This is a genomic window from Corynebacterium sp. HMSC068H04 (assembly GCF_001811255.1).
Lineage (GTDB): Bacteria > Actinomycetota > Actinomycetes > Mycobacteriales > Mycobacteriaceae > Corynebacterium > Corynebacterium hesseae.
This window is the reverse complement of the sequence record NZ_KV804013.1, coordinates 1-205,333: the sequence shown is the minus strand read 5'-3', so window position 1 is coordinate 205,333 and position 205,333 is coordinate 1. Positions and strand designations below refer to the sequence as shown.

Sequence of the window (205,333 nt, the reverse complement as noted above, 5' to 3'; positions counted from 1 at the left end):
GCCACCAAGCTTAAAGCGGTGGTGTTGATATCAGCCTGCAGGCTGGGCATAGCTGCAACCCAGGTGTTGTAGATAGCGCGGCGGGCTGCCGCGCGGGCTATGGCGTGTGGATTATTCGGATTCGTTGTTGAGAAGAAGAAAAAGGAGGTTGAAGGGTGCGTGGCGGTGGTAGTCATGAATGTCTCCCCCTAGAAACATGAGTTAGAAGAAATGTTCTAACAATGATTCTACCGACCCTCACCGCACATGGCTATAGCCAGTAGGAATTCACGTCAAGTCGTTACTACAAACGGGGGTAGCGGCACCATGTTAGCCAGGAGGTTCGATAGGGTGCAGTAGGGGGAAGGGGAGAAAACAATCAAAACCCCACGCACGTTGTTGGTGGCACGTGGGGCGTGGGGATCTACTGGGCGTCGGAAAGCGCGTAGGCAGCACCAGCGCTTGCGGCGGTGACGGTCAGGACTGCCGGCCAGGAGCCGATCTTCTTAGCCAGCGGGTGAGAGAGGCCAAACGCGCCGGTGTATAGAGCAGCCAGGCCAGCCGTAGTGGCGGGGTTCGTCTTAGCCCACCAGCTGCGTCCGGCCCAGACGCCAGCGGCTGCGAGTACAACGCCGCCTAGCGGGCGGATTCCAGTTTCCCGAGCTGTGAGCCATCCGCCAATCAGGCCGAGAGAGACGGTCGCGGCCGTCGATACGTCTTGTGGTTTCTTGATGTCAATCATTCCCATGCGCTTCAGTTTAGGCCGCCTGCATGGGCGCTGGCTAGACTTCCCTCCATGAATCACGCAGCAACGCCCACGTCAGAAAAGCAAGCTTGGCTCGCCATGGTGGCGCTGTCACTCGGCTTCTTCATGTCGTTGCTCGACCAATCCATGATTGCCGTTGCGCTTCCCGACGTCCATCGTGAGTTCAACGCCGACGTCAATCAGGTGCTGTGGGTCTCCGCCATCTATTTGCTCGCCGTGGTCGTGCCGCTCCTGTTTACTGGAAGGCTAGGGGATATTTACGGGCAGAAGCGAATGTTTCAGCTCGGCAACGGACTCTTTGGCCTTGGTGCACTGCTTTGTGCGCTGGCGCCATCCGTAGAGTTTCTCATCGCCGCACGGTCGCTACAAGGCCTAGGTGCCTCCATTCAGATGCCGCAGACCATGGCGGTGATCAACCGTGTTTTCCCTCGTGAGCGGCGCGGCCGTGCGCTGGGTGCCTGGGGCGTGGTGGGTTCGCTGGCGACTCTTGCTGGACCGCTTGTGGGAGGCTTCGTTGTAGCCGCGTTTGGGTGGCAGGCGGTCTTTTGGATCCACATTCCCATTGTCATTGCAGCGATTGTTCTTTCCGGCCTGTGGGTGCCTGCCTTGCCGACGGCGACCGGAAGGATTGATTTCGTGTCGGTAGGGGCGTCGTTTGTCGCGTTGACCTGCTTCGTCTTTGCGGTGCAACAAGGGCCAGAGACTGGCTGGCCGTGGTGGATTTGGGCCCTCCTCGTCGCCGGAATTGTCGGAATGGCTATCTTCGTGCGCTTGCAATCATCCCGTGGGGCGGCAGCGCTCGTTCCGCTTGGGTTGTTTAAGGACCGTAACTACTCCGTGGGCACGGTGGCCATCGTGTCCATGGGCTTTATGGCTGCGTCGATGATGATTCCCATTATGATGTGGCTGCAGGTCGAGCAAGGAATGTCGGCTCGGGATGCTGGTCTGATTGTTACCCCGATGGCTCTGGTTTCCTTGTGCGTGTCACCGTTAGCGGGCATTTTGGCAGATAAGCTGCATCCACGACTATTAGCGCTCACGGGCTTCGGCATGTTGATTGCCACTTTCGCCGTGCTGTGGTTCCTCATGCACGCGGGTGTTTCGGGGTGGTGGCTGAGCCTGCCATGTGCGGCCTTGGGGGCGGGACAGTCCTTTATTTGGGGATCCAATGCCGCGACGACGATGCGCGATATTGATGCACATCTCATGGGAGCTGCTTCCGGTGTCTATAACACATCGCGACAGGTGGGCTCGGTGATTGGTGTGGCCGGCGTATCAGCAGTCATGCAGGTCGCCGGCGCGGCGGACTCTCTGGTCGCTATCGTTGCGATCCTTTTCGTCGGGTGTATTGCTTCGCTCTTCTTCCGGGATACCCTGCACGCTGGTGTGGAAACTGCGAGCCTATAGGGAAGCGAGTAGATTGGATGTCATGCGTCTTGCTGTACTGACATCCGGTGGTGATTGCCCCGGTCTGAATGCTGTTATCCGCGCGGTCGTTCGCACCGCATCCAACGAGTTCGGCGATACGGTCGTCGGCTACGAGGACGGCTGGGTTGGTCTGATGGAGGACCGACGCCGTGACCTTTATGACGACGCTGAAATTGACCGCATCCTCCTTCGCGGCGGAACCATCCTTGGTACTGGCCGCCTCCACCCAGATAAGTTCAAGGCTGGGCTGGACACCATCAAGGCCAATATGGCCGATGCTGAGGTTGATGCGCTCGTCGCCATTGGCGGCGAGGGAACTCTCAAGGGTGCTAAGTGGCTTTCTGACAACGGTATCCCAGTTGTCGGCGTGCCAAAGACCATCGATAACGACGTCAATGCAACGGACTACACCTTCGGTTTCGACACGGCCGTGTCCGTGGCCACCGATGCGATTGACCGCCTCCACACCACTGCTGAGTCCCACAACCGCATCCTCATCGTGGAGGTCATGGGCCGCCACGTTGGGTGGATTGCGCTGCATGCAGGCATGGCTGGCGGTGCGCACTACACGGTGATCCCCGAGGTCCCATTCGATATCGCAGATATCACCAAGGCGATGGAACGCCGCTTCCAGATGGGTGAGAAGTATGGCATCATCTGCGTCGCCGAAGGCGCACTTCCCAAGGAAGGCACCATGGACTTCGAAGCGGGCGGTGTCGATCAGTTTGGTCACCAGACCTTTAACGGAATTGGCCAGGTCATCGGTGATGAGATCAAGAAGCGCACTGGTTACGACGTGCGCACGACGGTCCTCGGCCACATCCAGCGCGGCGGCACGCCGACGGCGTATGACCGCGTCCTGGCAACCCGTTACGGCACCCACGCCGCCCGTGCTGCGCACAATGGTCAGTCCGGGATGTGCGTCGCCCTCCACGGTGAAAACATCGATCTCGTCCCGCTCGAGGATGCCGTGGGCAAGCTGAAGGTGGTTCCGGCAAAGCGTTATGCCAACGCGCAAGCCCTCTTCGGTTAAACGCCGCGACAAGGTCGCCCATAGTTAATAAAGGTTTCGATGACAAGCGTATTAGCTTTCCTTGCTGAGCAGCCGGTCCTGTTGGTGTTTTTGCTGATTGGCATCGGCATGGCGCTCGGCGGCATCAAAACCCGGGGAATCAGCTTAGGGGCGGCCGCCGTTCTCTTCCTCGGTATTGCTTTTTCGGCCGCCGCCTCCGCCGTTGGTGTGGAGGCCTCCGTACCTCCCATTCTGGGAATGCTCGGATTGGTGCTCTTTGCCTTTGGTATTGGCAATAATTCTGGGGTGTCCTTCTTTAAGTCGCTGAAAACGGCGACGGGCCCAGTGCTGTCGATGATCGGGGTCTTCATCGTCGCGGCGCTGGCCGCGTGGGGGTTGGGCACTTATGTTTTGGGGCTATCGAATGCCACCATCGCGGGTACTTTTGCCGGCGCTGTGACGAATACCCCCGCGTTGGCGGCGGCGTCGGAAGCTACGGGTGATCCCGGCGCAGCAACCGTGGGCTACGCGGTGTCTTACTTATTCGGCGTCATCGGCATGCTCGCGGCCACGGTGCTCGTGCTTCGCGACGCCGGGAATGACGACGACACCCTGTCACCCGTCACACGCCAGCACATGCAGATTTTGAGAGAAATCGCGGTGGCAGAGATTGCAGACATCGGCAACGGGGAAGTGCAAGTGACCCGCCTGCGGCGCGTCGGCAGCAATGATATCGTCCTGCCGAAGTTTTTCGATGTGTTGCACCCCGGTGATGTGGTCACGCTCGTCGGTGCCCCGGAAGATCTGGACAATATCATTGAGCGCGCTGGCCGTGAATCCCCGCAGATCCTCAACGATGACCGCCACGAGCTAGACTTTCGTCGCATTACTATCTCCGAGCACAGCTTGGCTGGCCTGACTATTGCGGAGCTGAACAACCAGCTGTCTGACCGGTGGGGCGCGCGCATTTCACGCGTTCGCCGCGCGGACAACGATCAGGTTGCTATCCCCGAACACATCGTGGAGCTGGGTGATCGCGTGCGTGTCGTGGGCTCAAAGAAGTCACTGCGCGAGATCTCAAACTTTCTTGGGGATTCTTCGCAGGGCCTAACGGATATCAACCCCGTATCCCTCGGCCTCGGCTTGGCCCTTGGCATCTTTGTAGGGCATATCGATATCCCGCTTCCGGGCGGATCTTCCTTCAACCTCGGTGCTGCCGCCGGCGTTCTCATCGTCGCGTTGGTCATGGCGCGGATTGGGCGAATCGGCAATACAGTGACCGCATTGCCGCACTCAGCCAATACGATTCTTTCCGAGCTCGGACTGTTGCTCTTCTTGGCCCAAGCCGGAACGAATGCGGGCGGGGAGATCGCCGGTGCCTTTACAGGCGGCGCGTGGTGGAAGATTCTTCTCCTTGGCATCATCATCACAACGCTGGTTGCATTCGGGTTTGCCTTTGTGATGCGCCGATTCCTGCGCGTCGGCGCTACAAAGACGGCGGGTGCTATGGCCGGAGCTCAGACTCAACCGGCAGTACTCGCTTTTGTGAATAATCGGACGAGCACTGATCAGCGTGTGTCCTTGGGCTATGCCATGGTCTATCCGGCGGCGATGATCGCCAAGATTCTTATTACGCACGGCATCACCTTGTTGGGTTAGGCGGTTGCGCACGGTGTCGCGTTGACATACTAAGATGGCACGCATGACTGCTGCGATGTATGACCTGATGGACTACGACGAGGTCCTGGAAAAGTTCGAACCCGTAATGGGCATGGAAGTTCACGTGGAGCTCAATACGGAAACCAAGATGTTCTCCACCTCGCCCACGAACTTCAACGCAGCCCCCAACTCCAACGTGGACCCGGTTTCGCTGGGTCTGCCCGGAGCATTGCCGGTAGTGAATTCTAAGGGCGTGGAAGGCGCCATCAAGATCGGTCTGGCGCTGAACTGCAAGATTGCGGAATCGTCGCGCTTTGCCCGCAAGAACTACTTCTACCCGGACCAGCCGAAGAACTATCAGATCTCTCAGTATGATGAGCCGATTGCATACGACGGCTACCTTGACGTCGTCCTCGATGACGGCACCGAGTGGCGCGTAGAAATTGAGCGTGCCCACATGGAAGAAGACACCGGAAAGCTCACCCACTTGGGTGGCGCGGACGGCCGCATCCATGGCGCGACCTCCTCGCTGGTGGATTGCAACCGCGCAGGCATCCCGCTCATTGAGATCGTGACCAAGCCGATTATTGGCGCCGGTGAGCGTGCCCCCGAGGTTGCCCGCGCCTATGTGTCCGCACTGCGCGAGCTCGTCGCGGCGCTGGGGGTCTCCGATGCCCGCATGGATCAGGGCTCGATGCGCGTGGATTCCAACGTGTCGCTGCGCCCAGTGGGCCAGGAAGAGTTCGGCACCCGCACCGAAACCAAGAACATCAACTCCCTGCGCTCTGTCGAGCAGGCGGTGCGCTTTGAGATGCAGCGCCAGGCGCAGGTGCTTGTCGACGGTGGCGAGATCGTCCAAGAAACCCGCCACTACCAGGAAACGGATGGCTCGACCTCGAAAGGCCGCCCGAAGGAGACCGCGGAGGATTACCGCTACTTCAACGACCCGGACCTGCCGCCAGTGATTGTCTCCCGCGAGTGGGTTGAGGAAATCCGCCAGACCCTGCCGGAGATGCCGTGGATTCGCCGCGCCCGCATCCAGGAAGAATGGGGCCTCAAGGACGAGGAGATGCGTGACCTGGTCAATGCCGGGGCGCTCGACCTCATCATCGAAACCGTGGAAGCCGGAACCAGCCCGGATGAGGCCCGCTCTTGGTGGGTTTCTTACCTGACCGGTAAGGCTAATGAGGCGGGCGTTGAGCTGAGCGCCCTCGATATCACCCCGGCTCAGGTCGCGCGCGTGGTCGAGCTGGTCAAGGAAGGCAAGCTGACCACGAAGCTTGCTCGCAAGGCGGTTGACGGCGTCCTCGAAGGCGAGGGGGATGTCGACGAGGTCGTCGCCAAGCGCGGTCTCGAGGTCGTGCGCGATGACGGCGCAATCGAGAAGGCCGTTGATGATGCCCTGGCAGCGAACCCGGACATCGTAGAGAAGTACAAGGCTGGCAACAAGAAGGTCACCGGCGCCATCGTTGGCGCGGTCATGAAGGCTACCCAGGGCAAGGCTGACCCGGGACAGGTCAACAAGCTGATTGCGAAGAAGCTCTCTTAATTGGTATAAATTTCCATTAGGCGAGGTCAGGCGGCTGCGGGGTACCGTGGTCGCCATGACTATTTCTACTAAAGCACTCCAAAAGACAGGCCCAAACGAACCTTTTAAGGTTGTGACCATCCAGCGCCGTGACCCGCGCGCCGATGACGTCGTCATTGACATCAAGGCTGCGGGCATCTGCCACTCGGATATCCACACCATTCGCAATGAGTGGGGTGAGGCGCACTTCCCGCTGACCGTGGGCCACGAGATCGCGGGCGTGGTTTCCGCCGTGGGGGAGGACGTCACCAAGTTCCAGGTGGGGGACCGCGTCGGCGTGGGCTGCCTGGTGAATTCTTGCGGCGAGTGCGAGCAGTGCCAAGCTGGAATGGAGCAGAACTGCCTTAATGGTGGTGTGGGCACCTATAATTCCACCGACGTCGACGGCACGATCACCCAAGGTGGTTATGCGGAGAAGGTCGTGGTGAACCAGGATTTCGTCCTGCGTATTCCGGATGCCCTTGACTTCGATGTCGCCGCGCCCTTGCTGTGTGCCGGCATTACCACCTACTCTCCGCTGGCTCGCTGGGACGTCAAGGAAGGGCAGAAGGTGGCCGTCGTGGGCCTCGGCGGTTTGGGGCACATGGGCGTGCAGATTGCCGCTGCCAAGGGCGCGGATGTCACTGTCATCTCGCGCACCTCGCGCAAGGCTGAGGAGGCCGCGAAGCTGGGCGCGAACCGTACGCTCGCCACCACCGAAGAAGAGGACTTTTTCAAAAAACACCGCGGGGAGTTCGACTTCATCCTCTCCACGATTTCCGCCGAGTACAGCCTCGAGGACTACCTGCGGATGCTCAAGCCGCGCGGCATCATGTCTGTCGTGGGGCTGCCGCCGGAGGCCCTTCCATTGCGCCTCAACCGCCTGGTAGGCGGCGGCAAGGTGCTCACCGGCAACAACATCGGCGGCATCGCCGAAACCCAGGAAATGCTGGACTTTTGTGCCGAGCACGGCCTGGGAGCGGTCATTGAGAAGGTCGGCGTCGATGACGTCGATGCCGCCTATGAGCGCGTCGTTGCGGGTGATGTGAAGTTCCGATTCGTCATTGATACCGCTACGTTTGCCGAGCATTAAGAGGTGAGCCGCCTCATGCTTTAGCGGCCATTGGAGCAAGCTCTCCACGGCCGCACACCTGTTTTCCTGTCAGGATGGAGTACCGTGGTAGTAGTGTGCCGCCGTACTCCATCAAAGGTATGGCGCGTTTTTATGCGCTAGCCATTAAGCATAAAGAGAAGAAACTAGAAAACAGATAGGAAAACGTGTCTTATAAAAACGTCGTAGGCATCGCTTTGTCCTTCATTGGCTTGCTCGTGGGTGCGGGCTTTGCCACGGGACAGGAAGTTGTCCAGTACTTTACGTCCTTCGGTATTCCCGGCATGTGGGGAATCCTGGTTGCCGGTTTGGTCATGACCCTTGCCGGTACAGTCTTTCTTCAACTAGGAAGCTACTTCCACGCCAGCGAACACAACCAAGTCTTCCGTAACATTACTCACCCGATCATCTCGCGCATTCTTGATGTTGCGGTGATTCTCACGCTGTTTGCGGTGGGCTTTGTCATGCTGGCAGGTGCTGGCTCCAACATGGAGCAGCAGTTCGGTTGGCCTGCCTGGGTAGGTTCGTTGCTCATGCTCGTGCTTGTCATGGTTACGGGTATGTTCGACGTGGACAAGGTCTCCCAAGTTATCGGCCTTTTGACCCCGACCATCATCATCGCCGTTCTTTTCGTGGGCACCTATACCTTGCTGCACATGCCGGAGAGCGTTGATGCGGCGATTAGCGCCTCTGAAGCGATTGAGTCCCCGATCTCGAATTGGTTGGTCTCCGCGCTGAACTACAACGGCCTCGCCCTCATTCTGGCTGTATCGATGTCCTTGGTGATCGGTGGCGATAACATCAGCCCGCGTGAGGCTGGTGTCGGTGGCATTGTAGGCGGCGCGGTCTACGCGGTGCTCATGGCCATTGCTGGTTTCTCCTTGCTGATGAACGCGGAGAATGTGGGCGATTCAGATATTCCGATGCTGACCCTGGTGGACAACGTTCACCCAGTCCTTGGCGTTATCATGGCAGTCATCATCTACCTGATGATCTTCAACACGGCCATCGGCATGTTCTATGCGCTGGGTAAGCGTTTGTCCTCCGGCAACGAGTCCAAGTACCGCATCATCTTTATCGCCGGCTGCCTTGCAGGTTTCGCGGTTTCCTTCGCCGGCTTCAAGGCGCTCATGCAGTATGTGTACCCGGTTCTGGGCTACATGGGCATCGTCCTCGTCGTCATCCTGGTGGTTGGATGGCTGCGCTCCCTGGGCAAGATCAAGGATGAAGGCTTGCGCCGCGAGCGCATCCGCGCCCTGCTTCACCTGAAGCTGCACCCCGATTCGGAATATGACGCAGCGCGTTACGACGATGAGATTGGTCAGCAGATCGCCGATTCCAACATGGATGATGAAGCCCTCTTTGAGGATCTCGTCTCCGATGTGGTCGATGAGCTGGATTCGGACGAGGAGCTCGACTTCGACAAGGAAGAGTGGGAAGAAAACCGCAACGATCACTCCTATTACACCGAGCGCGACGCCGTGGAGCAGGACCGCAGCGACGAAGAGATCAAGGCCTGGGTGGAAGAAACCGGCGCGGTGGGAGACCCCGCCGAGGATGAGGACCTCCCCGAGGAATCACAGAAGAACTAGTGGAGCAAGAGCTTCGCTGTTAGCGCAAACATGACGCAGCCGATGACGATGTTGACTACGCGCCACGTCGTCGGCTTGGCCAGCACGTGGGAGAGCTTGTAGGCGCCAAAGCCTAGGGAGGGGAACCACACTGCGCTGGCCATGATGGCGCCTGCCGCGAACACCCAGCGCTGGTCGCCATATTGGTTTGCAATGGAGCCCAGCATGACTAGCGCGTCGACGTAGGCCAGGGGGTTAAGCCACGTCAGCGCCAACGCACCGAGGACGGGCTTGACCCAGGATTTTGAGCGCACGCGGGGGCGGATCTTCGTAAGTACTGAGTTCCCCGGTGTCCCAGAGGAACCCGAATTCTCATCAACAACTTGGGCCACCGGTGCAGTTTCCTCAATTACCAGTGCTTCCTGTTCCTTCTTGAAGGCATCGCGGAAACACGTGAAGCCGAAGTAGATGAGGTAGGCCGCGCCGAGGTACTTCACCACGACGAGCGCGGTGGGGAAGCGCTCCACAAGGACGCCGACGCCGGCGGTGCCGCCGGTGATCAGGATGACGTCGGAAAGCAAGCATGCCAACAGGATGGGGCCGACATGGTCGCGTTTAATACCCATCTTGATGATGTAGGCATTCTGCGGTCCGATAGCGATGATGAGGGACAGGCCCAGCGCAAATCCTGCGAGCAATACTGACATGGCTTCTAGTGTGCGTATATCGACATATGAAGTCCAGTTAAATGTTCTACATCTGGTTTAATATTGCTTCATGAACCCGCTGCATACCGAAACACTGCTGGCCATCATCGATGAAGGTTCCTTCGAGGGTGCCGCGGCTGTGTTGGGAATCACTCCCTCGGCCGTGAGCCAGCGCATCAAGGCACTGGAGGTGTCGACGGGCCGCATACTCCTGCGCCGCGGGACCCCTGTCACCGTGACTGAGGCGGGGGAGATCGTCGCCCAAGCCGCACGACGCATGGCGCTGGTCCAGGCGGAAGCGGATGCGCGGCTTACCGAGCGGTTGTCCCGCGTGCCACTGACCGTTGCCATCAACTCGGATTCCCTGGCCACGTGGTTTCGTCCTGTAATCCAGCGTACTGCCGAGCGCGGTGCGGCGGCGCTGCGTATCCGCATCGAGGATGAGGCCCGCACGCTCGCAATGCTGCGCCGCGGCGACGTTCTGGGAGCTGTGACTCGCGAGCAAACGCCAGTCTCTGGCTGCGAATCCACATACCTCGGCACCATGCGCTATTTTGCCGTCGCCGCGCCGGAGCTGGCGGAGACCTTCGAGGACTGGGAGACGCTGCCGATCGTGGGTTTCGGGCCGAACGACGCCACCTTGGATGACGCCATGCGTGAGCGCTTCATCGACTCGCACGTCCTGCGCGCACGGGTATCTCAGATTCCCTCCTCGGAGTCCTATGTGGAGGCCGTGCGCTACGGGCTGGGCTGGGGCTTGGTGCCGCGCCTGCAGGCCCAGCCATTGCTGGAGTCCGGGGAGCTGGTGCTTCTCGACGATTTCCCGCTCGACATCGACCTCTACTGGCAACGCTGGCGGCTGGAGTCGGAATTGCTTGCCGATCTCACCGAAGACGTCTTAAACGCTGGCCATGCGGTTTTAGCTTCGCGCCGCGCCGGTAAAGATGCACCATAAGGGTGCTGCGCTGCCTTAAGTTGGAGGTATGAGCGATAAAACTCCTGATAAAGCCACCAACTTTGATGACGATATCCCGACCTACACGGGCAAAGACTCCGTGAAGGACAGCACCCCCGCGGAAGCTGCGGCCGAAAAGCCGAAGAAGAGCAGCCTCTTCCAGCGCCCGGGGCGCGCCGAGCCGCAGGTGATCAAGCCAAAGAAGGCTGAAGAGTCCGCCGTTGAGGCCGAACCCGAGGCGAAGACCGAAACTTTTGAGAGCGCCTCCAAGGAATCCCTGTCTTTCGACAGCTCTGCCGCTGATACTGAAACTGAAACTACTGCTTTCCCACGCGCGGAGGCGACGGCAGGAACGGATACGGAAACGACTGCAATGCCGGCGGCTGAGGCTGATGAAGAGCCCAGCGCCGTTGCCGTGGCTGACCCTGCGGCTGAGCCAGTCACCGCAACCGAGGCGGAGGCTGTAGAAGAAAAGCACTCGTCGGCTCGCCGAGGCACCATTGACTTTGGTCTGCTTTTCGTGCGCTTGGCGCTCAGCGGTTACCTGCTCGTGGCGGGTGCTTCGACCTTCTTCAAGCTCGGCGGCAACGAGGGGCTGTTAGGCTTGGAGAACGAGTTCAGTGACTACACCATGGCGGCGGCCTTGGCCATCGGCGTGCCCACCGTCCAGCTCATTGCCGGTGCCTTCCTGCTTCTGGGTCTAGTTACACCGCTGGCGGCCATGTTCGGCCTCATCGTCACAGGCTTCTCTGCTATTCACGGCCTCAACGCCTCCGGTGCCGGGTTGGATGTCTTTGCCTGGAATGAGAACGTCTGGCTGGGCCTTGTGCTCTTTGTTATCGCCGTGGCCCTGCAGTTCACCGGTCCGGGATTCATCTCCCTTGACTTCAATCGCTCCTGGACCCGTCGCCCACTGGCAACCTCGTGGGTCTTTGTCGTCATTGGCGTTGCCGCGCTCGTGGCCATCTGGTGGTTTGGAGCTGGCGTCAACCCGTTGAGCTAAGAGTTTTAGCGCCTACTTAAGCTCCCAGCCTGCAGTTATACACCAACTGTTGTTGTTTTCCATTGCGTAAAGTAAGTTGGTTTCCGTAATGGAAAACAATGACTTTGGTGCCGCAGGAGGGGAGCTTTAGTTTTGTCCGATCAGGATGTTCGAGAAGCACTCGCATTTGAGGAGCAACAACAGCTAGCCGCGGTGAAGCGGCCGCCTATCTGGCTGAGCTTGCTCGCATCGGCTGCTTACGGCGCGTGGTTTGCCTACATGTGGATCAAGGATGACGTCCATCCTCTCGTTCTTGTTGGTGGACTGCTTCTTGTACTCGGGCTCTTGGTGAGTCTTGCCTTCTTTTACCGCACGGGGGTGCGGGATTCGATGCGTCAGAAGGTTGATCCGCACGCCTCCAGGAATGTGACCTGGCGCTTCTACGCAGGATTGGGGTTTATGATGCTGCCGGCACTGTTCAATCCCTTTGTTGAAGGGCACGTTATTGCCTCGTGCATCGCAGGTGTGCTGTGCAGTTTGTCGGTCTTTTGGACGTTGCACACCGGTGCGCTGAATAGGATGCCGCGATGAGTGAGCTCGATCCGATAATCCACCCGCTCAACCGCTTTAAAATTTGCGCCACGCTCAATGCCTTCGGGGCCACGCAGGGTGGGGAGGTAAACCGTGAGATGAAATTCGCCATGTTGCGCGACCGCACGGAGCTTTCCGACGCCTCCCTGTCCAAGCAGCTCGGAGCGCTAGAACAAGCCGGCTACGTGACTCGCTTCCGCGAATACGGCACCAGCCGCGCTAAGGACTCGGTGTGGGTCGCCTTGACTGAGCAAGGCAAGATCGCCTTCGACGGTCACTTGGCAGCACTCAAGGATTTAGCTGAGGGCTGAGTTGGGCGCATAGTATGGCGTCGCTGAGGTGCCAATGTTGCCAAAGTTTTCCCGCCCGCCGCAGGCGGTTTCAAGTGGTGGATGCACCACTTGAATAGTTCTTGGATTTTCTCTTCTGGTGTGTACCAGTTGAGGACTTTTCTGGGGCGCCCGTTGAGTGGGTCTTGAATGTGTTGAGCGCCCTTATCGGTCAGGGTACTAAAGTCGCTTCCTTTGGGTAGGAAGTCTCGGACTAGCCCGTTGGTGTTTTCGTTGGTAGGACGCTGCCGGGGTGAGTGTGGATCGCAGAAGTAGACTGCGAGCCCACGTTCGATGCTCGGCCTGTCTACTTGGGCTAGTTCCACACCTTGGTCCCAGGTCAATGTTTTGGTGATGTTGCGTATTTTTCCGGTAAACATCTCGATTAACTTATCGACAGTCGTGGCGGAATCATGCACATCAAGCAGCGAGCCCATATGACTACTTGTTCAAGCCGGTTAGAATCCAAGCACTACCCGGATTATCCAGAGAAAAACTGAGAGCAACTGTCGTTGACTCCATGATTAAAGAAGGCGGACTTGATGGAGAACACAGATCGAGAGCCTTTCGAGAGAACTTCACCCATTGTTCGCTGTCGCCCTTTCCTCTAAGAAAGAGGAAGTTTTCATGATCGGAGAAGCCGTGTTCTGGAACAGGGGGATCATCAGCCATAAGTGTTTCTTTGACTGTTTGATACGGAGTGTATGGGCACACGAGCGAAAACTCAGTCCATTCTGGTCCGTAGAGTTCCTCCAGTGTGATGGACTCAGTAACGGGGGTTGCATGTCCCGATCGTCCTAGGGACGCGAGATGAGAAGCCAATGGGTCATCAAAACTACAAGAGGAGAGTAATAGGGAGACAATACTAGTGAACCCTATCCGTGCCATCATGCGTCTCATTAACATAACCCCATTCTCGTGCATATCCTAGGAAAGTGTAGATAGCAGTCCAATGCTAGCCCAGAGGGCGCACTGGTTCAGAGCAGAAGTGAAGTGCCCCGATTTTTGTTCCTAGGGGCAGGGCTCAGCAGCCAAGGGGAAGGTGACCACTTCGTGTTCAACCCCTCGATGACAAAGGCCCGCAACTGCGGGTTGGTATCGAGTTTACGGGGTTTAGGCCTGGCTAAACGGTCTACAGCACGGTTTTGCGCCACGAGGGCATCGTAGCCATGCTCAGTCATCCCACGGGCGATTTCCCTGCTAATCGTCGACTGATTCCGGCCAAGCTGGGCTGCAATCTCACGATGAGAATGGCCCTACTTCAGCAGATAGGCCATCGCTATTCGGTTATGGCGGATAAGACGTTTTCCGCGTCCTACCTTCGATTCGGATTCGGTGGGATGATCATTGAGCACCAAACGCCCAGACATGCGATTATGGTGCCACGTTTTCACAGTGTCAGCGCAGTGATCAACTACCTGGCCGACTTCCTTATAGCTTTTGCCAGCATTAACAAGTTTCAAAGCTTTAGCAATGCGATCCCGCTCAATTTGTATGGCTCCACCGCGACTGTTGTTGGCGAGTTCAATACCGTCTCGCGCAAGGTATCGGTAAGCGGTCTGTGGGAAACCTGTCTCTTTCAGTGCGCTATACGCAGACTGGCCGCTTTCTACAAGAGCAATGATCTTTTGGTATTGATCTTTGTACTTATCCTCATTCAGGCTCCGATGGCGCTTGCCGCGGCTAAGGCCCTCAGCCTGGCGCCACACCCTCGCCTGAGCCTTCAAGCCCCCCAACTCCTTGAGGATCACCGACATCGGACGCGCATCATGCAGATACGCCTGCACATACCGCTCACGTAGTTTCTCATCACCTGACATCTACACAACCTCCCAGCTGTATAGATGCATTCACCACCTGAGCCCGCCGCAGGCGCGGCGAATAACTTTGGCAGAACGGGCAGTTTTGCGTTTCGGGGCTTAGTTGGTTTCGGCCGCAGCGAGCTCAGTATGTGGCTTGTCGGATTGAGTGCCTCGAGCCTTGAGGCAGATGGCGTAGAGACTCCAGCTCAGGAGTGCCAGCCACACGAAGTCATCGACCAAGAACTTCTGATACAGCGGCATCGCGTGGACATCGATGCTGTCACCAAACCACCACTTCGGCGGAACGGTCAGCAGCATGCCTGCCCAAGCCGCGAGAACAGCCAGCAAGCTGCCAGCGACCCAGGTGGAATTCCGCCAGGACCATGCGCGGTAGACCAGAACCGGCACGATGAGCGACAGCCACACCCAGTGGTGGGACCACGAAACGGGGGAGATGAGCAACATGATGGTGGCGGTGGTGAGGTGGGCGTCGACAAGCAAGCCGCGCCGCATCTGAGCCAGGATGAGTGCGGAGCCGAGGCCGATGACCGTGAGCGCAGCCACGAGCCACAGCACGTTGATGAGCATACCGTTGTTATCCATGGCCTCTTGGGAGGTGAAGAGTCGCTGGATGACACCCTTGAGCGAGGAATTGGACTGATAGTCCGTAGCCACGCCGAAGTCTGCGCCCTTGCCCATATCGAGAAGCTTCGAGCTGAAGAATTCGACAAAGGCCTCCCAGCGGTAGGCCGCGGCCAACAGCGTAGCCACGACAGTGGAGGCGAAGGCCGTGAGGATTGGCTTCCACTCGCGGCGCAGCAGGAAGTAGAGCAGCATGGCCAAGGGAGTGATCTTGATGGCTGCCGCGAGGCCTATCAGCCAGCCTTGCGGGAGCTTGCGCTTGCGGGGGACGAGATCGAAGATGACCAGCGCCATGATGACGATGTTGATTTGCGCAAAACCGTTGTTGAGGCGGATGGGTTCAAAGAACATGGCCGCGGCCCACGCGAACGCCACGGTGGGCCACAGGTGAGGCACCTTGAGTGCACGGAAGATCGCGTAGAGGCAGGCGAAGATCAGCGCATCCGAGAGGACGATCATGATATCGCCCGCAAGGGCGTCGCTCATCCAGTCAAAGGCTGTCAGCGGCACCATGACCAGTGCCCCGAAGGGCGGGTAGATAAAGGGGAGTGCCAAATCCCCAGCGTACATGGGCTCCGAGTAGACCGAGCGGCCCTCCATGAAGGCGCGGACGCCCTCACGGTAAATGATCATGTCCACAGGGTAGTCCGTGTGGAGAACATGGCGTATGACGCCCACCAGGCCAATGATGAGCCCGGCGGCGGTCAGGAGTGTGCGCCTTGCGGCGTTAGTGGCGAAATTCATCGCCCCATACTCTAATTGACGTAACCATCCACCACGCGCACCGCACCACGGTCAGCGGACGTGGCCATGTTGGCATAGGCACGCAGGGCCTTGGTGACCGGGCGGTTGCGGTCCTTCGGCGTCCAGGGCTTCTCGCGTTGCTCCTCGGTGGCGCGGCGGCGTTCCAAGACTTCTTCGTCTACATCGAGAGTGAGCTGGCGCTCGCGGATGTTGATGGTGATGGGGTCACCGTTTTCCACTAGGCCGATGAGGCCGCCGTGGGCAGCCTCGGGGGAGATGTGTCCGATGGACAGGCCGGAGGTGCCGCCGGAGAAGCGGCCATCGGTAATCAAGGCGCAGGCCTTGCCCAAACCGGAACCCTTGAGGAAGGAGGTCGGGTGCAGCATCTCCTGCATGCCGGGACCGCCCGCGGGGCCCTCGTAGCGGATGACGATGACATCGCCAGGCTGGACCTCCTTTTTCAGGATGATGGACACGGCCTCTTCCTGGGATTCCACCACGCGGGCTGGGCCGGTAAAGGTCCACAGTTCCTCTTCAACGCCGGCGGCCTTGACGATGGCTCCGTTGGGGGCGAGGTTGCCGCGCAGGACAACGAGGCCGCCGTCGGAGGAGAAGGCATGCTCGGCGTCGTGGATGCAGCCATTGGAAGCGTCAGTATCCAGCTCATCCCAGCGGTTGGACTGGCTGAAAGGCTCGGTAGTGCGCACGCCGCCGGGGGCGGCGAAGAAGAGCTCGCGGGCAGCGTCGGTAGCCTTGCCGCCGCGGATATCCCACTCGTCGAGCCACTCCTCGGCGTTGTCGTAGAGGGCGGTATGGACCTTGAGGTTCAAGTGGCCGGCGCGGCGCAGCTCGCCCAGAATGGCGGGGATGCCGCCGGCGCGGTGCACGTCCTCGATGTGGTAGGTGCCGTTGGGCGCCACCTTGGACAGGCAAGGCACGCGGTAGGAAATCTCGTTGATATCCTCCAGCGTGAAGTCCACCTCGCCCTCCTGCGCGGCGGCCAGCGTGTGGAGGATGGTGTTGGTGGAACCGCCCATGGCCATATCCAGCGCCATGGCGTTGGTGAAAGCTTCCTTGGTGGCAATCGAGCGCGGGAGGACAGCGTCATCCTCTTCGCCGTAGTAGCGCTGGCACATCTCGACGATGGTGTGGCCTGCTTGTTCGAAGAGATCGCGGCGTGCGCTGTGGGTGGCCAGCGTGGTGCCGTTGCCTGGCAGTGCGAGTCCGAGCGCTTCGGTGAGGCAGTTCATGGAGTTGGCGGTGAACATGCCGGAGCAGGAACCACAGGTGGGGCAGGCGGATTCCTCCACGCGGGTTAGGCCCTCGTCGGAGACGGCGTCGCTTGCCGACGCCGTGATTGCCGTAATCAGATCCGTCGGCGCGTGCGCCACGCCATCGACAACAACGGCCTTGCCGGCTTCCATCGGGCCGCCGGAGACGAAGATGGTGGGGATGTTGAGGCGCAGCGCGGCGTTCAACATACCCGGGGTGATCTTGTCGCAGTTGGAGATGCACACTAGGGCGTCGGCAGTGTGGGCGTTGACCATGTACTCGATGGAATCGGAGATGATTTCGCGTGAAGGCAGGGAGTACAGCATGCCGCCGTGGCCCATGGCGATGCCATCGTCGACGGCAATGGTGTTGAATTCCTTGGGCACACCGCCGGCTTCGCGCACGGCATCGGCCACGATGTCACCGACGTTCTTGAGGTGGACGTGGCCGGGGACGAACTGGGTAAAGGAGTTGGCAATAGCGACGATTGGCTTGCCAAAGTCACTCTCCTTGGAGCCGGTAGCGCGCCATAGTGCGCGCGCACCGGATGCCTGGCGGCCAACAGTCGTGACTTTGGAGCGGAGCGGGTACATGGTTAATCCTTTAATTCGGGGTGTTTCTTGAGGTACTCGGCGTATTCCTCCTTGGTGAGGAGGACTTGCTGGCCATCGCGGTGGACGATGATGACCTTGTCGTCGGCGGCGTTGCGGCCTGCAGTCAATGCGTCGGGGATGCGCCCATTGGAAGCGGCGGCAAGGCGGGGGAGGGAGTTGAAGGTCACTCCCGGCAGGTTGAAGTTGTTGCCGCTTGTGGTGCGGGCGTAGGCCCGCGAGCGCTGGAAGCCGATTCCCTTGAAGTTGCCCCACTCGATGTTCTTGGGGCCGCGGAAGCCATAGGTGATGTGGATGCCCTTGCCGTCGACGGTGGTGCGTGCGCGTAGAACCCACCAGATGGCCAGCACTGGGAAGATGAGTACCCAGAAGAGGTACTTCGGGGCCCAGCCAATGCTGAGAAATGCAATGGCGGCGAGGATGCCAATGCCGAGGAGGTGTTCGCGGGTGGGCTTGAACGTTTCGGCCGTGGGGTGTTCGGCACGAGTTGATGCGTTCTGCGGATGTGAGGACGTCATAGTGGGCCATCGTAATTGACTGTGCGGCGCGGTGGCGAACCGCCCCACCTGTGCAATCTCGCAAAATGAGAAAAAGATCCCAAAAATGGGGGTAAATGCCAGCGGTGGTGTTTCTATCAGTGTACAGTTTGTCCCATGATCATTATTCGACTTCACCTCGTAGTAGTACCCGGGCGGCGCGAGCCGTAGCGAGTCCACAAGTGACGTCGACCAGCAAGCGCCCCCGTTACCTTCACACCCAGGAAGGAAAGACGGGGGCGTTACTCGTTGGATGATCTCTTCACCACCCACCCCACTGAAGGAGCACATCAACCGTGACAGCTTCCACACCGCCACAGCGGGCGCCCGAGCGCATCACGGGCGCACACGCCATTGTCCGCACCCTCGAAGATCTCGGCACCGAGCTTGTCTTCGGCATTCCGGGTGGCGCCGTGCTTCCGCTGTACGACGCCCTCTTTGAATCCACGAAGCTGCGCCACGTGCTCACCCGCCACGAGCAGGGGGCCGGCCATGCAGCCGAAGGCTACGCCCAAGCATCCGGAAAGGTCGGCGTCATGATTGCTACCTCCGGCCCGGGTGCGACCAACCTGGTGACCCCGCTGGCTGACGCCAACCTGGACTCGATTCCCGTCGTGGCAATCACGGGCCAGGTGGGCAGCTCCCTGCTGGGCACCGATGCCTTCCAAGAGGCTGATATCCGTGGCGTGACGATGCCGATTACGAAGCACAACTTCATCGTCACCAAGGCAGAAGATATCCCCGGGGCGATCGCGGCCGCCTTCCATTTGGCCGCCACTGGGCGCCCTGGGCCTGTGCTCGTGGATATTCCGAAGGACGTGCAGAACGCTTATATGGAATATTCGGGCCCAAAGATGCCGGAGCTACCGGGGTACAAGCCCACGACTACTCCGCATCCGCGCCAGATTACCCAGGCCGTTCAGCGCATTGCGCGCGCCGAGCGTCCGGTGCTCTACGTTGGCGGCGGCGTCATCAAGGCCGAGGCCTCCCGCGAGCTGCGCGAGTTCGCGGAGCTGACCGGAATCCCTGTGGTGACCACGCTCATGGCTCTCGGTGCCTTCCCGGATAATCACCCGCAGCACATGGGTATGCCCGGCATGCACGGTACCGTTCCCGCGGTGGCGGCCCTGCAGCGCGCGGACCTTATCATCGCCGTGGGCGCACGCTTCGACGACCGCGTGACCGGTGATACGGACACCTTTGCTCCCCACGCCGAGGTGATCCATGCCGACATTGACCCGGCGGAAATCGGCAAAATCCGCGAGGTGGCTGTTCCCATCGTGGGCGATGCCCGCGAGGTGCTTTTGCGACTGACCAAGGCTTATGCCAATGATGCGGAGCTGGATGCCCCGCGAATTGGTCCGTGGATGGAGTATTTGGGGAACATGCAGCGCCGCTTCCCGCGCGGCTTTGAGCCGACGTCAGATGGCCTGCTCAACCCGCAAGAGGTGATCCAAAAACTCAGCTCCATCGTTGGCCCGGAGGCTATCTACTGTGCGGGCGTGGGCCAGCACCAGATGTGGTCGGCGCAGTTCCTCGACTTTGAGCACCCCCGCAGCTGGATCAACTCCGGTGGCGCCGGCACGATGGGCTACGCCGTGCCCGCGGCGCTGGGGGCTAAGGCTGCCTGCCCGGAGCGAGAGGTCTGGGCTATCGATGGCGATGGCTGCTTCCAGATGACGAACCAGGAGCTGACCACCGCGGCCGTGGAAGGCTTTCCCATCAAGGTTGCCGTGATTAATAACGGCAACCTGGGCATGGTGCGCCAGTGGCAGACGCTCTTCTATGACAACAAGTACTCCCACACCAAGCTGCGCGAGCACGACGAGTATGTACCGGACTTCGTCAAGCTCAGCGAAGCCTTGGGCTGCGAGTCCATTCGCGTCACCACAGCAGAAGAGATCGGCCCCGCGATTGAGCGTGCGCGCTCAATTAATGACCGCCCAGTGGTTATTGACTTCATCGTGGGCCAGGATGCCCAGGTGTGGCCAATGATTGGTGGCGGTGCCTCCAATGAGGAGATCCAGTACGCCCTGGGCCTGCGCCCGCTGTTTGATGACAATGAGTCCGCGGCCGAGGAACCGGCCGACATCCACGAATCTCTCGAGGAGGCCGAAAACAATGGCTAAAGACGACATCACCCGACACATCCTCTCCGTGCGGGTTCAGGATATTGAGGGCATCATCTCCCGTGTGACCGGCATGTTCACCCGCCGTGGCTACAACCTCATCTCGCTGGTGTCCGCTCGGACCGAGACGGAAGGTATTAACCGCCTGACCATCGTCGTGGATGCCTCCGAGGTCATCATCGAGCAGGTGACGAAGCAGCTCAACAAAATCGTCCCGGTGCTCAAGGTAGTTGAGCTCGAGGAAGAGAACACGATTGCGCGCTCCATCATGTTGGTGAAGGTAGCCGCGGATAACTCTAACCGCCCTCAGGTGGTCGATGCAGTGAACATCTTCCGCGCACGCATCGTGGATGTGTCGCCGGAGTCCGTGGTCGTGGAGGCCACCGGTACCCCGGGCAAGCTGCAGGCGCTTCTCGACGTCCTCGAGCCCTTCGGTATCCGCGAGCTGGTGCAATCTGGCAACGTCGCACTGGGGCGCGGCCCGAAAGCAATGGCACCGACGAAATAAAATCCCACAAGGTGGGCAAACTGTCCCAAGGTGTGATACAAATTCAATAGGCCGAGTCACTACTGGATGCGTAGTGCGAACTAACCCAAAAGAAAAGGAACATCAAACATGGCTATTGAGACACTGTACGAATCTGATGCAGACCTGACCATCATCCAGGGCCGCAAGGTCGCCATCATCGGCTACGGCTCCCAGGGCCACGCCCACGCTATGAACCTGCGTGATTCCGGCGTTGAGGTCGCCATCGGCCTGCGCGAGGGCTCGAAGTCCCGCGAGAAGGCAGAGGAGGCTGGCTTCAAGGTTTTCAGCAACGCTGAGGCCGCCAAGTGGGCTGATGTCATCATGCTGCTGGCGCCGGATACCTCCCAGGCGACGATCTTTACAGATGATATCGAGCCGAACCTGGAGGACGGCAACGCGCTGTTCTTCGGCCACGGCCTCAACATCCACTTTGGCCTGATCAAGCCGGCGGAGAACATCACCATCGGCATGGTTGCTCCGAAGGGCCCGGGCCACCTGGTTCGCCGCCAGTTCGTCGACGGCAAGGGCGTTCCCTGCCTGATCGCCACCGAGCAGGATCCGAAGGGCGAGGGGCGCGAGCTGACCCTGTCCTATGCTGCGGCCATCGGCGGTGCCCGCGCCGGCGTTATCCCAACCACCTTCAAGGATGAGACTGAGACCGATCTCTTCGGTGAGCAGGCGGTCCTGTGCGGTGGCGTGGAGTACCTGATCATGAACGGCTTCGAGGTCCTGACTGAAGCTGGCTATGAGCCTGAGATGGCTTATTTCGAGGTCTGCCACGAGCTGAAGCTCATCGTTGACCTCATCGTTGAGGGCGGCATCAAGAACATGAACTACTCCTGTTCCGACACCGCTGAGTTCGGTGGCTACCTCTCCGGCCCGCGCGTCATCGACGCTTCCGTGAAGGAACGCATGGAGGATGTCCTCACTGATATTCAGGACGGCACCTTCGTCAAGCGCCTCGTCGCCAACGTTGAAGGCGGCAATAAGGAGCTGGAGGAGCTGCGCGCCAAGGTGAACTCCCACCCGATTGAGCAGACCGGCTCCCAGCTGCGTGATCTCATGAGCTGGGTCAAGAATCCGTTGGATGCAACTGCCTAAACTGCGCTTCGACTAAAGAATCCCGTTGGCCATTGGTCAGCGGGATTTCCTTTTGATGTGATGTTCGCACATAAACGGGCATATTCCCACATTTAGTTGTAGGCTCGGGGCCATGGGTTTCTCTACGCCAAGCTATGACCTTAATGACCTTTTCGCTCGCATCGATCGCGGTGATATTCAGCTGCCCGATTTCCAGCGCTCCTATGCCTGGGATGAAGACCGAATTCGATCGCTGATCGTCACCGTCCTGCGCGGCTACCCGCTCGGTGCATTCATGGCCTTGGATACCCGCAATGAAGCCATGCGCTTTCGGCCACGGCCTCTCGCGGGCGCGCCTAACACTGGGGTGAACCCCGGCCTGCTCCTGCTCGATGGGCAACAGAGGCTCACCACCCTGTATCACTGCTTCCGCGGTGAGGGCTTTGTGGATACCACCGATTTCCGCTCCAAGAAAGTCTCCCGCAAGTACTTCGTGGACCTGCGCAAAGCTACCTCCGAGGACATCATGCCGGATGAAGCTGTCTTCGCCATCAACCAGCACGGCGAACTGCGCTCCCACTTCGCGCCGGACATCGAGGGCACCTTGGATAGTCGCGAGGCCGCAGTGCAGGCGTGCTGCATCCCGGTTTCGGCGTTGCTGAGTGAGGAAGGCACCAGCATGCTCTTCGAGCTCGCCGCTGCCAACGATGGCGCCACCCGTGACGTCGTCGCTGCCTTCAATAACCGGATTCTACGGCCCCTGTCCGGCTACACGGTGCCGATGATTCGCCTCTCCCGCGAGACGGCGAGCTCGGGAATTGGCTCCATTTTCGCTCAGGCCAACTCGGCCGGTTTGCAGATGGACGTCTTCGATCTCCTGACGGCTGTCTTTGCCTCTGAAGATCCGGACTTTCACCTGGCGGAGGATTGGGCAGGCGTCGAGAAGCAGCTGCGTGCCTTCCCTGCGCTCGACGGCATCGGCCGCAACGAGTTCCTTTCGGCAGTATCGCTGCTGGTGTCCGGGGAGAAGGGGAACGCTGGCGGCCAGCGCGAAGATATCTTGCAGCTGTCACTGAATGAGTACCGCAAGGCCTCGCAAACCCTGGTGATTACTTTCCGTGAGGTCGCTGAGTTCTTGGCCGAGCGCTGCATTCTCTCCCTTGAGCAGGTGCCTTATTCCGAGCAGATCATTCCGCTGGCTGTCATCCTTGCGCGCCTGGCAGATAAGAAGGGCGTGCTGTCCAGCCAGGACGCATGGGACCGCCTCAACCAGTGGTTCTGGAGCGGCGTCTTTGGTGAGCTTTATGGCTCTTCTGCAGTGAGGCTGCGCGCTGCGCGTGATGTCGATGAGGTCACCGCTTGGGTCGCGGGTGAGACCGAGGATGTCCCGAAGACTGTGCGCGATGCCTCCTTCCGCGAGTCCCGCTTGTTGTCTGTGGGGGAGCACGACGGGGTGTGGCACGGCCTCTATGCTCTGCTCATGGCACGCGGCGCGAAGGACTGGCGTACCGGCCGCCCGTTCAACCGCCACAGCTTCGAGGAGCTGCAACCAGGCTTCTTCCCGGTCTTCCCGCTTCGTTGGTGTGAGCGCCACGGCGTCAGCGGTGTACTGGCTAATTCCGTGCTCAACCGCACGCCGATGGGCAAGCGCACCGAGGTTGTCCTCGACGGGCACTCGCCGGAGCGCTACCTGCCGCGCGTGCAGTCGAAGTCGATTATGGAAGACGCCGAGTTCGACAGCGTGCTGGCCTCCCATGACTTAGAGCCGGAGCTGCTGACCGCGAAGACTGCGCATCAGTTCTTCGCCGATCGCCGCGAGCGCTTCGTGGGCATCGTTGAGTACGCGCTCAACAAGAAGGTTGTGCGCGACGTGGATGAGGCGAACCTTTCCGGCGGCGAAGAGGGCCCGCAGGCCTTTGCACGTTAAGGTGTCGTCGCCGGGCGCGCTGCGGGCCGTGCCTGTAGCGCTGCTGCTGGGCATGAGCGCGCTTGCGGCCGTGGGCTGCTCCTCGCTTGGGCGCGGTGAGCCAATCCTGACGCAGGACATCACCGCCCGCCCTGAGGTGGAGATTGACCTAGCCCGCGCGAGCGAAGAAAACCGTCTGCGGCTCATCGACCCGCAATTCGCCAACGAGGTTACGGTGGTTGAGGACCGCTGGGGAATTGACTCCGCGCGCTTGTTCTTCAAGGAAAGCAATACGCTGATCTTGGCCGAAGACTCAGATGCCGCTGCCCTGCGGGCCGCGACGCTGAGCGTATCGCAGCGCGTGCCAATGGTGACCTACGATTCATCGATTCGCCCGCAGATCTCGCAGCTGCTTACCGACCTTGACGTTGACCAGATCCTCGTCATCGGGGATGTCCCATGGGCTAGCCACAATGGCGAACGCGAAGTGGTGCACGATCCGGGAAACACCAAGGCGCTGGGGGAGTACACCGCATTCCGCTTTGAATCCAAGGTGGTGGTGAATCGCGAACGCATGGTGGACAGCATCACGCGCCTAGATTCTTCGACCAAGACGGAGTTGAAGGCCGCGTGGGAACCCCTGCCGCAGCACCTTACGAAGGAAAAGATGCCAGCGATTCCTGCCCAGGCGCGCCGTGATGCGCAGATGGCACCGGTGATCGTGGCGACGAAGGACAGCCCTTTAGCAAACGTGGTGAACGCCACCGCGTATGGCGGTACGGTGTTCGTGATGGCGCAACCGGATCCGACGGCAACGAAAGCCGGCGCGGCGATTACTGCGGGGTTGGCGGATGGCCCGATCGTGGCCCTCGGGCCGGAATTCGGTTCAGTGACAGAATTCACGCATAAAATCGCTCAGGGCTGGAAAGAATAAACTACACTTCTCGGCATCCACATTTCAGACTAGTGAAGGAAGTTATGTCGAAGCCGGTCGTACTTATCGCCGATAAGCTTGCAGAATCCACCGTCGATGCTCTCGGGGACACAGTTGAGGTCTGCTGGGTTGACGGCCCCAACCGCGCGGAGCTGCTTGCCGCGGTGCCGGAGGCAGACGCCCTCCTCGTCCGCTCCGCTACGACCGTGGACGCGGAGGTGTTGACCGCAGCGAAGAACCTGAAGATTGTGGGGCGTGCCGGCGTCGGCCTGGACAACGTTGATATCCCCGCTGCTACCGAGCGTGGCGTCATGGTTGTCAACGCGCCGACCTCCAACATCCACTCCGCCTGCGAACAGGCGATCGCGCTGCTTCTCGCCACCGCACGCCAGGTTCCGGCGGCGGATCAGTCCCTGCGCCAAGGTGAGTGGAAGCGTTCCTCCTTCAAAGGCGTTGAGGTATACGGCAAGACCATCGGCATCGTGGGTTTCGGCCACATCGGCCAGCTCTTTGCCCAGCGCCTGCTGGCATTTGAGACCACCGTCATCGCGCACGACCCTTATGCCAACCCGGCCCGTGCGGCAGCGCTGGGTGTGGAATTGGTGCCCCTTGAGGAACTCATGTCTCGCGCTGACTTCGTGACCATTCACCTGCCCAAGACCCCGGAGACCGCCGGTATGTTTGACGCCGAGCTCCTGGCGCAGGCCAAGAAGGGGCAGATCATTATCAACGCTGCCCGCGGCGGCCTCGTGGATGAGGCAGCCTTGGCTGCTTCGATCAAATCCGGTCACCACCGCGGCGCCGGCTTCGATGTTTATGCCTCCGAGCCGTGCACGGATTCCCCACTCTTCGAGCTTCCGCAAGTTACCGTATCCCCGCACCTTGGCGCGTCTACGGTCGAGGCTCAGGACCGCGCGGGTACCGATGTGGCTGCCTCCGTGCTCAAGGCACTGGCCGGCGAATTCGTTGCCGATGCCGTCAACGTCGAAGGCGGCCGTGTCGGCGAAGAGGTTGCCGGCTGGTTGGATCTGACACGCAAGCTGGGCCTCGTCGCAGGCAACCTGTTGGACGCTGCGCCGGTTGCCGTCGAAGTGGAGGCTTGCGGCGAGCTGGCCAACGAGGATGTTTCGGCTCTTGGTTTGTCCGCTGCTCGCGGGCTGTTTTCTGGCGTGGTCTCGGAGACCGTTACTTTTGTGAACGCGATGCAGATCGCCGAAAGCCGCGGCGTGAGCGTGGACGTCAAGACCAACGTGGAATCGAAGGGGCACCGCTCCTCCGTGAGGGTTAAGGTTATCGGCCCCGACGGCTTGGTTTCGCAGCTCACTGGTGCCCTGACTGGCATCGACGGCGTCGAAAAGATCATCCGCATCAATGGCCGTGGCGTCGACATGCGCGCAACGGGCCGCAATCTCTTCTTCTCCTACAAGGATGCCCCGGGTGCCTTGGGCACTGTGGGCACGAAGCTTGGCGCTGCCGGCATCAACATTGTGGCGGCTGCATTGACCCAGGGCAAGGATGTCTCCGATGCAGTCCTTATCTTGCGAGTTGAGCGCGAGGTACCGGAGGAGCTTGTCGAGGAAATCAACGCGGCGCTGGGTGCTACCTGCCGCCAGCTTGATTTGGATGCCTAGTCTGGACAGCTGAACCTTTCATCCCAGCCCCCCGTGAAGGACCGAGAACGGTTCTTTGCGGGGTTTCGCCGCCCTCAAGGCAGAGGGGGTGGTACTCTCACATATATCCAATATGTGAGAAAGGAATCCCACAAAATGAAACTGGCAGTGATTGGCGGCGATGGAATCGGTCCCGAGGTAACCGCGGAAGCACTCAAGGTCCTGCGCGCGGTACGCCAGGATGTCGAGGTAACGGACTATGACCTCGGTGCCCGACGCTACCTGCGCAACGGGGAGCTGCTTACCGACGCCGACCTGGCCTCCCTGCGCGAACACGACGCCATCCTGCTCGGCGCCATTGGTGCGCCCGATGAGGTCCCGCCCGGTGTGCTTGAGCGCGGCTTGCTGCTGAAGATGCGTTTCGCCCTGGACCATCACGTCAACCTGCGCCCCTCCAAGCTGTACCCGACGTCCACCTCTCCGCTGGCAAACCCGGGCGATATCGACTTTGTCGTCGTCCGTGAGGGCACCGAAGGTCTGTACTGCGGAAACGGCGGCACGCTGCGCGAAGGTACCGAACACGAGGTGGCCTCGGAGGTCTCCCAGAACACGCGCTTCGGCGTTGAACGCGTGGTGCGTGATGCCTTTCAGCGTGCGATGGGCCGCCGCAAGCACGTGACTTTGGTGCACAAGACCAATGTCCTTGTTAATGCCGGTGGCCTCTGGCAGCGCACGGTGGACGAGGTTGCGAAGGAATTCCCCGAGGTCACCGTAGATTACAACCACATCGATGCCGCAACGATCTACATGGTCACCGACCCAGCGCGCTATGACGTCATCGTGACCGACAACCTCTTCGGCGACATCCTGACCGACTTGGCGGGTGCAGTTACCGGCGGTATTGGTCTGGCTGCCTCCGGCAACATCGATGCCTCCGGCGCTAACCCCTCCATGTTCGAGCCGGTCCACGGCTCCGCCCCGGATATCGCAGGCAAGGGCAACGCGGATCCCACCGCGGCGATCCTGTCGGCGGCCATGCTGTTGCGCCACCTCGGGGATGAGGAGAACACCGTGCGCATCGAGGAGGCCGTGGCTGCCGACGTCTCCTCCCGCGGCGACGCACCGGCGGGCACCACCGAAATTGGTGATCGAATCGCCTCCGCGCTCAGCGCCTAGCCCTGTATGGTTGGCGCATGAGCGTCGAAATAGACGAGGTCTCCAGCTTCCTGGCCAAGAATGAGCCTTTCTCCCACCTGCCGGAGGAAGAGCTTAACGCGCTGTCCTCACAATTGAGCATGATCTACCTGCGCCGAGGGGATATCCCTATCAAGCTGGGGCAAGAGAATGCCAACCTCCACATCATCCGCACCGGGGCGATTGATGTGTTGGGGGAGGACGGCATGCTGCTAGACCGCCGCGAATCCGGGCTCACCTTCGGTTATTCCACGTTGCAGGGGGAGCCGCACTCCGCTTATGAGATGGTCGCGGTAGAGGACAGCCTCGTCTTCACCCTGGCGCAGGAGGACTTCACCGAGTTGTCCCGCCGCAACCCCGACATTGCGCGTTTCTTTTCAGCGCAGTCTCGCCGGATCCGCGCCGCAGCACGCGAGCTGTCTGAATCCACTTCGACCGACGTTTTACGCACGCCGCTGCGAGAGCTCACTCGTACCGACATATTGACTGCGCCGGCTGCCACCACCATCCGTGAAGCCGCGATGCTGATGACGGACCGCGGCGTGTCCTCACTGCTCGTTGTTACACCGGGTTCAGGTTCAGCCAAGCGTCTTGCCGGCATTGTGACCGACCGTGATCTGCGCACCCGCGTGCTCGCCGCGGAGCGTGACCCTGCTGAATCGGTGGAGGAGATCATGACGCCTCAGCCCCTCACGGTATCGGCAGATGCCCCCGCTATGGAGGCTCTGCTGCACATGGCGGAGCGCGGAATCCACCACCTGCCGGTGGTTAAAGAAGGCACCCTGCAGGGGATTGTTACGCAGTCGGACGTTACCCGGCTGCTGCACAATGATCCGGTCTACCTTGCGGCGGATCTTTCACGGCGCTCCAGTGTTGCGGAGCTGAATGGTGCCTTCAACGAGGCCACGCGCCTGGCCGGGCGCTTCGTGGAACGTGGCTCGACACCGGCGGAAGCCTCGAGCTTGGTCACGCTTGCCGCCGATGCTGTGGCACGGCGCCTGTGTACGCTCGCGGAGGAGGAACTTGGTCCTCCGCCTGTGGAGTATGCCTTCGTGGCCGTGGGGTCGCAGGGGCGGCGCGAGATGGCGCTGGCCTCGGATCAGGATAATGCGCTCGTCCTCGCGGATGATTATGATGCCAGCGCGCACGGCGAGTATTTCGCACGGTTTAGTACCTTCGTGTGCCAGGGCCTTGCCGCCGCCGGTCAGGCTCTGTGCCCAGGTGACATGATGGCCATGAACGCCGAGTGGCGGATGACGCGCTCCCAATGGATCGACACCTTCCGCAAATGGATCCGGGACCCCCAACCGGAGGCGCTGCTCAACGCCCAGATTTTCTTCGACTTCCGCGTGCTCTACGGAAGCGAGGAGCTGGCCCGTGAGGTCCACACTGCCGCCGTGGAGATGGGCAAGGGCGCGACGCGCCTGCACGCTCACCTGGCTAGCCTGGCCGCGCGCCGCGAGCCGCCGCTGACGCTCTTCCGCGGACTCGTGGTGGAGCGCGATGGCGATTATGCACATACCCTCGACATCAAAAAGGGAGGCACCGCGGGTATTGTCCAGATGGCCCGGCTCTTCGCTTTAGCATCCGGCTCCACGGTTGTGGACACCCGCCAGCGCCTAAGTGAAGCCGCCGGGAACGCGGTGAGCCGCCGCGGTGCACAGGAGCTTCTCGACGCCTTCGACTACCTCCGATCTCTTTCCTTCGAGCACCAAGCCCGACAGTTGCGGGAAGGGCACAAGCCGGACTACCACATTGACCCCAAGAGCTTGGGGCGGATGGACCGCGAGCACCTGCGTGATGCTTTCCGTGCGATCAAATCCATGCAGAACGCGCTTGCCACCAAGTACCCGGTGAGGAGTATCTAGATGTGGAGCCGGTGGAGCCGCCGCGCGGATTGGGGCGCGCCTGCACGAAGCACCCCGCTCGATGAGCTGGGATTGCTCACCGTAGATATGGAGACCACGAGTCTTGATCCGCGCACAGGAAAGATTGTTTCTATCGGGTGGGTACCGGTGAACGGCGGTGTTATCGACCTATCTGGCGCCGGCTATACCGTGGTGCGCGGCGCGAAGGTGGCCGAAGATGCACATGTCCACCTGCTGACGCAGGAGGTTATTGATGCCGGCGAGGAACGCGAAGTGGCAATGAAACAGTTGCGAAAGGCCCTGAACGGCCGAGCGCTACTCGCTCACTTCGCACCTGTGGAGGTGGGTTTTATAGAAGCGGCTTCCAAAGAGATATTTGGTCAGGTCCCTCGGCTGAGCGTGGTTGATACCTTTGCTATCGAGCGGCGCCACATGGAACGTATGGGCACTTATCCTCGCGGCGAGGACCTGCGGCTTCCCCGAGTACGCGCAAGATACGGTTTGCCGCGCTATGGCAATCACAACGCGCTGAGTGATGCTTTGGCCTGCGCTGAGCTATATCTGGCGCAGCGGGGGAGCACGCGGGCGGTGACCTTGGGGGACGTCGCCAAGCGCTAGGCGGCCGAGCGGGCTCAGTTCCACAAGTTGGACGCCTGCAGTATCATCGCGTTCTTTGCAAGCTTTACACCTAGCCCCTGAACGCGAGTGAAAAACCCTTGCGAGTAGTATGGCCGTCATGCGTTTAGGACGAATTGCTCACACCGAAGGTATTTGTTTCGCCATCATTGATGGTCCCGCCGACGCCCCGCTTGACCAGCTGGTGGCCAAGGAAATCTCCGGCACCCCGTTTACCCCGCCGGAGCCAACTGGCCGCGAGTGGCCGCTGAGCGAGGTGCGCTTGCTGGCGCCGACCCTGCCCACCAAGGTCGTGGCGCTTGGCCGAAACTACGCCGACCACGTGGCTGAGGTCTTCAAGGAATCCGCGGAGCACCTGCCGCCGACGATCTTTATTAAGCCCTCCACCGCGGTCATTGGCCCTGGTGCCCCCATCAAGATCCCGGAGTTCGCCACCAACGTGGAGTTCGAGGGAGAGCTCGCGGTGGTGATCTCAAAGGTCTCGAAGAATATTGATCCGGAGAAGTGGCGGGATCACGTCGTTGGCTACACCATCTGCAACGACGTTTCTTCGCGCGACCTGCAGTTCCAGGATGGCCAGTGGGCACGTGCGAAGGGCATTGACACCTTCTGCCCGCTGGGCCCGTGGATTGAGACGGACCTGGACTGCATCGACCTTGATGACCAGAAGATCAACGCTTACCTGACCCACGATGGCAAGCGCGAGCAAAAGCAGGATTCCAACACCGACCAGATGATCGTGAAGATGGGCGGCATCATCGCGGAGATCTCGCAGTCGTACACTCTTCTGCCCGGCGATGTCATCACCACAGGTTCCCCGGCTGGTACGGCGCCGATGGTGCCGGGCGATACCATCGAAATTGAGATCCCCGGCGTGGGCAGCCTGACCAACCCGATTGAGCGCGCCTAAAGGCCGCTCTAGAGGCCGAGTGCTTTGAGAATGGTGCGTAACTTCGCCGTGGTTTCCTGAAGCTCGGCCGTTGGGTCGGAATCCACGACGATTCCGCCGCCCGCCCACGCGCGGGCGGAGAGTCCATCGCCGGCCACCTCGGCGCAGCGGATGGCCACCATGTATTCGCCGTCGCCGGAGTCATCACACCAACCCACTGCACCGGCGTAGAAGCCGCGGTCAGCCTCGGCGGTTTCGATCAGCGCTTGCGCGGCTTCCGTGGGGGTGCCGCAGATGGCGGGGGTGGGGTAGATCAGCTCGGCTAGTTCGAGTGCCGTGAAGTTCGAATCCTTCAGTGTTCCCGCAATCGGGGTTCCCAGATGCCACATCTCGTTCGTGGAGGTCAGCTGCGGGGTGGTGGGGGCGTCGAGAGTACTGCACAGCGGCTGCAGGATGCGGCGGATGTGGTCCACGACGAAGGCATGCTCGCGCAGATCCTTGCCTGAGTTTTGGAGGTCTTGACCGGCCTTGATGTCGCGTGCCTTATCGGCCTGGCGGGGCGCCGAGCCAGCTAGGGGGAAGGCCGTAACCGTTGAGCCTTGCTTCTTAATCAACACTTCCGGGGAGGAGCCCACGAGCATAGAACCCGGGCGCCCCGCCGGCGAGAGGTCGGCGATGAAGCCATCGCGGTGCGAGGATAGATCGATCAACCGCGCGGCCACGAGGAGCGGATCCACCGGAGCATTGAACTCAATGTCAACGGCGCGAGCAAGAACCACCTTGTCCAGTTTGGAGGCTTCGATCGTAGCGATGGCGGCCTCAATGCGGCGCAGGTGCTCTTCCGGCTCCGGATCAAAACCGGTCACGCGCGCATTGAGCTTGCCGCTGCGGTAGTAGGCATGGGGCTCAAGAGGCCCGTCCTCACGAATGATGCTGCGCGGCACGGTGAGCGCAGCTGGATCACCCTTGTGAAAGGGAAGTGCGCCGACGACCATGGGCGCGCTGCCGGCACGTAGTGCGGACACTGCATCATCGACAGCGCTAAAGGTGGTGGTTGAACCTTGGGTACGCACAGACCCCGTCGCGCGGGACAGGAGGAAGTCGGGGGCGGTAGAGGGTCTGTTTTCACACATAAGGAATAACTCTAGTTCCTTCCGCTGCTAGCGCCGAAACCAGATCCCTTGCTTTTGTGATATGACCGGTATCGAGGTGCTAGTCGCGATTGCGCGGGCGGAAGAACTGCACGGCAACAAACAGCCCGATACCAAGTAGCAGGGCCAGGGAGCCCATGCCTGCGAGAAAGCCTGCCCAGAAGCCGACCATCGGGGCTCCATAGCTCATGGCCTGGATGTTTTCGGCGTCAGCATAGTCTTCGTTGGAGTCGGACGCAGAGTGCTGTTGCTGTGCTTCCTGCTTTGCGCCGCGTTCCCGGTTGGCAGCGGTGTTGCGCGTGGAGCCTTTTTCTCCTGAGGAAGCAGTGCTTTGCGACGCCCCACGGTGTGCCGAATCTCTCTGTCCTTGCGCTGTGTGGGCTACACCGTTCTGTGCCGAGTTCTGGGACTGCGACACTGAGCGCTGGCCATCAGCTGGGCGTTCAGTACTGGGCTCTTTAGACGTTGGTGATGTTCCCGGTTGTGCTTTACTGCGTGCACTCGGACGCGTGGAGTGCCGCGAATCCTGAGCCCGACTTGTTTCGGAGGGCTTTCCACCGTTGAGGAGGGTATCTGCCTCCTTGAGTGTTTTGTCCATAGTCTTATCCAACTGTGCGATGGACTTGGAGGTGTCATTGATGTCCTTGGCCAGTTGCTGCGGCCGGTTCTTCGGGCTGCCCGAGCCAGCATTGTCGCCTTCGCTGGAGTCCCACTCCAATTCGCAGATGTCGGAGGCATCGGCGTCGCCGACCAAGAACGGTACGTCGATGGAGTGCTCGGAGCCATCGTTGAGCGTGAACGTGAAGGTAGCGGCGTATGCTCCCGGTTCGGTGAAGATTATCCCGGTGTGGCTGTGGAAGTGATCGGGGTAGTCCCAAGTGATATCCGGGTTATCTGAATCAAAGAGCACGGTGGGCGCAGCGCCCAAGGTGTTCTGGAAGCCCACCATGCGTCCGCCTTCCGGGCCGCTGTGCAGCGTTAAGGACAAGGTGGCATCGGCCGCAGTGCTCTCATCGAGGTAGCTGGTGTTGAACCCCACCCAGGGGATGTTGGGATCTTGGGTTTGGGGGATCTGCCAACCGCTCGATGGGATATCGCTGCCCGCTGATTCATCGAAAGCGGCGTTGCTACCGACTTCTACGTAGAACTCCCCGGAGGCATAGTCCTTACCGGATTCATCATCGCGGGCTATAAAAGAAAGGTCCCCAGAGTCACCAACCAGGGCGAGGTCTTGGTGCCCGCGGGTAAAGGCGTGCAGGGAGTCGGCATCGCAGGAGGCCTCGCTCGCGTGCTCTTCGGCGAGGGCTGGCGGTGCAGCGGCCACCAAGGGCGGGGTACTGAGAGCTAGTGCAGCGACAGCGGTCAGGGTAAGCGGGCGGAAGCTCATACGTGTCATATGGAAAGAGTTCATGCGGACAAGGTCTCCTTCGAGGTGTGTGATTGCGAGGTGGATGCCGCGTCGCGGCGGGAATGCAGTAGAGGGGAGAGTGCCCACGCCACAAGGAAGCAGGCGGTAAGCAGCAGCACGATGGTTGCGCCGGCGGGAAGATCGATGGCCCATGCGAGGTAGATTCCGAAGAAACTGCCCAGCGAACCGATCACCGCGGAGGCGACCATCATTGACCCCAGCGAGTCACAAAGCAGCCTGGCGGTCGCGGCTGGGGTGATGAGGAGGGCCAGGACGAGGACGTTGCCGATGGTTCCCACGGAGATAACCACCGCGCCCGTGACGCAAAGGTAAAGCACGATGTCTAGGACAAAGACGGGAAGCCCCATGGCACGGGCAGTCTCTTTGTCTAGGCAGGTGGCTGTGAGCTGGGGGCCGAGGAGCAATACTGTGGCCACGATAAGCACCGAGACGGTGAACGCGGTGTAGAGATCTGCGTGGGAGACGCCCGTCAGCGAGCCGAAAAGAAAGCTGGTGAGCGAAGCCGTGTAACCCTCCACGCGTGAGATGATCACCATGCCGAGCGCAAAGGAAGCGGCAAAGAAGATGCCGATGACGGAATCTTCGCGCACAGTTCGCCGCTGGGAGAAGCACGCGATGAGCACGGCCACCGCGCAACCCGCCACGGCGCCGCCCAGCAGTACTGACCCGTGAAGTGCGAAGGCGACGGCCAGTCCCGGGAACACTGCGTGGGACACTGCATCGCCGATGAAGGCCATTCCACGCAGCACGACGTAGCACCCCACCACGCCGCACACGATTGCGGCGAGGAGGGAGATCCCTACTGCGCGGGCGAGGAAGTCCAAGTGCGGGTTGGTGAGGTCTTGGAAGAACTCAACTAGCGAGATGTCGATCATGCCGCCACCCCAATCGCGGAGAGCAGGGGCGAGGAGGCTGAGACTCCGAAGGTGGTGCTCCAAGGCTGTGGGGTTAAGCGCAGGGTTTCCGCTGGGCCGTCAGCGATGATGCCCCGGTTGAAGAGCACAAGCCGTGAGCAGGAATGTGCGGCCTCTGAGAGGTTGTGCGTGGACATGACAACGCTGGTGCCATCTGTAGTGAGCTTGTCAAAAAGAAGCAAGAGCTCCTCGGTATTGGGGGCGTCGAGGCCGGTGAAAGGTTCGTCGAGAAGCAGCACCTCTGGTTCGCAAGCTAAGGCGCGGGCGATGAGGACGCGCTGGCGTTGCCCGCCGGAAAGCTGGGCTATAGGACGCCGTGCGAATTCTTCCAGGTTGGTCAGCTCGATGGCCCGCCGCGCGGCCTCCTTATCGGAGCGCCCTGGGCGCCGGAACCACCCCACTAGTCCAGTGCGCCCACTCAGCACCGCCTTGGCCACGCTGATGGGGAAGTCCCACTCTACGTCGTGGCGCTGCGGGACATAGCCAAGCGAGGTGGTCACGTCGATGGTCCCGGTAAAGGGCACGAGGCCTAAGACAGCGCGCATGAGCGTGGTTTTGCCAGCGCCGTTCGGACCGAGGAGCCCGATAAACTCGCCAGGGTTAACAGAAAAGCTTGCCCCGTCGATGACGCGGCGGCCGGACAGCGATACGGACAGATCGTTTACCGTAATGAAGGGATTAGCCACGCCGCCCACCCTTCGCGCGCACGACGGCGATGATGGCACCGATGAGCACGAGGACGCCTACGCCCGCGAGCGCCCAGATCCACGTGGGCACCGACGCCGACATAGAGCCGGACGTGGCGGAGGACTCGGCATTGGGGTCCCATTCCACGGCCTGTGCTTGCGCAACGTCGGCGTCATCGCCCACAGCGAAGGTCAAGGTGGCTTCGGCAGCTACCTCTTTTCCGGCGCTTTCTCCTGCGCCCTCGCCGCTCATGCGGACCCGGATCTGGTGAATGCCGGGCTCGGTGAACACCCAATTGGCGTGGGTATGAGTGCCCAAGTCCACCCAGAAGCCTTCTGAGTCCCCGGTTGCTGTAGACCACAGCAGCTGAGGTTCTTCGAAGCCGCCGTTTTGCAGGAAGAGGGAGAACTCACCCGGGCCTTGGTGCCCGAGGAACTCCATTGTCACTCCTCGCTCAACGTTGTCTGCCAATGAGGGAGCTTGGGTATTCCAGCCCAACCACGGAACGTCAGCCTGCTCCGTTTGCGGTACGACCCACACCTGCGAGCCAGGTTCTGCGCCAACGAAGGAGAATGCCTTGTCCTCCGGCAGAGTCAACAGGGCGTTGTCACCCACCTGGAAGACCACATCCTCGGGCTGGCGCCACACGGGTGTTTCAGCCGAATCATCGCGAGCGAGGAACTCAGCTTGGCCTTCGGAGAGCAGGAGCCCTAGGTCGACGTGGCCGTGATCGATGGTGGCAGCCGTTCCAGGCGCGGCTACCTCTTCGTTAGAGCTGACCACCTGGGCGAGATCTCCGGCGAAGGCAGCTGCCGGTGCGAAAGCCAAGGCCGCGGCGGTAAGCGTTGCCGCAAGCGGCATAGTGACGGTTCGGATGGTGAGTTTAGACATGAGATTCCTTTGTTGTGTTGCTGAGACAGCGGTTGAGTGAGTGCGCGTTGAAGCGCAAGAGGTCGAGATACGTCGGAACGGCGTCATCAAGCGTGTCGCCGTAAATCGGGCATACAGCCACTCCGAGGGAATCGGCGGCTTCGCGGATGACATCCGCGCTGGCTTGTTGCGTCGGTTCCACGAATACGGCGGGAAGCTGGAGGTTCTCCAAGGTGCGGCGCAGAGCGATGACATCGCGCGGCGAGGGCTCGATGGCCGGGTTTGGAGTAACGAAGCCCGCGATATCAATGCCGTAGCCTTGCTCCAAGTAGGCATAGCCGTGATGCGGCGTAACCAGGTGGCGGTTGCGCTCCGGGATGGCGGAGATGAGCCGTCTTACTTCGGCATCGGCTTCCCGCAACTGCGTGATGTAGTCCTGTGCGCGGGCACGGTAATCCGCGCCGTGCGAGGGGTCCGCCTGGGCAAGCTGTTCAGCGATGACCTCGGTAAAACTGACAACGTTAGCGGCGTTATGCCACAGGTGCGGGTCCACCTCACCGTGAATGTGCTTTCCTAACACCGCCTGCGGCAGGAGATAGGTTTCATCGCCTGGACGGCCTAAGAAACGGTAGGAGGGATCCGGCGGGATCTCCTGCAGCGCGGAGTTAGGGACGCGCAACACCGTGGTCTTCGGATCAAAACGCTCGCCTTGGTCCTCCAAGTCGAGTTTTCCTGTAGCCATGTCAGCGGTGATATCCACGTGACCCGCATCGAGCTCGCGCATCCCCTCAGGTGCGCTTACGCCCACGGCCACTGTGAACTCCTGAGGGGAGCCGTCGTTAGCACCAAAACTCATCCTGTAGATACCGGGCCTGCTAAAAGCCCAGGACACGTGCGTGTGGGCGTTGGCTGGCAGCGTCGTGGAATCCTCGCGCGGATCTATCCCATCGGCGGTGTTAAAAAGGACCTCTGGCGTACCGAATGTAGAGACCACGTAGGCGGCGGCATCGCCCGGGCCTTCTGCGTCGATCAGGCGCAGGTCGACGCTTGAGGTCCCCGGGGGCGCGTTGCGCACGCGCAACCCCAGCCACACGGCGTCGAGCGCGATGTTCTCCACCAGCGGGACCAGCTTCGCTCCACGCGTGGAGGCCTGATCCGCCACTTCGGTGACGGGCACATCCGACGACTCCTTCATGGACTTCAGCAGATTCTGTGGCTCGAGAAGAAACCCGTTGGACAGTAGTACGTCTGCGTTTGCGATGTCCCTCACCGAGCGCAGGCTCGGTTCAAAGGTATGGGGATCCTTTCCCGCGGGGATCAGGGTCGTCACCGTGGCGTCATGTCCGGCCACATGCTTGGCGACGTCCCCCAGTATCGGTGTCGTCGCCACCACCTTCACCTTTGCATCGTCTCCGCTGGCAGTGCTCGCGCAGCCACTCAGCGCTGAGGCGCCGAGAGAGATGGCGGAAAGAATCGCGGTGCACGCCATCCGAGTGCGTACTTTCCGAGGCATCAGTCGCGGCCCTTCAGCAGCGCGAGGCGCGCTAGCGCCAGGCCCAGCACAAGCATTCCCAGGCCGAGGATGCCGATGCCCCACGGCAACAGGTTTTGCCCACTGTCGTAGTAGCCGGCCGCAGCCACCGTGTCCACATTCTCCCCGTCCGCAGTTTCGGCGGATCGGTGAGAAGGCTTGCGCTCCTTCCTTTCCCCGCGAGCTGTGCGGTCTTTACGCTCCTTGTTGTGGGCCTGTTGTTTGGTGTTTTTGGCACCGGCAGCGGGGGCCGAACCGCGGGCAGCGCCTCCATGGCTTCCGGCTCCGGTGCTTCCAGCGTGAGAGCGTGAGCCGGAGTTGGAGGAAGCAGGTTGCTCAGGGGAGGCGGCACCTTGCGCTGCCTCGTGGTCATCGTCGGCACCGTCAGTGCCATCATCGACGCTGGATTCCTCGTCCCCGGAATCCTGGGGAGCGGCTTCGCCGTCGCCGACGTCCCAGGTATAGGTGACCTGATTACTCGTGTCGCCGTTGGATTCAGCCTGAACAGTCATGGTGTACGTACCCGGTTCGCTAAACGCCCAATTGACGTGTCGGTGCGCCGGGTAAGCCTGATTGATGACGTCACCGGATACCAAGTCGAGCTCGCCGGCGTTCGTGACCGGTTGAATATCGCCAAAGCCTGCGGTTTCGAAGATGAAGATGTCACCGGGCCCGGTGACCTCAACAAATTCGAAGTTCACGTCCTTATATCCAGCAGATTGGGCCGCTTGCGTATCCCAACCCGGCCACAGGAGTGAGCTGTCCTGGGTCTGGGGGAGGTAGTACGTCGGTGTGCCGATGCCATCGATGCGCTCGGTCGCCTCGCTCCATGCCTCCTCAGCCACCTTGAGGGTGACATCGTTACCGGGCCTGATGACGCCACTACCAGTGACGTCTTCCTTCATCGACAACGTCAGCTGACCACCCGGCGCGGAGACATAGAAGGCATCCACGTGCCCAGAATCTATAAGCTCGTCTTCGGCGCGGGCAGTCGCTGGAAGGCCAAGGACGGACACGAGAAGTGCCACGGCGATGGCGCACACGGCGGCATTGAATGTTTTCAGCGGTGCGGAATGCAATCGAAGTGTGTCCTTTCTAGCGGTGAAGCAGACCGTTGAAGCGGGCCTCAATCTGGGCTCTGTGGTCGTTGTAGAAATTGAAGAGGCGTTGGAAAATGAGGGCCACGACGGCCGGAAGCACTAATCCCCACAGGCTGTCGAGCTTGGGCTTAGAGGACGTCATCCCCTTATCTCCACTGGGTTTCGTGTTTCCTGGCTTCTTACCGCCGGGTGTGTTGGTGCCTTCGCCTTCGCTTCCTTCCTTGGAGCTTGCGCAGTCCTTGATTGCGGCGTCGCCAGCCGCGACGGTGAGCACCTGGGGTTCGGAAGAAATCTCTTTGCCATCGGCGGTGGTGGCCGTATAGCTGACTTCGAGCTTGTAGATTCCCGGCTTGGTAAACACCCAATTGCTGTGGGTATGCGAGGCAAAAGTGGTCTCGATGGACAAGTCTCCTGCGGCTGAGTTGATCAGCGGGGTAAAACCTTTGCCTAATCCTTCAGTGGTGAAGAGCCCAATTTCTGCGCCTTCAGGCTTCTCGACGGGCTTGATATTGAGCATGACCTTGCCGTCTTTGTAGTCCTTGTAGTTGAGAGCTTGGGTGTTATATCCCGGCCAGATGATGCTCTGCTCTTGAGTCTGGGGGAGGAGGAAGAATTTCTCCTTGCCCAGGTAGTCGAATTCCTTGCCGTTGAGCGCGGCGGGGCGGGAGCGCAGTGCGTTGTCGTGTACTGCGAGGGCGACGTCGTCAAGCGGGCGCTCAACGGTCTTCTTATCCACGATGGCCGTTTCATCCTTGAGGCGGGTGAGAAACTTATCGCCGTCACGGGATACCGCAATATCGACGTGTCCGTGGTCGAGCACTGCCTTGTCGGCGCAGACACCGGTGTTGTCGCCGGGTTCGGGCTGAGGAGTGTTATCTGGGGCTGGCGCAGGAGCCTGAGCCCCAGCGCCGAGTTTGCCCACGCGCTCGTACGTTTTTCCGAAAGCGAAATTGTCGGTCAGCGTGATGCTGCCGGAGTCTTGCGTGATGCTTGGGTGCGGAAGAATATCGAGGCGCACGGTATTGCCGTTGAAGTTTGCATCGGCACCGACGACAAATTCCGCGCGGCCGCGGGTGATAGTGCCGTCGAAATCGATGTCCGGAAGCGAGCTTCCCTTACTAAAGAAGCCACCGTGCACGTAGCCTTCTAGGTTTTTATCGGCTGCCTCCAGGATGATGCGGGTGGCGTCTTCGCCCTCCGGAACGGCGCGCGCGGACAGTCCCGTGTCAGATAGCGAAACCTCTTCTCCGGAGAAGAGTTGACGGGGGTTGGTCGTCTCCTCCCAGGACTCCGCGGACGTCTTCGAGGTGGTGGCTACTTCTGCGCCCTCGGAGTACTTGAGCTGCTCGGATACCCACCGCGGGCTGCCATCTTCTGGGGTGTACACCGCCTGAATCTCGGAGGATTCTGGGCCTAGGAACTCGTCAAAGTGGGCTTTGCCGTCGGTAACGGGCAGGTCGGTGAGGAAGTAGCCGTCGATAAGCAGCGTGAGCGTGCCGTTACTGCCCCCAGTGAAGTCGATGGAGGAAAGCCGCTCGTCTCCATCTTTGTCACGGGACTTAGCAGGGGCGATGCGCAGGCGATAGTCCTTCTGGCTAGCGTCCCCTGCGGATGCCTGTTCGAAGCGCTCCTTGAGGGAGGGAGTGCTGTGGTCTGACGGGCGCTGCCCTCCGACCTGAATGGACGTGGTTGTCGGCTTGGAGGAAATGAACTCGCCGTCTTTGTTTCGCGCGGTGGTTTGGTAGGTGAGCTGGTAGCGCCCGGGTTTGGAAAAGACAGTGAAGTTGTGGGTATGCGTGCCACTAGTCAGCCACGCGGAGTGAGGTGCGCCCTCCGACGTGCCAAAGAATCGTTGAAGCCCGCCAGGGCCGGGGTAGTAGCCAAACATCTCTACTTCGCCCGGCCCATCGACGCTTAACAGGTCGAGGGAGGCGATGTTATCGCGGAAGCTGTCGACAGGCAGCTCAGTGTCCGCGCCAAAGCCCATCCATACCGGGTCCAGGCTGCCCTGCACGCTGGCAGGGGCCATGTAATAGGTTTCGCCCGGCTTCCCCAGGAAGGAGAGCGCAGGGTCTTCAGGCACGGTGAACTGGTATTGGTTCGTGCCGTTTTGGTCCCAGCCTTTGCCTACCCACGTGACGGTGTCGGCGAGGTCGTGGTCAGACTCGGCTGAATGGCTCTTGAGGTTAAGAGAATCGTCTTCCCAGAATGCTTTGGGGGAATCGATGTGCGTTTGGGTGGCGACGTGTTTGCCGTCGTCAGGGCCGGCTACGGCGGTAGCGGGGGAGAAGAGAAGTGTGGCGCAGGTAAGCAGCGCCACGGAGCGAGTTCGAGCCACAGTGTGGAACCTTTCTTCAGTTCTGTCGAGAGAATTTCACTATAGGGAATGGAAATCAATTCCGTTTAGTCTGGATCGAAAACCCAGTTCACGCTTAGTGGAAACCGGGTTCAATTACCCCCAAGTGGGGCGGGCGGTGCCGTAACTCAGCGCTGAACTACGATGGTTGACATGACTGAAACAACTTCCGACGTCCGCGTACGTTTTTGCCCGTCGCCCACAGGAACGCCCCACGTGGGCATGGTCCGCACGGCGCTGTTCAACTGGGCCTATGCCCGCCACACCGGCGGCAAGCTCATCTTCCGCATCGAGGACACCGATGCCGCTCGTGACTCCGAGGAGTCCTTCCAGGCCATCATTGATTCGCTGAACTGGCTCGGCTTGGGCTGGGATGAAGGCGTCAATGTGGGTGGTCCGGACGAGCCGTACCGTCAGTCGCAGCGCATGGATATTTATGCCGATGTCCTGCAGAAGCTCAAGGATGGCGGCTATGTCTACCCGGCTTATTCCACCAATGAAGAAGTGCAGGCGCGCCACAAGGCGGCCGGACGCGACCCGCAGCTTGGCTACGACAACTTTGACCGCGACCTCACTCAGGAGCAGATCGATGCCTTCGAGGCGGAAGGCCGCAAGCCGGTGTGGCGCCTTCGCATGCCGGACAAGGACTGGACGTGGAATGACCTGGTGCGTGGAGAGCTGACTTTTAAGTCGGAGACCCAGCCGGATTATGTGGTGGCCCGCTCCAATGGCGCACCGCTCTACACGTTGGTTAACCCCGTCGATGACGCGCTCATGGGGGTTACCCACGTGTTGCGCGGCGAAGATCTGCTGTCTTCCACTCCGCGCCAGCTCGCCCTCTACGAGGCGCTCATTGAGTTGGGCATTGCCAAGCAGACCCCGGAGTTCGGCCACCTGCCGTTCGTGATGGGTGAGGGCAACAAGAAGCTGTCCAAGCGCGATCCGCAGTCCAACCTGTTCAACCACCGCGATGCGGGCATCATCCCGGAGGGCATGCTCAACTACCTGTCCCTGCTGGGCTGGTCCCTCTCCGCGGACAAGGACATCTTCTCCGTCGATGAGCTCATTGCCAACTTCGATGTGCACGACGTGCTGGGCAACCCCGCCCGTTTCGACCAGAAGAAGCTGGAGGCCATCAACGCCGACCACATTCGTTTGCTTGAGCCGGCTGACTTTGCTCAGCGTCTGCGGGATTACCTCACCGAGTACACCGACTTCCCTGCGGATTACCCGGAAGACAAGTTCGCCTTCGCCGCCGACCTGGTGCAGACCCGCATTAAGACGCTGTCTGACGCTTACGGGCTGATGTCCTTCCTGACCACGCCGGACGCTGAGCTGGAGCTCGATGCCAAGGCGGCGAAGAAGAACCTCAAGGAGGAGGCTGTTCAGCCTCTCGAGGTCGCCATTGCCAAGTTGGAGGAGCTTGGGGAGTGGAAGACCGAAGAGATTGAAAAGGTTCTCTCTGGCGCACTTATCGACGACCTCGGTCTCAAGCCCCGCAAGGCCTACGGCGCCCTGCGCGTCGCGGTCTCGGGACAGCAGGTTTCCCCGCCGCTGTTCGAGTCCATGGAGCTGCTGGGCAAGGAGTCCACGCTGGCTCGCCTTAAGGCAGCTTTGGCCGTGACGCCGTGGAGTGCTGAGTAGTCTCACAGGCCTGTAATTTCGGGGCATTAAGAATCGTTCTTAATGCCCCGAAAATGCTATCTGGCCTGGCGATTTGTGTGTATCGGTGGTGCTGGATATAGTAATAAACCGTTGCAGCGAGCAGCGAGGGGTTAAGCCCCAAGCAAGCTCAACGCGATAGTGGCCTATGGTGTAATTGGCAACACAACGGTTTCTGGTACCGTCATTCTAGGTTCGAGTCCTGGTAGGCCAGCAGTGATAACTGCGCAAAGTGCAGCGGCACTTTGCAGTCAGCGGTCACGGTTCTATGCCCCGTTCGTCTAGCGGCCTAGGACGCCGGCCTCTCACGCCGGTAACACGGGTTCAAATCCCGTACGGGGTACCACTTAAAGAGTGGCAAGCATAACGCGCTTGCCACTCTTTTTCTTTCATCGGCCATAATCCTAGCCCGACTTATTGGTCTGGAGGCTTATAGGCCTTCTGTCATTGCTTTGAGGGCTAGAACGTGCCGTGTGTAGGCGTCTGCGCCGGTTTCGGTGAGCGTGACCCACACGGTGTCCTTGGCGCGCGTAGAGCCGTACTCCCGCGTGCGGCTTACGTAGCTGTGGTCTTCGAGGTGCTTTAGTTGCTTGGAGAGCGTATCGGCGGGGAGTTCCGTAAGCTCGGCGAGTTGACCGTACTTCATCTGCCGTCCTTCGGTGGCGCCGGCGGAGAAGAATGTGGCGCAGATCTTGAGCCGATTGATGGGGTGGATGACTGGGTCTAGCTCAGGGGGCTGGTGAGATGCTTTCCTAGACATTGATGCCCTTTACGGCGGAGTTACTGTTCTCGTAAAGCATCCAGGCTGTCGAGCCAGTAACTATGACCCCGCAGGAGATCATCCACGGCCACGTGTTGGGGGTCGGTGTAGTAGACATGATCATGGCGAGGGGGAGGACTACTCGTGACCATGTCGCGCGATCGTTCCTCGGCCCCTTGTTGGGGTTGGGGCGAACAAAAGGGTTCGCGATTTTGTCCTTGAGGAGGAAACCGAGAATGAACGTCGGTATCAGGATTGCGAGTGTGTACCACCAGGACACCTTGGATAGCGCAAGACTGCTACCGATACCGAGCGCTACAAGTGCCACCGCCCACCAGCTTTGTGTCCAGGCGGTCCGCTGTTGGGCGTCTTGAATGATCTTGAGTTCATCGTTCATGGCCTGACTCCTTTGTTTGCATCTAATGCAAGTGTATCACTTGCATTAAGTGCAAGTAAGGGGGTGAGGGCTGTTGTAATCAAGGAGTGGTGTGGTTGTGCCCCTTACCGGAGGGTTAAAAGTCCAAGTGCAAGCGGACTTGAGAAAGTTACCAGGGGGTATACCAGTGGCCAATTGGTCTAATCCCTTCCGCTATGCCTTTGGCGGTCATACACTGCAGGTATAAGGCATTCCCGACAGAAAGGAGAGCGGATGGCGGAAGCTGATAATCATCACTATCGCCGACGCGACTCTAGCAGATAATACGAGGCGGCATCGCCATAATCCACAACTTCTTAAAGCCAACATTCGAGCGAAGTAGGAGCCTTGCACCACATGCTGTTAGCGCACGTGTCCTCCCGAACCTCTAGCGATGACTAACGAGTGCTCCGGCCCCAGCTGCCAACGGCACGCCAGCGGAATAACCACTGATTCGATCCGCGCCCGGGCCCTGAGAGTCAATGATTTCATCGCAGTCGAAAGCGGCAACGAGGTTCGGGATTTTCTTTGTGTAAAAAGCCATACTAGCTGCCGATTTGTGCATTCTTTCGCCGATCCTATAGTGTTTAGCAAGTCCGCAACGGACAGCTAAACGAGCCCCGTTCGTCTAGCGGCCTAGGACGCCGGCCTCTCACGCCGGTAACACGGGTTCAAATCCCGTACGGGGTACAAAAATAAAAGGCGGCGAGCATCATGCTCGCCGCCTTTTCGGTTTAGGCTAAAGACTAGACAATGAGGACCTCAGCGTTATTGCCGCCGGTGCAGCGAATGACCTCGTGCTCATCGGTTTGGCATGTCAGTGAATAGTTCTGTTGGGTAATGGGGCTGTTGACGGTGACCTGTCCGGGGATGAAGGACCGGAGGTCGTCTTTAGAGCCTGGCGCCAAGGTCATCAAGCGGCCTGCTGTGGAACGGGCGAAATCGCAACTGGTGTTCGCACCGGCCATGACGAAAGCGATGTTATAGCCGTCGCCCATCTGGCACACAGTGGCGGGCGTGCCGTAAACGCTGACTGATGCGCCGTTGGCGTCGCCCTCGGGGAGTTGTTCAGAAAGGCTGTTATACGTGGCCGTTTGTGCCGTTTGAGAGGTTTGGCGTTGGCCTGCGGCTGGTTGGGCGGCTTGGGCTCCTTGTGCACTCTGGGCCTGTGTGTCAGGTTGTTGAGCCTGGTCCGCAGGCTGATCGCTAGCGTTGTCCGGCAAGGTTGGTTCAGGGCCGTCGGGGGCTGCCTCGTCGGCAGCGTTCGGAACGTGAAGCTCAGCGTCATCGTTAAGCGGCTGAAATGCCGGGTAAGTGTTTTCAAACGTTGGCTCACCCGATGCCGTTTCCGTCCTCGACGGCGCTGCCATTTCGGATGACGTGGAGCATCCGACTGTTAGAACACCGGCGGTGATTATGGCTGCAAAAGCTGCGATGGGACGGTGGGCGCGCGTGGAAGTCATAAAGCCCACCCTAACGAGATGTGTGGCGATGCGCTGGGGAAAACGGGGAAAGCTGCCCAATCACAGTGACGTGCACTCAGATTGGGCAGCTCAATAAACAGAATCGGGGTAGCTCTTAGTGGCAATCCCAGTGGCCGTCATGTGCCGCGTGGCGGTGACCATCATGCAGGTAGTCCACGTGGTCGCCATGGGGAATAGCGATGTGCCCGCAGCCCTCGCCGTGCTCGTGTTCGTGGGCCTCGTGAACGGTGTGCTCGGATGCTTCGCACTCGTCCCAGTGGCCTTCATGCTCGCGATGAATGTGGCCGTCGTGTACGTAGTCGGTGTGATCGCCGTGCGGGAAGGCGACGTGGCCGCAGCCTTCGCCGTGGACGTGGGTGTGCTCGTCGTGGATGGTGTGGGTCATGGCTCCTCCTGGAGGTCGGGGATTTTCACTACATTTTCAGTAGCTATCAATGTTAGTAAAGCGTGTTTTCAATCCACTTTCAATAGTGGGGGTGGGTGGGGGTATCGCCGGAGCTGAACGCGGGGCGTGAAGGGAGAATTGGCGTAGCCCAGGCTAGAGTGAGGTGATGATGAAAAGGTCTCCGCAACTTCGCTTTTCCCGTGTCTTACCAGGCTTTGCATTCATGGCTGGCGCATGCTCGCTGGCCTTTGCTCTCGCCGCCCCCGCGACCGCTGCTGAGGGGGTGCCGGTTCGGCAAGGGCAAAAGATCGCGGCTTCTGATGGCGCGTTGTGCACTGTCGGTTACGTCGAGGCTAATCGGGCGTGGACCTCGGCGCACTGTGGCTTAAATGGCGAACAAGTGTATAACGAAGCAGGCCAGCACCTAGGAACGTTGCGTTGGTTCACGCCCTCGGGGGCTGCGGGGCATGACTTGGCCTATATTCAATTCGCCGGCGGAACCTATTCGGCAGGCAACCCGCTCACCGGGGATGGCATGGCACCGGTGCCTGGTGAAGGCTCAACGGTGTGCTTCGACGGACAGGCCGCGTCGCGTCAGTGTGGCACCGCGGTGAAGGGGCCGGGTGTCTTTCCGGGCATGAACTATGCGGCCGATGTGTCGCTGGCGCCTGGGGACAGCGGTGGAGCAGTGTCCGTCCCAGGGCAGCCGGGCGTTGTGGGCATTTACCAGGGGATCACCCAGGCTAATCGGGGTGGCCGGACAGTTACTTTCTCAAATTATGCGCGCATGCCACATGCGGATGAGCTAGCGCGCCTGCAACACCAGGGTTGGGTGCCGCGCCGTCCCAACCGGGAGCCAGGAAACCCAGTCCGGGTGGCCCAAGAAAAAGGTGAGGCATTGTCCTCGACGAGTAGCGCGGGACCGGAAGGGCTGCGCGGCCTTGCGATGTATTTCGGTCTCGGTATTTAGGAACGCCGCCTCGAAGCTTTAGACCCCGCTGTACTGCACTGCGCTGCGCTAAGTGCCCAGTTCTTAACGGTTGCCGTCGTGTGGCGTGCCATTGGAGAGTGCGGCACTTAAGCGGTTGGATGCGCTAACCAGGACATCTGCGAACTTTTCCGCCGGGGAAGGGCGGAAGCGTTCGGCGGAACCGGAGACGGAAAGGACGGCGATGAAGTTCCCTGCGCCGTCGAAGACGGGGGCGGAAACGGAAGCGAGGTCTGACTCGCGCTCTTCGATGGATTCGGAGTAGCCGTTGGTGCGCGCGAGCTCGACATCGTGCTCACTAAAGATGGCATCGGGAACATGGACATCAGCAAAGGCGGCGAAGACGCGGGCGGCGGAACCGGAGGTGAGTGGAAGCTGGCGGCCTACGGGCACCACGTTGTGGAGTCCGATCTCCGGCTCGCGCGTGGCGATACACGTGCGCGTGGTGCCGGAGAGTTCGTAAAGCTGGACGGACTCACCGGTGGCGTCGAGAAGCTCCTCCATAATGGGGCCTGCGGTTTCGATTATGCGATCACGGTTGCCGGGTAGGGCCGGCCCAGCGCCCCACTTTCCATCGGGGGTGCGGGTAAGGATTCGGTGCGCCTCGAGCGCTGTGGCGAGACGATGTGCCGTTGCCCGAGGCAGGCCGGTGGTCTCACAAAGCTCGTTGAGCGTAGAAGGTTGGTTGGTCGCGGCCATCATGATGGCTACCGCGCGATCCAATACCTTAATTCCTGATACTGCACTATACTCTCCCATATAATGAAATCTACGTCCCATTAATTGAGATTTCAAGTGGAGAGGCACATGACTGAGAAACTGACACTCGCAGAGAAGGTATGGCGCGACCATGTCGTGCGTAAAGGGGAGAACGGCGAGCCCGATCTTCTCTATATTGACTTCCAACTCTTGCATGAAGTTACCAGCCCGCAGGCTTTCGATGGTCTTCGCCTGGCCGGTCGCAGGATGCGTCACCCAGAGCTGCACCTGGCCACTGAGGACCATAACGTTCCAACCGTGGGCATTAAGTCCGGTAACCTTTTAGAAATCAAGGATGAGGTCTCCCGCACGCAGGTGTCCACGCTGCGCAAGAACTGTGAAGAGTTCGGCGTGCGCCTGCATTCGATGGGTGATGCGCAACAGGGCATCGTTCACACAGTGGGTCCTCAGCTGGGCATTACGCAGCCCGGCATGACCATCGTGTGCGGTGACTCGCACACGTCGACGCACGGCGCCTTCGGTTCTATTGCCATGGGCATCGGTACCTCTGAGGTGGAGCACGTCATGGCCACCCAGACACTTTCGCTTAAGCCCTTTAAGACAATGGCCATCGAGGTCAGCGGTGAGCTGGCGGAGGGCGTTTCCGCCAAGGATTTGATTTTGGCGATCATCGCCAAGATTGGCACCGGCGGCGGCCAAGGCCACATCATCGAGTACCGCGGTGAGGCCATTCGCAAGATGTCGATGGAAGCCCGCATGACCATCTGCAATATGTCCATCGAGGCCGGTGCCCGCGCCGGCATGGTGGCTCCGGATGAGACCACTTTTGAGTACGTCAAGGGCCGTGAGTTCGCACCCCAAGGAGAAGATTGGGACGCGGCCGTCGAGTACTGGAAGACGCTGCCGACTGACGACGGCGCCGAATTCGACACCGTCGTGGAGATCGACGGCTCCGCGTTGACGCCTTTCGTGACTTGGGGTACTAACCCGGGACAGGGCTTGCCATTGAGCGCTACCGTGCCCGACCCGGAGGAGTGCGGCGACGACGGCGAAAAAGCCGCCGTCGAGAAGGCCTTGGCCTACATGGACCTGAAACCCGGCACGCCGCTGCGCGATATCCAGATCGACACGGTCTTCCTTGGATCGTGCACGAACGCGCGCATCGAGGATCTGCGCGCGGCCGCCGAAGTGGTCAAGGGGCGCAGCATCGCGGCTGATACCCGCATGATGGTGGTTCCGTCTTCGGCCGTGGTCAAGGCCCAGGCTGAGGAGGAAGGGCTGGACAAGATCTTCACCGACTTCGGCGCCGAGTGGCGCACCGCTGGCTGCTCGATGTGCTTGGGCATGAACCCGGACCAGCTGAAGCCGGGGGAGAGGTCGGCGTCGACAAGCAACCGCAACTTTGAGGGCCGTCAGGGCCCTGGTGGCCGCACCCACCTGGTGTCCCCGGCCGTCGCTGCGGCAACTGCCGTTCTGGGCCACCTGGCCGCACCAGCAGACATCGACGATTCCGCCGTCGCCGGCGCTTAAGGAAAGGAAAAAGACAATGGAGAAGTTTATTACTCACACGGGCGTCGGCGTTCCGCTGCGTGTCTCCAATGTGGACACCGACCAGATTATTCCCGCGCGTTACCTGAAATCCGTGAAGCGCACCGGCTTTGCCGACGGCCTGTTTTCCAATTGGCGCAGCGATAAAAACTTCGTGCTCAACCAGGAACCGTTTAAAGAGGGCTCCGTGCTCTTCGCGGGCCCGGACTTTGGTACCGGTTCTTCCCGTGAGCATGCGGTGTGGGCGCTTGCGGAATACGGCTTCAAGGCGGTGTTCTCCTCGCGCTTCGCAGATATCTTCCGCGGCAACTCCGGTAAAGCGGGTTTGCTGACGGGACTCATGGAACAAGAAGACATTGAGCTTATCTGGAAGCAGCTGGAGGCCGGGGAGACCGAAACCACCGTCGACTTGGAGGCGCGCACGGTTACCGTGGGCGGCAATAGCTATACCTTCGATATCGATGACTACACCCGTTGGCGCCTTATGGAGGGGCTCGACGACATCGGCCTGACCTTGCGTAACGAGGACGATATCGATGCCTTTGAATCCAAGCGCCCGGGATTCAAACCGCGCGTCCTTGCGTCTTAGCGGAGGCGGCATCGGTGGGGTAGTATTCCCCGCCTCCTGTGGCGCGGTGCACATAGCGCCGTTAACATCCTCAGCATGACTAATCCTTTTGACGGCTTTAGCGGAGAGAACGGCAATCAATTCGGCGGCAGCACCGGGTACGGTGGCTCGGATTATCACCAGCCCGGTGGCTACGACTATCAACAATCCGGGAGTTACGGCTACCAGCAACCCAACGGCTACGGCTACCAGCAGACGGGAAGCTACGGGTACCACCAGCCCGGCGCCGCGCCTGGCAACCCACCCGGCGGGGCAGGCGTACCGCCCATTGACGCCATGGATATTCTGGGCCAGTCATTCAAGGGTTACTTAAAGCAACCGGTGCCAGGAATGCTGGCCATGCTGGTGCATCTCATTATCACGTTTGCTCTTCTTCTTGTGCCGGGAATCGTTGTAGGCGGTGTATTCGCAGTAATGGAAGGAAATGGCACGGACATCGAGCCTTTAGCGACTACCGTGGGGATCCCTCTCATGGTTGTCATGGTGCTAGCCGCCTTCGCTTATCTTTTCTGGCTGATGGCGAACCTTTTTAATGGCTCCCGGAAGATCGCTGATGGGGAGAAGGTCACCTTCCGCGACTACTTTAGGTTTGCCCAGCTGAATGGTTGCGCCGGCGTCTATGCTTGCTTCTTTATTTTGGCAATGCTCGGAACAATTGCGGGCGGCTTCCCCGGACTGATTCTCTTTGCGCTTCTGTGGCCAGCGCCTGTCATCAAGGCTGATGCCCCGGATAAGCCTCTCATGGAGTGCTTCCGGGAGGCTTTGAACTTGGTCATTGAGAACCTTGGGCAATCGCTGCTCTTTATCTTGATCTGTTCCCTCATCACGAGCTTTGTCATATTTATCCCCATCGTCGGCTTCCTTGCCGCCTACCCGATCTGGGCTTTGGGGATGGTCCTTTTCACCCGCGCTATGCAGCGCCGCCCTGCTGTGCGGTGGGAATAGAGCAGCAGGGCGGCGAAAGGTACCTAGTGAAGTGGCGATGTAGTGCTTATCGCACGGGCAGCGGGCTAGCGAGGTAGTCTGCGCCGGTAAGTTCACCGTCGTTGAAGGAGAGCACCCACACCGAAGCCTTCTTGAACTTGAGCTCGTCGATGGGAGTCGTGATGAACTTCGGCGCGAAGGATTCGATAATCCCCGGAATGGTTAGTCCCTGGCTCACGATGACGGGGACACCGCCGCCGTCAACAACGCGCTGGAAGGCCGCGCGGGCGTCTTCAGGGGATTCAGCAAACACATCGTCACCGAATGCTTTGTTTACAGCGATGTCCATGCCGAGCTCATCCGCCAACGGGGCAGCGGTGTGCTGGCAGCGCTGCGGCGGGGCGCTGTAAATGGCGGTCGGGTGAAAAGGCGTGAGCATCGGCACGAGCATCTCTGCTTGGCGGCGGCCTTTCTTGTCCAGCGGGCGCAGGTCATCATCGCCCTCCCAGGAGCGGCGCTGGTGAGCGCGTGCATGGCGGACATACAGCACGCGGGTCGTCGGAGCGAGGCGGAGGCGCTTCTTGGCCTTCGCCAGCACCTGCGTATCAACGTCATAGGAGAGCAGCGTGCAGGCTTCGTCGATTGTCATCCAACGCAGCTCATCGGTCTCCGAATTCGTGGTGTATTCGCCGTCGAGTACACGTGCCAGCCAGTAGTAGACAACCTTCGTGCGTCCTTGAACGGGATAAGCCACCTTGCCAATGAGCTTGCCCAGGCGCACGGTGTAGCCGGTTTCCTCGAAGATCTCGCGCGCGGCGGTGACAGGAAGGGATTCTCCCGGATCGACCTTGCCCTTAGGCAGCGACCAATCGTCGTAGTGCGGGCGGTGGATGATAGCAACCTCCGGATCGTGTGGATCCCCACGCCAGAGAACCGCACCAGCGGCAAGCGTCGTCCGCTTGAACTCATCCGCCGGATCGACAGGGATCTCCTGGTGGCGACCAGAGATGAAGACCTCCGATCGGATATCTTTATCCGTCTCATGCATGTTCTTTGCCTTGGGCATGCTGCTCCTTTGTGCCTGTAGCTTGTGACCTTCTCCATCTTCCTCCACTCTCCGCCACGATGCAGCTTTACGCGCCGAACGTATTTCAATGCCGGGCGTGCTTTAATGGGAAAAGTCGATGCAGTGGAATTGATTGTGAGGTGGCACATGGCAAACGTGGCAGTAATGGGCGCGGGTTCGTGGGGAACCACGCTGGCGAAAGTCTTTGCTGACGCCGGCAATGACGTCCGCTTGTGGGCGCGCCGCGAGGAACTGGCAAACACCATCAACACGCGCCACGAAAACCCGGACTATCTCCCGGAGCTCTCACTGCCTGAGTCGATCCGGGCAACCACCGAACCCGCCGCTGCTTTGGAAGCCGCAGACATCGTCATCTTCGGCGTTCCTTCTCAGACCCTTCGCGGAAACCTGGAGAAATGGGCGCCGCTCTTGCCGGAGGACGCTACATTGGTCTCAATCTCGAAGGGCGTGGAGAAAGCTACGCTTAACTTGATGAGCGAGGTCATCGCGGATGCCGCCGGCGTATCCACTGACCGCATTGCCGTGCTCTCCGGGCCCAACTTGGCCAAGGAGGTGGCCCAGGAACAGCCGGCCGCTACGGTTATTGCCTGCAGCGATGCTGCCCGCGCGGAGGCCGTCCAGCATGCAGCTGCCGCTCCATATTTCCGCCCCTATACCAACACCGATGTTATCGGCGCAGAAATTGGTGGCGCCTGCAAGAACGTTATTGCTCTTGCGTGCGGTATGGCCGCTGGTAAGGGGTTGGGCAATAACACGATGGCGACCATTATCACGCGCGGGCTGGCTGAGATTACCCGCCTTGGCGTGAAACTGGGCGCGGATCCATTTACCTTCTCTGGTCTAGCTGGAATGGGTGACCTTGTGGCGACGTGCAGCTCGACGCTCTCACGCAACCGAACCTTTGGCTACCGCCTTGGCCAGGGCGGGACTCTGGAGGAAGCTACCGCGGCTACCAACGGGCAGGTCGCGGAAGGCGTTATCTCTTCCGATTCCATTTTTAGCTTGGCGCAGCGCGCGGGCGTGGAGATGCCCATTACCCAGGCGGTCTATGGAGTGTGTCACCGCGGCGTGACTGTCGACGACATGATCGTCGCTCTGATGGGTCGTACCAAGAAAGCTGAGTAAAGCCGAGTAAAGTTGCTCGGTATGACTGAAGCGAAACCTGTGCGCGTAGCCGTTGTGTACGGCGGCCGCAGCTCCGAGCACTCGGTGTCGTGCATTTCCGCCGGCGCGATCATGGAGCACCTAGATCCGGAAAAGTATGAGGTCGTGCCGATCGGTATCACGCGGGAAGGCACCTGGACCCAGGGCAACCGCGCGGGCCTCGCCATCGTCGATGGGCGCCTGCCTGAGGTGGAACTCCACGATGAGTTGGCACTATCCCTCAACCCCGCAACACGCGGGCGCATCCACAATGTCACCCGCCACGAGCACTACACAGAGGTGGATGTCATCGTTCCGGTTCTCCATGGACCCTATGGGGAAGATGGCACGGTACAGGGCCTTTTTGAGCTTTCCGGAATCCCCTACGTCGGCGCGGGCGTACTGGCCTCTGCGGTGGGTATGGACAAGGAGTTCACCAAGAAGCTCCTGGTGGCCGAAGGTCTTCCCGTCGCACCCCAAGAAGTGCTTAGCGGTGGAGATACGCTGAATGATGCCCAGAAAGAGCGCCTTGGTTTGCCTGTCTTCGTGAAGCCGGCGCGGGGCGGTTCCTCCATCGGTGTCTCCAAGGTTTCCGCGTGGGAAGAGTTTGACGCGGCGCTGGCCCTGGCTTATGAGTCCGATGACAAGGTCCTAGTCGAGCCTGAGATCCGCGGAGATGAGGTTGAGGTGGGCGTCCTCGAGTACCCGGACGGAAGCCTGCAAGCCTCTGTTCCCGCCAAGCTTTTGGGGACCACCGAGTCGGAGGAAGGCTTTTATGACTTCGATGCCAAGTACATCGATGAGGGAGTGTCGGCGGCGATTCCTGCGCCGCTAAGCGCGGAGCTCATCGACGAGCTGCGTCAGCGCGCCATCGAGGCCTTCCGGGCGCTGGGCGCAACGGGGCTGTCGCGCGTCGATTTCTTCGTCAGTGGAGACTCTTATTGCATCAACGAGATCAATACCTTCCCTGGATTCACGCCGATTTCGATGTACCCGCAGGTCTTCGCCGCCGTGGGAGTGGGTTACGCCGAGCTGCTCGATACCCTCATCCAGACCGCTCTCGCGCGTTCCTAGTCCCTGAGCCGTGCGCGAAGGGAAGGTGGTGAAGAAAGAGGCCGCGACACCTACTGAGCGGGGGTGGCTTCAACGAGGGCGTCGCTAAGCCGCACCAGCGCCGAGTTCGCTGCCTCTTGCGGGGCAGACAGCGCGAGGTCCTCCGCGCGGCCGAGTGCGAACCACGTGCCGGCCGTTGTGCCTTCCGCCAGCGTGGTGTCCTCGAACCAAGGGACGTCATTAACCTGCTGGAGCTGAACGCCCGCGCGGTAGTTCTCCGGAGCGGCGACACCGCAGCGCACGACTATTTCCTCATAGCCCGGCGCGCTGTAGACCCAGGTGTTCTTAGCGCCAGCATCCGTGCGGCGCGTATAGCCCTCCGCGAGTGAGTCTGGCAGAGCCTTGTCCAGCGCGGGGCACATGGAATCCGGACCTGCCTTGAGTTTGGATAGCGGTGCCGGATTGGGGTCTTGAGGCTTTTTATCTAGTTTGTTGAGGGCTTCTGTTAGCCCTTGCGGGGCGTCGGAATGTGCGTCGCCTGTAGACGTAGTCACGGCGACCGCAGGAGTGCGCTGGGTGCTGTACCACGTCGTGAGGTTCGAGCCGGGGGTGGCGTCAATGACCTGCAACCAGGATTCGCCGTCGGCCTCGATGGTCTGGGAATAACCCGTAAACTGCTGCGGCAGGTCAACGCCACAGCGCAGGGTTACTTTGTCCTCCGAGCTCTTCGTCCAGGCTGCGGCACCCGCCGGGGCTGGGTCGACGAGTTCGACCCGTGAGTATCCCATGAGCTTTTCCGGCAGAGAGTCGACGACAGCGGCGCATTCGGGGGAGTCCGCTGCTTCAGACGGAGTGGGAGGCAGCGCCACCGGCTGTTGCGCGGCGCTGGTGATGACGTACTTTGCCCCAAAAATCACCGCGAAGACCATCGCGATGGCAATCCCGAGTGAGATGTATATAGCGGTGCGGTTAAATTGGGTATCCATAGGGGCTTATCCTATCGCTGATAGCCCAAGAAGAACGAACGTTGAAGGCGTGCCAGAATGGTGCGCCATCTGCGCAAGGAAAAGGAGTCCGTGACGGTGGGTTTATCCCATACCCTCGACCAAGCCGGCGAACGGCACGTTATCCATGAAATCGTCACCGCAGCGCCGAGTGCACTCAACGGCGATGATGCCGCGGTGCTTTATCCGGCGGCGCCTAATTCGCGCACTGTGGCCTCGACGGACATGATGGTGGAGGGCCGGCATTTTCGGCGGGACTGGTCCACCGCCGCGGAAGTCGGTCACAAGGCCATCGTGCGCAACTTTGCCGATATTGAGGCAATGGGGGCTCGGCCCACTGCAGCGCTTCTGGCGATCGCCGCCCCGGGCGATACCCCGGTGGATTTCGTGCGTGGGATAGCGCAAGGCATTGCTGAGCGCTGCGCGGTGTACAACGCTGAGCTGGTCGGCGGTGATTTGACCCGCAGCGACAGCCTGGTCATCAACGTCACAGCGATGGGCTCTTTGGGCGGAAGCGGCGCACCGTTGACTCTGGATGGTGCGCGTGCGGGCCAGAAGCTAGTGGCGCACGGCAAGATTGGGTATTCCGGGGCGGGCTTGGCCCTCTTGCAACGTTATGGCCGCGCGCTGCCCCCGGAGCTGGACGAGCTCTGGCCGTTGATCGACGCCCACTGCGCGCCCACCCTCGCACCCGGGCGCGGCGTCATCGCTCGGGCAACCGGCTCGACCGCGATGACGGATAACTCGGATGGTCTCGTGCGCGATGTGGGGCACTTGGCTGAGCGCTCCGGGGTGCGCATCGATTTTGACCGCGGCGCCATTGCTCCCGATCCGCTTGTGGCCGCCGCCGGTGCGGTGCTCGGCATCGACCCATGGGAGTGGGTCTTGGCGGGCGGAGAAGACCACACGCTGTTGGCTACGACGTTTAAGGCTGCCCCCTCCGGGTTCCGGGAAATTGGCCGGGTGATGCGCGGCACCGGAGTAACCATCAATGGAGAGGAACCTCGCTATAGCGAGGGCTGGGAGGGATTTGCGTGAGCCGCATCGATACTTCTCACATCCACTATTCGTGGATGCCGCACATCAGGCAGGCCTTGGAGGACAACCTCCCACGCATCGAGCGCGAGATTGGGGCAGAGTTCTTGCCGCCGGCCGAGGACGTCTTCGCCGCCCTGTCGATGCCCCTCGAGGACGTGCGGGTACTCATCGTGGGCCAGGATCCCTATCCCACACCGGGGCATGCCATGGGCTTGTCCTTTTCCACGCGGCCGGGTGTTCCGGCCCCGCGGTCGCTGAAGAATATCTACGCCGAGCTTGGCGACGACCTCGGCATCCCCGGCCGCGCCGATGGTGACCTGCGGGCCTGGTTTGACCAGGGCGTGCTACTGCTCAACCGGGTACTCACCGTGGCCCCGGGCCAGGCGGGTTCGCACCGCCGGCTCGGGTGGGAGGCGATTACCGGGGCAGCCATTAGGGCGCTGGCGGGGCGCGATATCGTGGCCATCCTGTGGGGCCGCGACGCCCAGTCCTGCCAGGCCTACCTACCGGGTACGGACTGCATTACTTCCCCGCATCCCTCGCCGCTGTCAGCGCGGCGTGGCTTCTTCGGCTCGCGCCCTTTCTCCCGCGCAAACGCGGCCTTAGAGGCCCGTGGCGTCCCCGCGGTGGACTGGCGCTTGTAAACTAGCCACCATGTCATATCCCGCCGAGTTGGACGCTCGTGGTCTGCATGAGTGGGCCGCACGAACCGTGGAGGAGCTGCAGCGCCGCCGCGCTGAAATCAATGCCCTCAACGTTTTCCCGGTGCCCGATTCGGACACGGGATCCAACATGGCGCACACCATGGAGTCCGCCTTGGCGGAGGCCGATAAGGGTGAGGCGGACGTCGCTGAAGCATTGGCCATCGGTTCGGTGCGCGGTGCCCGCGGCAACTCGGGGATGGTGCTCTCGCAGGTGCTGCGTGGCGTTGCCGATGCCACAACGGACTCGCGCGTGGATGGTGCGGTCCTCGCTGATGCTTTGACGCTGGCTGTCACGTTGGTCGATCGCGCGCTTGCCGCCCCAGTAGAAGGCACCATCATCACCGTTTTGCGCGCTGCAGCGGCCGCTGCCAGTGAGGCCGCCGGGCAGCCCGGTGCCCAGCTACACGGCATCCTGGTTGCAGCGTTAGACGCCGCACGGCAGGCCCTGGCGCAGACTCCGTCGCAACTGCCCGCGCTGCGCGAGGCAGGTGTCGTGGATGCCGGCGGTACCGGCTTCGTGATTCTGCTGGAGTGCCTCCTTGCACAGGTCACCGGTGAAGAACCCGCCAACCAGCCGTTGAGCGTTTCGGTGCCAGAGAAACCTGAGGAGCTTGCAGAGATCGAAGTCGTCTTCTTCTTCGAGGGAAACCTCGCTGAGGTTGAACAAACATTGGCCTCGCTGGGCAATAGCCTCGTCATCGCGCGGGCGACGGACACCTCTGGCAGCGTTCACATCCATAGTCCGGAGGCCGGCACGGTGATCGAAAAGGCCTACGGCCTGGGAAAGGTCAGCAACCTGCGGCTCGAGGCGCTGCCGCCCGCAGAGGCGGGGGCGTGCGCCACGGAGCACAGCGAGGGCGAGAGCCCGCAGCGGCGTATTTTTGCCGCGGTGCCCGAAGGGGCCGCGCGGGAGCTATTTGAGAAGGCTGGGGCGCGAGCAATTGGGCCCGGCGAGGATCTGGAGAACGCTGTGGTAGGCGATCTTTTCCTGCCCAACGGGTGCGGAGGGGATCCAGGCAGGGCGACAGTCATACCAACTGGCTCCATCGTGGCCGGGCTCGCCGCGCTATCGGTGTATTCGCCCAACCCCTCTCGTTCGGCCGAAGTAGTGGCCGCTATGTCCGATGCCGCGCGTTCCATGCGGGTGGCTCATCCGGAAACAGAAAGCCTCGACGGCATCATCGCGGCATGCCGCACCCAGTTGGCCTATGGGGGCGAACAAATCACTGTGTTGTCCGGCTGTGACATCAATGCCGAAGAGTTGACGCAAATGCTTGGCGTCGACGTCGTTGTGCTTCGAGTTCCCGGATTGCGCACGGAGATCGGGGTGGAGTAGACCATGCTGGGATGGCAAGACGATCGGGCGCTGACGGAAGTACTGGCAAAGAAGGATGCCGCGGCGTTCAAGCGTGCCTTCGGCTACACCACGTGCGGGGAGCTGCTTAGCCATTATCCGCGTGACTATATCCGCCACAACAAGGACGTGGGCCTCGGCGGTGCCGAGGACGGAGATCACGTCACCATCACCGGCGTCATCGAGGAGGCCCGCGTCAAGCACACCTCTAAAGCCATGGTGTTTATCCTCTACATGGATAACGGAGTCCAAGCCTCCTTCTTTAACGCGCACTACGTCCAGCGCGTGCTGGGCCGAGGTATGCGCGTCATGCTCTCCGGCAAGCTGAAGTACTTTCGCGGATATCCCAGCCTGCAGCACCCCGACTTTCTCATCCTTGATCCCGGCCGCTATCAGGAGTCCCTACTGGATAGCGCAACCGGGCAGGGGACAGGCTCACTCAAGAAGCTCTCCCAGTTCGGTTCACTAGACACCTTCTTGCAACGTGAATGGATCCCCGTCTACCCGGCCAGCGGGAAGGTGACGTCGTGGTACATCATGGGTGCCATCCACAAGGTGCTCGAACACACCCCGCCTATTCCGGAGCCGCTGGACTATCGGATGATGGTGACGCTCGATCAGGCAGTGCGCGAAATCCACGAGCCGGGAGATAGCGGGCCGGAACGCGCCATCCAGCGCCTGAAATACAACGAGGCCTTGTCGATCGGGTTGGTCATGGCCCTCCGTCAGCGTGACGTCAAGGCGCGCACGGCAACCCCAATGCCGGCCATTCTGGAGGGCTACCGCGATGAGCTGCTTTCTGAGCTGCCCTTTGCGCTAACCGACGGCCAACGCCGCGTCATCGCCGAAATCGATGCTGATCTCTGCGGCACCGCGCCCATGATGCGACTGCTGCAAGGCGAGGTGGGTTCGGGAAAAACGCTCGTTGCCACGTGCGCCATGCTGCAAGCGGTAGACGCCGGCAAACAGGCCGCGCTCCTGGCGCCGACGGAGGTGCTGGCGGCGCAGCATGGGGCGTCGATAAGCGCCAGCGTTCCGGATGGTGTCACCGTTACGGTCTTGACAGGGTCGATGAAGACGGCGGAGAAGCGCAAGGCTCTGCTGGAGATTGTTTCTGGTGAGGCCGATATCGTCATCGGCACCCACGCCATCATCCAGGACAGCGTGGAGTTTTTCGATCTTGGCCTGGTCATCGTGGATGAGCAACACCGCTTCGGCGTGGAGCAGCGCGATAGTCTGCGCACCAAGACGCGTGAGGGCATCAGCCCGCACGTGTTGGTGATGACAGCAACCCCCATTCCGCGCACCATTGCCATGACCGTCTTCGGTGACCTGGCAGTCTCGACGCTCAAGGAGCTGCCCGGTGGGCGCAAACCCATCCTCTCGGCGGTGGTGCCTGAATGGAAACCGGAATGGGTGCGACGCGCCATCGAGCGCATTCGCGAAGAGGTGAGCAAAGGCCACCAGGCCTATATCGTCTGCCCGCGAATTGAAGGCGAGGGCGGGGTGGAAACCATGTCTGTGCAATTGCGCAACCTGCCTTTTCGCGGGCTTCGAGTGGAGATGCTCCACGGCAAGATGCCTGATAAGGATGAGGTGATGGAGCGATTCGCCCGCGGGGAGATTGACGTCCTCGTGGCCACCACGGTCATTGAGGTCGGCGTCGATGTGCCCAATGCCACCGTCATGCTCATCCGTGAATCAGAGAATTTTGGAGTCTCGCAGTTGCATCAGCTGCGCGGGCGCGTGGGCCGCGGCGGAAACGAATCCGTGTGTTTGCTGCATACGCTGGCTGAGCCTGACAGCAAGTCCTTTCGACGTATCAAAGCCATTGCGGATACGCCGTCCGGCTTTGACCTTGCCGAATTGGATCTCACGCAACGCCACGAAGGCGACATCTTGGGAACACTCCAATCCGGCACGAAGCGCACGCTCAAATTGCTCGACCTTGTTTATGACAGGGACATCATCGAGCGCACGCATGCCGATGCCGCCGCATTGGTTGAGCGCAATCCTGACCTGGCGGAGCAGTTGACGCACAACCTGAGCGCCGATGAGCAGGGCTTTTTAGAGAAGAACTAGGGGAGTCTCCGCGGCAGGGACAGGGGAGATAGGGTAGAAGCCATGACCAGAATCATCGCCGGGGAGGCCCGCGGGCGCACCATTAAGGTGCCCGAAGCCGGGACTAGGCCCACGTCCGACCGTGCCCGTGAGGGCCTTTTCTCATCTCTGAACGTGCGTTGGGGTTTCATTGATTCCCGCGTGCTGGATCTGTTTGCGGGCTCAGGTGCGCTGGGTCTGGAGGCGGCCAGCCGCGGTGCCGAAGAAGTCGTCCTCGTCGAGAACAACGCCGCGGCCGTAAAGGTCATCCGCCATAACATTGGGGTGGTCAAGCACCCGCGCGTAGAGGTACGAGAAATGAATGCCTCCTCCTACCTGGCCACCGCACCGCGCGGCTATTTCGACATGGTGCTCGCGGATCCGCCGTATAGCTTCGATGACGTCGACGGGCTTCTCGCTGCGATCGAGCCGGTGCTGGATGATGCCGCGATTGTTGTCATCGAGCGCCATGTAAATTCGCCCCAGACACAATGGCCGGAAGGTTTCGAGCCCACCGGTCAGAAGCTCAAGAAGCGGACCTTCGGTATCGCGCGTTTTGATATGGCGATTTATCACCGCGACGCGGAGACCTCGGACACCAATCACACCGACAACCAGGAGGACTAGCCATGCCGACCCACGCCGTATGCCCCGGCTCTTTCGATCCCATCACGCTAGGGCACGTTGACGTGTTTAACCGTGCGAGCGAGCTCTTTGACAAGGTCACGGTGCTGGTGACGGGCAACCCAGACAAGCCTTCCGGGTTGTTCAGCGTGGAGGAGCGCGTGGATTTGATTCGCCGTACCGTCGCCCCGGAAATCGAGGTGGACTGGTGGGGCGGTCTGCTCGTGGACTACACCAGCGCGCATGGCATAGACACGATTGTGAAGGGCCTTCGCTCCTCCTTGGACTATGAATACGAGCTGCCCATGGCGCAGATGAACCGGCGCCTTTCCGGAATCGATACGGTCTTCTTGCTAACAGATGAGAAGTATGGCTACATTTCCTCCTCGCTGTGCAAGCAGGTGGCACACTACGGAGGCGACGTCAAGGGTATGTTCCCGGAGCATGTGGCTGCTGCTGTCATGGAACGCTACCGAGGCTAAGGGGACATGTCTGTACTGGCAATACCGCTCGTTGTTCTCTTCACAGTTCTAGCTGGCTCCTGCCTGCAACGAGTGTCCGGCATGGGCCTTGGCCTCATTGGTGGACCAATCCTGACCCTCTTCCTCGGCCCGGTGGAAGGCATCATGGTCATCAATGTTTTGGCCTGCCTTAACGCTGTTCTCACGACCTATTCGATGCGTGAGAACGTGGATTGGGGAAAGTGGCTGCGCATCGGCCCCTTCATGATCCTCGGCTCAATCCCGGCAGCCCTGCTCATCGCGCGTATTGATACCGCAGCATTGTTGGTACTCGTTGGCGCGGCCTTGTTGATCGCGTTGGGTGTGGTGGTCTTCGGGCGAAAGTTCGTCCCGGAGATGCGCGGTACGGGCCCGGCCATTTCCGCGGGCATTTTGGGCGGGTTCACCAACACGCTCGCGGGCGTGGCCGGCCCTGTCATCACGGTGTATGCGCAGGCAGCACGGTGGCCGAAGGAAGTCCTCGCGCCAACCTTGCAGCCCTGTTTCTTTATCGGCGGATTGTCCTCGGTGCTAACGAAATCCTTCTTGGGTTCTGGCGGCTTCGAGGGACTGCACTGGCTGGTGTGGCCCTGTGGGGTAATTGGCATGTGCGTTGGCATCTTTTCAGGAAAGAAGATTGCCGGACGGGTCTCGCGCGATAAGGCGCACAAGCTCTCGCTTTCGCTCGCCGGCTTGGGTGCGTTGATCGCACTACTGCGAGGCTTGTTCACTCTGGGTGCTTAGACAGCGCCTGGGTAGGGTGGGACCCATGGCGAAATTCAAGATTGAGGACGCACTGTCCCTGCGCGCTGGCAAGAATTTTCAGATTGATTCGGTCGATGCTTCGGCAACGCCCGGTTTTGACGGCGATAAGGAGGAGCTCGCCGCTCGCTTCTCCAAGTACGATGATGAGCTGTATGAACTCCAAGAACGGCTTTTTGCCAATGGCCGCAGCTATGGTGAGGACGCCCCGGCGGTACTCATTGTCTTGCAGGGCATGGATACCTCAGGCAAGGGCGGGGCTATCCGCCACGTGTTGAGCACCTTTGACCCTCAGGGAACCACGACCGTGAGCTTTGGCAAGCCCACCGAGGAGGAACTAGAACACGACTTCTTGTGGCGCATCCGTAAACACGACCCACAGCCGGGACAAATCGTGGCCTTTGACCGCTCACACTACGAGGATGTCCTCATCCAACGCGTACACGAGTGGGTCGATGAAGAAGAAGTGGACCGACGCATCGACGCCATCCGCGACTATGAGCTGGATCTGACGGCGAAGGGCGTCAAGGTCATCAAGGTTTTCTTGCACCTGTCCAAGGACGCGCAGAAGAAGAACCTACTGGAGCGCACGGAACGGGAGGACAAGTTCTGGAAATATGACCCTTCCGATGTGGAAGAGCGCGCCTATTGGGATGAGTACATGGCGGCCTATCAGGATGCCATTCGGCGCACAGATGAAAACTACGCACCCTGGTACGTCATCCCCACCGATAATAAGAAGTATGCCCGGATGGCGCTGAAGTTCCTCATCGTGGATCTCCTACGCCACCTGGACCTGGAATGGCCAGCGCCCGACTTTGATCCGGAAGTAGAGCGCCAGCGCATTAAGGACGCCGACTAAGAGCTAGTCGCTTTCTGCGTCATCGACGTCGCGGGCAAGTTCACGGGCCGCGGCGTTGAAGGTATCGAGAACAGAGAGCAGCGCTTCTTGGGCATTAATCACGCCCACGTTAAGCGCGTGGAAGAGCTGGTCCTCGTTCAGGCCCGCCGTGGTGACGAAGCAAGAGTCACCGCGCAGCTCCACCTCATCCTCGACCAGCCCGACGAGCGCGCGCCCATCGAATGCGCCTGCATTGAACTCATTGCACAGGACGTGGAAGATGGGGAGCATGTCGGCGTTGAGCTGCGTGGAGAGCACGCACTCGATGCGCACAAGGCCCTCTTCCGCAGTGATGACCCAATCAAGATCGTTGAGGCGGGCAACTGCGGTAGTCGCATCCTCCGGGTGCGCGGTGGCCGCCATGTCCAGTTCGGTGCTGTTCAGCGCGGTGAGCACGCGATCCCGGCTCACGGTGGGCAGCGGCGAGCCGGACAGGATATCGAAAGGATCAGAACCTACGGATGCATTCTGGTTCGTTGTCGAGTTTTGGCTCATGCTTGCTCCTTCTTATCCCAGGTGACTGCCTGCGGGAAGCGCTGCGCCACGATATCGAAGATTTCCGCGAAGCTGGACAGGGAACTCAACAAGAAGTGGCCCAGCTGGGCCAAGGAGAGGCCTTCGCCCACAGCCATGGCGCGGTTAGCACCTAGGTGGATTTCCTCGTTTCCCTTTGCATCCTCTTCCACGAGATAACTCAACGTCGGTGCAACGCTAGCCCAGTTCAGCTCCGCCACGGCGGCGGCCACGTCGTGCTCCAAGTGTGCGGGAAGCGTGCCTTCCCAGGAAGCGAAGGCGCTCAACACGTCACCCTCGGCGTCAAGGTCACAGTGCACCGCGATATGGGGCACACCGGTTTGCAGCACGCGCCGCGCGGCCGGGGAGTTGTCGGCGGCCGCGTCCTCGTCGGCTTCAGGTGCTGCCTCGATGAGGGCATAGTCGGCGTCGATAAGCTCGCACAACTGCGCCAGCCGGTCGATGGTGACCGGCTCAACCACGTGGAGATCGGTCACTGCTGTTCACCCTGGGCGGCCTCGGATCCTTCTCCCGCCTGCGCGGCGGATTCCGAACCGAGCTTGGCCATTTCCTCGGCGGCGGCGACCATAGCGTTCTGCGCGTTGATGACACCATCCACGGAGGCGCGCAGTGCGGCTGCCAACTGTTCGTCATTCATACCGGCCGCACACGGAAGGTCGGCCTCAGTGCGCACGAGGAGCATGCCGTCGAAGTCCGCGATCACCGCGCGGGCTCCCATGGCCACGGAGTTGATCTGGTTGGCCGCCAGGAAAAGGCCTGCATCAGCCTTGGCGTAGTTGACGTCCGTCGGCACATCACAGCGCACGATGGCAACGCTCTCCAACACGGCGAACATGCAGGGCAGACCGTTGAGGTTTGCAGTGGCGGCATCGTCGCGGCCGGTGACTGGCTCGAGTTCGATGTCGAAGGTCTTCATCGCCTCGATGATGCGGTCGAGGGTGACCTCCGGCAGTGCGTGCGGGTCTTCGGCGGCGGTGGTTGTCGGATTAGTCATGGTTGTGCTCCTTCCAGGTAACGAGCTGCGGGTACTGCTGTTCAATCCACTCGAAGGACTGCAACACGGCATCCAAGGTAGACATGACGAACGCGCCAAGCTGGTTGCGGGAGGCGCCATGTGTCACGTCGAGATCACGCGCACCAGACACCGCCAAGGCGTTATCGGGCGCCTCGAAGAAGCGGAAAGTCGGGGTGAAATGGTCCTGGTTCCACGCGTTGATGTGCATGAGGAGCGCAGGTCCCTCGGAGGCGGGGACCGAGCCGCGCCACACGGAATCGACGATGAGTGAGGAGCCAACGAGCTGGAAGGCTATGGCGGCGTTGGAGAAACCGGTGCGCAAAAGGTTGACCGTCTGGCCGTCCTGGGTCTTTTGCTCTTCGATGCGGTACTCCAAGTTCTCTGACTCAAAGATCTCCGCGATGCGCTCGAGGGTGACCTCCTCGATGGGGGTGTCGGGCTGCAGCTGGCGCTGCTGCGCGTCGTCGTGATTAGTGGTGTCCGTCAATTCTTCTACTCACTTTGCTACTTGCTACATATTTCTTAATCTTTTCCGGCCCCGACACTACCGGAGCCGTCCTCCTCGGGTGCGCAGGTGGGGGCATCGACGAGCTGTTCGCCGCCGAGTTCGTGGGCAAGCGCTGGTTTTAGCTCTGGGTAGCGGAAGACGTGGCCCAGATTCTCCAGCCGGCTGGGCACCACCTTCTGGTTAGCCAGTGCGAGCTCGCGTGCGCCTTCCTTACCCAGCAGAAGGGCGGGCCCGATGCTGGGAATGGGCATAAAAGTGGGGCGGTGGAGCAGTGCGCCGAGGGCGTCGACGTAGTCTCGGTTGAGCACCGGCTGCGGGGAGACCGCGTTGATCGCGCCCTGCGACTCTGGGTCGAGCGCGGCGCGGACAAACATGTCTGAAAGATCGTCCTGTGCAACCCAGCTATTCCACATGGTGCCCTTGCCGAACGTGCCGCCGAGTCCAGTAGAAAACAGTGCACGCAGCAGCGGGAGGATACCCGCGTTGGCTGATTGCACTATGCCGGTGCGCAGGTTCACCACGCGCTTTCCCGCCTCGCGCGCCGGCGCGCAGGCCTCCTCCCACGCCCCCACGACGTCGGCGAGGAAACCATCTCCACGTTCCGATTCTTCGGTGAGATCCTCGTCGCCCCGGTCCGGACCGTAGATGCCGATGGCGGAGGCGCAGACCATCGCTGACACGGACGGTGTCTGGGCTACAAGCTGGGCCAACAGGTGAGTGGGGCCCACGCGCGAATCCCGGATCGCCTCCTTGTGAGCGGAATTAAAACGACCGAAGATTGGCTCCCCGGCTAGGTGGATGAGAACATCGATTCCCTCTAACAAATCCTTGGCGGGAATGTTTGGGCGCCACAAGCGTTCGCCGGCACCCGGGGAGGAGCGCACTAAAGGAACGACGGTATGGCCCAAGGTGCCAAGTTGGGCGGCCACAGCAGCGCCAACCGTCCCGTGCGTTCCCGTAATCGCTATTGTGCGGGGCTCGGCGTTGAGCTCACCGAGCCGTTGGGCAAAGCGAAAGTCTTCGATGAGCTGTTGCTGGCGGTAGGCAAAGACCGACTCCACCGCACCCGTGGGAATGCGTGTGTCCACCTTGTCGGTGATGAGTGTGCCTTCCGGGTGATCCTCAAAGAGGTGTTCATGGCGCCAGTTGGCCAGCGAACGGAAGGGGGCGTTGATGCACACATCCGCAAAGGAACGCCGCGGCTGGTACCTACTCAAATCATGCCGGGCAACCCATTTCAGGCCGCCAGGCAAGCTCAAGACCGATGTTCCGTCTGCCAGTGACTCTGCCTGCTGCAGGGGAGACATGAATCCAAATGGCGCGGTGAGGCGGGCGAGCGCCCCGGGGCGGGTGTGCCATTGCCATACCTCTTCGCGCGGGGCTGGAACAACGTGCTGGGTAGTAAAACTCACTGTCTATGGACCTGCCTGAGAAAATTCGGGGGTGCGAGGGCGTATACAGCACGGATGAAGAGTGCTATGGTTGGTGCTGGCTTTCAAGCATAGACAAGTCCTATTAACCATTGTCCGACATCCTTTAAAGACCGCACCGTGAGGCGGGGAAGGAGGTCACGATGAGTGAAACCGGCACCCACGCGGAGTCCAACGAGCTGCTGAGCTCGAAAGACGTCGCGCGTACTGTCGCACGCATCGCGCACCAGATCATTGAGAAAACGGCGCTTGATTCGAGTGAATCTCCTCGAGTCCTGCTCTTAGGCATTCCCTCTGGTGGCGTGCCTTTGGCGCAGCGCCTTGCCGAAAAGATTGAGGAATTCTCCGGGGTGGAGGTTCCCTGGGGCTCCCTTGACATCACGTTGTACCGCGACGATCTATATGCCCGCCCGCACCGGGCATTGCAGCCCACCACAGTCCCAGCCGGTGGTATCAACGGCGCCACGGTCATCCTTGTTGATGATGTGCTGTATTCCGGCCGCACCATCCGCGCTGCGTTAGATGCCCTGGCAGATATCGGGCGCCCCGACATCATCCAACTTGCCGTCCTCGTGGACCGCGGACACCGCCAGGTTCCCATCCGTGCTGATTACGTGGGCAAGAACATCCCCACCGCACGCGACGAGGACGTCACCGTATACAACGCCGACATCGATGGCCGGGACGCCGTCGTTCTTACCCGCTTCACTGCACAGCCCGGCAAGGAGGCATAAATGAAGCACCTCATCAATATCGCCGACCACAGCGCCGAGGAAATCCTTGGGCTCATGGATGAGGCCGACCGTTTCCGGGAAGCCTTGGACGGCCGCGAAGTCAAGAAGCTGCCGACCCTGCGCGGGCGAACCGTGTTTACGTTGTTCTATGAGAACTCCACCCGTACTCGTTCCTCCTTTGAAACGGCGGGAAAGTGGATGTCGGCGGATGTCATCAACCTGTCTGCCTCGACTTCCTCGGTGAAGAAGGGCGAGTCCCTCAAGGACACTGGGCTGACGCTGACCTCCATCGGCGCCGATGCCATCATCATCCGCCATCCTTCCTCCGGCGCGGCGCAGCAGCTGGCCGGTTGGGTAGCACCGAGAGGACAGGGATCGAGCGTGATTAACGCCGGCGATGGTGCCCACCAGCACCCCACGCAGGCGCTTCTCGACGCCGTCACGATGCGCCAGCGGCTACACCTTGGTACGGATCGCTCCGCCTCTGGCACCGGCTTCGAGGGCCTGAACGTCACCATCGTCGGTGACTGCCTGCACTCCCGCGTCGTGCGCTCCAACGTGGACCTGCTGTCGACGTTGGGCGCTGAGGTTACGCTTGTCGCTCCGCCGACGCTGCTGCCCTTTGGCGTCGACACCTGGCCGGTACGCGTCTCCCATGACTTCGACTCCGAGGTGGCCAAGGCTGATGTCGTCATGATGCTGCGCGTCCAAGCAGAGCGTATGAACGGCGGCTTCTTCCCCTCGCACCGCGAGTATGCAGCTCTTTACGGGATGTCCAAGGACCGCGCTGCTGCCATGAAGAAGGACGCCATCATCATGCACCCGGGCCCCATGGTCCGCGGCATGGAAATCAACTATGCGGTGGCTGACTATGACAACACCGCAGTGCTCCAGCAGGTCCACAACGGTGTCCACGTGCGCATGGCCACCCTCTTTACGCTGCTCACCAACGGCGAGAACGCCGGTATCTAAAACGAGTTATCTCATAAAACAACGAGGAGAGCTTTTCAGAAACCATGACTAATTATCCAGACACCGGCGTGCTCTCTGCTCCTGCGGCGGGCACCTTGCTCATCACCAATGTTCGCCCCTATGGGGAAGGGGAACCCACTAACATCCTGATCAAGGATGGCTTCATCGAGGCGATCGGTGCCGCCGATATCACCCCAGCGGAAGGCGTCGACCGCACCATCGACGGGGGCGGCAACGTGCTGCTGCCGGGCCTGGTGGACATGCACGTCCACCTGCGTGAGCCAGGCCGCGAGGACACCGAGACCATCGAGACCGGTTCGCGGGCCGCCGCCAAGGGCGGGTTTACTGCCGTGTTCACCATGGCGAATACCTCCCCGGTCACGGACCAGCCGATCATCGCGGAGTCCGTTTGGGCCAAGGGCCAGGCACGCGGTTTGTGCGACGTCCATCCGGTTGGCTCCATCACGAAGGGCTTGGAGGGTAAAACGCTGACCGAGTTCGGCATGATGGCCCGCTCGGATGCCAAGGTGCGCATGTTCTCCGACGACGGCAAGTGTGTTCAAGACCCGCAGCTCATGCGCCGTGCCTTGGAATACGCCAAGGGGCTCGACGTCCTGCTGGCCCAGCACGCAGAGGATCACCGTATGACCGAAGGCGCGAGTGCCCATGAGGGCGAGGTTGCCGCCCGCCTGGGTCTGCGCGGCTGGCCGCGCGTGGCTGAGGAATCGATCGTGGCGCGCGACGCACTGCTCGCGCGTGACTACGGCAACCGCATGCACATCTGCCACGCTTCGACGAAGGGCACAGTCGAGCTGCTCAAGTGGGCTAAGGAGCAGGGGATTCCGCTGACCGCTGAGGTGACCCCGCACCACCTGCTGCTGACCGATGACAAGCTGGTGACCTATGACGGCGTCTTCCGCGTCAACCCGCCGCTGCGCGAGGAATTCGACACCCTGGTCCTGCGCCAGGCATTGCTCGACGGGCTTATCGACGTCGTGGCAACGGACCACGCCCCGCACGGCAGCGAAGACAAGTGTGTCGAATTCGAGCACGCCAAGCCGGGCATGTTGGGACTTGAAACCTCCCTGGCGGTCATCGCCAAGCTCTTTGTCGCCACCGGTCTGGCGGATTGGCGCTTCGTTGCTCGCGTCATGTCGGAGCGTCCGGCGGAGATTACCCGCCTGCCCGGCCATGGTCGCCCGATTGCGGTCGGCGAGCCGGCCAACCTCACCATCGTTGATCCGGAACATGAGTGGGTATCAGATTCCACTCGCCTGGCCTCGAAGTCGGAGAACAACCCCTATGAGGGGGAGGAGTTTGGCGCGCGCGTTACCTACACCATCCTGCGCGGCGCGGTGACCTACGACCGCTCTGCTGAAAGTGGTGACGAGGCAGACGAATAATCGGGATAATCGAGAGTCAGAGTTGCTCAACCCGAGTACCCAACGCTCATAGCCAACACAACCAACCCTTCACCGACAAATTCACTGAAAGGTTTAACGCACAGTGACTTCCACTAGCACCACTCCCGCCATCTTGGTCCTCGCCGATGGCCGCACTTTCCGTGGCTTCGGCTTCGGTGCCACGGGCACAACCCTGGGCGAGGCCGTCTTTACTACCGCCATGACTGGCTACCAAGAGACCATGACTGACCCGTCTTATCACCGTCAGATCGTCGTGGCCTCCGCGCCCCAGATTGGTAACACCGGCTGGAACGATGAGGACAGCGAGTCCCACGGCGACCAGATTTGGGTTGCCGGCCTGGTTATCCGTGACCTTGCCCGCCGTGTTTCCAACTGGCGCGCCGCCCGTTCCCTGCCGGAGGAGATGGAGAAGCAGGGAATCATCGGCATCGGCGGAATTGATACCCGTACCCTGGTGCGTCACCTGCGTAACCACGGTTCCATCAAGGCCGGTATCTTCTCCGGCGAGGCAGCTGAGCGGGACGTCGAGGAGCTCATCGCTGAGGTCAAGAATCAGCCATCCATGGCAGGTCTTGACCTGTCCGAAGAAGTCTCGACCGATGAGGTCTACACCTTCCCAGCTGTAGGGGAGAAGCGCTTCACCGTCGTGGCCTATGACATGGGTGTTAAGACCGCAACCCCGAAGAATTTCGCCGAGCGCGGCATCGAGACCATCGTGGTTCCAGCCAACACCCCCTTCGAGAAGATCAAGCAGTACAACCCGGATGGCGTGTTTGTCTCCAACGGTCCGGGCGACCCGGCTACCGCCGATACCATGGTGGGCATCGTGCGCGATATCCTTGCTGCCAAGTACCCCTTCTTTGGCATCTGCTTTGGCAACCAAATCCTCGGCCGCGCGCTGGGTATGGACACCTACAAGCTGAAGTTCGGCCACCGCGGCATCAACGTCCCGGTGCGCAACCAGCTCACCGGCAAGATCGACATCACCTCCCAGAACCACGGCTTCGCCCTGGCCAGCCCTTCGGGCAAGGAGAACCCGGCGGGCGAGGAGTTCGATACTGACTTCGGCCCGGCAGTTGTGTCCCACACCTGCCTCAACGACAACACCATCGAGGGCGTAGCGCTCAAGAACGGCATGGCCTACTCCGTGCAGTACCACCCCGAGTCCGCCGCCGGTCCGCACGATGCTAACCCGCTCTTTGACCAGTTCATCGAGCTCATGACTGAGAAGTCCCCGAACAAGTAGAACGCAACCAGGAAGAGGAAGAAGAAACTAATGCCAAAGCGCAACGACATCAATCACGTCCTGGTTATCGGCTCCGGCCCGATCGTTATTGGCCAGGCCTGTGAGTTCGATTACTCCGGCACCCAGGCCTGCCGCGTGCTCAAGGAGGAAGGCCTGCGCGTCACGCTGGTCAATTCCAACCCGGCAACGATTATGACCGACCCGGAGTTCGCAGACCACACCTACGTGGAACCCATCGAACCCGAGTTCATCGAGAAGATCTTCCAGAAGGAAAAAGAAGAGGGCAATCCTATCGACGCCGTCCTGGCAACCCTCGGTGGCCAGACCGCCCTCAACGCCGCCGTACAGCTGGACCGCCTGGGCATCCTGAAGAAGTACGATATCGAGCTCATCGGTGCCGATATCGACGCCATCGAGCGCGGCGAGGACCGCCAGAAGTTCAAGGACATCGTGGCCTCCATCGGCGGCGAATCCGCGCGCTCCCGCGTGTGCCACACCATGGAAGAGGTCCACGAGACCGTCGCCGAGCTCGGCCTCCCGGTCGTTGTACGCCCATCGTTTACGATGGGCGGTCTGGGCTCTGGTCTGGCCTTCAACGAGGAGGACCTCGACCGTATCGCCGGCGGCGGCCTGGCCGCCTCGCCGGAAGCGAACGTCCTCATCGAGGAGTCCATCCTGGGCTGGAAGGAGTTCGAGCTCGAGCTCATGCGCGATGGTGACGATAACGTCGTGGTCATCGCCTCCATCGAGAACGTCGACGCCCTTGGCGTCCACACCGGTGACTCCGTCACCGTGGCCCCGGCCTTGACCTTGACTGACCGCGAGTACCAGAAGATGCGCGACCAGGGTATCGCCATCATCCGCGAGGTCGGCGTCGACACCGGCGGCTGCAATATCCAGTTCGCTGTAAACCCGGATGACGGCCGCATCATCACCATCGAGATGAATCCGCGTGTGTCCCGCTCTTCGGCGCTGGCCTCCAAGGCCACCGGCTTCCCGATTGCCAAGCTGGCCGCCAAGCTGGCTATCGGCTACACCCTGGACGAGGTGCGCAACGACATCACCGGCGTGACCCCGGCCGCCTTCGAGCCCACGCTGGACTACGTCATCGTCAAGGCCCCTCGCTTTGCCTTCGAGAAGTTCCCGGGCGCCGATGACACCCTGACCACCACGATGAAGTCTGTGGGCGAGGCCATGGGCATTGGCCGCAACTACATCTCCGGCCTCAATAAGGTCATGCGCTCGCTGGAAGGCAAGCCTTCTGGCTTCTGGACCAAGCCGGATGAGTACTTCGCCGGTGAGCGCGCCACCGACCTCGACGCCGTGCTCAAGGATCTAGAGCGCCCGACCGAGGGCCGTATGTACGACATCGAGCTGGCGCTGCGTTTGGGTGCTACCGTTGAGCAGCTCCACGAGCACTCCCACCTGGACCCGTGGTTCTTGGCGGAGCTCGAAGCACTCGTGCAGTTCCGCGAGGAGCTCGAGAACGCCCCAGTGCTCGACGCGCAGTTGTTGCGCCGCGCCAAGGTCTTTGGCCTCTCAGATGCCCAGATTGCCGCGCTTCGTCCGGAGTTCGCCGGTGAGGATGGCGTGCGTTCCCTGCGCTGGTCCCTGGGTATTCGCCCGGTCTACAAGACCGTTGATACCTGTGCGGGCGAGTTCGAGGCTCAAACCCCTTACCACTACAGCACCTACGAGATGGATCCGAACGCGGAATCCGAGGTTCGAGCCAGCTCCGAAAAGACCAAGGGCAAGGTCATCATCTTGGGCTCCGGCCCGAACCGCATCGGTCAAGGCATTGAGTTTGACTACTCCTGCGTGCATGCCGCGCTGGAGCTCTCCCGCGAGGGCTATGAGACGGTCATGGTCAACTGCAACCCGGAGACCGTATCGACGGACTACGACACTGCAGACCGCCTCTACTTCGAGCCCTTGACCTTCGAAGATGTCATGGAGGTCTACCACGCAGAGGCCGCCTGTGGTGAGGTTGCCGGTGTCATCGTCCAGCTGGGCGGGCAGACTCCGTTGGGCTTGGCCGAGCGCCTGACCGCCGCGGGCGTTCCGGTCGTCGGAACCTCTGCCGCCGCCATCGACCTGGCGGAAGACCGCGGCGAGTTCGGTAAGGTGCTTGCCGCTGCCGAGCTTCCAGCACCGGACTTCGGTACCGCCACCTCCTTCGATGAGGCCCGCGAGGTCGCCGCGAGCATCGGCTACCCAGTGCTGGTCCGCCCGTCCTACGTGCTGGGCGGCCGCGGCATGGAGATTGTCTATGACGAAGACTCCCTGCGTGACTACATCGAGCGCGCCACCGAGATCACCTCGGATCACCCGGTGTTGGTGGACCGCTTCCTCGACAACGCCATCGAGATCGACGTCGATGCGCTGTGCGACGGCGAGGAGGTCTACCTCGGCGGAGTCATGGAGCACATCGAGGAGGCGGGTATCCACTCCGGCGACTCCTCTTGCGCCTTGCCGCCGATGACCCTCGGCCCGGAGGATATTGAAAAGGTGCGGGAGTCGACGCGTCGTCTAGCGCACGGTATCGGCGTCAAGGGCCTGATGAATGTCCAGTACGCGCTTAAGGACGACACCCTCTACGTCATTGAGGCCAACCCGCGCGCGTCTCGCACGGTGCCGTTCGTGTCCAAGGCCACCGGTGTACCGATGGCTAAGGCCGCAGCGCGCGTCATGCTCGGCGCGTCCATCGCGCAGCTCAAGGATGAGGGAATCATCCCGTCCACCTATGACGGCGGCTCCCTGCCCATTGAGCACCCGATTGCGGTTAAGGAAGCCGTGCTGCCGTTCAACCGCTTCCGCCGCCCGGACGGTCAGCTGCTTGACACGCTGCTCTCTCCGGAGATGAAGTCCACCGGTGAGGTCATGGGCTTGGCCGACAACTTCGGCGCAGCCTATGCCAAAGGTGAGATGGCCGCCTTCGGCGAGCTGCCGACGGAGGGCACGGTCTTCGTGTCCGTGGCCAACCGCGACAAGCGCACGCTGATCTTCCCGATTCAGCGCCTTGCCTACATGGGCTACACCATCGTCGCCACGGCAGGCACCGCGCAGATGCTGCGCCGCAATGGCGTGGAGTGCGAGGTGGCAGTCAAGGTCTCCGAGGCTGAAGAGGGACAAGAGTCCATCGTCGACGCCATCCTGGCCGGCAAGGTCGACCTCATCCTCAACACCCCGGCCGGTTCCGCCGGTGCACGCCACGACGGCTATGACATTCGCGCCGCGGCAGTATCTGTCGGGGTTCCGCTGGTGACGACCGTCCAGGGCGTTACCGCGGCGGTGCAGGGCATCGAGGCACTGCGTCAGGGAGATCTTAAGGTTCGCGCGCTGCAGGAGCTTAAGCATGCCCCAGCTAACTAATACGGCACCTACCTTTGGCGATCGCCTTGTCGCCGCGGGTAGGCAACGAGGGCGTCTGTGCGTAGGCATTGACCCACACCCACACCTCCTGGAGGCGTGGGGCCTGTCAGTCGATGTCGACGGACTGCGCACCTTTAGTATGCGTTGCGTCGAGGCATTCGCCGACACGGCAGCTGTAGTCAAGCCGCAAGTGGCGTTCTTTGAGCGCTGTGGTTCGCGCGGATTCGCCGTCCTCGAAGAGGTTCTGGCAGCACTGCGCGAGCAAAGCTGCCTGAGTCTGGCCGATGCTAAACGCGGCGATATCGGCTCCACCATGGCGGGTTATGCCGAGGCCTGGCTGGGGGAGGACTCGCCGTTGCGCGCGGACGCGGTGACGGTATCGCCTTACCTCGGCGTGGGAGCGTTGAGTCCTGTCTTCGATATTGCGGAAAAGACCGGTGCTGGTGTCTTCGTCCTTGCGGCGACCTCCAATCCGGAGGCCGTAGCGTTGCAATCGCTGAGCGTCGATGGCCGCAGCGTTGCGCAGCGCGTCGTTGATGAGCTCGGACAGCGTAATGCCGCGGCAATGGCCACGGATGACGCTGTGGGAGCGCTCGGAGTGGTTGTCGGTGCGACACTCGACGCGCCGCCGGTATTAGACCTTTTACATGGTCCGGTTCTTCTTCCGGGCGTGGGCGCGCAGGGCGCGACTCCAGCTGATGTTAGGCAACTCACCTCCGCGGCACCCGAGCTGGGCTTTGCCAACGTCTCTCGAGCCATCCTTTCGGCAGGTCCAGACGTTGCTGACCTGCGCAAAGCCGTAATTGATACGGCTGCTGAATTCCGAGACTAAAGAGCTCGGTCTCAAACGGCGCGCTGGATTAACAGGCGCGCCGTTTACCTGGTATTTTGTTTAAGGCATGTGCGTTGACGTGCAGGAACCTTTAATAGAAAGGGGCCGGGTTACGTCATCGCGTACAGACCAGTGCTAGGATTGCCAGAAGTCGGTTCGCGGCGGTAGCAAAAGCTACCCCGCGCTGGGGAAATCTCCCCACCGTGAGCCGAGATTCTGGTGTTAGCCATCAGATGACAATGTTCGTACTAATGAAATCGGAGGAAACCCGTGGCCCTTCCCAAGTTGACAGATGAGCAGCGCAAAGAAGCTCTCGCAAAGGCCGCTGAGGCTCGCAAGGCTCGCGCTGAGCTCAAGGCTGCGCTGAAGCGCGGCGAGACCAACCTGCAGGAAGTTCTGGAGAAGGCCGAGACCGATGAGATCATCGGTAAGACCAAGGTCTCCGCGCTTCTCGAGGCTCTGCCGAAGGTTGGCAAGGTCAAGGCTAAGGAAATCATGGAGGACCTGGAGATTGCTCAGACCCGCCGCCTGCGTGGCCTGGGTGACCGTCAGCGCCGCGCCCTGCTCGAGCGTTTCGGCTACGGCGAGTAATTAGCGCAATGGCTGACGAAACTGCACGCGGGCGCCTGGTCGTTCTGGCCGGGCCGTCCGCTGTGGGTAAGTCCACTGTGGTTTCGCGCCTGCGCGATGATGTAGACAACCTTTACTTCAGCGTCTCGATGACGACGCGCCAACCCCGCCCCGGCGAGTCTGATGGGGTGGACTACTTCTTTGTCTCCCCGGAGGCTTTCCAGGAACACATTGACGCCGGAGACATGCTCGAATGGGCAGAGATCCACGGTGGTTTGCAGCGTTCTGGTACGCCGGCTCAACCCGTTAGGGAAGCGATGTTGGCTGGTCGCCCAGTGTTGGTGGAGGTTGATCTTGCAGGCGCCCGCAACGTGAAGGCGGCGATGCCGGAGGCGGAAACCGTGTTTCTGGCCCCACCGTCCTGGGAGGTTTTGGTGGAGCGCCTGACTGGGCGCGGTACCGAGCCACAGGATGTGATTGACCGCCGTTTGCACACCGCAGAAACGGAACTTGCCGCGCAAAAAGAGTTCGACCACATCGTTGTCAATGACAATCTCGATGAGGCCGTTGCTGCAATTAGTGCTATCCTGCGTGGATAGACCACGATTTTGACCATCTACCAACAGTAAAGGTGCATGTGACCAACGTGACCACACCTGCCAATTCTGAGGCCGCAAAGCCGGAGCCAGTATTCGATCCGCCGACGGGTATCACTGACCCGCCTATCGATGAGCTGCTGGGCAAGGTCTCGTCTAAGTACGCCCTGGTGATCTTCGCCGCTAAGCGCGCACGTCAGATCAACAGCTACTACAAGGAACAGGACGAAGGCGTCTTCGAGTTCGTCGGACCGCTGGTGACCCCGGAGCCGGGCGAGAAGCCGCTGTCCATCGCACTGCGCGAGATCGACGCCGGCCTGCTGGACCACGAGGAAGGCAACTAGCCTTCGCCCCGTGAAGGCAGCAGCCTAGCGCGTATTCCGAAATAGACCCACCCTAGTGTCGCTTGAGGCGCTTGGGTGGGTTTGTTGTGTCTTGGGTACTATCGTCCGAGTGAAGGATGTACAGCAAACCCCAGATAGTCCAGAGAGCAGCACTGCCTCGGCTCCCGCAGAGGCGGCTTCACCGGGTGCAGGCGGAACCACGCAGCCGCGTCGCATCCTTGTCGGTGTGGCTGGCGGAATCGCCGCCTATAAAGCGTGTCATCTGATTCGGGACTTCACGGAGCACGGCGATGATGTCCGCGTGATTCCTACAGAAGCCGCGTTAAATTTCGTCGGTGCAGCCACCTTCGAGGCCCTGTCAGGGCATCCGGTCTCGACTACCGTTTTCGATGCTGTTGATGAGGTGCAGCATGTCGCGCTGGGGCAGCAGGCCGATGCCGTCGTCATCGCCCCAGCTACCGCTGACTTGATCGCTCGGCTGGCTTGTGGCCGCGCCGATGATCTGCTGAGCGCCTCTGTGCTGGTTGCTACGTGTCCTGTCATCATTGCCCCAGCTATGCACACGGAGATGTGGCTCAATCCCGCGACGCAAGACAACGTGGCGACATTGCGTCGTCGCGGCGTTATCGTGATGGGACCGGCCCATGGGCGGCTCACCGGCGTTGATTCCGGCGCAGGCCGCTTGCCGGAACCGGGGCAGATAGCGGAGTTTGCCCGCACGATTATGGCTGGCCACCGCGTAGATCATGATTGGCACGGGCTAAAGGTCGTGATTTCTGCCGGGGGAACGCAGGAGAACTTAGATCCGGTGCGGTATCTGGGCAATCGTTCCTCTGGTCGACAGGGCTTTGCCTTGGGAGAAGTAGCCGCGCAGCGCGGTGCAGATGTAACTATCGTTGCCGGGAATACTGACGCGCTTCCGATTCCATCAGGCGCCTCCGTTGTGCGGGTGACTTCTACGCGCGATATGCACAAGGCAATCAACGCTGAAGCAGTGGATGCGGATATCGTCATCATGGCTGCAGCTGTTTCAGACTATCGGCCGGCTTCCGTCGCGGACTCCAAGATGAAGAAGGGGGCCGCTGACGAGGACTTAGCTCATCTCGAGCTGGTGGAAAACCCGGATATCCTCAAGGGGTTGGTCGAACGCCGCGAGAATGGGGACTTGAAGCGCGATGCCATCATCGTCGGTTTTGCAGCGGAGACCGGGGATGCACACACGACCGTGCTCGAGTACGCCCAGCAAAAATTCTTGAAGAAGGGGTGCGATGTACTCATGGCCAACGAGGTTGGGGAGGGCAAGGTCTTCGGACAGCCAACGAGTGCAGGGTGGATCCTTCGGAAGGGTGCTGATCCGGTGGAGGTTGAACCGGGGTCGAAACAGGTTGTAGCCGCCCAAATACTTAACGTGGTGAATGAAATTCTGGAAAGGTAGCGCTCGTTCTTGCAGCTGTAGACCGCTTGGTCTACGATGGGGCGGTGTTATTAGCCGGGACGTGGGATAGGCGCTGCCTTGCCCACGGCGCGCAGAACTAGTTTAAGGAAGATTTGTGACTGAAACAGCTGTTCAGGCGGTACGTCTTTTTACCAGCGAATCCGTGACAGAAGGTCACCCGGATAAGATTTGTGACGCTATCTCGGACGCCATTCTTGACGCCCTCCTTAAGGAAGACCCAAACGCACACGTCGCCGTGGAGACTCTTGTCACCACGGGTCAAGTTCACGTTGTGGGTGAGGTGCGTACCTCCGGGTATGTGGAGATCCCGCAGATTGTACGCAAGACCCTCGTGGAGATCGGGTTTACCTCCTCCGACGTGGGATTTGACGGCCACACTTGTGGAGTCAACGTAGCCATTGGTGAGCAATCCCAAGAGATTGGTGCCGGAGTGGACGCCTCAACCGAGGTTCGCTCGGGCCAGTTTGAGGATGACGATCAATATGGCGCTGGCGACCAGGGCCTCATGTTCGGCTACGCAACGAATGAGACTCCAGAATTCATGCCGCTGCCGATCTCTACGGCACACCACCTTTCGCGGCGCCTCACCCAGGTCCGCAAGGAAGGCATCGTTCCTTCCCTGCGCCCAGATGGCAAGACCCAGGTCACCTTTGCATATGACGAGGACGATGTGCCGACTCGCTTAGAGACGATTGTCATCTCCACCCAGCATGATCCGGAGGTGACCCAGGACTGGCTCGCGGAGCAGCTTCGCACCCATGTCGTCGAGTGGGTCGTCAACGATGCGAACCTGAGCAAGTACTACACCGAAGACACCGAGCTCCTCATCAACCCCTCTGGTTCCTTCATTCTTGGCGGGCCAATGGGTGATGCAGGCCTGACTGGGCGCAAGATCATCGTCGATACCTACGGCGGCATGGCTCGCCACGGTGGTGGTGCCTTCTCCGGCAAAGACCCGAGCAAGGTGGACCGCTCAGCCGCCTACGCTATGCGTTGGGTAGCTAAGAACATCGTGGCCGCCGGTCTGGCCGATCGCGCCGAAGTGCAGGTTGCATACGCTATTGGCCGCGCAAAGCCCGTTGGTCTCTATGTCGAAACCTTCGGCACTGCTCAACCCGGTTTGAGCGATGCCGACATTCAGGCTGCGGTGGACAAGGTTTTTGATCTGCGCCCCGCCGCCATTATCCGAGAGCTCAACCTGCAGCGCCCGATCTACCGTCAAACCGCGGCCTACGGTCACTTTGGCCGCACCGATGTTGACCTTCCATGGGAGGACACCTCGCGGGCCGTCGACTTGCGCCGCGCCGCCGGCCTGTAGAATCGGGCGCTATGCCCAAGAAGACACCCGCCGCCCAGCAACCGGTCGCGCGGGTGTTGCCTTTGTTGGGGGTAGCGCACCTGGACCGCGAATTCGACTACCTCATCGATGAATCGGATTCGCAGGCCGCCCAGCCAGGCGTACGCGTGCGCATTCGCTTCAATGGTCGACTGGTCGACGCCATCCTGCTCTCCCGCGCCAGCGATTCCGACTTCGCTGGATCGCTTCGCTATATCGATCGCGTTATTTCCCCCTTTGCGGTGTACTCGCCGGAAATGTCGGCGCTCATCGAATCCCTTGCAGCCCGTTATGGCGGCGTGCGCTCTGATATCATCCGCGCCGCCATCCCGGCGCGTCATGCCAAGGCTGAGGAAGCGGATGTCGATACACCGTGGGAAGAATTAGGTACAGCGGAGCATCCGGATCTCTCTGCGTGGTCCGGGTACCAGCATGGTGAGTCCTTCGTGGACTCGGTGCTGTCGGGCCATATTGCGCGAGCAGCATGGCAGATAGCGCCGGGGGAGGATTGGGCAAGCGCGCTGGCAGCGCTGGGCACCAGTGTGGCGCTCCAAGGCGGCGGCGTGCTCATGGTCGTACCGGACCAGAAGGACCTGGATCAGCTCGAGGAGGCCTTTCGCCGCTACGTCTCTGCCAAACAAATCACGGTGCTCGCGCACAGCACCGGCCCCCAGGCGCGCTATCGCCGCTATCTATCGGCGTTGACGGGTCAAGCTCGAATCGTCATCGGAACTCGCTCCGCCGCCTTCGCCCCGGTCAAGGGCCTCCAATTGGCCGTCCTGCTCAACGATGGCGACGATAGCCTGGTTGACAACCTCAAGCCCTATGTTCACTCCAGGGAAGTGCTGAGCACACGCTCCGCGCAGGAAGGTTGCAGCCTCATCCTCGCCGGCCACGCCCGCACCGCGGAAGCCCAACTGCTCGTTGAATCGGGGTGGGCCCACGATCTTCTCCCCGCCGTGAACACACTGGAAGATAGGCTCCCCGAGATCGTTGCGGTGGGTGCGTATGGCGTCAACGTGGCCCGCCATATGCGGGGAGGCACGACGTCGGTAAGCGGCCCTGCCTTCCAAGCCACGCGGGCAGCCCTCGACCGCGGCGAGCCCGTCCTTGTTCAAGTCCCGCGCAAGGGCTACGCCCCAATCCTCGCCTGCGGGCAGTGCGCATCTCCTGCGCGGTGTCGTCATTGCAACGGTCCCTTAGGCCTGCCTTCCGCTCGCGGTTCGAAGCACGAGTCGACCGATTCTGCGGCGCTGCCCACGTGCCGGTGGTGCGGGCGCGTTGACGCGCATTACCGCTGTCCGGAGTGCGGCTCACCGCGGTTGCGTGCCATCGTGTTGGGCTCCGAGCGCACTGCGGAGGAGATGGGCCGGGCCTTTCCCAATACACGCGTGATTCAATCCGGTGGGCCCACGGTCGTAGATGAAATCCCAGACGCGCCGGCGCTCGTCATCGCTACACCCGGCGCGGAGCCGCGCGTGGCGAAAGGCGGGATGTACGGGGCTGCGCTTCTAGTGGAAACCGGGGCGTTGCTAGGCCGCCAGGATCTGCGCGCCACGGAGGACACGTTGGCCACATGGGCCGCGGCGGCCACCCTCGTAGCACCAGCCAAAGAGGGAGGTGCGGTCATAGTCGCTGCTGACGAACAACTGCCGCTGGTGGATTTCTTTCGCCGGTGGGACATGGTAGGCGCTGCGGCGGCCGAGTTGCAGGCGCGCCGCGAGGTTCGCTTTCCGCCCGCGGTGCATATGGCGGCGATCGACGGGGCCGACGCCTCCCTCGACGCCTTCCTGGAGCTAGCGGAGTTGCCGGAGCATGCGGAGCTTCTCGGACCCGTACCGTTGCCGCCTGGCGTGAGCTTGCCGGGTGAATACGATCATGAGCGCGGCGGCGAACCACAGCGTCTGCTAATTCGAACCCCGCTGGGCCCGAGGTCCCTGCTGGGCCAGGCCTTGCGCACAGCCAATTCCTTGCGCAGCGCTCGCAAGGATGTTTTGCCTCTGCGTATCGCCGTGGATCCGATAAACATCGGTTAACGCTGCGCTCCTTTCCACCCCTGTCGAGCGCCTCCCGCGGAAGGTGAACTATTCTCGGTGCAGGAGCGCGGAGGGCCCTGGGCAGGCAAGGAATGCCAAGGCCGACAACCCCCGCACGACGTGCCACACCGTCAACCACGAGGAGTACCACTATGACCGTGCGAGAGGTTCGTCTCTACGGCGACCCGGTCCTCACCACCAGAGCTGAGGAAATCACCGAGTTCGGGCCATCATTGGAACGCTTGGCTCAGGACATGCTGGAGACAATGGAAGCCGCAGGGGGAGTAGGTTTAGCGGCCAACCAGATCGGTGTGACCAAGCGCATCTTTGTCTTCGATTGCTCGCATTATCAGCATGGTTTGCGCGGTGCCGTCATTAACCCGGTATGGGAAGCGGTGGGCCAGGACATGCAGTTGGGGACCGAAGGTTGCTTGTCCATTCCCGGCATTTCGCAGCCCACTGAGCGCTTTTCTACCGTACGTCTGCGCGGATTCGACCCACACGGCCGCCCGATATCCATGCTTGCCTCTGGGCTGATGGCGCGTTGTATCCAACACGAGACGGACCACTTGGACGGGCTCTTGTTCTTGCAGCGTCTGAGCGATGAATTGCGGAAGGACTCTATGAAAACCATCCGCCAATCGGAGTGGTTCAACACATAGCCGTAGCCCTGCTTAATCAGCAGTACAGCAGATTCATTTTTGAACATTAGATTTAGAAACTCTCACACGAGAAAGGCATGCTCTAGCAGTGCGTATTGTTTTTGCCGGAACACCGGAGCCCGCAGTTGTGGCTTTGGAGAAGCTCATTGACTCACCCCATGAGGTGGCCGCAGTCATTACTCGGCCTGATGCCCGCCGGGGCCGTGGCCGCACCGTTCATCCAAGTCCGGTGAAGGCACTGGCGGAAAAGCACGGTATCGAGGTGCTCACGCCGACCACACTTAAGCCTGGCACCGAGGACGGTGATGCCCTGCGTGCACGACTAGCAGACATTGCTCCCGAGGCTATCCCCGTGGTTGCCTACGGAAACCTGATCACCGAGGACTTGCTGAGCCTTCCGACGCACGGTTGGGTGAACCTTCACTTCTCCCTGCTCCCGGCGTGGCGTGGCGCGGCACCGGTGCAAGCAGCCATTGCGGCTGGGGATTCTCGCACTGGTGCTACGACCTTCCGCATCGACCAAGGCCTGGACACTGGGGACATCCTCGCCACGATCGACGAGGACATCCAAGACACCGATACCGCGGATGACCTATTGACGCGGCTGGCCTATGCCGGTGGCGACCTCCTCGTGCGGACCATGGATGGGTTGGAAGACGGCAGCATCGCGCCGCAGCCGCAGGTAGGTGAAGCCTCTTACGCGCACAAGATCTCTACCGACGATGCCCGCATCGACTGGACTGCGCCCGCCGAGGCCGTTGATCGCCACATTCGCGCGCATACCCCAGGGCCGGGTGCTTGGACCCTGCTGGGGCAGTCACGCTTAAAGCTCGGTCCAGTAGAACCTGTGCCACCCACAGAACTTGAGGACCTTAATGAACATTCCGCGCTTTCCGCATTGCAACCGGGTGAAGTCCACGTGGCCAAGAAGGAAGTGATGGTCGGTACTGGCAGCACCCCGGTTCGTTTGGGAAAGATTCAACCGCCAGGCAAGAAGATGATGAATGCCGCCGACTGGGGCCGCGGGCTTGCGCACCAGTCTTCGCAGTCAGTAGAAGGCGGCGAGGATGAGGTGAAGTTCTCATGAGCGGAGGTTTTAGATCCCGCAGCAAGTCAGGCGATCCTGCAGACCGCGCGCCGCGTGGGAAGCAGCAACGCGGCGGTGCGAAACGCACTGCCAAGGGCAACAGGGAGCGTCGCGGCGGTCAGCGTCACGATACACGGCGCCCAGCGCCGTCGACCTCGGTGGTTTCTGCCGCGCAGCGCTGCGGGGTGGATCGTCCACGCGCGGTGGCTTTCGAAGTATTGCAACGCGTGGATGCAGACGATGCCTTTGCCAACCTCACGCTGCCGAAAGCCGTACGTGCCAATAACCTCAGTGGCCGCGATGCTGCCTTCGCCACCGAGTTAACCTACGGCACGCTGCGGACCGAAGGCGTGCTCGATGCCGTCATCGCCGAGTGCTCCTCTCGTGGCCTCGACGCTATCGCCCCCGACGTGCTCACCGCCCTGCGAATGGGAACCTACCAGGTGCTCTATACCCGCGTTGAGGCACACGCGGCGGTCGATACTACCGTGCGCCTCGTAGAGGCAGCTGGCCAGGACAAGGCTAAAGGTTTTGCCAACGGCATCATGCGCACCATCACCCGTACACCGGCGCAAGCGTGGTTGGATCAGCTTGCTCCCCAAGGCCAGGTGGCTGCTTTGGCCTTCCGCCATGCCCATCCGGAGTGGATTGCCTGCTCCTTCGGCCGTGCCTTGGGTGTGTTGGAATCCGATGGCGCTGGTGTGCTCAGCGCCGATCAGTCGCTTGAGCTGGAGCGCGCACTCGAGGCGGACTCCCAACGCCCCGTTGTGCACTTGGTAGCGCGCCCCGGTGAGATTTCCGCCGAAGAACTCGCCCTGATCACCGGTTGCGAGGAAGGTCGCTATTCTCCCTATGCGGTCTACCTTGAGCACGGGGATCCTGGTTCGCTAGAGCCGGTTCGCCAACGGCTAGCGGCGGTCCAGGACGAAGGTTCGCAGCTCATTGCCCGCGCGGTAACGGAAGCCGAGCTCAGTGGTGAAGACACTGGACGCTGGCTGGATCTGTGCGCCGGACCTGGTGGCAAGGCCGCCCTTATGGGGGCCATCGCCCGAATTGAGGGCGCGACAGTCGATGCCGTTGAAGTCTCCCCGCATCGCGCCACCTTGGTGGAAAAGACGGTGGGGGACCTGCCTGTGCGCGTGCACCAAGCGGACGGCCGAGCACCAGGACTGAAACCAGGCTTCGACCGCGTGCTGGTCGACGCCCCCTGCTCCGGCCTAGGCGCGCTCCGCCGGCGCCCGGAAGCTCGCTGGCGCAAAGCCGAATCGGATATTGCGGAGCTTAACCAGCTGCAAACCGAGCTCCTGGAATCCGCGTTGGAGCTGGTGCGCCCAGGTGGCGTCGTGGTGTACTCGACTTGCTCGCCGGATCTGCGTGAGACCAGGGGCATCGTGGATGCCGCCGTGCAGCGGCACGCAGAGGGAGCAGCGATTCACATCGAAGAACTAAATACGCGCGACGTGCTGCCGGAGATGGGGGACCTTGGCGCCGAGCTGTCCGCGCAGATGTGGCCGCACCGCCATGGCACCGATGCGATGTTTTTCGCGGTCTTGCGCCGAGTAGCGGACTGAGGCTGCGAGAGGGACTAGGCTGAAGGTCATGTCTGCACTCTCGTCTGGTCCCATTATTTCCCCGTCCATCTTGGCCGCCGACTTCACCCGTTTGGGCGAAGAGGTCCGCGCCGTGGCCAACGCGGATTGGATCCACGTTGACATCATGGATGGACACTTCGTCCCGAACCTGTCTTTTGGCCCGGATATCACCGCGACGGTGGACGGGATTACACCCCAGACGCTGGACGTTCACCTCATGATTGAGGAACCCGAGAAGTGGGTAGAAACCTACGCCAAGGCCGGCGCCGATTGCATCATCTTCCACGTCGAGGCCGTTGCCGACAAGGACGCGGCCATCGCCCTGGCGCGCACAATCCAGGATTTAGGTGTACGCGCGGGCTTTTCCATTAAGCCTGGCACGCCGATCGAGCCTTGGCTGGACGCCCTCGAGCACTTCGACGAAGTGCTCGTTATGTCAGTTGAGCCGGGCTTTGGCGGTCAGAGCTTCATGCCGGATCAGCTGGACAAGGTGCGCGCCTTGCGCGCGGCCATCGACGAGCGCGGTCTGGACGTCCTCATCGAGATTGACGGTGGCATTTCCGCTGAAACGATTCGCTCCGCCGCCGAGGCGGGCTGCGATGCTTTCGTCGCAGGTTCCGCCATCTACAAACAAGCAGACAAGACAGCGGCCGTCGACGAGCTGCGTAGCTTGGCGACGCTGTGATCCCACACCTAGACTCAGCGGTTCTCACGCGGGCGCTGCGTGTGGCCATGGAGGCCGGCGATAAGGTGCGCGGCACGACGAGCCCAAACCCGCCTGTAGGAGCGGTCGTACTTGATGCCGCCGGCCGCGTCGCCGGTGTCGGCGCAACCCAGCCTCCGGGCGGTCCGCATGCCGAAGTCATGGCGTTACGCGATGCGGGCGACAAGGCGCGCGGCGGCACCGCGGTCGTGACCTTGGAACCCTGTAACCACACCGGACGTACAGGGCCCTGTGCGCAGGCGCTAATCGATGCCTCTGTGGCCGCCGTTTACTTCCTCCACCCAGACCCCACCCCGGAGGCCGGCGGCGGCGCGGCCACATTGCGCGGCGCCGGCATTACCGTGGGGCAGATTGAGGCGCCGGAAGACGTGAGCGATGCACTCGCCGGGTGGTTGGGTGCGGTGCGTTTGGGCAGGCCGCACGTTACGCTCAAGTTTGCCCAAAGCCTCGACGGGTTCACCGCTGCAGTGGATGGCAGCAGCCAATGGATTACCGGGGAGCAGGCTCGCGAGCATGTGCACCGCGACCGGGCACAAAGGGATGCCATCCTCATCGGCACGGGCACCGCGCTGGCAGATAACCCGTCGTTGACGGCACGTTACCCGGACGGCTCCTTGCGTAAAACGCAGCCGCGGCGCGTCGTCATCGGCTCCCGGGACGTGGAGCAAGGCAGTAATCTGGCAAAGCTAGGTTTCGAGCACTATGCCACCCCGCAGGAGGCGCTAGCCGAGCTATACGCCACCGGCGCGCGCGACATTCTCGTCGAAGGCGGCGCTGGACTCGCGACGAGCTTTATGGAACTGGGCAGCGTGGATTGCATTCAGGCATACATCGGCAACGTCATCCTTGGCCAGGGCAGAGGAGTACTCACTCGGGCTGTGGCCTCGAACTTGGCGCTGGCTCCGAGGTGGCAGCGCGCAGCGGTTACCGAGCTTGGCGCCGACCTGCTCGTGGAATACCGGAAGAACGAGAAGTAGGAAAGGGGAGTACGGACTATGTTTACCGGACTCGTAGAAGAAATCGGGCACGTCGATAGCGTGGAACCGCAGGGCGATGCAGTCCGTTTGGGCATCGCGGCATCCACCGTGCTGAGAGATGCGCAGTTGGGTGATTCCATCGCTGTCAACGGCGTCTGCCTGACAGTAGCCGAGCTGGGAGAAGGAACCTTCATCGCAGACGTTATGAAGGAATCCTTGAACCGCAGCTCCCTCGGCGAACTCGAGGTGGGATCGCCGGTCAACCTCGAGCGGGCGGTGCTCCCAACGACTCGTTTGGGTGGCCACATCGTGCAGGGCCATGTCGACGGCACCGGCACGCTGCTTTCCCGTACCCCCTCGGAGCACTGGGAGGTGTTGCGTTTTAGCCTGCCGCGGGAGCTCGCCCGATACGTCGTGGAGAAGGGATCCATCGCCGTCCAAGGAACGTCCCTGACGGTGTCCGCGGTGTCGGCGGATGAAGATAAACCTGGCGCGGATGGCTTTTTTGAGGTCTCTCTCATTCCCACCACATTGCGCGATACCGTGTTTGGTGCGATGGCGCCCGGCGCCCGCGTAAACCTCGAGGTAGACGTGGTTGCAAAGTATGTTGAGAAAATGGTTCACCCTAACGCCCACGCCGCGGGCGCAGAGGGATAGAGTTAGTCCTTATGAGCGCTGCAGATTCAGCATTTAGTTTAGATAGCGTCGAGCAAGCCATCGCCGACATCGCGGCCGGCAAGGCCGTCGTCGTCGTGGACAATGAAGATCGGGAAAACGAAGGTGATCTCATCTTCGCCGCCGAGCTCGCCACCCCGGAACTCGTGGCTTTCATGGTGCGTTATAGCTCCGGATATATTTGTGCACCTTTGCTCCCAGAGGACTGCAAGCGCCTGAACTTGCCCCCGATGATGGCGGTTAACCAGGACGTGCGGCAGACCGCCTACACCGTCACCGTGGACCTGGCTAATGGCTCCACTGGCATCTCCGCTACCTCGCGCTGTGAGACCATCCGCAAGTTGGCTGATCCCTCCTCCGAGCCGTCGCAGTTTACGCGCCCGGGCCATGTCGTCCCGCTGGCTGCCCGCCCGAATGGTGTGCTCGAGCGTGATGGCCACACGGAAGCCGCGATCGATCTGGCACGGTTGGCGGGGCTCCGCCCGGCCGGCGTGCTCTGTGAGATCGTTTCCGAAAAAGACCCCACGGATATGGCTCGCTCGCCGGAGCTGCGCCGCTTTGCCGACGCCCATGGGCTCACGATGATCTCCATCGAGCAGCTCATCGAATGGCGCCGCCACAATGAGCAACAGGTTCACCGCGAGGTAGAAACCCGCCTGCCCACCGAGTACGGCGAGTTTCGCGCGGTGGGCTATGTGAATGGCGTCGACAAGCGCGAGCACATTGCCCTCTTCGTCGGTGACGTGGAGAGCTATTCCGGTGCGGAAGACGTACCTGTCCGCGTGCACTCTGAGTGCCTGACCGGTGATGTCTTCGCATCTGAGCGCTGCGACTGCGGCCCGCAGCTGCAGGAATCCCTCCGCGCGGTCCAAGCGGCCGGGCGTGGCATTGTCATCTACCTGCGCGGGCAGGAAGGGCGTGGCATTGGCTTGGTGAACAAGCTCAAGGCCTATCGCTTGCAAGATGACGGGATGGACACCGTCGACGCCAACGTGGAACAGGGGCTGCCTGAAGACGCCCGCGAGTACTCCGTTGCCGGGCAAATCCTACGCGATGTGGGCGTGAAATCCGTCAACCTCTTGACCAACAACCCTCACAAGGGTGAAGGGCTACAGGGCTTCGGCATTGACGCCACCGCCCGCACCGGTCTGGCTACACCTGCCACGGCGGAAAACATTAGCTATCTGCGCACGAAGCGCGACAGGATGGGCCACGACCTGCCACAGGTGGCCGAATGGGATCTCAAACACTCCTAGAGCATTAAGACCAAACACTGGAACAAAACAAAGGAGCACACCGTGAGCAAGGAAGGCCTGCCAACCCCGAACAATGTCTCGGGAGAGGGACTGCGCGTCGCCGTAGTCACCGCCACGTGGAACGCCGAGATCTGCGATCAGCTACACCGCCGCGCGCTTGAGACCGCCGAGGCCGCTGGCGCTGAGGTCACTCCGTTGCGCGTCGTCGGCGCCCTAGAGCTGCCCGTCGTGGTCCAGGCTGCAGCGCGCACCCACGATGCTGTCGTGGCGCTGGGCTGTGTCGTCCGCGGCGGCACTCCGCACTTTGACTACGTGTGTGATTCGGTCACTCAGGGGTTGACGCGGATTGCTCTCGACGAGTCGACGCCCGTGGGAAATGGTGTCCTGACGGTGAACGACTATGAGCAAGCTGTCGATCGCGCCGGATTTGAGAACTCTTCAGAAGATAAAGGCGCGGAGGCTATGCATGCAGCTTTAGAAACCGTGCATACGTTGCGTACACTGAACGAGTCGACCCTAAAGTAGGCTGCCAAGCGCAACCACGGCGATCTGCATACCGCGCAGGCCCGTGGCCTTTCTTAGCGGAGTGATGAGGAGAAGGAAACTCGATGACGGATCCACAGGTGCCTTCGGCGCACGAAGAGCGTGCGCGGTCAGCCCGCGCTGGCAAGGCCTCCCAATCCTCGCAGCCGGGGGCGCCCGCTGCGTCTGGGGGTTCCTCGAGCGTGAGCGATGAGCAGGTGCGGGCTTATACCAGCGCCGATCCCTTCGCCCAGACTTCATCCAAGCCCTGGGAGTATGAGACAACCTCGCCCTACCTGCGCAAGGTGGCAATCATCTGGATCATCCTTGTGATGGCAGCGCACCTGTTTATGGGCTTCACGGTTGGCTTGTCCTTTACCGGCGCGACTGTGACAACGATTGATAAGTTTGCCTTCCCCGGCGTCGGCGTGATTATCTCCATCCTGTCTTGGTTGGCGCTGACGCGTCCGCGGCTGCGCGCGAACTCCGATGGCGTAGAGATCCGCAACATTGTGGGAACCCGCTTCTACCCGTGGCAGGTCATCTATGGCCTGTCCTTTCCCGAAGGCTCGCGCATGGCACGCATCGAACTTCCTGACTTTGAATATGTTCCGGTGTGGGCCCTGCAATCGGGCGATAAGCAGGACATTATCACCAAGGTCCGCTCTTTCCGTGACTTGGAAGCCCGCTACATGCCGCAGGATGACTAGTGGCTGATCCCTCTGAGTACCGCCCTGCGCCCGGAAGCATCCCCACGGATCCGGGCGTTTATAAGTTCCGCGATGACAATCGCCGCGTCATCTATGTGGGCAAAGCAAAGAATTTGCGGGCGCGGCTATCGAACTATTTTCAAGACATCACGCAACTGCACCCGCGGACCCGCCAAATGGTCCTCACTGCGGCTTCGGTGGAATGGACCGTGGTGGCCAGCGAGGTGGAAGCGCTGCAGCTGGAGTACACGTGGATTAAGCGCTTCGATCCACGCTTCAACGTCATGTACCGCGATGACAAAACGTATCCGATGCTTGCGGTATCTGTGGGGGAGACCATCCCGCGAGCGTTTTTCTACCGCGGCCCACGCCGTAAAGGTGTGCGCTACTTTGGCCCCTATTCCCACGCCTGGGCAGTGCGTGAATCGCTTGACCTGCTGACGCGAATTTTCCCTATGCGCACGTGTGCCAAAGGGGTATTCAACCGCCATGAGCGCTTGGGGCGGCCTTGTTTGTTGGGGTATATCGGAAAATGCGATGCCCCCTGCATTGGCAGGGTGAGCGCCGAGGAACACCGTGAGACGGTGAACCAGCTGCTGAGCTTCATGAACGGCAATACTGGTCCTGTGCGCAAGCGACTAACCCAGCGAATGGAGGAAGCCTCAGAGAACCTCGAGTTCGAGCTGGCTGCCCGCCTGCGCGACGATCTCGGCGCGATTGACAAGCTCATGGAGCAACAGGCTGTGGTGCTTTCCGACGGCACCGACGCCGACCTCATCGCGTTTAGCTCCGACGAGTTGGAGGCAGCAGTTCAGATCTTTCACGTGCGCGCGGGGCGCATCCGCGGCCAGCGAGGCTGGGTGGTGGAACGCTCCGGTGACCAAGCCATCACGGAGCCAATCGAGGAAGGACAGCCTGATCCGGGGCTTCCGGCGCTCATCCAGAATTTCTTAATCCAGTTCTATTCGGATGCCGTGGAGCGCCAGCGCCAGGAGGCCGCGGAAGACGCCAAGCTGGAGCGCAGGGGAGTAGACCAGGAATCCCATACCGCGGTTCATCGGGGAAACGCCATCCCTCGTGAGATCTTGGTCCAAACGCTGCCGGACGAAGCCGATGAGGTGAAGATAGTTCTGGAGGACCTGCGGGGCGCGCAGATTGACTTGCGGGTTCCGCAACGCGGTGACAAGCGTGCCTTGATGGAGACCGTCGAGCGCAATGCGAAGGAGCAGCTGCGGCAGCACAAACTCAAGCGAGTCGGAGACCTTACTGCCCGATCCGCAGCCCTGCAGGAGCTGCAGGAAGCGTTAGACATGGATTCCGCGCCGCTGCGCATCGAGTGCACGGATATCTCGCACATTCAGGGCACCGATGTCGTGGCCTCCCTGGTGGTTTTCGAGGATGGGCTACCGCGCAAGTCCGATTACCGCCGCTACCGCATCAAGGAGGCGGCGGGCGATGGCCGCTCCAACGACGTGGGGTCTATCGCTGAGGTGACTCGGCGCCGCTTCAAGCACCACCACGAGGACAAACGAGCGGTTCCGGACGAGGAGCTGGAGAACACCACCTTCGCTGAAGAAATGGTCCGCGAGGAGGCTGCGAGCCAGACCAAACGCAGCTCCTACCCGCCGCAATTGTTCATCGTCGACGGTGGCGCACCGCAGGTGGCGGCGGCGCAGGCGGTCTTCGACGAGCTCGGCATCGTCGATGTGACACTCATCGGCCTGGCCAAGCGCCTGGAAGAAGTGTGGGTCCCGGGCGATGATGAGCCGGTGATTCTGCCGCGTAATTCGCAGGCGCTATTTCTTCTTCAGCACCTCCGCGATGAGGCGCACCGCGTAGCTATTACGTACCACCGACAGCAGCGGTCGAAGCGGATGCGCTCGTCCGTACTCGATGCGGTACCGGGATTGGGGCCGCAGCGGCGCACCGATCTGGTGAAGCACTTCGGCTCAGTGAAGAAGCTCAAAGAGGCCAGCGTGGAGGAGATTGCTGCGGTGAAGGGGTTTGGCCCGAAGCTGGCGCAGACGGTATTTGAGCATCTCCAGGATTCCTAAGCAGGATTCCCTCCTTGCCTCGTGAACAGATGGTAAGAATGGAAGTCATGACGCTGTTAGACTCCCCACCCATTTTGATCACGGGCATGTCAGGCGGTGGCCTGACGTCGGCGGCTAAAGTGCTGGAGGATAAGGGCTATTACGTAGCCCACAACATTCCGCCGAAGTCTATCGTCGACCTACTGAGGCTGTGCGCTCGGCCCGATTCCCCGGTGACAAAGATTGCCGCGGTGACCGATGTACGTTCCCGAATGTTTCCGGGTTCTTTAGCGGAAACCTTGGAGGAACTCGAAAAGCTGGATATGAAGCCCACCCTGCTCTTCCTCGATGCGCGCGATGATGTGCTCATCCGTCGCTTCGATTCGGTGCGGCGTACCCACCCGATGCAGGAGGGTGAAACCCTCAAAGCAGGCATCCAACGAGAGCGCGCAGCGGTGCAATCAATTCGCGAGCGCGCGGACATCATCATCGATACGACCAACCTGTCCGTCCATGATCTGCGGCGCGCTATCGAAGCATCCTTCGGCGAAATGGGTCATGAGAAGCAACACGTCACGCTTGAGTCCTTCGGCTTCAAGCATGGCTCCCCGCGTGACGCGGACCTTGTCGTTGATGTTCGCTTTCTTCCCAATCCCTATTGGGTACCTGAGCTGCGGGGGTACCGTGGCACCGACGAGCCGGTTGCAGATTATGTCTTGTCTCAAGAGGCGGCTGAGCCCTTTATCGAGCGGTTCATCACCATGTTTGACTCGATGCTCACCGGCTACCGCCATGAGGGGAAGAACTTCATCACCGTGGGTATCGGTTGTACCGGTGGACACCATCGCTCCGTGGCCGTTACGGAAGAAATTGCCCGCCGCCTCAGGGAACGCGGTGAGCTCGATGTGAGCACGTTGCACCGAGATATTTCTCGCGATTAGGTGCGATACGATACATATTCATTCCCTACCTGAATAGTTGAAAGCTAGTGTTCCCGTGACGACTCTCCCTATCCACATGGCTAGCCTGGGCGGCGGCCATGGGCTGTATCAAACTCTGCTGGCCGCACGCCGTACGGGCGCAGAGACAATCTCCGCCATCGTCACCGTGGCCGATGATGGCGGTTCCTCCGGCCGCTTACGCCGTGAGATGGATATAATCCCGCCTGGTGATTTGCGCATGGCCCTTGCCGCTCTGTCGAGCGATTCGGACGAAGGGCAGCTGTGGGCTTCTACTTTGCAGCATCGATTCCAGAGCACTGGTGCCATGGCCGGGCACGCTGTGGGCAATCTCCTTATCGCCGGTCTCAACGAGGTGTTGGGGGACTTCCAGGCGGCGCTCGATGCCGTTGCGCGTTTGACGGAGTCGGCCGGACGGGTGCTGCCGGCCGTAAATCTACCGCTCGAGATTGAGGCGGATGTTTCCGGGCTTGACGACGACCCCCGTATCATGCGCTCCGTGCGCGGCCAGGTGGCCGTTGCCTCAACTGTGGGGCAGGTGCGCCGCGTGCGCATCATCCCGGAGAAGCCGGAAGCTAACCCGGAAACGATCGCTGCGCTGCACGACGCGGATTTGATCACCTTGGGCCCCGGCTCGTGGTTTAGCTCCGTGCTCCCGCACGTTCTCGTTCCAGACATCGTCAACGCTATAACGTCGTCGGATGCCCTTCGCGTGGTGGTGCTCAATCTTTCCGCCGAACCAGGGGAGACCCAGGGGTTTTCTGCGGAGCGCCACCTGCACGTGCTAGCGCAGCATGCGCCAAACCTGCGGGTCGACAAAGTCATCGTCGACGGCACCGGTCTCCCCAATGAATCGGAGCGAGTCTTTGTGCAGCGCGCTGCTAGTGTGCTCGGCGCCAGCGCAGTATTTCGGGATGTCTGTCAGACGGACGCTGACGGGAACTCGCTGAACAAACACTGTCCAGACAAGCTAGCGCAAGTTCTCACCGAACTGTATTCCGAGTACGCTGCCGAACGTGGGGCGACGGCGGGTGCCCCGGGCACTCATCGGGGCTAGGCGCACGATAGACTATGGGGCATTCATTGTTCACTGCTACGTCATAGCGCACAAGCGCGGCGCGACGCGTTGCGTGCCTTCCAGAGTGAGGTCAGGTTGCGTCGTACTGCGCTACTGCCGACGTTCGCGGTGCACTGTGTCAAGAGTCGAAAGGGGAGGCACGAGGTGTCTGCGTCGTTGACCGAGCAGGTCAAGGAAGAGCTTACGGCGGTGTCCGTACCGCGCCAGTCCGCTCGTGCGGCGGAGGTTGCCGCAATTCTCAGGTTTGCCGGTGACCTCCACACCACCGGGGATCGAGTGAGGTACGAGGTCGAATTGGAATCCCAGAGCGTGGCCAATCGTTTGGTCACTGCGCTCGATGAGCTGTACTCAATCGCGGCGAGCACCCATGTGGCGGGTCCCGCTGCATCCTCTAAGAAGAGTAGAGTGCAAGTGCGAATCACCTCTGGGGCCAAGGAGCTTACGAGGCGGCTGGGTTTGGTAACTCGTTCCGGACACCCCGTGGTGGGCCTGCCACCGCAGGTCATTTCAGGTTCTGTTGCTGATAATGAAGCGGCGTGGCGTGGAGCCTTCTTGGCTCAAGGATCATTGACAGAGCCGGGCCGCTCTTCAGCGCTCGAGGTGACGTGTCCGTGCCAGGAGGCGGCTCTCGCCCTCGTGGGCTGCGCGCGCCGTTTGGGCGTGGTGGCGAAGACCAAGGAAACACGCGGCGCCGACCGCGTCGTGGTGCGCGATGGCGACGCCATTGGCGCGTTGCTGACCCGTATGGGCGCTCAGGAGACTCGCCTGACGTGGGAAAAGAAGCGCATCCAGCGAGAGGCTCACGACACCTCCCGCCGCCTCGACAACTTTGACGATGCCAACTTGCGCCGTTCCGCTCGAGCGGCAGTAACCGCTGCGGCCCGCGTCGAGCGTGCCATGGTGATCTTGGGTGATGACGTGCCGGAGCACTTGGCTGATGCTGGCCGCCTACGTGTGCAGCACCGCGAAGCCTCCTTGGAAGAACTCGGGCGTTTGGCAGATCCGCCGATGACCAAGGACGCGGTGGCTGGACGTATTCGCCGCCTATTGTCCATGGCGGATAAACGCGCCAAGGAACTTGGTGTACCGGATACGACGAAAGCGGTGACTGAGGATCTCTTTGAGGAGTCCTAGAATCCAAACGTCGTAGTCTCCAATCCTTGCCCCAGACAGAGTCGTGAGTGCCCGTTCGGGCACTGAAAGGCTCGTCTGGGGCATTTTTCACGGTTTGGGTGCCCGTACTGTTTTGGGTTAACCCGCTCTTTTCCGGTTAAGTGAGATATCCCACCCTACAATTCCGACACCCAACACAATCCCACATAATCGGGCATTACCGCAGGTGTCTGAACTTTGGTCCCCCACCATCCCCGATAGAAGCCTTAACAGTGTACGCCTCTTTGTGCCGTCATGTGAGAGCTTGCAACAGGAGCTCACATGCTCACTGCGGGAAGCACAATGGGTCGGTACTATCGGCCGTGTTGGGAAAACCACCGAGCACGTCACGGAAGTGGCAGAGCAACGGTTCCGCGGAAGCGGTTTACCGCACTGCCGTTAAAGACAGAGTCTCGGAAGCCCCACAACAGAACTTCACTCGATTATTTGAGGAGACATTACAGTGACCATTCGCGTAGGTATCAACGGATTTGGCCGTATCGGCCGTAACTTCTTCCGTGCAGTTGCACAGGGCAACACCGACCTCGAGGTCGTAGCCGTCAATGACCTGACTGACAACGGCACTCTTGCCAACCTGCTTAAGTACGACTCCGTGCTGGGCCGCTTCGACGGCACCATCGAGCACGACGAGGAGTCCATCACCGTCAACGGTCACCGCATCGCTGTCTCCGCAGAGCGTGACCCGAAGAACCTGAAGTGGTCTGAGCACAACGTTGACATCGTCATCGAGTCCACCGGCTTCTTCACCGACGGTGAGGCTGCCAAGGCTCACATCGAGGCCGGTGCCAAGAAGGTCATCATCTCCGCACCGGGCAAGAACGTTGACGGCACCTTCGTCTACGGCGTCAACTCCGACAAGTACGATGCTGATAAGCACAACGTCATCTCCGCTGCTTCCTGCACCACCAACTGCCTGGCTCCGATGGCAAAGGTCCTCAACGACAAGTTCGGCATTGAGAAGGGCCTCATGACCACCGTTCACTCCTACACCGGTGACCAGCGCCTGCAGGATGCTCCGCACCGCGACCTGCGCCGCGCCCGCGCCGCCGCCGTGAACATGGTTCCGACCTCCACCGGCGCTGCTAAGGCTGTCGCTCTGGTTCTGCCGGAGCTCGAGGGCAAGCTGGACGGCTACGCAATGCGCGTTCCGACCATCACCGGTTCCGCCACCGACCTGACCTTCGAGGCTTCCCGCGAGGTTACCGCCGAGGAGATCAACGCTGCCATCAAGGAAGCTGCTACCGGCGAATTCGGTGAGACCCTGGGCTACACCGAGGACCCGATTGTCTCCACTGACATCATCACCGACCCGCACGGCTGCATCTTCGATGCCGGCATGACCAAGGTCTCCAACGGCAACCTGGTCAAGGTACTCGGCTGGTACGACAACGAGTGGGGCTACACCAACCAGCTCGTCCGCACCACCTCCTTGGTTGCCTCCAAGCTCTAAGGACTCGATTCTTAGAATGAGCACAGTGAACCAAGCTGTGATTGCCTGCGGTAGCACCACAGGTTAGAAAACCGGCCCATGCGCCACGCCTCATGATTACGTGGCGTGCGCTGGGCCGTTATTCGTCTATCCAGAACGCACACGGCGCCCCGAACCCGCCGTGCTAGGCGTTCACCACACTTTCTAATTGAATAGCATTAACCTTTAGCTTGAATACCTACCTTTAAGGAGAACACTATGGCTTTCAAGACTGTGGACGACTTGCTCGCAGAAGGCGTTTCCGGCCGTCACATCCTTGTTCGTTCGGACTTCAACGTTCCGCTCGATGACGAGGGAAACATCACCGACTCTGGCCGTATCACCGCCTCGTTGCCGACTATCAAGGCATTGATCGAAGGCGGAGCCAAGGTCATCCTGTCCGCGCATCTGGGTCGCCCGAAGGGCGAGGTCAACCCGAAGTACTCCCTGGCACCGGTTGCTGAGGCACTGTCTGAGGCCCTGGGCCAGTACGTTGCCCTGGCCGGCGACGTCAGCGGTGAGGATGCCCATGAGCGCGCCAACGGCCTCAATGATGGCGATGTCCTGCTGCTCGAGAATGTTCGCTTCGATCCTCGCGAAACCTCCAAGGACGAGGCCGAGCGTGGGGCCTTTGCCGATGAGCTCGTTGCACTCGCTGCGGATAATGGCGCCTTCGTTTCTGATGGCTTTGGCGTCGTCCACCGCGCACAGGCTTCGGTGTATGACGTCGCCAAGCGCCTGCCTGCCTACGCCGGCAAGCTGGTTCAGAAGGAAGTGGAGACCCTCGCAGCAGTGGCTGAGAAGCCTGAGCACCCGTATGTTGTCGTACTCGGCGGCGCTAAGGTTTCCGACAAGCTCGGTGTGATCGAAGCCCTTGCTGGCAAGGCCGACAAGGTCATCATCGGCGGCGGCATGTGCTACACGCTCCTGGCTGCAAAGGGCTACAACGTTCAGAATTCCCTGCTGCAAGAAGACCAGATCGACAACTGCAAGGAGCTGCTCGAGCGCTTCGGCGACAAGATCGTCCTGCCGGTCGACCTCGTTGCTGCAACCGAGTTCAACGCTGACGCAGAGAACAAGGTCGTTGCACTCGACGGAATTCCGGAGGGCTGGATGTCCCTCGATATTGGACCGGAGTCTGTAAAGAAGTTCGACGAGGTCATCGCTTCCTCCAAGACCGTCTTCTGGAACGGCCCGATGGGCGTGTTCGAGATGGAGGCCTTCTCCAAGGGCACCGCAGGTGTCGCTCAGTCCATCATCGACGCCACCGCGAAGAACGGCTCCTTCACCGTCGTTGGCGGTGGCGACTCCGCAGCCTCCGTCCGCCTCCTCGGCCTCGACGAAGAAGGCTTCTCCCACATTTCCACGGGCGGCGGCGCTTCCTTGGAGTTCCTGGAGGGCAAGGAGCTGCCGGGCGTTAAGGTCCTGGAATCCTAGTCATATACACCGTCAACACAGTCTGATCTAGAAAGGCTAATCATGGCACGTACCCCGCTAATTGCTGGTAACTGGAAGATGAACCTCGACCACAAGGAAGCCATCAGCTCCCTGCAGAAGTTCGCCTTCTCCCTGCCGAAGGACTACTACGAAAAGGTCGACGTGGCCTTCATGGTCCCGTTCACTGATATCCGCACTGTGCAAACGCTTGTCGACGGCGACGACCTCCAGTTCACCTATGGCGCACAGGATATTTCCAAGCACGAGTCTGGCGCCTACACCGGTGAAGTATCCGGCAAGATGCTGTCCGCCTTGGGCTGCTCGTGGGCAGTCGTAGGCCACTCCGAGCGCCGTCAGTACCATGGCGAGACCGACCAGCTCGTTGCGGAAAAGGCTGCAGCGGCACTGGCTAACGGAATCAGCCCGATTGTGTGCGTCGGCGAACCCCTCAACGTGCGCGAGGCTGGCACCCACGTCGACTACGTGGTCACCCAGACGCGCAACTCCCTGCAGGGGCTTGCCGCAGAGGATCTTGCCAAGACCGTCATCGCATACGAGCCCGTGTGGGCAATCGGCACCGGCAAGGTTGCCTCCGCTGATGACGCACAGGAAGTGTGCGCCGCTATCCGTGAGCTCATTCGCGAGCTGGGTGGCGATGAAGTGGCCGAAGGCATCCGCATTCTCTACGGTGGTTCCGTCAAGGTCGACTCCATCGCAGAGATCGTGGGCAAGCCTGATGTAGACGGCGGCCTCGTCGGCGGTGCATCCCTGAAGGGCGAGGAGTTTGCCAAGTTGGCGGCTAACGCTGCACAGGGCGCTTAGTTCTTCCAGCTGATCGCATCTGCACCACTCTGTCGTGGCGGGTCGGAATGGTTTCTGGCCCGCCACGTGGTGTATCATCAAGGTTTATTGCGCCCGTTCGCTGGCGCCCCTTTTCCAGCGTGAAAGTGATGCACACCTTCACGCGCCACACTAACCGTTTGAACGCGTACAACAAGGAACTATTTCATGATCTTGGCACTGGAAATCATCCTCGTGATTGCCGCAATCTTGATGTCTATCTTCGTGCTGCTGCACAAAGGTAAGGGCGGCGGCCTGTCCAGCCTCTTTGGCGGCGGCGTACAGTCCAACCTGTCTGGTTCCACCGTGGTGGAAAAGAACCTCGACCGCTATACCGTGGTCATGGTGGTCATCTGGCTCGCCTGCATCGTAGCCCTGAACCTGCTGCAGGCTTATAGCTAAAGGCCGCTGACGAGCCTCCGGCTCCGGACACGATTAACGCCGCGTGCCTCCTCACGTCGAGGGGGACACGCGGCGTTATAGGTTTTCTCGGCCCGGGCGCACGCGTTGTTAGAGCTTCTGCGCGGCGTCTTCGCTCACGAAAAGCAGGGTCTCTTCCGCTCCCTGGGCGCCAGCGGCCGGCCAGTCTTCTGCGGCAGCGCCAGCAACAAGGTGTGATACCGCCTCGGCTTTTTCTTCTCCGGAGACAAGGAACCAAATGCGCTGGGAGCGGTTGATCGCGGGATAGGTTAGCGTGACACGCTCCGAAGGCGGCTTCGGGGAATCGTGGACAGCGAATGCATAGTCCGAGTCCTCGTAGACTGCCTCCGAATGCGGGAAGAGGGAATTGATATGGCCTTCGTGTCCCATGCCGAGGAGATGCAGATCAAAACCCTCAGGTGCGAATTCACGAATCTCGCCTTCGTAAGCCTGGGCGGCGTGTTCCATGGACACGGCGCCCAAGTCATAGCCGTGGATATGGCGCTCGGGAACGGCGACCTGGCTCAGGAGTGCTTCGCGGGCTTGGCCCTCGTTGGAATCAGGATCACTGACCGGCACGTTGCGCTCGTCGCCGAAGAAGACATGGACTCGCGTCCAGTCCACCGAGAGGGCAGGGAAGTCGGTTCCTTGCTGCTGGGCGGCGTGAGCAAGGCGAGCCAATTCGCGCAAGACACCAATGCCTGCACCGCCACCGGTGAGGACTACGCGGGCTACTCCGTCTTTGTGAAGGCCTCCGCCCGGGGCTTGAACCGCCGCAACCGTCTCAATAAAGGCGAGTGCGGCGGAGGATATGAGCTCATCGATGTCGCTAACGCGGCGAAGCGTGACCATAGTGCAGAAAGATCCTTGTGAATGCTGTGTCTAGGGGTCTAGGGGTCTAGGTGAAAAAGAAAAGTTTACGACTACACACTGTAGTCCACTCGAGCTAAAGCGCGGAGAGAATGGGCGTATGTCTTATCTGCGTCGAGGTGGCGGAGTTCCTCTGAGAGTACTTCCGCTTCGGAACGTACGGTGAGGCTTACGAGGGACTCTGGGGAGCCGGGAACGCTGACCCTGACCGTCTCGGAATCGACAACGGTCACGCTGACATCTGCAGTGGGGCGGCGGAAGACTACCGAGGAGATCGGGAAAGGACCCGCGGTGCAGTCCGAGACGGTGCGGGTGACGGGGACGGAGAGGGCGTCGAGAAGCCAGCCAGCTGCAAAGTCGACTGCAGCGTGGTGCTCAGCACCAGAAATTTCGACGGAAATGACCGGCTCATGGGGGTGACGGTCAAGCGCCGAGGCTACGATGCCACGCCACAGGGTAATAGCGCCCCACGACATGTCGGAATCACCAGGCGTGTAGCCCGAAGACAACACGTGCAGGTCATACTGGTCAACGCCGCTGCCGAAAGCCACGTTCGTAATGCGGCGTTGGGCGAGTGCGCCGATGGGCACCGCGGCTGGTGACGGTGGGCACGCGGTGGGCCACCATGCCACGATTGGGGTATCGGGAAGGAGAAGGGGAGTAACCACGGACTCCGCTTGGTCCGCTAGCGCGCCGTGCAGGTGCATCACGACGATTTCGGAAGCGCCCGCTTCGCCGCCCACGCGCAGTTCGGCGTCGAGCCGCGTCTCTTCCTCCAAGGAACCCGTGGCAATCACGATGACGCGAGAAGGGTGCTCGTGGGAGGCATCACGAACCGAGGCGAGAAGGTTGTCTAGGTCATCGCCTTCCTCAGTCATGACGATGAGGGTGAGGACGCGGCCTGTCGTGAGCGTGTAATGCTCCTGCATCTCCACGAGCTTCTTGGAGATCTTGCGCGTAGTCGTATCGGGCAAGGGGATAATCATTAAGCCATTCCTCCTAGGGACCTACGGACGACGCCAGGAATGTCCCCGGCGGCGCAGCATTTTATCGGCAGACTCCGGTCCCCACGTGCCGGCGCGATATTGCTCCGGCTGACCAATGTTGGACCAGTATTCAATGATGGGATCGAGGATGGACCAAGACAACTCAACCTCTTCATTAGTGGGGAAGAGGGAGGACTCGTCAAGGAGGGCGTCGAGAATCAGGCGCTCATAGGCCTCGGGAGACTCCTCCGTAAAGGCCTCGGCATACGCGAAGTCCATGTTGACATCGCGGACCTCCATCGTGGATCCGGGGACTTTGGAACCAAAACGCATGGTGACGCCTTCGTCTGGCTGCACGCGGATTACCACGGCATTCTGGCCTAGGGCCTCTGCTTGGCCTTGATCAAAAGGCTGGTGGGGAGCTGTCTTAAACACGAGCGCAATTTCAGTCACGCGGCGGCCGAGACGCTTGCCAGTGCGCAGGTAGAAAGGAACGCCCGCCCAGCGGCGGGAATTGACCTCAAGAGTGCAGGCTGCATAGGTTTCCGTCGTGGATTCCGGATCAAAACCCTCTTCCTCCCGGAGGCCTTTGACATATTGCGATCCTTGCCAGCCGGCGGAGTATTGGCCACGCGCAGTGGTCTTGTTCAGCGGATGCACGGCGTTGGTGGCTCGCAGCACCTTAATCTTTTCCGCCTGAAGAGCCTCGGGGTCGAAGGAGGAGGGCTCCTCCATTGCTACGAGAGCAAGCAATTGGAGGAGGTGGTTTTGGATGACGTCGCGCGCGGCGCCGATGCCGTCATAATAGCCGGCACGCCCGCCCAGCCCGATGTCCTCAGCCATCGTGATCTGCACGTGATCGATGTAATGCGCATTCCACATTGGCTCGAAAATCTGGTTGGCAAAGCGCAGGGCCATGATATTTTGGACCGTTTCCTTGCCCAGGTAGTGGTCGATGCGGAAAACCGAGGACTCAGGGAAGACGGCGTTGACAATCTCGTTGAGCTCGCGCGCGGAAGCCTGATCGTGTCCGAATGGCTTTTCAATGATGACGCGGCGCCAGGAATTATCCGTGCTATCGGCCATACCGACGCGCTCAAGCTGGTGGCAAATATCGGAGAAAAACTCCGGAGGTACCGAAAGATAGTAGGCCCAGTTTCCACCCGTGCCGCGGGAGTCATTGAGCTCCGCCAGCCGTGCAGAAAGCTTGTCAAAGCCGGCGTCATCGAAGTTGCCCTGCACAAACTCGATTCCCTTGGCAAGGTGCTCCCACACATGCTCGTTGAAGGTGGTTCGCGCACCTGCTTCGGCGGCCTCGCGGACATAGTCACAGAATGCCTGCTTGTCCCAGTCGCGACGGCCGTAGCCGACCAAAGTAAAACCTGCCGGAAGCAATCCGCGGTTGGCCAAGTCGTAGATGGCGGGGAGGAGCTTCTTGCGCGCCAAGTCACCCGTGACGCCGAAAATCACCATGCCAGAGGGGCCGGCGATGCGTGGCAGGCGCTTATCCTTCGAGTTGCGCAACGGGTTGACCCACGCGCTGCTAGTGCTCACTAAGTGTCCTTTCGGTCTGTGTGAGGTAAGTCCAACAGCCCAGCATAGCGACACGCGCCCCGCCGACCATAGTTGCATGGCCATTTGCGGTGCGCGCGGCGATTGTAGGCGGTCAAGAATTCACGTTCGATTAGGAGAGGCGATCGGTCATGGAGGCAAGCAATTCCTCCCAGGCGTTGACGAACTTGTCGACACCCTCCTTCTCCAACACAGCAAAAACATCGTCGAAGTCGATGCCGACTGCCTTCAGTTGTGACCACACGTTCTCTGCCTGCTCAGCAGAGCCACTGAGAGCGTCGCCGTGCAGGTTGCCCTGTTCGAGAACAGCATCGATGGTTTTTTCCGGCATCGTGTTGACGGTATCTGGGCCAGCTAGCTCGGAGACGTACAGCGTGGCGGGGTAGTCGGGGTTCTTGACGCCCGTCGACGCCCACAGAGGGCGCTGCGGGTGTGCACCAGCCGGCAGGTGTGCGCCTGGCTCCTTGAATTCCTTGAGGAATAGGGCATAGGCACGCTGGGCGTTGGCAACCCCGGCCTTTCCACGCAGTGCGAGGGCCTCCTCAGTGCCGATCAGCTCGAGGCGCTTGTCCACTTCGGTATCCAGGCGGGAGATGAAGAAGGATGCCACGGAATGAATCGTGGAGACGTCCTTTCCAGCCTCGGCAGCGCGTTTGATTCCCTCCTTGTACGCAGCGATGACGTGGGCATAACGCTCTACGGAGAAGATCAGGGTGACGTTGACGGAGATACCTTCCGCAAGCGCCTCGGTGATGGCTGGGAGGGAGCCTTCCGTAGCCGGAATCTTGATCATGAGGTTGGGGCGGTTAACCTTGGTCCACAATTCGCGCGCCTGCTTCAAGGTTGCGTCTGCATCGGCGGAGATGCGTGGATCAACCTCGATGGAGACGCGGCCGTCGCGCCCGCCCGACTTCTCGTAAATCTCAATGAAGATATCGCATGCGTTGCGGACATCGTCGATTGCCAGCGAGTACACTGCCTCATCCGCGGTAGCGGACTTTTCCTTCAGCGCTGCGATTTCGGTGTCATAGGAAGTGCCGGAGGACATTGCCGCGGCAAAGATTGCTGGGTTCGTGGTGACGCCCACGATGGACTTGGTGTCCAAAAGCTCACGAAGATTGCCGGAGTCTAGGCGCTCGCGGGAAAGATCGTCGAGCCAGGTCGACGTCCCGAGGCGAGCCAATTCATCAATATGCGTCATGGTGTTGTGCAGATCCTTTCGTGGTGAGAACTCGGAACGGGAAACTAGCTTTCCTTGGCAGCGTTCAGTGATTCGCGGGCGGCGTCGGCAACAGCGTCGGCGGTGAAGCCGAACTTCTCAAAGAGCTCTGCGGCAGGTGCGGAGGCACCGAAGTGTTCCAAGGATACAGTGCGGCCGAAGGTACCGGTGTACTTGTGCCACGGCATCGAGATGCCAGCCTCCACGGAGACGCGAGCGCGGACCGAGGAGGGAAGGACAGATTGGCGGTAGGAGGCGTCCTGCTCGTCGAACCACTCCAGGCACGGAGCGGAGACAACGCGCGTTGCCGTGCCTTCAGCCTCGAGCTGCTTGGCGGCTTCTACCGCGAGCTGAACCTCGGAACCGGTGGCGAGGAGAATGACGTCCGGGGTTTCCTTCGATGCTTCAACGAGGACGTAGGCGCCGCGGCGAACACCTTCGGCGGCCTTCTCCTTGGTGCCCTCGAGCACGGGCAGGTTCTGTCGGGACAGCGCCAAACCCTTCGGCGCTGCCTTGTATTCGAGTGCCGCTGCCCATGCCTGGGCAGTCTCATTGGCATCGGCCGGGCGGATGACGGAGAGGTTGGGGATGGCACGGAGGGCAGAGAGCGTCTCCACCGGCTGGTGGGTGGGGCCGTCTTCACCCAAACCAATGGAATCGTGGGTCCACACGTAGTAAGTATCGGTGGACATCAAAGCGCCGAGGCGGACGGCAGGGTACTGGTACTCGGAGAAGATGAGGAAGGTACCGCCGTAAACGCGGGTATTACCATGCAGCGCGATGCCATTCATGATTGCGGACATGGCGTGCTCACGAATACCGAAGTGCAGGTTGCGGCCGTAAGGCGTGGCCGTCCAGGCGCCCGTGGTGATGGACTCCGGGCCGAAGGAATCCGCACCCTTGATGACTGTGTTGTTGGAACCCGCCAGGTCGGCGGAGCCGCCCCACATCTCCGGCAGGGAGGCTGCGAGCGCTTGGATAGCGGCCTCAGAGGCCTTGCGAGTGGCCAGAGATTCGCCTGCCTCCCAGGTAGGAAGGTCAGCGGCGAAGTCAGCCGGAAGTTCCCGGGCCTGGAGGCGGTCGAAGAGCTTCTTTTCCTCCGGGTGGGCCGCAGCCCATGCGTCGAACTTCTCCTGCCATTCGGCGTGCTTCTGTGCACCGCGGGCAGTCAGCTCACGGGTGTGAGCGAGGACTTCCTCGTCGATGTGGAAGGACTGCTCAGGATCGAAGCCGAGGACTTCCTTGGTGGCGGCGACCTCATCCTCACCGAGGGCGGCGCCGTGGACGCCACCGGTGTTCATCTTGTTCGGTGCCGGGTAGCCGATGACCGTCTTCACACGGATGAAGGAAGGCCGGGAGGTCTCGGCGCGGGCAGCGGCGGCGGCTGCCTCGATGGCTTCAACGTCCTCGCCGGATTCGACGGTCTGCACATGCCAGCCGTAGGCCTCGTAGCGCTTGGCCACATCCTCATTGAAGGCAATGTTGGTGTCGTCCTCAATGGAGATGCGGTTGTCGTCCCAGAAGACGATGAGGTTCCCCAGCTTCTGCGTACCCGCCAGGGACGAAGCCTCAGCAGTCACGCCCTCCTGCAGGTCACCGTCCGAGGCGATGACGTAGATGAAGTGATCGAAGGGAGACTCGCCCGCTGGGGCGGAGGCGTCGAACAATCCGCGCTCCTTGCGCGCGGCCATTGCCATACCAACCGCGGAGGCCAGGCCCTGGCCCAGCGGGCCGGTAGTGATTTCTACGCCGTCGGTGTGGTGCACCTCCGGGTGGCCGGGCGTCTTGGAACCCCAGGTGCGCAAGGACTTGAGGTCCTCCATCTCGAGGCCGAAGCCACCGAGGAAGAGCTGAATGTATTGCGTCAGGGACGAGTGTCCGACGGAAAGGACGAAGCGGTCGCGCCCGGCCCAGTGGGCGTCTGCTGGATCGTGGTTTAGCACGCGTTGGTAGAGCGTGTAGGCCAACGGGGCCAGGGACATAGCGGTACCCGGGTGGCCGGAGCCGCAGTTTTGGACTGCGTCGGCAGCTAGCACGCGCACAGTATCCACGGCGCGGGTATCGAGGTCACTCCAGTCCGAAGGGTAGCGGCGCTGGACCATAGCCTGCAGTTCCGGGGACAACTTATCGTGCGACACGGCGAAAACCTCACTTCGCTTCTGGAAACAGATATACCGTTTATCAGTGTAAAGGTTTTTCGATCCTCGGCGGGGGATTATAGAAACCAGGTTTCGGACGGTAATCTGGCATGGTTGACGCCGTTGCTCCCTGCTATCGGCCAGTGGCCGGCGAGTTTTCTCCGGAGAATGATCTGGATTCTCGCCACGAGGTTTTCAGGATGTGTTCTAGACGTCCTTGGGAACTTTCTAGCACGAGCAGACGACCACTACTTCAGACCAATAAGCCATTCACCCACGTGCCGGATTTACGGAGGACTGTTCCTTGGAGACCATCAAGGCCTATTTTGCGCTAACGAAACCGAGGATCATTGAGCTCCTCCTCGTGGCAGCAATCCCGGCTATGCTCCAGGCCCAGCGTGGATTCGAGGCGGTGTCGTCGAATTTCTGGCTCATCTTATCCACCATCTTTGGTGGCTGGATGGGTGCCGCAGCAGCCCACACGTTCAACAACGTTGTGGACTATGAAATCGATCAGAAGATGCAACGTACGCGCGCTCGCCCGCTGGTGCGCAAGACCATTGCGCGCCGCAATGCCGCTGCCTTCGCCTGGGTCATGCTGGCGCTGTCCGTCTTTTGGCTGGGCGTGCTGGCGCATTCTTGGCTGGCCGCGTTCTTCGTGCTGTTGACCAACTTTTTCTACGTCATCGTCTACACGAAGTTCCTCAAGATGCGGAATTCCCAGAACATCGTGTGGGGCGGTCTCGCTGGCTGTATGCCCGCCATGGTGGGCTGGGCAGTGATTCGGGATAACGCGCCCGCGGGGGAGCCCGATAAGTGGTGGCAGGCCGTGGTGTTGTTCCTCATCATTTTCTTCTGGACCCCACCACACACGTGGGCACTCGCAATGAAGTACAAAGAGGACTACCGCAAGGCTGGGGTACCGATGTTGCCCGTTGTTGCCGGAGAAGTGGAAGTAACTCGCCAAATCGTTTGGTACACAATCGGAACGGTCATCGTAACCTTCCTCATCATCCCGGCCGCTTCGTGGATCTATCTGGTGGCCGCGGTGGCTTCCGGTGCGGTCTTCCTGTGGATGGCCATCCGCCTGCACCAAGGAGTAAAGAAGGGCGCAAAGGTCAAGCCCATGCGCCTGTTTATCTACTCCAACAACTATCTGTCAGTTCTTTTCATCGGCCTGTCCATCGACGCCATCGTGGGTTGGGAGCCCATCGGGCGCATGCTGGGTTGGTCAGCCACGCTCTTTTAATTAGCTAGTGTTTATCTAGCTATTCTTCCTCCCGCACGCGCAAAACAATTGAGCCGGTGGTCTTGCGCTCTTGGAGGTCGCGGTGGGCCTGAGCGGCTTCTGCAAGCGGATATTCTGCAGATACGCGGAAGTCAAGCTCGCCGTCGATAACAGCCTGCACCACGGCTTGAGCACGCATCTGGAACTCGCCTTCTTGGGAGGTCCAGGCGCCGAGTGAGGGGCGGGTGAGGAAGATGGAGCCGTGCTTATTCAGCAGCTGCGGATCCATGGGCGGGACTGGTCCCGATGCGGCGCCGAAGAGCGCCACAGTACCGCGCGGGCGCACGACTTCGAGGGACTCGCCGAAGGTCGCCTTGCCGACGCCGTCGTAAACCACGTCAACCCCACGCCCACCGTTGTGGCGGCGTACCTGTTCGGCCAGGCCACTGCTGTAGCGGAAGACACAGTCAGCACCTGCACCGTAGGCCAGCTCTTCTTTCTCATCGGTGGAAACCACTGAGTAAACGGTGGCGCCAAGGGACTTGGCCATCTGCGTAAGGACTAGGCCGACGCCGCCCGCACCGGCGGTAATGAGGCACGATGCGCCTTCCCCAAGCTGATATACACCGTGGGTGAGATAGTGGGCCGTCATGCCTTGGAGGAGCATGGACCCAGCGACGGCGGACGGGATCTCATCCGGGACGGCCACCACGCGGTCGCGCGGCACACAGACCTGCTCGGCATAGGAACCGAATGCGTGATCCCAGGCAACCATCGTGCCCGGGGCGATCTCCCCCTGGGGATCGTGCACAACCCGGCCGGTGCCTTCGAGGCCGAGGATGAAAGGCACAGAGGCGTTGTAGATGCCTTCGCGGTAGTAGGTGTCGATGTAGTTGACGCCGGCCACGGAGACGTCGACAAGCAACTGCTCCTGCGATGGCGTGGGGGAATCTACCTCGGCGTAGGTGAGGACCTCAGGCCCTCCGGTCGTGGTCACCTGAATAGCATGCATGGTGTCTAGGCTAAACGACACCCCGGCCCCCGCGCAGCAAAAGCGCCGCCTTCCTCCTAGTGTGGTGGGGAAGACGGCGCTGTGAGCACCTAGCGGGTTGTCCTAGCGTTGGGTTGCGGAGCTGCTTTCGACACCAGTTTGAGTAGCGCTGGAGGAAGCAATTTCAGTGGTGCGGACTCGGCGCAGCCCATGCGCCCACAGTAGGGCGGTGAAGGCCGTAACCACCGAGGACATGCCAACGTGGAAGGGGACTGTCCAGCGTGGAATGTGCAGGTAGAACTGCGTTACGCCAAGAGCCCATTGGATGACGATGCAGGCAATGAGCACCCAGCCGGCCTTCCTGGCCGCCTTGGGCGCACCAGTGCGGTGAAGGAGGAAGACCACGATGAGGGTCAGCGCCAAGTAGACGTACATGCAGATAGCGTGGATGACGGCCATGCCATAGGTATCGACTCCGAGGCGTCCCTCCATGCCCACGCCAGCGTCGCCGGAGTGTGTTCCGGAGCCGGTGACAAAGGTACCGGTCAGCAGCACGATGGAGAGCGCTACCGCAGCAACGACCGCGAGGGTGCGCACGGCGGCAGGGAAGAGGCGAGTAGGGGTTCCGTCATCGGGTTCGTTGATGCGGGAGAACAGCATGGCCGCAATCCACACCAGGGCCATAGAGGGGAGGAAGTGAATTGCCACGCTCCACCAAGAAAGCTTCAGCACGACCGACAGGGCGCCAATGAGTGCCTGCACGAAGATACCTGCGAGCCCCGCCCAAGCATAGACCTTGAGCTCCTTGCGGCGCTGCGCCTTGTGAACGGCCACGATGCTGGCGATGGCCGCCGCCGCAACAACAAAGGTCAAAAGCCGGTTACCGAATTCAATGGCTTGGTGCAGCATGGGGGCCGCGCCTTGAATGGGGACGAGGGAACCGGGGTGGCAGTTGGGCCACGTCACGCAACCAAGGCCGGAACCGGTCACGCGGACGATGGAACCCGATACTGTAATGCCAGCCTGACAGATTAAGAGGACGAGTGCGATAATGCGCTGTGTCTTCAGCGAGGGGCCTGCAGGATTTGTAGCAGGCGCAGGGGTGCGTTGAGAAGAAATGTTGGCAGTACTCACGGGTACTCAGCCTACCGTTCGGCACCGCTCCGGAACCAAAATCAGTATGTGCGTCACGCCGTGCAAGGGAGAAGAATCACTTTTAGCCCTCGAAGCGGAACCAACGCACCGCTGCAAACGACGCTACCGCTGACCAACCGATGAGGACGAGGATCTCAAAGACAGGGAATGCTCCTTTAAGAGCGATGTCGAGCCCACCGGCCATCGCCACAGTGGGCACGAGCGTGAGCACCCCATTATCGCCCAGACCCTGGGAATACATCACCCAGCCGACGGTACCGAGCAGAATGAACCAAATGAGGTTGGACACCGCCAGGACAGCTTCTGAACTGAGGGTCCCGCCGAGCAGCAAGCCGAGCGCTGTAAATGTGGCGACACCAAACGCCAACACCACCACGCCGATGGCGGCACCGCCGGCAGTAATACGCAGCCCGAGGATGGCAGCTGCTGTGCCCAGTACAAGGACCTGAAGTACCACCATTGAAAGAACGCCAAGGATCTTTCCCACCACGATGGCCCAGGCCGGAACTCCTGATGCGCCCGTTCGTTTGAGCGCGCCATAGCGACGGTCGAAAGCCAGAGAAATAGCTTGGCCGGTAAACCCAGAGGATGTAGCGCCGACGGCCAGGACCATGGGGAAGATCTCCTCTACGCCGTGGCCCGTACTGTCCTGCATCTTGGCGGCGCCGATCAGGATAGCGAGCGGAATGATGATGCTCAGTAGCTGTTGCTCGCCGTGCCGCAGCATCAGCTTTGACTCGATTGCCCCTTGGGCACGGGCCATGGCGGCAACGCCAACGCGCTGCGGATTCGGGCTGAATGTGCCGGGTGCGAAGGTGCTCATGGAGCTTCTCCTTGATCAAACAAAGTGGTAGGTGTCAGATGCGGGCTAACTGCGCATCTCGCGGCCGGTGAGATCTAGGAAGACCTCTTCGAGGTTTCGGTGCGAGGTTTGCAGGTTGCGGAGGACAACGTTGTGCGCGGCTAAGAACGTGGCGAGCTCTGCGATGACCTCTGGGCTGACCGAAGAGGTAAGGCGGTAGTGGAGGGGGCGGGTAGCGTCGGCGGAGATGCCTGCCTTACGCAGCGCCTCAAGGTCCACTGGAGTCGCGGTCTCAAAACTCACCTGTGGGATATCAGCGGAACTCGTCAGCGACGCTGCGGTGCCGCTGGCGACGAGCTGGCCGTGATCAATAATGACCACGCGGTCGCTGAGTGCTTCTGCTTCATCCATGAGGTGCGTGGTGAGGATGACTGTCACGCCATCTGCACGCAACGCACGGATGAGATCCCACACGGCAAGGCGCGATTGTGCGTCCATACCTGCCGTGGGTTCATCGAGGAAGACCAATTCTGGACGTCCAATGATGGCCAAGGCGAGAGATAGTCGCTGTTGCTGCCCGCCCGACAAACGGCGGTAACTATTCTTTTCCACCGCGCGCAGCCCTAGGGTATCCAGTAGCCATTCCGGGTCTAAGGGATTGTCGTTATAGGAGGCGCTAAGTTGCAGCATCTCCTTAACCTTGATTCCGGAATAAGAACCTCCGCCCTGCAGCATGATGCCAATGCGGGCGCGCACCGCGTCAGGGTTGCGTGCAGGGTCAAGCCCCAGAACCTCAATGTGGCCGGAGGTGGGTTTCTTAAATCCCTCACACATCTCGATGGTGGTTGTCTTGCCCGCACCATTGGGGCCAAGCAGACATAGAATCTCGCCGTAATTAGCGCGGAAGCTCAGCCCATTTACCGCGTTAACGTCGCCATAGGTCTTTATGACGTTTTCTAGAATGAGAGCCGATCTAGTCACGGGCAGTTAGTTTAAGACACGCACGCCCGCTCGACGCAACGCAACCCACCCCGCAGCGATCAGTGCTACGAACGTCACCACAGCGGCCAAGTAGATAACGAAGACCGTGCCTGGGGGCAGGCCTAGCCCGCGCGGTAGGACGATGAAGCTCATCAACCCGGAGTAAATCATTACCGCCATACGGAAGAAGCGCCGGTTTGCCCACGCCGCGAGCGGCAGCACCGCCCACAGGATGTACCAGGGCTGGACGACTGGGAAGAAAACCACGAGCGCGAAGGTGGACACACCGAGTCCGCCCACCGGGTGGATGGCTCCGCGGAAGGTCGCATACAGCATGCGGAGCATAAAACCGGCGGCAATGATGACGCCGACAGTGCGGGTGACGCTGAGAATGGCCTCGGTGTGATCACCCAAACCCAACAGCATCCCGAGGAAGCCGGCGCCGACGCCCACGGAGGTCGTCGCAGAGAGCCAGGAACGGATCGTAGCCGCGCCGCCTTGACCAAAGATCCATCCAATATCGATACCCGTGATTATCGTGACTGCCGCAATAGAGACGGCGAGCAGAAGCAGCTGGGCAAGACCGGCGCCAAGGACCGCCCGGACGGCGGGCACACCGTGCTTGTCGACGAGCCTGCGAGCAGCCGCCATCCCGACAAACCCAAGTCCAATGAAGCCGGTAACCTTCACCATGCCGGCGCACGAAATGAGGACGCCAGACGCGATGAACAGTGCCCATACCCGCCAACGGGCGGCGTGGGAATCGTTGACAGCCCGAAGGCCCAATTCCACCCCGACGAGAGCCAGCCCCAGCATGAAGGATTCATTGTGAATGCCTCCTACCAGGTGAAGGATGGTCAAGGGGTTGAGGATGCCGAGCCAGAGTGCGGCCTCCGGCGCCACCCGGCAGCAGGTGGCGAGACGTGAAATGGCCCAGCCAGCAGCGATAATGCCGACGAGGGAAAACACTCGGTGCAGGACTACACCCCAGATGATGGAGTCGTGGGTGAGCCAGCTGACCAATGCGGCCAGTCCTAACGCCACAGGGCCATACGGGGAGGGGGAGTTTGCCCAGATGAATGGGACGGAACGGGCAAGGTCGTTATCGGCACCCAGCAGTTCGACGGGGCCTGCGGAATAGGGATCGAGGCCTTGCAGCACGATGGATCCGTTGGCCAGGTAGGAGTAGATGTCTTGGGTGAAAAGGGGAGCGGTGACCAGTAGTGGAAGTACCCATCCCAGCCAGGTTCGCCACATTTGGCTTTGCGTCAGCACTCGGGGGGAGTGGCTAAACCTCGTATCTTCCCCGTCGCCCGTTGTCCCTGGATTATGTTCGGCCTTGCGCAGGCGCAGTGGAGCTCCCACGAGTGGGGCCATACAAATCCACGCGGTCACCATGAAGCCGACACCGATAAACACGATGGCGGAGGAAGACTGCAGCATTCGTGACATGAGTGAACCGAAAGGCAAGGACTCATACGGGTTTCCCACCACTGGGAGCGCGCCGGCGCCCAAGCCGCCGAGTGCAATGAGCAGTGCGCCGATCGTGCCGAGCCAGCGAAGCGTGAACAGTGTACGCAGCTGGGAGATGGTGCGGCGGTGGGCGTCGCCAAGCGCGGCGTGATCTGCTCCCTCGGCGGAGTCGGGGAAGTCTTGGTGAAGGAGCGCGGAACGGGAACCAGGAACACCCATGCGGGGAAGCTCATCGCGCACGCCCCAGATGACGCGGGGCAGCCGCCCCGATCGGGTGTAGTCGCGTTCCATATTCATGACTGTCTACCTTAGCGGCTCAGTGGTGAGCGGGAACTAGCTGCCCGCGACACGAAGGAAAGAGTGGAAATTGGGAATGAATTAAGGAACACTAGTGTTGTCTAAACAGGGAATGATTCACTTAAGGAGGTGTGCACCGTGACGAAGGAGTTACCCAGGGAGACTCGCTCGACCGAGGGCGATACTCGCCGCCACGTCATGTTGTTGCTTCTCAAGGACGGCCCGGTGACGGCGTCGTACTTAGGTGAACGCCTAGGTCTCTCTGCAGCCGGCATACGCCGGCACTTAGACATTTTGGTGGAGGAAGGACTCACCGAGGTTGTACACCGCCGCCCAGCAGCCCGCCCCGGGCAGTCGGCAGGCCGTGGTCGCCCCGCCAAGCACTTTCGCCTCACGGATCAAGGCCGTGCCCAATTCGGGCATGCCTATGACCAACTGGCTGCGGAAGCACTCACCGCGTTGCGGGAAGCGGGAGGGCCCGAGGCGGTCCGGCGCTTTGCTAAGGCCCGCTTCGAGCGGCTCGTGGAAGACGTGACTCCTTTGGTAGAGGAGGAAGAATCCGTACCTGAGGTGGCACGCCAGCTGGCCGCTGTGCTTGATGCACACGGCTACGCGGCCACGGTGACATCGGTGGGAAATGGAGTGCAGATTTGCCAGCACCATTGCCCGGTGGCCCATGTGGCTGCTGAGCATCCGGAGTTGTGTGAAGCAGAACAAGAAGTTTTCTCCGCGCTATTAGGCAAACACGTGCAGCCTTTGGCCTCCATCGCGGATGGCCACGGAATCTGCACCACGAATATCCCCTTAAAACCTGTCCCGCCGTCTGCGGTGGAACGGGAAAAAGACTAATCAACATAGAAAGGAGCGGGCTTTGACACAGGCACAACCAGCACCAGGGCTTGAGACCAAGATGAGCGATGATGAGATCATCTCCTCCATCGGTGGATATGACTACGGCTGGCACGATTCGGACGCGGCCGGCCAGGCAGCACACCGAGGTTTGAGCGAAGACGTCGTCCGCGATATCTCGGAGAAGAAGAACGAGCCGGAATGGATGCTTGAGTCCCGACTCAAGGCACTGCGCGTTTTCAACAAGAAGCCGGTGCCCACGTGGGGCCCGGATCTCTCCGACATCGACTTTGACAACATTAAGTACTTTGTCCGCTCCACTGAGAAGCAGGCCCAAACCTGGGATGACCTGCCATCAGACATTAAGGAGACCTACGACAAGCTGGGTATCCCGGATGCCGAAAAGAAGCGTCTAGTCTCCGGTGTTGCCGCCCAGTACGAGTCTGAGGTGGTCTACCACAAGATTCGTGAAGACCTCGAAGCCCAGGGCGTTATCTTCGTCGATACCGATACCGCTGTGCGCGAGTACCCGGAGATCCTCCAGGAGTACTTCGGCACGGTCATCCCAGCCGGTGACAATAAGTTCTCCGCGCTGAACAATGCCTGCTGGTCTGGCGGCTCCTTCGTCTATGTGCCAAAGGGCGTCCACGTGGACATCCCGTTGCAGGCTTACTTCCGCATCAACACGGAGAACATGGGTCAGTTCGAGCGCACCCTCATCATCGTGGAGGAGGGCGCCTACGTCCACTACATCGAGGGCTGTACCGCGCCGATCTACAACTCGGACTCACTGCACACCGGTGTCATCGAGATCGTCGTGAAGAAGGGCGGCCGCTGCCGCTACACCACCATTCAGAACTGGTCCACCAACGTCTATAACTTGGTGACCCAGCGCGCCAAGGTGGAAGAGGGCGGCACCATGGAATGGGTCGATGGCAACATCGGTTCCAAGGTCACCATGAAGTACCCCTCCTGCTGGCTGACCGGCGAGCACGCTAAGGGCGAGGTTCTCTCCCTGGCTTTCGCGGCGGACAACCAGGTGCAGGACACCGGCTCCAAGATGGTCCACATGGCGCCGAACACCTCCTCCAACATTGTGTCCAAGTCGGTGGCCCGCAATGGTGGCCGCGCCGCCTACCGTGGTCTGGTGCAGGTCAACGCCAATGCCGCCAATTCCACGGCCAACGTCGAGTGTGACGCGCTGCTAGTGGACAATAACTCGCGTTCGGATACGTATCCGTACAACGATATCCGCAACGACCACGTCACCTTGGGCCACGAGGCGACCGTCTCGCAGGTCTCCGAGGAGCAGTTGTTCTACCTCATGTCCCGCGGTATCGCCGAGGAAGAGGCCATGGCGATGATCGTGCGCGGCTTCGTTGAGCCGATTGCAAAGGAGCTCCCCATGGAATACGCATTGGAGCTCAACCGTCTTATCGAGCTGCAGATGGAAGGATCGGTGGGCTAAGTGGTAGCTTCCAACGAATTTAATCCTGCTGACGTCACCAAGGGTGACCAGTTCACATCATTCAACGTGGAGGACTTCCCGGTCCCGCATGGCCGCGATGAGGTGTGGCGCTTTATTGCCCTGCGCAACCTGCGGGGCCTGCACAACGGTGAGTTTGCGCCGGCAACCGCGCAGAAGATCGACGTCACCGCTCCGGAAGGCGTGACCTCCGAAACGGTTGCGCCTGACGACGAGCGCTTGGGCACCGCTGGCGCACCTGCTGACCGCGTTGCTGCACAGGCCTGGACTTCCATGCCGGAGGCACAGGTTGTCACTGTGGACGCTGAGGCACAGTTGGACAAGCCAGTGGAGATCACCATTACCGGTGCTGGTGAGGGCGTGACCTCCTTTGGTGCGACCTCCATCCACGTGGGACACCACGCCGAAGCCACCATCGTGCTGAAATACGTCGGCTCCGGCACCCACGCGGACAATGTTGAGTTCGTGCTGGGCGACGGCGCCCACGTCACCGTCGTCGTTGACGCCGATTGGGAAGATGACGCCGTCCACCTGTCCCACCAGATCGCGAAGGTGGGCCGCGACGCCGTCCTGCGCCACAACACCGCCATCTTCGGCGGCGAGATTGTGCGCCTCGTTCCGCGCGTGGTTTTCGACGCCCCGGGCGGCGATGCCGAGCTGCTGGGCGTCTACTTCGCCGACGCTGGCCAATACTTCGAGAACCGCCTGCTTGTGGACCACGATGTGCCGAACTGCCGCTCCCGCGTTTTCTACAAGGGCGCGCTGCAGGGCGCTACGTCCGCGCAGAAGGCCGAGGCTGGCTCCGCTTCCCGTACTCCGGAGGCCCGCACCTGCTGGGTCGGTGACGTGCTCATCCGCAAGAACGCGAACAACACGGACACCTATGAGACGAACAACAACCTGATTCTCATCGAGGGCGCGCGCGCAGACGCCATACCGAACCTGGAGATCCAGACCGGTGAGATCGTCGGCGCCGGCCATGCCGCAACTGTGGGCCGCTTCGATGACCTCGAGCTGTTCTACCTCATGTCCCGCGGCATTCCGGCCGCCGAGGCACGCCGCCTCATCATCCGCGGCTTCTTCTCCGAAGTCATCTCCCGCATCCCGGTCGAGTCCCTGCGCGAGGAACTGGAATCCCGCGTCGTCGACGAGCTCGCCAAGATCAACGCTTAAAACTCCCCGAAAGCAGGTACCAACTCAATGTCTACTCTGGAAATTAAGAATCTCCACGCGCAGGTGCTCCCCAACGAGGAGGACGGCGAGCCGAAGGAGATCCTCAAGGGCGTCAACCTGACCATCAACTCCGGTGAGACCCATGCCGTCATGGGGCCCAATGGCTCCGGCAAGTCCACCCTGTCCTACGTCATTGCCGGTCACCCCAAGTACGAGGTTACTGAGGGCGAGGTGCTCCTCGACGGCGAAAACATCCTCGAGATGGAAGTTGATGAGCGCGCCCGCGCTGGCCTCTTCCTCGCCATGCAGTACCCGACCGAGGTGCCGGGCGTGAAGATGTCGCAGTTCATGCGCTCTGCCGTGACCGCTATTCGTGGCGAGGCCCCGAAGCTGCGCGAGTGGAACAAGGAGCTCACGGAAGCTCGTGAGAAGCTCTCCATCGACAAGTCCTTCGCCCACCGTTCCGTGAACGAAGGTTTTTCCGGCGGTGAGAAGAAGCGCCACGAGGTCATGCAGCTGGACATCCTCAAGCCGAAGTTCGCAGTCATGGATGAGACCGACTCCGGCCTGGACGTCGACGCCCTCCGCGTGGTTTCCGAGGGGATTAACCGCTACCAGGAAGAAACCAAGGGCGGCATCCTCCTCATCACGCACTACAAGCGCATCCTCAACTACGTCGTCCCAGACTTTGTCCACGTCTTCGCAGACGGACACGTCATCAAGACCGGTGGCGCCGAGCTGGCTGATCAGCTTGAGGCGGACGGCTACGAGCAGTTCCTCAAGTAGAACTCATCAGGCTGCACACACCACGTACGCAATCGATAAAGAACCGAGCACAAGGACCTATGTCTGAACTAGACGTTAATGCGATCAGGGAGCAATTCCCCATCCTCTCGCGCACCGTGCGCGACGGTAAGCCACTGGTGTACCTGGATTCGGGTGCGACCTCGCAACGTCCCCTCCCGGTGTGGAAAGCTGAGGAGGAGTTCGTACTCGGCACCAATGCGCCGGTGCACCGCGGCTCCTACCAGTTGGCGGAGGAAGCCGATGACGCGTATGAGTCCGCCCGCCAGGCCATTGCCGCTTTCGTTGGCGCGGACCGCGATGAGATTTCCTTCACCAAGAACGCCACTGAGGCGTTGAATGAAGTCGCCTACGTGCTTAGCGATGAGCGCGCGGGTCAGCTTTATGTCGGCGAGGGCGATACCGTCGTCGTCACCGAATTGGAGCACCATGCGAACTTGGTGCCATGGCAGGAGCTGTGCCAGCGCACTGGCGCGACGCTGAAGTGGTACTCCATGACTGAGGACGGCCGCATTGATCTTGATTCGCTCGAGCTCGATGACTCCGTCAAGGTCGTGGCTTTTACCCACCAGTCCAACGTGACGGGAGCCGTGGCCCCCGTCGAGGAACTGGTGCGCCGTGCCCGCGCTGTAGGCGCGATGGTGGTTCTGGACGCATGCCAGTCCGTTCCGCACATGACGGTGGACTTCCACGCTCTCGACGTGGACTTCGCTGCGTTCTCTGGGCACAAGATGTGCGGCCCAACCGGCGTCGGTGTGCTCTACGGCAAGGCGGAGCTGCTGGCACAGCTGCCGCCCTTCCTTACTGGCGGTTCCATGATCGAGGTGGTCAAGATGGAGGGCTCGACCTTTGCCGAGCCGCCGACTCGCTTCGAGGCCGGAACTCAGATGACCAGCCAGGTCGTTGGTCTGGGGGCCGCGGTAAAGTTTTTGAGCGAAGTGGGCATGGAGGCCATTCACGCCCACGAGCAGAAGCTCACCGCATTGGCTTTGGACAAGCTTTCCGAGATTCCTGGTCTACGCATCATCGGCCCCGAAAACACCGAGGATCGCGGGGGAGCGGTCTCCTTCATCGTGGAGGGCATCCACCCGCATGATTTGGGCCAGGTGCTTGATGCTCATGGAGTGTCCATCCGAACTGGTCACCACTGCGCGTGGCCACTGCACCGCGCGTGCAAGGCTAATTCGACCGCACGCGCTAGCTTTTACCTGTACAACACTGAGGACGAGGTCGACGCCCTCGTAGAGGCGGTGCGGGCTGCCCGTGCTTTCTTTGGAGTGAGCGAATGAACCTAGATTCCATGTACCAGGATGTGATCCTGGACCACTATAAGAACCCGAAATTCTCCGGCCTGCGCGATGGCCAGGCTGAGGTTCACCACGTTAACCCCTCGTGCGGCGATGAGATCACGCTGCGCGTGAAGCTGTCGGCCGACGGCAAAACTGTGGAGGACGTGTCCTACGACGCTGAAGGCTGCTCCATCTCGCAGGCTTCGACCTCCGTCATGGCGGAAGAAATCGTAGGCATCCCGTTGGAGGAGGCCAACGCCAAGCTCGAGGAGTTTGACCGCATGGTGACTTCCCGCGGCGAAATTGAGGGAGACGACGAGATCATTGGGGATGGCGTCGCTTTTGCCGGCGTGGCCAAGTTCCCTGCCCGTGTTAAGTGCGCGCTGCTGGGGTGGAAGGCCTTCCAGGCTGCCACCGCGCAGGCGCTGACTGAATTGGAGAAGTAGATGGCGGATACCACTAACGATAGTCAGCCGACCGACCCGTATCAGGACGAGAACGCCTCCTTCGCCGGCGGCGGAGTAAAGCCTGAACAGACCGAAGAGCAGATTGCCAAGGCATTCGACATCACCGAATACCTCCGGGACGTCATCGATCCGGAGCTGGGCATCAACGTTGTTGACTTGGGCCTGGTCTACGACCTCTGGCTCGAGGACATTGACGGCAAGAACACCTGCGTCATCAACATGACGCTGACGTCCCCGGCGTGCCCGCTGACTGACGTCATTGGTGAGCAGATCGACGACGTCGTCGTGGGCAACAAGCTTGCCGACGCCGTCCAGCTCAACTGGGTGTGGATGCCGCCGTGGGGCCCGAACATGATCACTGAAGAGGGCCGCGAGATGCTCCAGGCCCTCGGCTTCGCGGTCTAATCGTTTCGCTGCCCCACAGTGGGCAAGGACGCCGGATCCAGCGCCGAGGAGATGATATCGACGGCTTCTTCTTGGGTTGTAGCGGACTGAAGGCGAACGCGGAAGTCCTCCTTCATGATTGCCCGTGCCAGCTTGGAAAGCAGTTTGAGGTGTTGCTTGCCGGCGTCGTCTGGCACGGCAATGAGGAACACCATCGTTGTGGGCTCCTCACCCTGTGCCCACGTGATTGCTTCGGAAAGACGTGCAAAAGCCAAGGTAGGAACCTTCACGCCAGCTGAACGGGCGTGCGGGATCGCCACGCCATGGCCCACGCCGGTAGAGTGCTTCGTCTCGCGCTCAAGAGCCGCTGTGAGCACCGCAGAAGGATCAGCAAGGCGAGGAGAAACTAGCCGCACTAGTGCTTCGATGGTTTCGTCGCGAGTACTGCCCAGACTGTGGTCGAGGCTCACCGTTTCGATAGACAGCAGTGGTTGTCCCAGATGCGAGCTTTCCGCCGCGTTTGCTGAAGCTTTGTCCGCAGCGCCCTGGTCGCTCTTGCTCTCATTCTTCTCTGTCGTTTTCTTATGCTGAGTAAGTGCGATTAATAGGAGCATGACTGATGCACAGACGACAACGCCAATAAGCAATGCCACGAAGAAGCCCGCGACGTTGTCGACAGCACCGAGCACTGCGACGATGGGGCCGCCGTGCATGACATGGTCTTTAACTCCGAATGCGCCTGCTAGACCACCGGCAACCGCACCGCCGATGACGTTCGCCGGAATGACCTGCAGAGGGCGTGCAGCGGCAAGGGGAATTGCGCCTTCCGTAATGCCGAATAGCCCCATGAAAAGCGCGGCGATACCGGCGTCTTTTTCGGCCTTATTAAACCAGGCACGGCGGGCAAGGGTGGCAGCGCCCACCGCCAATGGCGGTACAGCGATAGCGGTAGCGGCCATTCCCATAGGGGCTGCATTACCAGCGGCAATCATGCCTCCACCAAAGAGGAACGCTGTCTTGTTGAAGGGGCCGCCCATGTCAAACGCGATCATCGCTCCGATAACGAGGCCAAGCACAACGACAGAGGAGCCTTGCATTCCTGCGAGGTACTCGGTCATGGCTTCAAATGCACCAGCTATCGGTGAGCCGACCAGGTAAATGAAGATAAGACCCACAATGAGGGTGGTGAAAATCGGGATAACGATGATCGGCCAAATCGGGGCGATGTATTTGTTCACCGGAATCTTCTTGATCCCTAGCGCCACATAGCCGGACAGGATGCCGGTGACGATACCTCCTAAGAACCCGGCACCGGCTTCAGATCCGTAGAGTGATCCAGTCGTAGCGATGAGGCCAGTAATCAGACCAGGCGCCAACCCAGGACGGTCCGCAATGCCCACTGCGATATAGCCGGAAAGAATCGGCACCATGAGTGAAAAGGCCAAACCACCCAGCTCGTTCAGCGTATTCCAGAAGGAATCCTCGGGAATTGCAAGGCCTTCGGGCGTCGGGGTTCCTCCAATTGACAGTGCTACTGCGATGAGGAGACCGCCGGTCACCACGAACGGGATCATGTGGGATACGCCGTTCATCAGCGCTTTATAGAGGGTCTGTCCCACGGCGCGCGCGCCATGGGCACTGCCGGAGCTGTCCTCGCGCTGAGATCCCTTCGGCTCTTCGGCAGAAAGCTTTTCTTCCCATTTCGACGCGGACAGCGAACGGCGGAGGAGCTCCTTTGGGTGCTTAATAGCTTCATCGACGCCCGTTGCTGCCAAGCGCTTGCCGCGGAAACGATCCTTGGCAATCACAGTGTCGGCGCCAATTACGATGGCATCGGCTTCTTCGATGTCCTGAGCACTGAAGGTGCCTTCGACACCGATTGAGCCGTGTGTCTCAACTTTGATCCGGTAACCAAGTTCCGCGGCAGCGGCCTCGAGGTTTTCAGCCGCCATGTAGGTATGCGCAATACCAGTTGGGCAGGCGGTAATCGCGAGGATTAATGGCGGTTTCGATGTGGCTGATGTAATCATGAAGTCAATGTAGGCACATCTTTCATCTTGTATAGGTCAAGCGCGCCGAATCCGGGCCACGAATTCCCAGATGACTTATCCTCCGTACCGTTAGCTGTACGTCGATCAGCGCCCTGCCGCTGGTTCGGGTTTAACTGCCCTGGTTGCTAGACTGTTTCGACGTGATTGTGACCAATGATTTCGAGGTGCGCGTGGGCGCACGCACGCTTCTCGACGCCCCCGGCCAGCACCTCCGTGTACAGCCGGGTGACCGCATCGGGCTGGTCGGCCGCAACGGCGCGGGAAAGACCACGACGATGCGCATCTTGGCGGGGGAGACCGAGCCTTATGGCGGTTCGGTAACGCGCTCTGGCCCCATTGGTTACCTGCCGCAGGATTCTCGCGAGGGCAACATCGAACAGACCGCGCGTGAGCGCGTGCTCTCTGCGCGCGGCTTGGATGAGATCAAGCAGCGCATGGCCAAGCAGCAGGAGCTCATGGAGACGGCCACGGACGACAAGTTCCGCGATAAGGCCATCCGCAAGTTCTCCCGCTTGGAAGAGGAATATCATTCCCTCGGCGGCTACGAGGCGGATTCCGAGTGCGCGCAGATCTGTGACAACCTTGGCCTCCCGCAGCGCGTCCTAGATCAGCAGCTCAAGACGCTCTCCGGTGGCCAGCGCCGCCGCGTGGAGTTAGCGCAGATTCTTTTCGCGGCGTCAGCTGGCTCCGGTAAGTCCCAGACCACGCTGCTTCTCGACGAGCCCACGAACCACCTCGACGCAGATTCCATCACCTGGCTGCGTGGCTTCCTGTCCAAGCATGAGGGCGGGCTCATCATGATCTCGCACGACGTGGACCTGTTGGAGGCCGTCTGCAACAAGGTCTGGTTCCTCGACGCCGTGCGCGCCGAGGCGGATGTCTACAACATGGGCTTTAAAAAGTACCTTGATGCCCGCGCGACCGATGAGGCCCGCCGCCGCCGTGAGCGCGCCAACGCAGAGAAGAAGGCGGCCGCCCTGCACAAGCAGGCCGCAAAGCTCGGTGCTAAGGCCACGAAGGCCGCGGCAGCAAAGCAGATGCTGCACCGCGCTGAGCGCATGATGAACGAGCTCGATGACGTGCGTGTGGCTGACAAGGTTGCCCACATCAAGTTCCCGGAGCCGGCTCCCTGCGGTAAGACCCCGATGAACGCGAAGGGCCTGACCAAGATGTATGGCTCGCTCGAGGTCTTCGCGGGCGTGGACTTGGCCATTGACAAGGGCTCGCGCGTCGTCGTACTGGGCTATAACGGTGCCGGAAAGACGACCCTGCTGAAACTGCTGGCGGGCGTGGAGCGCACCGACGGTGAGGGCGGTATCGTCTCCGGCCATGGTTTGCGCATCGGCTACTTTGCCCAGGAACACGACAACATTGACCCAGACAAGACCGTGTGGGAAAACACCATCGAGGCTTGCCCCGATGCAGGCCAGCAGGATTTGCGCGGTCTACTCGGCGCCTTTATGTTCTCCGGGGATAAGCTGGAACAGCCCGCCGGCACGCTCTCCGGCGGTGAAAAGACGCGTCTTTCCTTGGCCACGCTCGTGTCCTCGCGCGCAAATGTGCTGCTTCTCGACGAGCCCACGAACAACCTCGACCCCCAGTCCCGCGAGCAGGTTCTCGATGCGCTCGGTACTTATACCGGTGCCGTAGTTCTGGTAACCCACGACCCAGGCGCGGTAAAGGCCCTCAACCCAGAGCGTGTCATCATCATGCCTGACGGCGACGAGGATCTGTGGAACGACGAATACATGGAGATCGTTGAGTTGGCCTAGGGGCTAGTTCCTAGCCCCAGAAGCAGCAACGGCAACGCTCTATGTTCTTCTGATCGCCGTGGTACTTCGGGGCCTTCCATAAAACCTATAGTGCGCTAGAATCGGGGGCACACTCACGCACCGCTCAAGACTCTTTTCTTGGGTCCTTCCGGCTTCCCACGCACAGGGTCTAGTAGCGCTACGACCCCAGCCGTGCTGCAGCAGGAGAGGACTGAAGCCATGAGCCGCACCGATACCCTCGATTCTGTCATTGAACCACTGCTTACCGGTTTGGTGAGCAAGCGGCCTCAAGTCCGTGTGGACTGGGCCTTTGCCGAGCTTAAGGAAGGTATTGAGTCAAGTCAGTGGGATGACCACATCGACCAAATTCGGGATCGCCTCACCGGCTATCTACGCACGGACAAGGTGTGGACCAAGGTGATGGCCGCGCGTTTACTCACTGTCCTCGCTGAGTCTGGCCACTTTCACTACGAGGACTATCTCACCTTCCGCGCATGGTATGTCACTGAAGAAGACACGCGTGGCATAGTCAAGGACATCGGACACGTCATGGCGGTCGGCTACGGCGCGGACTATGTAGAAACCTGCGTGCGCATGGGGATGATTCCTGCCGTGGAGGGTGCGGCAATTATTTCTTGCCGCCTGCGCGTCCCAGGGGGAGTGTGGCACGACGATGAGGCAGAACGCTTGGCGCGTGCTGCGTGCACGACGATTGCTAAGAGCACCTCGCCGCACATTCTAGAAATATGGACTGAGCGCCTGAGCAATACAGTCCTCAACGAGGGAGTGCGCAATGGCAATCGCGCGGTAGTGGAAAACTTCGCCCGCTTTCTCACTGCCACAGCACACATGGTGCGTAGCGAACCCAAGAAATGGGGAATCGACGTCGACCGCGCGCAATTAGCGCTACCGTTAATAGCGGAACTCGAAGACAAACTGCGCAACGCCGGCGCATAAGTAATCTCTTTCCACCAGTGAAAGCGCCATTTAGTGTTGGCGCGCAGCACTAAAGAAGCGCACCCTATCAACCTCCATCGGCTGGGGCCGCTGCCAGGGATAGCGATCCGGGGTGGCCATAACAGGCGAGCTCAGCTGCAGGAGGGTGTCCGTGCCTGCGGGGCCGCCTACTGTCAGCTGGCCATCGCGTATTTCAATCGCTGAAGCGAAACTGCGGTCAACGCTCTTGTGCTGCACAACGGCAGTCGGTATCTCAGCGAAGACAGTTCTTCCGCGCCGCAGAACGGTAACATCGTCGCAGATATAACTGGGGCGAATGCGCTCAGCGGCAATCAACCCCCACACGAAAATGATGGCCCACAGTGACAGCAGTAGCGCCACAACCCGCACCACACCTGCGGGGAGAATCAGGTGGACGACCACCATTTCAACCACCAGCACCGCGGTGACAAACCCAAGCATTTGCAGCCTGCCCGGAGGGTGGGGAAGTGGCTGAGCACCGGCAGGCAGCAAAGTCTCGCCGCGTATCCAACGCCACAAATCGCGGTAGAGGCTAAGTTCATACTTTGCCAATCGGAATCCAGGATGTTTTCCCAGGAATCCCCATATGCTATCCATGTGGCGCTCCCGCCAGTGCCGCGAGCGCTCTGCCCTGTGCACCAGTTGTCGGTGCATCGGTGGCGCTCAGCGGGACCTTACCTGGGCGCAACGTAGGATAGATTCCCCGCAAGAGGCCGCGTTCGCCTAAATGCTGCAGCTTGGCGACGATTACCGTGACCTCGCGATCATTCGGGGACAATGCACCCAGTTTTCGCCACAGCGATTCAACCTCGCGGAGAACTCTCAAACATTCGGCGTCTTCAAGGTTCTCGCGCAGTTGTTGCCAGGTTCCTTCCGTCGCGACACCACACAGCGCCATCAGATCCCAAGAATCAAGCTCGAGCTGCAGCATTGCGGGATCATGGATCGCCCCTTTGAGGGATTCGCGGATGTCTCGTGGAGTCCCGTTGGGTGCTTGGGCAAGGGCGCGTAAGCGTTCACGTTGGTTCTTGAGCCGAGCGATGCGCTCGTCGAGCACGTCAAATGAACGATCGATAGCATCCGGCAGATTTACGTCGGCGACGGGGACTCCGGCGTCGATCAGCGCACGCGCGCGCAGCACCGAAGCCAAGTCAGAAACAGAATAGTCGCGGTAGTTCCCGCTGGTGCGGGCGGGTTCAGGGACCGCACCCGTCTCGTGTAAATGTCGTACAGAACGAACTGAGCATCCAGCGACCGCGGCGACGTCCGATATCTTCATAGGCCAAAGCTAAACCCTCACATAGTGTGAGGGTCAAGTGCTTGGTGAAAACTAATCCGAGTTGCTGAGGCCTTAGTTTCGGAAACCGTGCACCGGCGCCGGGATGAAGCCACCGCGGTTGATGAAGGTGGAGTTGCCCACCTGGTTGACCGGGATGACCGGAGCGTAGCCTAGAAGGCCGCCGAAGTTGACCTCGTCGCCAGCCTTGGTGCCTGGGGCAGGAATGACGCGCACGGCGGTCGTCTTATGGTTCATCACGCCAATGGCGGCTTCGTCCGCGATCATGCCGGCGATGGTCTCAGCAGAGGTATCGCCCGGAATGGCGATCATGTCCAAGCCCACCGAGCAAATCGAGGTCATGGCCTCCAGCTTGTCGATGGAGATGGCACCGGTGCGCACAGCATCGATCATGCCCTTGTCTTCCGAAACCGGGATGAAGGAACCAGACAGACCGCCCACGCGGGAGCAGGCCATCATGCCGCCCTTCTTGACGGCGTCGTTAAGCAGTGCGAGGGCTGCCGTCGTTCCGTGCGTGCCCACCTGATCTAGGCCCATGTGCTCCAGGATGTGCGCGACGGAATCTCCCAGCTCCGCTGTGGGGGCCAGCGAAAGGTCGATGATGCCAAAGGGAACACCGAGGCGCTCCGAGGCCATCGAACCAACGAGCTGTCCGGCACGCGTGACCTTGAAGGCAGCCTTCTTGACCTCCTCGGCGACTTCATTAAGGGTGGCGCCCTCCAGGGATCCGAGAGCACGGTCGACAACACCCGGCCCAGACACACCGACGGAGACAACGCAGTCCGGTTCCTCGATACCGTGGAAGGCACCGGCCATGAAGGGGTTATCGCCCACGGAGTTGGAGAAGATCACGAGCTTGGCACAGCCGATGGCGCTGCGGTCCTTCGTAAGCTCGGCAGCTTCCTTGATGATGCGCCCCATCTGCGCTGCTGCGTTCATGTTGATGCCGGCGCGCGAGGATGCGATATTCACCGAGGAACACACCAGGTTGGTCTCAGCCAGCGCCTCCGGGATAGAGCGGATGAGTGTCTTCTCCGCAGTGGTGGCACCCTTTTCAACCAATGCGGAGTAGCCGCCGACGAAGTTAACACCTGTCGTCTCAGCGGCGCGATCCAGTGCACGGGCGACGTCGACGGGGTTTCCTTCGACGCCAGCCACGATAAGTGAGATCGGAGTGACGGAAATACGCTTGTTGACGATCGGGATGCCGAGCTCGGCCTCGATCCCTTCGCAGACCTCCACGAGCTGAGCCGCCCGGGTGGTTACGCGATCATAAACGGCCTCTGCGGTAGCTTCCATGGTGGAGCGCGTGCAGCCGAGCAGCGAGATCCCCATGGTAACGGTGCGGATATCGAGGCGGTATTTCTCGATCATCTCGATGGTGTCGAGAATACTGACGGTATTGAAGCGATTAAGCATGACTGATTCTCGCTCCTAAATCTCATTCATGGCGGTGAACAGTGCTTCCGACTGCACGCGAATGGATTGTTTGATGGACTCACCGACGGTATTCATCCGCTCCTGAATCTGCTGGATGCTGACCTCATTCTCATCGAATTCGACGCGCAGGATCATCGTGAAGTACCCAGACATGAGGGTCTGAGAGACGTCAACGATGTTGATCTTGAGCTCAGCGAGGGCGGTGGAAACGGCAGAGATAATTCCGGTGTTATCAACACCGGTAACAGTCATGATGGCGATCATAATTTGATTGTAGCCCGTGGGTTTTTCACGCTGCCCTGGGGTCATGCAGGATAGCGAGCCGGCGCGTACGGTGGCGCACATGACTGATACGACAACAACTACGCGCAAGAAGGTTCTATACATCGGCGGCCACGGCAAGGTTGGGCTTTTGGCGGCGCCCAAGCTTGTCGACGCCAACCTCACCGTCCATTCCCTCATCCGCAACCCGGACCAGGTCTCTGATATTGAGGCCCTCGGTGCCGCCGCGGTGGTTCGCGATCTCACCGAGCTTTCTGTTGAGGACTGGGCAGAGCTTTTGGCTGACTATGACGTCGTCGTGTGGGGCGCCGGAAATGGTGGCCGTGCTGGTGCGGAGGTGACGTGGGCGGTCGACCGTGATGCGGCGCTGGCATCTATTGCGGGTCTGGAAAAGCTTTCTGCCGAGGGCAAGAACACTCCCGCCTACATCATGATTTCCTACATGGGTGCCACGGAGAACACGACCGATCCTGCGGATGAGAAGTGGTACGCCTACGTGGAGTCGAAGAAGGAGGTGGACAACAAGCTCAACTCCACCGACCTCAATTACCTCATCCTTGGCCCGGCAGCCCTGACGGAGGAGCCTTCGCGCGGCATCACCGTGCTAGATAAGGACGCAGAGCGCACCGGTAAGCTGACAACCTCCCGAGAGCTTGTCGCTGAGGTGGTCACCGAGGTCGCCGGCCGCGAAAGCTTCCCGACTTCGCCGCTAGAGTTCATCGATGGCGATGGCAGCGTGAAGGATATCTAAAATCGAGCGGATGCCGCCGCGTCAAGCGCGGCGATGACTTGCTCTCTGCTCAATTGGTGGTGGAGGCTCGCATAGCGAAGTGGCTTGGTGGATAGGTGGGCCGCGATATACCAGCCTGTGGGGTGCTCAAACGTCGCCTGGCTTTGGAAACGCACCACGGCCACCCCCTGTTCGCGAAAGGCGCGGGGAGAAGCGTGGGACTCAAACTCATCGCTGATGATTTCTTGAACTGTGCCATCTGGAAGGAAAATGCGTACCTTCGCCTTGTAGTAGTACTCGGTGGGATCTGCGTGCGGCACGTGTCGACCTGTTTGCCAGATCTCACTGAGCAGCGCGGGGTAGTACTCGATCCACCCATTTTCCGACGCCGTCCGTAGACGGCGAGCACCCCACGTAGAGCTCCGAATTGCTCGAATGTTTCGACCGGCCGCCACGACGAGGAAGAGGACGAAGACTGCAACGGCCAAGCCCTGCCATCCGGAACTAATAGACATATCTTCGCCGATAAAGGCTGATAGTGCGATAGCTAGGCCCACTACCGCCGTGATGAGGTTGTTCCGTAGGCTTCGCCATTCAGGTGTGGCGCCGCCTGGGAGTGGCCCAGTCGCGGCGATCGCGCGAACAATACTAGATGTGCTTGATCTCAAGTTCGGGGCGGACACAGAACGCCGAGTGCGGGGAATGAGCCTCTCGGAGTAGTGGTGTTCCGGGAAGTCGAATGGTGCTAAAGCGTGGTCAGACATTCTTATCACTAGCTTCTTACCCAGTTCCGCTCTGCAAAAGACAGTGCTGCTTCAATGTTCTTTTGGCGCAGACCATTGTGCAGTTCTGGCTGCGGGTTGTCTGCATCTGCCCGATATCCCACCACGCCCCATCCGTTATTGTGGTTGAAGTCCACGGTGGCAACGAGGGGACCGTCGGCAAGCAGCCGCCCCCGCAGCTTCAGCCAGTTCGGGTTTGGAGCAATGAATTCCTCGGTCATGCTTTTCGTCAATGATCCGTCTGGCTGCAGGATGAGAACCGGGGCGGTGTAGTAAAAGTCGGTACTGTCGTCGTAATCAACGCGGCGCCTATAGGTCAGCTCGCCGATCAACGCGGGGCGGTATTCAATCCAGCCATTCTCCCACGCGGTGCGAAGCCTTGTTGTGGAACCCAAGCGCCCCCGCAAAATCAAGATTCCAACGAAGACGAACACGAGGGCTGCAGCTCCAGTGATAAAGCTGGCTATCGGAATACTCCCAATCGTTCCGCCGGCTCCGGGAAACAGGACCGATATAAAGATCGTGTGAGCCACCGAGAAGAGTAGCGCTGAGCCGCCAATGAAGATGAAAAAGGAGCCAACGATGACCATGCCGAGATTGGATTGGCCGATCGGAGACCCGACGCTATTAATAGCCTCGCGGATGCCGCTGCGATCCGTGTTTGGGTTGGGTTGCTGATCGTGATCCTTCAAATCCTTAGGCGCGAGGGATCCTGCACTTGAGGAAGGAAGCTTCAGCGGAGTGCGGGGCAGCTGCAAGGGAGCGTGAGTCATGGATCACAGTTTAATGTTCGTGGTCACCATTTTCTCGGTGACCATCGGCGGCTGGGGACTAGCCCCCGACGAAAACCCGGTCTTAATCGGGGAGAGCTAGCGTACCCATCGTTGTTCAGCGAATTGGAGAACGGCATCCACTTGGCGGTTGGTGAGACCGTTGGATAGTTCCGCCTCTGAGCTCATCCCATCGGCGCGGTAAGCCGCGACCGTCCATCCATTATTGTTCGCGGTATCGACGGTTGCTATACGAGCCCCTTCGGCAAGAGCAGCGCCCCGTGACCTTAGCCTATTCGGATTGTCAGCGCGGAACTCAGCGGACATTGCGCTCGCTAGTGTGCCGTCTGGCTGAAGGATCAAAAGAGGCGCCGAATAATAGAAATAAGTCCGCTTACGGTCGTCGGTCCCTTCGGTTTCGCTTCGCAGGTACACAAGCTCGCCAATAAGAGCAGGACGGTATTCTATCCAGCCGTTGCGCCACGCGGTGCGCAGACGCTGTGCATTTCGGGTTTCCTTGAGAATACTCCGCAAACCTACGACGAAAACAGTAAGACTGACGAGGCAAATAATGACTGGGATAAGCGAAAATATTCCTAGATCTGAGAAGCTGCTTTGCGGAGGACCAAAGCTACCAGTGAAGAAAGGAATCGACATGCTGCACATAAACAGCCCGACTAGACCTATAAAAGCCCAGGCTGCGACAACACCAAACGAGAGGCGTCCCGGCTGAGGCCCAGCCTCCTCGATGACCTCGCGAAGACCTGAATTGTCCATCCGCGGGTTCGGCTGAGCATCGTGGGTGCGCTGTTCCTTTGGAGCAAGCCGCGGCGTAGCGCTCAGACTTATTCCGCACTGCGTGCGCGAAAGTCGTAGGGGAGTATGGTCCATGCGCCACAGTGTAGCGCCAACCACACATCGCCACCGAGTACTGACGCCTAGTGATCGGCGTGGGAGCCGCGAATCGATTGCTCGACCAAATCCAAAACCTGCTCGAGATTCTTCGTGTCCCCGAGCGCTAGGCGGTTGATAAATCCGTCCATAAAGGTTTCAAGATATGTCACGAGGGTGTCGATGGAGACGTCGTCTCGCATGCGCCCCTTCTCGGCGTTGGATTCCAAGCGGGCACGGACCGCCTCATCAAGAATCTGTTGCTCCTCATGCCAGCGCGCGGCGAAAGACGGATCGGTACGCAGCATCGAGGTCACAGCAAGCCGGGTGGCAAGCCAGTCATGGCGCTCCGGATGGCGCAGCATCTCACTCATGACTTCGACGAGACCGTTGTTCGCAACAACTTCGGCCTCACGGGCGGCGTCTTCCCGGGCCAAGGCAAGAAAGAGGGACTCCTTATCACCGAAGTGGTGGAAGATTGCCCCACGCGACTTACCTGTGGCTTCTTCGAGACGCCGCACCGTCGCGCCGTCATAGCCGTGCTCAGCGAAGCATTTACGTGCGCCAACCAGAATGTCGTGGCGGCGGCGGTTCAGTTCAGAGTCGCTCATAATCGGCATGGCTGAAAACTAGCTCCTTTAAGCACGGCGGCGGGTAAACGGGAGGAGGAAGTAGAGGGGAGGGACAGAAGCAGAAAGGCCAGCCAGCACTCCATGTTGCTAGCTGGCCTTGGTGCCTAACTATGTAGGTCGCCCCAGAGTCGGGGTGCCTACATAATGGGCAAGGCTGCTTTAGGCCTTGACCATCTGGCGCAGAACGAACTGCAGAATGCCGCCGTGGCGGTAGTAGTCGGCCTCACCAGGTGTGTCGATGCGAACCTTGGCATCGAACTCAACGGTCTCGCCGGACTCCTTGGTGGCGGTCACGTGGACCGTCTTCGGAATGCCGCCCTCGTTGAGGGCTGCGATGCCGTCGATATCGAAGGTCTCGGTGCCATCCAAGCCCAGGGACTCGTGGGACTCGCCCTCCGGGAACTGCAGCGGGATGACGCCCATGCCAATGAGGTTCGAGCGGTGAATACGCTCGAAGGACTCAGTGATGACAGCCTTCACGCCAAGCAGGTTGGTGCCCTTAGCAGCCCAGTCACGGGAGGAACCGGTGCCGTACTCCTTACCAGCAAGGACAACCAGCGGAATGTCGGCTGCCTTGTAGTTCTCGCAGGCATCGAAGATGAAGGCTTGCGGTGCGCCCTCCTGGGTGAAGTCACGGGTGTAGCCACCGGCGACGTCGACCAGCTGGTTCTGGAGGCGGATGTTGGCGAAGGTACCGCGCATCATGACCTCGTGGTTACCGCGACGGGAACCGAGGGAGTTGTAGTCCTGGCGCTCCACACCGTTGGCATCCAGGTACTGAGCGGCCGGGGTACCCGGCTTAATGGAGGAAGCCGGGGAGATGTGGTCGGTGGTCACGGAGTCACCGAGCTTAGCAAGGACGCGAGCGCCCTTGATGTCCTGAACGGGCTCCGGCTCAGTCGGCATGCCGTCGAAGTACGGTGCCTTGCGGATGTAGGTGGAATCCTCGTTCCACTTGAAGGTCTCGCCCTCCGGAACGTCCAGGTTGCGCCATGCGTCGTCACCCTTGAACACGTCGGCGTAGTCAGCCTCGTAGAGCTCGCGGGAGATGGCCTGCTGGATGGTGTCCTCGATCTCCTTCGGGGAAGGCCAGATGTCCTTGAGGAAGACATCGTTGCCGTCCTGATCCTGACCCAGCGCCTGAGTCTCGAAATCGAAGTCCATGGTGCCAGCAATAGCGTATGCAATGACCATGATGGGGGAGGCCAAGTAGTTCATCTTGACGTCCGGGGAAATGCGGCCCTCAAAGTTACGGTTGCCGGACAGCACCGCGGTAGCAGCCAGATCATGCTCGTTGATGGCGTTGGAGATTTCCTCCGGCAGAGGGCCGGAGTTACCGATACAGGTGGTGCAGCCGAAGCCGGAGAGGTAGAAGCCAAGCGCCTCCAGATCCTTCCAGAGGTCTGCGCGCTGGAAGTAGCCGTCAACAACCTGGGAACCCGGGGCACAAATGGTCTTGACCCACGGCTTGGACTTCAGGCCCTTTTCAGCAGCCTTACGTGCGATGAGGCCAGCGCCAACCATGACGGACGGGTTAGAGGTGTTGGTGCAGGAGGTAATGGAAGCGATAGCAACCATGCCGTGGTCCAGGGTGTACTCACCACCGTTCGGGGAGGTGACGGTAACCGGGTTGGACTGGCGGCCGGAGCCGCCCTTGGCTGCGGACTCGCCTTCGCCTGCGCGAGACTTGTTCAGGCCACCGGTAACGTCGACGAGAGCATTCTCGTCGCCGCCCTCGGAGGTCATGCGCTTTGCCTCGATGGTGGACTCGTCTGCAACAACCTCGCCGGAAGCGTAGGTCGGCAGATCCTTGCGGAACTGCTCCTTTGCCTCGGAGAGGAGAATGCGGTCCTGCGGGCGCTTCGGGCCGGCGATGGACGGCTTAACAGTGGACAGATCCAGCTCGAGGTACTCGGAGTACTGTGCCTCCGGAGCGTCCTGCTCGAGCCACATGCCCTGAGCCTTGGCATAAGCCTCGACGCGATCGATTTGCTCCTGCGGACGGCCGGTGAGCTCGAGGTACTTGATGGTCTCCTCGTCGATCGGGAAGATCGCAGCGGTGGAACCGAACTCGGGGGACATGTTACCGATGGTGGCGCGGTTGGCCAGCGGCACGGACTTGACACCGTTGCCGTAGAACTCAACGAACTTCTGAACCACACCGTGCTGGCGCAGCATCTCGGTGATGGTCAGCACCACGTCGGTAGCGGTCACACCGGTCGGAATCTCGCCGGTGAGCTTGAAGCCCACGACGCGCGGGATCAGCATGGACACCGGCTGGCCCAGCATTGCAGCCTCGGCCTCGATGCCGCCAACGCCCCAGCCCAGGATGCCCAGGCCGTTTTCCATGGTGGTGTGGGAGTCGGTACCAATACAGGTATCCGGGTAGGCAACACCATCGTTGTCGAAGACCACGCGGGAGAGGTACTCAATGTTTACCTGGTGGACAATTCCGGTTCCCGGAGGAACAACGCGGAAGTTGGAGAAGTTCTCGGCACCCCAGCGCAGGAACTGGTAGCGCTCCTGGTTGCGCTCGTACTCGATCTCGACGTTCTTTTCCAAAGCCTCGGTGGAGCCGAAAGCCTCTACGATGACGGAGTGGTCAATAACCATCTCGGCCGGGTTGAGCGGGTTCACCTGGTCCGGCTTGCCGCCGAGGGTGGCGATAGCCTCACGCATGGTTGCCAAGTCGACCACGCAGGGGACGCCGGTGAAGTCCTGCATCAGAACGCGGGCCGGGGTGAACTGGATCTCGGTATCCGGCTCAGCGGACGGATCCCAGTTGGCCAAAGCGTTAATGTGATCCTTGGTTACGTTCTTCCCGTCCTCGTAGCGCAGCTGGTTCTCAGCCAGGACCTTGAGGGAGTAAGGAAGCTTCTCCAGGCCCTCGACTGCATTGATGTCAAAGTAGTCATAGGACTTACCGTTGACCTCAAGAGTCTTCTTGGCGCCGAAGGAGTTCAGGCTTTCAGTCATAAGGAGCTCCATTCCTTGCTTTTCGCTTGTGGGTTATCGAACACTGGTCGAAGGTTCATCGAATTTGCCGATATGCCCTAGCAACCACATGGAGCCAGGTGTATCGGCGATCTCAGAACGCGAATGTTCCGTATCTATTGTAGATGCAAGAACCCTCGGTCGACACCAGCATAACAGTACGGGCGTTCTGTTTCCTACATTTCGGGGGTAGCGGCGAGTCACCGGCCTCGCCCACGCTCCGAGGTTTAGGCTCGATCGGGAATCCGGGGGACAAACCTCCGAATCGTGTTTGGACAGAAGATTGTGCCACCAAGCATTAACGGCCATAGAGATTAAGGAGTGGCGGATGATCCCGGCGGGCGTAGATGTAGACGACATTGCAGATCAGCTCTCGGCCGACGGTGTAGCGTTCTCCAACCCAGAGCTGGCGCAAGACGCCGACCTCCAGGTCCACATCGCAGACTCCCTCCAGCCCAACCATGGCATCGCAGTGGTAGATGTCTTCCCCGACAAAATTCCCGATCTGCGCGACCTGGCGACAACCCTTCAAGAACAAACGGGACTCGATACCGTGATTCTCCAAGCGCCAATGCGGGTGTCCGCAGTCAGTAATTCTTATGCTCGGGCATCCATTGAGGCAGCCGAGGATTCGCTGCCAACTGGACTCGATCAGGTAACTTTGCTGAATGATTTCTATGCAACTGCAGATCATTTTTCAACGCCATGGCTGGCAATCTTGACGTTGTTTTTCTTCGTAGCGGCAATTGCGGGCTGGGCGGGATTTCGAGCCGCTACACAGAAAGCTGACACGGCCAGAAACTAAGCGATCGAGGTCGCCGAGTGAATTCCGCTAAACATGCGCCACACCCACCACAGGGGTAGGGAAGTGGCGAATATCAACCACTAAGACTTGACTTTTGCAACGGGGGAGTGGTTGAGAGGGTGTAAGAGCCCTAGGAATATGGCCCACGCAGCGACCACATCGGATGCCGCACGGGCACCTTAAGTCGACGAATACTTCGGTTCTCTCCAGTCCCGAAATGGAGCGTTTCCTGCGCCCCAGAAGACAGGTTCCACTGGGAACAATCGAAGCTTCTGCGGCAGGCCCAGGGCCGCAATCCACAGCGATAGTCAGGGGGGAGAGGTTTGCACTCCGGGGAAGAGTGAGCAACGTCACAGTCACACATTGATAACAAAGTCATTGCAGGTTAGGTGCGCCTGTAACGCCTTGTGGTTTTCCGTGGCTGATGTGAAAGATGGGAAAAGTGTGCGAGATGGCGTGTCGGTGACGTATGGTTCACGTATCGACTCACGGGTTGACTATTGCTCCAAACGTTCATGGACCAAGCCTTGACTCTCAACTGATTTGTCGCACGGGTATGTGGGGAAGCACGCCGCGAGCGAAGAGGACCGTTGGGGTTCACCGCCTGGTGGATGACCGTCGCACCGCGCTAGCGATGCGCGTAGCAATGCAGTTTTCTCGACGCAGTCGGTACCAGTGTTCAACCTTTTAGATATCGAAACACCTACCTCCCGAGTGGAAGAGGCTTCATACACTTCATTCGCACGCCCTCATCGAGGGCTGTGATGGCCATGAGTTCCATCGGTTTCCGGTTGGGTGCCAGCTGCGAGGGCTTGCGCGTGCGCCACTAAGGACCGCGGAAGTGCCCTCCACGAGCGCGGCGCCGAGCGAGGAGGAACCGACGCAGGACCTCGAGCCCGAATATGGGTGTGTGTCCCTTCGTCGTCGGATCGTGCAGCCATACTCGGCGCCGCTCTCCGTGAGCCCAGCGAGCACCATGCGAGTGCAGTGTGGCTAGCTGTGATGCACGGTTCGACGTGATGTTGGTGCACACGCCAGACGCCCCGCAGATTTCCCTGCCGCCTCTATAAGAGAAAATGCCGCCCCGTCTATTCGGCATTTCGTGGCGTAGAGAGCAAAGAGCTCTTCAGGGGCAAGCCGCGTTCGCGTATCCCGGTCAATTCCGGGCGCAAGCCTTATTAAGTCCACTATTCCCATTGGGAAATCGATTGCCGCCTCATCCTGCTTGAAGGCGAGACTAGCTACGTACACACCGCTGTTTCTTTTGCTCGTCCAACTCGTCACCTCCAGGTCTCGATGTCCGGCAAGCTCGTCTACGCAACATGCGTGACTTCTCCGGGGTAGGTGTCTAGGAGATAACCCTCGTGGCCACCACATCATCTTTCGGCTTTCGGCGCTTTAAGGCAGCGTGCGCTGCCATAGCGACCACCGCCGCCTTGTCTACTGTCTCCGCGCTCACTCCTGCAGTGGCTGCGGAACCTGAGCAGATCAACATCAAATCCCTGCTATCCTCCGACAACCCATCCATCGCAGATCTCGCGGGCGCAATCGCTCAGATTGAGGAGCGCATCGCACAAGCGGAAGCCTCCATAGGTGCGCAGCGCGAAACCGTCAACCGTGCGCTGGTCGATCTCAACGACGCCCGTACTAAGGCAAACCAGGCGCGTCAAGGAACAACGACGGCGCGCGAGCAGCTTGACGACGCACAAGCGGACGTCGCCGATGCCCAGGCCAAGCTGGATGAGGTCTCCCGTTCCGCCTACCGCCGAGCCAATACTTCCGATGCTGTCTCCCATGCGGCAGGGAAAGACGCGCGTTCGGACATGCTGGAGCGCCAGTCTTACCTTCGCTCGCAGTCTGAGAAGCAGCAGGCCGTCGTTAGCGACTTGGAGAAGCAGCGCACGGAAAAGGCGAACAAGGAATCCCAGCTGCGGAAGACCCAACAACTGGCCGAGGAACGTGCGGACCGGGCGGCCGATGCCGAGGCTGCCGCGCGCGAGCAACTCTCCGCGTCCGAGGCTTCTATTGAGGAATCTACGTCCGAACGCGAGGATCTGCTTTCCCAACTCTCATCTCTTCACAAGGCGCTAAATCAAGCCAAGGGTCTGGACGGAGAAGGTGTGTCAAGCCCAACAGCTGGATCTAAGGTCAAGGAGCGGGCCGGGACTAATTCTGCACAGGGTCGTTCTGAGTCTAGTGCCGCAACTCCTGCCGACGGCCCATCGACGGTATCCTCACCGCCCGCTGCGGGGCACTCGACACCAGCCAGCACGGAGCCGACCGCCGAGTCCACAGCGTCCACCGTGGCCGGCCCCTCCGGCTCTGAGGCACAGAACCCCACGCTTCAATCGCAGCCGTCGACGGCTTCTGCCTCTGCAGACGAATTGGAAGAGCTCTCTAGCGCCGCAAGCACTGTGGCTTCCGATCCGAACGTGCAAGAGTTGTCGTCGACAAGCACGGCCAACTCCTCTGAAGGCCACGCCGAGAACTCCCAGGGCGGTAGCTCCAGCTCGTTCGATCCGAACGGAATCGATGCGGAAACCGTAGCGCTTGGCATTGAAGCGGTGGGAACAGTGGCCTCGATGGTGGCCGCATCTCAGCCGGACCACAATAACAGCTTGAGCCAAGAGGAAATCGATGCTCTGGCGGAAGGCTCTTCCAAGCTCTTTGCCCTCCAGGGTGGGCAAGACAGCGCTGGGGAAGCGACGGATTCCACGGAGACGTCCGATAGCGATGCAGCGAACGCAACTGATGACGAGGATTCCCTTGAGTCCGATGTTTCCGGTGTCCTGGAGGAACTTGACACCACCGATAGCGTGACGAAGAAGGCATCCGCTTCACTGGGCGATGCCTCCCGCGAAGCGAAGATCGAGACCGTGATCGAGCGTGCGACGTCTCAAGTAGGAGTTCCTTATGCCTGGGGCGGTGGCGATGCCAACGGTCCTACACAGGGCATTCGCGACGGCGGCGTCGCTGACTCTTATGGCGACTACAACAAGGTCGGCTTCGACTGTTCTGGGCTGGTGCTCTATGCCTTTGCTGGCGTCGGCATTTCCCTGCCGCATTACACCGGCTACCAGTATCAGAAGGGAACCAAGATTTCCCCGAGCGAGATGCAGCGAGGCGACCTTGTCTTCTACGGCCCGAGCGGAAATCAGCACGTGGCAATCTATCTTGGTGACGGCACCATGGTCGAAGCTCCGCAGTCCGGTCAAAACGTCAGCATCTCCCCAGTACGTCAAGCCGGCATGGCACCCTATGCCGTGCGACTGATCTAGTTCAGCCCGTTGCTAAACTGGGCTGCATGACTGACACACTGCGTACTGCCCAGGGCAACACCCGCGGCACCGATTCGGTGCCCTCCTCATTTGACGCCCTCCTCGTTCTTTCCTTCGGTGGCCCGGAAGGAAACGAGGAGGTCGTCCCATTTTTGGAGAACGTTACCCGTGGACGAGGCATCCCGCGCGAGCGGCTCGAAGTCGTCGGAGAACACTATTTCCGCCTAGGCGGCATTAGTCCGCTTAATGCGCTAAATCGAGAGATTATTTCTAATGTTTCCGCAGAGCTGAAGGAACGCGGACATAATCTACCGGTTTATTTCGGTAACCGTAACTGGTACCCGTTTGGGACAAAAGCCGTCGAGCAGATGGCCGCCGATGGTGTGCGCAACGTCGCCGTATTCGCTACCTCCGCCTGGGGTGGCTACAGTGCTTGCCGCCAGTACAACGAGGACATCGTTGCATTGCGCAAGCACCTCGAGGACGAGCAACTGCCCGACATGAACTTCACCAAACTGCGCCAATTCTTCGATCACCCCAAGTTCATTGAGGAGATGGCCGCAGCCGTCCGCGAGGCTTATGCGGAGGTGTCGGAAGACAAGATGGCTAGCACCCGCATGCTTTTTACTGCGCATTCAGTGCCATCGGCACACGATGCTGTTGGGGGAGCAGAAGGCGATAAACATATCTATTCCCGCCAGGTAGCGGAGGCTGCACGGCTCGTAGCCAAGGCTGCCGGGGTCCAGAATTATGACCTAGTGTGGCAATCCCGTTCAGGAAACCCAGCCACCCCGTGGTTGGAACCGGACATTGTCGACCACACCACGCGAATCCACGAGGAAGATGGTGTCGATAGCGTTGTCGTGTGCCCAATTGGATTTATCTCCGATCACATGGAGGTCATCTGGGATCTCGATACTGAACTGAAGCAAGCCGCTGAGGAAATGGGCGTCAGCGTCTATCGCACCCGAACCGCCGGCCCATCTGCACGTTTTGCCTCGCTCATCGTGGACCTCATCGAGGAGTTAGAGCATGACGCTGAACCTGCCTCACTCGGTGAGGTTACCGTTCAGGGCTGTACGGTCAATGGCGCACCCTGCGCTGAAGGTTGTTGTGATATCTGGTCTCTGCGCAAGCCGCATTAACGCGCGAAATCGGTGAGCGCATAAGCCACGCCGGCCATGCGTGCTTGGCGGATATGGCGCCACAGGCGCAGAAGCTGCGGATCGAGACTGTGATCTTGAATGCGGTCAGTCACCGTCTCGATGATGGCCGCCACGCGGTCAGCGCGGGCGAAGAGCTTCGCTGCTCGCCCCGGCACTGCAGCGGGTAATCCGGGGGTGTCGTAGAAATCCCTTAGTGTGCCTACTGTTAGCCGGGGATTGGGGAGGGCATCGCTGCGATAGCCCAATGCCTCGATGAGGTTTGCTGACTCATTCGTCGCAGTACTCAAGAGCTCATCGGCCTCGCCCGGGCTAAGCCAAGCGGGCGAGGGTAACGGGGCAGTCTCTTCAATCACCGTCCACCGCGTCGCGCCCACGGCATAGGTGGGCACCAACACCAGGTTCCGATCCCGATTATTGGTACGCACCACGATTGCGCCTGCCGGATTTTCTGCCGCCGCTCGCGCCGATTCCGTGCCGGCTGGAAGTGCTGGCGCGTCGCCAGGACCGGAGAGAACTAGCCGAAGCAGCGGTTCGCGCTCTCCACGCTCGATGACGGAGGCCGTTTCACGCTGGAGAAGTGACATAACATCAACAAACGGCTCTCCTTCGACCCCTTGTTGCTCACCACCCAGCTCGCTGAGGGCATCAAGAAAGCCATCAGTGGATTCGTGCCCCCATAGCCATGCACCAAGCCAAACAGAAACGTTTTGTACAGGGGACCAGACTTCGGCGCGCATATCCATGGCTGGACAGTGTAGACGATAGGGTAGACCCCTATGAGCTTGAATTCCCGAGATCCCTATGGCGGCGATATTTTTGCAGGACATGCGCGGAACAAGAAGCCGGAGTACCCCGAGGTACCCGCTGAACCAGGCATGGTCGTCGAGGTTCGAGGTGATGACTTTGTAGGGGAAGTATTGGGCGTCGACAAAACCGTATGGGGCCCAGTCGTGCGCCTCGAGGACCGACATGGAAATGAGCGAGTATTCAAACTCGTGAAAGGGGGGTTCTTGTTGGAGGGGCAGCCAGTGACGTTAACGCGATACGTCGAAAAGCAGGCGCCGCGGAAGTCAAACTCCGGGTCGCGCCGTGTGGAGAATCTTGAGGCGAAAGTTGCCGCACCTTCGCGCATTTGGGTTGAAGGCATTCACGACGCGGCCATCGTTGAAAAGGTCTGGGGTCACGATCTGCGGGTGGAAGGTGTGGTCGTCGAATACCTCGAAGGACTCGATAACCTTGAGGAACGCCTGGCTGAGTTTCAGCCCGGTCCGGGACGCCGTGTGGGCGTCCTCGCGGATCACCTAGTCGAAGGATCAAAGGAAACGCGGTTGACGCAAACGGTGGGCGAGCACGTGCTTGTCACCGGTCACCCCTTCATTGATATCTGGGCGGCTGTAAAGCCTGAGCGCCTAGGGCTGCGCGCCTGGCCCGAGGTTCCCTATGGGGAAGACTGGAAGACGGGCATCTGCAAGCGCGCGGGGTGGTCTGATCCCAAGGAAGGGTGGAGCCGCGTGTACAACGCCGTGAATTCTTTCCGGGATCTCGATTCCACGCTCATCGGCGCCGTCGAGCGGCTCGTCGACTTTGTCACAACACCGGAATTGAGCAAAGAAGATTTGCTCTAATTCGAATTCGCTCGGTCAATGAGGTTGATGGCGAGCTGGCAACCGGCCGTCTCTGCCGCCCACCCCGCCGCTTGGAGGCGCTGGGACATCGCTTGTTTGGAAATGCCCAGCTCTTCCGCAGCTTCGTTCTGATTCAACCCGCCGCGCACAAGAGATGTCGCCTCACGGCCTTCCATTGTGCGCTTGTGCAGCACAAAGCCGAGTAGGGCGAATGCCGCTGCAATATCCTGCGCCTCCGCAGCGCGCCCGCGCCGATCAATTTTGGCGTAGACGTGTCCGGCCCGCGCCGAGCCCTTTACCGCGGCGGTTGCCACTGCGCGTGTTTCGGCATCACCTGCGCCTTCGCCAGGGATAATTCCAATGCCAATGGCCCAGTCACCATCCGCAAGAAGCGCCATAACGACATCACAGACCGCCGGAGAAGAATAGGCCACAGCGCAAATATCCTCAACACCAAGGACCTCAAACTCGCCGATTCCCTCCAGGGTGGAAAGCGCGGCGGCGGATCGTTGGACCAAATCGGCGCGGCGTACCGAGCGTCCGCGGTAGCGGGCATGGACAGCTAGCACAGTGAGAGACTCCTTCCAGCAAGAAACAACGCTCAGTCTACTCTTTGCGCTTGACTGGGCCACGCATTCCGGGGCCGAGCGGCAACCGCGTGTCTAGGATGAGACCAGCGATTCCCACTGCCGCAGCGATAAGGAAGCCGGCGATCGTGTAGGGGCTCATCGCTCCGGTGAGCGCATCCCCGAAGAAGACCCCGATGGCGGTGGTGGGAATCGAACCGATGAGTGTGGCGATGGCGAAGTGAGTCACCGAAATCGGCGTGAGCGCTGCAACATAGTTTAGTAAGGAAAACGGAACTCCGGCGACCATTCTCAATGACGCCACCGCTAGCCAACCCCGGCGCTCAAGCCGGGCATTGATTGCATATACCGCTTTGTGCGTGAGATGCGGGCGAATCCACTCACCAAGTAAGCCGCGGACGATAAGGAGAGAAATGGTGGCGGAGATAGTCAGCGCGACAAGGGAAACAGAAAGCCCAAGCCACGGGCCGAAAAGAAGGCCTGCCGCCAAAGTCCACACGGTCCGGGGAATAGGGAACTGGGTGAAGAAGATGTAGACTCCCGTAAAAGCAACAACAAACCACGGCCCGAGTTGGTCTGACCACGTGCGGAGGGCGGTGAGTGAGGGGACGTCGACAAGCACGGCGAGTAGCATCAATGCCGCACCGGCAGCGACTACTGCCGTCCAACGTTTCCACGTCCAACGCTTGCAGCTTTGCCACGCAGCGCGGCCCAGAGACACACAAAAGTCCCCGACGCTGTGCATCCAACCAGTGTTCATAGAGATAGAAGTCTAGTGCCGAAGACGCCAAACCCCGCATTGAGCCCAAAGCGTGGGAGAACGGCTAAAGACGGAGGCAGGAGACGGCTTGGCTGGCTGGGGAGCAGCTGAGAGCTGCACCTCAACTTACTGTTAAGCCGCGATTCGATGCATGAGTATTTCCGTGCGCGGGGGATACTGAACAGCAGTGCGCATCCGCATGTATCTCTAGGGCCACTTTTACTGTGTCAGTCTTAGCTAGTTTCACCTTTTATTGTCTCTACGCCCTAGCTGCGGAGCGAATTCTTGATTCACCACCTACTTTTGGCGCCCGCCCTGGCGCCTGCGTTTTTCTTTGGAGAGCATTATGGACTTTATCCACAACCTCACGTCTTATATGGACGCAGCCACCTTGCTCGAAGCCTTTGGCCCCTGGGTCATCGGTGGTATAGCACTTGTCGTCTTCATCGAGTCCGGTGTGCTCTTCCCATTTCTTCCGGGAGATTCACTACTCGTGACTGCCGCGATTCTGCGCCATGAGCTCCAGGTCTCCCTGTGGGTACTCATTGCTGTAGGCATGATCGCCGCGATAGCTGGTGACCAGGTGGGGTACTGGATTGGGCACCGTTTTGGCCGTGGCCTGTTTAAGAAGGACGCTCGGCTTCTCAAACTTGAGTATCTCAACACCGCCGAGGACTTCTTCCGCAAGCACGGCCCGCTTGCACTAGTGCTCGGACGATTCGTCCCAATCGTGCGCACCTTCATTCCGGTAGCCGCCGGCACGGCGGGAATGCGGTACAAGAAGTTCATTGGATGGAATGTCAGCGGCGCAGTCGCTTGGGTGCTCTCCATGAATCTCGTTGGTGTTTTTCTCGGAAACATTCCGGGCATTGCTGACTCGATTGAGAAGATTATGCTGCTTATCATCGCGTTGTCGGTGGCGCCTATCGTCATCAAGGGCCTGCATAGCTACATCACGTCGAAGAAGAAGGCTACGGTAGTAGAAGAGACGGAGCCTACTGCGGAATCGCGCGCATAGACCCTAGACGCATGAAGAAGGCCCCGCGCCTCACATCATCATCATCTCTGACGGTGTGAAGCACGGGGCTTCGGTCTGTGCCCGAGGGGGGACTTGAACCCCCACGTCCGTTAATAGGACACTAGCACCTCAAGCTAGCGCGTCTGCCATTCCGCCACCCGGGCTAGGGTGTTTGTTCAGCCTCTCGGCTGGGCACTCGAATACTGTATCCCGAACCGGCATAACTTCACAAATCGCCACCTCAGAGCGGGTTTTCACTGGGTTCTTAAACGAGGAAAACACAACGATGAAAGTTGCGTATCCACTGCCACCTCCTGAGACAGCCGGGTAGTAAGCGACAACGCGGCAGATAGCTTTCCGGTAGAAATGGATTTATGACTAGCAACACTTCAAATTCCACTGCGAACTACGCCACCGACTCCCGTTTCCCCGGCCCAGACCCCTATGCACCGTTGGGGGATGTCCCAGCTTTTACCGTGACCTCGTCCGATATCGAGGAGGGAGCGGAGATCGCAGAGCGCTTCCGCGCACCTGAAAATGTCTCGCCCCAGCTGTCGTGGTCGGATGTGCCCGAAGGGACCAAGTCCTTTGCCGTCACGTGCTTTGATCCTGACGCGCCGACGGGGTCCGGCTTCTGGCACTGGGCTGCCTTCAACATCCCGGCCGACGTACGCGAGCTCCCCACAGGTGCAGGGGCCGCTGAGGATCTCGGACTCGAAGGCGTTATCAGCTTGCGCGGTGACTCTGGCCAGCGCGTCTATTATGGCCCCCAGCCGCCTGCAGGTCACGCCCCGCACCGCTACCTCTTCGCCGTACACGCCGTCGACGTCGAACGCCTCGAAATCGACCCGGAGGCAACACCTATGGTCCTCGGCTTCAACCTTTATTTCCACACCCTCGGGCGCGCGATTACCTGGGGCTGGTACGAGGCCCACTAAGCGGCCCAATTACACTTATCACAATGAGTAAGAACCCGGACATCCCTCCCACATCCGACGGAGTAGAAATCCCCGCCGCCCTGCGAGTGGGCGGCGCTTTCATGTTGGTGGCTGCCGTGTTAGCACTATTCGGGCTCGTGTCCATTTTCACCGACGGATGGGGCGCCACCTTCGAATGGACGTGGCGCCGCCTCGCCATCGTTGGTGCGGCCCTCCTCGTCGGCGCATTCAGTACCCAACGCCGCGATCAGCGTGGTAGCCGCGAACAAATCATTGCGCTGATTCTCGCGCTAGTGCTTATCATCGCCAGCCGCGCGCTGCCTAGTACGGTCCTCACAACGATGGGCCAATACGTCGTCTTCCTCTACGCAGTGGCGGCAGGGCTGTGCGCGGTTATCATCCGCCGCACACTGCGCTAAACGCTGAAGCGCTCCGTGCGGCTGGCCTGAAAGCTCTTCGCCGGGCTAGTCAATCCATTCAAGACCAGAGCCAATGGCCTCCGAGATATTGCTGAGGCGGTGAGCGTGGATCTGCTGGGCAATGCCGCGGTGGATGTCACGGATCCAATCCGGGCCGCCGTAAATCAAGCCGGTGTAGCCCTGCAACAGCGAAGCGCCTGCCGTGATGCGCTCCCATGCTTGCTCCGGGGTGGAGATTCCGCCCGCGGAAATGAGCACCAGGTCGTCTCCTACGCGGGCATAGAGGCGCTTGAGCACCTCTAAGGAACGCGCAGCCACTGGGGGACCCGACACGCCGCCTGCGCCCATGGCGGCAACCTCAGCGGATGGGGTCTTCAAACCCTCGCGAGAAATGGTGGTGTTGGTAGCCACGATTCCCGCCAGCCCCACGTCAACGGCCATATCCGCCACGGCATCAATGTCCTCATCGCTGAGGTCTGGGGCAATCTTGACCAAGACCGGCGAGGACGTCGATTCCACCACGGCCTCCATGATGGGGCGCAGCGATTCCACTGCCTGCAAGTCACGCAGCCCCGGGGTATTAGGGGAGGACACGTTGACCACAACGTAGTCGGCCAAATCCCCGAGAACTGATGCGCACTGACGGTAGTCATCCACCGCGTGCTCAGCCTCGGTGACCTTGTTCTTTCCGATATTGATGCCGATGACATCGTTGTAGCGGCGCTTCCGCAGGTTTCGTGCGGCCGCCAGCGCCCCTTCGTTATTGAAGCCCATGCGGTTGAGGATGGCCTTGTCTGCTTTGAGCCGGAACAACCGGGGAGCCGGGTTTCCCGGCTGCGGCTTCGGGGTGATGGTGCCCAGCTCCGCGTACCCAAAGCCGATGGGGGACCAGACGTCGGCTGCCGCCGCGTTCTTGTCAAAGCCTGCTGCTAGACCCAGCGGGCGCGGAAAGTGCACACCAAACACGTCTTGTTCAAGGACGGGATCGCTGACTGGCAGAGCTTTGCCCAGAGCTCGGTTGAAGGGGCCGGCCGATTGGAACACAGCCAACCCGCCGTTGATGATCCCGTGAATTCTTTCCGGGCTGAGCTTAAACATCCCCTTCAAGGCGGCTTGGTAAGCCACGTGGCGGGCGCGGTCAAGAGCGGAGTACTGCATGCATTGTCCTTTGGAAAGTTGAGGCTAAAGGGGGACTGAAATACTAACGTGGGGATTTCTCGAGCTGTGGATCAGAAATGAATTGGAGCCCGTCGCCAGAAGCGGAGGCGGCGACGAGGGTGCCGTCGCCAAGCACGGCAACATTGCGCGCATCCGCCACCGTATCCATGGTGCCGACGTTCTCCGGGACACCCGCAGCGATGGTGTAGGCGTGGAGGAGGTTGTTGTCTGTAGTTGTCGCCCACGCTAGCTTGCGCCCGGCGTCCCAAGCCACACCCCACGGCGTGCCATCGGTATTGCCGTACTGGTGCAAGCGGATGACGTCGCTGGCGGTATAGATGGCAATGCGCTTGCCGACGGTATCCGAAGCCACAACCACGGCGCCCTCGCCGCCTGCGATCTGACCTACACCTTGGCCCACGCGAAGGCGTCCGCCTGCACGCTCCTTCTCCCAATCCAACGATTGAATCGTGGAGTCCTCCCTCAAGACACGGACGATGCCGTCGGCGCCATCCGGATTAGGCACGGAGATGAGCTGATCCGAGCCTGCTTCCACAGTGATGCCGGTAGTGCGTTCGCCGTCTAGGTACGCGCCGATGGTGGTGGAGTCCTTCGAGCCAACGAAGACTTCGCCACTGGAGGCTTCCGCAGCCACCGTCACCGGTTGCTCCTCTTCCACAGCCAATTCCTGCGGGGAATCCGGCTTGAGCGGATCAATGAGCATAACTCTATCCCCGCACGCTAGAAGGAAGTGCTTCTCAGAAGCGGTGAGGTCACCACATTTCTCGTCCACGGTAACCTGCGTGGACTTTTTGCCTTCAAAGTCCGCAGCTGAACCTACCGCGAGCGAGTCCTCGGTGCGCACGGCGAGGATGTCGCCGACGGCTGCGAGGTCTGTCGCTGCATCGAATGGCACGACGGTACCCACCGGCTTCTCGGATGCCGGGGAGGATGCGGGCTCGGCCTTGCCATAGACCGCCGAGTCGGGGTCCCCGCCAACCCCGACCGTGGGATTACAGGCGGCAAGCGCGCATGCGCTGGAAAGGAGGGCAAAAGAAAGCAGGACTCGACGCGTTTTCACGATCCCTCATCCTAGCAGCCAGCGTGGTGGAAACAGGAAGCGATGGGACTCCCGAGTAGGCTATCGCGGGTGACTACAACAGCTACAACTGAAGCCATGACATGGCTGCAGGTCATCGTCCTGTCTCTTGTCCAAGGCCTCACCGAATTCCTGCCCGTGAGCTCGTCTGGGCACTTGCGCATCGTCTCCACTCTTTTCTGGGGACAGGATGCCGGTGCTTCCTTCACCGCTGTCATCCAGCTGGGCACCGAGCTGGCGGTGATCGTCTACTTCGCAGGGATGATTTGGCAGATCCTGAAAGGTTGGTGCGTGGGCCTCGTACATAAGGACCAGCGCGGTCAGGATTATCGAATGGGTTGGATGGTCATCGTTGGCTCAATTCCGATTGGCATCCTGGGAGTGCTGGGGAAAGACCTGATTAGGGATAACCTGCGCAACCTATGGATTACTGCTTCCATGCTCGTCCTGTTTTCCTTTGTGTTCATCCTGGCAGAGCGCGTGGGTAAGAAAACCCGCGGCTTCGACGAGCTCACGATGCGCGATGCCATCGTTATGGGACTATGCCAATGCCTGGCGCTCATCCCTGGCGTCTCACGCTCCGGCGGCACCATCTCCGGTGGCCTCTTCCTCGGCCTCGACCGTGAGGTGGCCACGCGCTTTAGCTTTCTGTTGGCTATTCCGGCGGTGATGGCCTCGGGGCTGTTTTCGCTTGGCGACGCCTTCGGTCCCACCGTGGGACAATCCGCCACCGGCGCCCAATTACTCGTTGGCACGCTCATCGCCTTCGTTGTGGGCTATGCATCTATCGCCTGGCTGCTGAAGTTCGTGGGCAGCCACTCCTTCGAGTGGTTCGCCGCTTACCGTATCCCCGTCGGCCTGATCGTCATGCTCTTGCTGGGCCTTGGCGTGCTCGGCGCGTAAGTGGTGAGGAGGCGCAGCCCCGCAGGATCCTAGGATACACAGCCATGTGCCCGGCCATGCGCCCGCGTCGGAGGCAGCACACGTTAGGATTGTGAGCATGCAATCTTGGCCTGTCCCGCACATCGATTCCGTCCCTGGCGCTCCGTCGCCGCTTCACCTCTATGACTCCGCTGATGAAGCGGTCAAGAAGCTCGACATCAGTGGGGAGACTGCCACCATGTACGTCTGTGGCATCACCCCATATGATTCGACCCACCTGGGCCACGCGGCGACCTATCTGACTTTTGATCTGATTTACCGCCAGCTGCTGGATAACGGCTACAAGGTGAATTACGCCCAAAACATCACCGATGTGGATGATCCGCTCTTCGAGCGCGCGGACCGCGATGGTGTGGATTGGCGTGAGTTGGGGACCTCCCAAATCAACCTTTTCCGCTCAGACATGGAGCTGCTCTCCGTGTTCCCCCCGGATCACTTTGTGGGGGCGATGGAGGCCATCGACGAGATTACGGAGATGGTGCAGGCGCTTCTCGACGCAGGTGCGGCCTACGTCGTCGACGATCCGGAGTACCCGGATATTTATGCCTCCATTGAGGCCACGAAGAACTTCGGCTACGAGTCGAATTACTCCCGCGAGCAAATGGAGACCTTCTTTGCCGAGCGCGGTGGCGACCCTGATCGCCCCGGCAAGCGCGATCCTCTTGACGCTCTGATTTGGCGCGCGCACCGTGAAGGCGAACCGGCCTGGGATTCGCCTTTTGGTCCGGGCCGCCCTGGATGGCATATTGAGTGCTCCGCCATCGCAACCAACCGGCTTGGCTCCAGCTTCGATATTCAAGGTGGCGGTTCGGACCTGAAGTTCCCGCACCACGAATTCTCCGCAGCGCATGCGGAAGCAGCGCTCGGCGTGAAGCGCATGGCGCAGTCCTATGTACACACCGGCATGATCGGCTTGGACGGGACCAAGATGTCCAAGTCTTTGGGCAACCTCGTGTTCGTCCACAAGCTCGTGGAGGCGGGCGTCGATCCCTCAGCGATTCGCCTGGGTGTCTTCGCCGGCCACTACCGTGCCGACCGCGACTGGTCAGATGACGTTTTGCGCACTGCGCAGGAGCGACTCCAGCGATGGCGCGAAGCTTTAAGCCATCCGGGCACTGTGGAGGAGGTCAAGGAGGTCATTCAGCACCTGCGGTTGGCGTTGGCTGATGATCTTGATACTCCGCGCGCCATTGCGGTTCTCGATGAATGGGCGAAGAAGGCTCCAGAATCCGGGGAAGCAACAGAAGAGGCATCCGATTTGCTGCGCACCGCAGTTAATTCCTTGCTGGGCGTGCGCCTCTAGGTAACTTCAGGCATGATTTAGCTCATGACGATTCGTGCAGAATTCCAGCCCACCGTTGATGAGTTCATGTCCAACCTACAGTCCTTCGCTACCGGGGATTACCTCAAGGAAGAAGAAAAGGAATTCTGGGAGGCCCCGTTTGATGCCGCGGTACTCCCACGCCTTCGCACTATCTTGGAGTCCTTCCTCGACGATATGGATAAGCTGCCGGATGACCCTGAAGGGTCACTCCTGAGCGCCGCGGTACGCCCCACCGTGGACAAGCTCGCGGCCTTCAACCAAGAAAACGCAGATGCAGTGCTGGAACCGGAAGAGAAGGAAGAGCTCACGGAGCTTATTCACTCCGCCTCTGCGGCAACCGGTGCGGACGATGAGGCACTCGCGCAGCTTCCGGAGCTGGACTTCTAATTGACTGACCACGCAACTTCCGCTTTCACTACCCGTCCAGCAGCAATCTTTTGGGATATGGACGGCACACTGACCAACTCCGAGCCCCTGTGGGAAGAGGCCACTTTTTATCTCTCTGAAACACTGGGGCGCCGCTTAACACCCACGGAGCGCTTAGCCACGGTTGGCGCTACCTTCGAGGACACCCTCAGCATCTGTGCGCACAAAGCAGGCGTTACGCTTCGACCAGGTGATAACGAACGCTACCGTGCGCTCATGTTTGATTACATCAGGTCCCTTTTTGCCCAACACCTGGAGATTTTCCCGGGGATTCCCGAGCTGCTCGACGAACTCAAGGGCCTGGGAATGCCGATGATCGTGACCACGAACACGGAACGATATGTGGCTGATTCCGCGATTGCGGCCTTAGGCCGCGAGTACTTCGTCGACACGATTTGCGGTGACGAAGTTCCCCAGGGCAAACCTGCCCCCGATATGTATATCGAAGCGGCGCGTCGAGTGGGTGCCGATCCACGGGACTGCCTTGTATTCGAAGACTCTGCGGCAGGTATGCGCGCGGCTGTCGACGCCGGGTGCACCGTCATCGGACTGCCGGAGGGAGACCACGTCGCGGTGCCCGAGCAAGCCACCGAAATTACTGACCTCCGGGGCTCTGCTCACCGTCATCTGAAGGGGGCGACGGCGGCCAATGTTCACGAGTGGTTTAGCCGGTTGCGCGCCGACTAGACGTACCGATTTCAGTTGCGCATCATGTCAGCCGGCTTTGCGTAACTGAGAATTTCGGCCGACTAGCAGAATTTTATGCAGCGGTGTGGAAGAATAAACCACCGTGAAGAATTTTGAGAGCCTATTTGAGGAACTGTCCCAGAAGATCGCCGAACGCCCTGAGGGCTCCGGCACCGTGGAGTCTTTTGACAAAGGCATCCACCATCTGGGCAAGAAGATCATCGAAGAGGCTGGCGAAGTGTGGATCGCCGCGGAATACCAGTCTGATGAAGAGCTCGCTGAGGAGATGTCACAGCTGCTGTATTGGCTCCAGGTTATGGCCCATAAGCGTGGCCTGAAGCTCGAAGACATTTACACCTACCTTTAATCGGCCATAAAGCCGTCCCACCATTCACCGTATTCAGCGTAGAAAGCACCACACACTGATGATCAAAATCGCCGTCCCCAACAAGGGATCGCTGTCCGAGGCAGCCCTTGAAATCCTCAAGGAAGCCGGCTACAAGGGCCGCGGACACAGTAAATCGCTCAACGTCGTGGACGAGGAGAACGGAGTCGAGTTCTTCTTTCTGCGCCCAAAGGATATCGCTATCTACGTGGCACAAGGCGTCTTGGATCTGGGAATTACTGGTCGAGACTTGGCGCTCGATTCCCGAGCGAAATTCAATGAAGTTCTAGCACTCAATTTTGGCGGCTCGACCTTCCGTTACGCCGCACCAGCAGGGGAGCAGTGGGACGTCGCCAAGCTGCAAGGCAAGCGCATCGCCACGTCCTATCCCAACGTGGTACGCGATCACCTCGCTGCCAATGGAATCGATGCCGAGGTTATCCGCCTTGACGGTGCAGTAGAGATTTCGATTCACCTTGGAGTCGCGGACGTCATTGCCGACGTTGTCTCCACAGGAGCCACCCTCCGCCAGCAGGGGCTTGAACCCTTCGGCGACCCCATCGTCTCCTCGGAGGCCGTGGTGATAAAGCGTGAGGGAGAAGACGTCACCGCTGATGAAAACGTTGTGCTTAGCCGCATTCGAGGAATCCTCAATGCGCGCCACTACGTCATGCTGGACTACAACGTGGCAGAAGAAAAGTTGCCAGACGTCGAGGCGGTGACCCCTGGGCTTACAGGACCGACCATCTCTCCTTTGGCCCGTGAAGGGTGGGTTGCCGTGCGCGTCATGGTTCCCCGCAACCTGGCCAACCAAGTTATGGACAGCCTCGAAGAGCTCGGGGCAGAGGCAATTCTTGCCTCGGATCTTCGGATTGCCCGCTTTTAGGGGGAGATTCCAAACATTTTATTCGGGCTCCTAGCTACGATGGGGACTGACCATCATCGTTCTTCGATTTTTATGCAAGGAGTCAGCCCCGATGGCAAAGACAACTAAGAAGGATGCACAAGCAGAGGCCAAAGAGACCAAGGATGTAAAGTCCCAGGTCGAAGAAAAGGCCACCAACAAGTCTTCGAAGTCCGCCTCTAGCAAGAAGACGCGTACTGAGACTGACCTTCTCGGCTCCCTGGAAGTTCCGAACGATGCGTACTACGGCGTTCACACGCTCCGCGCTATCGAAAACTTCCAGATTTCCTACGTGACCATCAACACCATCCCGGACTTCATCCGCGGCATGGTCCAGGTCAAGAAGGCCACCGCTATGGCCAACCGCCGCCTGCACGTTCTTCCGAAGAAGAAGGCAGAAGCAATTATCTGGGCCTGTGACCAGATTCTCGAAGAAGGCCGCTGCATGGACCAGTTCCCGCTGGATGTCTTCCAGGGTGGCGCTGGCACCTCGCTCAACATGAACACCAACGAGGTTGTGGCCAACCTGGCGCTCGAGCACCTCGGTGAGGAAAAGGGTGCCTACGACATCATCAACCCGAACGATGATGTCAACATGTCCCAGTCCACCAACGACGCGTACCCGACCGGCTTCCGTCTCGGCATCTACTACGCGATGGAGGACCTCATTGAGCGTATCGACGCGCTGCAGGCTGCGTTCCACGCCAAGGGCAATGAGTTCGTTGACATCCTGAAGATGGGCCGCACCCAGCTGCAGGACGCAGTGCCGATGACCCTGGGTGACGAATTCAAGGCCTTCGCTCACAACTTGGCCGAAGAGCAGGCCATCCTGCGTGACGCCCAGAAGCGCCTGCTGGAGATCAACCTCGGCGCAACCGCCATCGGTACCGGCGTGAACACCCCGGCCGGCTACCGCCACCAGGTCACCGCAGCACTGTCTGAGGTGACGGGCCTTGAGATCAAGACCGCCCGCGACCTCATTGAAGCAACCTCCGACTGTGGCGCCTACGTGCTTCTGCACTCCACCATTAAGCGCGCAGCGATGAAGCTGGCCAAGATCTGTAACGACCTGCGCCTGCTGGCCTCTGGCCCGCGCGCCGGCCTGGCAGAGATCAACCTGCCACCGCGTCAGGCCGGTTCCTCCATCATGCCGGGTAAGGTCAACCCGGTTATCCCGGAGGTTGTTAACCAGGTCTGCTTCAAGATCTTCGGTAATGACCACGTAGTCACCATGGCTGCCGAGGCTGGTCAGCTGCAGCTCAACGTCATGGAGCCGGTTATCGGAGAGGCACTGTTCCAGTCCATCCGCATCATGGGCAACGCCGTCGACACCCTGCGTGAGAAGTGCGTCGTGGACATCACGGCTAACGCTGATGTTTGCCGCGCGTACGTTGAGAACTCCATCGGTATTGTCACCTACCTGAACCCGTTCATTGGTCACCACAACGGTGACATGATTGCTAAGGAGTCCCTCAAGACCGGCAAGGGCGTCAAGGAGCTCGTTCTGGAGAAGGGCCTGCTCGACGAGGAGACCCTTAACAAGGTTCTGTCCGTTGAGAACCTCATGCACCCGGAGTTCCGCGGTCAGCTCTACATCGATGAATAAACCGTCGTCAGCACCAGTGTTGTAAATACGCTCTGCTGTTTCGTCCACGCCCGTACTGCCTCGCTGAAGGTGGTACGGGCGTTTGGCTGTTTTCAATCCAACTGATGCTACCGACACCGTGGACACCCCGATGGGGGAGCAGTGGTTGGCATCGGTGTGTAAACGGACACAATCGGGCCTGGATTCTCGCCAAAGCCACATAAATAGGGCAAAATTAGAACTGTCAGTTGTCGCGCCCAGGTCGTGTACTGACCACAGCGCGAATTACCACCCATACCGCAGTTCACCTGCACATATTGGAGTTACATAATGGTTGTTGTGCACATCATTATCGTCCTTGCGGCGATTTATCTCGGTGCCCGAATTGGTTCGATCGGTATTGGTATGGCCGGCGGCTTGGGCGTTCTACTACTCGGCCTCACCGGTGTCCCCGTAACGCGTGAAGACATCCCCTTTGATGTCATTGGCATCATCATGACCGTGATCGCCGCCATTGCTGCCATGCAGCGCGCTGGCGGTATGGACTATCTGGTCTACCTTGCCGAAAAGTTTCTTCGCAAGAACCCAAAGAGGATCACGTTCTACGCACCTATCGTTACGTGGTTGATGACCGTCCTAGCGGGCACCGGCCACACGGCGTTCTCCACGCTCCCGGTTATCGTTGAGGTAGCGAAGGAAGGCAAGGTCCGTCCTTCCCGTCCGCTTTCGATTTCCGTCGTAGCCTCGCAGATGGCAATCTGTGCCTCACCTATTTCCGCAGCCGTCGTTCTGTTGGCTTCGCTGCTGGAGCCGATGGGCGTGGGCTATTTGCAGATCCTCGCGGTCCTCATTCCGGCTACGTTCCTCTCCATTTTCCCTGCCGCTTGGGTAGCAAACCGCTCGGGCGCAGAACTCGAAGATGACCCCGTTTACCAAGAGCGCAAGGCCCAGGGCTTGGTGAAGCTGCCGCAGGGTTCCCAGAACTACGCTCCGGCACAAGGTGCAAAGACCTCGGTCATCATCTTCCTCGTCGCCATCGTCATCGTGATGCTGTGGGCCACCCTTACCTCATCCCAGGTGGGTCTTATCGAGGAACCGACGCTGCCGCGTAACGAGGCCATCATGACAGTGATGCTCACCGCCGCAACACTCATCGTCATGGTCACCAAGGTCCCCGCCGGCGATGTACTCAACACGCCTGTCTTCAAGTCGGGTATGTCCGCCTGTATCTGCGTGCTCGGTGTCGCATGGTTGGGTACCACGCTGATCAACCACTACATGGAGGACATCCAGGCCATCTCCGGGTCCATCATTGAGTCCGCCCCGTGGCTGCTGGCCATCGTGCTCTTCTTCGCTGCGGCGCTCCTGTACTCGCAGGCCGCAACCACCAAGGCTCTCATGCCGGCAGCCCTGGCCCTCGGCGTCAACCCGCTTACCGCAGTGGCTGCCTTCCCAGCAGTGTCCGCGCTGTTCATCCTGCCGACGTACCCGACCTTGTTGGCCGCCGTCGAAATGGATGACACTGGCTCGACTCGCATTGGCAAGGCTGTCTTCAACCACCCGTTCATCATCCCAGGCACTGTGAGCATCGTCTTGTCGGTCCTCCTGTGCTACGCCTTCGGTGCGGTCCTTATCTAGCACAAACTAGCATCATCTAGAAATTATTTGATGTTGCTCAAAGCGCTTCCATAGCGCGCTAAGCTGGTGGGCATGACTACGCAACCTTCCGATGTTGACATTGCCCAAGCCCACCAGCTCGAACCCATCACGGATATTGCAGCCCGCGCCGGTATCCCGGCGCCCGCCCTTATTCCTTATGGGAAGAACAAAGCCAAGGTAGATATCACCCAGGTAGGAGATATTCCCGCTAATGGCAAGCTCGTCCTCGTCACCGGCGTCTCACCGACGCCGGCCGGCGAGGGTAAATCTACTGTTCTTATCGGTTTGACCGATGCTCTGACGCAGCTGGGCAAGAAGGCAATCGTCGCTCTTCGTGAGCCTTCCCAGGGCCCAGTCATGGGCATCAAGGGCGGTGCCGCCGGTGGCGGCTACTCTCAGGTTGTCCCAATGGAGGACATCAACCTCCACTTCACCGGTGACTTCCACGCTATCGCTGCGGCCACCAATACCTTGGCCGCCATCATCGATAACCACATCCACCAGGGCAATGCGCTCAACTTCGATCCAAGGCGCATTACGTGGCAGCGCTGCGTAGACGTCAATGATCGCGCCCTGCGCAACGTCGTTACCGGGCTTGGTGGCCCCGCCCATGGCGTGCCGGGGGAGACTGGCTTCACCATTACGGCGGCGTCGGAAATCATGGCCATCCTCGGCCTCGCAACCGACTTGGCAGACCTAAAGAAGCGTCTCGGTGACATCACTGTGGGCTACACCTACGACCAAAAGCCAGTAACCGCCCGCGAGTTGGGAGCAGAAGGCGCGCTGACGGCGCTCATGCGTGATGCCCTGAACCCTAACCTGGTCCAGACCCTGGGCGGCACCCCTGCCTTCGTCCATGGCGGCCCCTTCGCCAATATCGCTCACGGCTGCAATACTCTGCTGGCGACCCAAACGGCCATGCGCTTCGGTGACATTGTCCTCACGGAGGCAGGTTTCGGTGCAGATCTCGGCGGCGAAAAGTTCATGGATATCAAGTCCCGCTTCGGTGACCTTGACGTCGCCGGCGCCGTCGTTGTTGCGACTATCCGCTCCCAGAAGTACAACGGCGGACAGCCCCGCGAGGAACTCACCACCGAGAACCTGGAGGCACTAAAGAAGGGCGTGGTGAACCTCGAGCGCCACGTTGAGAACGTGCGCAAATTTGGCCTCAAGCCAGTGGTCGCACTCAACCTCTTCTGGAGCGATACCGAGGCCGAGCGCGAGTTCATGCGCCAGTGGGCCGCCGATTTCGACGTCGCGCTCGAAGAAGCAGAAGTGTGGGCCAAGGGCGGAGCGGGAGCAACAGCGCTGGCTGAGCGCCTTCTGGAGAATCTTTCCGAGGGTAACTCCCACCAGCTCTATGATCCCGCTGAGGGCATCGAGGCCTCCATCGACACCATTGCGAGGGAAATCTACCGCGCCGAGCGGGTGGAGTACTCGTCTAAGGCGCTGAAGGATTTGAAGTACATCAAGGACAACGGTTGGGAGGAGTTCCCAGTCGTGATCTCGAAGACTCAATATTCCTTCTCGGATGATACGAGCCAGCTCGGCGCCCCGGAAGGCCACGTCCTTCATGTCCGCGAACTGCAGCCCCGCACTGGTGCCGGCTTCATCGTGGCGCTGACAGGTGACGTCATGACCATGCCGGGTCTGCCGAAGAAGCCCGCGGCCAACAACATCGATGTTGCCGCAGACGGTTCCATCTCTGGCCTGTTCTAAGCCGCGGCACGCTCTACGCGGCGCAGTCTACGAAGCCTGGTCCGGCCACCCGGGATACTCGGGTGGCGTGCCGCCGAAGGCGGGGCATAGGTCTTGGAAAGAACACCAGCCGCAGAGCTTCGAGGTCTTGGGCCTGAAGTCACCGGACTTGCCATCGCCTTCGATCTTGGCCCAGAGCTCACCCAGGTCGCGCTCGAAGTACTCGAGCTCCTCCGGCCCCGGCGTGAGGAACATCGAATCCAGGACCTTGAGGTACATCAGCCGCAACTGCGTGGGGATGGTGCCGAGCAGCCGCCAGTACACCAGCGCGTAGAAGTTCATCTGGAACTGCGCGTCCTGGGAATAGCGGGGGAGCGGCTTCTTACCGGTCTTATAGTCCACCACGCGTACCTCGCCGGTGGGAGCAACATCAACGCGGTCGATGAACCCGCGGACGGGCACGCCGTTGGGCAGAACTGTATCGACGTACATCTCGCACTTGTGGGCGTCAAAACCTTGGGGGTTTTCCATCTGGAAGTAGCCCTTGACCAATTCGCGCGCCTCGACGAAGAAGTCCAGTTCTTCGGGCTCCGGCACTAAATCACGCAGCTCAGGGTCTTTGTCCAGCATCACCGCCCATTCGGGCTTAATCATCTTCACCGCGGCTGGGTACTCACGTTGCTCGCGGGACAGCTGGTGCATCTTCTCCAGCACAGCGTGGACCAGCGTTCCCTTCACCTGGGCCTTCGTCTTGGGCTCGGGCAACTTGTCAATAGCCCGGAAGCGATAGAGCAGCGGGCATTGTTTGTAGTCGGAGGCACGGGAAGGGGAGAGGGCTAGTCGTTTCGGCATAGTGTTTCTCAGCCTAGCGCATAGCCCACCGCGAACCTTCCCGCATCTCCCGACCGTCCGTGGCAAGCTAGATGGCATGAGCACTACGCAAGAGTTTCTTGATTTCATCGCAGCCAGCCCCTCGTCCTATCACGCGGCTGAAGAGGTGGCGCGCACGCTCGTCGCCGCCGGCTTTAGCCGCCAAGATGAGTCTGACGAATGGTCAGCAGCACCAGGCGGTCATGTCATGGTCCGGGGTGGTGCGGTCATGGCATGGTATGTCCCCGAAGGCGCCGGCCCGGATTCCGGCTTCCGCATTATCGGCTCCCACACCGATTCACCCGGCCTGGCTCTCAAGCCCACCCCGGACTTCGATTCCGCAGGGTGGCAGCAGGTAGCCGTCGAGGTCTATGGCGGGGTGCTTCTCCACAGCTGGTTCGACCGCGAGCTCACCGTCGGCGGCCAGGTCATCACGAAGGATGGCAACCGCCACTTGGTCAATACCGGACCCTTGCTGCGCTTGCCTTCCTTGGCGATCCACCTCTACCGCAAAGATGAATTCAAGCCGGATCGCCAACGCCACATGCAGCCGGTGCTCTCCGTAGGTACTCCGGAGACGTCGGTGATGGGGGTCGTCGGCAAGCAGCTTGGCGTAGACCCAGAAGATATCGCTTCCTTCAACCTGATTACCGCGGATGCCCAGCGCGGTGAGGTCTTTGGCGCCGGCGAAAAGCTCATCGCTGCCGGGCGCATGGACAACCTTTCTTCCGTTCATGCTTCGCTGCGTGCCCTGCTCGCTGCTGCAAAGAACGCCGATTCCATCGAGCACAAGGACGTCCTAGTCATGGCGGCCTTTGATCACGAAGAGGTGGGCTCCTCTTCGCGCTACGGCGCAGGCGGCCCGATCCTGGGGGATATCCTGACCCGCACCGCCCGTGCCCTCGGCGCGAACGAGGAGCAGCGTTTCCAGATGTTTGCGCGCTCCAGCTGTGTCTCGGCCGACGCCGCGCACTCCGTGCACCCCAACTACGCCGAAAAGCACGATCCCACGCATCACCCAATCATCGGCCACGGCCCGGTGACCAAGATCAACGGCAACCAGCGCTATGCTTCCGACGCTAATACCGTGGCCCTGTGGGAATCTGCCTGCCGCCGTGCGGGCGTTCCGGTCCAGCGCTTCGTGGGAAATAACGATGTCCCGTGTGGCTCCACCATCGGGCCGATTTCTGCCACCCGTCTGGGCATCCCCACCGTTGATGTGGGAGTGCCGATGCTCTCGATGCACTCGATCCGTGAGCTGGTAGGCGAGCGCGACCAACTATGGCTTGGTGACGCCCTTGAGGCATACTTGGTTGGTTAATCCTTGCCCCTAACTTTGTGAAAGGTTTTTCACGCTATGGCTTATTCTGGCCCCTTCCGCTACGGCGACCGCGTGCAGCTCACGGATGCCAAGCGGCGTCATTACACCATCGTCCTCGAGGAGGGAGGCCAGTTCCATTCGCACAAGGGCATCATCAACCACGATGACATCGTCGGCATGGATGAGGGCTCCGTTATCGATTCGACGCTGGGCAGCTCCTTCCTCTTGTTCCGCCACCTCATGGTGGATCACGTCTTGTCGATGCCGCGCGGCGCCGCGGTGATTTACCCCAAGGACTCCGCGCAGATCCTGGTCGAGGGCGATATCTTCATGGGTGCGCGCGTGCTCGAGGCCGGCGCAGGCTCCGGAGCACTCTCAATGACCCTCTTGCGCGCCGTGGGGCCAGAAGGCCACGTTTTCTCCTATGAGGTGCGCGATGATCACTTGGAATACGCCGTGAACAACGTCGCCGAATACTTCGGTGAGCAGCCCGAGTGGTGGAGCCCGCGGCTTGGCGATTTGGCCGATGTGACCGTCGAGGAGCTCGGCGGCCCCGTGGATCGCGTCATCTTGGACATGCTCGAACCCTGGGAGCACCTCGAGAAGGTGCGCGATATCCTCATCCCCGGCGGCGTCTTCATGACTTATGTGGCCACCGTGCCGCAGCTGATGAAGGTGATGGAGGGAATCCGCGAGCTGAAGTGCTTTACGGAGCCGCGCGCCTGGGAGTCCCTCGTGCGTGAATGGAAGGTGGAGGGCTTGGCCACCCGCCCGGAGCACCGCATGAACGCGCACACCGCGTTCCTGATCTGGACGCGCCGGCTTGCCGACGGCGTCACTCCGCCCCGACCGCAGCGCCGCGCCCGAAAGTAAACCCTCACGCTAAACGTGGCGCACTGCGCGCTAGGGTGGACTCTATGAACGATGCCACTCAGTCCCAGGAACTTGGCCAGCAGCGCCGCCAGATAGAACAACTGGCTGAGCGCAATGCCAAGCTTGCTGCCCTGTTGAAGGATGCGCGCACGAAGCTTCAGCAGATGCTCGCGGAGGTGGACGCTCTTGCAGAGCCTGCCTCCACGTACGGCGTCTTTCTTGGCTATTCCGGGCGCGCACACGATTCGCGCCGCGACGCTGAGGTATACACCAACGGCCGCGCCATGCGGGTGAAGATTTCTCCCAACCTCGAACCAGGCTCCTTAGAAGTCGGGCAGCAGGTTCGCTTGGGCGAAGGATTCGTGGTGGTGGAGGGCTGTGCCCCGGTGAATACCGGCGCGCTGGCGACGCTCCAGGAGCGTCTAGGCACCGACCGCGCGGTGGTCATCAATTCCGCGGGCGAAGAGCAGGTGGTGCTGCTCGGCACGGTGCTGCGCGATACCGTCCGTGCCGGCGATACCCTCCTGGTCGAGCCGAAATCAGGTGTTGCCACCGAGCGCGTGCACAAAACTGAGGTAGCGCAGCTCACGCTGGAGGAAGTCCCGGACGTATCCTACGAGGACATCGGTGGTCTGGACGAGCAGATTTCACTCATCCGCGATTCGGTCGAGCTGCCTTTCCTCCACCCAGAGCTCTACCGCCAATACGATCTCCAGCCGCCGAAGGGCGTGCTGCTCTATGGCCCACCTGGCTGTGGCAAGACGCTCATCGCCAAGGCGGTCGCGCATTCTCTGTCGGCGTCCCTGGGCGCTACTGCCCCCAGCTACTTCCTCAACGTGAAGGGCCCAGAACTGCTCAACAAGTTCGTGGGTGAGACTGAGCGCCGTATCCGCCTCATCTTTGAACGCGCCCGCGAGCTTGCCTCCGAGCCCACTGCTGATGGCAGCCAACGGCCGGTCATCATCTTCTTCGATGAGATGGAATCCATCTTCCGCACGCGCGGCTCCGGTGTGTCCTCCGATATGGAAACCACCGTCGTCCCACAGCTGCTGACGGAATTGGATGGCGTCGAGAAGCTCAGCAATGTCATCGTCATCGGTGCCACCAACCGCGAGGAGCTCATCGACCCCGCCATCATGCGCCCGGGGCGCCTCGACATCAAGATTCGCGTCAACCGGCCCACCAAGCAGGGCGCGCGCGAGATCTTCGCCCGCCATTTCCCGGAATCAGTCCCGCACGAGGGCGAGCTTTCCCAGCTCATCGATACCGCAGTGGAGGATCTCTACGCGGAGCGCCCCTTCGTCACGCTGCACTTCTCCAACGCGGATCCCCGCGTGCTGCACTACCGGGATTTCGTCTCCGGCGCGATGATCGCCAACATCGTCTCCCGCGCAAAGAAGTTGGCTATCAAGGAGGCTTTGGACGAAACCAACGCTGCGGAGGGTAAACAACCCGCAGGCATCACCGCCGCGCACCTGCACCAGGCCATTGCTGCGGAACAAGCAGAATCTGAGTATGTACCGACATCCGCCAACCCGGAGGAGTGGGCCAAGATCGTCGCCGGGACCTCCGCCGGCGCGCATGTCACCGGGGTCGAATTGATGGGAGTAAAACCTTGAGCCGTGTCCTAGGAACCGAAACCGAGTACGGAATCTCCACGCCGTCGAACCCGGCGTTGTCACCAATCGTGACGTCCACGCACGCGGTAGTGGCCTATGCCGCCCTGCATACCGGTGCGCGCTCCCGCTGGGACTTTCGGGAGGAGCACCCGCTGCGCGATAGCCGCGGCTTCGATCTCAAGCGCTACCACACCGTGCCCGTGGTGGACCCAAACGCGCTAGGTGTGGCCAACGTGGTCACGGCCAACGGAGCCCGCTTCTACGTCGATCACGCCCACCCTGAGTATTCCTCTCCGGAGTGCACCAATGCCTGGGATGCGATGCTTTACGACGCCGCCGGCGACCTCATCCTGCGACGCGCAGCAGATGCCGTGGCAACTCTGACCGCCCAGGGCACGTCCGTACTGGCCACGCACGATCCCTGCCCGCCGCTGAAGTTCTACAAGAACAACGTGGATGGCAAGGGAGCTTCCTATGGCAGCCACGAAAACTACCAGTACTCCCGGGAGACTGATTTCGACGACATCGCCCAAGGTCTGATCCCGTTCTTCGTCACCCGCCAAGTGGTCACCGGTGCTGGCCGCATGGGCCTGGGCGCTGATGGTGAGGAGCCAGGCTTCCAGATTTCGCAGCGCGCCGACTATATCGAGCAGGAGATTTCCCTGGAAACCACGCTCAACCGCGGCATCATTAACACCCGTGATGAACCGCATGCGGTGGCAGAAGACTTTGGCCGCCTGCACGTCATCATCGGTGATGCCACGATGGCCCATACCTCGACGCTGCTCAAGCTGGGCATGACGTCACTGGTGTTGGACGCCATAGAGGAAGGCGTTGACTTCAGTGACCTGCGCCTGAAGGACCCCGTGGCAGAGGTCCAGCGAGTAAGCCGCGACCTCACCTTGACTCATCAGCTGGAGCTTCACGACGGCCGCCGCCTCACCGCCCTCGAGATCCTCGCCGTCTACCGGGAGCGGGTTACTGCGACCTCAGAGTCAGATGAGAAGGTTCTTGCCGCCTGGGACGAGGTCGTGTCGCTCTTGGCGGACAACCCTTTGAAGGCGGCCCACCTTCTGGATTGGGTAGCCAAGTACCGCTTGATTAAGGGCTACCTCGACCGCGGCGTGGCTACCGATAACCCGAAACTGGCGCTCATTGACTTGCAGTACACCGACATTGACCCGACCAAGTCCCTCTACCACGCGCTCGTGCGCAAGGGGCAGATGCGCACCTTGGTCAGCGAGGACCAGATCGCTGCGGCCGCCGACACCCCGCCCACGGATACCCGCGCTTATCTGCGTGGACACGCCACCCGCAAGTTCGGCGAAGACGTCCTGGCCGCATCGTGGCAGTCACTAACCTTCCGAATTGGTGAAGCCGAGGGCGCCAACTCGGGAGCCGCCTGCGTGGCCCTCAATGACACCACGCGGCTCGGGCAGGACGAAGTGGGAACCTTGCTGGAATCTGCGGACAGCGCCGCCGATTTCGTCGACGGTTTGCGCCAGCTCGGGGTGCGAATCGAGTACCCTACACTGTATTAGCGCAGCAAACCTCCACTCGCGAAAGGAGCTCTGACAATGAGCGGACAGCAGTCTCAGATCAATGCCGGCGGCGGCAACGGTGAGGGAGGAGACTCTCAAGAGTTCGACGCTGGACAAGTCAGCATCAACAGCGCCGGAACCGATGATCTCCTCGATGAGATCGATGGGCTCCTGGAATCCAATGCCGAGGAGTTCGTGCGCTCCTACGTCCAAAAGGGCGGCGAATAAAGGTGGAGTTGCCCTCCGATAGCGCCCCCGTCTACGCACGGCGGATCATGGGAATCGAGACCGAGTACGGAATCACGGCGAGTGCTTCCCATGGCCAGCGAGTCATGTCCCCGGATGAGATAGCCCGCGTGCTTTTCCGGCCCATCGTGTCGAAGTACTCCTCCTCGAACATCTTTAGCCCCAACGCCTCGCGCCTCTACCTCGATGTCGGCTCCCACCCGGAGGTCGCCACCGCTGAATGCGATAGCCTGAGCCAGCTCATCGCGTACGAGCGCGCTGGCGATGCCATGGTCAACCGCATGGCCGTACAGGCGGAGGAAGCCTTGGCGGCGGAGGGGGAGAAGCGCGCCGTCTACTTGTTCAAGAATAACGTCGATTCTGCGGGCAATTCCTACGGCTGCCACGAGAACTACCTCATTGGCCGCCACGTGGTGCTCAAGGATCTGGGCAAGGCCCTCCTGCCGTTTATGATTTCCCGGCAGCTCATTTGCGGCGCCGGGATGATTAAACCTGCCAAGGGCGACGAGCCTGCGCGTTTCGTGCTTTCACAGCGCGCCGACCAAGTGTGGGAGGGCGTGTCCTCTGCGACGACTCGCTCACGCCCGATCATCAACACCCGCGATGAACCGCATGGTGATTCGAAGCGGTTCCGCCGCATGCACGTTATCGTCGGCGACTCCAACATGGCGGAACCCACGCTGGCGCTCAAAGTAGGCTCCACGCTGCTCATGCTGGAGATGCTAGAGGCTGGCTTTGAGGTACCGGAGCTTTCGGTGCTTGATCCAATTCAGCACATCCGCACCATCGCGCTCGATTCCACCGGCCGCGCCGAGCTTCCGCTCGAGGGAGGCGGCAACACCACCGCGCTCGCAATCCAGCAAGAACTGTGTGCCGCCGCAGAACGTTGGTTGGAGTACCGCGAGGACGCCGGCACACCAACGGCTGAGCTCGCACGCGTCGTCGATCTCTGGAAGCGCACCCTCCAGGCCATTGACACACAAGACTTTTCCGCGGTCGATCGCGAGATCGATTGGATCATCAAGCGCGGCCTACTGAACCGCTACCGCGAGCGCCTGGGCGGAGATTGGGCGCACCCCAAGCTGGCCCAGATTGACCTGACCTACCACGACATTCGCCCAGGCCGCGGTCTCTACAGCGTGCTGGAGCAGCGCGGCATGGTGGAACAGTGGATCGATGATGCATCTAGCAATGCCGCCGTCGATACCGCCCCGCAGACCACCCGCGCCAAGCTGCGCGGCGAGTTCCTCGCCGTTGCCCGCGAGCTCAATGCCGCTGTGACGGTGGATTGGACCCGGATGAAAGTCAACCGCCCAGAACCCATGACCGAAGAGTTCTCCGACCCCTTCGTGTCCGAGGACCCGCGCTTAGACGGGTTGTTAGACTACATGCGTTCGCACCAAGGTGCTTAAGGCCCCGAACCTCAACAAGGAACCTGCCATCATGTCGTCAGCAGATCGCACTGCGGCTCGGACACCAGTCCGAGATCGAGCCATCGAAAGGCTCACCAACCTCACCTTTGCCCTCCACGGCGCAGCGCACCAAGGCGGGGTTCCCGACCGCAGCGCTGCCTGGATTCGCAGCAACGTCGAGGGCTATCAATCTCGCAGCGACGAGGCCTTTCACAAGCAGCTTTCCCGCGACATCCTGACCCTGCAGCGCGCCGGTGTGCCAGTAGCACACAGCAGTGGCGCGGAAGGGTCGGTGTATCGCCTCGATCCCGAAAGCTACCAGCTACCTCCCGTGGACTTCACACCCGAGGAAGCCATGGTGTTGGGCGTTGCCGGCGGGATTGGCACCCCGGGCGGTTTGAGTGATTTCAGCTTGTCCGCGTGGACAAAGCTAGCGGCCTCGGGAGCCTCCCGCGACCTGCGCGGCGCGCCCGTCTACACCGCCGTCAACGACATGACCAGGCTGAGCCCAGAGCTCGTCACCGGGGTGATTACCGCCGTGCGTGCGGGGCTACGCATCTCCTTTGATTACTTTGCCACGCCCTCAGCCGAGCCGGTTCGCCGCCACATGGACCCGTGGGGGCTGGTCAATCACCGTGATCGCGTCTATCTCGTCGGGTGGGATGTGGACCGCGCGGCACCCCGTACCTTCCGCGCCACCCGCGTGGACAATGTCAGGCGCTCGCGCGCTGGGGCCACCCACCTCGAGCCCACCGCGCCGCTGCAAGATCTCGTCGTGGAAGCGCTTGACCGGGGAGACACCGTCGATGCCCTCCTTGAGGTACCAGATGGCCAGGCCGCGGAGCTTGTCGACGCCGGACGCAGACGCGCGGATGGCCTCCTTGCGCTGACGGGTGTGCGCCGCGATTGGCTAGTGCGCACCGCCGCGGGATATGCACCAGATGTCGTGGTGATTGAACCGACAGAAGTCCGTTCCGACATCATCGCGCTCTTGAGCGGGGAGGAATCGCACCATGGCTGATCAACCACGCAAACTGCAGTCCCTTGTTCGCTCCCTCAACCTCATCCCATACCTGCGCAACCACCCAGAGTTGACCCCGATGGAAGCGGCCGAAGACTTGGGAATGACTCCCGCTGAGCTTAAAGATGCCGTCGATAGGCTCTTCTGCTCTGGGGTGGGCCGCAATACTGAAGACCTCATTGACTTGAGCTTCAGCTACCGCGACGGCATTGAGATCTACAACGACCAGGGCCTAACCCAGGCCCTGCGCCTGACCCCAACGGAGGCCGGTGCGTTGTTGCTGACGCTGGAGTCCCTCGAAGCAATGCCAGGGCTTGTCGACGTCTCCGCGGTCCATTCCGCCGCCGCGAAGCTACGCGCGATTATGGATGAAAAGACCGCCGCCATCTACGATTCCCTGGCCACGACCGATCCCGAGGAGTCCGAGGTGCAAGCGGCGTTGGCGGGGGCCGTCGACAAGCGCCAGCAGGTCCGTTTCACCTATTGGAGCATGTCCTCCAACCGCACCAGCGAGCGCACCGTGCACCCGGCACGAATCTTCATCGTGGATGGCGAACCCTATTTGGTGGCCTGGGATGATTCGGTGGGGGAGCACCGCACGTTCCGCTTGGACCGCATGAGCGATGTTGAGGTACTCGACGCCAGCGCGACCCCGCACGTGCGCAAGCTGGATTTCAACCCCGATTCCCCCTTTGGTCTAGATCACACTTTCGTTGCGCAGCTGGAGATTCACCAAGATTTCACCTGGCTCGCAGAGCACTACGACATCACGCTCGGCGACACACTGGAAAATGGGCTGATAGCTGCAACAATGCCCGTAGGCTCTGAAGCATGGTTTAGCCGCTTCGCCCTCGGCCAAGCCGACCGAATGCGGGTCGTGGGGCCGCAAAAGCTTGTCGACGCCATTTCGGAGCATAGAAATCGGGCGCTGGAGCGTTATACTCAACTGCCAGACTAAGAGCTCTCCTGCGTGCGTCCCGTACAGCGCTGCTGCATGGAACCGTACGCTTCATCAACCTAGAAAGAAGGGGCACCCTCAATGACCGTGGGACCTTTGGAAATCGGCCTTGTCGTTCTCGTCATCGTGCTGTTGTTCGGCGCCAAGAAGCTGCCGGAGCTAGCTCGTTCGATGGGCCGCTCCATGCGCATTTTTAAGTCCGAAGTCAAGGAGATGAAGGAGGAGAACAACACTCCCGAGCAGCAGGCCCAAATTGCTGCATCGAAGAAGAACGATGAGGACTTCTGGAACAGCCCGGAAATGCAGCCGCGCGCATCCAAGCCGGTTGACGGAAATCAGAACTAATCATCTTTCTCGGTAGGCACACCACGCTCAAGGGACTTGGAACTCCAAGGGCGTGTGTGCCGCTGTGGGCTTTCTAGGGAGGCATTGCATTGAGTACCGCGAGTACACCGCCGAATCCCGCGTCTAGCGCACGCAAGCAAAAGTGGACCTCAAAGCTGCGCCGCAAGCCCAAGAATCCTACGGGGGAGATGACCCTAGTCCAACATCTCCAAGAACTGCGTCGGCGCATCGTGATTTCCTTGCTTGCTCTCGTGGTAGGCACCATCATCGGATTTATTTGGTATCAAAACGCTCCGTTTAATATGGCGCCGCTGGGCGAGATCTTGCGTGGGCCCTATTGCTCGCTGCCTGAGGAAAAGCGCATCTCTTTCACCGCGGATGGCGAATGCCGCTTGCTCGCCACCAGCCCCTTCGAAATGCTGCTGCTGCGCCTCAAAGTGGGCGCGTTGGCTGGCGCAGTAATGTCCTCACCGGTGTGGCTCTATCAAATATGGGCATTCATTGTGCCCGGTCTGCATAAGAACGAGCGCCGTTTCACCTTCTTTTTTGTCTCCACGGCGGTAGTTCTCTTCGTGCTTGGCGCGCTTCTTGCCTACTTCATCCTTTCCGTGGGTTTGGAGTTCCTTATGGGCATGGGCTCGGAGTACCAGACCGCGGCACTAACCGGTGAGCGCTATTTCTACTTCCTGCTGACGTTGCTCCTCATCTTCGGCGTGAGCTTTGAGATCCCACTACTCGTGGTATGCCTCAATGTGATAGGTGTCTTGGAATACGATGACGTCAAGGACAAGCGCCGCATCATCATTGTCGCCATCATGATCTTCGCTGCGGTGGTTACACCCGGCCAAGAACCTTTTTCGATGTTGGTCTTGGCCGGTGCCCTCGTACTCCTCGTGGAATTGGCCTTCCAGTTCTGTCGAATCAACGACAAGCGCCAGAAGCGTCAGCGCCCAGACTGGATGGATCTGGATGATGAAACAGCCTCGTCCTTGGACGAAGGTCCGGGTGCCATTGGCGCACCGACTCCGGTGTCCGCATCCATGAGCGTTTCTGCGTCTTCGCGGCCGGTATCTTCCAGGCCTGTTCCCCCGGCCTCAACGGGTGAAGCTCCGGCACCGCAGCCTCAACAGAGGAATACTCAGCCCCCGCAGAGCGGCTTTTTCGACGACGTTCTGTAAGCTGGTCAGCCTTTTTAGGGAACTTGTTCAAACGTTTCCTTGGCGCTGGGGACCGGGGCGCTAGTACGCCGTCCCTGACAGGTACCCTGGGGACTTATGACACTGACGCATCTGGACGAGTTCACTCAAGCACTGCCGTACTCACTGGATGACTTCCAGATTGAAGGATGCCAAGCAGTTGAAGCGGGCCACGGAGTCTTGGTCTGTGCTCCCACCGGCGCGGGCAAAACGGTCGTTGGTGAGTTCGCCGTGTCCCTGGCGCTGCGCCAGGGGACCCGCTGTTTCTACACCACCCCTATCAAAGCGCTGAGTAACCAGAAGTACCACGACCTGGTTGAGGCACACGGCGAGGATGCCGTGGGGCTGCTGACAGGTGATGTCTCCATCAATTCTTCCGCGGACATCCTCGTGATGACCACCGAGGTCCTGCGCAACATGATTTATGCGGGCTCAGGCGCATTGGACCGCTTGACCCACGTGGTGATGGATGAGATCCACTTCTTGGCGGATGCCTCGCGCGGCGCGGTATGGGAAGAGGTCATCCTCAACCTTGAGGAACATGTTTCCATCATTGGTTTGTCCGCGACAGTATCCAATTCCGAGGAATTCGGCCGGTGGCTAACCACCGTGCGCGGAGATACCAAGGTCATCGTCACCGACAAGCGCCCCGTACCGCTGGACCAGTGGATGATGGTGGGACGCAAGATCTACCCACTTTTCGAGCCTGATTCAGGCGGCCAGGTCAATACTGAGTTGGCGCGGCGTATCCAGCGCCTAGAAGCAGGGGATAGCGACACTGGCCGCGCAGACTATGCACAAAACCGCGCGAGCTTCCGTGCACGTGCCCGACACAAAGGCGGCGGACGCAATGACCGAAACAAGGATCGGCGCAGCGGCGCACCCCGCGCGCAGGACCGCTACCGGCCGCTGGGTCGTCCAGAGGTACTCAAAGAACTGCAGTCAATGGAGATGCTGCCGGCGATTACCTTCATCTTTTCCCGAGCGGGCTGCGATGGCGCTTTGTATCAGTGCCTGCGCTCCCGCATGGTGTTGACCTCCCAAGAGGAGGCAGCTGAGATTAAGGCCATCGTCGATAAGGGCGTGGAAGGCATTCCGGACGAAGACCTCAAGGTCCTTGATTTCAAGCGATGGCGCGAGGCGCTTTCACGCGGCTTCGCCGCCCACCATGCGGGTATGCTGCCGGCTTTTCGGCACATCGTAGAGGAGCTCTTCGTCAAAGGCCTGGTTCGTGCGGTCTTTGCCACCGAAACCCTTGCCCTGGGCATCAATATGCCCGCGCGCACGGTGGTCCTTGAGAAGCTCGTGAAGTTTAACGGCGAGGCACACGTGGACCTGACACCGGGTCAGTACACGCAGCTCACCGGCCGCGCGGGCAGGCGTGGCATCGATACCTTGGGCAATGCCGTCGTGCAGTGGGCACCTGCAATGGACCCGACCGCGGTGGCGGGGCTTGCATCGACCCGCACTTATCCGCTCATCTCTACCTTTGAACCCGGCTACAACATGGCCATCAACCTGCTGGGCATGCTCGGTTTCGATGACTCTCTGCGCCTGCTGGAGAAGTCCTTTGCGCAGTTCCAGGCGGATGGCTCTGTCGTGGAAGAAACGCGCGAAATTGAGCGCGCTGAGCATCGGGTCCGCGAGCTTCAAGCACAGTTAGATCAGGCCGTAGATAACCTGGCTCCGCCGACAATTGATGGAGAAGACCCGGCGGAGATCCTCATGGACTATATGAAGCTGCGCCGCGCACTGACTGAGGAAGAAAAGTCAGCGCGTGCCTCCAAGAGGGAAGAGAGGAACAAGGAGGTCGCGGCGGTCCTTGCCCGCTTGCAAGTGGGTGAGGTCATCGCCATCGCAACGAAGAAGCGTCCAACCCTGGCAGTTGTCATCACCCCGGCAAACCAGACCGCCGATCCACGCCCCTGGGTCACCACGGAGACCGGGTGGTCAGGCCGCATCGATGCAGCCGGTATAGATAATCCGCCAATTGTGGTCGGCCACATGAAGCTGCCGCGAGCGGCCCAGAAGAATCCGCGTCGGCATACCAAGTATGTTCAGGATGCCTTCAAGCGCGACTACTACAAGCGGCCTAAAAAGATGCGCACTGAGCCGCGCAATCGTCCCAACAAGAAGATCGCGCAGCTGCGCGATGCCCTCCGCGAGCACCCGGTGCACAATTGGCCGGCGACCGACCGCGAGCAGCTAGCTGGTGTGGCCCAAAAGCTCGCCCGACGCGAGCGCGAGCTCCACAAGTTGGAAGCCAAGGTGGAGCGCGCCACGGATACCCTCGGCCGCACTTTCGAGCGCATCGTGGACCTGCTGGCGGAGATGGATTACGTGGAGTTTGAAGGCTATGGCGAGGACCGCGAGCCGGTCATCACGGACGAAGGCGAGCGCTTGGCCAAGATCCATTCCGAATCCGACCTACTGGTGGCACAATGCCTCAAGCGGGGTATCTGGAATGACCTTGACCCGGCAGAGCTGGCCGGCGTTGCCTCCCTGTGTGTCTTCGAAAACCGCAAGGCCACCCGCGGCGAACCAGGTGCGGCTAGCGACGACATGGCGGACGCCATGAACGCAACGTGGCGCATCTACACGGAGCTTGTCAGCGATGAGAAGCGCCATAATCTGCCACAGACCCGTGAACCGGAGCCCGCCTTCGCGCTGGCGATCCACCAGTGGACGGCGGGCGCACCCTTGGCCTATTGCATGGCCGCTGCCAACGAGTCCGGCGCAGAGCTGACTCCAGGCGACTTCGTCCGTTGGTGCCGCCAGGTCATCGACCTGCTCCAGCAGGTAGCCAAGACAGGCTACGAAGAAGAGATTCGCCGCAATGCCCGGCGCGCCATTGACGCGATTCAACGAGGCGTTGTCGCCATCGGCGCTTAATTTCCTTCGACCAAGTCCAGCATCGCGGTGGCTGCCGCCGCGATGGCCTTGCGGTGGGGCGCGACCAGCGCCACCGTGGCTATCTTCAGGTTTCTCCCCAATGGGTTGAGGATGAGGGCTTGTGTGCCGATGATGGCGGCGTCGACAAGCGCTGGCCCACCCGAGTCACCCTTGACTGCCGGAATCGTGTTGAAGACAAATCCGGCGGGGGAGACAGTGGTGCGGAAGTCGATGGACCACGTGCGAAAGAAGGGCAGTAGAAACAACCCCGTTCGCTTCTGTGCGCGACGGGACTTTCCGCCATATCCCCAGGTGTTGACTGGCGCGCGAAAATGCGGTGTGCTTTTAGCGAGCCCCGGAAGGTCCCGGGGCGGTGCTGGTATATCAAGCAGGCACACAGCTATATCGGTCCCGTCAATCGTGCGCACGGCGGTGATCCGCCGGTTGAACCCGCCACTGACTTTGTAGTGTTCACCACCGCCCACGCCATCGCGAAAGAAGTGCGCACAGGTCAGAACTAGCCGGGTTCGCTGCTGGGAGCGGGGGTTTAAGGATGCATCGATGAGCACACCCGAGCAATAGCTACCGCGGGTACGGATCTTGACGGCTGCGGGATAGGAATTCACGGCGCCCAGCTTAACTGGACGAAGGCGAGCGGTAGGCTAACTGCCATGACTGATTATGCTTCCCGCTTGGACCGCGCCCGCGCGATTGCCGGCGCCAAGGGTATCGATGTATTGCTCGTGGGTACCGGCGCAGAGTTCGCTTATCTTACGGGTTCCTGGGTCTCTTCCCATGAGCGGTTGACGTGCCTGGTCATCCGTCCCGAGGCCAAACCGATCATCGTCGCACCCAGCACCGACATTGAATCGCTTCAAGGCGTTGCTGCCCAGCTAGTGGGATGGAGTGACGGGCAGGACCCTTATGCACTGGCCTTAGACGGTACGCATCCCACCACCGTGGCTGTGGGCTCTTCGCTAACTGCGGACCACGTATTGCGTTTCCAGTCCACGATTCGACGCCAAGTCGAGCCGTCTTCGCTCACTTCGACGGATGCTCCACATGTGGAGTATGTGCTTGCTACCGAGGCGCTGGCTGGGCTCTTTAGCCGCAAGGACCCAGATGAAGTCGCGGAGCTGCGCGCTGCGGCGGTGGCTATCGATGCCGTCCATGCAGAGGTGCCACGTCTCCTGCAGCCTGGCCGCACTGAGGCCGACGTAGCGGCAGATTTGCGCGAGCTTATCTTGCGCGAGCACAAAGAGGTGGACTTCATCATCGTTGGTTCCGGCCCGAATGGTGCGAACCCGCACTATGACTACGGGGAGCGCGAACTCAGCGCTGGTGATCCCGTGGTGGTGGATATCGGGGGCACGTTGCCCTCCGGCTATCACTCTGATTGCACACGCACCTACGTGGTAGGCGCGGATCCTTCTGCGGCGCCTGCTGATTTCCAGGAAGCCTATGCGGTGTTGGAAGAGGCCCAAGCTGCCGGGCGAGCTGCTGCACGGCCCGGGGCGACTGCCCAGGAGATCGACCGTGCGACACGCAGTGTGATCGAAAGCGCCGGCTGGGGTGAGTACTTCACGCACCGCACGGGACATGGCATCGGCTTGTCGACGCACGAGGAGCCCTTCATCATGGAAGGAAACGAGCTGGAGCTTGCCGAGTCCATGGCCTTCTCAATCGAACCAGGCATTTATGTACCCGGAAAATGGGGCATGCGCCTCGAGGACATCGTGGTGACCACCGAGTCCGGCTACGAGTCTTTGAACCAAGCTCCGAGGGGGTTGCGTTAATGGGCGCGCTATTGATTCTTGGTGGGCGCAGCGACATTGGCGGCGAGCTTGCACGCCGGTTGTGCGCAGGCCGCCCGGTAGTACTTGCCGCGCGGGGTGAGCACGGCATGGATGAGCTCACCTCAGAGCTTCTGCGCAACGGAGCAACGTCCGTTCACACGCTTTCCTTCGATGCCGCGGATGTGTCCTCCCACCGCGCAGTTATCGAGCAAGCTGCAGCGCTCGCGGGTGAGGACATCACGACGGCGGTTGTCGCCTTCGGAATCTTGGGTGACCAGGAGCAAGCTGAGCACGACGAAGCCCATGCCTTCGACATCGCTCTGGTTGATTATGCCGCGCAGGTATCTATGCTCACCGTGCTGGCCGACGTCATGAAAAGAGGCCATATCGTGGCCTTTTCCTCCATTGCGGGCTGGCGTGCACGGCGGGCCAACTATGTCTATGGCTCAACCAAGGCTGGCCTCGATGCCTTCTGCCAAGGTCTGGCGGATCGCCTGCAGGGCAGCGACCTAGCGCTGATCACCGCGCGCCCCGGTTTCGTTATCGGGTCCATGACACAAGGGATGAAACCCGCGCCCCTGTCGGTGACACCTGACGTAGTCGCACAAGCTGTGGTCAAGGCCGTCGAATCCTCGTCGGGTTCGCGGCCGGTGTCCCGCACGCTGTGGATCCCACGGACGCTTCAGCTGTTGGCCTGGGTCATGAAGCTTGTCCCGCACCCCATCTGGCGGCACATGCCGCGCTAGCGATGTCTGAGAGCGGGGGAGTTGGCATCGAAGATGAATCCGCGCGGAGCAAGGACTCGGAGCACGACGTCCGCATCGCCCTCCGCCAAATCGTGGATGACCAAGCCCTGCCATGGAGTAACGGTGATCGCTGCTCCCAGCTGGGCAATGAGCCCTGCGTACTCTGCGGGCAACACGCCCTCTTGGAGGCCCGCGCCGAGATCGACGCGGCCGGGCGCAGTGTGTTCGGTTAGCCAACCAATGGGCACATCCGATTGCGCGAGTCCGGCAGGTGTAGCCAAGGACAAACGGTCAATGGCCTCTAGATTCTCAGCGGAGGCCTCGACCACGTAGTCCACGAGCTGCGAAATCGCGTCGCTTAATCCCAGCGCCGGCCCAGTTACTGCCCCCTCAAGGATGAGACGAGCGGAATCGGCTTCCTCATCCTGCCCTGCGCTGCCGCCGGATAGTTGGAGTCCCGCCGCCACGCCGTGTGCGAGGAGATCGCCAGCTCCACCATCGACGCCGAAGACCGCAGCGCGGGTGATAGCCGGGGAGGTTCCTTCCTCTTCAGATAAGGCATCAGCAACGCGCTGCGCTACCCGGCGCGCCTGAAGAGAGAGGGGAGAGGCCAAGACGTGGGCAGCGGCGGTGGGGAGGGGGACGTCGCCAAGCGCCTGCTCGTTACTCACGCCGCGCACACTGATAACACTGTGCTGCTCTAGGTACACATAGCCATCGCCATGTTCACGGGCGGCCTGGCCCAGTGCTAACCACTGCTCGGGCGTGACGACGCCGCCGGCGGGGTGGAAGCGCATGGTCTCGGATTCAGGATGCTTCGACTCAGTGAGGGACATGGTGCGCAAGTTTAATCGTTACGGGAGGGTCACCAGCGAACCGGCAGGTCCAGCAAGTATGGTGGGCTGCATGCCGTTTCTTCTGTTCATCGCGTACATCCTCCTCGAAACCCTGGCGTTTTGGGCAGTCGCCGAGTGGATCGGTGTGCTGTGGGCGCTGCTTGCTTTGGCGTTGACCATGCTGTTCGGGATGACGATTGCCAGCTGGGAAGTGCGCCGCATGATGGCCAGCCGCATCCGGCAGACCGAAGACGGCGTCTATGTGATGGAGGATCCCACCCCAGGCAAAACGGCCGGCAATGTTGGTCTGACCATGGTGGGCGGCATCCTGCTTTCGCTGCCTGGGTTCGTCTCCACTGTTTTTGGCGCTCTGCTCATCTTTGCGCCCACGCGCTCCATAATCCGCACGCTCCTTGCCGCATCGATGTTCAAAAAGATTGAGGACATGGGCGTGCGCGTGTACGAGGCCTCGCCCATGTCGCAGCACCGCGATTCCTATGGTTCCTTCGGCACTGTTGGTGGCAATACAGCCGGCAGCGGGATGGATCAGTCAGGCCAATCGCACGAAGTCTTGGATGAAGAAGAAATCCGCTCGTGGACCCAGCACGTTAAGCCCGAGGACTTCGAGGACGGAAACAAATAGTGCTCACGCTGTGCGCGCGGCTTGTTCTTGCCGCTCTGTCGGGCGCGGTCACGTATCTTTCGGTGGAACCACGCGGCTGGTGGGCCGCGGGGATCATTGGGATGGCCATGCTGGTGGCAGCGCTGGCGCCGTGGAGAAAGCCCCTGCATCTAGGGTGGGCAACACTCATCGCCTTTGTCCATAGCGCTGTCTTGTACCTTTTCACGCTGCCGTGGATTGGTGAGCTCGTGGGCAACATGCCTTATATTGCGCTCGCTATCTTCCTCTCGCTGTACAGCATCCTCCTCGGCGTCGGTGGGGCAGCACTGCTGCGCTTGCGCTATGGGTTCGCGCTCTTTCCCTTTTTCTACGTGGCGGTGGAAATGCTGCGCTCCTCCGTACCTTTTGGAGGCTTTGCCTGGGTGCGCCTGGCATGGGGTCAGATCGAAGGACCGTTGGCCAACCTCGCCCCGTGGGGTGGTCCCGCGCTCATTACTTGTGCGGTCGTCTGCATGGGCGCGGGTCTGGTGGGGCTTGCGCGCGCGCCACGGTTGGCCTGTGCCCTCTTAGCGGTGCCGTTGCTTGCCGGACTTGTAGCTGCGCAGGGCGTGAATCGCCCTAGCCATACCACGGGTACTGTGACGGTAGCCGCTGTCCAGGGAAACGTTCCGCGGCTTGGCCTCGACTTCGCCGCGCAGCGCCGCGCGGTGCTGGATAACCACGTCCGCGTCACCGAACAGGCAGCCAAGGATGGTGCACGGCCTGACATCGTCATCTGGCCGGAGAACTCCTCCGATATCAATCCTTTTGCCAACGACGACGCACGGGCGCTTATCGACGCCGCCGCCCACGACATCGACGCCCCCATCCTCGTCGGCACGTTAACGCGCGATGAGGTCGGTGCGCGCAACACCATGCAGGTATTCAACCCGGATGGATCGGTGGGGGAGCATCACTACAAGAAGTACCTGCAGCCTTTTGGCGAAACGATGCCGATGCGTGACTTCTTTGCGCGGATTACCGATCTGGTGGATCTCGCAGGCGACATGAAACCCGGTGATGGGCCAGGCGTGGTGACAATGGCCGGGACTGCGGTCGGCGTTGCCACCTGCTACGAGGTGAGCTTTGACCAGGCCTTTCGAACCGCGATTAACAACGGGGCGCAGATTCTCACGACGCCAACAAATAACGCCACGTTCAGTGATTCCGATATGACCTACCAGCAGTTGGCCATGAGCCGTCTGCGCGCCATGGAAGCAGATCGCGCCGTCGTTGTGGCGGCCACGTCAGGGGTCTCCGCCATCGTGCACCCAGATGGTTCCGTGAGCCAGGACAGCGGCATCTTTGAACCTGCTTATCTCGAAGAAGAGCTTCCGCTCCGAGAGGGGCGTACATTTGCGGTGCGTTATGGTTCGCTCCTGCAGTGGCTCATGACTATTATTGGAACGGTCTGCGCGCTGTACGCGATCTATTCCACCCGCTTGTCCGGACTGCGCAGCGCGCCTTAAAGCAGAAACCAAAAGGAGCAAGGAACTAGTGAGCTCGACCCGCGAATCTACTCTGGTCATCATCCCCACCTACAACGAGATTGAGAACCTGCCGCTGATTACCGGCCGCGTGCGCAAGGCCACCCCGGAGGTTCACATCCTGATCGTGGACGATAACTCCCCGGACGGCACCGGAGAGGCCGCGGACAAGCTGGCCGCCGAGGATTCTCACCTGCACGTCCTTCACCGCGAGGGCAAGGGCGGCCTCCTCGGCGCCTACATCGCCGGCTTCGAGTGGGGCCTGGAGAAGGACTACCAGGTGCTCTGCGAGATGGACGCGGACGGCTCCCACGCCCCGGAGCAGCTGCATCTCTTGCTCGAGGAGATCGACAAGGGTGCTGACTTGGTGATCGGTTCTCGCTATGTGCCGGGTGGAGAGACTGTGAACTGGCCGGCCAACCGCGAGCTACTGTCCCGATTGGGCAACAAGTACATTTCGGTGGCGCTGGGCGCTGGCATCAACGACATGACCGCTGGATACCGCGCCTTCCGTCGCGAACTGCTAGAGCACCTCGACTTTGAGGAACTATCCAACGCCGGCTACATCTTCCAGGTAGATGTTGCCTTCCGCGCCATCAAGGATGGCTTCGATGTCCGCGAGGTTCCGATTACCTTCACCGAGCGCGAGCTGGGCGAATCCAAGCTGGACGGCTCCTTCGTCAAGGATTCCCTGCTCGAGGTGACCAAGTGGGGAGTCGCTCACCGCTCCGAGCAGGTCAGCGACTTCACCTCGGAAGTATCCAAGATCACTTCCCGCACAGTGAAGGATATGGAGCTTGGTTCCAAGGCCGCCACGGCTAAGAATGCCGTGTCTGACTTTGTGTCCGAGGTATCCAGCCTGGTTAAAGGAATGCTCAGCCGTTAAAATCCAGTCTCTCCAAGGAAAGGCACGCTGACCTTTCGAGCCTCGCATAAGGCAAACAAGCCTGAAAACCTGTCATGGTTTTCGGGCTTTTGCGGTAATAACCACCACCAGTGCTAATGTCGTAGGTGGCACTTTCTCTGGTGCACAGTGACTTGCTTCACTTCATTCTCACACTACGGATCGTTCGGCACGTCCCTGCCGATGGAGGAGAGTTTGCTATGGCAACCGTAACGTTCAAAGATGCGTCCCTGACCTACCCAGGCGCTAAGGAACCCACCGTCAAGAAGTTCAACCTGGAAATCGCCGATGGCGAATTCCTCGTCCTCGTCGGCCCCTCCGGCTGCGGTAAGTCCACGACGCTGCGCATGCTGGCCGGCTTGGAAAACGTCACCGACGGTGCCATCTACATCGGCGACAAAGACGTCACCCACGTTGCCCCGCGTGACCGAGATATCGCCATGGTCTTCCAGAACTATGCTCTCTACCCGCACATGACCGTGCGCGAGAACATGGGCTTCGCCCTGAAAATCGCCGGCAAGTCCCAGGACGAAATTAACAAGCGTGTCGACGAAGCCGCCGCCACCCTGGGTCTTACCGAATTCCTTGAGCGCAAGCCGAAGGCCCTGTCCGGCGGTCAGCGTCAGCGTGTTGCCATGGGCCGCGCAATCGTGCGTAACCCGCAGGTCTTCCTCATGGATGAGCCGCTGTCCAACCTCGATGCCAAGCTGCGCGTGCAGACCCGTACCCAGATCGCAGCCCTGCAGCGCAAGCTTGGGGTTACCACCGTCTACGTCACCCACGACCAGACTGAGGCCTTGACCATGGGTGACCGCATCGCTGTACTGAAGGACGGTTACCTTCAGCAGGTTGGCGCACCCCGCGAGCTCTACGACCGCCCCGCCAACGTCTTCGTCGCCGGCTTCATCGGCTCCCCGGCAATGAACCTGGGCACCTTCTCTGTCAAGGACGGTAACGCAACCTCCGGCCATGCTCGTATCAAGCTTTCCCCGGAAACTGTCGCTGCGATGACGCCGGAGGATCACGGTCGCATCACCATCGGCTTCCGCCCAGAGGCCCTCGAAATCATCCCCGAGGGCGAGTCCACCGATCTCTCCATCCCGATCAAGCTTGACTTCGTGGAAGAGCTTGGTTCCGACTCCTTCCTCTACGGAAAATTGGTGGGCGAAGGTGATCTCGGCTCCTCGAGCGAAGACGTTCCCGAGTCGGGCCAGATCGTCGTTCGTGCAGCTCCGAACACTGCGCCTGCCCCGGGCAGCATTTTCCACGCACGCATCGTGGAAGGCGGCCAGCACAACTTCTCGGCGTCGACTGGCAAGCGCCTCCCTTAAGCCCATATGCCGGCTGACCCGCGGAACATGTCGCGAACGTCAGCACGGCTGTGGCAAAGCTCTAGGCCAAAATCAGCAAAGAAGGTGGAGTGACTCGACATGAAAGAGTCCATGAGCATCACCTCTTCGACGTACGCGTCGGCATTGCTGGCGTTGCCTTGGGATACGCCCCTGGAACAGTGGCCCGATGATCTCATCGCCGCACTGCCCAGGGGCATTTCCCGGCATATCGTGCGTTTCGTGGGGATCAATCGCGGCATCGTCGCAGTCAAGGAGATTGGTGCGCGTACCGCTCACCACGAGTACAAGATGCTGCGTGAGCTGCAGCGCCTCGGCGCTCCCAGCGTGCGTCCCGTTGCAGTCATCACGGGACGCCAGCCGGCTGTAGAAAGCTACGGAGAGCTCACCGCAGCTCTGGTGACTGAACACCTAGAGTTTTCTCTTCCGTACCGCGAGATCTTCTCGCGGCACCTGACAGTCGTCGAAGCGGAGAAGCTCATCCGTGCCTTGTCGGTGCTTTTGGTGCGGATGCACTTGCTGAATTTCTACTGGGGTGATGTATCGCTGTCGAATACCCTTTTCCGGCGTGATGCCGAGACTTATTCAGCCTATCTTGTCGACGCCGAAACAGGGGAGTTCCAGCCCAATCTCTCCGAGTCACGCAGGCTTTACGACGTCGACATCGCCCGCGTCAACATCATCGGTGAGCTCATGGACTTGCAGGCAGGTGAATGCCTAGATCAAGATATCGATGTTATCGCCCTCGGAAGCTTGGTCGAGAGTTCCTACCTTGAATTGTGGACAGAGCTGACCGCCGAAGAATCCGTAGATGCCAGCGAGTACTGGCGCGTTTCCGAGAGGATCGACCGCCTTAACCAGCTGGGTTTCGACGTGGGGGAGCTCAAGGTCACCAAGGACGAGTCGAAACAGGTCGTGCGCATTCGCCCTGTGGTAGTCGATCCCGGCCACTATCGTTCGGAGTTGTTGAGCTTGACAGGGCTGAGCGTCGAGGAGCACCAGGCCCAACGCTTATTGGGCTCTATCCAGGCCTATCAGGCCATTGAGTGCGGCCCTCATGTTGGGCTGACCCAGGCGGCGCACTTGTGGATGACACACGAGTATGAACCGACCATTGCTGCGGTTCCCGTCGAGATGCTCCACAAGCTGGAACCGGCACAGATCTTCCACGAGATCGTTGACCACCGCTGGTTCCTCGCCCAAGAGAGGGGAGAAGCCGTAACCCTCCCGGAAGCCACGGCGTCCTATCTCTCTTCCGTATTGCCCGCCCGCCGCGACGAGGCTCGGCTGCTTCAGACGCCGGCACCGAATGACGACTTGTCATAACCGCCCGTGTGCCCCAACACCGCTCAATAGCTCAAGTCTATCGAGCCGCTCTCAGCCGTTTCTTATATCGTTTTGTATGTTTTAGGCCCGATTGCCCCTTAAATGGGGAGCGATCTCATGCCCGAATATGGATATAGTCACAATCGGGCGTTTTAGGCCCGATTTCTTTTGATCGTGTGGAATACCTCACTAAGGTAGGAGACAGGCTAACCAGTTCATAGTCGGATAGTGACCAGCTATGGACCAACTGGTAGCACTGGGCAAGAGCCTTTGTCATGGAGGATCGCCCAGACATAACCGCATACGAGCCGGTTGTCTATCTACGGCTCAACATCCCGCTTTTCATCAAGAAAGATGAGGACCACATGAAGCGTCTTACTCGCATCGCATCCATCAGCATGGCTTCCATGCTGGCCGCCGCAAGTCTCGTCGCCTGCTCAGGCTCTACTGACGACGAAGGCGATGTCTACTTCCTGAACTTCAAGCCAGAACAGGATGCCGCTTACCAGGAGATCGCAAAGGCTTACACCGAAGAGACCGGCGTCAAGGTCAAGGTCGTCACCGCAGCCTCCGGCTCCTATGAGCAGACCCTCAAGGCTGAGATCGGCAAAGATGAAGCACCGACCCTCTTCCAGGTCAACGGCCCGGCTGGTTTCATCACCTGGCAAGACTACATGGCAGACATGTCGGATACCGAGGTAGCTAAGCAGCTCACCGATGACATCCCGCCACTGACCACTGAAGATGGAGAGGTACGCGGCGTCCCGTTCGCTGTCGAGGGCTTCGGCATCATCTACAACGACGAGATCTTCGACAAGTACATCGCCACCTCCGGGGCAAAGATCAAGTCCACCGATGAGATCAAGAGCTACCAGAAGCTCAAGGAAGTCGCCGAGGACATGCAGGCGAAGAAGGACGAGCTCGGCATTGAGGGCGCCTTTGCCTCCACCTCACTGACCTCCGGCGAGGACTGGCGCTGGCAGACACACCTGGCCAACGCTCCGATTTGGCAGGAGTACCAAGACAAGGGCGTCGAGGACACCAACGAAATCGACTTCTCCTATAACAAGGAGTACAAGAACCTCTTCGATCTCTACCTGGACAACTCCACCGTCGAGAAGTCTCTTGCCCCGTCTAAGACGGTCTCTGACTCCATGGCTGAGTTCGCTCAGGGCAAGGCCGCCATGGTCCAAAACGGTAACTGGGCATGGTCCCAGATTTCCGAGACCTCCGGCAACGTAGTCAAGGAAGACAAGATCAAGTTCCTGCCGATGTACATGGGCCTGCCGGATGAGGAGAAGCACGGCATCAACGTCGGTACCGAAAACTACTTGGGTGTGAACTCGGAGGCTTCCGAGGCAGACCAGAAGGCCACCAAGGACTTCGTGGACTGGCTCTTCACCTCCGATGCCGGCAAGGAGCACGTGGTTAAGGACCTTGGCTTCATTGCCCCGTTCAAGAACTACTCCGCAGAAGACACTCCGAATGACCCGCTGGCAAAGCAGGTCGCGGAAGCTATCGACAACGAAGACCTCACCACCTACCCGTGGAACTTCCAGTACTTCCCGTCACAGCAGTTCAAGGATGACTTCGGCCAAGCCCTGTCTCAGTATGCCTCCGGCACCCTGAAGTGGGATGACGTCGTCAAGCAGTTCAAGGACAACTGGGCTGCTGAAAAGGAATCCAACTGGGGCTAAACCTTTAGTCCCATCCCCTCGCCATCCGCCTTCCCAAACGGAGGGCGGGGAGGGGAGTAGGTGAGAGGCATGGCACGTACTCGTCAGTTTGTTCCACGCCCTCAGCCCCCCCTCTCCTCGCCGCCATCCTTTGGGAAACGCGTGGCACCACCTGAATTTAAGGTTTCACCACCATGCAAGCAACGCTGAAGAAATACTTCCCAGTCTTTGTCTTGCCCACCCTTCTGGCATTCATGATTGCCTTCTTGGTGCCGTTTATCGTGGGTTTCTTCCTCTCCTTTACGAAATTCACCACCATCACTAACGCCAAGTGGGTTGGCATCGACAACTACGTCAAAGCTTTCTCCCAACGCGAAGGATTCATCTCAGCCTTCGGTTTCACCGTCCTCGTGGTCATCGTCTCCGTGATCACCGTCAACGTCTTCGCCTTCCTCTTGGCGTGGATGCTGACCCGCAAGCTTCGCGGAACAAATTTCTTCCGCACGGTCTTTTTCATGCCGAACCTCATCGGCGGCATCGTCCTGGGCTATACCTGGCAGACCATGATCAACGCCGTGCTTTCGCACTATTCCACGACTATTAGCGCGGACTGGAAATTCGGTTACGCCGGCCTCATCATGCTGCTGAACTGGCAGCTGATCGGCTACATGATGATTATCTACATCGCCGGTCTACAAAACGTCCCGCCGGAGCTTCTCGAGGCCGCTGAGCTCGATGGTGTCAACAAGTGGGAAATGCTGCGCCACGTCACCATCCCGATGGTCATGCCGTCAATCACCATTTGTCTCTTCCTAACCTTGTCGAATTCCTTCAAACTCTTCGACCAAAACCTTGCCCTGACCAACGGTGCACCTGGCGGACAAACCGAGATGGTCGCCCTCAACATCGTCAACACGCTGTTCAACCGTATGAACGTCGAGGGCGTGGGGCAGGCCAAGGCCGTCATCTTCGTCGTCGTCGTGGTCGTCATCGCGTACTTCCAGTTGCGCGCGACCCGCTCCAAGGAAATCGAGGCTTAAGTCATGACTACCAGTACTTCAGCGCAGGCCGCACCGGCCCCGAAGAAGAAGGATCACCAGCTTCCCACGGACAACCAGACCAGGATGTCCGGCGGCGCCAAGTTCGTGGTCTACGCCATCCTGGTGTTCTTTACCATCGTGTTCCTTGGCCCGATCCTTTTCATCTTCATCAACTCCTTTAAGTCCAAGTTCGCTATCTCATCCGATCCTTTCTCCCTACCCATCGGTGAAACCTGGGTCGGTTTCGAGAACTTCATGGTGGGCTTGACCAAGCAGGGCTTCCTTGAAGCGACCTTGTGGTCCTTCGTCATTACGATCTTGTCCGTCATCGTCATCGTGTTCTTCTCTGCGATGACTGCTTACTACATCACGCGCGTTAAGACCTGGTGGACGAACCTTCTGTACTACCTCTTCGTGGTGTCCATGATTATCCCCTTCCAGATGGTCATGTTCCCGACGGTCAAGATTGCAGACATGCTTCACCTCAACAACCCGATCGGCATCGTGGTGCTCTACCTCGGTTTCGGTTCCGGTCTATCGGTGTTCATGTTTGCCGGATTCGTCAAGTCCATCCCCTTGGACGTCGAGGAAGCCGCGATGATCGACGGTTGCGGCCCGCTCCAGAACTACTTCCGCGTGGTGTGGCCTATGCTTAAGCCGACTGCCATCACCGTGGCCATTCTCAACGCCATGTGGGTATGGAACGACTACCTGCTGCCGTACCTGGTCATCGGCCTGTCCACCCGCTACAAGACCATCCCGGTAGTCATCCAGTCCTTCGTTGGCTCCAACGGTAACCGCGATATGGGCGCCATGATGGCGATGCTGGTTCTGGCCATTATTCCTATCGTCATCTTCTACTTCTCCACGCAGAAGCACATCATCGAGGGTGTTGCCGCTGGCGCTGTCAAGGGCTAATCCGCAGTGCGGTAGGTTAGAAAACCATGAACCGCATGCTGGGCCCCGAATCGAAGTTTTATGCTGCTCTGAGCCTCTTCGCTGACCTCGTCATCGTTAACGTTCTCCTGGTTATCACGTGCTTTCCCGTATTCACTGGGGGAATGTCCCTACGCACCGCTCACGCGGTGACTGGTCAGATGGTTCGCGAAGAAGGTTCTCGCCGCGGCTCGGCCTTCGTTCGGGGCCTTTTGACGCGTCCCGGGGTAAACACTGCATGGTGGCTCATTTGCCTCGCCGTAGGCGCCTTGGCCGCCTATGAATTCGCCATTATCGCAAAGGCTGAGCTCGGGACGATGGGCGTAGTGCTTCGCGCTGCGCTGGTCTCAGGCCTCATTGTCATAAGCTGCATTAGCGTGTGGTTCTTCCACCTCGATGCGCCGGGGTTGAGGTTTAGCCAACGGTGCACAACGGCCATGATGAAGGCGGTAGCGCACCTTCCGCGTACGCTTCTAGCAGTGTGCCCTTGGGCACTGCTGGTGCTGTACCCACTCTTTTTCCCTGCGCAGTGGGGAGGCTACCTGTTCTTTCTCGTTGTGCTCGGTCCGGCCCTCGCAGTCTATCTCGCTGAGTTGGCGCTACAATGGCCCGAACTCAATTCCGATTCACCCGATAGCAGCGCCGCATAAGGCGCTGCGGGCAGGCTGGGCCCAAAACGAAAAATAGGGTAGTGGTATCCACTTCTTCGTGGATTCACTACCCTTGAGAATTCTATGCGGCGCGCAAAGGCTGCTAGGCCTCTCCTTCTTCCTGCGCCTTCTGCTCCTTGAGGAGGCGTGCCGCCGCGCGACGTCGCGAACGCAGATTCTCAATGCGCTCCGTCAAGAGTTCATCCAGCTCCTCAATGGAGCGACGCTCACGCAGCATGTCCCAGTGGGTCCGCGGCGGCTTCACGGGCTTGGACTCTACGCCTTCGCCCTCAACCAGAGTGCCGAGCTTACCGTTCTTGCACATCCACTCCTCGGGAATCTCCGCATCGTCAGCGAAGGGCACCTCGTAGATGTCGCCGTCTTCGGTGCGGTACTTCACCATCTGGCGCGGGGCCAAGTCGTGGTCGCGGTCGGTTTCGTAGCTCACTGCGCCCATGCGGCTGCCACGGAGTACGCGATCTGCCATGCAACATCATCCTTTTCAAGTGTTGAGGTAGGAAAGGGATCAGGGTCGACCTATATCACCCAAAGATCTATCATTATAACGAATGGCCCCTTGCCTTTGTTCCCACCCTCGGGTTAATGGGCTAAGGTGATTGAGGTGATTGGTACACAGGATCCGCAGCCCGACACGCCGCCAAGGCGCAGCCCGGCAACCTGCCAGTGGTGTGGCAAGGAAATCGCGCAGGGCGGCCGGGGTAGGCCACGCAAGTTCTGCTCGCCATCCTGCAAGCAGCGAGCCTACGAGCAGCGCCACAACGTGGTTGGAACGCCCATTCCTGCGGATGCCGTCATCCTAACTCCAGAGAAGGCTGATCGTCTCCGCGACGGCCTCTTTGAGCTGCGGTGTTGCGCTGAGGATGTTGCTACGGCGGCGTCGGAAAGCGCCAGCGCTGAAGAGATGGAACAGCTGTGTGCTGAACTGGTCGCACTGGCTCGAAAGCTTGAGGAATTGAGATAGTACATGAAATCCTTATTAGGCAACCGCAAATTGATCGTTAGTATCTTCGTGATCCTGATTGTGGCCTCGACAGCGCTGGCCCTAGGACCACTCGTGTTTTCTTTGATCATGGGCCGCGGTGTCAAAACCGAGCCCATCAATGCGGATAAGATCCAGGCCGCTACTACCAACGTCGATGGCGAATGGCACGTGGCGCAAGGTACGGCATATAACCACACCTCGGCAGGTTTTACTATCGATGAGATCCTCCCAGCCGATAAGCGCACGACATCCGGCTCAACCAAGCATGTCACCGGCCAGGCCACCATCAAGGACGGCACCGTTGAGAAGGCGCACATCGCCGTGGACATGGCGAGCCTGACCACGGACAAGAAGGTGCGCGACCAGAACATGAAGACAAAGCTCTTTGAGGTCACAAAATATCCAGAGTCTACCTTCACATTGACTGAGCCCGCAGACGTCTCCGCCGTGCCTGACGACGGCTCAGTAGTCACCGTCCCACTCACAGGCGATCTCACCATCCACGGCCAGACCAAGAGCGTTAGCCAGGATTTTCAGGTGGTCCGCGATGGCGACACCATCATCTTGGGTGGCGACATCCCGATTAACCGCCTCGATTTCGGTATTGAGACTCCTGAAATGATCGCCGCGCGGATCTCCGAAACTGGCGAGATCAACGTCCGCGTCACCTTTGAGAAGTAAGATTCACTGTTCTTCATGAATTCCCAACGCCTCATTCCAATCCTGTGGGTACGGCTCGTCGTGCTCGTAGGGTTTGGCATCTTCATTTGGTTGCAGGAGATGAAGCTCCTCGCTGCCTTCTCGGCGGTACTCGTAGCTCTTACCATCGTGCAGCTGGTGATCGCCTACCGTCAGCGCTAAAACTGACGCTTGACCATGCACAGAAACATACCCCAATTACGTAACTGTGACTATTTAATGGCAATTTGGGCCGCCCGCTAAGCAGCCAACAGGGAGGCACAGATGAAGGTAAGCGGCCGCCAACTATAGCAACCCCGCGCACGAGTCCTTATCCACAAAACAAGGAGTGGCGCGCAAAAGGGACATCCGGAAGGTAGCAAGCAAAGGAACCTTGCGGCCACGAAGAATTGCCCAACACAGAATCGGCAACGCCGATACGACACGCAGCCCAGAAACCACTCGCTAGGCGGCCGCCAACTGCACGCGTTGCGACCGGGGGCGGAATCATGAGCGTCCATGAGTGAGTCGAGACAGTACAGTCAAGGAACAAACTCGGAACCGGGCAGCCCTGAAGGAAAGACCCCCACCCAGTGCATAAGTGGTTGTCCGATAATGTACATTATGTCATTTTAACGACACTTCCACTCCCCAGCCTTCGGCCGCTAGTCGCCCGCGTTGAATTTTTCATTCACTGAGACTTTCATTTCAAACCGTGAGACGGTAGTGTTTCTCCATAACCAATCAAGCTATTGAAATTTTCAAGGAGGGCGCCTCTCACATGACCGCCGTCAACACCACGCTGCCGAAGTCAGCGGGCGCAACACAGCGACTCACCAAACGTGATCGTGTTCGTATTGCCGTGGCTTCGACCATTGGCACGACCATCGAGTTCTACGACTTCTATATTTATGCCACGGCAGCCGTAGCCGTCTTTCCTTTTCTCTTCTTCCCAAAGACCGAGGATCCCACCGTCGCCCTGCTCCAGTCCTTCGCCACCTTCGGCCTGGCCTTCATCGCACGTCCGCTGGGCTCGTTGCTCTTCGGGCACTTCGGCGATCGCGTCGGCCGCAAAGCCACGCTCGTCGGTGCGCTCCTGACAATGGGCATCGCCACCTTCATCATCGGTATCCTGCCCACGTACCAGACCGCAGGCATCATCGCCCCGGCCTTGCTGGCCCTGATGCGTTTCTGCCAAGGCTTAGGCTTGGGTGGCGAATGGTCCGGCGCAGCACTGTTGGCCTCCGAAACCGCTGAGGAAGGCAAGCGCGCTTCTGCTGCCATGTGGCCACAATTTGGCGCACCTTTCGGCTTCTTCTTAGCTAACGGCTTTTTCCTGACCTTGGTTGCCACCATGGATTACTCACGCGGTGACACCACCGGCACCTTCATGGAATGGGGCTGGCGCCTGCCCTTCCTCGCGTCTGCGGTCATGGTTCTCATCGGCCTCTATGTCCGCCTGCGCTTGGAAGAAACTCCTGTCTTCCAGCAGGCGGTTGACGAAGGCAAGAAGGTCAAGACCCCTATGGTGGAAGCATTCCGCATCGCCTGGAAGCCAATGATCATCGGCACCTTCGTCATGGTCTCTTGCTACACGCTGTTCTACCTGGTCACCACCTGGATTCTCTCCTACGGCATTGGTGATAAGACCAAGGAACTAGGCCTGGGAATCCCTTACCTGGAGTTCTTGGAGATCCAATTGATCTCCATCTTCATGTTCATGATCGGCATCCCCGTATCTTCGATGCTTTCGGATAAGTACGGGCGCAAGCCAATCTTGACCATAACCTCGCTCATCATGATTGCCTTTGGCTTCAGCTTCCCCTTCTTCCTCGGCATCGACAACGCTGACCGAAACTCGGTCCTCGGATTCCTCGTCGTCGGCATGTTCATCATGGGACTCATCTTCGGCCCTATGTCCGCTGTCCTCCCAGAGCTCTTCCCCACCAACGTGCGCTACACCGGTTCCGGCATCGCGTACAACGTCTCATCCATCCTCGGTGCTGCAGTAGCACCTTTCATCGCAACGTGGCTGGTCAGCTCCTATAACGTGAATTATGTGGGATACTATCTCATCATCGTCTGCTTCATCTCCCTCATCGCAATCATCATGATGCAGGAGCTGAAGGACCATGACCTCTCGCAGGTTTAGCCGGTCTTAACCCACATACTTCTCCCCGACTTCTTCTGGTGTTACGCACCAAAGGTCGGGGAGATTTTGGTTTCGGTTCCGTCGGCGGCTTGGCCCCGGCAGCGCCGTCCCGAAAGACACCGATTGGGGGGATCCAATCGTGGGAGCACTCTGCCGCTGCTTCCAAAAGCGCAGACTAGAAAGTGCATACCTGCAGGTGGCCGTCGCTAAGCATCCGGGCAGTGCTTGGCGACGCAGCGCGTCTGCACTTTCAGGTCTGGACAAATGGAAAGGGCGGCTAGCACAGTATTTGCTAGCCGCCCATGAGATGCTGCTTTGCGAGAGAGGCGCCTGCTAACTACGCAGCAACAGTTGCTCGCTCGGTCTGGGGTTCGTTGACAATGGGCTTGCGGCGCACGATGGCGGCGAAGATCGCTCCGGTAATGTTGGCCCACACCGCGGCCACGACACCCGGCAGCGCCGCCTCCGGGGTAAAGAACTGCAGCGCCAAGGCCGAAGCCAATCCGGAGTTCTGTGTTGCCACCTCGATTGCCGTAGTACGCGCCGCCGCCTCGCGTTGACGGGCAAGCTTCGCCGAGTAATAGCCAAAAAGGAAGCCGATGAGGTTCTGAATGGCCACACCTGCGAAGACGACCAGGCCCACGGTCACAAGCTTGTCCTGTGATTTTGAAACCACAGCCATGACCACGCCGCCGATGCCGGCAATAGCTACCCATGGCAACGCCGGCAGAAGCTTGTCCACTGCCTTGCTGGCGATAACGCGCAAGAGAAGGCCGAGCCCTACAGGAATGAGCACTGTCTGAACCAGCGACCACATCATACCGGCACCGTCGACCTCGGCGGTCTTCCCTGCCAGCCACAGCATGAGCAAAGGCGTCATGATCGGTGAGACGAGGGTCGATACCGAGGTCATCGCCACCGACAGTGCCACATCACCTTTGGCCAGGTAAGCCATGACGTTGGATGCGGTGCCGCCGGGCACAGAGCCGAGGAGGATGAGGCCGACGGTGGCGGCGTCGGAAAGCCCCAGCAGGTTTGCCACGAGTACGGCACTAGTCGGCATGATGGCAAATTGGCAGATAGCACCCAAGAAGATGGGTAACGGACGCTTCGCCACGAGGGCCAGGTCCGGAATGGTCAAGGTCAGGCCCATCGAGAACATGATGACCATCAGCAATTGCGAGGTGTACTGCCCTATCGGTTCAAAGGTGTTGGGGCTCATGAAAGCGACAAAAGCGCAGGCAATGATGACGATGGGGAAGATATACACGGCGAGTTTCTCGCCGGTCTCCCCTTCTGTGTGTGGGTTCGTCACGGTGTTTCCTTTCCAGAAGGTGTCTCACTAGATGAATTGAGTATCCCATATGCTGAACCTCACGTACCCGGTTTGACCCATATTTACTATCAAGCGATAGATTAGAAACATGTCCAAGCTACTAAGCCCCGATTCCTCTCGTTTCTCACGTCCAGCCGGCACCACAAGCCAGGACGACGCCGTCCCCGCGCGCTTCAAGAACGGCTCCCCCGCCGAACTTCTCGCGGATATGAAAGCCATCGTCGGTCAAGAGAACGTGCACGGACGCCTCAGTGACCTCGTGCGCTTCTCCTCCGATGCCGGCCCCTACCGCTCCATCCCGAGCATTGTGGTCTCTCCTCGCAACGCCGCGGACCTCGCTGCGCTGATGAAGTACTGCGATACTCACGATCGCCACATGACCTTCCGCGCAGCAGGAACGTCGCTGAACGGCCAGGCCATGGGCGATGACATCCTCGTCGATGTCAAAACCCACTTCGGCGGCATGGAAGTGCGCGAAGAAGGCCGCAAGCTGTGGTCGCGCCCCGGCGTCATCTTGGGCGATGCCCAGGCAGTGCTCTCCCGCCACGGCTTCATGCTGGGGCCGGACCCGGGTTCCACGTCCGTGTGCACCATCGGTGGCGTGCTGGCCGATAACTCCGGCGGCATGCGCTGCTCTTTGGAGCGCGATAGCTACCACAGCATCGAAGAGCTCATCTTCGTCCTGCCTTCCGGCACCATCGTGGATACGTCCCGTGGGGACGAGGCCTTCCGCAAGCAAGAGCCGAAGCTCCACGCCGATCTACTAGCCTTCCGCGATAAGCTGCGCGCCAACACCGACATGGTCAAGTTCCTGCGGACCAAGTTCTCCATCCGCAACACCAATGGCCTGCGCATCGATGCTTTCCTCGATGAGGACGAGCCCGTGCACATCCTCAAGCGCCTCCTCATCGGCTCCGAGGGCATCTTCGGTGCCATCACCGAATCCGTCATCCGCACGGTGAAGCTACCGCGCGTGAAGGCCACGACATGGGTCGAGCTGCCCAATCTCCGCGATGCCGCCAACTACGTCCACCCCATCATGGAGACCGGCGCGGAGGCCTGCGAGCTCCTAGTTGCCCCGGTGATGCGCCGCTCGGCCGAGCACTACTCCCACGCCCCGGAATCCTGGCGCAACCTCGATGACGATGCCGCAGCACTCCTCGTGGAGGTCGGCGGCAGCGACGAGGCAGACCTAGACAAAGCCATGGATCGCCTGCGCGCCGTGCTTGCCGACGCCCCACTACTGCGCCCCCTCGAATTCCTCACCACCGCAGAAGGTATGCGCGGCGCGTGGGAGCTACGCAACGGCCTCTACGGGCTGCTGGGTGCGGATCGCCCGAATGGCACGGCTTATATCACCGAGGATGTCTGCTTCCCACCCTCCCAGGTCGGCGAGGCTGCAGCGGACCTGTTGGACTTGCAGGCCAAGTACGGCTACCCGGAATCCGTCATGGGGCACGCTGCCTTTGGCAACCTGCACTTCTTCTTCACCCCGCGCTTCGACGTTGAGGAGGAGCACGAGTCTTATGCCGCGTTCTTGGATGATTTGGCTGAGCTGGTCATTGATAAGTACCAAGGCTCGATGAAGGCCGAGCACGGCACTGGCGTCAACATGGCGCCCTTCCTGGAGCACGAGTGGGGCACGGAGGCCTTCGAGCTCTTCTGGGAAGTCAAGAACATGATCGATCCCAAGGGCATCCTCGCACCGAACGTGAAGCTCACGCGCGACCAGACCATTCACCTGCGCAACTTCAAGTCCTTCCCCAAGGTCGAAAGTGAGATCAACCCCTGCGTGGAGTGCGGCTTCTGCGAGCCTGTCTGCCCCTCCCGCCACGCCACGGTGACCCCACGCCAGCGCATCGTCTTGCGCCGCGAGATGGCTCGGCAGGAAGAAGGCTCGGAGGTCTTGGCGCAGCTGCAGAAGGAGTATCAGTACGACGCCGTCGACATGTGCGCGGCCGACGGCACGTGTTCTATCCCCTGCCCGATCAGCATCGATACCGGTGCTGTCATGAAGAAGCTACGCTCTCAGCAGGCAACCCCCGCCCGCGAAAAGGTGGCGCTCACGACGGCACAGCGCTGGGAGCTGGTGGAAAAGCTCGCCCGCGCTGGCATCGTCTCCGCCAACAAGGTTCCTCACAAGCCTCTGGAACTGGGGGCCAACATGGCGCGTAACGTGGTGGCCCCCGACTTGCTGCCGACCGTCCCAGGCCCACTTCCGAAGGCCGCATCGCGTCTGCCGGAAACTCCGCGCGAGGGTGCTGGTGCACTTTACTTCCCGGCCTGCATCAATCGCATCTTCGGCCGTCCTGCTGGGGCAGCTAAGGATTCGGTAGACCTCCCGCGCGCCATCGTGGAACTGGGACGCCGTGCTGGCCAGCCAGTGTGGATCCCAGAAGACGTCGCGGGCGATTGCTGCGGCACCCCGTGGTCATCCAAGGGCTACAAGGAGGGATTTGAATATCAAGCTCAAAAGATAGTTCGCGATCTCTGGCACTGGTCGGAGCACGGCCGCCTGCCCATCGTCGTCGATGCTGCAAGCTGCACCCACGGGTTGCTCGACTCGGTTCCGGAGGTGCTCTCCCCCGCCGACCGCGAGCTCTGGGAGGACTTAAAGATCCTCGATGTCGTGGAGTGGTTGCGCGATGAAATTGCACCACACCTGCCAATCGTGAAGAACATGGGCAGCATCGCCGTCCACCCGACGTGCTCCACAAATCACATGGGGATTAGCCAGGACCTCCTTGACTTGGCCAACCTCTGCGGTCACGCTAAGATCCCTGAGGGCGCGATGTGCTGTGGCTCCGCCGGCGACCGCGTCATGCTTCACCCGGAGCTTGTTGAGTCCGCTACCCGCGAGGAGCGCGCTTCTCTCGACGCCGAGCACTTCGACGCGTACGTCTCCGATAACCGCACCTGCGAGATGGGTCTAGAAATGATTGCGGGCAAGACCTATGACTCGATTGCAGTGCTGTTGGAGAGGGCTTCCCGTCCGGTCGTCACTCCATAGCACCGTGCCGGTGGCGGCACCCCTCGTGGGAGCCCCGCCACCGGCACGTCAGTCGTGGCGGAAGCAGCTTAGAGATAGTCGTAGTTGATTTCGGTGTCTGGGGCGAAGAAGACGCAGCCGCCCTTCATCGGGCGGAGGTAGATCGTGTCTCCCTGGTGCACGGCAATGCCGCGCGGCACCTTCACAGTGATCCGGTCACCGCGGACTGCGATGACGTCGTCCGCCGATTCCTCCCGGCCGCCGTAGACGTACAACTCGGAGCCAAGGTGCTCCACAATGTCGACCCGAACTGGTAGCCCATATTGCTCACCGGGTTGGTTCACGCCAACGATTTCCCAGTTCTCTGGGCGCACGCCGACGATGACGCGATCCGATGCCACCTTCGCGGCCTGCTCCGGCGGCATGTAGTAGTCCAAAGCATGGTCCTTGCCGCCGACAACGCGACCGTCGACGAAGGGGACGTTGTCGATGAGAGTCATAGCCGGCGAACCGATAAACGTCGCCACGAACGAGTTACCCGGATTCTCATACAACGTGTTCGGCGCGTCGACCTGCTGAATGATGCCTTGTTTGAGAACGCACACGCGGTCCCCCATGGTCATGGCCTCAGTCTGGTCGTGGGTGACGTAGACCGTGGTGGTATTAAGCTCGCGCTGCAGCTGCAAGATTTGCGCACGCGTCGATACGCGCAGCTTCGCATCCAAGTTGGACAGCGGCTCATCCATGAGAAAGACCTTAGGCTGGCGAACTATAGCGCGTCCCATAGCCACGCGCTGGCGCTGGCCGCCCGACATCGCGGAAGGCTTGCGATCAATGAGGTCTTCCAGTTCCAACATCTTCGCGGCATTATTCACGCGCTTTTCGATGGTTGCCTTATCCACCTTGGCGTTCTGCAAGGCAAAGGCCATGTTCTGGCGCGCTGTCATGTTGGGGTACAGCGCATAGGATTGGAACACCATGGCTACATCGCGATCCCGCGAGCGGGCTTCAGTAACGTCAGCCCCGTCGATGAAGATCTGTCCTTCGTCGATTGGCTCAAGGCCAGCGAGCATGCGCAATGTCGTAGATTTGCCGCAGCCCGAAGGCCCGACGAGTACTAGGAACTCGCCGTCCTTGATATCTAGGTTTATGCGGCTAACCGCCGGGGGCTTCTTCGGATCATAAATCCTGGAAGCTTGACGGAATTCAACTGTAGCCATGGTGTCCTTTCAAACTATCCGAAGTGTTACTTGAGCTTCGGGGTGATGTCGCGGTCGATAACGCTCTGGGTCTCCTTCTGCAGGTCACCGAAAGCGGTCTCCACGTCCTCATTGCCCACGGTGATGCGATCGAGAACGCCACCGATGCGCTGGCCGCCGCCTGGTACGAAGACGCGAGCATAGTCCTGCGGCTTGGTGTTCTCGTTGAGCTGCTCGATAGCGGTCTGCGCGTTCGGGTTCTCCTCCAAGAACTTCTTCTCTTCCGGATCGTCCAAGGCGTCCTTGCGCACCGGCATATAGCCCGTCTTCTGGGAGAACTTGATGGTGTTCTCGGTATTAGTCAGGAAGTCAATGAACTTAACCGCGTTAGCCTTGCGCTCGTCAGAAATGCCAGCCGGCACAGCCAGTCCGGCACCGCCAGTCGCTGCCGAAGGACCAGGGCCCGGCAGGTAAGTGGTGATGAACGGAATCGTTGCCGTCTCCTTCAGGCCACCCAAGGAACCGGTGGACTCCAACAGACCAGAGGCCTTGCCGGAGCCGAATGCGACGGTCGGGTCAGTGGAGATTTCGATGTGGCCTACCTTGACCTGGTCCTGGAGGAACTTACCTGCCTCGATGGACTCCTTCGAGGTAAAGTTCGGTTCCCACTCATCAGAGTAAGAACCACCGAAGGCCCAAATCATGCCCTGGAAGTACCAGTCGAGATAGCTGGAGCCGTCCGGAACAGTAACAGCCGGCTTGTTGAGCTTGTCCTTGATCTTGGTAGCCCACTCGTCGAACTCTTCCCAGTCCTTCGGGCCACGATCGGTAGGAAGCCCCGCTGCCTTGAGGTCATCGGTGTTCCAGTACATCAGGTTCGTGGATCGGGAGTACGGCACGCCGTAGTGCTTGTCCTTGTACTTGTAGTCTTCACGCAGGGTATCGACGTAGCTCCCCGAGTCAATGTCGTTCATCTCCCACAGCTCATCGAGCGGTGTGGTGGCCTCATTCAGTGCGAAGTTGAACCAGGTGACGTCGGATGCAACGAGGACGTCAGGCAAGTCGCCACCAGCGAGCGCCGCGTTGAAGCGCTGTGCAACTTCCTCATAGTTGGAACCAGCGGTGACCAGTTCAACCTTGAGGTCCGGGTTTTCCTTCTCAAACTCATCAATGAGCTCTTGCTCCAGGTCGCGGGAGGAACCCGGGTGGTTGGACCAGAAGGTGATGGTGTTGGCGTCGCTGTCATCTTTCGAGCCGTTGCTTGCGGTGGTCGATCCACCTGCGCAAGCGGTCAAGGACACGGTGGTCAGTAGTGCCGCGCAGGCAGCGACGATGCGAGTAGTGGTCTTACGAGACATGGGGAGGTTCTCCTTTGGAGGTGAAGAGTTGGGGACTTGAGTGAGTTGGGCGTTGAGATAGCAGGCGGTCAGACTAACCCTTGACTGCGCCCGCAGTCAGGCCCTTGATCATCGGCTTCTGAAGAATGAGGAAGATAATGATCATGGGCAGGGTTGTCAGCACGGTGCCGGCCATCACTGGTGCCCAGTTTGTAACGCCTTCCGCGTCCTGCAAGCGGGTCAGGCCCACCGGCAGTGTGGCTGCAGCCGGTGTATCCGTAATCAGGAAGGGCCACAGGTATTGGTTCCATTCATTGACCACGGTAATGAGGACAAACGCAGACAGCGTTGGCCACGACATTGGCAGGACCACTCGGAACAAGGTAGTAAAGAATCCTGCTCCATCCATGCGAGCGGCCTCGAGTATTTCCGGAGGCAATGATTGGAAGTGATTGCGCATGAGGAAGGCACCGAACGCCACGCCGGCCAATGGGACAATGACGCCAGCGTAGGTATCTCTCCAACCCCACGACGCAACCAACGAGTAATTCGAAATAATCGTAATCTGGTTGGGCACCATCAGCGAGGCGATGATAAGCAGGAACAGTAGGTTTCGGCCGGGGAAACGAATGAATGCGAAGGCATAGGCAGTCAGAACGCCGAGGACTACCTCTACCACCGTCAGGATCAGAGTGATGATGACGGAGTTTTTCAGGTAGCTCGAGAAGCCAGAGGTCTGCCAGACGTAGGAATAGTTCTCCGCCTTGAAAGGATTAGGCCAGAAGGAAATTGGATCCGAATACACATCCTGGAAAGACTTGAAGCTGGTGATGAAAATAAAGTACAGCGGCACCATAATCATCAGCACTGTCAGTACCAAGGCGATGTAGCCGATGACCTTCGTCGCTGGATGACTGTGATCAATTGGCTCGCCTTTGCGTTTTCGCTGGGCATCAGTAATGACCGGCGCTGCGAGGGATTGGGAGCCAGGAACGGGTGGCAGTTCGCCTTTGGCTTGCGGGAGACCTACCTGGACGGAAGCCGGAATTGCGTGGCTTTCGGACATTTACTTATCCATCCTTTCCTGCAACTTAATCTGCAGCACCGTAATGACAAGCACTACGAGGAACATGATGGTAGCTACTGCTGCGCCATAGCCGGCACGGTTGTTGATGAAGGTCTCCTGGTACACCTGGAAGACCATCGTGGAAGTTCCGTAGCCGAACGGTCCACCACCGGTCATCGCATTGATGATGTCGAAGACCTGGAAGGAATTGAGCAGCACGGTAATCAACAAGAAGAAGGTGGTGCCGCGAAGCTGCGGCAGGACCACACGGAAGAAGTGTCGCGCGGCCGGGGTGCCGTCAATCTCCGATGCTTCGTCAAGATCACGGCGCCGTCCTTGCAAGGCAGCCAGATAGATAACGAAGACGTAGCCTACGTTTTTCCAAATATAGGTCACCGTAATCATGAACAGCGCCCAGTTCTGTTGTTGGTAAAAGTTCGGCACATCGACCCCGATGATCCCCAAGAAGTATTGGATGAGGCCGTAGTTGGGATCGAAGACAAACTGGAAGGCCACGCCAATCGCCGCACCTGCGATGACGTAGGGAGCGAAGACCATCGAACGCACCGCAGCGCGACCAAAAAGCTTTTGGTCCAGCAGCAATGCCAGAGCCAGTCCCAAAACCATCGAACCGGCCACCGCGAAGAAAGTAAAAACGACAGTGTTGAACACCACGCGTCCGGTATCCGGTGCTTGGAACCAGTCGATGTAGTTCTGGAGACCGACAAAGGTCATCGTCGGCGATGAAATATTCCAGTTAAAGAAAGAGATGCGAATGTTATCGACCAACGGCCGATAAGTGAAAAGAACGAGAAGGAGAAGGTTCGGGCCAACGAGCAATGCCGCAAGACCGATCTGTTTCCAATCGAGCTTCCGTTTGCGTGGATGACGCGCGAAGTCCTCGGAGACGACCGGCTTCTCAGTGACTGCAGGGATCGCAGCCGTTAGCCCGCTTGCCGGGGTGGAAATTGCCATGCAGAAGAAACTAGACCAAGGCAGTAAACAAAAAGTTTATTGAAAGTATTGACTTGATAAACAGCAGGAAAATTTCCGGAGCCGAGCACTCGAAAACCCATGCTGTGCGTGGGGAACATCACAAGCAACACAATGGAAGACCTCACATCACGTTGCGTTAATGAGAGAACTCCGCCATCTCTTTAGATAGACCATTTCGGTCCATGACGGATCAGATGAGGATGTAGCCTAACGCTGGCTAACTGCGCGAAAGCACGTCGATTGCCAGCTCTGGCAGGTCGGTTGCCATGAGCAATACTCCGTTTTCGCGGCACCACTCCATGTCCTTCGGCAGGTTCACCGTCCACGCGTAGGACGGGGCATCAACACCGACAAAGAAGTCGGCGCCCCTCCGCGCCTGGTGAATCGAAGGCCCAAATCCCGTTGCACCCTCGAGCGTTTCTGGGACTCCCTCATCAGGTTCAAGGAGAAGGAATGACCGCAAGGACGGCAAGAAGTGTCGAAACCGAGCAATTGCTTCGGGGTTGAAGGAGATCAGGCTAAACCGTGGGTCGGCATCGAGCTGTCGGCCGCGCAAGACTTCCGCTACCGATTCCTCAAGGCGTGCACCAAAAGGAGACGGATGCTTCGTCTCTATGAGCAGCTGCTTTCCAGGGTATGACATGACGAGGTCCACGAGTTCGTCGAGAAGCATTATGCGTTGCGGATCCCCGTGGGTGCCAAAATTAAGTGTGCGCAGCTCCTCCAGGGTCATGTCGCCAACAGCACCGGCGCCATTCGACGTCCTGTCCACCGTCTGATCGTGGATAACTACGACTTCTCCGTCTTTGGTTAGGTTGACGTCGCACTCCACACCAGCCACGTCGAGCTTGAGGGCTTCATCGAAGGACCGAAATGTGTTTTCGGGGTACCAACCGTTATAACCTCGGTGCGCGATAATTCCTGGGCGCTCTGACATACTCTTATCCTCCGGTCGGCAAAGTGGGTGACGTTGGCGCCGCCCCAGTGTAGACCGCTAACGCCGGCCGCCGCGGTGGCGGTGGGTCGCCACCACGTGCACGGCATCCAGCATGCCCAGGCTGAGCAACGCCTCGCGCAGGGCAAATTGGAAGGTCCACAGGCGTCGAAAGACCTGATCGAACCCGGCTGCCCCGGCTTCGCGGTGGCGGCCATCGAAAAAGCTGCGCTGGTAGCGAAGCGTTTCGAGGTAGTGGCTTCCGGTGTGGGTTTGCGCGATGATTCGCAGGTTGGAGCGCTTATCGAAGAGCCTATGGGTTTCTTCCAACGACGGGTATTCCAAGCCAGGCCAGATATAGGCACGCAGAACCTGAATCGCCGAACGCGCCGCCGGAGTCATCGCATTCGTGGCAAAAAGCGAAGCTAAAGCCAGACGCCCGCCACTGACCAGCGAGCGGTCCAGCATCTCGACATATCGGCGGCGTTCCGGCGGCGAAAGCGTCTCCAGCTTTTCGACGCTCACTATCGCGTCATACCGCCCGCGCCACTTCTTTGGGTTGGGCAAGGCCGTCTCTATGCCCTGCACGTGAACCGAATCAGCGGCGCCTTCGAGAAGCAGTTGCTCGTCGAAAAGCGCCTTCTGCTCCGTGTCGCCCGTAAGCACGTCCACCGTGGCGCGCCGGGCCACCGCCTGAACCGCTACTTGCAGCCCAGTGGCTGGGTAGACCAGGAGGTGGGTTCCGGCGCCGGTGCGGGTGGCGTCGAGAAGCCACTGCGCAGCGCGACGCTGTGCGTCGCCCAAGTCTTCACGGTCCGTTGATGCCGGCTCGGTCACCGTGGTTACATCGACGAAGTGTTCTTTGGGTTCTTTTCTGCCCGCACGCGCGCTATAGCTACGCACCGCCTCGCGCACCGTAGTGGGTACGCCACTTGCAAAAATGCCGCCCGAATGGCTCAGCGAGTCACCTGCGTACAGTTTCACAACGTCAAGGGGTAGTTCACCAGGGCTCGATGTCTCCACGGCAAGCTCCTTGGCCTTCGGCCGATAGCCCACCCCCACCAGCCGCGTGAGGACTTTGACAAGGCGCTCAGAATCGGGAGTTGTCCACTCGCCTGCCATATAAGACTCGGCCAGGCCCAGCCAGCCCGAATCGGCGGTGCGGGAGAAGAGGGCGTCGTGAAGCACGGTGACATCTGGATCTTCGCCTTCCAGCTCTACCCCAGCCTTGGAACAGGCCTGCGCGAACTCCGCCTCAGCCCGGCCAGCTTTCATACGCAGTAGGCGCGGTGAAGGGACAGTAGCCACGCCGGGCCACACCGCAGCATCGATCGAAGCCAAGTGGGGATACACGCTCAAGTCAGCCTTCCTCATCGCACGCATGTGTCCTCCCAGACTAAAGCCAACGGGGCCCGCGCGGGTGGAGGCGCGGCCCAAAAAGCCAGTTAATAACCCATAAAGTATGCATGTACCGCTAGAAAGGTTTAGACTGACTCGGGTAAAATAATCTGGCTTTCTTAAGGAAGGTAATCAAACACCATGGCGCAAACTCCCCACCGTCCTAGTAACGGCCGCCACCACGTCGTTGTTATCGGTGCCGGCTTCGGCGGTATCAACGCCGTCAAGAAGCTCAAGGACGCGGATGTTGAGATCACCCTCATCGACAAGAAGAACCACCACCTCTTCCAGCCGATGCTCTACCAGGTAGCCACCGGCGTCATTTCCGCCGGCGAAATCGCCCCGTCTACGCGTCAGATCTTGCGTCACCAGGACAACGTTAACTTTGTCAACGGTGAGGTCACCGACGTCAATATCAAGGATCAGACCGTCACCGCGGAACTCGATGGCGCTGTTCGTACCTACGGCTACGACTCCCTCATTGTGGCAGCCGGCGCTGGCCAGTCTTACTTCGGCAACGACCACTTCGCCGAGTATGCCCCGGGCATGAAGACGCTGGATGATGCCCTAGAGATCCGCTCCCGCATTATCTCCGCTTTTGAGAAGGCGGAGCTGGAAGAGGATCCTGCAAAGCGCGAGAAGCTGCTGACCTTCGTCATCGTGGGCGCTGGCCCGACCGGCGTTGAGCTGACCGGCCAGATTGCCGAGCTGGCACAGCGCACCTTTGCTGGCGAATACTCCAACTTCGGTTCCTCCTCCGCCAAGATTTACCTCTTGGACGGCGCTCCGCAGGTCCTTCCGCCATTTGGCAAGCGCCTCGGCCGCAAGGCTCAGCGCACGCTGGAGAAGCTGGGCGTTGACGTGCGCCTCAACGCCATGGTTACCAACGTCACCGCTGACGCCGTCACCTACAAGAACATGAAGACCGAGGAAGAGGTCACCATCGAGGCCGCGACCAAGATCTGGTCCGCAGGTGTCGCCGCTTCCCCGTTGGGCAAGCTCATCGCCGACCAGGCTGGCGTGGAATCCGACCGTGCCGGCCGCGTCTCCGTCAACGAGGACCTCACGGTTGGCGAGTACAAGAACGTCTACATCGTCGGCGACATGATTTCCCTCAACCGCCTTCCGGGCGTGGCCCAGGTGGCCATCCAGGGCGGCAACCACGTGGGCAAGCTCATCGAAGCCAAGATCGATGAAGAGTCCACCGCGAACGAAGCCGAGCCGTTCGAGTACTTTGACAAGGGCTCCATGGCCGTCATTTCCCGCTTCAACGCCGTCGTCAAGCTGGGCAAGACCGAGTTTGCAGGCTTCCCGGCGTGGATCTCCTGGCTCGGCCTGCACATCTTCTACATCGTTGGCTTCCGCAGCCGTACCCTCGTGGCGCTGCACTGGATCCTCAACGCCTTCTCGCGCGACCGCGGCAACCTGGAAATCACCCAGCAGCAGCGCGTCGCTCGCAACGTCATTGACCGCGACCTTCACTAGGTTCTACGCTCTTTAAGGGAGAGAGGAATCACCCTCTCTCCTTTTCTTTGACCACATACGGTAGAACGGAAGAAGTCCCTAGCGTAAAGGAGAAAACCGTGAACCGTCCTGCCCTTCCTCGCGTCCTCAGCATTGCTGGCACCGATCCCACGGGAGGGGCGGGAATTCACGCTGACCTTAAGTCCTTTGAGGCGGCCGGCGCCTATGGCATGGCAGTGGTGACGGCCCTCGTCGCGCAAAACACGCAAGGGGTGCGCGCCATCCACACCCCTCCGGTGGAATTCCTGCGCGAACAACTGGCAAGTGTGAATGACGACGTGACTATCGACGCCCTCAAGATCGGCATGCTCGGCTCGGTGTCCATCACCGAAACGGTGAGCGAGTTCGTCTCTACCCTGCCCGAGGGGGTTCCCATAGTCTGCGATCCGGTCATGGTCGCCTCCAGCGGCGACCGCCTACTCGAGCGGGAGGCGGAGCGCGCTGTGCGCGAACTCGCCCGCCGCTCCACCGTGGTCACGCCGAACTTGCCGGAGCTCGCTGTCCTCGCGGACGTCGCACAGCCGCACACCCTCGAGGAAGCAATCGATATCGCCACTCAGTGGGCTCACGACAACGGGACCTGGGTCGTGGTCAAGGGCGGACACCTCGACGGCGCCCAAGCCGATAATGCAACGGTAAGCCCGTCCGGCGCGGTAACCCGCGTGCCCTGCCCGCGGATTAACACGAAGAACACCCACGGCACCGGCTGCTCGCTCTCCTCCGCGCTCGCAGCACGTTTAGGAGCGGGGGAAACACTCGACGAGGCATTGGTATGGGCCACCGAATGGCTCCACGAAGCGATAGAGAATGCTGATGCACTTCACGTCGGTCGCGGGCACGGCCCCGTTGACCATGGTCACCGGCTGCGGCGCCTCGCCGCAGGCGCGCAGCGCTAACCCAATAGGTCTGCGCCGGGGCGGGTAAGCACGGCCACCATGAAGGTGGAGTTCTCCTTAAAGACCTTCATGTCCCAGGATGCGAAGATGAAGTCGACTCGGTAGCCCACCGCGCGGGCGAGGTCGAGGAATTCATCGAAGCCCCAACCACGACCTTCACCAAAACCAACGACGAACCGACCACCCGGGCGCAAAGCGTTAAAGACGTTGCGCAGTGCGGCCTCACGTCCTTCGATGGCAATGAAGGTCATTACGTTGCCTGCAGCCACAGCGATGTCAAAGTTGCCCTCCGGGATTTCCTCTTCCGAAAGGTCCCCCACTTCCCAACGGGCCTCCGGATAATCATTGACCGCATGCTCGATCAGGATGGGATCGACGTCCACGCCCAACACCGTGTGGCCGCGCTTTGCCAATTCACCGCCGAGGCGCCCGGAACCGCAGCCGGCGTCGAGGACGCGGGAGTGGCGTTCACTCATCGCGTCGATAAGCCGGGCTTCCCCATCGATGTCCTTGCCCTGGGCCCGAAGTGTCTTCCACTTCCGCGCAAAGTTATGGGAATGGGCGGGATTCGCTGCAGTAACTTCTTTCCAGGTAGGCATGACAACGATTATATGCCCTTACAGGTGTAAGCTTTAGCCGCCATTACAAAACGCCTATACGAAACGAAGGAGGCTGAGACACGATGCCATCTGTACCGTCACCATTCAAGCCACGCAAGAAAAATACTTCTGACGACAGTGCTCCGAGTTTTTCCGTTCCCGTCGAACGTGCCATTGAACACTGCCGCGTGTTCGTCGATGGCGAGGCTCTTCCCGGCGAGTTTTCGCCGCACAGCGCGCTGCAAACCGTAGAAGAGTACGGCCGCGGCTTCGTGTGGGTAGGCCTCTACGAGCCGCTCGAATCACAGATGACGAAGGTGGCGGCTGAGTTTCGTATCCACGAGCTCATCGTCGAGGACGTCGTCCAAGCACACCAGCGCCCGAAGCTGGAACGCTACGATGACCAGCTGTTCGTGGTGGCGCGGTCGGTGAACTACCGGGATCACGACGAGGTAGCCGATAAGCGCCAGATTATTTCCACTGGTGAGATGCAAATGATCATCGGTGACACATTCATCATCACGGTGCGTCACTCGGCTAAGCTACCCAACTTGGCCTACGTGATCGAGGATGAGCAGGACCTCGTCGAACAGGGCCCCGTGTCCCTAGCGTGGAAGATCCTAGACATGATGGTGGACCGCTATTCGGAGATCTGCCGCCTCATCGCCATCGAGGTCGACGAGCTCGAGGAAGAAATCTTCACTCCGAATTCGCTGCCGAACATCGATCGCATCTATATGTTCAAGCGCGAGATTCTGGAGATGAAGCACGCCATCGTGCCGCTTTCGCCTGCTTTGCGCTCGATGGTCTCTGACCACAAGGACCTCATTCCGAAGGCGATTCGCTCCTACATCAGGGACGTCAACGATCACCAGCTGGTGGTCCAAGACCACGTGTCGGGGTTCGATGAGCGCTTGACCTCGCTTATCGACGCCTCCGTGGCCAAGATCAGCATGCAGCAAAACTCCGACATGCGCACGATTTCCGCGGTGGTTGGCATGTGGGCCGCACCAACGCTCGTCGCGGGTATCTACGGCATGAACTTCGATGTCATGCCGGAGCTACATTTTCCTTGGGGCTATTACGGCGCAATCGGCCTCATGGTGTTAGTTGTGGCCGGAATGTGGTGGTGGTTCCGCCGCAACAACTGGTTGTAAGAGGCTACTGCACCACCATCGTGCGCAGCGTGGACGCGGCGAGGAGCACATCCCCCTGGCTGATCTTAACCTCCCACAGCTGCGTGCGGCGCCCCTTGTACAGCGGTGTAGCAACGGCGGTCACCGTGCCCGAAGCCACCGGCTTGAGGAAATCCGTGTTGTTGTTGACACCGACAACGGGCTTGCCTGCGAGGATTAGGCTGCCGACGGATGCAGTCGATTCCGTAATTGTGCAGTACAGACCCCCATTTGCAACGCCCCAAGGCTGGTGGTGATCTGGGACGACTTCCACCTCAGATCGAACCTCGTCTGCAGAAATGTGCGTGTAGCGCAGGCCAATAAGCCCTGCGAGCCCCTGCGGGTTGGAGTTGATCAACTCGAGTTCTTCCGCGTTGAGCGGACGCGACTGGGAAACGGCCAAGAGCTTTTCAAAGATTTCAGAGTGGTTCATGCCACAACAGGTTAGTGGAATTCGGTGACGTAGGATGGTGAACATGACTCAAAGTGCTGAAAAGACAGATCTCGCTCAGATTGGCGTTGTGGGGCTTGCTGTGATGGGCTCCAACCTTGCGCGAAACTTTGCTCGCAACGGCAACACGGTCGCGGTGTACAACCGCAGCCCGGAAAAGACTCGCGCGCTCATCAGCGAGCACGGCGATGAAGGAGCGTTCATTGCCTCCGAGAACGTCGAGGACTTCGTTGCCTCCCTCGAGCGCCCGCGTAAGGCGATCATCATGGTTAAGGCTGGCGCGGCTACTGACGCCGTCATCGAGCAACTCACCGAAGCCATGGATGAGGGTGACATCATCATCGATGGCGGCAATGCACTGTTCACGGACACCATTCGCCGCGAGAAGGAGGTGGCCGCTAAGGGCCGTCACTTCGTCGGCGCAGGCATTTCCGGTGGTGAGGAAGGCGCGCTCAATGGCCCGTCCATCATGCCTGGTGGCCCAGCTGAGTCTTGGGAGACCTTGGGACCAATCCTCGAGTCCATCGCCGCTAATGTCGACGGTACTCCGTGCGTGACCCACATCGGACCCGATGGCGCTGGCCACTTCGTCAAGATGGTGCATAACGGCATCGAATACGCCGACATGCAGGTTATCGGTGAGGCTTACCAGTTGCTTCGTTATGGTGCGGGCATGGAACCGGCTGAAATCGCCGAAGTCTTCCGCGAATGGAACGCCGGAGACCTAGACTCCTACCTCATTGAGATCACCGCCGAAGTACTAGCACAGAAAGATCCGGAGACAGGTGCCCCGCTTGTCGACGTCATCGTGGACGCCGCCGGTCAGAAGGGCACCGGCCGCTGGACCGCCATTAATGGTCTCGAGCTGGGCGTGCCGATCACCGGCATTGCGGAATCCGTTTTCGCGCGTGCGCTCTCTTCTGCCACTGCTCAACGTGCAGCTGCCCAGGAAGGCCAGCTGCCTTCCGGAACCATTGCCGAGCTCAATGTGGACAAGGCTGAGTTCGTCGAAGACGTTCGCCGTGCACTGTATGCCGCGAAGCTCATTGCCTACTCCCAGGGCTTCGATGAGATCAAGGCTGGCTCCGAGGAGTTCGGCTGGAACGTGGACCCACGCGATTTGGCCACCATCTGGCGCGGTGGATGCATCATTCGCGCGAAGTTCCTCGATCGCATCCGTGAGGCCTACGACAACAATGCCGACCTGCCTGCCTTGATTCTGGACCCGTACTTCAAGGGCGAGCTGGAGAACCTCATCGACCCCTGGCGTCGCGTCGTGGTTACTGCAACGCAGCTGGGCCTGCCGGTTCCGGTGTTTGCCTCTTCCCTGTCCTACTACGACAGCTTGCGCGCCGAGCGCCTCCCAGCTGCTCTGATTCAGGGCCAGCGCGATTTCTTCGGCGCCCACACCTTCAAGCGTGTGGACCGCGAGGGCACGTTCCATATCGAATGGTCAGGTGACCGCTCGCTTACCGAGATGTAGCTGCTAAGCCCCTCCCCTGAGGGGCTTTTCTTATCCCTCCGCTACCCGCGACCAGAATTTTTCTTCTTCCGGTTGCGGGGTGTAGAGACCTGTTTTAGTCTCTGTGCTCATGGGGGATATTGAAACCTACATCCGCCTTCGCAATTCGGGGATTGCGCTGGTGGAAAACATTCCTGGCTCACCCGACGAGCTCCGCGCGCTCGGCGCGGATGCCTCCGATGCCACTGAGCTTGCAAACCTTAACCAGGTGTATTTCGGTCCCACCCGCTTTAGCGGCAAACAACGCAAAGC

The 205,333-nt window shown here is 60.2% G+C and carries 188 protein-coding genes, 4 tRNA genes and 2 pseudogenes; 126 read left to right on the top strand and 68 right to left on the bottom strand.

Translation table 11 applies throughout. The annotated features are described in order from the left end of the window. Positions 1-403 precede the first annotated feature (403 nt). A complete protein-coding gene (locus tag HMPREF2792_RS09205) occupies positions 404-727 on the bottom strand; it encodes a hypothetical protein (RefSeq protein ID WP_070533064.1) in 324 nt (107 codons plus the stop codon). Between the two features lie 48 nt (positions 728-775). On the opposite strand from HMPREF2792_RS09205, the gene HMPREF2792_RS09200 reads away from it, so the two are divergent. The 6 genes from HMPREF2792_RS09200 to HMPREF2792_RS09175 all read left to right on the top strand — a co-directional run bounded on the left by HMPREF2792_RS09200 (position 776) and on the right by HMPREF2792_RS09175 (position 9,114). Continuing rightward, positions 776-2,152: an MFS transporter gene (locus HMPREF2792_RS09200; protein ID WP_070533062.1), complete on the top strand. Its 1,377-nt coding sequence runs from the start codon at positions 776-778 to the stop codon at positions 2,150-2,152. A 22-nt stretch (positions 2,153-2,174) separates the two neighbouring features. Continuing rightward, a complete protein-coding gene (locus HMPREF2792_RS09195) occupies positions 2,175-3,206 on the top strand; it encodes an ATP-dependent 6-phosphofructokinase (protein WP_070524457.1) in 1,032 nt (343 codons plus the stop codon). 39 nt (positions 3,207-3,245) lie between these two features. Next, positions 3,246-4,844 (top strand): aspartate:alanine exchanger family transporter, encoded by a 1,599-nt coding sequence (locus tag HMPREF2792_RS09190; RefSeq protein WP_070533059.1) that lies wholly within the window; start codon positions 3,246-3,248, stop codon positions 4,842-4,844. Positions 4,845-4,878: 34 nt separating this feature from the next. Continuing rightward, positions 4,879-6,393 carry an Asp-tRNA(Asn)/Glu-tRNA(Gln) amidotransferase subunit GatB gene (gatB, locus tag HMPREF2792_RS09185; RefSeq protein WP_185964741.1) on the top strand — a complete coding sequence of 505 codons (1,515 nt, stop codon included), beginning with the start codon at positions 4,879-4,881 and terminating at the stop codon, positions 6,391-6,393. A 55-nt stretch (positions 6,394-6,448) separates the two neighbouring features. Beyond that, a complete protein-coding gene (locus HMPREF2792_RS09180; RefSeq protein ID WP_070533057.1) occupies positions 6,449-7,504 on the top strand; it encodes an NAD(P)-dependent alcohol dehydrogenase in 1,056 nt (351 codons plus the stop codon). A 185-nt stretch (positions 7,505-7,689) separates the two neighbouring features. Continuing rightward, positions 7,690-9,114 carry a YkvI family membrane protein gene (locus HMPREF2792_RS09175; protein ID WP_070533056.1) on the top strand — a complete coding sequence of 475 codons (1,425 nt, stop codon included), beginning with the start codon at positions 7,690-7,692 and terminating at the stop codon, positions 9,112-9,114. Here HMPREF2792_RS09175 and HMPREF2792_RS09170 read toward each other — a convergent pair. After that, positions 9,111-9,800, bottom strand: coding sequence for a LysE/ArgO family amino acid transporter (locus tag HMPREF2792_RS09170; RefSeq protein WP_070533055.1), 690 nt, complete (start codon positions 9,798-9,800; stop codon positions 9,111-9,113). The genes HMPREF2792_RS09175 and HMPREF2792_RS09170 overlap by 4 nt on opposite strands. A gap of 70 nt (positions 9,801-9,870) precedes the next feature. Here HMPREF2792_RS09170 and HMPREF2792_RS09165 point away from each other — a divergent pair, with 70 nt between their 5' ends. The 4 genes from HMPREF2792_RS09165 to HMPREF2792_RS09150 all read left to right on the top strand — a co-directional run bounded on the left by HMPREF2792_RS09165 (position 9,871) and on the right by HMPREF2792_RS09150 (position 12,639). Then, positions 9,871-10,755, top strand: a complete 885-nt coding sequence (locus tag HMPREF2792_RS09165; protein ID WP_070524444.1) for a LysR family transcriptional regulator ArgP — start codon at positions 9,871-9,873, stop codon at positions 10,753-10,755. Positions 10,756-10,783: 28 nt separating this feature from the next. Next, positions 10,784-11,758: a DoxX family membrane protein gene (locus tag HMPREF2792_RS09160; RefSeq protein WP_070533053.1), complete on the top strand. Its 975-nt coding sequence runs from the start codon at positions 10,784-10,786 to the stop codon at positions 11,756-11,758. 132 nt (positions 11,759-11,890) lie between these two features. Next, positions 11,891-12,328 (top strand): hypothetical protein, encoded by a 438-nt coding sequence (locus HMPREF2792_RS09155; RefSeq protein WP_070533051.1) that lies wholly within the window; start codon positions 11,891-11,893, stop codon positions 12,326-12,328. Then, the gene (locus HMPREF2792_RS09150) at positions 12,325-12,639 is read left to right on the top strand and encodes a transcriptional regulator (RefSeq protein ID WP_070533049.1); all 315 of its coding nucleotides are present in this window, start codon (positions 12,325-12,327) and stop codon (positions 12,637-12,639) included. Before HMPREF2792_RS09155 ends, HMPREF2792_RS09150 begins: the two co-directional genes overlap by 4 nt. Here HMPREF2792_RS09150 and HMPREF2792_RS13395 read toward each other — a convergent pair. From HMPREF2792_RS13395 to HMPREF2792_RS09130, 7 genes and pseudogenes are all read right to left on the bottom strand, one after another. Then, on the bottom strand, positions 12,603-13,094 hold the full coding sequence (locus tag HMPREF2792_RS13395) for an IS30 family transposase (RefSeq protein ID WP_118781216.1): 492 nt from the start codon (positions 13,092-13,094) through the stop codon (positions 12,603-12,605). The two genes, HMPREF2792_RS09150 and HMPREF2792_RS13395, sit on opposite strands and share 37 nt — an antisense overlap. A 4-nt stretch (positions 13,095-13,098) precedes the next feature. Further along, entirely contained in the window at positions 13,099-13,329 is a 231-nt protein-coding gene (locus HMPREF2792_RS13055) for a hypothetical protein (RefSeq protein ID WP_158011594.1), read from the bottom strand. A gap of 305 nt (positions 13,330-13,634) precedes the next feature. Then, positions 13,635-13,904 (bottom strand): annotated as a pseudogene (locus HMPREF2792_RS13475) (helix-turn-helix domain-containing protein); the annotation flags it as partial. A gap of 9 nt (positions 13,905-13,913) precedes the next feature. After that, positions 13,914-14,477: a hypothetical protein gene (locus HMPREF2792_RS13050; protein WP_158011593.1), complete on the bottom strand. Its 564-nt coding sequence runs from the start codon at positions 14,475-14,477 to the stop codon at positions 13,914-13,916. Positions 14,478-14,576: 99 nt separating this feature from the next. Further along, positions 14,577-15,845: a glycosyltransferase family 87 protein gene (locus HMPREF2792_RS09140; protein ID WP_070533044.1), complete on the bottom strand. Its 1,269-nt coding sequence runs from the start codon at positions 15,843-15,845 to the stop codon at positions 14,577-14,579. 11 nt (positions 15,846-15,856) lie between these two features. Continuing rightward, positions 15,857-17,710 carry a dihydroxy-acid dehydratase gene (gene ilvD, locus HMPREF2792_RS09135; RefSeq protein ID WP_070533042.1) on the bottom strand — a complete coding sequence of 618 codons (1,854 nt, stop codon included), beginning with the start codon at positions 17,708-17,710 and terminating at the stop codon, positions 15,857-15,859. A gap of 2 nt (positions 17,711-17,712) precedes the next feature. Beyond that, on the bottom strand, positions 17,713-18,246 hold the full coding sequence (locus HMPREF2792_RS09130) for a PH domain-containing protein (protein WP_070533040.1): 534 nt from the start codon (positions 18,244-18,246) through the stop codon (positions 17,713-17,715). A gap of 314 nt (positions 18,247-18,560) precedes the next feature. On the opposite strand from HMPREF2792_RS09130, the gene HMPREF2792_RS09125 reads away from it, so the two are divergent. The 10 genes from HMPREF2792_RS09125 (at position 18,561) to HMPREF2792_RS09080 (ending at position 31,060) form a co-directional block, all read left to right on the top strand. Continuing rightward, positions 18,561-20,393: an acetolactate synthase large subunit gene (locus HMPREF2792_RS09125; protein ID WP_070533038.1), complete on the top strand. Its 1,833-nt coding sequence runs from the start codon at positions 18,561-18,563 to the stop codon at positions 20,391-20,393. Further along, the gene (gene ilvN, locus HMPREF2792_RS09120) at positions 20,386-20,901 is read left to right on the top strand and encodes an acetolactate synthase small subunit (protein ID WP_070528612.1); all 516 of its coding nucleotides are present in this window, start codon (positions 20,386-20,388) and stop codon (positions 20,899-20,901) included. Before HMPREF2792_RS09125 ends, ilvN begins: the two co-directional genes overlap by 8 nt. 108 nt (positions 20,902-21,009) lie before the next feature. Then, entirely contained in the window at positions 21,010-22,023 is a 1,014-nt protein-coding gene (gene ilvC / locus HMPREF2792_RS09115) for a ketol-acid reductoisomerase (protein WP_070533036.1), read from the top strand. Between the two features lie 112 nt (positions 22,024-22,135). Further along, a complete protein-coding gene (locus tag HMPREF2792_RS09110) occupies positions 22,136-23,929 on the top strand; it encodes a GmrSD restriction endonuclease domain-containing protein (RefSeq protein WP_070533034.1) in 1,794 nt (597 codons plus the stop codon). 28 nt (positions 23,930-23,957) lie between these two features. Then, on the top strand, positions 23,958-24,842 hold the full coding sequence (locus tag HMPREF2792_RS09105; protein ID WP_118781218.1) for a hypothetical protein: 885 nt from the start codon (positions 23,958-23,960) through the stop codon (positions 24,840-24,842). Between the two features lie 44 nt (positions 24,843-24,886). Continuing rightward, the gene (serA, locus tag HMPREF2792_RS09100) at positions 24,887-26,473 is read left to right on the top strand and encodes a phosphoglycerate dehydrogenase (protein WP_070533032.1); all 1,587 of its coding nucleotides are present in this window, start codon (positions 24,887-24,889) and stop codon (positions 26,471-26,473) included. A 135-nt stretch (positions 26,474-26,608) separates the two neighbouring features. Continuing rightward, complete coding sequence (locus HMPREF2792_RS09095; RefSeq protein WP_070533030.1) at positions 26,609-27,628, top strand: 3-isopropylmalate dehydrogenase; 1,020 nt, start codon at positions 26,609-26,611, stop codon at positions 27,626-27,628. Positions 27,629-27,645: 17 nt separating this feature from the next. After that, positions 27,646-29,514 (top strand): DUF294 nucleotidyltransferase-like domain-containing protein, encoded by a 1,869-nt coding sequence (locus tag HMPREF2792_RS09090; RefSeq protein ID WP_070533028.1) that lies wholly within the window; start codon positions 27,646-27,648, stop codon positions 29,512-29,514. Continuing rightward, entirely contained in the window at positions 29,515-30,132 is a 618-nt protein-coding gene (locus HMPREF2792_RS09085; RefSeq protein WP_070533026.1) for an exonuclease domain-containing protein, read from the top strand. A 118-nt stretch (positions 30,133-30,250) separates the two neighbouring features. Continuing rightward, positions 30,251-31,060, top strand: coding sequence for a fumarylacetoacetate hydrolase family protein (locus tag HMPREF2792_RS09080; RefSeq protein ID WP_185963178.1), 810 nt, complete (start codon positions 30,251-30,253; stop codon positions 31,058-31,060). 8 nt (positions 31,061-31,068) lie between these two features. Here HMPREF2792_RS09080 and HMPREF2792_RS09075 read toward each other — a convergent pair whose 3' ends face one another. The 8 genes from HMPREF2792_RS09075 to HMPREF2792_RS09040 all read right to left on the bottom strand — a co-directional run bounded on the left by HMPREF2792_RS09075 (position 31,069) and on the right by HMPREF2792_RS09040 (position 41,059). Then, the gene (locus HMPREF2792_RS09075) at positions 31,069-32,172 is read right to left on the bottom strand and encodes an isochorismate synthase (RefSeq protein ID WP_070533024.1); all 1,104 of its coding nucleotides are present in this window, start codon (positions 32,170-32,172) and stop codon (positions 31,069-31,071) included. 79 nt (positions 32,173-32,251) lie between these two features. After that, complete coding sequence (locus HMPREF2792_RS09070; RefSeq protein ID WP_070533022.1) at positions 32,252-33,601, bottom strand: choice-of-anchor M domain-containing protein; 1,350 nt, start codon at positions 33,599-33,601, stop codon at positions 32,252-32,254. Continuing rightward, positions 33,598-34,494, bottom strand: coding sequence for an anchored repeat-type ABC transporter permease subunit (locus tag HMPREF2792_RS09065; RefSeq protein ID WP_070533020.1), 897 nt, complete (start codon positions 34,492-34,494; stop codon positions 33,598-33,600). Before HMPREF2792_RS09065 ends, HMPREF2792_RS09070 begins: the two co-directional genes overlap by 4 nt. After that, positions 34,491-35,219 (bottom strand): anchored repeat-type ABC transporter ATP-binding subunit, encoded by a 729-nt coding sequence (locus tag HMPREF2792_RS09060; protein WP_070524404.1) that lies wholly within the window; start codon positions 35,217-35,219, stop codon positions 34,491-34,493. The genes HMPREF2792_RS09065 and HMPREF2792_RS09060 overlap by 4 nt, the downstream gene beginning before the upstream one ends. After that, complete coding sequence (locus HMPREF2792_RS09055) at positions 35,212-36,111, bottom strand: choice-of-anchor M domain-containing protein (protein ID WP_070524402.1); 900 nt, start codon at positions 36,109-36,111, stop codon at positions 35,212-35,214. Before HMPREF2792_RS09055 ends, HMPREF2792_RS09060 begins: the two co-directional genes overlap by 8 nt. Then, positions 36,104-37,603, bottom strand: coding sequence for an anchored repeat ABC transporter, substrate-binding protein (locus tag HMPREF2792_RS09050; protein WP_070533019.1), 1,500 nt, complete (start codon positions 37,601-37,603; stop codon positions 36,104-36,106). The genes HMPREF2792_RS09055 and HMPREF2792_RS09050 overlap by 8 nt, the downstream gene beginning before the upstream one ends. Beyond that, positions 37,603-38,700, bottom strand: a complete 1,098-nt coding sequence (locus tag HMPREF2792_RS09045) for a choice-of-anchor M domain-containing protein (protein ID WP_232748520.1) — start codon at positions 38,698-38,700, stop codon at positions 37,603-37,605. The genes HMPREF2792_RS09050 and HMPREF2792_RS09045 overlap by 1 nt, the downstream gene beginning before the upstream one ends. Positions 38,701-38,716: 16 nt before the next feature. Continuing rightward, the gene (locus tag HMPREF2792_RS09040; RefSeq protein WP_070533015.1) at positions 38,717-41,059 is read right to left on the bottom strand and encodes a choice-of-anchor M domain-containing protein; all 2,343 of its coding nucleotides are present in this window, start codon (positions 41,057-41,059) and stop codon (positions 38,717-38,719) included. A 162-nt stretch (positions 41,060-41,221) separates the two neighbouring features. On the opposite strand from HMPREF2792_RS09040, the gene gltX reads away from it, so the two are divergent. The 3 genes from gltX (at position 41,222) to HMPREF2792_RS09025 (ending at position 43,085) form a co-directional block, all read left to right on the top strand. After that, on the top strand, positions 41,222-42,721 hold the full coding sequence (gltX, locus tag HMPREF2792_RS09035; protein ID WP_083299251.1) for a glutamate--tRNA ligase: 1,500 nt from the start codon (positions 41,222-41,224) through the stop codon (positions 42,719-42,721). Positions 42,722-42,881: 160 nt separating this feature from the next. Beyond that, positions 42,882-42,953: transfer RNA gene (locus HMPREF2792_RS09030), tRNA-Gln, on the top strand. 56 nt (positions 42,954-43,009) lie between these two features. Next, a tRNA-Glu gene (locus HMPREF2792_RS09025) sits at positions 43,010-43,085 on the top strand. 84 nt (positions 43,086-43,169) lie between these two features. On the opposite strand, the gene HMPREF2792_RS09020 is transcribed toward HMPREF2792_RS09025, so the two are convergent. Further along, positions 43,170-43,499, bottom strand: coding sequence for a transcriptional regulator (locus HMPREF2792_RS09020; protein WP_070533013.1), 330 nt, complete (start codon positions 43,497-43,499; stop codon positions 43,170-43,172). After that, on the bottom strand, positions 43,492-43,896 hold the full coding sequence (locus HMPREF2792_RS09015) for a hypothetical protein (RefSeq protein WP_070524393.1): 405 nt from the start codon (positions 43,894-43,896) through the stop codon (positions 43,492-43,494). The genes HMPREF2792_RS09020 and HMPREF2792_RS09015 overlap by 8 nt, the downstream gene beginning before the upstream one ends. 635 nt (positions 43,897-44,531) lie before the next feature. Here HMPREF2792_RS09015 and HMPREF2792_RS09010 point away from each other — a divergent pair. Further along, positions 44,532-44,604, top strand: a tRNA-Glu gene (locus HMPREF2792_RS09010). A 56-nt stretch (positions 44,605-44,660) separates the two neighbouring features. Here HMPREF2792_RS09010 and HMPREF2792_RS09005 read toward each other — a convergent pair. Both HMPREF2792_RS09005 and HMPREF2792_RS09000 read right to left on the bottom strand, forming a co-directional pair. Then, positions 44,661-45,377, bottom strand: a complete 717-nt coding sequence (locus tag HMPREF2792_RS09005) for a hypothetical protein (protein ID WP_232748519.1) — start codon at positions 45,375-45,377, stop codon at positions 44,661-44,663. Between the two features lie 115 nt (positions 45,378-45,492). Further along, complete coding sequence (locus HMPREF2792_RS09000; RefSeq protein ID WP_070533011.1) at positions 45,493-45,783, bottom strand: hypothetical protein; 291 nt, start codon at positions 45,781-45,783, stop codon at positions 45,493-45,495. Between the two features lie 223 nt (positions 45,784-46,006). On the opposite strand from HMPREF2792_RS09000, the gene HMPREF2792_RS08995 reads away from it, so the two are divergent. Then, positions 46,007-46,753 carry a S1 family peptidase gene (locus HMPREF2792_RS08995; RefSeq protein ID WP_232748517.1) on the top strand — a complete coding sequence of 249 codons (747 nt, stop codon included), beginning with the start codon at positions 46,007-46,009 and terminating at the stop codon, positions 46,751-46,753. Positions 46,754-46,816: 63 nt separating this feature from the next. On the opposite strand, the gene HMPREF2792_RS08990 is transcribed toward HMPREF2792_RS08995, so the two are convergent. After that, a complete protein-coding gene (locus HMPREF2792_RS08990; RefSeq protein ID WP_070533008.1) occupies positions 46,817-47,530 on the bottom strand; it encodes an IclR family transcriptional regulator in 714 nt (237 codons plus the stop codon). 48 nt (positions 47,531-47,578) lie between these two features. Here HMPREF2792_RS08990 and leuC point away from each other — a divergent pair, with 48 nt between their 5' ends. The 3 genes from leuC to HMPREF2792_RS08975 all read left to right on the top strand — a co-directional run bounded on the left by leuC (position 47,579) and on the right by HMPREF2792_RS08975 (position 50,612). Then, on the top strand, positions 47,579-49,021 hold the full coding sequence (leuC, locus tag HMPREF2792_RS08985) for a 3-isopropylmalate dehydratase large subunit (RefSeq protein WP_070533006.1): 1,443 nt from the start codon (positions 47,579-47,581) through the stop codon (positions 49,019-49,021). Between the two features lie 16 nt (positions 49,022-49,037). Further along, positions 49,038-49,628 carry a 3-isopropylmalate dehydratase small subunit gene (gene leuD / locus HMPREF2792_RS08980; RefSeq protein ID WP_070533004.1) on the top strand — a complete coding sequence of 197 codons (591 nt, stop codon included), beginning with the start codon at positions 49,038-49,040 and terminating at the stop codon, positions 49,626-49,628. A 75-nt stretch (positions 49,629-49,703) separates the two neighbouring features. Beyond that, positions 49,704-50,612 carry a hypothetical protein gene (locus HMPREF2792_RS08975; RefSeq protein WP_070533003.1) on the top strand — a complete coding sequence of 303 codons (909 nt, stop codon included), beginning with the start codon at positions 49,704-49,706 and terminating at the stop codon, positions 50,610-50,612. Between the two features lie 46 nt (positions 50,613-50,658). On the opposite strand, the gene HMPREF2792_RS08970 is transcribed toward HMPREF2792_RS08975, so the two are convergent. Continuing rightward, entirely contained in the window at positions 50,659-51,657 is a 999-nt protein-coding gene (locus HMPREF2792_RS08970; protein WP_070524377.1) for an NUDIX hydrolase, read from the bottom strand. Between the two features lie 147 nt (positions 51,658-51,804). On the opposite strand from HMPREF2792_RS08970, the gene HMPREF2792_RS08965 reads away from it, so the two are divergent. Both HMPREF2792_RS08965 and HMPREF2792_RS08960 read left to right on the top strand, forming a co-directional pair. Then, positions 51,805-52,803, top strand: a complete 999-nt coding sequence (locus tag HMPREF2792_RS08965) for an NAD(P)H-dependent glycerol-3-phosphate dehydrogenase (protein WP_070533001.1) — start codon at positions 51,805-51,807, stop codon at positions 52,801-52,803. Between the two features lie 21 nt (positions 52,804-52,824). Beyond that, a complete protein-coding gene (locus tag HMPREF2792_RS08960) occupies positions 52,825-53,895 on the top strand; it encodes a D-alanine--D-alanine ligase family protein (RefSeq protein ID WP_070532999.1) in 1,071 nt (356 codons plus the stop codon). Between the two features lie 50 nt (positions 53,896-53,945). Here HMPREF2792_RS08960 and HMPREF2792_RS08955 read toward each other — a convergent pair whose 3' ends face one another. Beyond that, the gene (locus HMPREF2792_RS08955) at positions 53,946-54,860 is read right to left on the bottom strand and encodes a DUF3515 domain-containing protein (RefSeq protein ID WP_070532997.1); all 915 of its coding nucleotides are present in this window, start codon (positions 54,858-54,860) and stop codon (positions 53,946-53,948) included. 57 nt (positions 54,861-54,917) lie between these two features. Between HMPREF2792_RS08955 and HMPREF2792_RS08950 the strand changes: the two genes are divergently transcribed. Genes HMPREF2792_RS08950 through HMPREF2792_RS08915 form a run of 8 tightly spaced genes read left to right on the top strand, consistent with a single transcriptional unit; the run spans position 54,918 to position 62,822 of the window. Next, positions 54,918-55,916, top strand: a complete 999-nt coding sequence (locus HMPREF2792_RS08950; RefSeq protein WP_070532995.1) for a thiamine-phosphate kinase — start codon at positions 54,918-54,920, stop codon at positions 55,914-55,916. Between the two features lie 35 nt (positions 55,917-55,951). Beyond that, positions 55,952-56,560: a uracil-DNA glycosylase gene (locus HMPREF2792_RS08945; protein WP_198530317.1), complete on the top strand. Its 609-nt coding sequence runs from the start codon at positions 55,952-55,954 to the stop codon at positions 56,558-56,560. A gap of 10 nt (positions 56,561-56,570) precedes the next feature. Beyond that, positions 56,571-57,956, top strand: coding sequence for a DAK2 domain-containing protein (locus HMPREF2792_RS08940; RefSeq protein WP_070532992.1), 1,386 nt, complete (start codon positions 56,571-56,573; stop codon positions 57,954-57,956). Positions 57,957-57,959: 3 nt separating this feature from the next. Beyond that, positions 57,960-60,056 carry an ATP-dependent DNA helicase RecG gene (locus tag HMPREF2792_RS08935; protein WP_070532991.1) on the top strand — a complete coding sequence of 699 codons (2,097 nt, stop codon included), beginning with the start codon at positions 57,960-57,962 and terminating at the stop codon, positions 60,054-60,056. Between the two features lie 42 nt (positions 60,057-60,098). After that, positions 60,099-60,701 carry a 16S rRNA (guanine(966)-N(2))-methyltransferase RsmD gene (rsmD, locus tag HMPREF2792_RS08930; RefSeq protein ID WP_070532990.1) on the top strand — a complete coding sequence of 201 codons (603 nt, stop codon included), beginning with the start codon at positions 60,099-60,101 and terminating at the stop codon, positions 60,699-60,701. Positions 60,702-60,703: 2 nt separating this feature from the next. Next, positions 60,704-61,180, top strand: coding sequence for a pantetheine-phosphate adenylyltransferase (gene coaD, locus HMPREF2792_RS08925; protein ID WP_070524357.1), 477 nt, complete (start codon positions 60,704-60,706; stop codon positions 61,178-61,180). Between the two features lie 6 nt (positions 61,181-61,186). Next, positions 61,187-61,942 carry a sulfite exporter TauE/SafE family protein gene (locus tag HMPREF2792_RS08920; RefSeq protein ID WP_070532989.1) on the top strand — a complete coding sequence of 252 codons (756 nt, stop codon included), beginning with the start codon at positions 61,187-61,189 and terminating at the stop codon, positions 61,940-61,942. A 25-nt stretch (positions 61,943-61,967) separates the two neighbouring features. Further along, the gene (locus HMPREF2792_RS08915; RefSeq protein WP_070532988.1) at positions 61,968-62,822 is read left to right on the top strand and encodes a PPK2 family polyphosphate kinase; all 855 of its coding nucleotides are present in this window, start codon (positions 61,968-61,970) and stop codon (positions 62,820-62,822) included. A gap of 3 nt (positions 62,823-62,825) precedes the next feature. Here the strand turns inward: HMPREF2792_RS08915 and HMPREF2792_RS08910 are convergent, their stop codons facing one another. The 5 genes from HMPREF2792_RS08910 to HMPREF2792_RS08890 are packed head-to-tail and all read right to left on the bottom strand — an operon-like array spanning position 62,826 to position 66,330. After that, positions 62,826-63,356: a hypothetical protein gene (locus HMPREF2792_RS08910; RefSeq protein ID WP_070532986.1), complete on the bottom strand. Its 531-nt coding sequence runs from the start codon at positions 63,354-63,356 to the stop codon at positions 62,826-62,828. Next, positions 63,353-63,871, bottom strand: a complete 519-nt coding sequence (locus HMPREF2792_RS08905) for a hypothetical protein (RefSeq protein ID WP_070532984.1) — start codon at positions 63,869-63,871, stop codon at positions 63,353-63,355. The genes HMPREF2792_RS08910 and HMPREF2792_RS08905 overlap by 4 nt, the downstream gene beginning before the upstream one ends. Then, positions 63,868-64,389 (bottom strand): YbjN domain-containing protein, encoded by a 522-nt coding sequence (locus HMPREF2792_RS08900; protein WP_070532982.1) that lies wholly within the window; start codon positions 64,387-64,389, stop codon positions 63,868-63,870. Before HMPREF2792_RS08900 ends, HMPREF2792_RS08905 begins: the two co-directional genes overlap by 4 nt. After that, positions 64,382-64,897: a YbjN domain-containing protein gene (locus HMPREF2792_RS08895; RefSeq protein ID WP_070532981.1), complete on the bottom strand. Its 516-nt coding sequence runs from the start codon at positions 64,895-64,897 to the stop codon at positions 64,382-64,384. Before HMPREF2792_RS08895 ends, HMPREF2792_RS08900 begins: the two co-directional genes overlap by 8 nt. A 35-nt stretch (positions 64,898-64,932) precedes the next feature. Continuing rightward, on the bottom strand, positions 64,933-66,330 hold the full coding sequence (locus HMPREF2792_RS08890) for a TIGR01777 family oxidoreductase (protein ID WP_070532980.1): 1,398 nt from the start codon (positions 66,328-66,330) through the stop codon (positions 64,933-64,935). 161 nt (positions 66,331-66,491) lie between these two features. Here HMPREF2792_RS08890 and pyrR point away from each other — a divergent pair, with 161 nt between their 5' ends. From pyrR to secG, 29 genes are all read left to right on the top strand, one after another. Further along, positions 66,492-67,082, top strand: coding sequence for a bifunctional pyr operon transcriptional regulator/uracil phosphoribosyltransferase PyrR (pyrR, locus tag HMPREF2792_RS08885; RefSeq protein WP_070532978.1), 591 nt, complete (start codon positions 66,492-66,494; stop codon positions 67,080-67,082). After that, a complete protein-coding gene (locus HMPREF2792_RS08880; RefSeq protein ID WP_070532976.1) occupies positions 67,083-68,054 on the top strand; it encodes an aspartate carbamoyltransferase catalytic subunit in 972 nt (323 codons plus the stop codon). It abuts the gene before it with no gap. 44 nt (positions 68,055-68,098) lie between these two features. After that, positions 68,099-69,457 (top strand): dihydroorotase, encoded by a 1,359-nt coding sequence (locus HMPREF2792_RS08875; RefSeq protein ID WP_070532975.1) that lies wholly within the window; start codon positions 68,099-68,101, stop codon positions 69,455-69,457. A 103-nt stretch (positions 69,458-69,560) separates the two neighbouring features. Beyond that, positions 69,561-70,724, top strand: a complete 1,164-nt coding sequence (gene carA, locus HMPREF2792_RS08870; protein ID WP_070524331.1) for a glutamine-hydrolyzing carbamoyl-phosphate synthase small subunit — start codon at positions 69,561-69,563, stop codon at positions 70,722-70,724. Between the two features lie 30 nt (positions 70,725-70,754). After that, positions 70,755-74,096 (top strand): carbamoyl-phosphate synthase large subunit, encoded by a 3,342-nt coding sequence (carB, locus tag HMPREF2792_RS08865; RefSeq protein WP_070532973.1) that lies wholly within the window; start codon positions 70,755-70,757, stop codon positions 74,094-74,096. After that, on the top strand, positions 74,080-74,928 hold the full coding sequence (gene pyrF / locus HMPREF2792_RS08860) for an orotidine-5'-phosphate decarboxylase (protein WP_070532971.1): 849 nt from the start codon (positions 74,080-74,082) through the stop codon (positions 74,926-74,928). Before carB ends, pyrF begins: the two co-directional genes overlap by 17 nt. Before the next feature lie 270 nt (positions 74,929-75,198). Continuing rightward, positions 75,199-75,519, top strand: a complete 321-nt coding sequence (gene mihF / locus HMPREF2792_RS08855; RefSeq protein WP_010186801.1) for an integration host factor, actinobacterial type — start codon at positions 75,199-75,201, stop codon at positions 75,517-75,519. An 8-nt stretch (positions 75,520-75,527) separates the two neighbouring features. Further along, positions 75,528-76,097: a guanylate kinase gene (gmk, locus tag HMPREF2792_RS08850; protein WP_070524324.1), complete on the top strand. Its 570-nt coding sequence runs from the start codon at positions 75,528-75,530 to the stop codon at positions 76,095-76,097. A 38-nt stretch (positions 76,098-76,135) separates the two neighbouring features. Continuing rightward, positions 76,136-76,438: a DNA-directed RNA polymerase subunit omega gene (rpoZ, locus tag HMPREF2792_RS08845; protein ID WP_070524322.1), complete on the top strand. Its 303-nt coding sequence runs from the start codon at positions 76,136-76,138 to the stop codon at positions 76,436-76,438. A gap of 214 nt (positions 76,439-76,652) precedes the next feature. After that, complete coding sequence (gene coaBC, locus HMPREF2792_RS08840; RefSeq protein ID WP_070533083.1) at positions 76,653-77,873, top strand: bifunctional phosphopantothenoylcysteine decarboxylase/phosphopantothenate--cysteine ligase CoaBC; 1,221 nt, start codon at positions 76,653-76,655, stop codon at positions 77,871-77,873. 115 nt (positions 77,874-77,988) lie between these two features. Next, positions 77,989-79,212 (top strand): methionine adenosyltransferase, encoded by a 1,224-nt coding sequence (gene metK, locus HMPREF2792_RS08835; protein ID WP_070532969.1) that lies wholly within the window; start codon positions 77,989-77,991, stop codon positions 79,210-79,212. 11 nt (positions 79,213-79,223) lie between these two features. Beyond that, on the top strand, positions 79,224-81,266 hold the full coding sequence (locus tag HMPREF2792_RS08830; protein WP_070532967.1) for a primosomal protein N': 2,043 nt from the start codon (positions 79,224-79,226) through the stop codon (positions 81,264-81,266). A gap of 152 nt (positions 81,267-81,418) precedes the next feature. Next, the gene (def, locus tag HMPREF2792_RS08825) at positions 81,419-81,928 is read left to right on the top strand and encodes a peptide deformylase (RefSeq protein WP_070532964.1); all 510 of its coding nucleotides are present in this window, start codon (positions 81,419-81,421) and stop codon (positions 81,926-81,928) included. An 88-nt stretch (positions 81,929-82,016) separates the two neighbouring features. Further along, positions 82,017-83,015 (top strand): methionyl-tRNA formyltransferase, encoded by a 999-nt coding sequence (gene fmt / locus HMPREF2792_RS08820; protein WP_070532962.1) that lies wholly within the window; start codon positions 82,017-82,019, stop codon positions 83,013-83,015. Continuing rightward, positions 83,012-84,586 (top strand): RsmB/NOP family class I SAM-dependent RNA methyltransferase, encoded by a 1,575-nt coding sequence (locus HMPREF2792_RS08815; RefSeq protein WP_070532960.1) that lies wholly within the window; start codon positions 83,012-83,014, stop codon positions 84,584-84,586. The genes fmt and HMPREF2792_RS08815 overlap by 4 nt, the downstream gene beginning before the upstream one ends. A gap of 28 nt (positions 84,587-84,614) precedes the next feature. Next, positions 84,615-85,292, top strand: coding sequence for a ribulose-phosphate 3-epimerase (gene rpe / locus HMPREF2792_RS08810; protein ID WP_070532958.1), 678 nt, complete (start codon positions 84,615-84,617; stop codon positions 85,290-85,292). After that, on the top strand, positions 85,289-86,308 hold the full coding sequence (ribD, locus tag HMPREF2792_RS08805; RefSeq protein WP_083306425.1) for a bifunctional diaminohydroxyphosphoribosylaminopyrimidine deaminase/5-amino-6-(5-phosphoribosylamino)uracil reductase RibD: 1,020 nt from the start codon (positions 85,289-85,291) through the stop codon (positions 86,306-86,308). Before rpe ends, ribD begins: the two co-directional genes overlap by 4 nt. An 18-nt stretch (positions 86,309-86,326) precedes the next feature. Continuing rightward, positions 86,327-86,965, top strand: coding sequence for a riboflavin synthase (locus HMPREF2792_RS08800; protein WP_070532956.1), 639 nt, complete (start codon positions 86,327-86,329; stop codon positions 86,963-86,965). A gap of 11 nt (positions 86,966-86,976) precedes the next feature. After that, entirely contained in the window at positions 86,977-88,239 is a 1,263-nt protein-coding gene (locus HMPREF2792_RS08795) for a bifunctional 3,4-dihydroxy-2-butanone-4-phosphate synthase/GTP cyclohydrolase II (protein WP_070532954.1), read from the top strand. A 42-nt stretch (positions 88,240-88,281) separates the two neighbouring features. Next, positions 88,282-88,764, top strand: a complete 483-nt coding sequence (gene ribH / locus HMPREF2792_RS08790) for a 6,7-dimethyl-8-ribityllumazine synthase (protein WP_070524305.1) — start codon at positions 88,282-88,284, stop codon at positions 88,762-88,764. Between the two features lie 83 nt (positions 88,765-88,847). Further along, the gene (locus HMPREF2792_RS08785; RefSeq protein ID WP_070532952.1) at positions 88,848-89,471 is read left to right on the top strand and encodes a PH domain-containing protein; all 624 of its coding nucleotides are present in this window, start codon (positions 88,848-88,850) and stop codon (positions 89,469-89,471) included. Further along, entirely contained in the window at positions 89,471-91,525 is a 2,055-nt protein-coding gene (gene uvrC / locus HMPREF2792_RS08780) for an excinuclease ABC subunit UvrC (RefSeq protein WP_070532950.1), read from the top strand. Before HMPREF2792_RS08785 ends, uvrC begins: the two co-directional genes overlap by 1 nt. Before the next feature lie 38 nt (positions 91,526-91,563). Then, positions 91,564-92,445 (top strand): RNase adapter RapZ, encoded by an 882-nt coding sequence (gene rapZ, locus HMPREF2792_RS08775; RefSeq protein ID WP_070532947.1) that lies wholly within the window; start codon positions 91,564-91,566, stop codon positions 92,443-92,445. 76 nt (positions 92,446-92,521) lie between these two features. After that, a complete protein-coding gene (yvcK, locus tag HMPREF2792_RS08770) occupies positions 92,522-93,520 on the top strand; it encodes a gluconeogenesis factor YvcK family protein (RefSeq protein ID WP_070532943.1) in 999 nt (332 codons plus the stop codon). A gap of 165 nt (positions 93,521-93,685) precedes the next feature. Next, positions 93,686-94,675 (top strand): DNA-binding protein WhiA, encoded by a 990-nt coding sequence (whiA, locus tag HMPREF2792_RS08765; protein WP_070532940.1) that lies wholly within the window; start codon positions 93,686-93,688, stop codon positions 94,673-94,675. A gap of 481 nt (positions 94,676-95,156) precedes the next feature. After that, positions 95,157-96,164 carry a type I glyceraldehyde-3-phosphate dehydrogenase gene (gene gap / locus HMPREF2792_RS08760; RefSeq protein WP_070532937.1) on the top strand — a complete coding sequence of 336 codons (1,008 nt, stop codon included), beginning with the start codon at positions 95,157-95,159 and terminating at the stop codon, positions 96,162-96,164. Positions 96,165-96,401: 237 nt separating this feature from the next. Beyond that, entirely contained in the window at positions 96,402-97,619 is a 1,218-nt protein-coding gene (gene pgk, locus HMPREF2792_RS13325; protein WP_070524292.1) for a phosphoglycerate kinase, read from the top strand. A gap of 42 nt (positions 97,620-97,661) precedes the next feature. Beyond that, entirely contained in the window at positions 97,662-98,441 is a 780-nt protein-coding gene (gene tpiA / locus HMPREF2792_RS13320) for a triose-phosphate isomerase (protein ID WP_070532934.1), read from the top strand. Between the two features lie 186 nt (positions 98,442-98,627). Beyond that, on the top strand, positions 98,628-98,861 hold the full coding sequence (gene secG / locus HMPREF2792_RS08745) for a preprotein translocase subunit SecG (RefSeq protein WP_070524288.1): 234 nt from the start codon (positions 98,628-98,630) through the stop codon (positions 98,859-98,861). 108 nt (positions 98,862-98,969) lie between these two features. On the opposite strand, the gene pgl is transcribed toward secG, so the two are convergent. The 5 genes from pgl to tkt form a co-directional block, all read right to left on the bottom strand. Continuing rightward, the gene (gene pgl, locus HMPREF2792_RS08740; RefSeq protein ID WP_070524285.1) at positions 98,970-99,731 is read right to left on the bottom strand and encodes a 6-phosphogluconolactonase; all 762 of its coding nucleotides are present in this window, start codon (positions 99,729-99,731) and stop codon (positions 98,970-98,972) included. Between the two features lie 71 nt (positions 99,732-99,802). After that, the gene (locus HMPREF2792_RS08735) at positions 99,803-100,735 is read right to left on the bottom strand and encodes a glucose-6-phosphate dehydrogenase assembly protein OpcA (RefSeq protein WP_070532931.1); all 933 of its coding nucleotides are present in this window, start codon (positions 100,733-100,735) and stop codon (positions 99,803-99,805) included. Between the two features lie 21 nt (positions 100,736-100,756). Next, positions 100,757-102,289, bottom strand: coding sequence for a glucose-6-phosphate dehydrogenase (gene zwf / locus HMPREF2792_RS08730; RefSeq protein WP_083299248.1), 1,533 nt, complete (start codon positions 102,287-102,289; stop codon positions 100,757-100,759). Between the two features lie 130 nt (positions 102,290-102,419). Then, a complete protein-coding gene (gene tal / locus HMPREF2792_RS08725) occupies positions 102,420-103,508 on the bottom strand; it encodes a transaldolase (RefSeq protein ID WP_070532929.1) in 1,089 nt (362 codons plus the stop codon). A gap of 44 nt (positions 103,509-103,552) precedes the next feature. After that, positions 103,553-105,628 carry a transketolase gene (tkt, locus tag HMPREF2792_RS08720; RefSeq protein WP_186312173.1) on the bottom strand — a complete coding sequence of 692 codons (2,076 nt, stop codon included), beginning with the start codon at positions 105,626-105,628 and terminating at the stop codon, positions 103,553-103,555. Positions 105,629-105,968: 340 nt separating this feature from the next. On the opposite strand from tkt, the gene HMPREF2792_RS08715 reads away from it, so the two are divergent. Further along, positions 105,969-106,913, top strand: coding sequence for a heme o synthase (locus tag HMPREF2792_RS08715; protein WP_070524276.1), 945 nt, complete (start codon positions 105,969-105,971; stop codon positions 106,911-106,913). 19 nt (positions 106,914-106,932) lie between these two features. Here HMPREF2792_RS08715 and HMPREF2792_RS08710 read toward each other — a convergent pair whose 3' ends face one another. The 5 genes from HMPREF2792_RS08710 to mptB form a co-directional block, all read right to left on the bottom strand. Then, positions 106,933-107,904 carry a quinone oxidoreductase family protein gene (locus tag HMPREF2792_RS08710; protein WP_070524523.1) on the bottom strand — a complete coding sequence of 324 codons (972 nt, stop codon included), beginning with the start codon at positions 107,902-107,904 and terminating at the stop codon, positions 106,933-106,935. Positions 107,905-108,006: 102 nt separating this feature from the next. Then, positions 108,007-109,017 (bottom strand): COX15/CtaA family protein, encoded by a 1,011-nt coding sequence (locus tag HMPREF2792_RS08705; RefSeq protein ID WP_070524273.1) that lies wholly within the window; start codon positions 109,015-109,017, stop codon positions 108,007-108,009. A gap of 82 nt (positions 109,018-109,099) precedes the next feature. Beyond that, positions 109,100-109,861 (bottom strand): ABC transporter permease, encoded by a 762-nt coding sequence (locus HMPREF2792_RS08700; protein WP_070524271.1) that lies wholly within the window; start codon positions 109,859-109,861, stop codon positions 109,100-109,102. A gap of 45 nt (positions 109,862-109,906) precedes the next feature. Further along, positions 109,907-110,821: an ABC transporter ATP-binding protein gene (locus HMPREF2792_RS08695; protein ID WP_070532925.1), complete on the bottom strand. Its 915-nt coding sequence runs from the start codon at positions 110,819-110,821 to the stop codon at positions 109,907-109,909. Between the two features lie 6 nt (positions 110,822-110,827). Then, on the bottom strand, positions 110,828-112,591 hold the full coding sequence (gene mptB / locus HMPREF2792_RS08690) for a polyprenol phosphomannose-dependent alpha 1,6 mannosyltransferase MptB (protein WP_070532923.1): 1,764 nt from the start codon (positions 112,589-112,591) through the stop codon (positions 110,828-110,830). 198 nt (positions 112,592-112,789) lie between these two features. Here mptB and HMPREF2792_RS08685 point away from each other — a divergent pair, with 198 nt between their 5' ends. The 7 genes from HMPREF2792_RS08685 to HMPREF2792_RS08655 are packed head-to-tail and all read left to right on the top strand — an operon-like array spanning position 112,790 to position 119,064. Continuing rightward, positions 112,790-113,440 carry a helix-turn-helix transcriptional regulator gene (locus tag HMPREF2792_RS08685; protein WP_154736555.1) on the top strand — a complete coding sequence of 217 codons (651 nt, stop codon included), beginning with the start codon at positions 112,790-112,792 and terminating at the stop codon, positions 113,438-113,440. A 22-nt stretch (positions 113,441-113,462) separates the two neighbouring features. Further along, positions 113,463-114,908 carry a Fe-S cluster assembly protein SufB gene (gene sufB, locus HMPREF2792_RS08680; RefSeq protein ID WP_070532920.1) on the top strand — a complete coding sequence of 482 codons (1,446 nt, stop codon included), beginning with the start codon at positions 113,463-113,465 and terminating at the stop codon, positions 114,906-114,908. Beyond that, positions 114,909-116,099 (top strand): Fe-S cluster assembly protein SufD, encoded by a 1,191-nt coding sequence (gene sufD, locus HMPREF2792_RS08675; protein WP_070532917.1) that lies wholly within the window; start codon positions 114,909-114,911, stop codon positions 116,097-116,099. 27 nt (positions 116,100-116,126) lie between these two features. Next, positions 116,127-116,885 (top strand): Fe-S cluster assembly ATPase SufC, encoded by a 759-nt coding sequence (sufC, locus tag HMPREF2792_RS08670; RefSeq protein ID WP_070524257.1) that lies wholly within the window; start codon positions 116,127-116,129, stop codon positions 116,883-116,885. A 59-nt stretch (positions 116,886-116,944) separates the two neighbouring features. Beyond that, the gene (locus HMPREF2792_RS08665) at positions 116,945-118,192 is read left to right on the top strand and encodes a cysteine desulfurase (protein ID WP_070532914.1); all 1,248 of its coding nucleotides are present in this window, start codon (positions 116,945-116,947) and stop codon (positions 118,190-118,192) included. Next, entirely contained in the window at positions 118,189-118,638 is a 450-nt protein-coding gene (gene sufU / locus HMPREF2792_RS08660; protein WP_070524255.1) for a Fe-S cluster assembly sulfur transfer protein SufU, read from the top strand. Before HMPREF2792_RS08665 ends, sufU begins: the two co-directional genes overlap by 4 nt. Beyond that, on the top strand, positions 118,639-119,064 hold the full coding sequence (locus tag HMPREF2792_RS08655; RefSeq protein WP_070524254.1) for a metal-sulfur cluster assembly factor: 426 nt from the start codon (positions 118,639-118,641) through the stop codon (positions 119,062-119,064). Here the strand turns inward: HMPREF2792_RS08655 and HMPREF2792_RS08650 are convergent. After that, positions 119,061-121,073, bottom strand: coding sequence for a fructose-specific PTS transporter subunit EIIC (locus tag HMPREF2792_RS08650; protein ID WP_083306424.1), 2,013 nt, complete (start codon positions 121,071-121,073; stop codon positions 119,061-119,063). The two genes, HMPREF2792_RS08655 and HMPREF2792_RS08650, sit on opposite strands and share 4 nt — an antisense overlap. Before the next feature lie 161 nt (positions 121,074-121,234). On the opposite strand from HMPREF2792_RS08650, the gene HMPREF2792_RS08645 reads away from it, so the two are divergent. Beyond that, entirely contained in the window at positions 121,235-122,866 is a 1,632-nt protein-coding gene (locus tag HMPREF2792_RS08645) for an ABC-F family ATP-binding cassette domain-containing protein (protein WP_070532908.1), read from the top strand. Positions 122,867-123,085: 219 nt separating this feature from the next. Further along, on the top strand, positions 123,086-123,823 hold the full coding sequence (locus tag HMPREF2792_RS08640; RefSeq protein ID WP_070532905.1) for a DUF2785 domain-containing protein: 738 nt from the start codon (positions 123,086-123,088) through the stop codon (positions 123,821-123,823). 30 nt (positions 123,824-123,853) lie between these two features. On the opposite strand, the gene HMPREF2792_RS08635 is transcribed toward HMPREF2792_RS08640, so the two are convergent. The 4 genes from HMPREF2792_RS08635 to HMPREF2792_RS08620 form a co-directional block, all read right to left on the bottom strand. Next, the gene (locus HMPREF2792_RS08635) at positions 123,854-124,285 is read right to left on the bottom strand and encodes a hypothetical protein (RefSeq protein ID WP_232748515.1); all 432 of its coding nucleotides are present in this window, start codon (positions 124,283-124,285) and stop codon (positions 123,854-123,856) included. 148 nt (positions 124,286-124,433) lie between these two features. Next, complete coding sequence (locus HMPREF2792_RS12700; RefSeq protein WP_083306423.1) at positions 124,434-125,123, bottom strand: MerR family transcriptional regulator; 690 nt, start codon at positions 125,121-125,123, stop codon at positions 124,434-124,436. 72 nt (positions 125,124-125,195) lie between these two features. Continuing rightward, on the bottom strand, positions 125,196-126,560 hold the full coding sequence (locus tag HMPREF2792_RS08625; RefSeq protein ID WP_070532899.1) for a PFL family protein: 1,365 nt from the start codon (positions 126,558-126,560) through the stop codon (positions 125,196-125,198). Between the two features lie 15 nt (positions 126,561-126,575). Then, the gene (locus tag HMPREF2792_RS08620; RefSeq protein WP_070524521.1) at positions 126,576-126,845 is read right to left on the bottom strand and encodes an ACT domain-containing protein; all 270 of its coding nucleotides are present in this window, start codon (positions 126,843-126,845) and stop codon (positions 126,576-126,578) included. 79 nt (positions 126,846-126,924) lie between these two features. Here HMPREF2792_RS08620 and HMPREF2792_RS08615 point away from each other — a divergent pair, with 79 nt between their 5' ends. Next, entirely contained in the window at positions 126,925-127,614 is a 690-nt protein-coding gene (locus HMPREF2792_RS08615; RefSeq protein WP_070532895.1) for an SDR family oxidoreductase, read from the top strand. On the opposite strand, the gene HMPREF2792_RS08610 is transcribed toward HMPREF2792_RS08615, so the two are convergent. The 5 genes from HMPREF2792_RS08610 to can all read right to left on the bottom strand — a co-directional run bounded on the left by HMPREF2792_RS08610 (position 127,611) and on the right by can (position 133,644). After that, positions 127,611-128,108, bottom strand: a complete 498-nt coding sequence (locus tag HMPREF2792_RS08610; RefSeq protein WP_232748513.1) for a hypothetical protein — start codon at positions 128,106-128,108, stop codon at positions 127,611-127,613. The genes HMPREF2792_RS08615 and HMPREF2792_RS08610 overlap by 4 nt on opposite strands. A gap of 257 nt (positions 128,109-128,365) precedes the next feature. After that, positions 128,366-129,148, bottom strand: coding sequence for a hypothetical protein (locus HMPREF2792_RS08605; protein WP_070532892.1), 783 nt, complete (start codon positions 129,146-129,148; stop codon positions 128,366-128,368). Positions 129,149-129,244: 96 nt separating this feature from the next. After that, positions 129,245-130,036, bottom strand: a complete 792-nt coding sequence (locus HMPREF2792_RS08600; protein ID WP_070532889.1) for a hypothetical protein — start codon at positions 130,034-130,036, stop codon at positions 129,245-129,247. A gap of 47 nt (positions 130,037-130,083) precedes the next feature. Beyond that, a complete protein-coding gene (locus HMPREF2792_RS08595) occupies positions 130,084-130,656 on the bottom strand; it encodes a TetR/AcrR family transcriptional regulator (RefSeq protein ID WP_070532884.1) in 573 nt (190 codons plus the stop codon). Between the two features lie 171 nt (positions 130,657-130,827). After that, the gene (gene can / locus HMPREF2792_RS08590) at positions 130,828-133,644 is read right to left on the bottom strand and encodes an aconitate hydratase (RefSeq protein WP_210386600.1); all 2,817 of its coding nucleotides are present in this window, start codon (positions 133,642-133,644) and stop codon (positions 130,828-130,830) included. A 346-nt stretch (positions 133,645-133,990) separates the two neighbouring features. Here can and HMPREF2792_RS08585 point away from each other — a divergent pair, with 346 nt between their 5' ends. The 3 genes from HMPREF2792_RS08585 (at position 133,991) to HMPREF2792_RS08575 (ending at position 138,890) form a co-directional block, all read left to right on the top strand. Continuing rightward, the gene (locus HMPREF2792_RS08585; protein ID WP_070520584.1) at positions 133,991-134,467 is read left to right on the top strand and encodes an Rv1476 family membrane protein; all 477 of its coding nucleotides are present in this window, start codon (positions 133,991-133,993) and stop codon (positions 134,465-134,467) included. Positions 134,468-135,831: 1,364 nt separating this feature from the next. After that, a complete protein-coding gene (locus HMPREF2792_RS08580) occupies positions 135,832-137,745 on the top strand; it encodes a DIP1281 family NlpC/P60 protein (protein WP_070532878.1) in 1,914 nt (637 codons plus the stop codon). 26 nt (positions 137,746-137,771) lie between these two features. Then, complete coding sequence (locus tag HMPREF2792_RS08575; RefSeq protein WP_070532875.1) at positions 137,772-138,890, top strand: ferrochelatase; 1,119 nt, start codon at positions 137,772-137,774, stop codon at positions 138,888-138,890. Here HMPREF2792_RS08575 and HMPREF2792_RS08570 read toward each other — a convergent pair. Next, complete coding sequence (locus HMPREF2792_RS08570) at positions 138,887-139,654, bottom strand: hypothetical protein (RefSeq protein ID WP_070532870.1); 768 nt, start codon at positions 139,652-139,654, stop codon at positions 138,887-138,889. The two genes, HMPREF2792_RS08575 and HMPREF2792_RS08570, sit on opposite strands and share 4 nt — an antisense overlap. 33 nt (positions 139,655-139,687) lie before the next feature. Here HMPREF2792_RS08570 and HMPREF2792_RS08565 point away from each other — a divergent pair, with 33 nt between their 5' ends. Beyond that, positions 139,688-140,536: a DUF3097 domain-containing protein gene (locus HMPREF2792_RS08565; RefSeq protein ID WP_070532867.1), complete on the top strand. Its 849-nt coding sequence runs from the start codon at positions 139,688-139,690 to the stop codon at positions 140,534-140,536. Here HMPREF2792_RS08565 and HMPREF2792_RS08560 read toward each other — a convergent pair. Further along, a complete protein-coding gene (locus HMPREF2792_RS08560; RefSeq protein WP_070520572.1) occupies positions 140,533-141,105 on the bottom strand; it encodes a MarR family transcriptional regulator in 573 nt (190 codons plus the stop codon). The two genes, HMPREF2792_RS08565 and HMPREF2792_RS08560, sit on opposite strands and share 4 nt — an antisense overlap. Before the next feature lie 37 nt (positions 141,106-141,142). Continuing rightward, entirely contained in the window at positions 141,143-141,883 is a 741-nt protein-coding gene (locus HMPREF2792_RS08555; RefSeq protein ID WP_070532864.1) for a TVP38/TMEM64 family protein, read from the bottom strand. A 346-nt stretch (positions 141,884-142,229) separates the two neighbouring features. Between HMPREF2792_RS08555 and HMPREF2792_RS08550 the strand changes: the two genes are divergently transcribed. Beyond that, positions 142,230-142,901 carry a DedA family protein gene (locus HMPREF2792_RS08550; protein ID WP_196060517.1) on the top strand — a complete coding sequence of 224 codons (672 nt, stop codon included), beginning with the start codon at positions 142,230-142,232 and terminating at the stop codon, positions 142,899-142,901. A gap of 78 nt (positions 142,902-142,979) precedes the next feature. On the opposite strand, the gene HMPREF2792_RS08545 is transcribed toward HMPREF2792_RS08550, so the two are convergent. Beyond that, positions 142,980-143,065: transfer RNA gene (locus tag HMPREF2792_RS08545), tRNA-Leu, on the bottom strand. A 210-nt stretch (positions 143,066-143,275) separates the two neighbouring features. Here HMPREF2792_RS08545 and HMPREF2792_RS08540 point away from each other — a divergent pair. Continuing rightward, positions 143,276-143,839, top strand: a complete 564-nt coding sequence (locus tag HMPREF2792_RS08540; RefSeq protein WP_070532861.1) for a YbhB/YbcL family Raf kinase inhibitor-like protein — start codon at positions 143,276-143,278, stop codon at positions 143,837-143,839. 23 nt (positions 143,840-143,862) lie between these two features. Beyond that, positions 143,863-144,258, top strand: coding sequence for a hypothetical protein (locus tag HMPREF2792_RS08535; protein ID WP_070532857.1), 396 nt, complete (start codon positions 143,863-143,865; stop codon positions 144,256-144,258). 45 nt (positions 144,259-144,303) lie between these two features. Here the strand turns inward: HMPREF2792_RS08535 and HMPREF2792_RS08530 are convergent, their stop codons facing one another. Together HMPREF2792_RS08530 and HMPREF2792_RS08525 are read right to left on the bottom strand one after the other, a co-directional pair. Then, positions 144,304-145,416 carry a quinone-dependent dihydroorotate dehydrogenase gene (locus tag HMPREF2792_RS08530; protein WP_070532853.1) on the bottom strand — a complete coding sequence of 371 codons (1,113 nt, stop codon included), beginning with the start codon at positions 145,414-145,416 and terminating at the stop codon, positions 144,304-144,306. Positions 145,417-145,459: 43 nt separating this feature from the next. Continuing rightward, entirely contained in the window at positions 145,460-146,497 is a 1,038-nt protein-coding gene (locus HMPREF2792_RS08525; protein ID WP_070532850.1) for an NHL repeat-containing protein, read from the bottom strand. 96 nt (positions 146,498-146,593) lie between these two features. On the opposite strand from HMPREF2792_RS08525, the gene HMPREF2792_RS08520 reads away from it, so the two are divergent. The 9 genes from HMPREF2792_RS08520 (at position 146,594) to HMPREF2792_RS08480 (ending at position 156,146) form a co-directional block, all read left to right on the top strand. Continuing rightward, entirely contained in the window at positions 146,594-147,418 is an 825-nt protein-coding gene (locus HMPREF2792_RS08520) for an undecaprenyl-diphosphate phosphatase (RefSeq protein WP_232748521.1), read from the top strand. Positions 147,419-147,515: 97 nt separating this feature from the next. Continuing rightward, positions 147,516-148,760: a cysteine--1-D-myo-inosityl 2-amino-2-deoxy-alpha-D-glucopyranoside ligase gene (mshC, locus tag HMPREF2792_RS08515; protein ID WP_070532844.1), complete on the top strand. Its 1,245-nt coding sequence runs from the start codon at positions 147,516-147,518 to the stop codon at positions 148,758-148,760. 24 nt (positions 148,761-148,784) lie between these two features. Beyond that, on the top strand, positions 148,785-149,168 hold the full coding sequence (locus tag HMPREF2792_RS08510) for a hypothetical protein (RefSeq protein ID WP_070520547.1): 384 nt from the start codon (positions 148,785-148,787) through the stop codon (positions 149,166-149,168). Beyond that, the gene (locus HMPREF2792_RS08505) at positions 149,169-149,894 is read left to right on the top strand and encodes an HAD family hydrolase (protein ID WP_070532841.1); all 726 of its coding nucleotides are present in this window, start codon (positions 149,169-149,171) and stop codon (positions 149,892-149,894) included. A gap of 103 nt (positions 149,895-149,997) precedes the next feature. Then, the gene (locus tag HMPREF2792_RS08500) at positions 149,998-150,261 is read left to right on the top strand and encodes a phosphoribosyl-ATP diphosphatase (protein ID WP_070520541.1); all 264 of its coding nucleotides are present in this window, start codon (positions 149,998-150,000) and stop codon (positions 150,259-150,261) included. Positions 150,262-150,319: 58 nt separating this feature from the next. After that, positions 150,320-151,165, top strand: coding sequence for an ATP phosphoribosyltransferase (gene hisG / locus HMPREF2792_RS08495; RefSeq protein ID WP_070532838.1), 846 nt, complete (start codon positions 150,320-150,322; stop codon positions 151,163-151,165). A 91-nt stretch (positions 151,166-151,256) separates the two neighbouring features. Continuing rightward, a complete protein-coding gene (gene aspA / locus HMPREF2792_RS08490) occupies positions 151,257-152,789 on the top strand; it encodes an aspartate ammonia-lyase (RefSeq protein WP_070520535.1) in 1,533 nt (510 codons plus the stop codon). A gap of 309 nt (positions 152,790-153,098) precedes the next feature. Next, positions 153,099-154,406: an anaerobic C4-dicarboxylate transporter gene (locus HMPREF2792_RS08485; protein WP_070520532.1), complete on the top strand. Its 1,308-nt coding sequence runs from the start codon at positions 153,099-153,101 to the stop codon at positions 154,404-154,406. Between the two features lie 72 nt (positions 154,407-154,478). Next, on the top strand, positions 154,479-156,146 hold the full coding sequence (locus HMPREF2792_RS08480; protein ID WP_070532835.1) for a formate--tetrahydrofolate ligase: 1,668 nt from the start codon (positions 154,479-154,481) through the stop codon (positions 156,144-156,146). A 27-nt stretch (positions 156,147-156,173) separates the two neighbouring features. On the opposite strand, the gene HMPREF2792_RS08475 is transcribed toward HMPREF2792_RS08480, so the two are convergent. Then, positions 156,174-156,977: a RecB family exonuclease gene (locus HMPREF2792_RS08475; RefSeq protein ID WP_070532832.1), complete on the bottom strand. Its 804-nt coding sequence runs from the start codon at positions 156,975-156,977 to the stop codon at positions 156,174-156,176. A gap of 76 nt (positions 156,978-157,053) precedes the next feature. On the opposite strand from HMPREF2792_RS08475, the gene HMPREF2792_RS08470 reads away from it, so the two are divergent. The 11 genes from HMPREF2792_RS08470 to HMPREF2792_RS08420 all read left to right on the top strand — a co-directional run bounded on the left by HMPREF2792_RS08470 (position 157,054) and on the right by HMPREF2792_RS08420 (position 170,419). After that, positions 157,054-158,316: a M18 family aminopeptidase gene (locus HMPREF2792_RS08470; protein ID WP_070533074.1), complete on the top strand. Its 1,263-nt coding sequence runs from the start codon at positions 157,054-157,056 to the stop codon at positions 158,314-158,316. Between the two features lie 36 nt (positions 158,317-158,352). Further along, positions 158,353-159,189: a tRNA (adenine-N1)-methyltransferase gene (locus tag HMPREF2792_RS08465; RefSeq protein WP_070520523.1), complete on the top strand. Its 837-nt coding sequence runs from the start codon at positions 158,353-158,355 to the stop codon at positions 159,187-159,189. 44 nt (positions 159,190-159,233) lie between these two features. Further along, positions 159,234-160,808 carry a proteasome ATPase gene (arc, locus tag HMPREF2792_RS08460; RefSeq protein ID WP_070532828.1) on the top strand — a complete coding sequence of 525 codons (1,575 nt, stop codon included), beginning with the start codon at positions 159,234-159,236 and terminating at the stop codon, positions 160,806-160,808. Then, a complete protein-coding gene (gene dop / locus HMPREF2792_RS08455) occupies positions 160,805-162,349 on the top strand; it encodes a depupylase/deamidase Dop (RefSeq protein WP_070532825.1) in 1,545 nt (514 codons plus the stop codon). The genes arc and dop overlap by 4 nt, the downstream gene beginning before the upstream one ends. A 36-nt stretch (positions 162,350-162,385) precedes the next feature. Continuing rightward, positions 162,386-162,577 carry a ubiquitin-like protein Pup gene (locus HMPREF2792_RS08450; RefSeq protein WP_070520514.1) on the top strand — a complete coding sequence of 64 codons (192 nt, stop codon included), beginning with the start codon at positions 162,386-162,388 and terminating at the stop codon, positions 162,575-162,577. 47 nt (positions 162,578-162,624) lie between these two features. Continuing rightward, positions 162,625-164,007 (top strand): Pup--protein ligase, encoded by a 1,383-nt coding sequence (pafA, locus tag HMPREF2792_RS08445; protein ID WP_070533072.1) that lies wholly within the window; start codon positions 162,625-162,627, stop codon positions 164,005-164,007. A gap of 31 nt (positions 164,008-164,038) precedes the next feature. Then, a complete protein-coding gene (locus tag HMPREF2792_RS08440) occupies positions 164,039-165,028 on the top strand; it encodes a helix-turn-helix transcriptional regulator (protein WP_070533070.1) in 990 nt (329 codons plus the stop codon). Beyond that, positions 165,021-165,986: a helix-turn-helix transcriptional regulator gene (locus HMPREF2792_RS08435; protein WP_070532822.1), complete on the top strand. Its 966-nt coding sequence runs from the start codon at positions 165,021-165,023 to the stop codon at positions 165,984-165,986. The genes HMPREF2792_RS08440 and HMPREF2792_RS08435 overlap by 8 nt, the downstream gene beginning before the upstream one ends. Before the next feature lie 81 nt (positions 165,987-166,067). After that, positions 166,068-166,331: a Sec-independent protein translocase subunit TatA gene (gene tatA / locus HMPREF2792_RS08430; protein WP_070520503.1), complete on the top strand. Its 264-nt coding sequence runs from the start codon at positions 166,068-166,070 to the stop codon at positions 166,329-166,331. A gap of 188 nt (positions 166,332-166,519) precedes the next feature. Then, positions 166,520-167,509 (top strand): twin-arginine translocase subunit TatC, encoded by a 990-nt coding sequence (tatC, locus tag HMPREF2792_RS08425; protein ID WP_070532819.1) that lies wholly within the window; start codon positions 166,520-166,522, stop codon positions 167,507-167,509. A 96-nt stretch (positions 167,510-167,605) separates the two neighbouring features. After that, a complete protein-coding gene (locus tag HMPREF2792_RS08420; protein ID WP_070532816.1) occupies positions 167,606-170,419 on the top strand; it encodes a DEAD/DEAH box helicase in 2,814 nt (937 codons plus the stop codon). Here the strand turns inward: HMPREF2792_RS08420 and HMPREF2792_RS08415 are convergent. Further along, on the bottom strand, positions 170,416-171,045 hold the full coding sequence (locus tag HMPREF2792_RS08415) for a serine protease (protein WP_232748512.1): 630 nt from the start codon (positions 171,043-171,045) through the stop codon (positions 170,416-170,418). The two genes, HMPREF2792_RS08420 and HMPREF2792_RS08415, sit on opposite strands and share 4 nt — an antisense overlap. A 45-nt stretch (positions 171,046-171,090) precedes the next feature. Here HMPREF2792_RS08415 and HMPREF2792_RS08410 point away from each other — a divergent pair, with 45 nt between their 5' ends. Together HMPREF2792_RS08410 and HMPREF2792_RS08405 are read left to right on the top strand one after the other, a co-directional pair. Then, positions 171,091-172,215: a M24 family metallopeptidase gene (locus HMPREF2792_RS08410; protein ID WP_070532812.1), complete on the top strand. Its 1,125-nt coding sequence runs from the start codon at positions 171,091-171,093 to the stop codon at positions 172,213-172,215. Continuing rightward, positions 172,215-172,961: an SDR family oxidoreductase gene (locus HMPREF2792_RS08405; protein WP_070532809.1), complete on the top strand. Its 747-nt coding sequence runs from the start codon at positions 172,215-172,217 to the stop codon at positions 172,959-172,961. The genes HMPREF2792_RS08410 and HMPREF2792_RS08405 overlap by 1 nt, the downstream gene beginning before the upstream one ends. On the opposite strand, the gene HMPREF2792_RS08400 is transcribed toward HMPREF2792_RS08405, so the two are convergent. Continuing rightward, complete coding sequence (locus HMPREF2792_RS08400; RefSeq protein WP_070532806.1) at positions 172,958-173,797, bottom strand: cobalamin biosynthesis protein; 840 nt, start codon at positions 173,795-173,797, stop codon at positions 172,958-172,960. The genes HMPREF2792_RS08405 and HMPREF2792_RS08400 overlap by 4 nt on opposite strands. Positions 173,798-173,867: 70 nt before the next feature. Between HMPREF2792_RS08400 and HMPREF2792_RS08395 the strand changes: the two genes are divergently transcribed. The 9 genes from HMPREF2792_RS08395 to musI all read left to right on the top strand — a co-directional run bounded on the left by HMPREF2792_RS08395 (position 173,868) and on the right by musI (position 183,826). Then, the gene (locus HMPREF2792_RS08395) at positions 173,868-174,440 is read left to right on the top strand and encodes an FxsA family protein (RefSeq protein ID WP_070532803.1); all 573 of its coding nucleotides are present in this window, start codon (positions 173,868-173,870) and stop codon (positions 174,438-174,440) included. Continuing rightward, a complete protein-coding gene (gene lnt / locus HMPREF2792_RS08390; RefSeq protein WP_369821995.1) occupies positions 174,440-175,927 on the top strand; it encodes an apolipoprotein N-acyltransferase in 1,488 nt (495 codons plus the stop codon). Before HMPREF2792_RS08395 ends, lnt begins: the two co-directional genes overlap by 1 nt. Positions 175,928-175,955: 28 nt before the next feature. Then, positions 175,956-176,831 carry a polyprenol monophosphomannose synthase gene (locus HMPREF2792_RS08385; RefSeq protein ID WP_070520481.1) on the top strand — a complete coding sequence of 292 codons (876 nt, stop codon included), beginning with the start codon at positions 175,956-175,958 and terminating at the stop codon, positions 176,829-176,831. Between the two features lie 218 nt (positions 176,832-177,049). Beyond that, complete coding sequence (locus tag HMPREF2792_RS08380; protein WP_070532798.1) at positions 177,050-178,180, top strand: ABC transporter ATP-binding protein; 1,131 nt, start codon at positions 177,050-177,052, stop codon at positions 178,178-178,180. A 99-nt stretch (positions 178,181-178,279) separates the two neighbouring features. Then, on the top strand, positions 178,280-179,524 hold the full coding sequence (locus tag HMPREF2792_RS08375) for a DUF4032 domain-containing protein (protein WP_070520475.1): 1,245 nt from the start codon (positions 178,280-178,282) through the stop codon (positions 179,522-179,524). Between the two features lie 365 nt (positions 179,525-179,889). Further along, entirely contained in the window at positions 179,890-181,221 is a 1,332-nt protein-coding gene (locus tag HMPREF2792_RS08370; RefSeq protein WP_070520595.1) for an ABC transporter substrate-binding protein, read from the top strand. A gap of 173 nt (positions 181,222-181,394) precedes the next feature. After that, complete coding sequence (locus tag HMPREF2792_RS08365) at positions 181,395-182,240, top strand: carbohydrate ABC transporter permease (protein WP_070520471.1); 846 nt, start codon at positions 181,395-181,397, stop codon at positions 182,238-182,240. Between the two features lie 3 nt (positions 182,241-182,243). Further along, positions 182,244-183,158, top strand: a complete 915-nt coding sequence (locus HMPREF2792_RS08360; RefSeq protein ID WP_070532795.1) for a carbohydrate ABC transporter permease — start codon at positions 182,244-182,246, stop codon at positions 183,156-183,158. 26 nt (positions 183,159-183,184) lie between these two features. After that, a complete protein-coding gene (gene musI, locus HMPREF2792_RS08355; RefSeq protein WP_070532792.1) occupies positions 183,185-183,826 on the top strand; it encodes an ABC transport system MusEFGK2I component MusI in 642 nt (213 codons plus the stop codon). Positions 183,827-183,929: 103 nt separating this feature from the next. Here the strand turns inward: musI and HMPREF2792_RS08350 are convergent, their stop codons facing one another. Next, complete coding sequence (locus tag HMPREF2792_RS08350; protein ID WP_010186588.1) at positions 183,930-184,313, bottom strand: RNA polymerase-binding protein RbpA; 384 nt, start codon at positions 184,311-184,313, stop codon at positions 183,930-183,932. Between the two features lie 135 nt (positions 184,314-184,448). Here HMPREF2792_RS08350 and HMPREF2792_RS08345 point away from each other — a divergent pair, with 135 nt between their 5' ends. From HMPREF2792_RS08345 to HMPREF2792_RS08335, 4 genes are all read left to right on the top strand, one after another. Further along, complete coding sequence (locus tag HMPREF2792_RS08345; RefSeq protein ID WP_070533068.1) at positions 184,449-184,808, top strand: hypothetical protein; 360 nt, start codon at positions 184,449-184,451, stop codon at positions 184,806-184,808. 3 nt (positions 184,809-184,811) lie between these two features. Then, complete coding sequence (locus tag HMPREF2792_RS08340; protein ID WP_070532789.1) at positions 184,812-185,510, top strand: YceI family protein; 699 nt, start codon at positions 184,812-184,814, stop codon at positions 185,508-185,510. 15 nt (positions 185,511-185,525) lie between these two features. Continuing rightward, a complete protein-coding gene (locus HMPREF2792_RS13180; protein ID WP_168163001.1) occupies positions 185,526-185,690 on the top strand; it encodes a hypothetical protein in 165 nt (54 codons plus the stop codon). Between the two features lie 598 nt (positions 185,691-186,288). Continuing rightward, a complete protein-coding gene (locus tag HMPREF2792_RS08335; RefSeq protein ID WP_070532786.1) occupies positions 186,289-187,659 on the top strand; it encodes an MFS transporter in 1,371 nt (456 codons plus the stop codon). Between the two features lie 337 nt (positions 187,660-187,996). Here HMPREF2792_RS08335 and HMPREF2792_RS08330 read toward each other — a convergent pair whose 3' ends face one another. Beyond that, the gene (locus tag HMPREF2792_RS08330; RefSeq protein ID WP_070532783.1) at positions 187,997-188,974 is read right to left on the bottom strand and encodes a bile acid:sodium symporter family protein; all 978 of its coding nucleotides are present in this window, start codon (positions 188,972-188,974) and stop codon (positions 187,997-187,999) included. 109 nt (positions 188,975-189,083) lie between these two features. On the opposite strand from HMPREF2792_RS08330, the gene HMPREF2792_RS08325 reads away from it, so the two are divergent. Next, entirely contained in the window at positions 189,084-192,005 is a 2,922-nt protein-coding gene (locus HMPREF2792_RS08325) for an FAD-binding and (Fe-S)-binding domain-containing protein (protein ID WP_070532779.1), read from the top strand. Positions 192,006-192,073: 68 nt separating this feature from the next. Here HMPREF2792_RS08325 and HMPREF2792_RS08320 read toward each other — a convergent pair whose 3' ends face one another. The 6 genes from HMPREF2792_RS08320 to HMPREF2792_RS08295 all read right to left on the bottom strand — a co-directional run bounded on the left by HMPREF2792_RS08320 (position 192,074) and on the right by HMPREF2792_RS08295 (position 198,869). Further along, positions 192,074-193,204, bottom strand: a complete 1,131-nt coding sequence (locus HMPREF2792_RS08320) for an ABC transporter ATP-binding protein (protein ID WP_070532775.1) — start codon at positions 193,202-193,204, stop codon at positions 192,074-192,076. A 26-nt stretch (positions 193,205-193,230) separates the two neighbouring features. Then, positions 193,231-194,541 (bottom strand): ABC transporter substrate-binding protein, encoded by a 1,311-nt coding sequence (locus HMPREF2792_RS08315; protein ID WP_070532772.1) that lies wholly within the window; start codon positions 194,539-194,541, stop codon positions 193,231-193,233. Between the two features lie 73 nt (positions 194,542-194,614). Further along, the gene (locus tag HMPREF2792_RS08310; RefSeq protein ID WP_070532768.1) at positions 194,615-195,586 is read right to left on the bottom strand and encodes a carbohydrate ABC transporter permease; all 972 of its coding nucleotides are present in this window, start codon (positions 195,584-195,586) and stop codon (positions 194,615-194,617) included. Beyond that, a complete protein-coding gene (locus HMPREF2792_RS08305; protein ID WP_070532765.1) occupies positions 195,587-196,561 on the bottom strand; it encodes a carbohydrate ABC transporter permease in 975 nt (324 codons plus the stop codon). It abuts the gene before it with no gap. Between the two features lie 238 nt (positions 196,562-196,799). Next, positions 196,800-197,519 carry a glycerophosphodiester phosphodiesterase gene (locus tag HMPREF2792_RS08300; RefSeq protein ID WP_070532762.1) on the bottom strand — a complete coding sequence of 240 codons (720 nt, stop codon included), beginning with the start codon at positions 197,517-197,519 and terminating at the stop codon, positions 196,800-196,802. Positions 197,520-197,576: 57 nt separating this feature from the next. After that, positions 197,577-198,869 (bottom strand): class I SAM-dependent methyltransferase, encoded by a 1,293-nt coding sequence (locus HMPREF2792_RS08295; RefSeq protein ID WP_070533066.1) that lies wholly within the window; start codon positions 198,867-198,869, stop codon positions 197,577-197,579. A 186-nt stretch (positions 198,870-199,055) separates the two neighbouring features. Here HMPREF2792_RS08295 and HMPREF2792_RS08290 point away from each other — a divergent pair, with 186 nt between their 5' ends. Together HMPREF2792_RS08290 and thiD are read left to right on the top strand one after the other, a co-directional pair. Continuing rightward, the gene (locus HMPREF2792_RS08290) at positions 199,056-200,399 is read left to right on the top strand and encodes an NAD(P)/FAD-dependent oxidoreductase (protein WP_070532759.1); all 1,344 of its coding nucleotides are present in this window, start codon (positions 199,056-199,058) and stop codon (positions 200,397-200,399) included. A 98-nt stretch (positions 200,400-200,497) separates the two neighbouring features. Further along, positions 200,498-201,334 (top strand): bifunctional hydroxymethylpyrimidine kinase/phosphomethylpyrimidine kinase, encoded by an 837-nt coding sequence (thiD, locus tag HMPREF2792_RS08285; RefSeq protein WP_070532757.1) that lies wholly within the window; start codon positions 200,498-200,500, stop codon positions 201,332-201,334. On the opposite strand, the gene HMPREF2792_RS08280 is transcribed toward thiD, so the two are convergent. Further along, positions 201,331-201,933, bottom strand: a complete 603-nt coding sequence (locus HMPREF2792_RS08280) for a class I SAM-dependent methyltransferase (protein WP_070520425.1) — start codon at positions 201,931-201,933, stop codon at positions 201,331-201,333. The two genes, thiD and HMPREF2792_RS08280, sit on opposite strands and share 4 nt — an antisense overlap. An 83-nt stretch (positions 201,934-202,016) precedes the next feature. Between HMPREF2792_RS08280 and corA the strand changes: the two genes are divergently transcribed. After that, positions 202,017-203,090, top strand: a complete 1,074-nt coding sequence (corA, locus tag HMPREF2792_RS08275; protein ID WP_070532752.1) for a magnesium/cobalt transporter CorA — start codon at positions 202,017-202,019, stop codon at positions 203,088-203,090. A gap of 4 nt (positions 203,091-203,094) precedes the next feature. Here corA and HMPREF2792_RS08270 read toward each other — a convergent pair whose 3' ends face one another. Continuing rightward, positions 203,095-203,541: a PaaI family thioesterase gene (locus HMPREF2792_RS08270; protein WP_070520420.1), complete on the bottom strand. Its 447-nt coding sequence runs from the start codon at positions 203,539-203,541 to the stop codon at positions 203,095-203,097. Positions 203,542-203,584: 43 nt separating this feature from the next. Between HMPREF2792_RS08270 and gndA the strand changes: the two genes are divergently transcribed. Together gndA and HMPREF2792_RS08260 are read left to right on the top strand one after the other, a co-directional pair. After that, entirely contained in the window at positions 203,585-205,042 is a 1,458-nt protein-coding gene (gene gndA, locus HMPREF2792_RS08265) for an NADP-dependent phosphogluconate dehydrogenase (protein WP_070520417.1), read from the top strand. 109 nt (positions 205,043-205,151) lie between these two features. After that, positions 205,152-205,333 (top strand): annotated as a pseudogene (locus tag HMPREF2792_RS08260) (HNH endonuclease); the annotation flags it as partial.

What these genes read in the sequence shown, in the direction of transcription:
- HMPREF2792_RS08270 (WP_070520420.1), bottom strand. Translation starts at nt 203,541, where the DNA reads ATGAACCACTCTGAAATCTTTGAAAAGCTCTTGGCCGTTTCCCAGTCG.
- HMPREF2792_RS08450 (WP_070520514.1), top strand. Translation starts at nt 162,386, where the DNA reads ATGAGCGGACAGCAGTCTCAGATCAATGCCGGCGGCGGCAACGGTGAG.
- hisG (WP_070532838.1), top strand. Translation starts at nt 150,320, where the DNA reads ATGATCAAAATCGCCGTCCCCAACAAGGGATCGCTGTCCGAGGCAGCC.
- HMPREF2792_RS08380 (WP_070532798.1), top strand. Translation starts at nt 177,050, where the DNA reads ATGGCAACCGTAACGTTCAAAGATGCGTCCCTGACCTACCCAGGCGCT.
- tpiA (WP_070532934.1), top strand. Translation starts at nt 97,662, where the DNA reads ATGGCACGTACCCCGCTAATTGCTGGTAACTGGAAGATGAACCTCGAC.
- HMPREF2792_RS09075 (WP_070533024.1), bottom strand. Translation starts at nt 32,172, where the DNA reads ATGTGTGAAAACAGACCCTCTACCGCCCCCGACTTCCTCCTGTCCCGC.
- HMPREF2792_RS13055 (WP_158011594.1), bottom strand. Translation starts at nt 13,329, where the DNA reads ATGGCTGATGATCCCCCTGTTCCAGAACACGGCTTCTCCGATCATGAA.
- HMPREF2792_RS08665 (WP_070532914.1), top strand. Translation starts at nt 116,945, where the DNA reads ATGTCTGAACTAGACGTTAATGCGATCAGGGAGCAATTCCCCATCCTC.
- def (WP_070532964.1), top strand. Translation starts at nt 81,419, where the DNA reads ATGACCGTGCGAGAGGTTCGTCTCTACGGCGACCCGGTCCTCACCACC.
- HMPREF2792_RS09050 (WP_070533019.1), bottom strand. Translation starts at nt 37,603, where the DNA reads ATGCCTCGGAAAGTACGCACTCGGATGGCGTGCACCGCGATTCTTTCC.
- HMPREF2792_RS09000 (WP_070533011.1), bottom strand. Translation starts at nt 45,783, where the DNA reads ATGACCCACACCATCCACGACGAGCACACCCACGTCCACGGCGAAGGC.
- HMPREF2792_RS12700 (WP_083306423.1), bottom strand. Translation starts at nt 125,123, where the DNA reads ATGAAGATATCGGACGTCGCCGCGGTCGCTGGATGCTCAGTTCGTTCT.
- HMPREF2792_RS08555 (WP_070532864.1), bottom strand. Translation starts at nt 141,883, where the DNA reads ATGAACACTGGTTGGATGCACAGCGTCGGGGACTTTTGTGTGTCTCTG.
- HMPREF2792_RS09110 (WP_070533034.1), top strand. Translation starts at nt 22,136, where the DNA reads ATGGGTTTCTCTACGCCAAGCTATGACCTTAATGACCTTTTCGCTCGC.
- HMPREF2792_RS08910 (WP_070532986.1), bottom strand. Translation starts at nt 63,356, where the DNA reads ATGAGCCAAAACTCGACAACGAACCAGAATGCATCCGTAGGTTCTGAT.
- HMPREF2792_RS09200 (WP_070533062.1), top strand. Translation starts at nt 776, where the DNA reads ATGAATCACGCAGCAACGCCCACGTCAGAAAAGCAAGCTTGGCTCGCC.
- HMPREF2792_RS08570 (WP_070532870.1), bottom strand. Translation starts at nt 139,654, where the DNA reads ATGGATATGCGCGCCGAAGTCTGGTCCCCTGTACAAAACGTTTCTGTT.
- gmk (WP_070524324.1), top strand. Translation starts at nt 75,528, where the DNA reads ATGGCTGACGAAACTGCACGCGGGCGCCTGGTCGTTCTGGCCGGGCCG.
- tkt (WP_186312173.1), bottom strand. Translation starts at nt 105,628, where the DNA reads ATGGTCCAGCGCCGCTACCCTTCGGACTGGAGTGACCTCGATACCCGC.
- pgk (WP_070524292.1), top strand. Translation starts at nt 96,402, where the DNA reads ATGGCTTTCAAGACTGTGGACGACTTGCTCGCAGAAGGCGTTTCCGGC.
- tatC (WP_070532819.1), top strand. Translation starts at nt 166,520, where the DNA reads ATGACCCTAGTCCAACATCTCCAAGAACTGCGTCGGCGCATCGTGATT.
- HMPREF2792_RS08470 (WP_070533074.1), top strand. Translation starts at nt 157,054, where the DNA reads ATGAGCACTACGCAAGAGTTTCTTGATTTCATCGCAGCCAGCCCCTCG.
- HMPREF2792_RS09090 (WP_070533028.1), top strand. Translation starts at nt 27,646, where the DNA reads ATGAGCGTCGAAATAGACGAGGTCTCCAGCTTCCTGGCCAAGAATGAG.
- ilvD (WP_070533042.1), bottom strand. Translation starts at nt 17,710, where the DNA reads ATGTACCCGCTCCGCTCCAAAGTCACGACTGTTGGCCGCCAGGCATCC.
- HMPREF2792_RS09180 (WP_070533057.1), top strand. Translation starts at nt 6,449, where the DNA reads ATGACTATTTCTACTAAAGCACTCCAAAAGACAGGCCCAAACGAACCT.
- HMPREF2792_RS09195 (WP_070524457.1), top strand. Translation starts at nt 2,175, where the DNA reads ATGCGTCTTGCTGTACTGACATCCGGTGGTGATTGCCCCGGTCTGAAT.
- HMPREF2792_RS08485 (WP_070520532.1), top strand. Translation starts at nt 153,099, where the DNA reads ATGGTTGTTGTGCACATCATTATCGTCCTTGCGGCGATTTATCTCGGT.
- HMPREF2792_RS08480 (WP_070532835.1), top strand. Translation starts at nt 154,479, where the DNA reads ATGACTACGCAACCTTCCGATGTTGACATTGCCCAAGCCCACCAGCTC.
- tatA (WP_070520503.1), top strand. Translation starts at nt 166,068, where the DNA reads ATGACCGTGGGACCTTTGGAAATCGGCCTTGTCGTTCTCGTCATCGTG.
- HMPREF2792_RS08325 (WP_070532779.1), top strand. Translation starts at nt 189,084, where the DNA reads ATGTCCAAGCTACTAAGCCCCGATTCCTCTCGTTTCTCACGTCCAGCC.
- rpe (WP_070532958.1), top strand. Translation starts at nt 84,615, where the DNA reads ATGTCTGCACTCTCGTCTGGTCCCATTATTTCCCCGTCCATCTTGGCC.
- HMPREF2792_RS08440 (WP_070533070.1), top strand. Translation starts at nt 164,039, where the DNA reads ATGTCGTCAGCAGATCGCACTGCGGCTCGGACACCAGTCCGAGATCGA.
- HMPREF2792_RS09015 (WP_070524393.1), bottom strand. Translation starts at nt 43,896, where the DNA reads ATGAACGATGAACTCAAGATCATTCAAGACGCCCAACAGCGGACCGCC.
- HMPREF2792_RS08965 (WP_070533001.1), top strand. Translation starts at nt 51,805, where the DNA reads ATGGCAAACGTGGCAGTAATGGGCGCGGGTTCGTGGGGAACCACGCTG.
- HMPREF2792_RS09165 (WP_070524444.1), top strand. Translation starts at nt 9,871, where the DNA reads ATGAACCCGCTGCATACCGAAACACTGCTGGCCATCATCGATGAAGGT.
- HMPREF2792_RS09130 (WP_070533040.1), bottom strand. Translation starts at nt 18,246, where the DNA reads ATGACGTCCTCACATCCGCAGAACGCATCAACTCGTGCCGAACACCCC.
- gndA (WP_070520417.1), top strand. Translation starts at nt 203,585, where the DNA reads ATGACTCAAAGTGCTGAAAAGACAGATCTCGCTCAGATTGGCGTTGTG.
- HMPREF2792_RS09080 (WP_185963178.1), top strand. Translation starts at nt 30,251, where the DNA reads ATGCGTTTAGGACGAATTGCTCACACCGAAGGTATTTGTTTCGCCATC.
- HMPREF2792_RS13180 (WP_168163001.1), top strand. Translation starts at nt 185,526, where the DNA reads ATGAATTCCCAACGCCTCATTCCAATCCTGTGGGTACGGCTCGTCGTG.
- carB (WP_070532973.1), top strand. Translation starts at nt 70,755, where the DNA reads ATGCCAAAGCGCAACGACATCAATCACGTCCTGGTTATCGGCTCCGGC.
- HMPREF2792_RS08375 (WP_070520475.1), top strand. Translation starts at nt 178,280, where the DNA reads ATGAAAGAGTCCATGAGCATCACCTCTTCGACGTACGCGTCGGCATTG.
- HMPREF2792_RS08650 (WP_083306424.1), bottom strand. Translation starts at nt 121,073, where the DNA reads ATGATTACATCAGCCACATCGAAACCGCCATTAATCCTCGCGATTACC.
- HMPREF2792_RS08940 (WP_070532992.1), top strand. Translation starts at nt 56,571, where the DNA reads ATGTCATATCCCGCCGAGTTGGACGCTCGTGGTCTGCATGAGTGGGCC.
- HMPREF2792_RS08465 (WP_070520523.1), top strand. Translation starts at nt 158,353, where the DNA reads ATGGCTTATTCTGGCCCCTTCCGCTACGGCGACCGCGTGCAGCTCACG.
- HMPREF2792_RS08990 (WP_070533008.1), bottom strand. Translation starts at nt 47,530, where the DNA reads ATGGGAGAGTATAGTGCAGTATCAGGAATTAAGGTATTGGATCGCGCG.
- leuD (WP_070533004.1), top strand. Translation starts at nt 49,038, where the DNA reads ATGGAGAAGTTTATTACTCACACGGGCGTCGGCGTTCCGCTGCGTGTC.
- HMPREF2792_RS09095 (WP_070533030.1), top strand. Translation starts at nt 26,609, where the DNA reads ATGAAACTGGCAGTGATTGGCGGCGATGGAATCGGTCCCGAGGTAACC.
- rsmD (WP_070532990.1), top strand. Translation starts at nt 60,099, where the DNA reads ATGACCAGAATCATCGCCGGGGAGGCCCGCGGGCGCACCATTAAGGTG.
- HMPREF2792_RS08995 (WP_232748517.1), top strand. Translation starts at nt 46,007, where the DNA reads ATGGCTGGCGCATGCTCGCTGGCCTTTGCTCTCGCCGCCCCCGCGACC.
- HMPREF2792_RS08565 (WP_070532867.1), top strand. Translation starts at nt 139,688, where the DNA reads ATGAGCTTGAATTCCCGAGATCCCTATGGCGGCGATATTTTTGCAGGA.
- HMPREF2792_RS08520 (WP_232748521.1), top strand. Translation starts at nt 146,594, where the DNA reads ATGACATGGCTGCAGGTCATCGTCCTGTCTCTTGTCCAAGGCCTCACC.
- pyrF (WP_070532971.1), top strand. Translation starts at nt 74,080, where the DNA reads ATGCCCCAGCTAACTAATACGGCACCTACCTTTGGCGATCGCCTTGTC.
- HMPREF2792_RS08290 (WP_070532759.1), top strand. Translation starts at nt 199,056, where the DNA reads ATGGCGCAAACTCCCCACCGTCCTAGTAACGGCCGCCACCACGTCGTT.
- HMPREF2792_RS08510 (WP_070520547.1), top strand. Translation starts at nt 148,785, where the DNA reads ATGACGATTCGTGCAGAATTCCAGCCCACCGTTGATGAGTTCATGTCC.
- HMPREF2792_RS09055 (WP_070524402.1), bottom strand. Translation starts at nt 36,111, where the DNA reads ATGTCTAAACTCACCATCCGAACCGTCACTATGCCGCTTGCGGCAACG.
- HMPREF2792_RS09205 (WP_070533064.1), bottom strand. Translation starts at nt 727, where the DNA reads ATGGGAATGATTGACATCAAGAAACCACAAGACGTATCGACGGCCGCG.
- pgl (WP_070524285.1), bottom strand. Translation starts at nt 99,731, where the DNA reads ATGGTCACGCTTCGCCGCGTTAGCGACATCGATGAGCTCATATCCTCC.
- HMPREF2792_RS09005 (WP_232748519.1), bottom strand. Translation starts at nt 45,377, where the DNA reads ATGACTTCCACGCGCGCCCACCGTCCCATCGCAGCTTTTGCAGCCATA.
- HMPREF2792_RS08335 (WP_070532786.1), top strand. Translation starts at nt 186,289, where the DNA reads ATGACCGCCGTCAACACCACGCTGCCGAAGTCAGCGGGCGCAACACAG.
- pafA (WP_070533072.1), top strand. Translation starts at nt 162,625, where the DNA reads ATGGGAATCGAGACCGAGTACGGAATCACGGCGAGTGCTTCCCATGGC.
- HMPREF2792_RS08585 (WP_070520584.1), top strand. Translation starts at nt 133,991, where the DNA reads ATGATCCCGGCGGGCGTAGATGTAGACGACATTGCAGATCAGCTCTCG.
- HMPREF2792_RS13050 (WP_158011593.1), bottom strand. Translation starts at nt 14,477, where the DNA reads ATGTCAGGTGATGAGAAACTACGTGAGCGGTATGTGCAGGCGTATCTG.
- HMPREF2792_RS08945 (WP_198530317.1), top strand. Translation starts at nt 55,952, where the DNA reads ATGCCGCACATCAGGCAGGCCTTGGAGGACAACCTCCCACGCATCGAG.
- HMPREF2792_RS09170 (WP_070533055.1), bottom strand. Translation starts at nt 9,800, where the DNA reads ATGTCAGTATTGCTCGCAGGATTTGCGCTGGGCCTGTCCCTCATCATC.
- HMPREF2792_RS08535 (WP_070532857.1), top strand. Translation starts at nt 143,863, where the DNA reads ATGAGTAAGAACCCGGACATCCCTCCCACATCCGACGGAGTAGAAATC.
- HMPREF2792_RS08735 (WP_070532931.1), bottom strand. Translation starts at nt 100,735, where the DNA reads ATGATTATCCCCTTGCCCGATACGACTACGCGCAAGATCTCCAAGAAG.
- HMPREF2792_RS08610 (WP_232748513.1), bottom strand. Translation starts at nt 128,108, where the DNA reads ATGTCTATTAGTTCCGGATGGCAGGGCTTGGCCGTTGCAGTCTTCGTC.
- HMPREF2792_RS08410 (WP_070532812.1), top strand. Translation starts at nt 171,091, where the DNA reads ATGACTGATTATGCTTCCCGCTTGGACCGCGCCCGCGCGATTGCCGGC.
- HMPREF2792_RS08935 (WP_070532991.1), top strand. Translation starts at nt 57,960, where the DNA reads ATGCTGGGATGGCAAGACGATCGGGCGCTGACGGAAGTACTGGCAAAG.
- HMPREF2792_RS08575 (WP_070532875.1), top strand. Translation starts at nt 137,772, where the DNA reads ATGACTGACACACTGCGTACTGCCCAGGGCAACACCCGCGGCACCGAT.
- HMPREF2792_RS08960 (WP_070532999.1), top strand. Translation starts at nt 52,825, where the DNA reads ATGACTGAAGCGAAACCTGTGCGCGTAGCCGTTGTGTACGGCGGCCGC.
- HMPREF2792_RS08315 (WP_070532772.1), bottom strand. Translation starts at nt 194,541, where the DNA reads ATGTCTCGTAAGACCACTACTCGCATCGTCGCTGCCTGCGCGGCACTA.
- HMPREF2792_RS08635 (WP_232748515.1), bottom strand. Translation starts at nt 124,285, where the DNA reads ATGCTTGGGTTTGTCACCGCGGTGCTGGTGGTTGAAATGGTGGTCGTC.
- HMPREF2792_RS08605 (WP_070532892.1), bottom strand. Translation starts at nt 129,148, where the DNA reads ATGACTCACGCTCCCTTGCAGCTGCCCCGCACTCCGCTGAAGCTTCCT.
- gltX (WP_083299251.1), top strand. Translation starts at nt 41,222, where the DNA reads ATGGTTGACATGACTGAAACAACTTCCGACGTCCGCGTACGTTTTTGC.
- HMPREF2792_RS09020 (WP_070533013.1), bottom strand. Translation starts at nt 43,499, where the DNA reads ATGTCTAGGAAAGCATCTCACCAGCCCCCTGAGCTAGACCCAGTCATC.
- HMPREF2792_RS08340 (WP_070532789.1), top strand. Translation starts at nt 184,812, where the DNA reads ATGAAATCCTTATTAGGCAACCGCAAATTGATCGTTAGTATCTTCGTG.
- corA (WP_070532752.1), top strand. Translation starts at nt 202,017, where the DNA reads ATGCCATCTGTACCGTCACCATTCAAGCCACGCAAGAAAAATACTTCT.
- mptB (WP_070532923.1), bottom strand. Translation starts at nt 112,591, where the DNA reads ATGAATATGGAACGCGACTACACCCGATCGGGGCGGCTGCCCCGCGTC.
- sufU (WP_070524255.1), top strand. Translation starts at nt 118,189, where the DNA reads ATGAACCTAGATTCCATGTACCAGGATGTGATCCTGGACCACTATAAG.
- HMPREF2792_RS08795 (WP_070532954.1), top strand. Translation starts at nt 86,977, where the DNA reads ATGAGCGCTGCAGATTCAGCATTTAGTTTAGATAGCGTCGAGCAAGCC.
- HMPREF2792_RS08625 (WP_070532899.1), bottom strand. Translation starts at nt 126,560, where the DNA reads ATGCTTAATCGCTTCAATACCGTCAGTATTCTCGACACCATCGAGATG.
- HMPREF2792_RS08900 (WP_070532982.1), bottom strand. Translation starts at nt 64,389, where the DNA reads ATGACTAATCCGACAACCACCGCCGCCGAAGACCCGCACGCACTGCCG.
- HMPREF2792_RS09190 (WP_070533059.1), top strand. Translation starts at nt 3,246, where the DNA reads ATGACAAGCGTATTAGCTTTCCTTGCTGAGCAGCCGGTCCTGTTGGTG.
- tal (WP_070532929.1), bottom strand. Translation starts at nt 103,508, where the DNA reads ATGACGCATATTGATGAATTGGCTCGCCTCGGGACGTCGACCTGGCTC.
- HMPREF2792_RS08975 (WP_070533003.1), top strand. Translation starts at nt 49,704, where the DNA reads ATGACTAATCCTTTTGACGGCTTTAGCGGAGAGAACGGCAATCAATTC.
- HMPREF2792_RS08600 (WP_070532889.1), bottom strand. Translation starts at nt 130,036, where the DNA reads ATGGACCATACTCCCCTACGACTTTCGCGCACGCAGTGCGGAATAAGT.
- HMPREF2792_RS08615 (WP_070532895.1), top strand. Translation starts at nt 126,925, where the DNA reads ATGACTGATACGACAACAACTACGCGCAAGAAGGTTCTATACATCGGC.
- rapZ (WP_070532947.1), top strand. Translation starts at nt 91,564, where the DNA reads ATGGAAGTCATGACGCTGTTAGACTCCCCACCCATTTTGATCACGGGC.
- HMPREF2792_RS09140 (WP_070533044.1), bottom strand. Translation starts at nt 15,845, where the DNA reads ATGAATTTCGCCACTAACGCCGCAAGGCGCACACTCCTGACCGCCGCC.
- HMPREF2792_RS08365 (WP_070520471.1), top strand. Translation starts at nt 181,395, where the DNA reads ATGCAAGCAACGCTGAAGAAATACTTCCCAGTCTTTGTCTTGCCCACC.
- musI (WP_070532792.1), top strand. Translation starts at nt 183,185, where the DNA reads ATGAACCGCATGCTGGGCCCCGAATCGAAGTTTTATGCTGCTCTGAGC.
- HMPREF2792_RS08310 (WP_070532768.1), bottom strand. Translation starts at nt 195,586, where the DNA reads ATGTCCGAAAGCCACGCAATTCCGGCTTCCGTCCAGGTAGGTCTCCCG.
- HMPREF2792_RS08370 (WP_070520595.1), top strand. Translation starts at nt 179,890, where the DNA reads ATGAAGCGTCTTACTCGCATCGCATCCATCAGCATGGCTTCCATGCTG.
- arc (WP_070532828.1), top strand. Translation starts at nt 159,234, where the DNA reads ATGAACGATGCCACTCAGTCCCAGGAACTTGGCCAGCAGCGCCGCCAG.
- HMPREF2792_RS08475 (WP_070532832.1), bottom strand. Translation starts at nt 156,977, where the DNA reads ATGCCGAAACGACTAGCCCTCTCCCCTTCCCGTGCCTCCGACTACAAA.
- HMPREF2792_RS08395 (WP_070532803.1), top strand. Translation starts at nt 173,868, where the DNA reads ATGCCGTTTCTTCTGTTCATCGCGTACATCCTCCTCGAAACCCTGGCG.
- HMPREF2792_RS08685 (WP_154736555.1), top strand. Translation starts at nt 112,790, where the DNA reads ATGTTGTTGCTTCTCAAGGACGGCCCGGTGACGGCGTCGTACTTAGGT.
- HMPREF2792_RS08620 (WP_070524521.1), bottom strand. Translation starts at nt 126,845, where the DNA reads ATGATCGCCATCATGACTGTTACCGGTGTTGATAACACCGGAATTATC.
- ilvN (WP_070528612.1), top strand. Translation starts at nt 20,386, where the DNA reads ATGGCTAAAGACGACATCACCCGACACATCCTCTCCGTGCGGGTTCAG.
- HMPREF2792_RS08800 (WP_070532956.1), top strand. Translation starts at nt 86,327, where the DNA reads ATGTTTACCGGACTCGTAGAAGAAATCGGGCACGTCGATAGCGTGGAA.
- HMPREF2792_RS08350 (WP_010186588.1), bottom strand. Translation starts at nt 184,313, where the DNA reads ATGGCAGATCGCGTACTCCGTGGCAGCCGCATGGGCGCAGTGAGCTAC.
- sufC (WP_070524257.1), top strand. Translation starts at nt 116,127, where the DNA reads ATGTCTACTCTGGAAATTAAGAATCTCCACGCGCAGGTGCTCCCCAAC.
- HMPREF2792_RS08280 (WP_070520425.1), bottom strand. Translation starts at nt 201,933, where the DNA reads ATGCCTACCTGGAAAGAAGTTACTGCAGCGAATCCCGCCCATTCCCAT.
- HMPREF2792_RS08595 (WP_070532884.1), bottom strand. Translation starts at nt 130,656, where the DNA reads ATGCCGATTATGAGCGACTCTGAACTGAACCGCCGCCGCCACGACATT.
- HMPREF2792_RS08710 (WP_070524523.1), bottom strand. Translation starts at nt 107,904, where the DNA reads ATGCATGCTATTCAGGTGACCACGACCGGAGGGCCTGAGGTCCTCACC.
- HMPREF2792_RS08305 (WP_070532765.1), bottom strand. Translation starts at nt 196,561, where the DNA reads ATGGCAATTTCCACCCCGGCAAGCGGGCTAACGGCTGCGATCCCTGCA.
- HMPREF2792_RS09150 (WP_070533049.1), top strand. Translation starts at nt 12,325, where the DNA reads ATGAGTGAGCTCGATCCGATAATCCACCCGCTCAACCGCTTTAAAATT.
- HMPREF2792_RS13395 (WP_118781216.1), bottom strand. Translation starts at nt 13,094, where the DNA reads ATGGGCTCGCTGCTTGATGTGCATGATTCCGCCACGACTGTCGATAAG.
- gatB (WP_185964741.1), top strand. Translation starts at nt 4,879, where the DNA reads ATGGCACGCATGACTGCTGCGATGTATGACCTGATGGACTACGACGAG.
- HMPREF2792_RS08920 (WP_070532989.1), top strand. Translation starts at nt 61,187, where the DNA reads ATGTCTGTACTGGCAATACCGCTCGTTGTTCTCTTCACAGTTCTAGCT.
- HMPREF2792_RS08300 (WP_070532762.1), bottom strand. Translation starts at nt 197,519, where the DNA reads ATGTCAGAGCGCCCAGGAATTATCGCGCACCGAGGTTATAACGGTTGG.
- HMPREF2792_RS08530 (WP_070532853.1), bottom strand. Translation starts at nt 145,416, where the DNA reads ATGCAGTACTCCGCTCTTGACCGCGCCCGCCACGTGGCTTACCAAGCC.
- HMPREF2792_RS08320 (WP_070532775.1), bottom strand. Translation starts at nt 193,204, where the DNA reads ATGGCTACAGTTGAATTCCGTCAAGCTTCCAGGATTTATGATCCGAAG.
- HMPREF2792_RS08700 (WP_070524271.1), bottom strand. Translation starts at nt 109,861, where the DNA reads ATGAGCACCTTCGCACCCGGCACATTCAGCCCGAATCCGCAGCGCGTT.
- HMPREF2792_RS08785 (WP_070532952.1), top strand. Translation starts at nt 88,848, where the DNA reads ATGACGGATCCACAGGTGCCTTCGGCGCACGAAGAGCGTGCGCGGTCA.
- HMPREF2792_RS08875 (WP_070532975.1), top strand. Translation starts at nt 68,099, where the DNA reads ATGACTAATTATCCAGACACCGGCGTGCTCTCTGCTCCTGCGGCGGGC.
- HMPREF2792_RS08830 (WP_070532967.1), top strand. Translation starts at nt 79,224, where the DNA reads ATGCCCAAGAAGACACCCGCCGCCCAGCAACCGGTCGCGCGGGTGTTG.
- secG (WP_070524288.1), top strand. Translation starts at nt 98,628, where the DNA reads ATGATCTTGGCACTGGAAATCATCCTCGTGATTGCCGCAATCTTGATG.
- HMPREF2792_RS08915 (WP_070532988.1), top strand. Translation starts at nt 61,968, where the DNA reads ATGGCGAAATTCAAGATTGAGGACGCACTGTCCCTGCGCGCTGGCAAG.
- HMPREF2792_RS08550 (WP_196060517.1), top strand. Translation starts at nt 142,230, where the DNA reads ATGGACTTTATCCACAACCTCACGTCTTATATGGACGCAGCCACCTTG.
- HMPREF2792_RS08815 (WP_070532960.1), top strand. Translation starts at nt 83,012, where the DNA reads ATGAGCGGAGGTTTTAGATCCCGCAGCAAGTCAGGCGATCCTGCAGAC.
- HMPREF2792_RS08955 (WP_070532997.1), bottom strand. Translation starts at nt 54,860, where the DNA reads ATGGATACCCAATTTAACCGCACCGCTATATACATCTCACTCGGGATT.
- HMPREF2792_RS08540 (WP_070532861.1), top strand. Translation starts at nt 143,276, where the DNA reads ATGACTAGCAACACTTCAAATTCCACTGCGAACTACGCCACCGACTCC.
- HMPREF2792_RS09070 (WP_070533022.1), bottom strand. Translation starts at nt 33,601, where the DNA reads ATGAACTCTTTCCATATGACACGTATGAGCTTCCGCCCGCTTACCCTG.
- HMPREF2792_RS09160 (WP_070533053.1), top strand. Translation starts at nt 10,784, where the DNA reads ATGAGCGATAAAACTCCTGATAAAGCCACCAACTTTGATGACGATATC.
- HMPREF2792_RS08880 (WP_070532976.1), top strand. Translation starts at nt 67,083, where the DNA reads ATGAAGCACCTCATCAATATCGCCGACCACAGCGCCGAGGAAATCCTT.
- HMPREF2792_RS08950 (WP_070532995.1), top strand. Translation starts at nt 54,918, where the DNA reads ATGGTGCGCCATCTGCGCAAGGAAAAGGAGTCCGTGACGGTGGGTTTA.
- HMPREF2792_RS08655 (WP_070524254.1), top strand. Translation starts at nt 118,639, where the DNA reads ATGGCGGATACCACTAACGATAGTCAGCCGACCGACCCGTATCAGGAC.
- HMPREF2792_RS08640 (WP_070532905.1), top strand. Translation starts at nt 123,086, where the DNA reads ATGAGCCGCACCGATACCCTCGATTCTGTCATTGAACCACTGCTTACC.
- ilvC (WP_070533036.1), top strand. Translation starts at nt 21,010, where the DNA reads ATGGCTATTGAGACACTGTACGAATCTGATGCAGACCTGACCATCATC.
- HMPREF2792_RS09085 (WP_070533026.1), top strand. Translation starts at nt 29,515, where the DNA reads ATGTGGAGCCGGTGGAGCCGCCGCGCGGATTGGGGCGCGCCTGCACGA.
- HMPREF2792_RS08405 (WP_070532809.1), top strand. Translation starts at nt 172,215, where the DNA reads ATGGGCGCGCTATTGATTCTTGGTGGGCGCAGCGACATTGGCGGCGAG.
- HMPREF2792_RS08970 (WP_070524377.1), bottom strand. Translation starts at nt 51,657, where the DNA reads ATGCCCAAGGCAAAGAACATGCATGAGACGGATAAAGATATCCGATCG.
- HMPREF2792_RS08400 (WP_070532806.1), bottom strand. Translation starts at nt 173,797, where the DNA reads ATGTCCCTCACTGAGTCGAAGCATCCTGAATCCGAGACCATGCGCTTC.
- aspA (WP_070520535.1), top strand. Translation starts at nt 151,257, where the DNA reads ATGGCAAAGACAACTAAGAAGGATGCACAAGCAGAGGCCAAAGAGACC.
- HMPREF2792_RS09065 (WP_070533020.1), bottom strand. Translation starts at nt 34,494, where the DNA reads ATGATCGACATCTCGCTAGTTGAGTTCTTCCAAGACCTCACCAACCCG.
- HMPREF2792_RS08435 (WP_070532822.1), top strand. Translation starts at nt 165,021, where the DNA reads ATGGCTGATCAACCACGCAAACTGCAGTCCCTTGTTCGCTCCCTCAAC.
- yvcK (WP_070532943.1), top strand. Translation starts at nt 92,522, where the DNA reads ATGGCTAGCCTGGGCGGCGGCCATGGGCTGTATCAAACTCTGCTGGCC.
- HMPREF2792_RS08420 (WP_070532816.1), top strand. Translation starts at nt 167,606, where the DNA reads ATGACACTGACGCATCTGGACGAGTTCACTCAAGCACTGCCGTACTCA.
- mshC (WP_070532844.1), top strand. Translation starts at nt 147,516, where the DNA reads ATGCAATCTTGGCCTGTCCCGCACATCGATTCCGTCCCTGGCGCTCCG.
- serA (WP_070533032.1), top strand. Translation starts at nt 24,887, where the DNA reads ATGTCGAAGCCGGTCGTACTTATCGCCGATAAGCTTGCAGAATCCACC.
- can (WP_210386600.1), bottom strand. Translation starts at nt 133,644, where the DNA reads ATGACTGAAAGCCTGAACTCCTTCGGCGCCAAGAAGACTCTTGAGGTC.
- coaD (WP_070524357.1), top strand. Translation starts at nt 60,704, where the DNA reads ATGCCGACCCACGCCGTATGCCCCGGCTCTTTCGATCCCATCACGCTA.
- HMPREF2792_RS08360 (WP_070532795.1), top strand. Translation starts at nt 182,244, where the DNA reads ATGACTACCAGTACTTCAGCGCAGGCCGCACCGGCCCCGAAGAAGAAG.
- leuC (WP_070533006.1), top strand. Translation starts at nt 47,579, where the DNA reads ATGACTGAGAAACTGACACTCGCAGAGAAGGTATGGCGCGACCATGTC.
- pyrR (WP_070532978.1), top strand. Translation starts at nt 66,492, where the DNA reads ATGAGTGAAACCGGCACCCACGCGGAGTCCAACGAGCTGCTGAGCTCG.